The sequence below is a fragment of the Hymenobacter sp. 102 genome (assembly GCF_049949205.1).
Lineage (GTDB): Bacteria > Bacteroidota > Bacteroidia > Cytophagales > Hymenobacteraceae > Hymenobacter.
Genome location: NZ_CP188172.1, coordinates 860,927 through 1,091,612 on the forward strand (window position 1 = coordinate 860,927; position 230,686 = coordinate 1,091,612).

At 61.1% G+C, this 230,686-nt stretch carries 197 protein-coding genes, 3 tRNA genes and 2 pseudogenes (2 of these 202 cut by a window edge); 100 read left to right on the forward strand and 102 right to left on the reverse strand.

The window, feature by feature from the left end:
• The 9 genes from ACN19L_RS03770 to ACN19L_RS03810 all read right to left on the reverse strand — a co-directional run.
• Positions 1–836 carry the 5' portion of an OmpA family protein gene (locus tag ACN19L_RS03770; RefSeq protein WP_426492212.1) on the reverse strand. It extends 1,165 nt beyond the left edge of the window, so only the first 836 of its 2,001 coding nucleotides appear in the window; the start codon lies at positions 834–836; its stop codon lies beyond the left edge, outside the window.
• A gap of 148 nt (positions 837–984) precedes the next feature.
• A complete protein-coding gene (locus tag ACN19L_RS03775; protein WP_426492213.1) occupies positions 985–2,412 on the reverse strand; it encodes a 3' terminal RNA ribose 2'-O-methyltransferase Hen1 in 1,428 nt (475 codons plus the stop codon).
• 232 nt (positions 2,413–2,644) lie between these two features.
• Positions 2,645–4,540, reverse strand: coding sequence for a cytochrome c peroxidase (locus ACN19L_RS03780; protein ID WP_426492214.1), 1,896 nt, complete (start codon positions 4,538–4,540; stop codon positions 2,645–2,647).
• Positions 4,541–4,847: 307 nt separating this feature from the next.
• Complete coding sequence (locus ACN19L_RS03785) at positions 4,848–6,323, reverse strand: hypothetical protein (RefSeq protein WP_426492215.1); 1,476 nt, start codon at positions 6,321–6,323, stop codon at positions 4,848–4,850.
• Positions 6,324–6,587: 264 nt separating this feature from the next.
• Positions 6,588–9,332 carry a choice-of-anchor I family protein gene (locus ACN19L_RS03790; RefSeq protein WP_426492216.1) on the reverse strand — a complete coding sequence of 915 codons (2,745 nt, stop codon included), beginning with the start codon at positions 9,330–9,332 and terminating at the stop codon, positions 6,588–6,590.
• A gap of 59 nt (positions 9,333–9,391) precedes the next feature.
• Positions 9,392–10,828, reverse strand: a complete 1,437-nt coding sequence (locus ACN19L_RS03795) for a GH1 family beta-glucosidase (protein ID WP_426492217.1) — start codon at positions 10,826–10,828, stop codon at positions 9,392–9,394.
• A gap of 245 nt (positions 10,829–11,073) precedes the next feature.
• Positions 11,074–12,102, reverse strand: a complete 1,029-nt coding sequence (locus ACN19L_RS03800) for a glycosyltransferase family protein (RefSeq protein WP_426492218.1) — start codon at positions 12,100–12,102, stop codon at positions 11,074–11,076.
• Between the two features lie 26 nt (positions 12,103–12,128).
• Complete coding sequence (locus ACN19L_RS03805) at positions 12,129–13,031, reverse strand: UDP-2,3-diacylglucosamine diphosphatase (RefSeq protein WP_426492219.1); 903 nt, start codon at positions 13,029–13,031, stop codon at positions 12,129–12,131.
• Positions 13,028–13,255: a hypothetical protein gene (locus ACN19L_RS03810; RefSeq protein ID WP_226269127.1), complete on the reverse strand. Its 228-nt coding sequence runs from the start codon at positions 13,253–13,255 to the stop codon at positions 13,028–13,030. The genes ACN19L_RS03805 and ACN19L_RS03810 overlap by 4 nt, the downstream gene beginning before the upstream one ends.
• Before the next feature lie 235 nt (positions 13,256–13,490).
• Here ACN19L_RS03810 and ACN19L_RS03815 point away from each other — a divergent pair, with 235 nt between their 5' ends.
• Complete coding sequence (locus tag ACN19L_RS03815) at positions 13,491–14,051, forward strand: hypothetical protein (RefSeq protein ID WP_426492220.1); 561 nt, start codon at positions 13,491–13,493, stop codon at positions 14,049–14,051.
• A gap of 75 nt (positions 14,052–14,126) precedes the next feature.
• On the opposite strand, the gene ACN19L_RS03820 is transcribed toward ACN19L_RS03815, so the two are convergent.
• Positions 14,127–14,648 carry an NUDIX domain-containing protein gene (locus tag ACN19L_RS03820; protein ID WP_426492221.1) on the reverse strand — a complete coding sequence of 174 codons (522 nt, stop codon included), beginning with the start codon at positions 14,646–14,648 and terminating at the stop codon, positions 14,127–14,129.
• Between the two features lie 190 nt (positions 14,649–14,838).
• Here ACN19L_RS03820 and ACN19L_RS03825 point away from each other — a divergent pair, with 190 nt between their 5' ends.
• Complete coding sequence (locus ACN19L_RS03825) at positions 14,839–16,257, forward strand: DEAD/DEAH box helicase (RefSeq protein ID WP_426492222.1); 1,419 nt, start codon at positions 14,839–14,841, stop codon at positions 16,255–16,257.
• A gap of 156 nt (positions 16,258–16,413) precedes the next feature.
• On the forward strand, positions 16,414–16,887 hold the full coding sequence (locus ACN19L_RS03830; RefSeq protein WP_426492223.1) for a hypothetical protein: 474 nt from the start codon (positions 16,414–16,416) through the stop codon (positions 16,885–16,887).
• 144 nt (positions 16,888–17,031) lie between these two features.
• Here the strand turns inward: ACN19L_RS03830 and ACN19L_RS03835 are convergent, their stop codons facing one another.
• From ACN19L_RS03835 to ACN19L_RS03845, 3 genes are all read right to left on the reverse strand, one after another.
• Positions 17,032–17,202 carry a hypothetical protein gene (locus tag ACN19L_RS03835; protein ID WP_315996410.1) on the reverse strand — a complete coding sequence of 57 codons (171 nt, stop codon included), beginning with the start codon at positions 17,200–17,202 and terminating at the stop codon, positions 17,032–17,034.
• Positions 17,203–17,884: 682 nt separating this feature from the next.
• A complete protein-coding gene (locus tag ACN19L_RS03840) occupies positions 17,885–18,478 on the reverse strand; it encodes a helix-turn-helix domain-containing protein (protein WP_426492224.1) in 594 nt (197 codons plus the stop codon).
• Between the two features lie 571 nt (positions 18,479–19,049).
• Positions 19,050–20,813, reverse strand: a complete 1,764-nt coding sequence (locus ACN19L_RS03845) for a L,D-transpeptidase family protein (protein WP_426492225.1) — start codon at positions 20,811–20,813, stop codon at positions 19,050–19,052.
• 269 nt (positions 20,814–21,082) lie between these two features.
• Between ACN19L_RS03845 and ACN19L_RS03850 the strand changes: the two genes are divergently transcribed.
• Entirely contained in the window at positions 21,083–22,885 is a 1,803-nt protein-coding gene (locus ACN19L_RS03850; RefSeq protein ID WP_426492226.1) for a M1 family metallopeptidase, read from the forward strand.
• A gap of 220 nt (positions 22,886–23,105) precedes the next feature.
• Complete coding sequence (locus tag ACN19L_RS03855) at positions 23,106–24,044, forward strand: cyanophycinase (protein ID WP_426492227.1); 939 nt, start codon at positions 23,106–23,108, stop codon at positions 24,042–24,044.
• A 172-nt stretch (positions 24,045–24,216) separates the two neighbouring features.
• On the opposite strand, the gene ACN19L_RS03860 is transcribed toward ACN19L_RS03855, so the two are convergent.
• Complete coding sequence (locus tag ACN19L_RS03860; RefSeq protein ID WP_426492228.1) at positions 24,217–25,191, reverse strand: isoaspartyl peptidase/L-asparaginase family protein; 975 nt, start codon at positions 25,189–25,191, stop codon at positions 24,217–24,219.
• A gap of 148 nt (positions 25,192–25,339) precedes the next feature.
• On the opposite strand from ACN19L_RS03860, the gene ACN19L_RS03865 reads away from it, so the two are divergent.
• From ACN19L_RS03865 to ACN19L_RS03880, 4 genes are all read left to right on the forward strand, one after another.
• Positions 25,340–25,762: a DUF3127 domain-containing protein gene (locus tag ACN19L_RS03865; RefSeq protein WP_426492229.1), complete on the forward strand. Its 423-nt coding sequence runs from the start codon at positions 25,340–25,342 to the stop codon at positions 25,760–25,762.
• 182 nt (positions 25,763–25,944) lie between these two features.
• Complete coding sequence (locus ACN19L_RS03870) at positions 25,945–27,297, forward strand: leucine-rich repeat-containing protein kinase family protein (protein ID WP_426492230.1); 1,353 nt, start codon at positions 25,945–25,947, stop codon at positions 27,295–27,297.
• 69 nt (positions 27,298–27,366) lie between these two features.
• Complete coding sequence (locus ACN19L_RS03875) at positions 27,367–28,242, forward strand: SDR family oxidoreductase (RefSeq protein ID WP_125428346.1); 876 nt, start codon at positions 27,367–27,369, stop codon at positions 28,240–28,242.
• A 70-nt stretch (positions 28,243–28,312) separates the two neighbouring features.
• A complete protein-coding gene (locus ACN19L_RS03880) occupies positions 28,313–28,945 on the forward strand; it encodes an AlbA family DNA-binding domain-containing protein (RefSeq protein ID WP_426492231.1) in 633 nt (210 codons plus the stop codon).
• Here the strand turns inward: ACN19L_RS03880 and ACN19L_RS03885 are convergent.
• Positions 28,933–29,331 (reverse strand): VOC family protein, encoded by a 399-nt coding sequence (locus ACN19L_RS03885; RefSeq protein ID WP_426492232.1) that lies wholly within the window; start codon positions 29,329–29,331, stop codon positions 28,933–28,935. The two genes, ACN19L_RS03880 and ACN19L_RS03885, sit on opposite strands and share 13 nt — an antisense overlap.
• A 299-nt stretch (positions 29,332–29,630) precedes the next feature.
• Positions 29,631–30,161 carry a DinB family protein gene (locus ACN19L_RS03890; protein ID WP_426492233.1) on the reverse strand — a complete coding sequence of 177 codons (531 nt, stop codon included), beginning with the start codon at positions 30,159–30,161 and terminating at the stop codon, positions 29,631–29,633.
• A 132-nt stretch (positions 30,162–30,293) separates the two neighbouring features.
• On the opposite strand from ACN19L_RS03890, the gene ACN19L_RS03895 reads away from it, so the two are divergent.
• From ACN19L_RS03895 to ACN19L_RS03920, 6 genes and pseudogenes are all read left to right on the forward strand, one after another.
• Positions 30,294–30,857 carry a YdcF family protein gene (locus ACN19L_RS03895; protein ID WP_426492234.1) on the forward strand — a complete coding sequence of 188 codons (564 nt, stop codon included), beginning with the start codon at positions 30,294–30,296 and terminating at the stop codon, positions 30,855–30,857.
• 316 nt (positions 30,858–31,173) lie between these two features.
• Positions 31,174–31,272, forward strand: a pseudogene (locus ACN19L_RS03900) (YkvA family protein); the annotation flags it as partial.
• 382 nt (positions 31,273–31,654) lie between these two features.
• A complete protein-coding gene (locus ACN19L_RS03905; RefSeq protein ID WP_426492235.1) occupies positions 31,655–33,916 on the forward strand; it encodes a S46 family peptidase in 2,262 nt (753 codons plus the stop codon).
• 139 nt (positions 33,917–34,055) lie between these two features.
• Entirely contained in the window at positions 34,056–34,643 is a 588-nt protein-coding gene (locus ACN19L_RS03910) for a hypothetical protein (protein WP_426492236.1), read from the forward strand.
• 29 nt (positions 34,644–34,672) lie between these two features.
• Positions 34,673–35,956 (forward strand): metal-dependent hydrolase family protein, encoded by a 1,284-nt coding sequence (locus tag ACN19L_RS03915; RefSeq protein WP_426492237.1) that lies wholly within the window; start codon positions 34,673–34,675, stop codon positions 35,954–35,956.
• A 48-nt stretch (positions 35,957–36,004) separates the two neighbouring features.
• On the forward strand, positions 36,005–36,889 hold the full coding sequence (locus tag ACN19L_RS03920) for a hypothetical protein (RefSeq protein ID WP_426492238.1): 885 nt from the start codon (positions 36,005–36,007) through the stop codon (positions 36,887–36,889).
• Between the two features lie 199 nt (positions 36,890–37,088).
• Here ACN19L_RS03920 and ACN19L_RS03925 read toward each other — a convergent pair whose 3' ends face one another.
• Positions 37,089–37,847, reverse strand: a complete 759-nt coding sequence (locus tag ACN19L_RS03925) for a glycosyltransferase family 2 protein (protein ID WP_426492239.1) — start codon at positions 37,845–37,847, stop codon at positions 37,089–37,091.
• A 99-nt stretch (positions 37,848–37,946) separates the two neighbouring features.
• Here ACN19L_RS03925 and ACN19L_RS03930 point away from each other — a divergent pair, with 99 nt between their 5' ends.
• A complete protein-coding gene (locus ACN19L_RS03930) occupies positions 37,947–38,246 on the forward strand; it encodes a hypothetical protein (RefSeq protein WP_426492240.1) in 300 nt (99 codons plus the stop codon).
• A gap of 113 nt (positions 38,247–38,359) precedes the next feature.
• Entirely contained in the window at positions 38,360–39,208 is an 849-nt protein-coding gene (locus ACN19L_RS03935; protein WP_426492241.1) for a LysM peptidoglycan-binding domain-containing protein, read from the forward strand.
• A gap of 120 nt (positions 39,209–39,328) precedes the next feature.
• Here ACN19L_RS03935 and arsB read toward each other — a convergent pair whose 3' ends face one another.
• The 6 genes from arsB to ACN19L_RS03965 all read right to left on the reverse strand — a co-directional run bounded on the left by arsB (position 39,329) and on the right by ACN19L_RS03965 (position 43,722).
• Positions 39,329–40,423: an ACR3 family arsenite efflux transporter gene (gene arsB / locus ACN19L_RS03940; RefSeq protein WP_426492242.1), complete on the reverse strand. Its 1,095-nt coding sequence runs from the start codon at positions 40,421–40,423 to the stop codon at positions 39,329–39,331.
• Positions 40,424–40,439: 16 nt separating this feature from the next.
• Positions 40,440–40,934, reverse strand: coding sequence for an N-acetyltransferase family protein (locus ACN19L_RS03945; protein ID WP_426492243.1), 495 nt, complete (start codon positions 40,932–40,934; stop codon positions 40,440–40,442).
• Positions 40,935–40,946: 12 nt separating this feature from the next.
• Complete coding sequence (locus ACN19L_RS03950; protein ID WP_426492244.1) at positions 40,947–41,720, reverse strand: metallophosphoesterase family protein; 774 nt, start codon at positions 41,718–41,720, stop codon at positions 40,947–40,949.
• An 82-nt stretch (positions 41,721–41,802) separates the two neighbouring features.
• Complete coding sequence (locus ACN19L_RS03955; protein ID WP_426492245.1) at positions 41,803–42,270, reverse strand: DUF6428 family protein; 468 nt, start codon at positions 42,268–42,270, stop codon at positions 41,803–41,805.
• Between the two features lie 30 nt (positions 42,271–42,300).
• Positions 42,301–42,651 carry an ArsR/SmtB family transcription factor gene (locus ACN19L_RS03960; protein ID WP_426492246.1) on the reverse strand — a complete coding sequence of 117 codons (351 nt, stop codon included), beginning with the start codon at positions 42,649–42,651 and terminating at the stop codon, positions 42,301–42,303.
• Positions 42,652–42,840: 189 nt separating this feature from the next.
• On the reverse strand, positions 42,841–43,722 hold the full coding sequence (locus ACN19L_RS03965; protein WP_426492247.1) for an SDR family oxidoreductase: 882 nt from the start codon (positions 43,720–43,722) through the stop codon (positions 42,841–42,843).
• A gap of 306 nt (positions 43,723–44,028) precedes the next feature.
• Here ACN19L_RS03965 and ACN19L_RS03970 point away from each other — a divergent pair, with 306 nt between their 5' ends.
• Positions 44,029–44,874, forward strand: a complete 846-nt coding sequence (locus ACN19L_RS03970; protein WP_426492248.1) for an NAD(P)H-binding protein — start codon at positions 44,029–44,031, stop codon at positions 44,872–44,874.
• A 22-nt stretch (positions 44,875–44,896) separates the two neighbouring features.
• Positions 44,897–46,138, forward strand: coding sequence for an NAD(P)/FAD-dependent oxidoreductase (locus ACN19L_RS03975; protein ID WP_426492249.1), 1,242 nt, complete (start codon positions 44,897–44,899; stop codon positions 46,136–46,138).
• 59 nt (positions 46,139–46,197) lie between these two features.
• Here the strand turns inward: ACN19L_RS03975 and ACN19L_RS03980 are convergent, their stop codons facing one another.
• Positions 46,198–47,748 carry a hypothetical protein gene (locus ACN19L_RS03980; protein ID WP_426492250.1) on the reverse strand — a complete coding sequence of 517 codons (1,551 nt, stop codon included), beginning with the start codon at positions 47,746–47,748 and terminating at the stop codon, positions 46,198–46,200.
• Between the two features lie 416 nt (positions 47,749–48,164).
• Between ACN19L_RS03980 and ACN19L_RS03985 the strand changes: the two genes are divergently transcribed.
• Positions 48,165–48,611, forward strand: a complete 447-nt coding sequence (locus ACN19L_RS03985; protein ID WP_426492251.1) for a PA2169 family four-helix-bundle protein — start codon at positions 48,165–48,167, stop codon at positions 48,609–48,611.
• Positions 48,612–48,691: 80 nt separating this feature from the next.
• On the opposite strand, the gene ACN19L_RS03990 is transcribed toward ACN19L_RS03985, so the two are convergent.
• Both ACN19L_RS03990 and ACN19L_RS03995 read right to left on the reverse strand, forming a co-directional pair.
• A complete protein-coding gene (locus ACN19L_RS03990) occupies positions 48,692–50,632 on the reverse strand; it encodes a DEAD/DEAH box helicase (RefSeq protein ID WP_426492252.1) in 1,941 nt (646 codons plus the stop codon).
• A gap of 463 nt (positions 50,633–51,095) precedes the next feature.
• The gene (locus ACN19L_RS03995; RefSeq protein ID WP_110980085.1) at positions 51,096–51,287 is read right to left on the reverse strand and encodes a cold-shock protein; all 192 of its coding nucleotides are present in this window, start codon (positions 51,285–51,287) and stop codon (positions 51,096–51,098) included.
• A 218-nt stretch (positions 51,288–51,505) separates the two neighbouring features.
• Between ACN19L_RS03995 and ACN19L_RS04000 the strand changes: the two genes are divergently transcribed.
• Complete coding sequence (locus ACN19L_RS04000) at positions 51,506–51,925, forward strand: acyl-CoA thioesterase (protein ID WP_426492253.1); 420 nt, start codon at positions 51,506–51,508, stop codon at positions 51,923–51,925.
• A gap of 9 nt (positions 51,926–51,934) precedes the next feature.
• Here the strand turns inward: ACN19L_RS04000 and ACN19L_RS04005 are convergent, their stop codons facing one another.
• On the reverse strand, positions 51,935–52,300 hold the full coding sequence (locus ACN19L_RS04005) for a hypothetical protein (RefSeq protein ID WP_426492254.1): 366 nt from the start codon (positions 52,298–52,300) through the stop codon (positions 51,935–51,937).
• A gap of 83 nt (positions 52,301–52,383) precedes the next feature.
• Between ACN19L_RS04005 and ACN19L_RS04010 the strand changes: the two genes are divergently transcribed.
• Positions 52,384–55,875, forward strand: coding sequence for a UvrD-helicase domain-containing protein (locus ACN19L_RS04010; protein ID WP_426492255.1), 3,492 nt, complete (start codon positions 52,384–52,386; stop codon positions 55,873–55,875).
• A 93-nt stretch (positions 55,876–55,968) separates the two neighbouring features.
• Here the strand turns inward: ACN19L_RS04010 and ACN19L_RS04015 are convergent, their stop codons facing one another.
• Positions 55,969–57,531, reverse strand: a complete 1,563-nt coding sequence (locus ACN19L_RS04015; protein WP_426492256.1) for a hypothetical protein — start codon at positions 57,529–57,531, stop codon at positions 55,969–55,971.
• A gap of 229 nt (positions 57,532–57,760) precedes the next feature.
• On the opposite strand from ACN19L_RS04015, the gene ACN19L_RS04020 reads away from it, so the two are divergent.
• The gene (locus ACN19L_RS04020; RefSeq protein ID WP_426492257.1) at positions 57,761–59,023 is read left to right on the forward strand and encodes a TCR/Tet family MFS transporter; all 1,263 of its coding nucleotides are present in this window, start codon (positions 57,761–57,763) and stop codon (positions 59,021–59,023) included.
• Here ACN19L_RS04020 and ACN19L_RS04025 read toward each other — a convergent pair.
• Positions 59,020–59,715, reverse strand: coding sequence for a hypothetical protein (locus ACN19L_RS04025; protein ID WP_426492258.1), 696 nt, complete (start codon positions 59,713–59,715; stop codon positions 59,020–59,022). The two genes, ACN19L_RS04020 and ACN19L_RS04025, sit on opposite strands and share 4 nt — an antisense overlap.
• A 101-nt stretch (positions 59,716–59,816) precedes the next feature.
• Between ACN19L_RS04025 and ACN19L_RS04030 the strand changes: the two genes are divergently transcribed.
• The 8 genes from ACN19L_RS04030 to ACN19L_RS04065 all read left to right on the forward strand — a co-directional run bounded on the left by ACN19L_RS04030 (position 59,817) and on the right by ACN19L_RS04065 (position 68,542).
• Complete coding sequence (locus ACN19L_RS04030; protein ID WP_426492259.1) at positions 59,817–62,900, forward strand: PD-(D/E)XK nuclease family protein; 3,084 nt, start codon at positions 59,817–59,819, stop codon at positions 62,898–62,900.
• 99 nt (positions 62,901–62,999) lie between these two features.
• Positions 63,000–63,434 (forward strand): nucleoside deaminase, encoded by a 435-nt coding sequence (locus ACN19L_RS04035; RefSeq protein ID WP_125428396.1) that lies wholly within the window; start codon positions 63,000–63,002, stop codon positions 63,432–63,434.
• A 185-nt stretch (positions 63,435–63,619) separates the two neighbouring features.
• Positions 63,620–63,910 (forward strand): hypothetical protein, encoded by a 291-nt coding sequence (locus ACN19L_RS04040; protein WP_426492260.1) that lies wholly within the window; start codon positions 63,620–63,622, stop codon positions 63,908–63,910.
• Positions 63,883–64,302, forward strand: a complete 420-nt coding sequence (locus tag ACN19L_RS04045) for a hypothetical protein (protein ID WP_426492261.1) — start codon at positions 63,883–63,885, stop codon at positions 64,300–64,302. The genes ACN19L_RS04040 and ACN19L_RS04045 overlap by 28 nt, the downstream gene beginning before the upstream one ends.
• A gap of 141 nt (positions 64,303–64,443) precedes the next feature.
• Positions 64,444–65,271 carry a mechanosensitive ion channel family protein gene (locus ACN19L_RS04050; RefSeq protein ID WP_426492262.1) on the forward strand — a complete coding sequence of 276 codons (828 nt, stop codon included), beginning with the start codon at positions 64,444–64,446 and terminating at the stop codon, positions 65,269–65,271.
• Positions 65,272–65,413: 142 nt separating this feature from the next.
• The gene (locus ACN19L_RS04055; protein WP_426492263.1) at positions 65,414–67,195 is read left to right on the forward strand and encodes a chloride channel protein; all 1,782 of its coding nucleotides are present in this window, start codon (positions 65,414–65,416) and stop codon (positions 67,193–67,195) included.
• Between the two features lie 147 nt (positions 67,196–67,342).
• On the forward strand, positions 67,343–67,810 hold the full coding sequence (rnhA, locus tag ACN19L_RS04060; protein WP_426492264.1) for a ribonuclease HI: 468 nt from the start codon (positions 67,343–67,345) through the stop codon (positions 67,808–67,810).
• Between the two features lie 9 nt (positions 67,811–67,819).
• Positions 67,820–68,542, forward strand: a complete 723-nt coding sequence (locus ACN19L_RS04065) for a tRNA1(Val) (adenine(37)-N6)-methyltransferase (protein ID WP_426492265.1) — start codon at positions 67,820–67,822, stop codon at positions 68,540–68,542.
• 1 nt (position 68,543) lies between these two features.
• Here ACN19L_RS04065 and ACN19L_RS04070 read toward each other — a convergent pair whose 3' ends face one another.
• The 4 genes from ACN19L_RS04070 to ACN19L_RS04085 all read right to left on the reverse strand — a co-directional run bounded on the left by ACN19L_RS04070 (position 68,544) and on the right by ACN19L_RS04085 (position 71,701).
• Positions 68,544–69,248: an ATP-binding cassette domain-containing protein gene (locus ACN19L_RS04070; protein ID WP_426492266.1), complete on the reverse strand. Its 705-nt coding sequence runs from the start codon at positions 69,246–69,248 to the stop codon at positions 68,544–68,546.
• 86 nt (positions 69,249–69,334) lie between these two features.
• On the reverse strand, positions 69,335–69,625 hold the full coding sequence (locus tag ACN19L_RS04075; RefSeq protein WP_426492267.1) for a hypothetical protein: 291 nt from the start codon (positions 69,623–69,625) through the stop codon (positions 69,335–69,337).
• A gap of 117 nt (positions 69,626–69,742) precedes the next feature.
• Positions 69,743–70,303, reverse strand: a complete 561-nt coding sequence (locus ACN19L_RS04080) for a hypothetical protein (protein ID WP_426492268.1) — start codon at positions 70,301–70,303, stop codon at positions 69,743–69,745.
• Between the two features lie 27 nt (positions 70,304–70,330).
• Positions 70,331–71,701, reverse strand: coding sequence for a saccharopine dehydrogenase C-terminal domain-containing protein (locus tag ACN19L_RS04085; RefSeq protein WP_426492269.1), 1,371 nt, complete (start codon positions 71,699–71,701; stop codon positions 70,331–70,333).
• Positions 71,702–71,912: 211 nt separating this feature from the next.
• Here ACN19L_RS04085 and cdd point away from each other — a divergent pair, with 211 nt between their 5' ends.
• Positions 71,913–72,407 (forward strand): cytidine deaminase, encoded by a 495-nt coding sequence (gene cdd, locus ACN19L_RS04090; protein WP_426492270.1) that lies wholly within the window; start codon positions 71,913–71,915, stop codon positions 72,405–72,407.
• A 2-nt stretch (positions 72,408–72,409) separates the two neighbouring features.
• Positions 72,410–73,072 carry an alpha/beta hydrolase gene (locus ACN19L_RS04095; protein ID WP_426492271.1) on the forward strand — a complete coding sequence of 221 codons (663 nt, stop codon included), beginning with the start codon at positions 72,410–72,412 and terminating at the stop codon, positions 73,070–73,072.
• Between the two features lie 52 nt (positions 73,073–73,124).
• Here the strand turns inward: ACN19L_RS04095 and ACN19L_RS04100 are convergent, their stop codons facing one another.
• From ACN19L_RS04100 to ACN19L_RS04115, 4 genes are all read right to left on the reverse strand, one after another.
• On the reverse strand, positions 73,125–73,871 hold the full coding sequence (locus tag ACN19L_RS04100; protein WP_426492272.1) for an SDR family NAD(P)-dependent oxidoreductase: 747 nt from the start codon (positions 73,869–73,871) through the stop codon (positions 73,125–73,127).
• 71 nt (positions 73,872–73,942) lie between these two features.
• Positions 73,943–74,680 (reverse strand): porin family protein, encoded by a 738-nt coding sequence (locus tag ACN19L_RS04105; RefSeq protein WP_426492273.1) that lies wholly within the window; start codon positions 74,678–74,680, stop codon positions 73,943–73,945.
• A gap of 50 nt (positions 74,681–74,730) precedes the next feature.
• Positions 74,731–75,459 carry a bifunctional demethylmenaquinone methyltransferase/2-methoxy-6-polyprenyl-1,4-benzoquinol methylase UbiE gene (ubiE, locus tag ACN19L_RS04110; RefSeq protein ID WP_426492274.1) on the reverse strand — a complete coding sequence of 243 codons (729 nt, stop codon included), beginning with the start codon at positions 75,457–75,459 and terminating at the stop codon, positions 74,731–74,733.
• A gap of 129 nt (positions 75,460–75,588) precedes the next feature.
• Positions 75,589–77,853, reverse strand: coding sequence for an OmpA family protein (locus ACN19L_RS04115; RefSeq protein ID WP_426492275.1), 2,265 nt, complete (start codon positions 77,851–77,853; stop codon positions 75,589–75,591).
• A gap of 445 nt (positions 77,854–78,298) precedes the next feature.
• Between ACN19L_RS04115 and yihA the strand changes: the two genes are divergently transcribed.
• The 3 genes from yihA to ACN19L_RS04130 all read left to right on the forward strand — a co-directional run bounded on the left by yihA (position 78,299) and on the right by ACN19L_RS04130 (position 80,097).
• Complete coding sequence (gene yihA / locus ACN19L_RS04120; protein ID WP_426493562.1) at positions 78,299–78,910, forward strand: ribosome biogenesis GTP-binding protein YihA/YsxC; 612 nt, start codon at positions 78,299–78,301, stop codon at positions 78,908–78,910.
• A gap of 82 nt (positions 78,911–78,992) precedes the next feature.
• Complete coding sequence (locus ACN19L_RS04125; protein ID WP_426492276.1) at positions 78,993–79,460, forward strand: energy transducer TonB; 468 nt, start codon at positions 78,993–78,995, stop codon at positions 79,458–79,460.
• A gap of 31 nt (positions 79,461–79,491) precedes the next feature.
• Entirely contained in the window at positions 79,492–80,097 is a 606-nt protein-coding gene (locus tag ACN19L_RS04130) for a DUF5606 domain-containing protein (RefSeq protein ID WP_426492277.1), read from the forward strand.
• Between the two features lie 81 nt (positions 80,098–80,178).
• Here ACN19L_RS04130 and fbp read toward each other — a convergent pair whose 3' ends face one another.
• Entirely contained in the window at positions 80,179–81,207 is a 1,029-nt protein-coding gene (gene fbp / locus ACN19L_RS04135; RefSeq protein ID WP_426493563.1) for a class 1 fructose-bisphosphatase, read from the reverse strand.
• Between the two features lie 156 nt (positions 81,208–81,363).
• Between fbp and ACN19L_RS04140 the strand changes: the two genes are divergently transcribed.
• The 6 genes from ACN19L_RS04140 (at position 81,364) to ACN19L_RS04165 (ending at position 87,360) form a co-directional block, all read left to right on the forward strand.
• On the forward strand, positions 81,364–82,647 hold the full coding sequence (locus tag ACN19L_RS04140; protein WP_426492278.1) for an aspartate kinase: 1,284 nt from the start codon (positions 81,364–81,366) through the stop codon (positions 82,645–82,647).
• 89 nt (positions 82,648–82,736) lie between these two features.
• A complete protein-coding gene (locus ACN19L_RS04145) occupies positions 82,737–83,192 on the forward strand; it encodes a Fur family transcriptional regulator (RefSeq protein ID WP_170172534.1) in 456 nt (151 codons plus the stop codon).
• Positions 83,193–83,272: 80 nt separating this feature from the next.
• Positions 83,273–83,911, forward strand: a complete 639-nt coding sequence (locus ACN19L_RS04150; RefSeq protein ID WP_125418951.1) for a peroxiredoxin — start codon at positions 83,273–83,275, stop codon at positions 83,909–83,911.
• 183 nt (positions 83,912–84,094) lie between these two features.
• Positions 84,095–85,345, forward strand: a complete 1,251-nt coding sequence (locus ACN19L_RS04155) for a 3-deoxy-D-manno-octulosonic acid transferase (RefSeq protein WP_426492279.1) — start codon at positions 84,095–84,097, stop codon at positions 85,343–85,345.
• Between the two features lie 95 nt (positions 85,346–85,440).
• On the forward strand, positions 85,441–86,364 hold the full coding sequence (rsgA, locus tag ACN19L_RS04160) for a ribosome small subunit-dependent GTPase A (protein WP_426492280.1): 924 nt from the start codon (positions 85,441–85,443) through the stop codon (positions 86,362–86,364).
• A gap of 111 nt (positions 86,365–86,475) precedes the next feature.
• A complete protein-coding gene (locus ACN19L_RS04165; protein ID WP_426492281.1) occupies positions 86,476–87,360 on the forward strand; it encodes an NAD(P)-dependent oxidoreductase in 885 nt (294 codons plus the stop codon).
• Between the two features lie 125 nt (positions 87,361–87,485).
• Here ACN19L_RS04165 and ACN19L_RS04170 read toward each other — a convergent pair whose 3' ends face one another.
• Positions 87,486–88,130, reverse strand: a complete 645-nt coding sequence (locus ACN19L_RS04170; RefSeq protein ID WP_426492282.1) for a fasciclin domain-containing protein — start codon at positions 88,128–88,130, stop codon at positions 87,486–87,488.
• 191 nt (positions 88,131–88,321) lie between these two features.
• On the opposite strand from ACN19L_RS04170, the gene ACN19L_RS04175 reads away from it, so the two are divergent.
• Positions 88,322–88,780, forward strand: coding sequence for a peptidylprolyl isomerase (locus tag ACN19L_RS04175; protein ID WP_426492283.1), 459 nt, complete (start codon positions 88,322–88,324; stop codon positions 88,778–88,780).
• A gap of 77 nt (positions 88,781–88,857) precedes the next feature.
• Here the strand turns inward: ACN19L_RS04175 and ACN19L_RS04180 are convergent, their stop codons facing one another.
• The 4 genes from ACN19L_RS04180 to ACN19L_RS04195 form a co-directional block, all read right to left on the reverse strand.
• Positions 88,858–89,037 (reverse strand): hypothetical protein, encoded by a 180-nt coding sequence (locus ACN19L_RS04180; RefSeq protein WP_426492284.1) that lies wholly within the window; start codon positions 89,035–89,037, stop codon positions 88,858–88,860.
• A gap of 274 nt (positions 89,038–89,311) precedes the next feature.
• Entirely contained in the window at positions 89,312–90,841 is a 1,530-nt protein-coding gene (locus ACN19L_RS04185) for a sigma 54-interacting transcriptional regulator (RefSeq protein ID WP_426492285.1), read from the reverse strand.
• A 146-nt stretch (positions 90,842–90,987) separates the two neighbouring features.
• Complete coding sequence (locus ACN19L_RS04190; RefSeq protein ID WP_426492286.1) at positions 90,988–92,460, reverse strand: TlpA family protein disulfide reductase; 1,473 nt, start codon at positions 92,458–92,460, stop codon at positions 90,988–90,990.
• A 90-nt stretch (positions 92,461–92,550) separates the two neighbouring features.
• On the reverse strand, positions 92,551–93,657 hold the full coding sequence (locus ACN19L_RS04195) for a vWA domain-containing protein (RefSeq protein WP_426492287.1): 1,107 nt from the start codon (positions 93,655–93,657) through the stop codon (positions 92,551–92,553).
• A gap of 114 nt (positions 93,658–93,771) precedes the next feature.
• On the opposite strand from ACN19L_RS04195, the gene ACN19L_RS04200 reads away from it, so the two are divergent.
• Both ACN19L_RS04200 and ACN19L_RS04205 read left to right on the forward strand, forming a co-directional pair.
• Positions 93,772–94,053 carry a DUF427 domain-containing protein gene (locus ACN19L_RS04200; protein WP_426492288.1) on the forward strand — a complete coding sequence of 94 codons (282 nt, stop codon included), beginning with the start codon at positions 93,772–93,774 and terminating at the stop codon, positions 94,051–94,053.
• Between the two features lie 210 nt (positions 94,054–94,263).
• Positions 94,264–94,884 (forward strand): hypothetical protein, encoded by a 621-nt coding sequence (locus ACN19L_RS04205; RefSeq protein WP_426492289.1) that lies wholly within the window; start codon positions 94,264–94,266, stop codon positions 94,882–94,884.
• Between the two features lie 111 nt (positions 94,885–94,995).
• Here ACN19L_RS04205 and ACN19L_RS04210 read toward each other — a convergent pair whose 3' ends face one another.
• Positions 94,996–95,976: an acyl-ACP desaturase gene (locus tag ACN19L_RS04210; RefSeq protein WP_426492290.1), complete on the reverse strand. Its 981-nt coding sequence runs from the start codon at positions 95,974–95,976 to the stop codon at positions 94,996–94,998.
• Between the two features lie 82 nt (positions 95,977–96,058).
• Entirely contained in the window at positions 96,059–97,735 is a 1,677-nt protein-coding gene (locus ACN19L_RS04215; RefSeq protein ID WP_426492291.1) for a hypothetical protein, read from the reverse strand.
• A 104-nt stretch (positions 97,736–97,839) separates the two neighbouring features.
• On the opposite strand from ACN19L_RS04215, the gene ACN19L_RS04220 reads away from it, so the two are divergent.
• Positions 97,840–99,495, forward strand: coding sequence for an ArnT family glycosyltransferase (locus ACN19L_RS04220; RefSeq protein ID WP_426492292.1), 1,656 nt, complete (start codon positions 97,840–97,842; stop codon positions 99,493–99,495).
• A 47-nt stretch (positions 99,496–99,542) separates the two neighbouring features.
• Here ACN19L_RS04220 and ACN19L_RS04225 read toward each other — a convergent pair whose 3' ends face one another.
• Positions 99,543–100,469, reverse strand: a complete 927-nt coding sequence (locus ACN19L_RS04225) for a glycosyltransferase family 2 protein (RefSeq protein ID WP_426492293.1) — start codon at positions 100,467–100,469, stop codon at positions 99,543–99,545.
• Positions 100,470–100,505: 36 nt separating this feature from the next.
• Complete coding sequence (locus tag ACN19L_RS04230) at positions 100,506–101,792, reverse strand: hypothetical protein (protein ID WP_426492294.1); 1,287 nt, start codon at positions 101,790–101,792, stop codon at positions 100,506–100,508.
• 343 nt (positions 101,793–102,135) lie between these two features.
• On the opposite strand from ACN19L_RS04230, the gene ACN19L_RS04235 reads away from it, so the two are divergent.
• Positions 102,136–104,610, forward strand: coding sequence for a PAS domain-containing sensor histidine kinase (locus ACN19L_RS04235; RefSeq protein ID WP_426492295.1), 2,475 nt, complete (start codon positions 102,136–102,138; stop codon positions 104,608–104,610).
• A gap of 27 nt (positions 104,611–104,637) precedes the next feature.
• On the opposite strand, the gene ACN19L_RS04240 is transcribed toward ACN19L_RS04235, so the two are convergent.
• Complete coding sequence (locus ACN19L_RS04240) at positions 104,638–105,648, reverse strand: hypothetical protein (protein WP_426492296.1); 1,011 nt, start codon at positions 105,646–105,648, stop codon at positions 104,638–104,640.
• A 158-nt stretch (positions 105,649–105,806) separates the two neighbouring features.
• Here ACN19L_RS04240 and corA point away from each other — a divergent pair, with 158 nt between their 5' ends.
• Positions 105,807–107,021: a magnesium/cobalt transporter CorA gene (gene corA, locus ACN19L_RS04245; protein WP_426492297.1), complete on the forward strand. Its 1,215-nt coding sequence runs from the start codon at positions 105,807–105,809 to the stop codon at positions 107,019–107,021.
• 82 nt (positions 107,022–107,103) lie between these two features.
• Here corA and ACN19L_RS04250 read toward each other — a convergent pair whose 3' ends face one another.
• Together ACN19L_RS04250 and ACN19L_RS04255 are read right to left on the reverse strand one after the other, a co-directional pair.
• Positions 107,104–107,538 carry a hypothetical protein gene (locus tag ACN19L_RS04250; protein ID WP_426492298.1) on the reverse strand — a complete coding sequence of 145 codons (435 nt, stop codon included), beginning with the start codon at positions 107,536–107,538 and terminating at the stop codon, positions 107,104–107,106.
• Between the two features lie 162 nt (positions 107,539–107,700).
• Entirely contained in the window at positions 107,701–110,430 is a 2,730-nt protein-coding gene (locus ACN19L_RS04255; protein ID WP_426492299.1) for a hypothetical protein, read from the reverse strand.
• A gap of 137 nt (positions 110,431–110,567) precedes the next feature.
• Between ACN19L_RS04255 and ACN19L_RS04260 the strand changes: the two genes are divergently transcribed.
• A complete protein-coding gene (locus ACN19L_RS04260) occupies positions 110,568–112,055 on the forward strand; it encodes an APC family permease (RefSeq protein WP_426492300.1) in 1,488 nt (495 codons plus the stop codon).
• A gap of 97 nt (positions 112,056–112,152) precedes the next feature.
• Here ACN19L_RS04260 and ACN19L_RS04265 read toward each other — a convergent pair whose 3' ends face one another.
• Positions 112,153–112,842, reverse strand: a complete 690-nt coding sequence (locus tag ACN19L_RS04265; RefSeq protein WP_426492301.1) for a carboxypeptidase-like regulatory domain-containing protein — start codon at positions 112,840–112,842, stop codon at positions 112,153–112,155.
• A 270-nt stretch (positions 112,843–113,112) separates the two neighbouring features.
• Positions 113,113–113,502, reverse strand: coding sequence for a hypothetical protein (locus tag ACN19L_RS04270; protein WP_426492302.1), 390 nt, complete (start codon positions 113,500–113,502; stop codon positions 113,113–113,115).
• Between the two features lie 192 nt (positions 113,503–113,694).
• On the opposite strand from ACN19L_RS04270, the gene ACN19L_RS04275 reads away from it, so the two are divergent.
• Positions 113,695–113,925 carry a hypothetical protein gene (locus tag ACN19L_RS04275; protein ID WP_426492303.1) on the forward strand — a complete coding sequence of 77 codons (231 nt, stop codon included), beginning with the start codon at positions 113,695–113,697 and terminating at the stop codon, positions 113,923–113,925.
• Between the two features lie 19 nt (positions 113,926–113,944).
• Here the strand turns inward: ACN19L_RS04275 and ACN19L_RS04280 are convergent, their stop codons facing one another.
• The 6 genes from ACN19L_RS04280 to ACN19L_RS04305 all read right to left on the reverse strand — a co-directional run bounded on the left by ACN19L_RS04280 (position 113,945) and on the right by ACN19L_RS04305 (position 118,797).
• Entirely contained in the window at positions 113,945–114,940 is a 996-nt protein-coding gene (locus ACN19L_RS04280; RefSeq protein WP_426492304.1) for an alpha/beta fold hydrolase, read from the reverse strand.
• Between the two features lie 68 nt (positions 114,941–115,008).
• Entirely contained in the window at positions 115,009–115,569 is a 561-nt protein-coding gene (locus ACN19L_RS04285; protein ID WP_426492305.1) for a hypothetical protein, read from the reverse strand.
• A gap of 101 nt (positions 115,570–115,670) precedes the next feature.
• Entirely contained in the window at positions 115,671–116,501 is an 831-nt protein-coding gene (locus ACN19L_RS04290) for a hypothetical protein (protein WP_426492306.1), read from the reverse strand.
• Between the two features lie 162 nt (positions 116,502–116,663).
• Positions 116,664–117,215 carry a heme NO-binding domain-containing protein gene (locus ACN19L_RS04295; RefSeq protein WP_426492307.1) on the reverse strand — a complete coding sequence of 184 codons (552 nt, stop codon included), beginning with the start codon at positions 117,213–117,215 and terminating at the stop codon, positions 116,664–116,666.
• A gap of 131 nt (positions 117,216–117,346) precedes the next feature.
• Positions 117,347–118,237, reverse strand: a complete 891-nt coding sequence (locus tag ACN19L_RS04300) for an anti-sigma factor (protein ID WP_426492308.1) — start codon at positions 118,235–118,237, stop codon at positions 117,347–117,349.
• A gap of 2 nt (positions 118,238–118,239) precedes the next feature.
• Positions 118,240–118,797 carry an RNA polymerase sigma factor gene (locus ACN19L_RS04305; RefSeq protein WP_426492309.1) on the reverse strand — a complete coding sequence of 186 codons (558 nt, stop codon included), beginning with the start codon at positions 118,795–118,797 and terminating at the stop codon, positions 118,240–118,242.
• Positions 118,798–119,031: 234 nt separating this feature from the next.
• On the opposite strand from ACN19L_RS04305, the gene ACN19L_RS04310 reads away from it, so the two are divergent.
• Positions 119,032–120,432: an NAD-dependent succinate-semialdehyde dehydrogenase gene (locus ACN19L_RS04310; protein ID WP_426492310.1), complete on the forward strand. Its 1,401-nt coding sequence runs from the start codon at positions 119,032–119,034 to the stop codon at positions 120,430–120,432.
• A gap of 261 nt (positions 120,433–120,693) precedes the next feature.
• On the opposite strand, the gene ACN19L_RS04315 is transcribed toward ACN19L_RS04310, so the two are convergent.
• Positions 120,694–121,083, reverse strand: coding sequence for a DUF2809 domain-containing protein (locus tag ACN19L_RS04315; RefSeq protein WP_426492311.1), 390 nt, complete (start codon positions 121,081–121,083; stop codon positions 120,694–120,696).
• 159 nt (positions 121,084–121,242) lie between these two features.
• Here ACN19L_RS04315 and ACN19L_RS04320 point away from each other — a divergent pair, with 159 nt between their 5' ends.
• Complete coding sequence (locus ACN19L_RS04320; protein WP_426492312.1) at positions 121,243–122,016, forward strand: oxygenase MpaB family protein; 774 nt, start codon at positions 121,243–121,245, stop codon at positions 122,014–122,016.
• A 172-nt stretch (positions 122,017–122,188) separates the two neighbouring features.
• Positions 122,189–123,009, forward strand: a pseudogene (locus ACN19L_RS04325) (IS5 family transposase).
• A gap of 21 nt (positions 123,010–123,030) precedes the next feature.
• Here ACN19L_RS04325 and ACN19L_RS04330 read toward each other — a convergent pair.
• From ACN19L_RS04330 to ACN19L_RS04340, 3 genes are all read right to left on the reverse strand, one after another.
• On the reverse strand, positions 123,031–123,816 hold the full coding sequence (locus ACN19L_RS04330) for a YdcF family protein (protein WP_426492313.1): 786 nt from the start codon (positions 123,814–123,816) through the stop codon (positions 123,031–123,033).
• Between the two features lie 75 nt (positions 123,817–123,891).
• Entirely contained in the window at positions 123,892–124,239 is a 348-nt protein-coding gene (locus tag ACN19L_RS04335; RefSeq protein WP_426492314.1) for a thioredoxin family protein, read from the reverse strand.
• Between the two features lie 128 nt (positions 124,240–124,367).
• Complete coding sequence (locus ACN19L_RS04340; RefSeq protein ID WP_426492315.1) at positions 124,368–126,149, reverse strand: DUF885 domain-containing protein; 1,782 nt, start codon at positions 126,147–126,149, stop codon at positions 124,368–124,370.
• A 215-nt stretch (positions 126,150–126,364) separates the two neighbouring features.
• On the opposite strand from ACN19L_RS04340, the gene ACN19L_RS04345 reads away from it, so the two are divergent.
• The 5 genes from ACN19L_RS04345 to gpmA all read left to right on the forward strand — a co-directional run bounded on the left by ACN19L_RS04345 (position 126,365) and on the right by gpmA (position 132,140).
• Positions 126,365–127,558 (forward strand): lactonase family protein, encoded by a 1,194-nt coding sequence (locus tag ACN19L_RS04345; RefSeq protein WP_426492316.1) that lies wholly within the window; start codon positions 126,365–126,367, stop codon positions 127,556–127,558.
• 192 nt (positions 127,559–127,750) lie between these two features.
• On the forward strand, positions 127,751–128,290 hold the full coding sequence (locus tag ACN19L_RS04350) for a hypothetical protein (RefSeq protein WP_426492317.1): 540 nt from the start codon (positions 127,751–127,753) through the stop codon (positions 128,288–128,290).
• A 130-nt stretch (positions 128,291–128,420) separates the two neighbouring features.
• Positions 128,421–129,893 (forward strand): DNA/RNA non-specific endonuclease, encoded by a 1,473-nt coding sequence (locus ACN19L_RS04355; RefSeq protein WP_426492318.1) that lies wholly within the window; start codon positions 128,421–128,423, stop codon positions 129,891–129,893.
• A gap of 230 nt (positions 129,894–130,123) precedes the next feature.
• Positions 130,124–131,284, forward strand: a complete 1,161-nt coding sequence (locus tag ACN19L_RS04360) for an MFS transporter (protein WP_426492319.1) — start codon at positions 130,124–130,126, stop codon at positions 131,282–131,284.
• A gap of 136 nt (positions 131,285–131,420) precedes the next feature.
• Positions 131,421–132,140 carry a 2,3-diphosphoglycerate-dependent phosphoglycerate mutase gene (gene gpmA, locus ACN19L_RS04365; protein WP_426492320.1) on the forward strand — a complete coding sequence of 240 codons (720 nt, stop codon included), beginning with the start codon at positions 131,421–131,423 and terminating at the stop codon, positions 132,138–132,140.
• Positions 132,141–132,258: 118 nt separating this feature from the next.
• Here the strand turns inward: gpmA and ACN19L_RS04370 are convergent, their stop codons facing one another.
• The 4 genes from ACN19L_RS04370 to rsmA form a co-directional block, all read right to left on the reverse strand.
• Complete coding sequence (locus ACN19L_RS04370) at positions 132,259–133,164, reverse strand: nuclease A inhibitor family protein (RefSeq protein WP_426492321.1); 906 nt, start codon at positions 133,162–133,164, stop codon at positions 132,259–132,261.
• 158 nt (positions 133,165–133,322) lie between these two features.
• Entirely contained in the window at positions 133,323–133,796 is a 474-nt protein-coding gene (greA, locus tag ACN19L_RS04375; protein ID WP_426492322.1) for a transcription elongation factor GreA, read from the reverse strand.
• 293 nt (positions 133,797–134,089) lie between these two features.
• Positions 134,090–135,034, reverse strand: coding sequence for an NAD(P)-dependent oxidoreductase (locus tag ACN19L_RS04380; protein WP_426492323.1), 945 nt, complete (start codon positions 135,032–135,034; stop codon positions 134,090–134,092).
• A gap of 411 nt (positions 135,035–135,445) precedes the next feature.
• Complete coding sequence (gene rsmA, locus ACN19L_RS04385) at positions 135,446–136,234, reverse strand: 16S rRNA (adenine(1518)-N(6)/adenine(1519)-N(6))-dimethyltransferase RsmA (RefSeq protein WP_426492324.1); 789 nt, start codon at positions 136,232–136,234, stop codon at positions 135,446–135,448.
• 225 nt (positions 136,235–136,459) lie between these two features.
• Between rsmA and ACN19L_RS04390 the strand changes: the two genes are divergently transcribed.
• The 12 genes from ACN19L_RS04390 to ACN19L_RS04445 all read left to right on the forward strand — a co-directional run bounded on the left by ACN19L_RS04390 (position 136,460) and on the right by ACN19L_RS04445 (position 148,052).
• Positions 136,460–137,911, forward strand: a complete 1,452-nt coding sequence (locus tag ACN19L_RS04390; RefSeq protein WP_426492325.1) for a leucyl aminopeptidase family protein — start codon at positions 136,460–136,462, stop codon at positions 137,909–137,911.
• Positions 137,912–138,041: 130 nt separating this feature from the next.
• Entirely contained in the window at positions 138,042–138,380 is a 339-nt protein-coding gene (locus ACN19L_RS04395) for a four helix bundle protein (protein WP_426492326.1), read from the forward strand.
• Between the two features lie 86 nt (positions 138,381–138,466).
• On the forward strand, positions 138,467–139,525 hold the full coding sequence (gene pdxA / locus ACN19L_RS04400) for a 4-hydroxythreonine-4-phosphate dehydrogenase PdxA (protein ID WP_426492327.1): 1,059 nt from the start codon (positions 138,467–138,469) through the stop codon (positions 139,523–139,525).
• A gap of 248 nt (positions 139,526–139,773) precedes the next feature.
• Entirely contained in the window at positions 139,774–140,142 is a 369-nt protein-coding gene (locus ACN19L_RS04405; protein ID WP_354578974.1) for a helix-turn-helix domain-containing protein, read from the forward strand.
• Positions 140,143–140,200: 58 nt separating this feature from the next.
• A complete protein-coding gene (locus ACN19L_RS04410; protein WP_426492328.1) occupies positions 140,201–140,752 on the forward strand; it encodes a YceD family protein in 552 nt (183 codons plus the stop codon).
• Positions 140,753–140,807: 55 nt separating this feature from the next.
• On the forward strand, positions 140,808–141,032 hold the full coding sequence (rpmF, locus tag ACN19L_RS04415; protein WP_125419020.1) for a 50S ribosomal protein L32: 225 nt from the start codon (positions 140,808–140,810) through the stop codon (positions 141,030–141,032).
• A gap of 146 nt (positions 141,033–141,178) precedes the next feature.
• The gene (gene plsX, locus ACN19L_RS04420) at positions 141,179–142,120 is read left to right on the forward strand and encodes a phosphate acyltransferase PlsX (protein WP_426492329.1); all 942 of its coding nucleotides are present in this window, start codon (positions 141,179–141,181) and stop codon (positions 142,118–142,120) included.
• A 69-nt stretch (positions 142,121–142,189) separates the two neighbouring features.
• Entirely contained in the window at positions 142,190–143,203 is a 1,014-nt protein-coding gene (locus ACN19L_RS04425; RefSeq protein WP_426492330.1) for a beta-ketoacyl-ACP synthase III, read from the forward strand.
• Between the two features lie 174 nt (positions 143,204–143,377).
• Positions 143,378–143,941, forward strand: a complete 564-nt coding sequence (gene efp, locus ACN19L_RS04430) for an elongation factor P (protein ID WP_426492331.1) — start codon at positions 143,378–143,380, stop codon at positions 143,939–143,941.
• Between the two features lie 28 nt (positions 143,942–143,969).
• Positions 143,970–144,464, forward strand: a complete 495-nt coding sequence (gene accB, locus ACN19L_RS04435) for an acetyl-CoA carboxylase biotin carboxyl carrier protein (RefSeq protein ID WP_426492332.1) — start codon at positions 143,970–143,972, stop codon at positions 144,462–144,464.
• Between the two features lie 111 nt (positions 144,465–144,575).
• Entirely contained in the window at positions 144,576–145,922 is a 1,347-nt protein-coding gene (gene accC, locus ACN19L_RS04440) for an acetyl-CoA carboxylase biotin carboxylase subunit (protein WP_426492333.1), read from the forward strand.
• Positions 145,923–146,240: 318 nt separating this feature from the next.
• A complete protein-coding gene (locus tag ACN19L_RS04445) occupies positions 146,241–148,052 on the forward strand; it encodes an alpha-amylase (protein ID WP_426492334.1) in 1,812 nt (603 codons plus the stop codon).
• Between the two features lie 78 nt (positions 148,053–148,130).
• Here ACN19L_RS04445 and ACN19L_RS04450 read toward each other — a convergent pair whose 3' ends face one another.
• From ACN19L_RS04450 to ACN19L_RS04465, 4 genes are all read right to left on the reverse strand, one after another.
• The gene (locus tag ACN19L_RS04450; RefSeq protein ID WP_426492335.1) at positions 148,131–148,604 is read right to left on the reverse strand and encodes a hypothetical protein; all 474 of its coding nucleotides are present in this window, start codon (positions 148,602–148,604) and stop codon (positions 148,131–148,133) included.
• 67 nt (positions 148,605–148,671) lie between these two features.
• Positions 148,672–149,259, reverse strand: coding sequence for a DUF3109 family protein (locus tag ACN19L_RS04455; protein WP_426492336.1), 588 nt, complete (start codon positions 149,257–149,259; stop codon positions 148,672–148,674).
• 122 nt (positions 149,260–149,381) lie between these two features.
• Positions 149,382–150,536 (reverse strand): glycosyltransferase family 4 protein, encoded by a 1,155-nt coding sequence (locus tag ACN19L_RS04460; protein WP_426492337.1) that lies wholly within the window; start codon positions 150,534–150,536, stop codon positions 149,382–149,384.
• Positions 150,537–150,718: 182 nt separating this feature from the next.
• On the reverse strand, positions 150,719–150,886 hold the full coding sequence (locus ACN19L_RS04465; RefSeq protein WP_426492338.1) for a hypothetical protein: 168 nt from the start codon (positions 150,884–150,886) through the stop codon (positions 150,719–150,721).
• 126 nt (positions 150,887–151,012) lie between these two features.
• Here ACN19L_RS04465 and ACN19L_RS04470 point away from each other — a divergent pair, with 126 nt between their 5' ends.
• From ACN19L_RS04470 to murA, 3 genes are all read left to right on the forward strand, one after another.
• Positions 151,013–153,274, forward strand: a complete 2,262-nt coding sequence (locus ACN19L_RS04470; protein ID WP_426492339.1) for an ATP-dependent helicase — start codon at positions 151,013–151,015, stop codon at positions 153,272–153,274.
• Between the two features lie 183 nt (positions 153,275–153,457).
• Positions 153,458–154,186 carry a DUF4290 domain-containing protein gene (locus tag ACN19L_RS04475; RefSeq protein WP_426492340.1) on the forward strand — a complete coding sequence of 243 codons (729 nt, stop codon included), beginning with the start codon at positions 153,458–153,460 and terminating at the stop codon, positions 154,184–154,186.
• Between the two features lie 130 nt (positions 154,187–154,316).
• Entirely contained in the window at positions 154,317–155,621 is a 1,305-nt protein-coding gene (gene murA / locus ACN19L_RS04480) for a UDP-N-acetylglucosamine 1-carboxyvinyltransferase (RefSeq protein WP_426492341.1), read from the forward strand.
• A 64-nt stretch (positions 155,622–155,685) separates the two neighbouring features.
• Here the strand turns inward: murA and ACN19L_RS04485 are convergent, their stop codons facing one another.
• Complete coding sequence (locus ACN19L_RS04485; protein ID WP_426492342.1) at positions 155,686–156,237, reverse strand: GAF domain-containing protein; 552 nt, start codon at positions 156,235–156,237, stop codon at positions 155,686–155,688.
• A gap of 162 nt (positions 156,238–156,399) precedes the next feature.
• On the opposite strand from ACN19L_RS04485, the gene ACN19L_RS04490 reads away from it, so the two are divergent.
• Positions 156,400–157,110 (forward strand): DUF4349 domain-containing protein, encoded by a 711-nt coding sequence (locus ACN19L_RS04490; protein ID WP_426492343.1) that lies wholly within the window; start codon positions 156,400–156,402, stop codon positions 157,108–157,110.
• Between the two features lie 93 nt (positions 157,111–157,203).
• On the opposite strand, the gene ACN19L_RS04495 is transcribed toward ACN19L_RS04490, so the two are convergent.
• From ACN19L_RS04495 to ACN19L_RS04530, 8 genes are all read right to left on the reverse strand, one after another.
• Entirely contained in the window at positions 157,204–157,539 is a 336-nt protein-coding gene (locus ACN19L_RS04495) for a phage holin family protein (protein ID WP_426492344.1), read from the reverse strand.
• 153 nt (positions 157,540–157,692) lie between these two features.
• A complete protein-coding gene (gene speB, locus ACN19L_RS04500) occupies positions 157,693–158,784 on the reverse strand; it encodes an agmatinase (RefSeq protein WP_426492345.1) in 1,092 nt (363 codons plus the stop codon).
• Positions 158,785–158,935: 151 nt separating this feature from the next.
• A complete protein-coding gene (locus ACN19L_RS04505; RefSeq protein ID WP_426492346.1) occupies positions 158,936–159,574 on the reverse strand; it encodes a chemotaxis protein CheC in 639 nt (212 codons plus the stop codon).
• Between the two features lie 61 nt (positions 159,575–159,635).
• Positions 159,636–161,270 carry a chemotaxis protein CheA gene (locus tag ACN19L_RS04510; protein WP_426492347.1) on the reverse strand — a complete coding sequence of 545 codons (1,635 nt, stop codon included), beginning with the start codon at positions 161,268–161,270 and terminating at the stop codon, positions 159,636–159,638.
• Positions 161,267–162,289 carry a chemotaxis protein CheB gene (locus tag ACN19L_RS04515; RefSeq protein ID WP_426492348.1) on the reverse strand — a complete coding sequence of 341 codons (1,023 nt, stop codon included), beginning with the start codon at positions 162,287–162,289 and terminating at the stop codon, positions 161,267–161,269. Before ACN19L_RS04515 ends, ACN19L_RS04510 begins: the two co-directional genes overlap by 4 nt.
• A 129-nt stretch (positions 162,290–162,418) precedes the next feature.
• On the reverse strand, positions 162,419–162,802 hold the full coding sequence (locus tag ACN19L_RS04520; RefSeq protein ID WP_426492349.1) for a response regulator: 384 nt from the start codon (positions 162,800–162,802) through the stop codon (positions 162,419–162,421).
• Positions 162,803–162,851: 49 nt separating this feature from the next.
• Positions 162,852–163,379: a chemotaxis protein CheW gene (locus ACN19L_RS04525; RefSeq protein WP_426492350.1), complete on the reverse strand. Its 528-nt coding sequence runs from the start codon at positions 163,377–163,379 to the stop codon at positions 162,852–162,854.
• A gap of 65 nt (positions 163,380–163,444) precedes the next feature.
• Positions 163,445–167,797, reverse strand: coding sequence for a HAMP domain-containing protein (locus ACN19L_RS04530; RefSeq protein ID WP_426492351.1), 4,353 nt, complete (start codon positions 167,795–167,797; stop codon positions 163,445–163,447).
• Between the two features lie 335 nt (positions 167,798–168,132).
• Between ACN19L_RS04530 and topA the strand changes: the two genes are divergently transcribed.
• The 6 genes from topA (at position 168,133) to ACN19L_RS04560 (ending at position 178,121) form a co-directional block, all read left to right on the forward strand.
• Positions 168,133–170,619 carry a type I DNA topoisomerase gene (gene topA / locus ACN19L_RS04535; RefSeq protein WP_426492352.1) on the forward strand — a complete coding sequence of 829 codons (2,487 nt, stop codon included), beginning with the start codon at positions 168,133–168,135 and terminating at the stop codon, positions 170,617–170,619.
• A gap of 124 nt (positions 170,620–170,743) precedes the next feature.
• Entirely contained in the window at positions 170,744–171,640 is an 897-nt protein-coding gene (locus ACN19L_RS04540; RefSeq protein WP_426492353.1) for a DUF4846 domain-containing protein, read from the forward strand.
• Between the two features lie 197 nt (positions 171,641–171,837).
• The gene (locus tag ACN19L_RS04545; protein WP_426492354.1) at positions 171,838–172,527 is read left to right on the forward strand and encodes an SIR2 family NAD-dependent protein deacylase; all 690 of its coding nucleotides are present in this window, start codon (positions 171,838–171,840) and stop codon (positions 172,525–172,527) included.
• 58 nt (positions 172,528–172,585) lie between these two features.
• Positions 172,586–173,140 carry a metal-dependent hydrolase gene (locus tag ACN19L_RS04550; RefSeq protein WP_426492355.1) on the forward strand — a complete coding sequence of 185 codons (555 nt, stop codon included), beginning with the start codon at positions 172,586–172,588 and terminating at the stop codon, positions 173,138–173,140.
• 71 nt (positions 173,141–173,211) lie between these two features.
• Positions 173,212–176,934 (forward strand): hypothetical protein, encoded by a 3,723-nt coding sequence (locus ACN19L_RS04555; RefSeq protein ID WP_426492356.1) that lies wholly within the window; start codon positions 173,212–173,214, stop codon positions 176,932–176,934.
• A 194-nt stretch (positions 176,935–177,128) separates the two neighbouring features.
• Positions 177,129–178,121 (forward strand): phosphatase, encoded by a 993-nt coding sequence (locus tag ACN19L_RS04560; protein ID WP_426492357.1) that lies wholly within the window; start codon positions 177,129–177,131, stop codon positions 178,119–178,121.
• A 68-nt stretch (positions 178,122–178,189) separates the two neighbouring features.
• Here ACN19L_RS04560 and ppk1 read toward each other — a convergent pair whose 3' ends face one another.
• From ppk1 to ACN19L_RS04595, 7 genes are all read right to left on the reverse strand, one after another.
• The gene (gene ppk1 / locus ACN19L_RS04565) at positions 178,190–180,469 is read right to left on the reverse strand and encodes a polyphosphate kinase 1 (protein WP_426492358.1); all 2,280 of its coding nucleotides are present in this window, start codon (positions 180,467–180,469) and stop codon (positions 178,190–178,192) included.
• A gap of 53 nt (positions 180,470–180,522) precedes the next feature.
• The gene (locus ACN19L_RS04570) at positions 180,523–180,903 is read right to left on the reverse strand and encodes a RidA family protein (protein ID WP_426492359.1); all 381 of its coding nucleotides are present in this window, start codon (positions 180,901–180,903) and stop codon (positions 180,523–180,525) included.
• Positions 180,904–180,967: 64 nt separating this feature from the next.
• Positions 180,968–182,950: a DNA topoisomerase (ATP-hydrolyzing) subunit B gene (gene gyrB / locus ACN19L_RS04575; RefSeq protein ID WP_426492360.1), complete on the reverse strand. Its 1,983-nt coding sequence runs from the start codon at positions 182,948–182,950 to the stop codon at positions 180,968–180,970.
• Positions 182,951–183,109: 159 nt separating this feature from the next.
• Positions 183,110–184,456, reverse strand: a complete 1,347-nt coding sequence (locus ACN19L_RS04580; RefSeq protein WP_426492361.1) for a hypothetical protein — start codon at positions 184,454–184,456, stop codon at positions 183,110–183,112.
• Positions 184,457–184,737: 281 nt separating this feature from the next.
• Positions 184,738–184,811: transfer RNA gene (locus ACN19L_RS04585), tRNA-Arg, on the reverse strand.
• 55 nt (positions 184,812–184,866) lie between these two features.
• Positions 184,867–184,940 (reverse strand) — tRNA-Pro (locus ACN19L_RS04590).
• An 80-nt stretch (positions 184,941–185,020) separates the two neighbouring features.
• A tRNA-Ser gene (locus ACN19L_RS04595) sits at positions 185,021–185,108 on the reverse strand.
• A gap of 255 nt (positions 185,109–185,363) precedes the next feature.
• Here ACN19L_RS04595 and ACN19L_RS04600 point away from each other — a divergent pair.
• From ACN19L_RS04600 to ACN19L_RS04620, 5 genes are all read left to right on the forward strand, one after another.
• Positions 185,364–186,287: a VWA domain-containing protein gene (locus ACN19L_RS04600; protein WP_426492362.1), complete on the forward strand. Its 924-nt coding sequence runs from the start codon at positions 185,364–185,366 to the stop codon at positions 186,285–186,287.
• Positions 186,284–187,237, forward strand: a complete 954-nt coding sequence (locus ACN19L_RS04605; protein WP_426492363.1) for a hypothetical protein — start codon at positions 186,284–186,286, stop codon at positions 187,235–187,237. Before ACN19L_RS04600 ends, ACN19L_RS04605 begins: the two co-directional genes overlap by 4 nt.
• Before the next feature lie 124 nt (positions 187,238–187,361).
• Positions 187,362–188,543: an acetyl-CoA C-acyltransferase gene (locus ACN19L_RS04610; protein ID WP_426492364.1), complete on the forward strand. Its 1,182-nt coding sequence runs from the start codon at positions 187,362–187,364 to the stop codon at positions 188,541–188,543.
• Positions 188,544–188,745: 202 nt separating this feature from the next.
• Entirely contained in the window at positions 188,746–190,206 is a 1,461-nt protein-coding gene (locus ACN19L_RS04615; protein WP_426492365.1) for a toxin-antitoxin system YwqK family antitoxin, read from the forward strand.
• A gap of 96 nt (positions 190,207–190,302) precedes the next feature.
• The gene (locus ACN19L_RS04620) at positions 190,303–191,958 is read left to right on the forward strand and encodes a T9SS type A sorting domain-containing protein (RefSeq protein WP_426492366.1); all 1,656 of its coding nucleotides are present in this window, start codon (positions 190,303–190,305) and stop codon (positions 191,956–191,958) included.
• 63 nt (positions 191,959–192,021) lie between these two features.
• Here the strand turns inward: ACN19L_RS04620 and ACN19L_RS04625 are convergent, their stop codons facing one another.
• The 6 genes from ACN19L_RS04625 to ACN19L_RS04650 form a co-directional block, all read right to left on the reverse strand.
• Complete coding sequence (locus ACN19L_RS04625) at positions 192,022–193,320, reverse strand: sensor histidine kinase (protein WP_426492367.1); 1,299 nt, start codon at positions 193,318–193,320, stop codon at positions 192,022–192,024.
• Between the two features lie 150 nt (positions 193,321–193,470).
• Positions 193,471–194,853 (reverse strand): sigma-54-dependent transcriptional regulator, encoded by a 1,383-nt coding sequence (locus ACN19L_RS04630; protein WP_426492368.1) that lies wholly within the window; start codon positions 194,851–194,853, stop codon positions 193,471–193,473.
• An 80-nt stretch (positions 194,854–194,933) separates the two neighbouring features.
• The gene (locus tag ACN19L_RS04635) at positions 194,934–196,115 is read right to left on the reverse strand and encodes an ABC transporter permease (protein ID WP_426492369.1); all 1,182 of its coding nucleotides are present in this window, start codon (positions 196,113–196,115) and stop codon (positions 194,934–194,936) included.
• A gap of 31 nt (positions 196,116–196,146) precedes the next feature.
• The gene (locus ACN19L_RS04640) at positions 196,147–197,400 is read right to left on the reverse strand and encodes an ABC transporter permease (protein ID WP_426492370.1); all 1,254 of its coding nucleotides are present in this window, start codon (positions 197,398–197,400) and stop codon (positions 196,147–196,149) included.
• Positions 197,390–197,977, reverse strand: a complete 588-nt coding sequence (locus ACN19L_RS04645; protein WP_426492371.1) for an RNA polymerase sigma factor — start codon at positions 197,975–197,977, stop codon at positions 197,390–197,392. Before ACN19L_RS04645 ends, ACN19L_RS04640 begins: the two co-directional genes overlap by 11 nt.
• 66 nt (positions 197,978–198,043) lie before the next feature.
• Entirely contained in the window at positions 198,044–198,790 is a 747-nt protein-coding gene (locus ACN19L_RS04650; RefSeq protein ID WP_426492372.1) for an ABC transporter ATP-binding protein, read from the reverse strand.
• Positions 198,791–199,116: 326 nt separating this feature from the next.
• Between ACN19L_RS04650 and ACN19L_RS04655 the strand changes: the two genes are divergently transcribed.
• Together ACN19L_RS04655 and ACN19L_RS04660 are read left to right on the forward strand one after the other, a co-directional pair.
• Positions 199,117–200,061 carry a helix-turn-helix domain-containing protein gene (locus ACN19L_RS04655; RefSeq protein WP_426492373.1) on the forward strand — a complete coding sequence of 315 codons (945 nt, stop codon included), beginning with the start codon at positions 199,117–199,119 and terminating at the stop codon, positions 200,059–200,061.
• A 93-nt stretch (positions 200,062–200,154) separates the two neighbouring features.
• On the forward strand, positions 200,155–200,907 hold the full coding sequence (locus ACN19L_RS04660; RefSeq protein ID WP_426492374.1) for an SDR family NAD(P)-dependent oxidoreductase: 753 nt from the start codon (positions 200,155–200,157) through the stop codon (positions 200,905–200,907).
• 123 nt (positions 200,908–201,030) lie between these two features.
• Here ACN19L_RS04660 and ACN19L_RS04665 read toward each other — a convergent pair whose 3' ends face one another.
• The 8 genes from ACN19L_RS04665 to allB all read right to left on the reverse strand — a co-directional run bounded on the left by ACN19L_RS04665 (position 201,031) and on the right by allB (position 210,136).
• Positions 201,031–202,476 carry a TolC family protein gene (locus ACN19L_RS04665; RefSeq protein WP_426492375.1) on the reverse strand — a complete coding sequence of 482 codons (1,446 nt, stop codon included), beginning with the start codon at positions 202,474–202,476 and terminating at the stop codon, positions 201,031–201,033.
• 5 nt (positions 202,477–202,481) lie between these two features.
• Positions 202,482–203,729, reverse strand: coding sequence for an efflux RND transporter periplasmic adaptor subunit (locus ACN19L_RS04670; protein WP_426492376.1), 1,248 nt, complete (start codon positions 203,727–203,729; stop codon positions 202,482–202,484).
• Between the two features lie 284 nt (positions 203,730–204,013).
• The gene (locus tag ACN19L_RS04675; RefSeq protein ID WP_426492377.1) at positions 204,014–205,447 is read right to left on the reverse strand and encodes a DUF6986 family protein; all 1,434 of its coding nucleotides are present in this window, start codon (positions 205,445–205,447) and stop codon (positions 204,014–204,016) included.
• 225 nt (positions 205,448–205,672) lie between these two features.
• Positions 205,673–206,011, reverse strand: coding sequence for a hydroxyisourate hydrolase (uraH, locus tag ACN19L_RS04680; protein WP_426492378.1), 339 nt, complete (start codon positions 206,009–206,011; stop codon positions 205,673–205,675).
• Entirely contained in the window at positions 206,008–206,514 is a 507-nt protein-coding gene (gene uraD, locus ACN19L_RS04685) for a 2-oxo-4-hydroxy-4-carboxy-5-ureidoimidazoline decarboxylase (RefSeq protein ID WP_426492379.1), read from the reverse strand. Before uraD ends, uraH begins: the two co-directional genes overlap by 4 nt.
• Before the next feature lie 189 nt (positions 206,515–206,703).
• Complete coding sequence (allE, locus tag ACN19L_RS04690; protein WP_426492380.1) at positions 206,704–207,450, reverse strand: (S)-ureidoglycine aminohydrolase; 747 nt, start codon at positions 207,448–207,450, stop codon at positions 206,704–206,706.
• A gap of 77 nt (positions 207,451–207,527) precedes the next feature.
• Positions 207,528–208,796 carry an allantoate amidohydrolase gene (locus ACN19L_RS04695; protein ID WP_426492381.1) on the reverse strand — a complete coding sequence of 423 codons (1,269 nt, stop codon included), beginning with the start codon at positions 208,794–208,796 and terminating at the stop codon, positions 207,528–207,530.
• Positions 208,797–208,801: 5 nt separating this feature from the next.
• Entirely contained in the window at positions 208,802–210,136 is a 1,335-nt protein-coding gene (gene allB / locus ACN19L_RS04700) for an allantoinase AllB (RefSeq protein ID WP_426492382.1), read from the reverse strand.
• A gap of 204 nt (positions 210,137–210,340) precedes the next feature.
• Between allB and ACN19L_RS04705 the strand changes: the two genes are divergently transcribed.
• The 10 genes from ACN19L_RS04705 to ACN19L_RS04750 all read left to right on the forward strand — a co-directional run bounded on the left by ACN19L_RS04705 (position 210,341) and on the right by ACN19L_RS04750 (position 224,080).
• On the forward strand, positions 210,341–211,744 hold the full coding sequence (locus ACN19L_RS04705; protein WP_426492383.1) for a urate hydroxylase PuuD: 1,404 nt from the start codon (positions 210,341–210,343) through the stop codon (positions 211,742–211,744).
• Between the two features lie 757 nt (positions 211,745–212,501).
• Entirely contained in the window at positions 212,502–214,964 is a 2,463-nt protein-coding gene (locus ACN19L_RS04710) for a TonB-dependent receptor domain-containing protein (RefSeq protein WP_426492384.1), read from the forward strand.
• Positions 214,965–215,566: 602 nt separating this feature from the next.
• On the forward strand, positions 215,567–216,037 hold the full coding sequence (locus tag ACN19L_RS04715; protein ID WP_426492385.1) for a carboxypeptidase-like regulatory domain-containing protein: 471 nt from the start codon (positions 215,567–215,569) through the stop codon (positions 216,035–216,037).
• 131 nt (positions 216,038–216,168) lie between these two features.
• The gene (locus ACN19L_RS04720; RefSeq protein ID WP_426492386.1) at positions 216,169–216,822 is read left to right on the forward strand and encodes a DUF2459 domain-containing protein; all 654 of its coding nucleotides are present in this window, start codon (positions 216,169–216,171) and stop codon (positions 216,820–216,822) included.
• A 167-nt stretch (positions 216,823–216,989) separates the two neighbouring features.
• A complete protein-coding gene (locus ACN19L_RS04725; RefSeq protein WP_426492387.1) occupies positions 216,990–217,358 on the forward strand; it encodes a hypothetical protein in 369 nt (122 codons plus the stop codon).
• An 82-nt stretch (positions 217,359–217,440) separates the two neighbouring features.
• On the forward strand, positions 217,441–218,856 hold the full coding sequence (hisS, locus tag ACN19L_RS04730; RefSeq protein WP_426492388.1) for a histidine--tRNA ligase: 1,416 nt from the start codon (positions 217,441–217,443) through the stop codon (positions 218,854–218,856).
• 116 nt (positions 218,857–218,972) lie between these two features.
• Positions 218,973–220,517, forward strand: coding sequence for a histidine ammonia-lyase (gene hutH / locus ACN19L_RS04735; RefSeq protein ID WP_426492389.1), 1,545 nt, complete (start codon positions 218,973–218,975; stop codon positions 220,515–220,517).
• A gap of 77 nt (positions 220,518–220,594) precedes the next feature.
• Positions 220,595–222,529: a gliding motility-associated C-terminal domain-containing protein gene (locus ACN19L_RS04740; RefSeq protein WP_426492390.1), complete on the forward strand. Its 1,935-nt coding sequence runs from the start codon at positions 220,595–220,597 to the stop codon at positions 222,527–222,529.
• A 152-nt stretch (positions 222,530–222,681) separates the two neighbouring features.
• Entirely contained in the window at positions 222,682–223,017 is a 336-nt protein-coding gene (locus ACN19L_RS04745) for a YbaB/EbfC family nucleoid-associated protein (protein WP_226269317.1), read from the forward strand.
• Positions 223,007–224,080 (forward strand): glycosyltransferase family 2 protein, encoded by a 1,074-nt coding sequence (locus ACN19L_RS04750; RefSeq protein ID WP_426492391.1) that lies wholly within the window; start codon positions 223,007–223,009, stop codon positions 224,078–224,080. The genes ACN19L_RS04745 and ACN19L_RS04750 overlap by 11 nt, the downstream gene beginning before the upstream one ends.
• Before the next feature lie 174 nt (positions 224,081–224,254).
• On the opposite strand, the gene ACN19L_RS04755 is transcribed toward ACN19L_RS04750, so the two are convergent.
• Positions 224,255–224,473, reverse strand: a complete 219-nt coding sequence (locus ACN19L_RS04755) for a PspC domain-containing protein (protein WP_226269319.1) — start codon at positions 224,471–224,473, stop codon at positions 224,255–224,257.
• A 163-nt stretch (positions 224,474–224,636) separates the two neighbouring features.
• On the opposite strand from ACN19L_RS04755, the gene ACN19L_RS04760 reads away from it, so the two are divergent.
• The 3 genes from ACN19L_RS04760 to ACN19L_RS04770 all read left to right on the forward strand — a co-directional run bounded on the left by ACN19L_RS04760 (position 224,637) and on the right by ACN19L_RS04770 (position 228,086).
• On the forward strand, positions 224,637–226,451 hold the full coding sequence (locus ACN19L_RS04760) for a hypothetical protein (protein WP_426492392.1): 1,815 nt from the start codon (positions 224,637–224,639) through the stop codon (positions 226,449–226,451).
• 104 nt (positions 226,452–226,555) lie between these two features.
• Positions 226,556–226,981: a hypothetical protein gene (locus tag ACN19L_RS04765; RefSeq protein WP_426492393.1), complete on the forward strand. Its 426-nt coding sequence runs from the start codon at positions 226,556–226,558 to the stop codon at positions 226,979–226,981.
• A gap of 121 nt (positions 226,982–227,102) precedes the next feature.
• Positions 227,103–228,086: a pyruvate dehydrogenase complex E1 component subunit beta gene (locus ACN19L_RS04770; RefSeq protein ID WP_426492394.1), complete on the forward strand. Its 984-nt coding sequence runs from the start codon at positions 227,103–227,105 to the stop codon at positions 228,084–228,086.
• Positions 228,087–228,188: 102 nt separating this feature from the next.
• On the opposite strand, the gene ACN19L_RS04775 is transcribed toward ACN19L_RS04770, so the two are convergent.
• Positions 228,189–230,686, reverse strand: the 3' portion of a protein-coding gene (locus ACN19L_RS04775) for a T9SS-dependent M36 family metallopeptidase (RefSeq protein WP_426492395.1). 601 nt of this gene lie beyond the right edge of the window; the window shows 2,498 of its 3,099 coding nt (coding positions 602–3,099); its start codon lies beyond the right edge, outside the window; its stop codon occupies positions 228,189–228,191.

Sequence of the window (230,686 nt, forward strand, 5' to 3'; positions counted from 1 at the left end):
CCGCGGCGGGTGGCCGGGTTGTAGCGGTACACCCGCTCGGGCTGGTCGGTGGGCGATTTGGTGACGGAATACAGGCAGTTATCGAAGCCCTTGGCCAAGGCATACGACTGAAACGGCAGCACCCGGCGGTGTACCCGCGGGGCGGCGGCCAGGTCCAGCCCGCTCCATTCGTGCAGGGTGCGGCAGTCGTCTTCCCAGATGCCGTCGTGGGCGCGCAGGGCCGCAATGCCGTAAATTTTATCGTCGCAGCGCTGGTCGGCGTAGCGGCGGCTGGGCAGACCGGGGCCCGCAAAGGCGAAGGAGGCCACCAGCTGCCGGCCCGCGGCCAGGGTGGCGGCATCGTGGGCAGTAGCAGCCCGGTATTCCAGCTGAAACTCGTAGCCCCCCCGCCACAGCCGCCGCCCCAGTACCCGGCGGCGGCCCGCCGAATCGGCAAAGGTGTACTCGTAGCGCACTTCCTGAAACGCGCCGGCATCGTGCTGCTCCAGGCGCAGTACCTGGGCCTGGGGCAGGGCCGTAAGAGCCTGCCACAGCGAGTCAACCGGACCCGCGGCCAGGGGCGGCCGGTTGACGCGCCCGGCCGGCAGGGGCTGCACCGTGAAGCCCACCACTGCCGGGGCCGCCTCCCAGTCGTTGCCAGCGTAAAAGCTCATGGCCGGTGCTACCTCCTCGTGCACCAGCCAGCCGTGCGGATACGCGAGCTGGTAGCCGGTACGGGCGTCGGTGAAGGATTGCCACTCGGCGGGTGCCTGCGCTTGGGCCCGCAGCCCGGCCGCCAGCAGCGCCAGGAGCAACGTAATCAGCCGTGTCAGCAGCCCGTCAGGAATAGGTAACATTCTTCAAAATTACGAAGCCTATTACTATTTCCGGGCTACTTTTCAGTACGGCAGCTTGCTACGTGTACCCTATAATGCTGTCAGCAAATTCTACCTGCACATAATCCTATAGCGGGCATTGGTGCCTGATGCGTTTTGACAGGATGGACTACAACTCAAACACGGCCAGTTGTGAGGGCGCGCCCACCTCGGCGTACTCCGGCCCCAGCGGCTCCAGGCGTACCCGGTAGCCGTGGCGGGCGGCCACACCGGTGGCCCAGGCGGCAAACTCGGCCCGCGTCCACTCAAAGCGGTGGTCGGAGTGGCGGAACTCGCCGGCCGAGAGGGTTTCGTAGCGCTGGTTGTAGTCGGCGTTGGGGGTAGTGACGAGCACGCTGCCGGGGCGGGCCCGGGCAAACACCACCTGCTCAAAGGCAGCCAGGCGGCTTTCGTCAAGATGCTCGATGACCTCCACCACGGCCGCCGCGTCGTAGCCGGCCAGGCGCTCATCGTGGTACAGCACCGAGCCCTGGGCCAGGGTGAGCCGCTCGCGCTGACGCGGGGGCATTTCCGCGAGGTGCAGACGCTGCCGGGCCCGCTCCAGCTCCTGCCACGCCACATCCAGGGCCAGCACGAACTCAATCTGCGGGTTTTTCAGCAGGCGGCGCACCAGCTTGCCCTCGCCGCAGCCTAAATCCAGCACCCGCCGGGCCCCCAGCTCCCCGATTACCGCCGCCACGCGGTCGAGGCGCAGGTCGTGGAGGGATTGGGTTTTTGGTGGCGGGTTGTCCGTTGTTAGGTCCGGGGCTTCCTGGGTTTCGGGAGCTTCTACCAGCTCGTCGGCGGGGGCTTCGGCGGCGTCCACGGCCAGCAGACGCTCCAGGGTAGGATTCACAAACTCGGCGAAGCGCAGGTAGCGGCGCGTGATGAACTCCCGCTCGGGGTGGCGAGGCAGCCACTCGCCGCCGCGGCGCAGCAGCTTCTCCGCTTCCTCCCGGTTGATCCAATAGTGCTTGTCGCCGCGGTCCAGCACCGGCAGCAGCACGTAAAGATGACTGAGCAAATCCTGCAGGCGCAGAGCCGGGTGGCGCAGGCGCAGCGAGTGGTAGCGGCTGGCCCCCCAGGCGGGCACGGTGGGGTCCAGGGCGTGCGCTTCAATGCTGATTTCGTAGCCCAGGGGCGCAAACAGCCGGTGAATCTGCTCGGGGCTGGCGGCGGGCAGGGCGGCCACGGTGGCTTCCAGGGGCAGCAGCGCATCGGGCAGGGCGGGGCGGTCCTTGCAGGTGCCGTTCATGGCCGTGTTGAAGGCCTTGGAAAGCGCCGTGCTCAGGAAGGACGAGGCCGCGTAGGGCCGGTCGTTCACGTACTGCTCCAGGGCAAATCCTTCCCCGGCCGGCCCCCGGTGGTTACGTACCAGCCCAATGGGGTCGATATCGAGCAATAAAGCGGCCGTGCAGCACTCCGCCGTGGCTTCGGGGTAAAACACGTGGGCCTGCCCGTAGGCAATATCAATCGACTGCAGCCGGGCCGGGTTTTTATGGAGCAGGTAGCCCAGGTCGGTAGCGGGCTGGTGGGTAGTGGTAATGGTAAGCAGCATTGACAAACTAGCGCTAATAGAACACGGCACCGCCACACAAGCGGGCAGCGGCAAGATACAGGGTTTGCCGTTTTGCAAGGGCTGTAAACGCGGCACGTAACGGAACCACTATACACTGCACGTCATGCTGAGCTTGTCGAAGCATCTTTACCGCTTCGTTGTCAATCGTCAGGCGAAGCGGTAAAGATGCTTCGACAAGCTCAGCATGACACGTTCTTCGTTATTTTCTGTACTAATCAGGTGCGCCCACCGGGCCAGCCGTCGTATCGGTGAGGGCCAGCAGAAAGGCTTTGAGGGCGCGTTGGTCGGCAATAGAGAGGTGGAGCTTGTCGGGCGGCAGCGTTTGGTTGGGCACGCGCAGGCCCCGCCCCTGACCGCCGCCCTCGTTGTAGAAAGCAATGACTTGCTCCAGGGTTTGGTAAGCGCCGTTGTGCATATAGGGCGCGGTGAGGGCCACGTTGCGCACCGTCGGGATTTTGAAAGAACGGCGCAGCTGCGGCAGCTGCACGTGGGCGTAGCGGCCCTGGTCGGCGTCGAGGCGGCGGGAGCCGGGCGCGGCCTCCACGCCCAGCACCTCCGATTCGGCCTCGGTGAAGCCGGGCGGCACCGTGCCGTTGAACAGGGGCGCAAAGTGACAGGTACCGCACTTGCCCGCGCCCATAAACACGTTGAAGCCCCGAACCTCTTCCTGGCTTAACACCTCCCGCCGGCCGCGCACGTGCTGGTCGAAGCGGGAGTTCAGCCGCACCAGGCTCCGCTCGTAGGCAGCCAGGGCCGTTTGAATCTGCACGGGCGTGATGGCAGGCTCCGCTCCTACCTCACTCCGCGGAAAAGCCCGGCGAAACTGCTGCACGTAGGTGGGGCTGGCCCGCAGGCGACGGGCGGCGGCGCTCAGGGAGCCGTGCATTTCGTGGGGGTTGCCGACTACGTCCGCCACCTGATTTTCGAGGGTGGTGGAACGCAAATCGTAGAACTGCCCGGCCTGCAGGGCGGCGTTGAGGATGGTGGGCGTATTGCGGCGCACGAGGCCGCCGGGCGTGAGGGTGGCGTTTTTGGCGACGCCGTCGGTAAAGGCCTTGTCGGGCTGGTGGCAGCTGGCGCAGGAGCGGGTGCCGGTGCCCGACAGCACGGGGTCCCGGAACAGCTGGCGGCCCAGGGTCACGCGGGCGGCGGTGCGGTAGTGCTGGGTGGTGGGCGCGTAAAAATCGGGGTTGAAAGCCCCCGAATCGAAGAGTGTGGCGGCATCGGGGCGGAGGGCGCGCACTTCCTCGAAGGGCCGGATACCCAATTGCCCCTGGCAGGCCAGCAGCGCCCGGCCCAGCGGATTGGCGTGGTCTTTTATGAAGGCCAGCCGGTCAAACGCGGCGAAATCCGGGTGCTGGCGGGCGTAGCGGGCCGCCTCGGCCAGCTGCCTTTGCGCCGCCGCATAAGCCCGCATCACCGAATCGGCAGTACCCTGAGCGGGCTCGTAGCAGGCCAGCACGGGCTGCAGGGCAGTTAGGGCAGCGGCCGTTTCGGGCACGGTGGCCGTGGGACTCAGGGGCGTATCAAACCCGGTGATGCCCAACGACACCACCCGAAACACCTGCAGGCGCAGCACGTCAAACACGTGGGCATCCGACAATTCCTGCACCTGCCAGCGGGTACGGGCGTTGCTGATTTCCCGGTTCAGGGCCCGTACTTCCCGCTCCAGCTCGGCGCGGTTGGCGGGGTCGTACTCGGGGTAGAGCAGCGCTTCAATCACCTGCAGGCCGCCGGGCTCAAAATCCTTGTTTTCGGCCACTTCCACCTCCCCCACGGGCGGGCCGTTGAGCAAGCGGGCCGTGCCTGCCATGTAGTATTCCGTGAACGGCTCAACGCGCTTGTACAGCAACCGCGCCTGCCGAAAGCTACGCCGCAGGGAGTCAGGAGCAGTGCCGCGCCGGGCCTGGGGCAGCAACTGCCGCTGCACCTGCTGCTGCAGGCGGGCCAACTCCCGGGCTACGTGCTGCTGCACACGACTAGCAGGTACGGGCGCAATGGCAGAGGAGGCAGAGGAGGTGCGGGAGCAGGCGCCGGCCAAAGCCAGCAAGGCCGCCAGCAGCAGCGGGGCACACGCACGAAGGACAATGGAGACAGACGAAAACATGGGGGAACCAGAAGTGCGGAAACCAGCAGCCCCCCGCTGCAAAAAGGCGGAGGGCTGGATAGTGGATAAAAAGCTAATCGAAGCCGCTATTGATAGAACGTCATTCCGAGCGTAGCCGGAGGCGAAGCCGAGGAATCTCGCGTGCTGATGTTGTGGTGGCTTTAACGAAGCGGTAGAGATGCTTCGGTCACTGGCTTGATTCGCCACATGCTCAGCATGACAGATAGCCTGGCAACGTCAGCACGCGAGATTCTTCGCCTAAGCTCGGAACGACGGCCCGGCGCTCAGCATGATGGCCAAAACCACCCTAGCGCTGCACGCCGCGCACGATGACTACCTGCCCGCCTTCCTTGTTCTTGTTGCGGGTTTCGCTGGAGCCGTCGGCGTTCAGGTACTTATCGTCCTGCCAGGTGTGGGGGTGCAGGTTGAGCAGGAAGGTGTTGGGCACGCCCACCAGGTCAGAAATATCCTGCATGGCCCCGTACTCCCAGGAGCTCAGGCGCTGGTCGTTGCTCTTGTTGTACTTGGCGTTGAAAGTGGCGTCGGTGCGGCGGTGGTTCATCTCCAGCATGGGCTTCAGCTGCTTGCTGCCGAGGCCGTACTGCCACACGCGGCCGTCGTGCTTGTTGTTGGCGTAGAACGAGTCCCCGTCTTCCTGGATGTACACGTACTCCTTGGTCACGCACAGGTTGTCGGGGTTCACGATGCTGTTACCGGGGTCGGTGGCGCCATCCACGGCTACCTCCAGCTTGCCTTTCAGCACGTTATCGGCCTGCAGGGTGAGCTTGTACACCCGGCCCCACATCGTAAAGCCGGTCACCGGCGTCACTTTATCCGACTGGCTCACGCCGGTGGCGGTGAAGTACACCTCCCGGCCCGCGCCGTTGCCGCCCTTGCGGTAGTCCACATCTTCCACCCGGGCAAACTGAATGGCGTTCTTGGCTACCGACTGCGCCGCAATCTGGGCGCCGGTGGAGGTTTTGGCGTTGTCAATTTCCACGAACTCCACGTCGTACTGCTGGCCAGCCACCATGTTGGTTTCCACCGGGTCGGCGCTGGTGCGCTTGAGCATGTAGAGCTTGCCATTGTCCAGGTCGCCCACGGTATTGCTCACGTAGGCAATCAGCTGGCCGTTGCCGCTGTCTTCCCCAATGAGGATGACGGTTTTGCCGGGAAAGGCGTCTTTGGGCAGGGGCACCGCGTTTTCCATGGAGGCGTGGCCCAGGGCCGGCTTCATGCGGCTGCGGTCCTTTTTGTTGGCCGGGCCCAGCGGGTCGAGGGCGTGCACCATGCTTTCGCCGTCGGTTTCGCCGGCGGTCAGGAACGTGGGGCCGAAGCCGTGTTCCTCGGGCGTGGCCAGCGTGGCCGAGCACAGGCGGAAGTTGCCCCCATCCCCGTCTAGCAGGTACTCGCCCTTCACCGGCTTGAAGGTTTTATCCAAGTACACCCGCGACACCGAAAACATGATTTCGTGGTTGTTGATCAGGATGTAGCCCTCCCCGTTGGGGTTTTTCAGCAGCCCCGAGCCGTCGGGCTGGGCCCCGAAGATGAAGTTGGGCGACTCCGGCAGCACGTCGTCGGAGCTAATCAGGGGCAGGATTTCCAGGCTCTCAAAGCCGCTGAGCGGCTTCACCAGGGCCGGGTTCACGGAGTGCGCTTTCAGCTGCACCTCGGAGGTAGGCGTCGACTCATTGGTAGAGTCCGAATCGTTGCAGGCGCTCAGCAGAGCCAGCAGCGCCAAGGCCGGCAGCTTGGGCCCGAAGGCGTAGCGGTTGGGGTACATACAGCGGGAAAAGAGGTTGGTAAAAGGATACCGCAAAGGACCTTCCCCGGCATTATTCCAGCTTTACCCACTTGTTACTGTAGTGCTATTTTCCAACTTACAATCAAGCAGTTATACTAACAATTGCATAATACAGCTACCTGCAAGCAATGTAGAGGCGCGACACCGTGCAGGAAACCACTGCAGCTGGCTTCTCGGGCAAAAAAGAAACGCCCCGACCATAACCGGCCGGGGCGTTGTGAGAACCACAGAAAGCGGCAGCTCTTACCGCACTACCAGCTTGGAACTGGCTCCATCCTCGGCGCGCAGCACGTACACGCCCGGTGCGAGGCCGGCCGTTTCCAGCTGGCTGGCTTTGCGCAAAGTGCGTACCGGGCGGCCCAAAGCATCGTGCAAGGTGCCCGAAACGGGGCGGCTCAGCTGCACCCGGCCCTGCTGGGTGGGGTTGGGATAAAGCTGCAGCGGCGCGGCGTGGTGGGCCGAAGCCGTGGCCGTCACGGGGCCGCGCGTCTGGATGCCGTACACCGAAACCGTGCTGCTGACTTCGTTGGCGAGCAGCAGCAGGGGCTGGCCGGTGGGACTGTTGGAGCCCGAGATGAACACAATGCCCTCGGGGCCCTGGTCGCCGGTGCCGCTGGTGAGGCTGCGGTTGTTCACGTACTGCACCAAGCGGGGCTGGGCGGGGTCGTTCAGGTTGAACACGGCCACGCCCCCGATGCGCTCCAGCGAGACGAAAGCATACACCGTATCCCGGATTACGCCGGTGGTCACGCCCTCGGGCTCGGGGCCTTTGTCGTCGGAGCGGTTCTTGCGGCTGGGGTTGCCGGTGGAGTTGCTGGCGTTGAAGATGGCCCCGTAGGTGGCCTCGGTGCTGGTGAGGCGCTCCAGCAGGTCGCCGCTGTCGTGTACCAGCGCGCCCGAGGTGGCGTTGAAAATGCTGAAGGAGCGGCCCCCGAAGGCGTAGATTTCGTCGAAGTCCCCGTCCCCATCCGTGTCACCTAGCCTGTTGGTGACGTTGAGGCGGCCCAGGGCCTGGGCGTTTTTCAGCAGGCTGGCCTGCGGGAAGCGGGTGGCATCCAGCGGGTAGGCCGCGTCGCCGAGGCGCACGGCTTCGGTGAGGGCCGAGTACTCGCGGGCGTCACCCTCGTTGGCCGTCAGTAAATACCGTTGGCCGGCTACTTCAAAGGCGGCAATGGCATCGGGCTGGCGCATGCCTTTGATGGGCCAGTTGGCCATTAGTATTTCCGGGGTCTGGTCAGAAGCATCCAGCGCGAACCCGGCCTGGGAGTGGTCCTGGTAGCCTACCGGCCGCAGGGCCGTGAACTGCTTGGTGGTGAGGTCGAGGGTGGCAATGGCGTTGTTTTCCTGGATGGTCACGTAGGCCGTGCGCGAGTCGCTGGACACGGCCACGTACTCCGGCTCCAGATCCTGGGCCACGGTGCTGGGCGCGGCGGTGGTACCACCGTAAAGCCGGATGCCCTGCTGGCGCAGCGCGGCGGCCTGCCCGTTGTAGCCCGCAAAACCCACGGTGGTGACGCTGGCCTGGGTAACACCGGCCACGCCCCCGCTGAAGTCAATGACCGACACCGAGCCCTCGGGGTCCACGGAGTAGTCCGACTTCGGCTCCCCCTCGTTGGCCGTGAGCAGAAGCTGGCCGTTGGGCGAGAAGGTAATCATATCGGGCATGGCGCCCACCGTCACCTGCTTTAGGAAGGTGCCGTTCTGGTCAAAGAACACCACCGAGCCATTCTGCTGGGGGTCGGCATTTTCAATGGCGCAGGCCACCACTCCACCGCGCACGGCCACCGAGTTGATGCCGCCGTAAGGCTTGATATCAATGGAACCCACCGCCACGGGCACGCCCGAAGCCGGCAAGCTCAGAATATCCAGCTTGCCCCCCACCGAGTTGGCCACGTACAGACGCTGGGTGCTGGGGTCATGGGCCACAATTTCGGCTGAGTTGGTGCCCGATGCCCCGTTCTGATACGAGGCCAGCCGGTTAAGCACGAGGTTGCGGGTCCGCGCCGGAGCTATGCCGTCGTTGTCGTTGATATACACCAGCACCTCCGTAGCGCCGGCGGTGAGCGTGGCGTTGGTGGGGTTTTGCAGGCGCAGCGTAAAATACTCGGCCCCTTCGGCCAGGGCATCCTCCGAAACGGGGATGGTGAGCGTCTGCGAGGCGGTGGCCCCAGCCGGGAAGGTCAGCGTCTGGGTAGCAGCGTAAGTGAAATCCGGGCCGGCCGTAGCGGTGCCCAGGCCGGGTACCAACGCCACCTCCACGGTGGTAGCTCCGGTAGCCGACGGATTGGTGATGCTCACCGGAATACTCACGGTGCCCGCATTTTCGTTGACCACGGCCGTGGCGGCAGCCAGGCGCAGCGAGGGTACCACGGCGGTGGTGGAGCGGCCCAGTTCCACTTCGTCCCAGGCGGCCCAGTCGTCGTTGCCGTTTTGCTTGGCGGCCAGGCGCAGGCGCACGTGGGTGGCGGTGGCTGGAACAGGCACCGTTACCGTCTGGTAAGCGCGGGTATCCTTGCTGAGTTGGGTATAGGTTTTGGTTGCCGGCCAGGTGGTGCCGTTGTCGAATACCACCGTGTAGGCCAATGAATCGGCGCTGCTGCCGCTGTCGAAGCCGTTGCTGAAAAACCGGAACGACACCTGGTTGGCCGCCGCGCTGCCGCTCTGGATGGCCACCGGGGCGAAATCCAGGTAGTGCCACGTGGGCTGGTCGTTGTTCGTGGGGTTCTGCAAATCCTGCATGCCCCAAAGCAATGCGCCAGCCGCCGGCACGGCCTGCACCCCGCTGCTGCCAGTAGTGCCCACATTAGCCACGGGGGCCCAGATATCCGAGAGGCTGGGAAAGTTGTAGGTGGCCGGCGTGGCCGTGAAGCCCCAGGTGTCGGCGGCGGTACTTTCAAAGCCCTGACGCAGCGTCTGGGCCAAAGCCGGGCCATGGAGCAGCAGGCCCAGCACTGACAGGCTCGCCCATTTGGGTAAAGGTTGGTGCATTCCGGGAGAGAATTGGTGAAGGAATGCGCCAAAGCTACCGGGGCACTGTTAGGCCAACTTTACGAGGCAGTTACCGAATCGTGAAGCCCAACGTGCGGGCCGGCGTGCACCTGCTGCCCCGCCAGAAACCGCCCGTACCAGTGGCCCGAGTCCTTGATGGTGCGCCGCTGGGTTTCGTAGTCCACATGCACCAGCCCGAAACGGGGCCCGTACCCTTCGGCCCATTCAAAGTTATCGGTGAACGACCAGGCGAAGTAGCCCTCCACGGGCACACCCTCCCGCCGGGCCCGCAGCACCTGCCCAATGCAGGCCTGCAGGTAAGCCTGCCGCGCCGCGTCGGGCACCTGGCCCATTAGGTTGGGATAATCGGGAAAGGCCGCGCCGTTTTCCGTGACGAGCAGGCGGGGCGCATTGGGGTAGGCCGCAAACTGCCGCAGCATGTGATACAGACTTTCGGGGTACACTTCCCAGCCCATTTCGGTATACGGTACGCCCCGGGCTGCGGCCCCCACCAGCCGGGCCCACAGCAGCGGCACGTAAGGCGCATGCCGCACCACCTCGCGGGTGTAGTTCTGCACCCCCAGAAAGTCGAAAGCAAACGGCAGCCGGGCTTCGTCGCCGGGCTGGTGGTAGCGGTCCAGCCAGCTGAGTACCGGCAAATCGGCCACGGGGTAGCCCAGGCCCAGGGCCGGCTCCACAAACAGGCGGTTGAGCAAGGCGTCGGCGCGGCGGGTGGCGCGCTCATCCCGGGCCAGACCGGGCCGGCTGGGGGTTACGTAGGAACAGGAAAACGTGGTACCAATCTGGGCTGAGGCCGACAGGGCCGCGCGCAAGGCCCGCCCGCCCTCGGCCTGGGCCAGCGCCGCGTGGTGGGTAGCGGCCAGAAATGCGCCCAGACTGCGCCGCCCCGGCGCGTGCACGCCCAGCAGGTGGCCGGCCCCGGTAAACACCATGGGCTCGTTCAGCACCATCCAGTGCTGCACCCGGTCACCGAAGCGAGCCGCCAGCAACTCCACGTAGTCCGTAAACCAGCCTACCACGCTACGATTGGTCCAGCCTCCCAGCCGCTGCAAAGCCAAAGGTAAATCCCAGTGATAGGCGGTAAGCCAGGGCGTGATGCCCTGCTCCAGTAAGCCGTCAATCAGACGATTATAAAAGTCTATTCCCTTTTGGTTAATCCCTCCTTTTCCAGCTGGCAAAATACGCGCCCAAGCCGCTGAAATACGGAAATTATCTATACCCATTTGTTTTAACAAATGGGTATCATCGAGCCAGAGGTGGTAGAAATCAGTGGCTACATCGGCCGTTTCACCGCGTTTGATGCGGCCCCGGCGGCGCACGAAATCATCCCAAATACTCGGGCCTTTGCCATCCTGATTCCAGGCTCCCTCCGTCTGGTATGCCGCGGCCGATACTCCCCACTGAAAGTTCGGCCCGAAATCGGCGCGGCAGAAAGCAGTGGGGCCGGAAGCCGGGTAGAAAGCGGGAGGCAGCATGGGAAACGGGGAAGTTGTTGAGAATTTTCGGGCAGCGGCAGGCGCTATCGGAACGTCATTCCGAGCGTGTGGATCAGAAGCCCTGAACCGGGGAGTCGCACGTGCTGCCTTCGCAAGGGTAATAGCCGCTTTACGAACGGTGTAGAGACGGGAATACGCATCTCGTCGTTGAACGAACGACAATCGTGGTTCCCGCTCCCACGGTGGAGGCGCAAGTATGCGTTTCTACATGCCCAATACACCGCTTATGATACCCCCAGTTTCACCACTTCACCCCTAACTCCCCTCCCCGCTTCCAGCAGCAGCTTATCCAGCACGGAAGCCGTTTCATCCGGATAATCGACGGAAACGGGGCGACCGTATTGCAGCCAGTGGTCCAGTACGGCCAGGGACTTGTCCTTGAGGTTCCTGACGACGGGCACGCCCATATCGGCCAGGGCGGCGGCATTGCAGGCCTGCTCGTACTGCTGTTTCATGGGCAGCACCAGCAGCTTTTTGCCCAGGTACAGCGCCTCGGCGGGCGTTTCGAAGCCGGCCCCGCAGAGTACGCCGGCGCTGCGGGCCAGGCTATCGGTGAAGGCCGCCCCGCTCACGGGCCACACCTGCACGTTGCCGTGCTGGGCGGGCTGCTGGCTATGCTTGCTGAATACCTGCCACTGCACCGTGCGGCTGAGGTAGCGCAGGCGGCGCACCAGCGTTTCCTCGTCAAACGCCGGCAGATACACCGTGTAGTGGCCGTCGTTGGCGGGCACCAGCTCCCGCACCTGCCGCCGGATAACGGGCGTGCTGATGTGGGGCTCATAGCGCTGAAAGTGGAAGCCATAGTGGCGCGTGGCCGGCGCGTAGTGGCGCAGCACGGCCCGCCCCACCGGGTCGAAGGAGGCCGGCTGGGGCGCGTATTCGCTCAGCACAGCTGCCTGATGGCTCAGGGCCACGCAGGGCACGCCCTGCTGCTGGCAGGCCCAGGCCGACACCGGTTCAAAGTCGCTTATTACCAAATCGTAAGCAGCCACCGGCAGCTGCCGGATTTCGCGCAGAAAGGCTTTGGAATTAAGCTGCACGAAGGTTTTAACGAAGTTAATCCCCCCTTTCTTGCCAAAAACAAACCCTAGCCCGTGGCAGCGGTAATGCACCGGAAACGGCAGCGGAATATCGGCGGGCGGGCCACTGACCAGCACATCCACCTGCCCCCGCTGCTGCAGCAGCGGTACCATATCCAGGGCCCGACTCAGGTGGCCGTTGCCGGTGCCCTGAATGGCGTATAAAATGCGCATGAAGCGAGAATAATAACGAGAAATGGTTATGCCACCCCCATTTCGCGCAGCAAGCCAGCCAGCAGTTCGGCCGCTGGTGCATCGGCTGCCGCTTCGGCTTCGTCGGGCTCAGCGGGATGGGCGGGCACGGGTTGCTGCATGCGGGGGTCGAGGTGGTAGTGGTAGAGCTGCCAGCCGGTTTCGGCGGTGTACTCCAGGGCCGTGAGGTTTTCCACCCAGTCGCCGGAGTTCAGGTAGCCTACTTCGCCCTGAGCAGTAGTCAGGGCTTTGATTTCGGGGCAGTGAATGTGGCCGCAGGCGACGTAACGGTAGCCTTTATCAGCGGCAATGGCGGCGGCAGTCTGCTCAAAGTCGCTGACCAGGCTCACGGCGCTTTTCACCCGGTCCTTCACCGCCTTCGATAAGGCTACCCGGGGCCGCCCCACCCGGGCCAGCCCCCAGTTCACGAAGCGGTTCAGGAGAATCAGCAGGTCGTAGCCGTGGCCGCCCAGGCGGGCCAGCCAGCGCGAGTGGCGCATGGTCACGTCGAACACGTCGCCGTGAAACAGCCAGGTTTTGCCGTGGGGCAGGTCCAGCACCAGCTTGTTATCGATGCGCAGCGCGCCGAGCCGGGTGCCGGCAAACTTACGCAGCAGCTCGTCGTGGTTGCCGGTGAGGTAGTGGATGCGGGTGCCTTTGGCCGCCAGCCCGGCCAGGTAGCGTACCACCCGCATGTGGGCCGGGGGCCAGTAATTTTTGCTGAACTGCCAGATGTCCACAATGTCGCCGTTAAGCACCAGGGTGCGGGGCCGCACGCTTTTCAGGTAGCGCAGCAGCTCGGGGGCGTGGCAGCCGTAGGTACCCAGGTGCACATCGGAAATGACGCAGACCTCCAGTCGGCGCCGGGCCGGCTTGCGCGCGGGCTTGGTGGCAATTGTGGCGTCACTCATAAGGCGGGGCGGGCGCTCAGGCCGGTGCGGGGCCGGATGCGCCGTCCGGGGCGAATGGCCGCAGCCGGGCCGTCCTCATCGGCGGCGTGGCTGAAGTGCCAGGGCAGCCGCACCGCGCCCACGGAGCGCAACGCATAGGCCAGCATCAGGGCCAGCTGAAACACAAGGTACGCGGCGGCGCGCACGAGGCGGCGCAGCAACGATAGGGCAATGGGAGTCCGCATGCTTTCTACCCGTTTAATCCACTGCAAAAATCGATAGACAGTATGATGCTGGTATTACTGTCGGGTTACGGTTTCGTCAACTTAACTGAGTACCAGCTCTTGGACCACCGCCGGGGCCTGCTTATCGAAATCCGGCCAGCATTAACCGAAACCTGCGGTGGCGGGCCGGGCTTTGTGTATCTTTGTATCCTCCAAAATTCAGCCTCTGTCTCCATTCGCCTTTTAGCCTTCTCCGATGAAGAAAATTCTCCTCCTCACTATTCTGGTGCTGAGCACGCTGGCCGCTTCGGCCCAGTACATGCCCGGCAAGCCCCGTAAAAAATACACTTTCCCTAAAAAGGATGAGGAAAGCCCCTACGTGCTGAACGTAACCAAAAACACGGACGAGGACGCCGAGGTGGACGCCTGCGTAACCCGCGTAGCTTATCGCCCCTACAGCATGCTGCTCATGGAAATCAACGAGCTGAAGCGCATGAACAACTGGGCCGATACCACCTACCAGCGCCGCTTCCAGCAGCTGCCCGCCGGGGGCCAGCTCACCGTGACGATGTACCGCCGCGGGGCCGCCAACGCCGACCCCGCTTACCTGAGCCTGGTTGCCAAAACCAAGGACGGTAAAGAGGTACTGAACGTACCCGGCCTCACGGCCGGCAACGGCCGCTTCTGGAACCGGGACCTGTACATGAGCAAGCGCACTATCCCATTTGGTAAAGTTGATGCAGCCCAGGATATCTTCCTGACCATCAACGACGCTAAAACCAAGCAGAACTTCGAGTACGTTATCAAGGCCGAGTAACCGGCACTAATATAACCATAGGCAAAAGCCCGACTTTCCTGGCGGAAGGCCGGGCTTTTGCCTTGGTGCGCGGGCCTATCTGCGAGCCTCCCGGAGCTGCGCCCACTGCACCGCAATAATGGTTTTGGCATCCTCCAGGGGCAGCTTCCACAAATCGGCGGCGGCGAAGGATACAGCTTCAATCTTCTCATGCTCCTCGGCCAGCCCCCCACCGGGGCCCGACTGGTGGCTGACTTCAGCGTAGAACACGGTAATAACTTCGGAGCTGGTGCCGGGCGAGGGCAGCAGGCGCGCAATCTGCTCCAAGTGGTCCACGTCGTAGCCCAGCTCCTCCTGAATTTCGCGGCGGACGGCCGTTGCCGGCTCTTCCGCCCCATCTACCATCCCGGCGGCCAGCTCCAGAATTTCGGCTTCCGGCCCGATGCGGTATTGGCGGGTGAGGATGTACTGCTGGGAGCCGGTGTGGTACACCAGCGCGGCTACGGCGGTGCCGGGCTCAAACCGCTCCCGCCGCAGCACATCGGGGCCATCCTGCACCTGCAATACGCTGAGTTTGTAGTGCCCATCAAAGGCTGTTGTTCGCTCGATGATCTGCATAAAGAAAATTATAGAGTTGCTGAGCAGGCCAAGGTAGATGAATTTTGTGGCCCGGAAGCCAGCTACCACCCCTGCAGGGACTCAGTTTTGGCGGATGGAAAGCGGCTTCCAATTAAAAACCCGACCTTTGCGGGCTCTTCTACAGCAGTATCATCTCCGTGGCCCCGGAGGCCCGGTTTTTTTTCCCTAGATGTCGTTCGACGAACTCAACCTGATTGAGCCCATCCTGAGTGCTTTGCACGAGGAAGGCTACGTTACCCCCACGCCCATTCAGCAGCAGGCCATTCCGCAGGTGCTGGAAGGCCACGACCTGCTGGGCATCGCCCAGACGGGCACCGGTAAAACCGCTGCCTTTACCGTTCCTATTCTGCAGATTCTGCACCAGACAGCCCAGGTAGAGCGCCACGCGCCCGGCCGCATCCGTTGCCTGGTACTTACGCCCACCCGCGAGCTGGCCATTCAGATTGGCGAAAGTTTCCGGGCGTACGGCCGCCACCTGCCCAAGCTGCGCTCCACCGTTATTTTCGGGGGCGTAGGTCAGCACCCGCAGGTGCAGGCCCTCAAACGCGGCGTAGAAGTGCTCATTGCCACGCCCGGCCGGTTGCTGGACCTGATGAACCAGGGCTTCATTGACCTGCGCACCATTGAGGTATTTGTGCTGGACGAGGCTGACCGTATGCTGGATATGGGCTTCATTCACGACATCAAGCGGATTCTGCCCAAGCTGCCCAAGCAGCGCCAGACGCTGTTCTTCTCGGCCACCATGCCCGGGCAGATTCAGGAGCTGGCCAACAGCATTCTGCGCCCCAACCCGGTAAAAGTGACGGTTACGCCCGTGTCGAGCACGGCCGATACCGTGACCCAGGCCGTGTACATGGTGGAAAAGAACGACAAGGCCGACCTGCTGGAGCACGTGCTGCGCGACAAGAACATCCGCCGGGTGCTGGTGTTCACGCGCACCAAACACGGAGCCGATAAGGTGGTGCGCACTCTGGCCAAGGCTAATATTGCCGCCGAAGCCATCCATGGTAATAAAAGCCAGAACCACCGCCAGCGGGCCCTCAGCAACTTCAAAGCCGGTACCACCCGCGTGCTGGTGGCCACCGATATTGCCGCCCGGGGTATTGACGTGGATGAGCTGACCCATGTGGTGAACTACGAAATTCCGAACGAGCCCGAAACCTACGTGCACCGCATCGGCCGCACCGGCCGCGCCGGCGCCGACGGTACCGCCCTGTCCTTCTGCGACGATGAGGAACGGGCGTATCTGCAGGACATTCAGAAGCTGATCCGGCGGCAGATTCCCGTTATTGAGGACCATCCGCACTTTACCTCCGCCGTGGCCCCCGTCCCCCTGTCGGGCGGTCCGGCCATTAAGCGGCCTAAAGGGCCGGCGGGCCGGCCGGCCCGCCCGGGCCGGGGTCCGCAGGGCGGCGGTGGCCGCGAGGCCGCCGGCAGCCCGCCGCGCTCCGCGGAGCGCGGCGCCTCCTCCGGCGGCCGGGAACGGCAGCGCGGTACCGCCGGGGGCAACCAGGCAGGTGGAAACCGTACCGCCGGCAACGAGGCCACTGGCCGGAGCGGCCGGCGGCCCTTTCGGGGCAACCGCTAAGCGGTAGCACATAGTCCACTGTTGCCAACGCGGCGCCACCAACTGTGCGGTGGCGCCGCGTTGCGTTTACTCGGGCTGCGTACTGGGCTGGCCATGAAACAAAAGGCACAGTTTGTCGCTTCTACAGAAGAAGATACCTCTTTCATCTCTTCTCTTATGGCCCACTCCACACTTCCCGTTATTCAGGCCCTGCGCACCACCGCGCACCGGCTGGCCACGGAGGCCCCTTATGAATGGGGCCACATGGGCAGCTGTAACTGCGGGCACTTGGCGCAAACCATTACGGCCCTGCCCAAAGGTGAAATTCATGCCCGCGCCATGCAGCGCTACGGCGACTGGGACCAGCAGTTGCGCGACTACTGCCCTACCAGTGGCCTGCCCATCGACGAAACCATTGACGCCATGCTGGCCCTGGGCTTTACCCGGCAGGACCTGACCCACCTGGAGCGTCTCGCCGACCCCGTTATTCGGGCCGCCATTCCGTTTGAGCGCCGCAACGCCCTGCGCCACAACCAGCGCGACGACGTGGTGCTGTACCTGCGCACCTGGGCCGACCTGCTCGAAGCCGATCTGCTTGATCAACTGCCTCTACCCGAATTCACCGCCCTTAGGTTGGTCGAGAGCGTCTAGATTTCCCGGAATTGTGGACAGCAACCTCTCAGCTGCCCACAACTTCCTGGCCAGATACCTACTTAAAACAGCACGCGCAAAAGCCCCGCCGGTTTCCTCCGACGGGGCTTTCTGGTATGGGAGCACCGACCTGGGTCGGGAGGCTTAGTAGTTTACGTCGCTGCGCTGGGCTTCCCGGTATCCCTCGGGGCGGTGGCTCCGCTTGTAAGCGGCATCAGCATTGGGGTCTTTCTCCGCGTCGGGAGCTTGCGAGCAGGACGACAGAAACAGCGAGGCGCCAGCGGCGAACAGGAAGAGCAGACGGAAATTTTTCATGGCTCAAAGGTACGCACCACCTCCAAACAGGACAAGCCTTTGCCTTCTCTCCTTACGCCTGCCTATTCATCGAATTCAGATAACATCTGTAACACCTACATAAAATAGCTCGAAGCATACTACATAGTTTACAATTCTATCACAGACTAACTCACTTTGCTCCTCCTTTAGAATTGAAACCAGCTGCGCTAATAGCTGGCAAGATGTTTACATAAGCACTCCTGTCGTCTGATCCAGACCTTACTCCACCTCCTTGCTCTCATTTACGGTGTCAGGAATAAAGAGATACCAGACAGGCAATTTTTCGGTATGGCTTTTCCGCGAGGCGCGCAAGTCAAAATATTTAGTACCAAGCCGCATTTTCAAGCCTCTCAAATTCGATCTATATATTGTTTTTAAAATATAATATATTCCTCTTTACCATGCAGTCGTTCCAAGCAAAAAAGCATCTACTTCAGCTTCATATAAGAACATATAACACACTGATAAACAAGTGTTTTAAACTATACTATAAATCACTATCACAACGATCTTAGCACAGTAAACAATAGGATTACTACCACGAACAATGTGCTAATACAAACCGCCTGAATAGCAATTTATCAGCTGCTGCACCGGAGCCTGATTGCGTAGCCTGACAAATTGTACTTACGAAGCAAAGCAGCCTAATACGGCTCAGCGCCTACTCGGGCTGATACGCTGAAAATGTCCCATCCTGGTAGAAAATCACAATCCGCCGGATCAGTTTGCCCGGTTCAGCCAGGGCCTGCGCCAGCGCTACATCAGAGGCAGGCGCAGGAGCCGGCGGGCTGCTTGGCCTGGAAGCTACGGAAGCCGAAACCACCGCGGAATCGGAGGGCGGGGCCGGCTCAACGGGCTTAGGGGGCAAAGGCCGGGGAATTTGCGGGGGCTCAGGCAGTGTTAAAGGCTCCGATGGGGCTGCCACCGGGTTTTGCGGAGAACTCTCAGCAGAGGTCTTTAAATCGAGCTCCGTTGAGCGCCGGGACTCCGCCGGAGCTGTCACGGGCTTGCGTTTTGGCAGAATGGAGGCGTCCTGCTGGACTTTGCTCTCCCGCATTGCGCCGCTTCCCGTCAGCAGCCAGCTGATAGAGATGTCCGGAAATGCTGTCACTATCTTCTGCACGACTTCCAGGCTGGGCTTATTCCGGCCACTCAGGATGTGGCTCACAACCGGGCGGGACACGCCAATACTGTCTGCAAACTGGGTAGAAGAGAGGTTCTGCTCCGCTAACAACTGACGAATCCGATCAAGCATAGAGGCCAATGTATGATTTACAAATGTACGAGTAATGTTTTCCTCTCCCCTTTCGCTTTCTTCTTGTTAACATCTGTCAATATACTTTGACTTACTTTACATTTGTATCTCATGTACTAAACAACAGATTAACTGGTTTACACATGTAAATACAAATGTAAACCAGTTAATCTGCTTCCTATTCCCTGCCCTTCACTTTCGCCGGTGCATACCCTCAAGTAGTCAGGAAGGCGCGTATTCGCTCCTGGGCGGTAACTGTCCCGTGGCGGTGAGCATGCTTTCAGCCTACCCTCTGGAATCCGTTGATTTGGGTCTCCCGCATCGGGCCGAGGGCAACTGCAGAGCCAATAGCTACGGCAGTGGACCCGCAGAGCCAGGGGCCCTGTGGGTGGCTTATAGTCACAATAGGCCCCCTGCCCCTTTCCGTTCGCAGAAACCTGGAGTAAGGGCTTGCGGAGTGGTAAACGTGCTGGTAAATAAAAAACCCTCCTGCGGAATTCGTGGCTTAGTTGGCCACGGGCTCCGCAGGAGGGTTTTCGTTGCACCACCAACGGGTGCTACTTGCGCTGGTCTAGTTGAAGTATTCTTTGGCCAGCGCTTTATCGTGGCCGTAGATATCGTCGCGGAAGTGCACCTTGCCGGCTTCATCCACCCAGGTGGTGAAGTACACCAGGTACACGGGCAGCTTCTCGGGCAGGGTCACGTACTTTTCCCGGCGACCAGCAATGGTGTCCACGATGGCCGTGCGGTCCCAGCCCGGCTTATCGCGCAACAGGTATTCGGCCAGCCGGATGGGCTCGGCCACGCGCACGCAACCGTGGCTGAAGCCGCGCTTGGTCTGGCTGAACAGCTCATCATGGGGCGTGTCGTGGAGGTAGATATCGTTCGAGTTCGGGAAGATAAACTTCACGTCGCCAAGGTCGTTTTTGGGACCAGGCCGACGGCGTAGCGTGTACTTCCAGGTTTTCTGGCTCACGTTGGCCCAGTCAATGCTGTTGGGGTCGATGGGGGTAGCTTTGGCCCCCCAGCCCTTCACCACCTCCATGTCGAGGCGGTCGAGGGTAGCCTGCGCATTGGCCACCAGCTTTGGGCGCAGCTCCTTATCGATGATGCTGAAGGGTACGTTCCAATACGGAGCCAGTACCACAAACTCCATCTTGTCACTGAACACCGGGGTAGCGTTAAGCGTCTTGCCCACGATGACGGGCATGGTGAACTGTTCCTTACCATCCTCCACCACGTGCAGGGTGTACTCGGGAATGTTCACCAGCAGGTAGTCCGGCTCGAACTTCTTCGGAATCCAGCGCCACCGCTCCATGTTCAGCGTAATCTGGTCAATGCGCTGATTGACCGGCACGTTGAGCAACCGCAGGGTTTCACCGGCCACAATGCCGTCGGCTTTGAGGCCGTTCAGCGCCTGGAATTCCTTCACGGCCGCCACCAGCTCAGTATCATATTTCTGGGCGGCCGGGGCAGGGGCGGCCGGCTGGCCGGGCTTGTTGGACACTGCCACGGCAGGCGTTTCGGTAGCCGCCGGAGTGGCCGCGTCCTTACCCAGCAGGCGGGCGCGCAGGGCGGCCACGGCTGGCGAGGTGGCGCCCGGCACCAGGCGGGTACCGGCCGGCAGGGCGGGCCAGCCCCCGTTGCGCTGAATGGTACGGTAGTCGGCCAGCGCCTTTTTCAGGCGGTCGTACTCGGGGTGCAGGGGCTCAAAATCGTAGTAGCCATAGGTGCTTTCGCGCTCCTTCAGGATGGTTTGCAGGGCCCGGTGCAGCTTCACTTTATTGCGCTTCACGTTCCAGTCAATGGTCTTGACAGCGCGCGGATCCACAGTGCCCCGGTAGAAGTCGGAGGCGTAGTTGAAGTACGTTCCGGACAGGGCCACGTCGATTTCCTTTTCCAGCGCGTTGCGCCGGGCAGAGTCGCCCTGAGCCGCTTCCAGGTCTTTGAAAAGCTTCTCGAAGTCCTTGGTTTTGTATTCTTTAGGATCCAGACCTTCGTCGGCGGCCTTGTTGATGACGCCGAGCAGGGTCTGGGCCTGGGGCACTACCTCGTGGTTGCGAAACCAGCCAAGGCGGTAGTTACGCTCCCGGTAAAACTTCTTGGCCCATTCCAGTTGGTCCTTGAATTTGGGCTCGGCTACCATGTACTTCTCAACGTACATACTGTCGAGCGTAGGCTGAGCACCGCCCGCCTTGGTGAGGCCGGCGGGCAGGGCGTCCTTCAACTGAGCTTTCTGATCCTGGCTGCATGACACCACGGAGGTGCACAGCAGCAGGCCCAGCAGCCAGCAGCAGAACGTAGTGAAAAATGAGGGACGGAGGGATTCGTTCATGCGGGGTGGTCGGGAGAGAATCAAAAAATCGGTTCCTGATCCGCGCCGGCCGGGTGGCCGGCGGAGTCAGGGCGTTGTACTGATTTCGGCAGCGCGGAGTTGCCACGGCCGCTGATTCGCCCTCAACGCCGCAAGGTAGCGCATTTCGACCGACTCTTTTCTATCCGCCCGGGCCGGATTTGTCGTAAAACGGGGGCTGCAGCTTTGGCTACCTTTACCCCGCCACTTACCCGGGGCCTCGCCGGCCCCTCTCCTGCCCTTTCCCGCTTATGCCCCATCAGCTGCCCGCCGACCCGCACAGCCACGCCCGCCCCGCCGAGGTGAGCGTGCACCACCTCGCCCTCGACCTGACCGTGGATTTTCAGCTGCGCCAGCTGCGCGGCTCCGCCACCTGGCAACTCACCCGCCCCACGCCCACCGCCGCCCACCTGCTGCTGGATGTGCGCGGTCTGCACCTGGAAGCCGTGCTGCTCGATGGTCCCGACGGTGCCCCGGCCGAATTCGAACTGGGGGCCGACGATGCCGTGCTGGGCCAGGCCCTGCGCATCAGCCTCCGCCCAGATACCACGGCCGTGTGCATCCGCTACCGAACGGCTCCTGACGCAGCCGCGCTGCAATGGCTCAGCCCCGAGCAAACGGCCGGCCGCCGGCAGCCATTCCTGTTTACCCAGTCGCAGGCCATTCTGGCGCGCACCTGGCTGCCATGCCAGGATTCGCCGGGGGTGCGCTTCACTTACGAGGCCCGCGTGACGGTACCGCCGCACCTGCTGGCCCTGATGAGTGCCGAGAACCCGCAGCAGCTCGACCCGGGCGGCCGTTACCAGTTTCACATGCGCCAACCCATTCCGGCCTACCTCATGGCCCTGGCCGTGGGCGACGTGCAGTTCCGGGCCTTGAGCGCCCGCACCGGCGTGTACGCCGAGCCGGTTACGTTACCGGGAGCGGCCCGCGAGTTTGAAGACCTGGAGAAAATGGTGGCCGCCGCCGAGGACCTGTACGGCCCCTACCGCTGGGAGCGGTACGACTTGCTGGTGCTCCCGCCTTCCTTCCCGTTCGGGGGCATGGAAAATCCCCGGTTGACGTTTGTAACGCCCACCATTCTGGCCGGTGACCGGAGCCTGACCAGTCTGGTGGCCCACGAGCTGGCCCATTCCTGGAGCGGCAACCTGGTCACCAACGCCACTTGGAACGACTTCTGGCTGAACGAGGGCTTCACCGTGTACTTCGAGCGCCGCATTATGGAGCAGCTCTACGGCCGGCCCTACGCCGATATGCTCCAGGTGCTGGGCCACACCTCCCTGCACCACACTCTACAGGCGCTCGGCCCTGATAGCCCCGATACGCATCTGCACCTCAACCTGGCCGGCCGCGACCCGGACGACGGCCTCAACGACATTGCTTACGAGAAGGGCGACTACCTGCTCCTGACTTTGGAAAGCCTGGTGGGCCGCCCTGCCCTCGACACCTTTATAAAGGAGTATTTCGCGCGGCATAGTTTTCAGAGCATGGATACGGCCTCGTTTGTGCAGTACCTGCGCCGGGAGCTGCTCGACCGGCACCCCGGTTTGGAGCAGCGGCTGCCGCTGGAAGCCTGGATATATGGCCCCGGAATTCCGGCCGGAGCCCCGCCCGTTTCCTCGGAGCGGTTTGCGGCCGTGGATGCTGCGGGGCAGAGCTGGCAACGGGGTACCCCGGCCGTTCAGCTCCCCACAGGCAGCTGGAGCAGCCACGAGTGGGTTCATTTCCTGCAGCACCTGCCCCGCCCACTTTCTCGCGAGCAACTGGCCGAGCTGGATGCGGCCTTTGGCCTCACCCGGTCCGGCAACTCGGAGATTCTGGCAGCCTGGTTTCCGCTTACCATTGCGGCAGGCTACGCCCCGGCTGATGAGCCCTTACACCAGTTTCTGCGGCACGTGGGGCGGCGCAAGTTTCTTACGCCCCTGTATCGGGCACTGCTGACTACCCCCGGCGGCCCCGAGCGGGCCCGGCAGGTATATGCCCAGGCCCGCCCCAACTACCACGCTGTAACCACCAGCACCCTGGATGCCCTGGTAGGCCTGCCCCCGCACTAAGCCGCTCCGGCAACTGGGCAGTCCGAGTGGACGGTGAAGCGCATTGCGTTACTTTCGCCCGGAAATAGTGGCCCCGCACCTGTTCCGACGCGGGGCGACGTTACTTTTTTACCTGTGCAGCTGGCCGGATGGCCCGAAGCTTGCTTGCAAAGCCCGGTAAGTAAGCCGGATTTTCCTCGGAGGCGGCTGTTTCTTTCATTTGCTTTAGTTGATTTCTGCCTTGAAAAACCACAAACCGCTCGGTAAGCTCATTGCCATTGGAGGCAATGAAGACAAGGGCACCTACCCGAACCCCCGCACCAAAAAGAAGTACTACCTCAATTTTTTTGAGCTGGGTATTCTGAAACGGGTGGTATTGGAGTCAGGCAAGGAGGACCCTCAGATTGAGGTCATCACCACGGCCTCCATGATTCCGGAAGAAGTAGCCCGCGTGTATTTGTCCTCGTTCACGATGCTGAACTGCAACAACGTGAACATTATGGACATCCGCACCCGCCAAGACGCGCTGCAGCCCCAGTACGTGGAGCGCCTGCGCCGGGCCGATATTGTCATGTTCTCGGGGGGTAACCAGTCGCGCCTGACCGAAATGTTCGGGGACACGGAGTTTCTGGCTACGCTCAAGCAGCGGTATCACGAAACGCCGAATTTCATCATTGCCGGTACTTCGGCCGGGGCCGTAGCCATGTCCAAGACCATGATAAAGGGCGGCAGCGTGCCCGATGCACTGATGAAGGGAGCCGTGAAAATGGGTAGCGGCCTGGGCTTCCTGGATAACGTAGTCATCGACTCACATTTTGTAAAGCGGGGCCGCTTCGGCCGGTTGATTGAGGCTGTGGCCCTGCACCCCAAGCTCATTGGTATTGGCTTGGGCGAGGATACGGGCGTGCTCATCACGGAGGGCAACCAGCTGGAGACCATCGGCTCCAATCTGGTTATCATTATGGATGGGCATAAGCTGGAGCACAACAATGCCGCCGCCGCTAAAAAGGGTGAGGCTATATCCATTGAAAACATGCTGCTGCACGTACTGGTAAAGGGCAACCTCTACGACGTGACTCAGCGCGAGTTCTACCCCGACCTGAAGCTCCGCCAGCAGGCCGCCGAATCGGAGCGGCTCACGGCCGGCAAACCGGCCAACGCCCCCGCCCCGGCCGGATAAGCTTGATTAACCAAATGCATAAAAACCCCTTATTCAGCCTGAATAAGGGGTTTTTATTTTATCCAAATGCTGTAAGTACCTACTCAGACTGCTACTGCTTTAACATGGCGTCTATACCTTATATATATAGTCACCTAAAAAGCGGCCGGGGCCACTGGCGCGGATCAGCAGCTTAGTCTTTATAAATGGCGACTCCGGGCGTGTGGTCGGAGGAAGTTTGCCAGGCCCGGTACATGCCTTCGGAGTTAAAAGGCAGGGCCACGTTACCGGCCGCATCTACGGCCACCAGGCCGCCTTCACCACCTATCGGGGCCAGCTTATCGTGCACTACTACGCGGCAAGCCTCGGCCAGACTCAGGCCCCGGTACTCCATCAGGCAGCTGATATCGTGCGCCACCACCGCCCGCAGGAAAAACTCGCCGTGCCCGGTACAGCTGATGGCGCAGGTGCGGTTATCGGCGAAGGTGCCGCTACCGATGATGGGTGAGTCGCCGATGCGGGAGAATTGCTTGTTGGTCATGCCGCCGGTGCTGGTGGCGGCGGCCAGGTTGCCGTGCTGGTCGAGGGCCACGGCGCCCACGGTGCCCATTTTCTTTTTGGGGTCTTCGTGCGTGGGGGTAGCCGTATCGGCAGATTGGGCTTCGGAATGGTCGAGGCGCATGCGGCCTTCCTGCAGCGCTTCCTGGAGCTGGTCGTAGCGCTGCTGGGTGAAAAAGTATTCCTGAGGCTGAGTAGGCAGGCCGTGCAGCCGGGCCAGCTCATCGGCCCCGGGCCAGGCCAGCAATACGTGCTCGGTTTGCTCCATGACCAGCCGGGCCGCCCGGATGGGGTTCTGCACCGAGCGGGCACCGGCCACGGCTCCGGCTGCGCGGCTGCGGCCGTCCATAATGGCGGCGTCCATCTCGTGGTGGCCGTCGTGGGTGAATACCGCGCCCCGGCCGGCGTTAAACAGCGGGCAGTCTTCGAGGCTGCGCACGGCCTGCTCCACGGCATCCAGCGCGGCCCCACCCTGCCGGAGCACGCCGTAGCCGGTTTCCAGCGCCGCTTGCAAGGCAAGGCGGTAGGCGTGTTCTTTTTCGGGAGTCATGAGGGCGGGCGAGATGGTGCCGGCCCCGCCGTGCAGGGCCAGAGCGAAGGGAGCAGTCATGGGTAAAAAAAGTTGGTGGGTGGGCGAAAACGCAAGGTAAAGGTAGTCAGGCTACGGGCCCGCAGTGGCCTTACGCGACCGGAACGAACCGCGTTTTTTTTCGTAGGTTTGGTTTACTGTTTTCAACTCCCCAAACATATTCAACCTTATGGCTTACGAAGCTACCGGCCGCCTGCACGAAATTTTCGACGAACAGCAGGTGAGCGAAAAATTCCGCAAGCGCGAGTTCGTGCTGGAGGTCGTAGACGGCCAGTATCCCGAGCATATCAAGTTCCAGCTGGTACAGGATAAAACCGCGCTTATCGACTCCTACAAAATCGGCGACGAAGTAAAGATTTCCTTCAACCTGCGGGGCCGTGGGTTCAACAAGAACGGCCAGATGCTGTACTTCACCAACCTGGAGGCCTGGCGCATTGAGGCTGGCACCGGTGGCGGAGCTGCTGCCCCTCAGGGTGGTGGTTACCAGCAGGCTGCCCCCCGCGCAGCGGCTCCCGCTCAGAACTCCAACCCGAACCTGCGCGCCTCGGCCGCTCCCATTGCTTCGGACGACGACAACGACCTGCCTTTCTAAGCATTAGCTGCCAGCTGATGGTTACCAGCTGTTAGCTCTTTGGCCATTTTGCCTCTTAAAAGCCGCTTCCGTACGTCGGAAGCGGCTTTTTTTTAAATATTAATTGCTGGTTGTCGGCGTCCTGTCAGCACCTGACAACGGATAACTCGCAACCGACAACGAGTACCTGACAACTAAACTACATGCACACGCTGCAACAACTCCGCGCCGGCGAGCTAGCCGGGGCTACCCGGCTGGATCTGCGCGAAGGCCTGACCGAATTTCCGCGGGAAATTTTTGCGCTGGCCGATACGCTGGAAATTCTTAACCTCACGGGTAATGCCCTGCGGGAGCTGCCCACCGACCTGCACTGCCTGCGCCGGCTGCGGATTCTGTTCTGCTCCGAAAATCAGTTTACTGAGGTGCCCGCCGTGCTGGGTCAGTGCCCGGCCTTGGAAATGGTGGGCTTCAAGGCCAACCAGATTCATACCCTGCCCGGCGCGGCCCTGCCGCCGCGGCTGCGCTGGCTGATTCTGACCGATAACCAGCTGGCCGCGCTGCCGCCGGAAATTGGTCAATGCCAACAGCTGCAGAAGTTGATGCTGGCCGGCAACCAGCTGCGGGAGCTGCCGCCGGAGCTGGGCCAGTGCCACAACCTGGAGCTGCTGCGCCTCTCGGCCAACCAGCTGCCCGGGCTGCCCGATTGGCTGCTACATTTACCGCGGCTGACCTGGCTGGCCTACGCCGGTAACCCGTTTGCGGAACCGGCCGAAGCGGCCGCCCTGGCCCACTCCCCCATCCGGGAAATCAGCTGGCGCGAAATTGCCCTGCAGCACGTGCTGGGCGAAGGTGCTTCGGGCGTCATTTCGCAGGCTACCTGGCAGAACACGCCCGTAGCGGTCAAGCTGTTCAAAGGAGCCGTAACCAGCGACGGGCTGCCGCACAGCGAGATGGTAGCCTGCATCCGGGCCGGGGCCCACCCGAACCTGATTGCGGTACTGGGCAAGGTGGCTGACCACCCGGCCGGCACCGAGGGGCTGGTACTGGAGCTCATCAGCCCGGAATTCGGCAACCTAGCCGGGCCGCCCAGCTTCAGCACCTGCACCCGCGACGTGTACGCGCCCGGCACCGCCTTTACGCTGGCGGCAGTGCTGCGGATTGCCCAAGGCATTGCCGCTGCTGCTGCTCACCTGCACAGCCGCGGCATTCTGCACGGCGACCTGTACGCGCACAATATTCTGGTGGCCGCCGATGGGCGCTGCCTGCTGGGGGACTTTGGGGCAGCGGGCTTTTTTGACGTGACCTCGCCGGCTGCCGCCGCACTGCAGCGGCTGGAGGCGCGGGCGTTTGGCTGCCTGCTGGAAGAACTGCTGGACCTTTGCCCGGAAGCCACAGCTAACGACACTACCGCTCAGCAACTCCGGTACTGGCAGCAGCGCTGCCTGCAGCCCCTGGGCACGGCCCGACCGTCACTAGCGGAAGTCAGCCAGGGGCTGCAAGGGCTTATGATTTCCGAAAAGGCCGCTCAACCTTCCGGGCCGGGGCTACGTCTGTAAGTGGCACATTGCCGGCGCGGTGGTACTTTGCGGTGGCCCTTTGTTTCTCTCTCATTCTCATTTTTCTGCATGACAACCGTTTCGGTGCTGCCACTGGCCGGAAAAACTGCCCTCATAACCGGGGCCACCAGCGGTATTGGGCTGGTAACGGCCCGGGAGCTGGCCCGCCGCGGGGCCCGCGTGGTACTGGTAGGCCGCGACCCGGACAAAGCGGCCCGGGCGCAGCAGGCCATTCAGCTGGCGGCCGGCCCCGAGGCGTTGGTGCATGTGAAATGCTTCGACTTATCGTTGCTGCGCAACGTGCATCAGCTGGCCAACGAGATGGAGCAGGAGTTTGAGCAGCTGGATATTCTGGTGAATAACGCCGGTATCATGCCGGGCCATTTTGCCCTGACCGAGGAAGGCCACGAGCTGTGCTGGGCCACCAACCACCTGGCCCCCTACGTGCTAACCAACCGGCTGCTGCCGCTGCTGGACGCCGCCGGCCGGGCCCGGGTGGTTACCGTATCATCGGTGGCGCACTGGGTGGGCGAGATTGAGCCCGACCGGAACGCGCGCAACTCGCCTGATAAGTACAGCTGGCTCACGGCTTACGCCGACTCCAAGCTGGCCAATATCCTGTTTACCCGGGAGCTAGCGCACCGCCTCGACCTTACCGGCATCACCGCCAACTGCCTGCACCCCGGCCTGGTGGACACCGGCCTGATGCGCCCCGATACCTCGGCCGTGATGAAGGCCCTGTGGTGGCTGGCCCGTCCCGCCATGACCTCCCCGGAGCTCGGCGCACAAACCACTTTGTACCTCGCCACCTCGCCCGAAGTCGCCAGCCAGAGCGGGCGCTATTTCGCCAACTGCAAGCCGGCCCGCTGCTCCGGCCGGGCCAGCAGCGCCCAGGAAGCCAGCCGCCTCTGGCGCATCTCGGCCGAGGAAACCGGGGTGGAATGACGTGCGTTAGTCGTTTTTAAGCAGCCTTTTTTGCTTAGTCATCCTGCCCGCCATTACCACATACATCCTTATGACCGAGCTACTGGAACTGATCAGGCAGGGCGAAGGGGAGCGGCTGGAATTCAAGCAGCGCACCACCCACCCTACCCGCATTGCCCGCACACTGTCGTCGCTGGCCAACACGCACGGGGGCCGGGTGCTGGTGGGGGTGGATGATAACGGCCGCATATTGGGAGTGCGCGACGTGGAGGAGGAATTATTTCAGCTCCGGCAAGCCGCCCAGCACTACATCGACCCGCCCATCCGGCTGCGGTTTGAGGAGGTAGAGGCCGACAACGGCCGGGCCGTACTCATCGTAACCGTGCCGGAAAGCACCGAAAAGCCCCACCGCGCCCAAATTGGCGACGATGAATGGCGAACCTACGTGCGGGTGCGCGACGAGAGCGTGCTGGCCAGCTCCCTCACCGAGAAAGTGCTGGAACGCCAGGAGCCAGCCACCTCGCAGTTCGAACGGATTCCGTTGAACAAGGAAGAGCTGGCGGTGCTGGCGTATCTGCGGGAGCACCCGCGCATTACGCTGCCGCAGTACATGAAGCTGCTCAACATTGGGCAGCGCCGGGCTTACCGCACGCTCATTAAGCTCACCCTACACGGCTACATCAAACACCACGACAAGCAGAAGGAAGTGTACTATACGCTGTGAGCGGGCTCCAGCAAATCCCAGAGGTTGCCGTATAAATCGGAGAATATCAGCACGGTACCATAAGGCTCTACCAGCGGGGGCCGCACAATGCGCACGCCCTCTGCCAGCAGGCGGGCGTGGTCCCGGGCGAGGTTATCGGTGTAGAGAAAAAGGGCCACGCGGCCGCCGGTCTGGTTGCCCACGGCAGCCTGCTGGGCGGGCGTGGCCGCCTTAGCCAGCAGCAGCTCTGCGCCACCGGTGCCGGGCGGCACCACCCGTACCCAGCGCTTTTCAGGGCTCAACTGCGTGTCTTCCAGCAGCGTAAACCCCAGTTTTTCCGTGTAAAAGCGGATGGCTTCGTCATAGTCGGCCACCACCAGGGTAACGAGAGCAACACGCTGAGGCATATCAGGCCGCTTCTGAAAACTCTGAAATATTCATGCTGAACTTGTGGAAGTATCACATCCAATTGAATAAAGAGGCTCGCCTTTACAGACGAGCCTCCTGATACTTAGTCCTGCTGACGAGCCTTTGTGGCCTTCTTTTCCTCTTTAGCTGCTTTTTTCTCTTTAGCAGACTTCGCGGGTTCTTTCTTTTTCTCTTTGCGGGCGTCCTGTGCTTTTGCCATGATGCGTAGTGTGGGATGAAGAGTGAATCGGAAGGGATTTAACGTGCCACTAATTACGGGTGTTGTGCGCGCACCGGATTAGTACAGTACCGGCAGGTACCGCTCCCGCAGCAGGGTAAGATGGTGCGCTTCGTGGCCGGGCAGAATGTAGGCCAACGCCCGCACGCTCACCGGCTGCCCGCTGGCCGTACCCTGGCGGCTCACGGCTTCGGCCGTAAACGACTCCAGCAGGCTCAGCGTAGCCGCCCGCACCGCATCGTACTCCGCCAGGATATCGGTGAAGGAACGGGCATCCGCCCCGGAAACAGGCACGTAGTCGTCCTGCTCAAAGCCTGGGAGCGGCGTGGTGTCACCCCGCCCGATGCGCAGGGCGCGGTAAGCGAAGATGCGCTCCGTGTCGAGCATGTGCACCAGATTTTCCTTGATGCTCCATTTACCCGGCGCGTAGCGGAACGTGCCCTGCTCCTCGGTGAGGCCGGCCAGCAGCTGGCGCAGCTCCCGGGGTTGCTGGCGCAGCGCGTCCAGCGGGTCGCCCGGAATCAGCTTCACGTAGGTATGATAGTACGGGGCGTACTCGGTGGCGGCAGGTAGGGTGTGGTACTGGCTCATGCCGGCGAATGTAGCGGAATCCGGATAACTTCGGGAAGCGGCCGGTGCACGGACCGCGTGCTGGGCTGGGTGCGGCCTGCCGGAACACTTCGGTCTATATAAGGTCATTCAGCATTCTTATACGTTCACTACATGCGTCTTCTCGTTTGGCGTCGACTAGCCGGTGGGCTGCTGATGCTACTGGCCTTACACGCCGCTGGCATCACCCTCGACGCCCTCACCGACAAGGCCCGGCCGACCGACTGCCTGGTAGTGCCCGGCAACACAGTAAACCCGGACGGCAGCCTTTCGCCCCACCTGAAAGCCCGCCTGGATGAGGCGTTGCGTTTGTATCGGGACGGCGTGAGTCCGCGTATTTTCGTCAGCGGCGGCTTGGGCAAGGAGGGTCATTTTGAGGGAACTGCAATGCGCCGCTACCTGCTGCAGCAAGGCGTGCCCAATACGGCTATTTACACCGATAATCAAGGCGACAACACCTTGGCTACGGCCCGCAATTTCGCTCAGCTGGCCCGGACGCAACAGTGGAAATCGGCAGTGGTTGTGTCGCAGTTTTTCCACTTGAGCCGCACCAAATTGCTGTTGCGGCAGCAGGGAGTTGCGGAAGTTTCGGGGTCAGCGGCCCGGTACGTGGAAGTGCGCGACGGGTACGCGCTGCTGCGGGAGGTTCCTGCGCTGTATGCGGCATGGCTGCGCTGACAAGCTGTAACGCCCGGGCCGCCGGGGCCGTACACGCAGCACACAACCTCAACATTTCCTCATGTCTTCGATTACCGAAAAAGGCCTCTCTATTTCCAAAAACGCCCTGTTCAGCGTATTTCTGAACCGCGCCGGCAAGTTGCTGGGCCGCCCCTTCAAGGTGGTGATGGTGCTCAACGAAGTAGCCAACAAGCTGGCCAGCAAGGACAGCGGCGACAATAAGTTCAAGCAACTGTTTGACATCGGGGCTACCGTTATCCGGCTGGTGCGCAACTACATCAGCGGCGAGTACCGGCAGATTGAAACCGGCACCATCGTATCGGCTCTGGGCGTGCTGCTGTACGTGTTGTCGCCGGTGGATCTGGTGCCCGATTTTATTCCGGTGGTAGGCTTCCTGGATGATCTGGCCTTGCTGAGCTGGTTCGTGGATAAGTTTCAGGGCGAAATTGCCCGCTTCCGGGAGTGGGAATCCACTAACGCCACCCAGGAAACCGACGATATTCCGGCCGCTTCCCGCAACCTGAAAGCCTCCAACACCAACGCCCAGAACACGCCCGCCGTGGCTGAGCTGGGCCACTCCTAATCACTGATTACACGGATTTGGAGCGAATTCCACGGATTTCGTGGATGATTCCGTTTGCAGCGCCCGGCCCATTGATGGTCGGGCGTTTTGCGTTGAACGGCCCTGCGAGACACCGCGCCTCGCCCTGCGAAACCCTGCGAGAAACCCGTTTGCAAGCAGCCGAAGCCGTACTTTTGCGTCTTTCCGACCACCTCCACCCCCTTTCATCCTCAGAATGACGATTCGTATCCGGCTGGCGCTGCTGGCCCTCACCCTGCTTTCGGCCCTGCCCGCGGCCCGCGCCGATGAGGGCATGTGGCTGCCGCTGCTACTGAAGCAGCTCAACGAGGCCGACATGCAGAAAAAAGGCCTCAAGCTCACCGCTGAGCAAATTTACTCCATCAACCAGGGCAGCCTCAAAGATGCCATTGTGCAGTTTGGCGGCGGCTGTACCGGCGAGATTATCTCCGACCAGGGCCTGCTGCTCACCAACCACCACTGCGGCTACGGCCAGATTCAGAGCCATTCCTCCGTGGAGAATGACTACCTGACGAAAGGCTACTGGGCCATGGACCGCAGCCAGGAGCTGCCCAACCCCGGCCTCACGGCCACCTTCATTGTGCGCATGGAGGACGTGACCAGCCAGGTGCTGGCCGGCGTACCCACCACGGGCATCACCGAGGCCGACCGGGAGAAACTGGTGCAAGCCAACTCCCAGCGCGTGGGTCAGGCTGCCGTGCAGGGAACAGGATACCAGGCGTTCGTGCGGCCCATGTTCAACGGCAACGAGTATTACCTGTTCGTGACGGAAGTATTCCAGGATATCCGCCTGGTGGGCGCGCCCCCGAGCAGCATCGGCAAATTCGGCGGCGACACGGATAACTGGGCCTGGCCCCGCCACACCGGCGACTTCAGCATCTTCCGCATCTACGCCGGCCCCGACAACAAGCCCGCCCCCTACTCCCCCGACAACAAGCCCTTCAAGCCCCGCCACCACCTCCCCATTTCCCTGCAGGGCGTGCAGCCCGGCGACTTTACGATGGTATTCGGCTTCCCCGGCCGCACCAACGAGTACCTCACCAGCTGGGGCGTGGAAGAAACCTACGCTCTTTCCGACCCGGCCAAAATCCGTATTCGGGAAGCCAGGCTGAAGGTACTGGATGCCGATATGAAGGCCTCCGACAAGGTGCGGATTCAGTACGCGGCCAAGTACGCCAGCATTGCCAACTACTGGAAAAAGTGGATTGGCGAAGTGCGTGGGCTGAAAAAGCTAGACGCCGTGCGCGTGAAGCAGCAGCAGGAAGTAGAGTTCCAGAAATGGGCGGAAAGCGGCGACGAAGCCCGCCGGGCCACTTTCGCCACCCTGCTGCCCGATTTGCAGCGCAACTACGCCACCGCCCGCGACTACACCCTGGCCCGCGACTACGTGACCGAGGCCGCTTTGGGTGTGGAGCTGGTGACCTACGCCAACAGCCTGCTGCCCTTGCTGGAGCTGGTGGATAAGAAGGCCCCCGCCGCCGAGCTGGCCGCCGCCGTAGACAAAGCCAAGAAAGGCACCCCCGGCTTCTTCCGCAACTACAACGCCCCCACCGACCAGAAAGTAGCGGCCCAGCTGCTGCCCCTGTACGCTGCCGGCACCCCGGCCCGCCTGCTGCCCGCTTACGTGAGCAACCTGCAGAAGCAATACGCCGCCCAGGGCGGCTGGAACGCCTACGCCGCCCAGCTGTTCAGCAAGTCCCGCCTCACGTCGCAGGAGTCGGCGTTGGCGGTACTGGATGAGGTGGCCCAGGGCAAGGCCGAGGCGCTGCGCCAGGACCCCGCCGTACAGCTGGCTTCGGCCATCATCAACAACTACCGCACAGCCATCCTGCCCACTTACACCGCCGCCACCGACCAGATTGCCCTGCTCCAGCGCACCTACGTGGCTGGCCTGCGCCTGCAGCAGCCGGAGCGCAAGTTCTACCCCGATGCCAACTCCACCCTGCGCCTCGCCTACGGCCAGGTAGCCGGTTACCAGCCCGCCGACGGTACGAAGTACGACTTCTACACCACCCTCGACGGCATCATGGAGAAGGCCGACCCCACCAACCCCGAGTTTGAAGTGCCCGCCCGCCTCGCCGAGCTGTACCGCAACAAGGATTTCGGCCCCTACGCCTACAAAGGCACGGTGCCGGTGGCCTTCATTGCCACCAACCACACGACAGGCGGCAACAGTGGCTCGCCCGTCATCAACGGCCGCGGGGAGCTGATTGGCACCAACTTCGACCGGAACTGGGAAGGCACCATGTCCGACATCATGTTCGACCCTGACCGGGTGCGCAACATCACCCTCGATGTGCGCTACATGCTGTTCGTGGTGGATAAATTCGCCGGGGCCGGCCACCTGGTGAAGGAAATGACTCTGGTGGGCGGTGCTGCCGATGCCACCCCTGCCGGCAACGGCCAGAAGCCGGAGAAGATCAAAATGAAGCGCAAGCCCGCCAAGGAAAAAGCGTAGCCAACGCTGTTTTGAGGTATAGAGAAACGCCCGCCGGAAATGTATCTTCCGGCGGGCGTTTCTCTATACCTCAAAACAGCAGCGCGTGCGGTAACACCCGAGGAAGTCGAGCAATTTCTATCTTTTGTTCCCGAATCGTATGCAGAAGTATGCCGTCGTTTCTCTCCTGCTCACATTACCGGCGCTATCGGCGGCAGGTCAAAAGCTGCTGGTTACGGGAGGGTATGCCCGGGTAGGCGAAAACTCCTTTACCGGCGCGCCAGCCGTCGGCGTGGCAGCCACTCTGCCGGTTGGCCGATTTCTAACGAGTGGCTTGGGCTTTGTGGCGGGCCGGAACCGGCAGCAGTATCAGGACTTCATTCCTGGTTTCATGGGCGTTGGTGGGCGCACCATAACGCAGTATCATAATTACTTCTATTCGCTGTATGGATTTATGGGAGGCCGCATACAGGTTGGCCCGCGTGTGGAAGCCGTTTTGGGTCCGAGTGCCGGTTTGTATCTGGTGGGGGCTCGTGAATGGTCCGATGAACTACGGGCGGGCCTTGGACTATGGTCGGGGCTCACGTACCAACGAGTACGAGGGAGCCGCTTTAACCTGGAGCTTCTATTCCATCCGCGCATATTGTCGCACAATGCTCCGGTAGAAGATGCGGATTATCGGTTTGATGGTCGGCGCTTGTTTATCTGGGAGGCCGGTGTAGGCTTATCCTATACCCTACGAAAGTAACCCTCGCATCATTTCTGTTACCTCTCTCTGTGCCACGTCCTTTTTCTTTTTGCTGGCTGCTACTGACCGGCTCATTCACCAGTTCATTCACCGGCTTTGCTCAAACGGCTCCTCCACCGGCCCTGCTCCTGCGTCCGGCGGCCGTGTTCGATGGCGAAACCCTGCACCCGGGCTGGGTGGTGCTCACGGAGGGCAACAAGATTAAAGCCGTGGGGCCCGCCGCCCAGCTCCAGGCCCCGGCCGGGGCGCGCACCCTGGAGCTACCGGGCCTCACGCTGCTGCCGGGCCTCATTGAGGGCCACAGCCACCTGCTGCTGCACCCCTACAACGAAACGCCCTGGAACGACCAGGTGCTGCTGGAATCGGAAGCGCTGCGGGTGGCCCGGGCCACGGTGCACGCCCGCCAGACGCTGGAAGCCGGCTTCACCACCGCCCGCGACCTGGGCTCGGAAGGCGCAGGCTACGCCGATGTGGGCCTGAAGCAAGCCATTGAGCAGGGCCTGATTCCGGGGCCGCGCCTGCTGGTAGCCACCCGCGCGTTGGTGGCCACCGGCAGCTACGGCCCCAAACTTTCGGTGGATATAGAGGTGCCCCAGGGTGCCCAGGAAGCCGATGGCGTGGACGGCGTCATCCGGGCCGTGCGGGAGCAGATTGGCAAGGGCGCCGACATTATTAAAGTGTACGCCGACTACCGCTGGGGAGCCAACGAGCCCAGCCGCCCCACGTTTTCCCAGGACGAGCTAAACCTGATTGTGCAAACCGCCCGTAGCGCCGGCCGGCCCGTGGTGGCCCACGCCAGCACGCCCGAAGGTATGCGCCGGGCCACGCTGGCCGGCGTGCAAACCATTGAGCACGGCGACGGGGGTACCCTGGAAGTATTCCGGCTGATGAAGCAGCGCGGCGTGGCACTGTGTCCCACCGTGGCCGCCGGCGACGCCGTGTCCCGCTACCGGGGTTGGCAGCCCGGCACCACGCCCGAGCCGGAGCGCATCCGCCAGAAGCGGGAAAGCATGCGCCTGGCCCTGCAAAGCGGCGTGGAGCTGGCCGTGGGCGGCGACGTGGGCGTGTTCCAGCACGGCGACAACCTCCGCGAAGCCGAGCAGCTGGTCCAGAATTTCGGCCTCAGCCCGCTCCAGGTGCTGCGCGGCCTCACCGCCACCAACGCCCGCCTGTTCCAGCTTCCCGACCGGGGCCGCCTCCAGCCTGGCCTCCTCGCCGACCTCGTGGCCGTACCCGGCGACCCCACCCAAGACATCAAAGCCCTGCGGCAAGTGCGGCTGGTGGTGAAGGGCGGGGCGGTAGTCAGCCCCTGAATCATGCTTTAACTTGCCTTCTCCTTTGGCGCTCTTTATTTCATCTTTATGCAGTTCCGTATCCCCAAAACTGTCTTCTTAGCAGGTATTATTGGTGGCTGTAGCTCGGCCGCACAGGCCCAGTCTCGCGATAAAATTGATCAAGCCAGCAGCGAAATTCTCCGGGAAGGCCTGGACTTATACCGTTCAGATCGGGCTTCCTGGCTAGGCACCGATTTGCTGCGGGCCAGCGGAGCCGACTTGAATCAGGTGGGCGGCTATGTTTCTTACGCGGTTGGGGCTGATTCGGTACGGTGCGTCTTTTTCCGCAAAGATCCTGCTGGTGCGCCGCTGCGGGTGCTATACGGCTACGACTTTCCCGGCGACTCAATCAGCCTCGCGACGGGGCGGGTCTTTGCTGGTCGGGAGGCCACGCGTACTGAGCAACGCCTCTTTGCAATCCGCCGGCAGGCTATGCAGGAAATGGTTTCCCACAAAAAATTAGGTGAGCCCTACAAACTGCCGGCGGGCACCAACCTCAATGTGGCCCTGCTGGATAAGGGCACCGAAATTCGGGCCTACATCCTCACTGGCCCCGAGAGTGAAGCTCTGCTCCCCATTGGCAACGACTATCTGCTCACCTTCAGTCCAGAGGGGCAGCTACTGCGGGCGGAAAAGCTGCATAACTCCTACATCCCGGTGCCGCCCAAAGCGGGCGGAGAAACAATTAAAGGCACGATGCACACGCACTTAGCGGCCCACCCCTACATCACGCTCACCGATATTTGTACTGTGCTGCTCTACAAGGAAGTAGTACCCACTTCTCAGCTCTACGTGATGAGTAAAGACTTTGTCTCCATTTTCGACGTACCCAAGCAACAGCTCATCATTCTTACCAAAAAAGCCTGGGACAAGATCAGTCAGCACCAGACGAAGCAAAAATCCAGCGAGTAACGCCCACGGCATACTCCATTGCCTCCACTGCTACGCCTTGTGGCCAGTGCAGTGCGAAGTGCGGCAAAGCGCTTTTCATTGGTTGAGCAAAGCCCAAGGGCAGCCCCTATGTGGTTGCCCTTGGGCCTGGTGTTACTCAACGGTATCACTCCGCATGCGTTATGCGCCTAATCCGCGAAGTATCGGATAAAAATGCTGGTTACGGCCGCTCAATTCCTCGCGCCTGCAGCTGCGCGGCGTACTTGTCGTAGATGACGCGCAAGTCCTGGGCGTGCTTGTCGGCATCTATCCCGATGCTCACGTTGCTGGTGTGGAAGCGGTGCAGGTGGCTGATGTGGGGGCAGATGACAGGCAGATGGCCGGCCAGCAGAAACCGCACGTACAGGTCCAGGTCTTCGGCCATTTCGATGTCCTCATCGTAGCCGCCCACGGCCTCGAACAGCTCCCGGCTGTAGCACACGTTGCCCTGAATGAAGTGTTCGGCCCGGAAGATGGCGCGCAGCATGTCGTCCACTGAGTCGAAGCGCCAGGCGTAGTAATCCTCGTTGGGCAGGTAGCGGCGGTCCTGGTCTACGCGCAGGAAATCGGCTACCAGCCAGGGCCGACCGGGAGCCTGCTCAATCTCGCGGGCGTAGTGGTAGAGGGCGCGCTGGAGTAATACGTCGTCGTCGTCGAGGGGCACAATCCAGGTATCGGCGGGCGCATCTTCCCGGATGAGCAGGTTGCGGGCGGGGCCGGCTTTGAGCAGGGTAGCCTGGGTGCGTACGCGCAGCGTAGGGCCGGCTTCCGGAGCCGCTTCGCGCAGCCACTGGGCGGTGCCGTCGGTGCTGGCGTTTTCACAAATCAGGTGCTCAAACGAAAAGTCCAGCGGAGCCGATACGCTGGCGCGCACGCTGGCTACGGCCTCCGGCAGATAGTCGCGGCGGTTGTGGGTCGGGGTAATAACAGTGAAGTGCATGCCTTCCTATTCTGCTTCGACCCCGAAAAAGTTACGGCTGAGCTTGGGTCTCAACCCTGCGGGGGCCGCGTCCGTTAGGACAGGAAAGCCGCTTTCCTTATGGCCAAATTTGTAGTAACCCTGCGCCTGCCCGATATATTTGAGGAACCCTTCATGGCCCTCATTCCGCGCCACCGGGCCTTCATCAACCGCCTTATCGAAGAGGATATCATTGAATCCTACGCTATTAGTGCCGACCGTACGCGCGGCTGGGTTACCATGAACGGGCAAAGTGCCGAGGCTGTCCAAGCCATTGTAGAACAGTTTCCGCTGTTCCGGTTTCTGCTGGGTATTGAGGTAGCTGAATTATTCATCTTTGATAGCAAAGCCAGCCGTTTTCCCGCCATCAGTCTGAACTAATCAGGCACGATACTGGCTTTGCGGCTTATCGGTTCTGTGCCGACGCGCCACAATCCTGCGGGTCCGGCGTTTTCCCCTATCTTCCCCGGCATCACCTCTTCCTTACCCGTTACATGATTCGCTATTACCGGCTTCTCGCCGCGGCTTTCCTTGGCCTGACTACCGTCGCGGCCATTTCTCCCGAGCCCAAACTGACTACCGAACAGCTTATTTCCCGGCTGAGCACCTCTATTCAGAGCCTGAAAACGCTGCGCTGCAACGTGCGCGCCCAGGAGCGGATTCCGGGCGGAATTCAGCAGGCGCGCACACTCATGAAAATCAGCTTCGGGCCGTATAAGGTCTACATGCGCAACCAGAAGGGTATTGAAATTCTGTACGTAACGGGCCAGAACAACGGCGACGCCTGGGTGTATCCCAACAGCTTCCCCTACGTCACGCTCAGCCTCGACCCCAACGGCTCGGTAATGCGCAAAAATCAGCACCACAGCACCCTGGATGCCGGCTACGGCACCATTGCCGAAATGCTGCACGGCTCCGCCCAGCGCCTCGACCGAAGCTTCGAGAAAACCTTCCGCTACGCCGGCGACACCACCGTGCAGGGCCGCCCCGCCTACATTCTCCGCTCCGATTTCCCGCAGTTCCAGTACGTGAGCTATAAGCCCACCAAAAACGAGAGCGTAACGACCATTGCCGACAAGTTCGGGTGCGGGGAGTACCGTATTCTGGAGCGCAATAATCTGTCGCCGGGCGACGTGGTGGCGGCGGGTAAAACCGTGCAGGTACCCAACGGCTACGGCCGCCGCACCATTATGTGCGTGGATCAGAAGCTGTTTCTGCCGCTGGTAGTGCAGGTGCACGACGACAAGGGGTTATTCGAGAAATTCGAGTTTTCCGACGTAGTGGTTAACCAGCCCATCCCGGCCCAGGAGTTCACCAAGGACTTCAAAGGCTATAAATTCTAATCACGGATTGACGCGGATTATACTGCGGATTTTATGGGTTTTACAGACAAATAGCACCGCTTGCTATCTGGCAGCGGTGCTATTTGTCTGTAAAACCCGGCGACTTTTAGCCGCCCTCGGCTACACCGCCGGCTGGCCGTACCAGCGTCGCCGCAGCCAGAAGGCCAGGTTTACCAGCGCAATGAGGGCGGGCACTTCAATCAGGGGGCCGATAACCCCGGCAAAGGCCTGGCCGGAGTTCAGCCCGAATACACCGATGGCCACGGCAATAGCCAGCTCAAAGTTGTTGCCGGTAGCCGTGAAGGCAATGGAGGCATTCTCGGCATACTCTGCCCCCAGCCACTTGCCGGCGGCAAAGCTGAGCAGAAACATTACGCCGAAGTACAGGGCCAGCGGCAGGGCAATGCGCAGCACATCCAGCGGAATGCGCACAATGGTGTCGCCCTTGAGGCTGAACATCACCACAATGGTCAGCAGCAGCGCCCCCAGCGTAAGCGGGCTGATGGCCGGCAGGAAAACCGCGTCGTACCACGCGCTGCCTTTGCGACGGCGCAGCACGACGCGGGACAGGAAACCGGCCGCAAACGGAACGCCCAGATACAGCAATACGCTCCCGGCAATATCGCCAATGCCAATATTCACCGCGTAGCCTTTCAGCCCGAAATAAGGCGGTAGCACCGTAATAAACAGCCAGGCCAGCACCGGGTAAAACAGCACCTGAAAGAGCGAGTTGAGGGCCACCAGTCCGGCGGCGTATTCCCGGGAGCCATCGGCCAGATCGTTCCAGACCAGCACCATGGCAATGCAGCGGGCAATGCCGATGAGGATAAGCCCCGTCATGTACGCCGGCTTATCGGGCAGCAGCCAGATGGCCAGCCCAAACATCAGCAGCGGCCCCACCACCCAGTTCAGTATCAGCGAGAGGCCAATGATGCGCGTATTGTTGAAAACCCGGGGCAGCTCCTCATACTTCACCCGGGCCAGCGGCGGATACATCATCACCATCAGGCCCAGGGCCAGCGGTACGTTCACGGTGCCTACTGAGAAGTAGTTCACGGCCGCGTTGATGCCCGGCACAAAATAGCCCAGGCCTACGCCCAGGGCCATTGCCAGAAAAATCCAGAGCGTGAGGCCCCGGTCCAGGCCCGAGAGCTTTTTTTCCGCCAGGGCGGCCGGGGTCGGGGCGGTAGGAGTTGGTTGGTTCACAGTTGACATGAAAAGGCCGGTGGGTTCAGGCAGTGCCGATGCTGGGACTGCGCCGCTCCAGCTGCACGGTGTTGCGCCACACGCCGTGGTGCCGGCCAATCCGCTCACGGTACCCCACAACGCGGAAACCCGCCTGCGTGTGCAGGCCAATACTGGCCGTATTTTCCGCAAACGTACCGGCCTGCAGCGTCCAGATACCATGAGCTTCTGAGTCCGCAATCAGGGCCTGCAACAGCTGCCGCCCCACGCCCTGCCCCCGCGCTTCGGTCCCCACGTAAATGCTGAGCTCGGCCACACCACCGTACACGCAGCGGCTTGATACCGGCGACAGTGCCGCCCAGCCGAGCACCGCACCGGCCGCGTCCACCGCTACCAGCCGGCTGTGGCCCAGGTGGGCTTTGTCCCAGGCGTCCCAGGCCGGAGCCTGCGTTTCAAACGTGGCGTTGCCGGTAGCAATGCCCGCTTCGTAAATAGCCTTCACGGCCGGCCAGTGGGCGGCCGTCATTGGTGTAATCAGCATATAGACAGCAGGTTAATAGGCTTTACGCAGCATATCAGCGTACTCGTTTGGCAGCGGCGAGTTTTCCACGGCCCGGGCGGCTTTTTCCACGTCGTATGCCACCCGCACCAGCTCCGGGCGCAGGCTGCGGGCGTCGGTGAGGGTCGTGTTTTCATCCAGGTGCAGCAGCTGATAGGCGGCCCGCGGGTCGCCGTCCTTGGGCTTACCCACCGAGCCGATGTTCAGGGCGTGGCGGTAACGGGTTTCACCGTTCACCTCGTAGGCAAAGGTGCGGTGGTAGGGCTTATGCGTGTGCCCAAACAGCAGCACGTCGGCGTGGGCGTCTTCCAGCACCCGCCGGAAGCTGGCTTCGGGCCGGTCTTCAAACAGGTATTCGTTGATTTTGCGGGGCGAGCCGTGCACCATCAGCAGGCTCAGCGTGCAGGGCTCCTCCTGAAACTCCAGGCGCAGGTGCTTGGGCAGCAGGCGCAGGTAGCGCCGCTCCGCCTCGCCCACCACGTGGTTGGTGTAGGCAATGCTCTGGGCACCCAGGTCCTGCTCGGTATCGGTTTTGTAGGCGCAGCCGCAGTTGCTGCTGGCCAGCCCGATGCCCTGGTCGTAGTTGCCGGCCAGGGTAGAGATGCCCCGGCGGCGCACTTCATTCACTACTTCGTTGGGCCAGGGCGCATAGCCTACCAGGTCGCCCAGGCAGAAAATCAGGTCGGGCCGGCGCTGCTCCATATCGGCCAGCACCGCCTCCAGAGCCGGCAAGTTGCCGTGCACGTCGGAGAAGAAGGCAATTGTCATCGGAGGGAAAAGCAAAAAGTGAACTCAGGCAGAGCAGCCAGCAGGGCGCACCCCGGACTGGCCGCAGCAATTAGACCTGAACCTAGCAGCACCCGCCGCCCGGCGTGCAGGCGGCACCCGCTACCTTCAGCTGGGGCAACGCAAACGACTGGGCAGCGGGAATACCGCAGGCATCCTGGGCCAGGCAGGCCGTTTGTTTGGGCGTCAGCACAAAGTCCCCGTCCTCGAAGGCCAGACCGAATTTGCCGATGGTTGCCTGCTGGTACTCTACCTCAATGTCGAGGTCTTCCGAACCCAGAATTTTCTCCGACAGGCGCAGGATGTGTAGGAATTTCTGCGGGGCCAGCCGGTGGTCGTAGTCACCCGCTTCCCAGAGCTGGAAGTTGGCCACCGTTTCCCGCCGCTCCACGCCCCCGCAGTCGATGAAGTGCTTGCTAACCAGCCCAACTTCCGTTACGTGGAAGTGCGCGGGCAGATACTCTCCCGTGGGCAGACGAAAGTTGACGGCCGTAAGCCCGGCCAGGGCCTGCTTCATTTCGGATATTTTCATGGTAAAGCAAGAAAAAAAGTGGTGAAACCATTAGCAGCCGCAGGCCTCATCGGGCCCGCAGACCGGGTTACTGGTGGCCTCCGCAAAAAAAGCCGTGAAGTGCTGCTGCACCTGCCGCAGCAACTCCGTGTTAAGGCAGTAGCACACCGTAAGCCCGTCAATCTCCCCCCGAATCAGGTCCATAGTTTTCAGCTCCTGCAAATGCTGGGAAACGGTGGTCCGGGACAGGGGCAGCTCGGCGGCAATATCCCCGGAAATGCAGGTTTGTTTACTGGCCAGCAACTGAATGATGGCTATCCGGGCCGGGTGAGCTAGGGCCTTGGCCGCGCGGGCCAGCTGTTGCTGCTGCTCTGTAAAAGCGGAAATTTTGGCGTAAGTCATGGGGGTAGCGCGAACTATGACGTAAACATACGACATATTATGACGTATGTTTACGTCATGCTGTATTTATTTTTTCAACGCATGGAAAAGCCCCGCAAACCACGCCGCAGATACGGTATGGCTTGAGGGGCTTTCAAAAGCAAACCAATAAGCGGGCTTTGCCGATTATCTACCGGGCCAGCGTGTTGGTTAGCGGCGCATGGTTTTCTCAATCTGGTCCCACATTTCGGGAGTCAGCAGCTCCAGCTTGTTGAATTCGCCGGCCCCGTTCAGCCACTCGCCGCCGTCCAGGGTTACCACTTCTCCGTTCATGTAGGCCGAGAAATCGGATACCATGTAGGCGGCCAGGTTGGCCAGTTCCTGGTGGTTGCCCACGCGCTTGAGCGGCACGTTGGCGGCGGGGTCGAGCTTGGAAGCCAGCGGCTCGGGGAACAGGCGGCTCCAGGCACCTTCCGTGGGGAACGGACCGGGGGCAATGGCGTTGGCGCGGATGCCGTACTTGGCCCACTCCACGGCCAGGGAGCGGGTCATGGCCAGCACGCCGGCCTTGGCTGCCGCCGAGGGCACCACAAACGCCGAGCCCACCGAGGCGTACGTCGTCACGATGCTGAGGATGGTACCGGGCCGTTTGTCGGCAATCCAGCGCTTCCCGAAGGCCAATGTGCAGTTATAGGAGCCTTTCAGTACGATGTCCACAATCACATCGAAGGCTTTGTGGCTCAGGCGCTCCGTGGGGCTGATGAAGTTGCCGGCGGCATTGTTCAGCAGCACGTCCACCGCGCCGTAAGTGTCAATGGTTTGCTGTAGCAGCTTCTCTACCTCATCGTATTTGCGTACGTCGCACTGCACGGCCAGCACGTTGGGGTTGCCGGTTTGCTCGCGCAATTCAGCGGCCGTTTTTTCCAGCACCTCCAGCTTGCGGGAGCTGATAACCACGTTGGCCCCCAGTTGCAGGAAATAGGTAGTCATAGCCCGGCCCAGGCCGGTGCCGCCGCCGGTTACCACAATGGTTTTGCCCTGCAGGGCGTTGTCGCGGAGCATGGGCTGGGCGTAAGGATGCGCGAAAGACATAGGGTGAGAAAGGTTGAAGTGGGAAATCAGAATTCGGGGTTGTTGACTACGGCCGGGGTTCAAATAAACCGATTATGCGGGTAACGGTGCCCTCGGCCACTATCCGGCTGCCTTGTTCTGCCCGCCCTCATCGGTCCGCAAGATCCGTACGCGGGCTGCAAAATCGACGGGAAACGCGGGGTACAGACGGTCGGGCGAGGCCGTAACTAGTATGCTTGCATACTGCTTTGGGCGCAAGGTAACAGTTTCCGGATTCCGGCCGGGCTCGTCTTGCCCGGGAAAGATTTTTTGCCACCTTTACCCCGCATGACCGACTCCACGCCATCCGTCGCCCTGCCCACCGTAGCCGTATTGGGCTGCGGCTGGCTGGGTCTGCCCCTGGCCCGCGCCCTGGTGGCGGCGGGCTACTCCGTGCACGGCTCCACCACCACGCCCGGCCAGTTACTCACCCTGCGCGACGCCGGCATCCGGCCGTATCTGCTGCGGCTTTCCCCCACGCTCTCCCCCACCGATGCCGATACGCTCCGGGCCCTGCTGCGCGGGGTGGAGGTACTGGTGCTCAACGTACCCCCCAGCCGGGCCGCCGGCAGCCCCGAGGCCTATCCGGCCCTGCTCAGCCAGGTAACAGAAGCCGCCGAAGCGGCCGGCGTCCAGCACATTCTGCTGGTCAGCTCCACCGGCGTGTATCCCGATGAGCCGCGGCTGATGCGGGAGCCGGATGCCGTAGCCGACGACCTAGCTCCGCAGCCGATGCTGCGGGCCGAGGCCCTGGTACAATCGGGCCGGCACACGGTTGTGCGGCTGGCCGGCCTGATGGGGCCGGGCCGCTCTCCGGGCCGGTTTCTGGCGGGTCGCGCCGGGGTAGCCCACGGCGAAGCTCCCGTGAACATGATTCATCTGCAGGATAGTATTGGGCTGCTGCAGTGCATTCTGGAAAAGCAGCTGTGGGGCTATACCTTCAATGCCAGCGCCGCCACTCATCCTTCCCGGCGCACCTTCTACACGGAAGCCGCTACCCGCCTGGGCCTGCAGCCGCCCACTTTTCAGGAAGAAACCACCAGCGGCAAGCAAATTGACGCGTCCCTGATTCGGGAAATGACCGGCTACCAGTTCCGGCACGATGATGTGGTAGCGGCCCTGGCGTTCTGCTAGCGGGAGCCGTATCTTTGCCGGAGTGAATACGGAGCAAAACACGGTAGTAGTGCTGGGCGGCGGGGCCGCCGGTTTTTTTGGGGCTATTGCCTGCGCCGAAGCCAACCCGGCCCTGCGGGTGCTACTGTTAGAGAAAACCGGCAAGCTGCTGAGCAAAGTGCGGATTTCGGGCGGAGGGCGCTGCAACGTGACCCACGCCGCCGATACCGCCGCGCAGCTGGTGCAGCACTACCCCCGCGGAGCCCGGCAGCTGAAGGAGCCCTTCAAGCAGTTCGGGGCCCTGGACACGGTGCGCTGGTTTGCCAGCCGGGGCGTGCGGCTCAAAACCGAGTCCGACGGCCGCATGTTTCCCACCACCGATTCTTCGGAAACCATTGCCCAGTGCCTGCTGGAGGCCGCCCGCCGGGCCGGAGTCGAAATCCTGACCCACACCACCGCCGAGCAGATTCAGCCGCTGCCCACTGGAGGCTTTCACCTCACTCTTACCGGAGCGCACGCCCAAACCCTGCCCGCCGCCCGAATCCTGATTGCCACGGGCGGCGCGCCCAAATCGGAGCAGTACGCGTGGCTGCGGCAGCTGGGGCACACGGTGCAGGAGCCGGTTCCCAGCCTGTTCACCTTCAACGTACCCAACTCTCCACTGCGTGAGCTGCCCGGCGTGAGCGTGCCCCACGCCCGGGTGCGGGTAGCCGGCGAAAAGCTGGAATACGAAGGCCCGGTGCTGGTAACGCACTGGGGCGTGAGCGGACCGGCGGTACTTAAGCTCTCGGCCTGGGGAGCCCGCCGCCTGCACGAGCTGCAGTACCAGAGCACCGCCCTGATCAACTGGATTCCGGAGTTTACCGAGGACACGCTGCGGCAGCATCTGCTCACGTACCGGGAGCTGCACGGCAAAAAGCAGGTGGCGGGCAACCCGTTGTTCGGACTGCCCCAACGGCTGTGGCGCACCTTGGCCGAGCAGGCGAATATTCCGGCCGAAATGCGCTGGCTGGACCTGCCGCTCAAGCTGCAAAACCGCCTGATTGAAGCCCTGCTGCGCACTTCCCTGCCCGTACAGGGCAAAACCACTTACAAGGATGAATTCGTCACCTGCGGCGGCATCACGCTATCGGAAGTGAACATGCGCACCCTGGAAAGCCGGCTGGTGCCGGGGCTGCACTTTGCGGGTGAGGTGCTGGATATTGACGGTATTACCGGCGGCTTTAATTTCCAGGCGGCCTGGACCACCGGCTTCCTGGCCGGGCAGGCTATGGCCCAATCCTGAAAAAGGCCCCGCAGCTAATGCTGCGGGGCCTTTTTCAAGAGTTATCGGACTATATTAGCCTAATACTGGTCATCGTCAGCATCGTTGCGGCGGTTGTAGCGGCTCGATGCGTTGCCGTAGCTGTTGTCGTCGTCCTGGTTGCGGTAGCCGCTCTGGCCCGACTGGCCGTAGCCGCGGCCCCGGTTGTTGTCCCGGTCCTGATTACCATAGCTGCTGCGCATGGAGTCGCCGCGGTTCGATGAATACTCATCGTTGTACGAGGAAGAATTCCGGTTACTGTTGCCGTTGTTCCGGTCCTGGTCGTAGCTGCTGCGGCCCCGCTGATTGTCGCCGAAGTTGCCCTGGCCGTAGCTGTTCTGACCGTAGTTGCTCTGGTCGTAATCGTTGCGCCCCCCGCCCATGCGGTTGTACCGGTCCTGGTTGTAGCTATCCTGGTTGTGGCGGCTTTGCTGGCCGGAACGGTATTCGTTCTGCCGCTGGTTGCCGCCCGACCACGACGAGCGGTTGTCTTGGTCGTAACGGCCCTGGTTGCTGTTGCGGCCGTAGTCCGGGGAGCCGTAGCTGTCGTTCTGGCGCGAGTTCATGCGCCCCGAGTTGTATGAGTTGTCCGAGTAGCCCTGGCCCGAGCGGGAGTCATAGTCATGACGGCCATAGCCCATATCGTTGTTATCTCTGCGCGAATCGTTGGGCATATTATTGCTGCCGCCCCAACGCTGTTCTTCCTGGCCCCACTGGTTGCCGCGCGAGTTGCTGGTATAGCCGCGCTGGTCATTCTGATTGCCGTAGCGGTTCTGGGAGTTGCTTTGGCGGTTACCCGGGTTCATCCAGCCGCCCCGGTTATCATTTTCGTGGCTGCCGTAGTTGCTGCCATAGCTGTTGCGGCTTGAGTTGCTCCAATCATCCTGCCCCGAGCGGCCGTAGTTGTCCTGCGACGAAGAGTAGTCGTTGCGGCTGTTGTAGCTATTGTAATTGCCTTGGTTGCTGCCGTAGTTGTGGTCATTGCCGCGGTACTGGTTGCCGTAGCCGCCCTGACCATAATTCTGGCCGTAACCGCCCTGGCTGCCGTATCCCTGGCCGTAATTATCGTGGTTCATGCTGTCCTGGCGGCCCGAGGTACCGTAGTCCATACCGTCGTTTCGATCCTGTTGGCCGCTCTGCATCGGGTTAGAGCTGCCGTACTGATTATTATGCTGGTTCTGATTTTCTGACTGATTCATCTTGCTTTTCGTTTTTTGGGTGGGGGAAGAACTGGAAGAAGCTGAAGCGGTAGTTTTCTTGGCCGTCGGGCTGGTACTGCCGGTTTTGGCCGTCGTGGATTTGGCAGTGGCCGAGGAAGTTTTTTTGGCTTCCGGCTTCAGGCTGGCGGGGCTGGCCGGCTTGTTAGCCTGAGTGGAGCTGGAGCCTAGTCCGCCCTGACCGGCGCTCATCTCAGAGGCGGCCAACGACTGGCTGGATACCCCTCCGCTGGTGGGCGTAGAGGGTGTGTTTTTGGCAGGGGTTGCAGCAGGGGTATTCTGGGTATTCATCGAGCCGCTGGCGGTGCTCATGCCGGTAGTGGGAGTACCGGAGGTGGAAGAAGACTGCGCCTGATTCTTTTGTTCATTTTCCATTTCTGGGGGTGGTGGGATTTAAGGTGGAAGAACAGTTTACTTCCCTTTTTACGCTCACCCCAGTGGGCTGGTCCAAAAATCAGCGTGTAAATTCTTGTTATCAGCCTATATCCATCTGCTTATTCCTATTCCCTCACTGCCTTCTACAGCACACCCGTCCGCCATACTGACGCCGATGATTCCGGCGACTCTGATTTCCACTCAACGGTCCTCATTGGCTTCGGCGGGCGCCCCCCGTAGGGCCGGTTTCTGCCTGCCGAGTTGGTCGCATTGTCGTCCGGATGGCCGCTCACGATGACCAGCCTAACCACCCTCACCCGCCAGGCTGAACGCTGAGCCGGGAATAACCCTTTTCAGCGTTTTGCAGTAAAGAGGCCCACAGTCTCTTTTCCCAAACACCCAACTAACTCTTCCCCATGGACTCGAAAGTATTGCAAGCCGGCCTCAATGAACTGCTCGAAACTCTGAAAGACGGCCAGAAAGGCTACACTGAAGCCCTCACCGACGTGGAGGACGCTGATCTGAAAGAAACATTCAAAAAATACGCTGCCCAACGGTCGGCCTACATCACCGAGCTGGAGGATCAGATGCACAAGCTGAACCTGAAGCCCGAGGAGGAGTCGTCCATTACCGGCACTATTCACCGCGCGTTCATCAACCTGAAAAGCCTGGTAACCAGCAAGGACCGTCACAGCATCCTGGCCGAGTGCGAGCGGGGTGAAGACTATGCCAAGGCAGCCTACGAGAAAGCCACCAAAATTGAAGGCGTACCTGCCGAGCTGAAGTCACTCATCGAGAAGCAGGCCGCCGGCATCAAGCAGGGTCACGACGAAATCCGCAACCTGCGCGACGCCGCCAAGTAAATCAATTGCTTCTTAAGCAAAAGAAAAAGGCCCGCTACATAGGTAGCGGGCCTTTTTTCTTTCAGATTATATCGTGCCGACTATTCGTCGTAGCCGCCGTCGCGCTTGCCTTTGTAGCCGCCGCCGTAGCTGCCGCCACCCCGGTTACCACCAAAGCCACCTTCGCGCCGGTCGCCGCCGTAGCTGCCGCCGCGGTTACCCCCGTAGGAGCCACCACCGCGGTTGCCGCCGTAGCTGCCGCCTTCGCGCCGGTCGCCACCGAAGCCACCGCGGTTGCCGCCATAGCTGCCACCACCCCGACGGTCGCCACCGAAGCCACCTTCGCGCCGGTCGCCGCCGAAGCCGCCGGTACGACGCGGACGGTCGCCGCCGAAGCCGCCGCGGTTGCCACCTTCCTGCTGCGCATCACCTTCCTGGCGGGGCGTAGCAATGTTGAAGGCTACCGGTCGGCCCTGAATGGTGCTGCGGCCCAGCTGGCTTACTACTTCTTCCACAAACTCGTTCGGTACTTCCACGAAGCTGAACTTGTCGTAGAGGGCAATATCACCCACTTTACTGGCCGTGAGGCTGGTGTTTTCGGCAATCAGGTCCACAATGTCGCGGGGGTGCAGACGGTCCTTCTTGCCCATGGTTACGAACAGGCGCGTGAAGCCGGGGCGGGCGGCACCCTGGGTGCGGCTGGCGTCGAGGCTTTCCTGGGCGCGCTTGTCTTCCTTCATCGTCATCTTGAGCAGGGCGGCGGCCACGTCCAGCGACGTAACGCCTTCTTCCTGGTCCTGGTCGATGAGGCGCTGCACGCGGGCAATGTACTTGTCGAGGTTGCCCTTCTCAATTACCTCCTTGATGGAGCCCAGCATCAGCGTGGTCTTCACCTCCGATACGTCCTCAAACGAAGGCACACGCTCCTGCTTGATGGTCGCTTTGGTGTAGCGCATAATGTCGCGCAGCTTGTAGATGTCGCGGCCGCTCACGAAGGTGAAGGCTTTGCCCTGCTTGCCGGCGCGGCCGGTACGGCCAATGCGGTGCACGTAGTACTCCTCGTCGGCGGGCAGGTCGTAGTTTACCACTACTTCCACGTTGTCCACGTCGATACCACGGGCGGCTACGTCGGTAGCTACCAGGATTTCGAGGGTGCCTTTGCGGAATTTATCCAGCGTGTTCTGGCGCTGCTGCTGGCCCATGTCGCCGTGCAGGCCTTCGGCGAAGTAGCCTTTGGCTTGCAGGTCGCCCACAATCTCGTCCACCATACGCTTCGTGTTGGCGAAGACGATGCCCGACTTGATGTTGTACATGTCGATGAGGCGGGTCAGCACATCCTTTTTCTGGGGGCCACGCACCTCGAAGTAGCTCTGCTCGATGTTGGTAACCGTCATTTCCTGATGGTTTACCTTCACAATCTGCGGCTCCTTCTGGTAGCGCTTGGTCATCTCCATGATCGGCTTGCTCATGGTAGCCGAGAAGAATACCGTCTGGCGGTCTTCGGGCATTTTCTTGAGCACCGTCTCGATGTCGTCGCGGAAGCCCATGTCGAGCATTTCGTCGGCTTCGTCCAGGATGATCATTTTGCAGGCATCCAGCTTCAGGGTGCCGCGCTCAATGTGGTCCATTACGCGGCCGGGCGTACCGATTACGATCTGCACGCCGCGCTCCAGGGCGCGGAACTGCCGGTCGTAGGAGGAGCCACCGTAGATGGGCACTACGGCCAGGCCCCGCTTGTATTTGCCCAGTTTCTGGATTTCGCCGGAAACCTGCACGGCCAGCTCACGGGTGGGGCAGAGCACAATGGCCTGCACCTCGCGGGAGTCGGTGTCGATACGCTCAATGGCGGGGATGGAGAAGGCGGCGGTTTTGCCGGTGCCCGTCTGGGCCTGGCCGATTACGTCGCGGCCCTGCAGCAGCACGGGAATAGCGTTGGCCTGAATCGGCGAGGCTTCTTCGTAGCCCACTTCGCTGATGGCGCGCTGCATTTCTTCAGAGAGGGTCAGCTCGCTGAATTTGGTCTTACCAGTTTCGTTTTCCATGTCAAGTGAATGGAGTGGAGTGAATAGCTCTGAAAACAGCGGATTCAGCGACGCTCTTCTCTCCCACTCAACACAACGACAAGTGACGGAAGCAACGGACGGAAGACAAAGCCGGCCCAACAAGTTTCTTTACAGGCAGCTTACAAGCTGCGCGGAACGTGGCCGTTCTCAAATGCGGGTGCAAAGGTACGTATTTTTTCGAAGAAGCGCGAATTAGGCTACGACTTGTCCGCAGTCCGGGGCCGTCTTCTCTGGTACCAATGGGCTTACAAGCCAATCCTCCCGGAAATAATTCCAACCCGGCAGTAAACTATAGCCCGGTGCCGATATAGCGTGGCTTGGCTCTTATTCAAGGAATGGCACGCTGCTGCTACAGCCCCTATTCAGGAGGCCCGAATCCTGAACATAAAAAAAGCAGACCCCGAGAGGAGCCTGCTTTTTTGTTGCTATCGGCAATCAGGCACTAGGCCAGCTTTACTTTCACAGCGTTGGGGCCTTTGCGGCCTTGAGCAATTTCGAATTCCACTTTGTCTTTGTCGCGGATTTCGTCGATGCACTCGGTTACGTGAACGAAAACGTCCTCGCCGGTTTCGTCAACTTTGATAAAGCCGAAACCTTTGGTTTCGTTGAAGAATTTTACAGTTCCTGTCTGCATGGTACTTGTGATGATGGATGGTTCTGTAAGGAAAGCAGTACTCAACTCTGCTTTCCCCTCCTCACGGACGTACTCAACAGGCGGTGGAACCGCGTTTCTTAACTTGCCCAAAGATACAGGGATATTTTAGATATGGAAGGGAATCGGCAAAATGGCACCAACCTTTTCCTGGTCCGGGGCTGATTGGCGGGCTTCCCGAGGGCGTATATTTGCCCGTAATGGAAATTTCTGCTGCTCCCTTCCGCTTCTCCCGCCTGCTCACCGTGCAACCCGACGACATTGACGAGTTAAACCACGTGAACAACGTGCGCTACGTGCAGTGGGTGCAGGATACGGCCGCCGCCCACTGGCAGGCCGCGGCCCCACCCGAAGCCCAGCAGCGCTACGTGTGGGTGGTACGGGAACACCACATCCGGTACCTGCACCCGGCCCTGCTGGGCGAGGAAATCCGCTGCACTACCTGGGTGAGCAGCATGGAAGGCGTTACCTCGCACCGCCACGTGCGCATTGAGCGGGCCGCGGATGACAAGCTGCTCTGTGAGGCCGAAACCCACTGGATCCTGCTCGACCTCAGCACCATGCGCCCCCAGCGCATTCCGCCGGAAATGGCCCGGTGGGTGCAGGAGGAGATGTTGTAGGCCCGGAAACTACATGGGCTGCGGCACGCCACCCGAGGCTTCAAGTGCCGCTGCCACCATGCGCATCAGGCGGATGGTATGGGGCGCGTAGAGGATGTTGATTTGCTTCCGGCCCTGCAACTCGGTTTTAACCAAGCGCACGGATGTGGGTCTGTATTCCGAATTATCGGCGGGTAGAATCACCGGAGCCGACAGGTAATAGATGTAGCCCAGCTTACTGCTTGCCGATGTTTTTGCTTCCTCTTTCAAGGAATGGGCCGCTACGGAAACAGAGAGTGATAAGGAAACCTGGTTATTCGTCAGAATGAACAGCAATACGTCTTCCCAGTTGGGAAACGCCTGTTCGAAAGTGAATACCTGCTTGTGAATACTCATGATAAGAATTTCTATTTGCACTGCTAGATAGACGCCAGACCTGTACTATCCATATTCTATTCCGGTTTCTTTTTTTCCCTCCAATGCCCCCCTCCTTTCGCATTTACTCCTCCTCGGCCGGCTCCGGCAAAACCTACCAGCTCACCAAGGAATACCTGAAGCTGGCCCTGGCCACCGACGACGCGGCGTACTTCAAGACCATTCTGGCCATTACGTTTACCAACGACGCGGCCGGCGAGATGAAGGAGCGGATTCTGGGGGCGCTGCGGCGGTTTGCCCGCCTGTCCGCCGGCGGCACCGACCGGCTGCTGACGGAAATTGCCGACGAGCTGGCCCAAGAAGGCCCGCTGGCCCACCTGGAAACGCCGGAGGAGCGGCAGCAGGTGCTGCAGCAGAGGGCCACGGCCACCTTCCGGCTGGCGCTCTACCATTACGCCGATTTTGCGGTGAGCACCATCGACTCGTTTGTGCAGCGCATCGTGACGGCTTTCACGCGGGAGCTGGGGCTGCCGGCCACGTTTGAAGTGGAACTGGACAGCGCCACCGTGCTGCAGAACGCCGTGGCCGTGCTGCTGGACAAGGTGAACCGGGACCCCAACTCGGCGCTGCTGTCGAAAACCATTTCCGATTTCGCCCTGAACAAGGCCGACGAGGGCCGCAGCTGGAACAATTTGCCCGAGGAGTTGGTGCAGTTCGGGCAGTTTCTGCTGAGCGAGCCGGTGCACGAAGCCGTGGAGCAGCTGCAGCAGCTGAGCCTGCAGGACCACCGCCGCCTTTACGAAGGATTGCGGCAGCGCAAGCAGGAAATCGAACTACTGGTGGAGCAAACTGCTGCCCTGGCCCTGGAAACCCTGGAGCAGCACGGGCTGGAAGCCGAGCACCTGAACGGCGGCACCAACGGCGTGTACGGCCATTTCAGCAACTGGCGGCGCTGGCTGGAGCTGCCGGCAACCGGCGGGCAGTTTCCCACGGCCACGGCCCTGAAACCGCTGGAATCGGGCGACTGGAGCAGCGCCAAATCCAAAAAAGGGCCACTGCGGGAGGCCGTGGACACCGCCGCGCCCACGCTGGAGCAAATATTCCGGCAGTTGCAGCAGCAGCGCGAGCGGCTGCTGGCACCCTACCTGCTGGCGGCCGGGATGCTGCCCTACGTATTTCAGGTGAGCTTGCTGAGCGAGCTGAGCAAGGCCGTGGACCAGATTAGCCGCGACCGGGGCGTGGTGCTGATTGCTGAGTTCAACCGCCGCATTGCCCAGATTGTGCTGCGCGAGCCGGTGCCGTTTCTGTACGAGCGGCTGGGCGACCGGTACCAGCACCTGCTGATTGACGAGTTCCAGGACACTTCGGTGCTGCAGTGGAACAACCTGCTGCCGTTGGTGGAAAACGCCTTGGGCCAGGGCAACCTGAGCCTGGCCGTGGGCGACGCCAAGCAGTCGATTTACCGGTGGCGGGGCGGGGAGATGGAGCAGATTCTGCGTTTGTACCAGCGCCAGACCAAGCACCTCTACCAGCACGTGGCCGACGAGGACCTGCGCCGGATTCTGACGGAGCGTTACCGCACCATCGACGGGGCCCTGGAAGCCCGCAACCTGAGTACCAACTACCGCTCGGGCGCGGCCATCATCCAGTTCAACAACGAGCTGTTCCGGTTTATCAGCGCCACCCACGCCGCGCTGCCGCTGGTGCAGGGCATTTACGATGCCGACTTTGTGCAGCAGGCTCCGGCCAACGCCCCGGCCAACGCCCACGTGGAGCTGCTGTTCACCGATAACGACGCCCCCGCCTGCCGTTACGATGCCGCTTTAGGCACGTACACGCCCGAAACCCTGCCCAGCTACCTGGTGGGCCAGACGCTGGACTACGACGAAAGCACCCTCTACCTGACGCTGCAGCTGGTGGAAAAGGCCGTGGCCGACGGCTTCGCCCTGCACGACGTGGCCGTACTCTGCCGCACCCGCCAGAGCAGCCGACGCACGGCCAAGTTCCTGAAAGAGCGGGGCTACGACATTATTTCGGCCGATTCCCTGTCATTGGAGTTTGCCGAAGTAGTGAACCTGCTGGTGGCCCTGTTCCGGGTGCTGAATCAGCCGGCCGATACCCTGGCCCGGGCCGAAGCCCTGCTGCTGGTGGACCGGGTGGTGCGCGGCCTCGACCCTGCGCCCGAGCGGGCCCGCCACCACGCCGCCCTGGCCAACGCCGACACCGCCCAGCCGTTCTGGGATGAGCTGCGCGCCCTGGGTTACGACGTGCAGGAACGCGAGACCGGCAACCTGGGCCTCTACGAGCTGACCGAGCGGCTGGTGGGCCTGCTGGGGCTGCTGAACCGGGTAACGGAGCGGGAGTACCTGTTCCGGTTTCTGGACCTGACGCTGGAGTACAGCCTGCGCTTCGGCAACAACCTCAACAACTTCCTGGCCTATTGGGACCAGAAAAAGAGCACGCTCAGCATCAATGCTCCGGCCGGCCGCAACGCCGTTACCATCACCACAGTACATAAAGCCAAGGGTTTGGCCTACGGGGTGGTGATTGTGCCGTTTGCCGATTGGTCGTTGCGCCCCCACCTGAACACGCTGCTCTGGGGCCGCCTGCCCGCCGAGGCCGACCGGCCCGTGGCCGAAATGCCCGGCGTGGCCGTGGTGAGCCTGAAGCAGGATTTGCAGCACACGCCGCTGGCGGAGCAGTACACCGAGGAAGTGGAAAAAACCTTCCTGGAAGGCCTGAATACGCTGTACGTGGCCCTCACCCGCCCGCGCTACCGCCTCTACCTCATCAGCCGCCAGCCCAAGCCTGCCAAAGCCAGCAAGGACGACGCCCCCACCGACAAGCCCGCCGCCTCCGTGGCCGAGCTGCTGCACCGCTACCTGCTGAGCACCAATCAGTGGCACGACGAGCAGATGGCCTACGTACTGGCCGACGCCCACGGCCAGCTCCCCCCGGAATTGCAGGCAGCAAAGGCTGAGGCAGGACCGCAAGCCCCCAATGAGGCCAGTTCCACTCCAAACAATGAACAACCAACAACGAACAACGAACTACCCTTAACCAACCTCACCAGTACGCCCTGGGAAAAGCGCCTGCGCCTGAAACGGCACGCCAACACAGTGTTCGACTTCGACGAGCAGCAGGAGCAGCGCGAGTGGAACCGCCGCCTGCACTACGCCCTGCGCCGCGTAAAGCAGGCCGACGACGTGGACCGCGTGGCCGGGCAGCTGGTGGCCGAGGGCCTCATCAGTACCCGGGAACGGACCGGCTTATTGGAACGGCTGCGCGAGGTGGTGGAAAATCCGCGCATGGCCCACTACTTCAGCCCCCAGGTGGCGGCTGAGGCCGAGCGGGAAATTCTGGTGGGCGGCACCCGCAAGCAGGACTACAAGCCCGACCGGATTGTATTTGAAACCCTGCCCGGCGGCCAGGGTCAGCGCGTCTCACTTATTGATTTCAAGCTACCCCCGCCCCACCCCGGCCACCGCCAGGCTTTGCAGCACTACGCCTCCCTGTTCCGGCAGCTGTGGTTTGAGCAGGTATGCTGCGTGCTGTACTACTTCGACACCCAGCAGGTGCAGGAGTGGGAGGCCTGAGGCCACTTGCCATGGAGTAGTAAGAAAAAAAAGCCAGCGCCTGACTACCAGGCGCTGGCTTTCTTTAGTTTATCTCTCTGCACAAACCCACCACTAGTTCATACTGGCAATCCGCTTTAAGTCAGGGTTGGTAGGCTCGTAGGTGAGGCCCTTGCGGGCGTAGGCGCGGGCCCCGGTCAGGTCGTTGGCTTTCCCCGAGGCAATGCTAGCAGCCAGATACACGGCTGCTATATGCTCAGTGTCAATGGTGGCCTCCTTCCGGGCATATGCTTGCTCGAAGGCCGTCAGATATTTCTTCCCCTCCGCGCGTTTGTTGCCCGCAAAGGCATCGTAAGCGGCCCGAGCGTAGCTGTAGAGGTAAGCTTGGCGCATGGGCGGCGAATTCCGCAGAAAAGGATACGTAGTTGTGTACTTATCTAGGCGCCGTAGCAGGCCCACCGAGTTGCGGTGCACGTTAATTTCGTCCTGCACCACTGCAGTAATCAAGCCTTGCAGCTCGGGGCTTACCCGGTTGTATCGGAACGCCTGCAACAACAGCGGAAAGGCTTGCTCGGAGTGCTGCTGCATGGCCAGCATGCGGCCGCTCTGCATGTAGTACACGTAAGACAAAGAGTTACGCGTACTGGTGTCGGCCACGCTACCCAGAAAGGTACCGTACATGGTGCGGTACGTGGCCGTATCCCCGCGCTCCAGCAGAAACTTCTGCGTGATGGATTTGAAGGCATTCACGCATTCGTCGCGGTACTTGGTAGCGGGCTGGCGGGCGTAGAACTCCGTCAGCAGCTGCACGTCTTCCAGCTTGTTGTAGCCGTTGCCCTCCAGGCGGGCGGCCAGGCTTTGGGTGAGCAGGTAGTTGGTCTCGGTGGCCGGAAACAGCTTTTCCGCCTTTTTCAGCGCATGGTAGGCTTTCTCGTCTTCGTCGGCCTGCAGCGCCAGCACTCCTTGGTTGTAGTACTGCAGCGAAATCAGCTGCGGCAGCGAAATGGTTTTATCGGCCTGAAACTTCTGCTTGAAAATTTCCTCCAGGCCCTGCTGCTGCACCTCGCTCTGACTAACCAGCTTGCTGTCAACCAAATAGTCAACGTAGGCTTTTTTAAACTTGGCATCCGGTAAAAAGTAGCCGAAGGTGGGTGCCGTTGTTTCCACCATGATGTTGCTCGCCTGCGGGTCGGCCACCAAGTACACGTGGGTTGGTTTCTGCCGGATGGCGTAGGGTATATGGTAGTGCTCGAAAATAAGCGCATACAGCGCCGACGCACTCACGCAGTTGTAAACGCCGCTCTGCACCGTGCGGTCGAAGGTGGCGGCATCCTCATATTTTGTCAGGAAGCGCTGATGAGCCAGCTCGAATATGCTGCGGACCTGCCGGGCCAGGGGCTTTGTCCCAATCTTTTCCTTATCAAGCTGGGCGTACAGCTCGCTCAGGCGGCCTTCGGCCTGCTGCAAGGTGGCCGTGGTGCTGGCCGGATTCACGGCCAGCAGCTGCGCCAGATATTCCGCCTCGGTGCGGGGCGTTTGGGGCGCCAGAGCAGCCTGCTCAAACGCCGAAGCATATACCACACGGGAAGAGAAGGAGGTAGCGGATGTTTGGGCCCCTGCCGGCACGACAGCCAGCAGCCCCAACGCCAACAAGACGGAGCGTAGCACTGTATTCATATAGATAATCTGACTAAGAAAGCGGCCAACCCTGGCCGACAAATTCCCGCAATGTACCACCCAAAAGGCAGGTAGCTACGCCAAGGGGCCAAAAATTTCCGGGGCCTGCCCGGCCCATCGAAAACGGCCGCGTATTTCTGCCAATTTTTTTAGTAAATTCCCAAAAATAAGCAACCACGAAGCGCCTGCTGCACGCTACCTTTGCAGCCTCCTCCTTTCCTTTTGCTCTATGGCTGCTCCCCGCAAAGCTGCGCTTGGCTTCATTTTCGTGACGCTGCTGCTCGATGTGATTGGCTTCGGCATTATCATTCCGGTGCTGCCCAAGCTTATAACCCAGCTAACGGGCGGCACCCTCTCCGATGCGGCACGCTACGGGGGCTGGATGCTGTTTGCTTTTGCCGCCATGCAGTTCCTGTTTTCGCCGGTGCTGGGCAACCTCTCCGACCAGTACGGACGGCGGCCGGTGCTGCTCACGGCACTGTTCGGCTTCGGCATCGATTACCTGTTTCTGGCGTTTGCGCCCAGCATCGGGTGGCTGTTTGTGGGCCGGCTGGTGGCGGGCATCACCGGGGCCAGCTTCACCACGGCCTCGGCCTACATTGCCGATATCAGTACCCCGGAGAACCGGGCCCAGAACTTCGGCATGATTGGGGCCGCTTTCGGGCTGGGCTTCATCATCGGGCCGGTACTGGGGGGCAAGTTGGCTCACTTTGGCTCGCAGGTGCCCTTCCTGGCGGCAGCCGGCCTCACCTTGCTCAACTGGCTCTACGGCTATTTCGTGCTGCCCGAATCCCTGGCCCCGGAAAACCGCCGCCCCTTCGACTGGAAACGGGCCAACCCCATTGGCTCGCTCCGGCAGCTGCGCAAGTACCCGGTTATTCTGGGTTTGATTACGTCGCTGGTGTTTCTGTACGTGGCGGCCCACGCCACCCAGAGCACCTGGTCGTACTTTACCATGTACCGGTTTCACTGGAACGAAGACCAGGTAGGCAACTCCCTGGGGGCGGTGGGCCTGCTCACGGCCCTGGTGCAGGGTCTGCTGATTCGGTACATCAACCCACGCCTGGGCAACAAACGCTCGGTGCTGCTGGGGCTGGGGCTCTACGCCCTGGGCTTCACGCTGTTTGCCTTTGCCGGCCAACCCTGGATGATGTTCGCCTTCCTGGTGCCTTACTGCCTGGGCGGTATTGCCATTCCGGCCCTGCAGGGTATCATGTCCGGGCAGGTGCCGCCCACCGAGCAGGGTGAGCTGCAGGGGGCGCTTACCAGCCTGGTAAGCCTCACCTCCATTATCGGCCCACCCCTGATGACCAATCTGTTCTCCTACTTTACCGGAGCTACAGCCCCCGTGCATTTTCCGGGCGCCGCCTTCCTCACCGGGGCCGTGCTGACGTGCATTAGCCTGGTACTGGTGTTCCGTTTCCTGCGCCACTACCAGGAGCCCACCAAAGCCTCCGTGCCAGCGGCCGAGGCGGCGGTGCCAGGACATTAGACGGCTGACTCAGCGGGGTAGGCTTGTAGCGTCAGTTGTCCGCCCCCAACCTGAATACCGCTGAACTGGTAAGGCTCCCCAACGGCATCAGGCAGAAGGTAAAACTCATTGGTTTCCGCCACCCGCTGCCACTGCCGGGTGGCAGCTTCCAGGTACACCAGCCAGGAGGTACCGGCCGGCTGCTGGCCCGGCCGGGGCTCCAGCAGCTGCAGAAATACGCCGGCTGCATCCGGGCGGCACAGGTCAGTAATTAACTGCTTGTGCAGGCCCGGAATTTCGGGCTCGGTGTGCAGGCGGAACAGGCCGGGGTACCGGCCGAACTCGTGTTCCAACTCCCCCCATAAGTCAATCCACTCGCTGAATTCTTTACCCTCCGTTTCCCAGTCTTCTTCAGTAACCAGCAGGCGCAGTTGGGGAGTACAGAATATCTCGCTGGGCGCTGGCGGCACCGGCACGGCCGGCAGCGGCGGTTGATACCCAAACAGCCGCCCCACTGACAGCCAAAGTTTCTGCAAAGCTGCCTTGAGCAGGTGCCACCCCCCGGCCACTAAGCCCGCTACCAGCAGCAACGCGGCTACCGGAACAGTGGCTACTATCAGCAGTAAGATATTCTGCCATTGTTCCGCCCACGGAGTAGGGCGCGGAGGTGGCGGGAGCTGAATGGATTGCTGAACGTTGAAAACAGGGGGCATACGGCACGTCTAGCTTGGCCAACAGGATATAACTACTCGCAAAATACTCACCCTGAATTGACAAGTCATTCCACCATCAACCCACCGTATCTTTACCCTCTATGCTTACCGCTCCCTCCATCCCCGCCCCGCTTTCCCCCGTGCTGCCCGCGCCCGATGCTACGCCGTTTCTCAGGCGTATGGCCCGGGAACTGGTGGGCCGGTACGGGGCCTCGGGCGAGCTGTCGGACCTAGTAGTAGTGGTGCCCACGCGGCGGGCGGTGGTGTATTTGCAGAACGAGCTGAGCCTGGCGGCCGAGGCCGGGCAGGCGCTGTGGAGCCCGCGCATTGCGGCCATGGAAGACTACATGGTGGAGCTGGCCGGCGTGCAGGTGGAGGAGCCCATTGCCCTGCAGCTACTGTTGTTCGAAATCATGCGCGACATTGACCCGCGGCTGGAATTCGACCAGTTCGTGGGCTGGTCGGCGCTGCTCCTGCAGGACTTCTCCAGCCTCGACCAGAACCTGGCCTCGCCCCGCAAAGTGTTCGAGTACCTGAGCCAGGCCAAGGCCCTGGAACGCTGGGATTTGGGGGCTGAATTTTCGCCCCAGAGCAGCACCACGGCCTACTTCCGCTTCTGGGACGACCTGCAGAAAGTGTACTACCGCCTGCAGAAGCGCATGCGCCAGGACCGCCTTGCCTACCCCGGCCTGGCCTACCGCCTGGCCCAGCGCCGGGTGCGCGCGCGGCTGGAAGCCGGCGAAACCCTGCCCTACCACGTGTTTATCGGGCTGGGCTTTTTGTCGAAGGCCGAAGAGCGACTGATCCAGCGGCTGCGCAAGGTGGGCCGGGCCGAGGTGCAGTTTGATGGCGACGCCTTCTACCTGGAAAAAGGCTCGCCCAACCGCGCCGGCCAGCACCTGCGCCAGTACCAGGACCGCCTGGATTTGCCCTGGGACAACTTCGGGGGGCCGGCCGAGCTGCTGCGGCAGCTGCCGCGCACGGTGCGGCTGGTGGGCATGGCCAATGCCTCCATGCAGGGCAAGGTGGCCGGGCAGCTGCTGGCCGAGGCCCGCCGCCTGCACCCCACCGGCACCGTGGCCGTGGTACTGCCCGACGAAACCCTGCTGCTGCCGGTGCTGCACGGCCTGCCGCCCCAGGAAGTGCCCGAGTACAACGTAACCATGGGCCTCAACTTCCAGAGCACGCCCCTGTTCAACCTGGTGGACTTGCTGTTTGAAGTGCACCTCACCGGCGTACGGGAAGGCTCGCCGGAAACCGGCTACGGCGTGCCCCGCTACCACCACCTGGCCGTGAGCAAGCTGCTGCAGCACCCGTTTCTGCGCCGCTACCAGCAGTGGCTCGACAAGCAGCCCGACACCGAGCACCCCGGCCTGCTCGACCAGGTGTGCCGCACCATCATCAAGCGCCACGCGGTGCTGCTCACGGCCGAGGAGCTGGTGGAAATGGGCCAGGGCCACCCGCTGCTCACGGCCCTGTTTGCCACCTGGAACAATTGCGACGACATCATCCGGGCCTGCTACACGCTCATCGACCTGCTCAAAAAGGCCTACCAAGACCAGCATTCGGCCATTGAGGCGGAGTACCTGTACCTGTTTTTCACGCTGGTAAAGCGGCTGGAATCGGTGTTCGACTGCCGGGAGCAGCGGCTGTCGGTGCGCTCGTTCCGGCGGTTCCTGTACGAGCAGATGAAGAACACCCGCCTGCCCTTCAGCGGGGAGCCCATTGCCGACGTGCAGGTAATGGGCCTGCTGGAAACCCGGGCCCTGGACTTCGACCACGTTATCATCCTGAGCTGCAATGAGAACGTGCTGCCGGCCCCCAAGCGCCACAGCTCCCTGTTCCCCTACGACGTGCTCACCACCTTCGGCCTGCCCACCTACGCCGACCACGAAGCCGCCACCGCCCACCAGTTCTGGCGGCTGCTGCAGCGGGCCCGCCGCGTCGATCTGCTGCACATCCTGCCCGGGGCCGAAGGTACCCGCACCGGCGAGCGGAGTCGCTTTCTGCTGCAGCTGGAAAACGACCTGGCCCTGCAGAACCCGGCCCTGGAGCTGCTGGATTTGGCAGTGGTGAGTGAGGAGTTGCCCGTTGCCGGTTACCAGTTGCCAGGAAAGGCCCCTGAGCACAGTAATAATGGACACCAGTTACCGGGAACCGACGGCAACAAACTGGCAACAGGCAACGGGCAACAGGCAACTGACCTCGTGCTGGAAAAAGACGCCGGGATGCTGCTGGCTCTGCGCGAGCTGCTGGACCGGGGCCTGTCACCCACGGCCTTGAACCAGTATCTGAGTTGCTCCCTGCAGTTTTATTTCCAGCGGATTGCCCGGTTCCGGGAAAACGAGGAGGTGGAGGAAGCCCTGGGTCCCGATGGCTTTGGTACGGTGGTACACGAGGCGCTGGAGGAGTTGCTGATGCCCTTCGCCCAAACCATCCGGCGCACGACGGCCAACGCCCAGGCCCCGCCCCTCACCGCCGCTGATATTCCGGGCCTGCTCGATTTGGCGCCCATTATGGTGAAAAAAGCCCTGCGCAAAGAGCAGGCCGACCGCCACGCCCGCGCCGACGAAGGCCTGAACCACGTGCTGGGCCAGGTGGCCGGTCAGCTGGTGCGGCGCTACCTGGAAAGCCTGCTGGAGCAGCCCGATGCTTTGCCCCTCCGGATTCAGGGGCTGGAGGAAGAACTGCACGCCACCGTGTTTGTGCCCCTCGAAACCGGCGAGAAGCTGCCCGTGCGCCTGCTGGGCAAAGCCGACCGGGTAGATCAGTTTGCCGATGGCCGCCTGCGGGTGGTGGACTACAAAACCGGGCTGGTAGAAAAGTCGCACCTGCAGCTGCTGAAGCGGGGCGAGACGCCCACCGAGGCCGTGGAGCGCCTGCTCACTGACGCCACCCCCGCCGCCGATAAGGTGCGGCAGCTCTGGCTGTACCGCTTTCTGCTGGCTCAGCAGGGCCGCCCCGCCGCCGATGCTGCCATCATCTCCTTGCGTAACCTCGGGGCCGGCCCCATGTCGGCCGATATGAATTTCCTCACCGCCGACGGCCAGAATTTCGTGCAGCACAGCGAGCAGCTGCTGGGCCAGCTGGTGCGCCGCATGCTGGACCCGCAGGAGCCCATCCGCAAAACCGACGACCTGGACAAGTGTCAGTACTGCCCCTACCGCGGCATCTGCGCCCGGTAAACTAAGTTTCTGGTTGCTAGTTTCTGGTTGCTAGTTTGGGTTTGATTGCCCACTTTCAACCAGCAATACGCAACCAGAAACCAGCAACTTTTAAAAGACATGGACGAATTCATGCAGGCCGCCATTGACGAAGCGCGGCAGGGACGCCAGGAAGGCGGTATTCCGATTGGCTCCGTACTGGTGCGCAACGGCAAGCTAGTGGCCCGGGGCCGCAACAAGCGGGTGCAGGAGGATAACCCCATCAAGCACGGCGAAATGGACTGCCTGTTCAACGCCGGCCGCCAGCGCAGCTACCGCGACACGGTGCTCTACACCACCCTGATGCCCTGTTATATGTGCGCCGGTACCATCGTGCAGTTCAAAATTCCGAAGGTGATGGTGGGCGAGTCGCGCACGTTTGGCGAGTCGCGGGCCTTCCTGGAAAGCCACGGCGTGGAAGTGGTGGACCTCGACCTGGACGAGTGCGTGCGGATGATGGAGGAATTCATCGAGGCCGAGCCCACCCTCTGGAACGAGGATATCATGGAGCTGTAAGTGAAGTGATGATAGGACAAATGGGAAGTAGTCAGGCAGCATTCATCTGTTATCCTGAACTTGCGAAGAATCATAGTATGCTGCTACGAGTTGTTTTGCCAGGATAAGGTCCTTCGCAAGCTCAGGATGACAGGTCTTCTGGCAACTTCCCGTTTTTCCTTTCACCACTTCACCACCTCAGCATAGTGGAAGCCACCAAGAAATGCCCGGCCTGCGGCTACTGGAGCAACTGGCAGCAGCTGTCTACCGACCGGTGTGAGCGGTGCGGGCAGCTGCTGGACCCGCAGCGCCTGCGCAGTGAGCAGCAGCGGGAGCGGCTGGCCCAGGAGCCGGTGTCGCCCATCATGCTCATCGAAATCAAGCCTGATGATAAGCCGCTGCTGCGCTTCTTCAAGTACCTCATTCGAGGTGGACAGCTGGCATTTGGGGCACTCATGGCGTTTATTCTATGGCTAATAACCCTGCTGGCCGGCTGAGACTACCCGTCGAGCTACGGCACCCGTTGTTTCTGATGGGCACGGTGTTGTATAGCATTACCGTGCTGCATAAATACGGCGGCCCTCTGTCGCCGCACTGGCCACTGCCCGGCGTGGTTCGCTCGCACCTGGCCGATTTTCTGTCGCTGCCCTTGGAGCTTACGCTAGTGCTTTGCGCGATGCGGCGCCTGTACTTTCGGCAGCCTTCGTTTGTATTGCCTGCTTCCTGGATTTTCAGTACCTGGCTGGTGTTTTCCGTATGGTTTGAGGTAGTACCACTGCTGCAGTCTTCCCCGGTGGTGCGCAACACGCCTGACCCTTGGGATGTGGTGGCTTATGCCCTGGGGGGCCTGGTATTCTGGCGCTGGATGAACCGGCCGGCCTTAATTTAGGCCCTCTGGCTAACCCTGGGCGACACTTGTTACGTATATTGCTACCTACCGCAGCCCCGCTGGCACCCGCCCGCGGGGCTTTGCTTTGACCGGTTCTGCTACGAAGCTGGTCCGTATTTCTAGCCCTAAACACTCCTGCCTATGCTTCAGGATTTGCAACGCGTACTGGCTACTTACTGGCAGCAGTTTCTTTACATTTTACCCAAGCTGTTTATTGCCCTGCTGCTGCTGATTGTGGCTGTTTTTGTTGCCAACCGCGTGAGTGGGTTGCTGGGCGGGCGGCTGCGGCGACGCTCCACCGATCCGCTGCTGGCCGATTTCCTGGCCAGTATTGGCAAGTGGGTGATGGTGGGCCTGGGGCTGATGCTGGCGCTCAATATTCTCGGGTTTTCGGGTATTGTGGGCAGCCTGGTGGGCGCGGCGGGCGTGTCGGCCTTCATTGTGGGCTTTGCCTTCAAGGATATTGCCGAGAACTTCCTGGCCGGCGTGATTCTGGCCTTCAACCGGCCGTTCCACATCAACGACACGGTAGAAATCAAAGGGCTGATTGGCCATGTAGAGGCCCTGAACCTGCGCATCACGCTCATCCGCACCTTCGATGGCAAGCACATCTACCTGCCCAACTCCCTGGTACTAAAGGAGCCCCTCATCAACTACACCCGCGACGGGAACCTGCGCCAGGAGTTTCTGGTGACGGTGGACCTGGGCGAGCAGGCCACACCCGAGCTGGCGACGTCCGTCATTCTGAACTACCTGCGCACCGTGGCCGATATACAGCAAACTCCGCGCGCGCCCTACGTGAATCTGGAAAAAGCCACGGCCACTACCGCCGACCTACGCGTGTATTTCTGGGCCGATTCGGAGGATTACCGCCGGGGCGTGCTGCAGCTCAAAAGCCGGCTGATGCAGGAGGTAAAGCAGGAGCTGCTCGGTGCCGGCCTGGGCGTGCCCTCCCTGACGGGAGTGTGATGGGAGAGTTGAGTTATGCGAGATGAATTATGAAATGAGTACATCCATTTCATAATTCATCTGGCATAACTCATCACCCTGCAGAAGTTTTCGTTAGGTTAGCAGCTTCACCCGCTGGCTGCCACCCATCTTTCGCACGCCTATGCCCCAGAATACCATTCACCGGCTGCTTCGCCCGCTGCTAGTGTGGCGCGTGCGTCACCTCAGCGACCGGGTGTACCTGATTCTGGTGAGTATGCTGGTGGGGCTGCTGGCAGGGTTGGCGGCAGTAGTGCTCAAAACTCTGGTCCACGATTCGCAGTCGATGCTCAGTGCCTGGGTACCGGGCGAATACCGGGTGTTTGCCAACTCTCTGTATCCTATCATTGGTATTGCCCTCACGGTACTGTTTACGCGGTATTTCCTGGATGGCAACCTGGGCCGGGGCATCGGGCCCATCATCTACAACATTGCGCGCCAGGGCAGCATCGTGCCGCGCAGCAAGCTGTACTCGCAGCTGGTATCGTCGTTCCTGACGGTTACGTTCGGGGGCTCGGCGGGTCTGGAAGCTCCTATTTCCGTAACGGGCTCGGCCATTGGCTCCAATACGTCCCGCATTCTGCGCATCGGGCGGCGGGAGCGGCGGCTGCTCACCGGGTGCGGGGCGGCGGCGGGCGTGGCGGCCATCTTCAACTCGCCCATTGCGGGCGTGCTCTTTGCCGTGGAGGTGATTCTGTCGGAGCTGTCGGCGGCGTACTTCGTGCCGCTGCTCATTGCCTCGGCCACGGCCACGGTGGTTTCCAAGGCCCTGTACGCGGGTCAGCCCTTCGTGCTCATCACCACTTCCTGGCCCGTGGATGCCGTGCCCCTGTACCTGATGCTGGCCGTGTTTACGGCCCTGCTGTCGGTGTACATGATCCGGGTATATTTCTGGGCCGACAAGTACTTTGAGCAGCTCCACGGCACCTTCCGCAAGGTGCTGCTGGGCGGGTTGGCGCTGGGCGGACTGGTGTTTCTGTTTCCGCCGCTCTACGGCGAGGGCTACAACATTGTGCAGCTGCTGCTGGGCGGCCACGCCGACCAGCTGGTGGACGGCTCGTTGTTTGATGTGTTCCGGGATGAAAGCGTGTGGCTGGTGCTGCTGGTAGCGGCGGGCAGTATGCTGCTGAAAGTAGTGGCTACAACCATCACCATTGGCTCGGGCGGCAACGGGGGCATGTTTGGCTCCTCCCTGTTTGCCGGGGCGCTGTGCGGCTTTGTGTTTGCCCGCCTTATCAATCTGAGTGGCCTCTACCCTATCTCGGAAGTGCATTTCATTGTATTGGGCATGGCCGGCACCCTGGCCGGGGTGGTGCACGCGCCGCTTACCGGCATCTTTCTCATTGCCGAAATAACCGGCGGCTATGCCCTGTTCGTGCCCCTGATGGTGGTAACGTCCGGCTCCTACCTAATCACGCGCTATTTCGAGCCGTACTCAGTGTACACCCGCAAGCTGGTGCAGAAGGGCGTGTACGTGAACCAGGACCGGGACCGGGGCCTGCTGGCCCAGCTGGACGTGCGCAGCCTGCTCCAGACAGATTTTCTGCCCGTACACCCCGATGATACGCTGGGCGAGCTGGTAACCACCTTCCGCCACGCCTCGCGCAACCTGTTTCCGGTGGTGGATGCGGAAGGCCACCTGCACGGCATTGTGAGCCTGGACACCGTGCGCGACGCCCTCTTCGATGATGAGCACTACAACACTACCCGCGTGCGTGACCTGATGAGCGAGCCGCCCGCCATCGTACGGCCCGACGATACGCTGCTGGACACGCTGCGCTGCATGGAGCAGCTCGGGGCCTGGGCCCTCCCCGTCCTCGACCTCGACGACCGGTACCTGGGCTTCCTGCTCAAATCCACCATCTTGGCCAACTACCGCCGCCAGCTGATCAAGGAAAGCGAGTAATTGAGTTATGCATGATGAGGGACGAATGATGAGTTAAAAGAGACGAATCAGTTGGGTAGTACTTCCTCCAATTCATAACTCATCTCTCATCATTCAACTCTCCCAATGCCTACCTTGCGGGGGATTTCTGCTTTTACCGCTTTCCGCTTGATTTACCTGTATACTGACGGCTCCTCCCGGGGCAACCCGGGCCCTGGGGGCTACGGAGCCATTCTGCGCTTCGGCCAGCACGAGAAAGAGCTGACCCAGGGCTTCCGCCTCACTACCAACAACCGCATGGAGCTGCTGGCCGTGATAGTGGGCCTGGAGGCCATCAACCGCCCCGAGCTACCCATTACAGTGGTGACTGATTCGCGCTACGTGGTGGATGCGGTGGAGAAGAAATGGGTATTCGGCTGGCTGAACAAGCCCGATTTCGGCAAGAAGGCCAACGAGGATTTGTGGCGGCGCTTCGTGAAGGTGTATCGGCAGCGCACGGTGCAGTTCCGGTGGGTGCGTGGCCACAACGGCCACCCCGAAAACGAGCGGTGCGACCAGCTGGCCGTGCGCAGCGCCACCCAGGGCCCCTTGCTCACGGATGAAGGCTACGAGTTGATTGAGTTGAAGCGCGGCTAACCTACCGGCGTGGCTAATTCCTATTTCCAGTTCAAGCAGTTCCGCATCGAGCAGGCCGCCTGCGCCATGAAGGTGTGCACCGATGCCTGCGTGCTGGGCGCGCTGGCCTCCGTAGCCGGGGCGCGGCGCATCCTGGACATCGGTACGGGCACGGGCCTGCTGGCCCTAATGGCGGCCCAGCGCAACCCGCAGGCGCAGGTTGAGGCCGTGGAGCTGGACGAAGCCGCGGCAACTCAGGCAGCAGCCAATTTTGCTACCAGCCCCTGGGCCGGGCGGCTCCGGCTGCATCCGGTTCCGCTGGCGGTATTTGCGGCCACTCAGCCCACGCCCTTCAACCATATTCTGTGCAACCCGCCGTTCTTCCGCAACTCCCTCCGCTCCCCCAACGCCCAGCGCACCACGGCCCGCCACACTGCCGAAGACTCGCTGACCTTTGCGGAGCTGGCTGGGTTTGCGGCCCGGTTCCTCGCGCCCGAAGGCCAGCTCACGGTGCTGCTGCCCCCGCCCGAGATGCAGCAGTTTGAGCAGGAAGCCACCGCGGCCGGCCTCTACCCCACTCACCGCTTGGTAGTGCACCACCGGCCGGGCAGCAAACCGCTGCGCCACATCACCACCTTCGGCCGGCAGCCGGCCCCGATGCAACAACAGGAGTTGCCGCTGCACAAGGCGGACTCAGCGGACTATTCAGCATGGTTCCGGGAGGCGTTAGGGCCGTTCTATCTGGCGTTGTAGCCTACCGGGGCGGCGGCAATAATGCCGTCAGAGAGGCCAGCTTTTGCTGGTGCAGGGTGTCGAGCAAATCGTGGGAGAGGTGATGAAACTCGGCGGCGGCATACTGGCGTAGTACCCGGCCATCCGCCAGCACCGTTATTTCGTCGCACAGCTCGGTGAGGGAGCCCAGCAGGTGCGAGGTGAGCAGAATACCCACGCCCTGCGCACGCAACTGCCGCAGCAAAGCCATCAGCAGCAGGTTGGTACTCAGGTCGAGGCCATTGAAGGGCTCATCCAGAATCAGGTAGCGAAAATCCTGCACGAGCAAGGCCAATAGGGCCAGCTTCTTTTTCATACCGGCGGAATACTCCTCCGCGTAGCGGTCCAGCGGCAGCTCCAGCACCCGGGCCCACTCGCGCAAATCGGGTACGGGGCGGTGGCGGGCCTGCAGGCAGAACTCCAGGTATTCCTGCCCGGTGATGCGCGGGTAGAAGTACGGCTCGTAGGGCAGCATGCCGGTAAGCTCCCGCACGGGCCGGCCGGAAGTTTCCCGAATGCGGCCCGCCGTGGCTGGGTGCAGACCGTACAGGCAATGCAACAACGTGGTTTTACCCGCCCCATTAGCCCCCACCAGACCATGCAGCGTACCGGGTTGGAGTATCAGGTTAACGTGCTGCAGCACCACCTGCCCGGCAAAGGATTTGGATAGCCCTTGAGCTTCAAGCATAAAAACGGGTCTGATATACCTGTAGAAAAGCCCGCCCGACCCACTGGCTCTCATCAGCCCGGCTTGCATACATGGGTATTCCGCGCTTACTCACGGCCAACCGCTTCCGTAACGATATTAAAGCGCGCCAGTTGCTGCCGGCTTTTCAGAATCAGCCCCAGAAAACAGGCCGTCAGCAGGGCAATGTAGGCCGGGTTGGTTCCCAGAATGGATACCGCAACCAGCACCGCTCCTGCCTGGGTTAAGCGGCTTAACGTGGCGTGCGGGTAAAAAGCGTACTTCGCCATAACCAGCATAGCCAGAACTACCGCGCACCACGCCAGCAGCCCCAGCGTGCCACCGGTACCGGCCGGCCCCTGCAGCATCACGAAAACCATGGGGGCAGTGGTGAGGCCGAAATACAGCCAGGCCCATCCGATCCGGCCCCGAAGCCACGCGCCGGGTTGGCCCAACGCGGGCAGCAGCCACAGCAGCGGTTCGGCGGGGCCGTACGTCTACAGCAGCAAAAACAGCCAGCTCACTACGGCCAGGGCCGGGCCGGTGGCCGTGGTTCGGGTGGCAACGGCCACGGCCAGCAGCAGCAGCCACCCCGCGCCCAGCCACCAACGCCGACCCACACTCACCCACTCAAACGCCACGCTCCGGAACAGGCTGCGCGCTGGTTTTCGTGCGGCGCTGGCGTTTACTGCCGGAGCCCATGCTGCTGCCGCCGCCACTATGGGTACCAGCAGGGCCGCCAGCACCCGACTGCGCCCCAGCAACACCAACACCACCGGCAGGCTCAGCAGCGCATATTCCACGGCCAACCATCTTCTGAACAGCGGCGCCGACAGCTGCAAAAATCCAATATCGGCGCGGTGGCGGTGCAGGCTCAACACCAGCGCGCCCATTCCCAGCGGTACCAGCCACACCAGCTGCTGACTAGCCGCGGCCAACAGCAGGGCCCGGCCCAGCACCAGCAGCAACATGGTACTCAGCAGGAGCAGCCGCCACCAGCCTAACTCCCGCAACAGCCGAAGCAGCAAGTGAAGCCGCAGACGTAGATAGTAGCGCATAGCTGCCCCAACGCTGAACTGCGCCGGTTATTTTGCGTCGGCACCGGCAGCCGCTGCTACCAACTCCTGGCTTTCCTCCACAAACTGAATCCCGTAGCTTTCCTCCAGCTCCGCCAGAATTGGCTCGTATAGCTCCGGGGCGGTTGGGATAACCACGCCGCGCTGGGTAAGCTGCCCTTGGGTTAACCGGCGTACGGCCATAGCCAACGGCAGGCCCACGGTTTTGGCCATGGCCGTGTGCACGGCATCGTCGCCCAGCACCACCAAAGAGGACGTGTGACTGTGCCTCGCCCCATTCAGCTCATAGGCGAATTGGTGCTGCATTACAATCATATCCCGGTCGTGGGGTTGCAGGGCCCATTTTCCGGTGAGCAGCTTTTCCAGCAGCTGGGCGGGTGTGGCGTTGGCCGCCCCTACCGGCCGCTCCGTAAACAGCTCCAGCCACGCCAGGTGCTGCATGGTGGCTCCGGCGGGGTCCAGGCCCAGGTAAGCGGCTACCCGGGCGGCCGTGTCGCCGGGGCCGGTGGGCAGGTAGGCTTCCACCAGCTCCCGCCACGGCAGCGTAGCCGGGTTGTCGAGGTGCACGGCATCATCGGTGAGGCCCAGGCGCACCAGCGCGTGCCAGGCGGCGCAGTAGCCCGGCCGGCGCAGCGTACCGCGCAGCATTGTCGGAATATTCTCCAGGCCGTAAGGCGCGCGGTAGCTCAGCGAATCCCGGTTGGCATAGCCTTCAAACTCGCCGAAGCCGGGCACGGCCAGCGTTTCGGTGCGGGCAAACAAGTGCTGGTAAGGAATAAAGCGCGGGCGGCCGTTTTCCAGAAATTTGGCGGTATTCTGGCCGGCCAGCACCACGTTGCGCGGGTTCCAGGTAAACTTGTACTTCCACGGATTGTCCCCCTCTGCTTCCGGAGCCAGCAGCCCCCCGCAGTACGATTTAAACGACGTAACCACGCCGCCGCGCCGGCCGATATCCGTGAGCACCCGCATGGCCGACATGTGGTCAAGGCCAGGGTCGAGGCCGCACTCCATCAGAATCGTAATGCCAGCTGCCTGCGCTTCGCTATTCAGGGTCCGAATTTCCTCGCTCACGTAGCTGGCCGTGGCCAGATGCCGCCGGTGCCGGACACACGCCCGGGCCACCGCCCCGTGAAACAGGGCCGGCAGCATGGAAATCACCACGTCGGCCTGGGGCACCAGTTCTTCCAGGCGGGTTTCGTCGTGCACATCGAAGGGCACGGCGCGGGCATACTCGGAGTGGGCCGCCAGCACGGGAGCCAGGTGGGCGGGCTGCATGTCGGCTACGGTGAGGTACCAGCTTTCGGTGGGGGCGTGCAGCAGCAGGTACTGAATCAGGGAGGAAGCCGAGCGGCCGGCACCCAGCAGCAGAATACGGGTCATGTGGGGTGGGAAGGTGGATGGACTTGGCCTCCAATATCTGCATAATGCCCGAGAGAAAGGCCCACAGTAGTTCGGTAAGTCCGTTTTCAGTCCCCAGGCTTCTCCATCTGCAGAAGCACCTGAGTGTCTTCGCAAAAAAGGTTGTACATTCGCCGCCCCCTTTTTCACTACCCGGGGCCGCTTGCCGGTGCCGGGCCGTTCTTTGCCTCCCATGGCCCACCCCCTTCACCTGACCATCACCGTTGACGTGGTGGCTTCCGAAGCCGACCTTACCGCCGCCGAAGCCACCACCTGGCAGGCAGCCCGCGCGGCCACCGACCATGCGTACGCGCCCTACTCCCACTTTCACGTTGGCACGGCCCTGCTACTTGATGACGGCACCATTTTTCGCGGTACCAACCAGGAAAACGCGGCCTACCCGTCGGGTCTCTGCGCCGAGCGCACCGCGCTGTTTGGGTTGGCCGCCACGCAGCCGGAGCGGCGTATTGTGGGCATGGCCGTAGCCGCCCGCCCCGCCCACGGCGAGTTTGTACCGGTAACTTCCTGCGGGGCCTGCCGCCAGGTAATGGCCGAGTACGAGCACCGCCAGAAACAGGCCATTCCGCTGCTGCTGCCCGGCCCCCACGGCAGTATCTACCGGTTCCGCTCCCTCTCCGACCTACTGCCCTTCGGCTTCACGGCCGACGACCTGCCCTCGGCGCAATAGCCATGCAGGCCCGGGAACAGCACCTGGCCGTTACCCGCTCGGCCCGGTATTATCAGTTGGGCGAACTTACGGCCGCTACCCGGCGGGTGTGGTTTGTGGTGCACGGCTACGGACAGTTAGCCGCCTATTTCATCCGCCACTTCGCCCACCTCACCGCCGCCGACCCCGCGCTGGTGGTCATTGCGCCCGAAGGATTGTCGCGCTTTTACCTGCAGGGTACCTCCGGCCGGGTGGGTGCTACCTGGATGACGAAGGATGACCGGCTGACGGAAATTGCCGACTACGTGGGCTACCTTAATCAGCTGGCCGCCACCATACTGCCTCAGGCGGCATCGGCAGCAGAAATTACCGTACTGGGCTTCTCACAAGGGGCTGCTACCGTCAGCCGTTGGCTGGCCCAGGCGGTTTTTCAACCCAGCCATCTGGTGCTCTGGGCCGGGGGCTTTCCGCCGGATATGGAGCTACCCACGGCCACGCACCTGCTGGACCATGTGCCGGTTACGCTGGTGTGCGGCACCGAGGATGAGTACGTATCGGAGGCCCAGCTTCAGCAGCAGCAGCAGTTTCTGGCGCAGCTGGGTGCTACGCCCCGCCTCATCCGCTTTGCCGGCCGCCACACACTAGATGCCGCCACGCTTACTGAATTAGCGAATCAACTCTCATAAAAAAGGCTTCTCCTGCTGATAGGAGAAGCCTTTTTTATGAATAGAACAAGCGTTAGCCGCGCCGAATGGTGGTGGCCGCGCCCTGGGCTGCGGGCAGCAGCAGTACTTCGGCCACGTTCACGTGGGGTGGGCGCGTTACCATAAACCGAATCACATCGGCCACGTCCTCGGCCTGGAGCGGCTCAAACCCCTCATATACCTTGGCCGCCCGCCCCGTATCACCCTTGAAGCGCACTTCCGAAAACTCGGTTTCCACGGCCCCGGGGTTTACCTCCGCCACCCGAATGTTGTGGGGCAGCAAATCCAGCCGCATGCCTTTGGTGAGCGAGGCCACCGCGGCTTTGGAGGCGCAGTACACGTTGCCATTGGCGTAGGCCTCGTGCCCCGCAATGGAGCCGATGTTGATGATATGGCCCACGTTGCGGCGCATCATGGCAGGCAGCACGGCCCGGCTCACGTACAGCAGCCCTTTTACATTGCCGTCCAGCATATCGTCCCAATCCTGCGGATTGCCTTCCTGGATAGGTGCCAGCCCGTGGGCATTACCGGCGTTGTTGATGAGTACATCCACATCCTGAAACTCAGCGGGCAGACTTTGTACGGCCTGCTCTACGGCGGCCCGGTCACGCACGTCAAACGTGAGCAGGTGCGTGGGCGTACCGGCCAGTTGCTGCGCCAGCTCCTCCAGCCGCTCCCGGCGGCGGCCCGCCAGCACCAGCCGGAACCCGGCCCCTGCCAGGGCTACTGCCGTAGCCCGCCCAATGCCCGACGAAGCGCCGGTTACTAATGCAGTTTTCATTTTTCAGTAGCTAGATGTGCCTTCCCAGAGGACGGCGCTGGAATGAGTAGCCAGTCGCTAGACGTTCACGCTTATCGGCCCGACCAGATGTTCAGATACAGCGTCACGGTGTTGCTTTTCATACTCTGCAGGCTGCGGCTGTACACATCATTGTTGCCGGGCACGTACAGGTTGGTCAGGCCGTGGGAAAAGCGCAGTTCGGGCGAGAATTTGAAGAACGGGTAAAACAGGTCCATCCCCACCCCGTACTCCAGGGCCACATCCGAGCGGCTGGCTTCCAGCAGCGTCTGCTCCGTGTCCTTTTTTCGGCCCCCAATGGTAAAACTCGGCTTCACGCCCCCAATCAGGTACACCCGGGAGTTGCGCCGCCGCTGCGACTTCAGCTTGAACAGCAGCGGAAAATCCACCTGCGTCGTCCCGATTTCCTGGTCCTCGATTTCCTCCGGGTCGTTGGGATACTGGGCAGTGTTCTGCGCGTAGCCGTAGGGCTTAAACTCGATGCGCCGCGTCAGGAAGCTCACGCCGGGCGCGAAATTGAAGGCTCCGTAGTCGCCGATGCGCACATCGGCCAGGAAACCCACCGAGCCCCCGGGGCTTATCACCGAGTTGGCCGATACGCCGGTATAATTTGGGGCCGTTGGGAAAGCTGCCGCCGACTGCTCAATCTTGTAGCGCGAAAAGTTGGGGGCCACGTACATGCCCAAGTGCAGCCACCGACTGTCGTAGCCCGGCAGGTTGTTCACCGTCACCGATTTCACCCGGCCGCTTTTCCCTCGATTTGCGCCGGTGAGGCTTTTTTTCTGGGCCAAGCTTGATAGGGGCAGCAAACCCGCCACCGCTGCTACCGCAAGTAGCCGCATTACTTTTGTGCCGTGTAAATGGAGCTGATGCCGAACGTGAGGGGTTGCCATGCAGGAGAGGTAAAGCCAACTTTACGCAGAATGGTCAGAAAATCCTGCCCATCCGGAAATGCCTGCACCGATTCGGGCAGGTACGTGTAAGCGGCGCGGTCTTTGGAAATCAACTTGCCGAAAACTGGCAGGATGTTCTTGAAATAGAAGTTGTAGGCCTGTTTCATGGGGAAGGCTGTGGGCTTACTGAATTCCAGCACCACCATTTTGCCACCCGGCCGCAGCACCCGGTGCATTTCGGCCAGCCCCTTCTCCAGATTTTCAAAATTGCGCACCCCAAACGAGGCCGTTACGGCATCAAAGTGATTATCCGGAAACGGCAGCGCCTCCGAGTCGCCCAGTTCCAGCCGGATGCGGTGGCCCAGCCCCTTCTGCTGCAGCTTGCGCCGGCCCACTTCCAGCATGCCTTCCGAAATATCCACGCCCGTAATCTGGGCATCGGGCGCGGCGGCCCGCAGCGTTTCGATGGCAAAATCGGCGGTACCGGTGGCAATGTCCAGCACCCGGGCCGGCCGCAGTTGCTTGAGTTCGTCCACGGCCTTGCGCCGCCAGTATATGTCCGTGCCCACACTCAGAAAGTGGTTCAGGAAGTCATACTTGCCAGCAATGCTGTTGAACATCTGGGCCACCTGCGACTTCTTGCCGGCGGCGTCATCTTTGTAGGGAACTACGGACATATTTCTCAGGGCGAAGAACGAGAATACTCGGGCAAAATTGCCCATTTACAACGGCTCGCCCAGCATTATGTTAAAAAAAAACGGGTCGGGCTGCTGGCCCGACCCGTTTGCTTCAGCTAAACCCAACGCTTAGTCGTTGTCGGTCTTCACTTTGGTCTTCTCACCGTTGGCGTCTTTGGCCTTCGAGTCGATGGTACCGTCTTTGGTTACGGTCTTGCTCTTCTCGTCGTTGGCACCTTTGGTTTTCACTTTCACTTTGTCACTGTCCTCGTCCACTTTGGTTTTCACCTTGGTGCCGTCGGGCAGCTTGGCTTTGCTTTTGCCGGGCTGCAGCGGTGCCGTGGTGGTAGTAGTAGTCGATGACGACGAACCAGTAGAGTTGGCCCCCGAGTTCGGCGTGGGGTTGTTCAGTACCGGAGCGGCTTCGCCTTCCTTGGTAATCACGCGGAAGTCAGTACGGCGGTTCAGCTGCATGTTCTCCGGCGAATCGTTGGCGGCTACCGGACGACGCTCACCGTAGCTTACCGTTACCATGCGGGTTTCCGACACACCCGACTTCTTCAGGTAGTTGTACGCCACGTCGGCCCGGTTCTGGCCGAGTACCATGTTGTACTCGTCGGTGTTGCGCGAGTCGCAGTTACCTTCAATCGAGATGTTGATGCCGGGGTTAGCCTTCAACACCGCGCTGATTTTGTCCAGTTCTGTAATCGACTCCGGCCGTAGCTTGTACTTGTCGGTATCGAAGTAGATTGGCTTCAACTGAGCATAGTTTACTCCAGACGTGTCCACGTACGGTACGTAGAAGTCCTTAGTAATGGTGGTCGAGTCGTTGGTCGAAATCGGCACGGCAAACTCCTGCGTCTCGATGTTCTTACCATCCTTCGACACGGCTACCTGGTAGGTACGGCCCGAAAGCACGCTCACTTGGTAGTCGCCGGTTACCGGCTTGGTAATGTCGCGGTAGCTCAGGGCCGTTTTATCGGCCTGGGTGCCGCTGAATACCAGCTCCACGCCCGGAATTACCGTGCTGTCGCGCTGGCTCAGCACACGGCCCCGGATAATGGCGTTCTTGATGTAGTTGATGGTGTAGATATCCTTCTCACCGTAGCCCCCAATGCGGTACGACGACAGGTAAGCGTACGAGCCATCCGGCGACAGACGATAGTAGGTATCATCGTCGGGCGTGTTGATGGGGTAGCCCATGTTCTCGGCGCGGCTCCATTTGCGGCCCACCGAGTCCCACTCCGATTTGAAGATGTCGTACCCACCCATCGTGTTGTGCCCACGCGAGGAAAAGTACAGCGTCTTGCCGTCGCGGCTCAGGAACGGGCTGTCATCGTCGTAGGCCGTATTGATGGCGTTGCCGATGCTCTTGGCCGGTCCCCAGTCGCCGCCGGGCTGGCGGGTGGAGTAGTAGATATCCAGCGTGTTATCCTCCGAGTACTTGCTGGTGGAGAAGTACAGCGTCAGACCGTCCGGCGTGATGTACGCGTCACCTTCATAGCTCTTGGAGTTGATGTTGTTGTTCAGCTTTTTCGGTTCCGTCCAGTCTGCTCCCGACTTTTCCGAGTAGAAGATGTCGCCATCTTCATCGTTGCGGTACATGAGCAGCTTCGTGTCGTTATCGAACACCTGGATGGAGGCATCGTGGCCTTTGCCGTTCAGTACGGAGCTTAGCGAGCGGGGCTTTTCCCAGTTCTCATCATCGATACGTTTGGCTTCGTAGATGTTCTCGTAGTACTGGCCGTCGGCAGCAATTCCCCCTTTGCCTTTCTTCTTACCTTTCATATCCTCGGCAACAGGAGCATTGCTCATATTGTCGGAGCGGGACGTGAACAGCAGGATTTTGTCATCGTTGGAAATTACCGGGCTGTGCTCCGACCATTGCGTGTTGATGGTGGGGCCCAGGTTCTTCACGAAAATATCCTTGGGGCTGTTGAACTGCACCTTGGCGTTCTTACTGTGCTGAATCAGCTGTGCTAACTCCTTTTTGCGGGTGTCTTTCGGTTTCAGCGTGGCGTTGTACGTCTGGAAGTGCCCGATAGCCTCGTCGAAATTGTAGTTCAGGTGGTCAACCCGGCCCAGCCAATACTCCACATCCTTCGCTACGTTCTTCTTCAGGCGCTGCGCTTTATAGATATAGTCGCTGGCTTTTTCCTTATCAAAGGTCATGTAAGAAATGCCGGCCCGGAACAAAGCTTGCGCGTTGTTTGGTTCTTTGGCCAGCACCTGCTCGTAGTAGGGCAATGCCGCCCGGTAATTCTCCTGCCCGAAGAGTTTGTTCGCCGTCTTTAGCTGCGAACGGGTGCTCTGGGCCAGGGCGGGCTGGGCCACAGCAGCCGTAAGCGCGAAGGCGCACGAGGCTTTGAATAACCTTCTGACTAAGTTGTCCATTTTGGAAGAAGTTAGGGAAATAAGGAGTTGCAAAGGGAGTGAAACCCGGCACGCCGACTGCGCGGAACTGGTTTTCAAGAGTTGCCTCTTATACTGAAAACCAGTCTCAGGGTTGAGAGAATCCTCGGAAAAAAAGCAAAGCCACGTACCGAGGCAGTGGTTTTGCTTTCTCAACTTATATAAGCACCCCTAAAGCGGGGGGAATAAGCGGCCAAAGATAGAACTTTTAGTATACGGTTTGAGCCGTAGCTATTGTAGCGAAATACCTGACAGTGAATGGACAAAGAGTGGTTGTTTTTGTACTTAACATCTCTTCTGTAATCATTACCAGACGCACAAATATAGGTCGACTACTTAAATTACAATGTTTTTCCCCAAAAAATTATGTCAGTTACTACCATTTAGCGAATCCTTACCTTTGCGTTTGGCATCATTCGCTGAACCAATGAATATTCAGAGTGCAACTTTTCTGATGAGCAATTCCCGGGTGGAAGCCTGTCCGGCACCTACCCTGCCGGAATACGCCTTTATTGGCCGTTCCAACGTGGGAAAATCATCCCTGATCAATATGCTGACCAACCACAAGGGCTTGGCCAAAACCTCTTCCTTGCCGGGTAAAACCCAGTTAATCAATCATTTTATAATTAACAACAGCTGGTATCTGGTTGATTTACCCGGTTACGGATATGCCCGCGTCAGCAAAGATTCGCGGGAGAAATGGGGCCGGATGATTAATTATTATCTGCGGCGGCGGGAAAATTTACTTTGCGTGTTCGTGCTCATTGATTCCCGTCATTCGCCCCAGGCAGTTGACCTTGAATTTATTGAGCAGCTGGGGGAAGATGGAATTCCGTTTGTATTGGTTTTTACCAAGGCGGATAAACAATCCGGTTCTCGCACCCAGCAAAACGTAACGGAATATCTGCAAAAGCTGCAGGAAACCTGGGACGAGCTGCCCCGGCATTTTGTAACCTCGGCCGAGGAGAAAACAGGCCGGGAAGAACTGTTGGGATTTATTGCGGAGGTGAATCAGCAGTTCGCACAAAGCACCCAATAATGCGTAAATTGGCCTCGTAATTGCCTGGCCCGGGAGGAGCATCTGCCTCCGCTTGTTTTCGCTTTTCTCTGCTTACTTCTCCATGAAAAAATTTGCTTTCCTACTGGGTGTTGGTCTGCTGGCCTGCTCGGTTCCCTCCCTGGCCCAGAAGACCAAGGTAAAAGTTAAAACCGACGGCCCCGTACCTGCTACCCCGGAAACGGGGGAAACTGCCCCATCCGCTCCGGCCCATGCGCCAAAAGCCATTCCGGTAGCGGAGTACTACGAAGGCGGGCAGGAGGCAATGTACGCCTTCATCGAGAAGGAGCTGAAGTACCCCATCATGGCGCGGCGGAACCGAATTCAGGGCCAGTGCATCGTAAGCTTCACGCTGAACACCGACGGTACCATGTCGGGCATTAAACTAGTGAAGAACATTGGCGGCGGCTGCGGGGAAGAAGCCCTGCGCGTAGTGCGCCTGCTGAAGTTCAACAAGCCCGATTACGCCATTCTGACCAGCCTGCCCGTTACGTTTAAACTCCCAGCGCCCGGCCAGGCCGCCGCTGAGTAACTTTGCACTTTCCAACAACCGCTTACTTCTTATGCCCTACGACCTGAAGGAAATTGCCGCCATCAGCGGAATGCCCGGTCTGTACCGCTTGGTAAAGCCCACCCGCGCCGGCGTCATCATTGAAGCCCTCGACGAAAAAGGCACCCGCTCCGTTGCTTCGGCCCGCAACAAGGTCTCGCTGCTGCAGGAGATTTCCATGTACACCCAAGATTACGATCAGACGGTGCCGCTGACGGAGGTGTTTGACCGCATCCATCAGAAGCACGGTAAGGACTTGGCCATTACCAACAAATCGGATGACCGGGACCTGTCGGCTTTCATGGCCGACATCATGCCTGACTATGACCGGGAGCGGGTATATATGTCCGACATCAAGAAGCTGGTGCAGTGGTACCACGTGGTCAGCAAGAAGCTGGACTACCAGGCACCGGCTACCGAGGATGAGGCTCCGGCCGCAGAAGCAACTGAGGAAAAGCCTAAGGCCAAGAAAAAGGCGGCCAAGAAAGATGAGCCCGCCGCCGATGAGGCCCTGAGCACAGCCGGCATTATTCCGGCTGCCGAGGAAACCAACGCGGCCGGCAACCCCGAAGCCGGTGAGGCCAAACCCGCCAAAAAAACCACGAAGAAGGCCGAGTAGCGGCCCCTTCCTCACGCAAAAAGGCCACCCGGTTTCGGGTGGCCTTTTTGATTTTATTCAAGTAGCCTCCGCTAACCGGGACTACGCTTTCAGTACGGCGTCGTGGGCAAATTCGGCGGCGAGGAATTCCTCCACCTTTTCTACCAGCTCGGGTGAGCCGATGAACAGGGGGCACCGCTCGTGCAGGTCGCGGGGCTCCAGCTCCAGAGTGCGGCGGCGGCCGTTGCTGGATTTACCCCCGGCCTGTTCCACAATGAAAGCCAGCGGGTTGCACTCGTACATGAGGCGCAGCTTACCGTTAGGGGCCTTTTTTGAAGTCGGGTACATGTAGATGCCGCCCTTCAGCAGGTTACGGTGGAAATCGGCTACCAGGGAGCCAATGTAGCGGGCCGAGTAGTTCTGCTCTTTGCAGTAGGCCACAAAAGACTTCATGCCCTCAGAGAAGGACTCCGAAACGCCCTCGTTGATAGAGTAGATGGCCCCCGATTTGGGCGTCTGGATGTTGGGGTGCGAGAGGAAGAACTCGCCCAGGCTGGGCTCATAGGTGAAGCCGTTGACGCCGTTGCCGGTGGTGTACACCAGCATGGTGCTGGAGCCGTAAATCACGTAGCCGGCCGCTACCTGGTGGGTGCCGGTTTGCAGGCAGTCCTGGGTGGTACCTTCCAGGCCGGTGGGCGATACGCGGCGGTAGATGCTGAAAATGGTGCCAATGCTTACGTTCACATCAATATTCGAGGAGCCGTCCAGCGGATCAATGGCCACCACGTACTTGCCCTGGGTATTGCCGGTCTGAATCATCTCGTCGTCTTCCTCCGAAATGATAGTGCACACCTCGCCCCCGTTGCGCAGGGCCCGGATAAAGCGAATGTTGGCAATGACGTCGAGCTTTTGCTGGTCTTCGCCCTGCACGTTGCGGTTGCCGTAGGCGCCGGCAATGTCGATGAGGCCGGAGCGGTTGATTTCCCGGTTTACGATTTTGGCCGCCAAAGCAATGTCGCGCAGCAATTGGGAAAGCTCCCCGGTGGCGTAGGGGAAATCCTCCTGCTTGCGCATAATGAAGCGGTCCAGGGTGGTACCAACAGGCAGGGCCAGTTTGTCGTGGTTGGTCATGGGCTGAGTGGGAATGATGCGGGTGGCAAAGGCCAAAATTAACCAATTTGCCGCAGAGCCACAGCGAAATTTCGCTACCTGTTTATTTTCCTGCTTCGGAGAGGCTGTCCTGCCGGCATTTAGGCAGAATGCACGCCTTGGCCCTACATTTGGGCCATGCAGGAACCGCAGCAACTCCGGATTTTCAAGTTTGGCGGCGCATCCGTGAAAGATGCCGCCGCCATCCGTAACCTGGTGCACATTACCCAAACCTACGGTCAGCCCGGGCCGCTGGTGGTGGTGGTATCGGCCATGGGCAAGACGACCAATGCCCTGGAAGAAATCTTTCAACTAGCCCAAACCGGGCAGGAATACAGCACCCAACTCTCGACGCTACGCAATTTCCATCTGCAGGTAGCCACCGAACTGGGAGCCACCGATGAAGCCGCCGGTACACCAGCCCTGACCGAATTGCTGGAGCAGCTGCAGGACCGCCTGGCGACGCTGCAGCCCGGCGACTTCGACAAGCAGTACGACCAGGTGGTAAGCTTCGGGGAACTGCTGGCGACGCGCATTGTGGCCCGGGCCCTGCAGGCGCAGTGGCTGGATTGCCGTACGCTTATCCGTACCGACCACACCTGGCGTGAGGGCCGGGTGGCCTGGCCCGCTACCGAGCGGCTGCTCGCCAGTACCCTGCCCGCACGGCTGGCCCACGGCCCGGTAGTAACGCAGGGCTTTCTGGGCGGCACCTCCAGCGGCCAGACCACTACCCTGGGCCGGGAGGGCTCCGATTATACGGCCGCCATTCTGGCCTACTGCCTGGGGGCCGCTTCGGTCACCATCTGGAAGGATGTAGCGGGCCTGCTGAACGCCGACCCCAAGATTTTTGCCGACACGGTGCGCTACCCCGAAATCAGCTACCAGGAAACCATTGAAATGGCGTACTACGGGGCTTCGGTGATTCACCCCAAAACCATTAAGCCACTGGCTGTGAAGCAGATTCCGCTGTTGGTAAAGTCGTTTGTGGACCCCGCGGCCGAGGGCACCGTGATTCACGACTGCCGGCACGGGCTGCTGGTGCCCGCCCTGATTCGTAAGACCGGGCAGTGCCTGGTTTCCTTTGAGTCCAAGGACCTGACGTTTATTTCGGAGGAAAACCTGGAGGTGATTTTCGGGGCGCTGGCGCAGGTGCGGCTCAAGATTCATCTGATGCAGAACTCGGCCATCAGCTTCTCGGTGTGCACTGATTTCTCGGCTTACCGGCTTGAAAAGCTGCTGGGCGTGCTGCGGGAGCAGTTCACCATTCACTACAACACCGGCCTGGAACTCTACACCATCAAAAACTACGACGCCGCCAGCATCCGGCGGCTGACCGAGGGCCGGGAGCTGCTGCTGGAGCAGCGCACCCGCCAGACGTTCCAGTTTGTGTGCCGAGGCGGTGAAAACGAGTGGATTAAATAGGCCCACGCGGCGGCTTGGCGGCCGACATGAAACAATTTTGCCCGGCCGGGCCTTATAGCCGTATCTTTGCGGAGAATTATTCTCATCTGGTGAACCACACGTCTGACCATTCGCACCCTGCTCCTACGGCCGGCCACCTGCGCGACCGGCTGGCTGCTGCTGGCCTGCGGGCTACCCAGCAGCGCCTGCTGATTCTGGAAAGCCTGCTGGTGCTGCCGGGCCACCCCACGGCCGAGCAGGTGCACCGGCGCGTGACCGAGCAGACCCCGTCGGTATCGTTGGGCACGGTGTACAAAACCCTTGATGCGTTTGTAGCCGCCGGCCTCACCAAGCGGGTAGCGTCGGCCGAGGGCTCCTCCCGCCGCTACGACGCTGACTGCACCGAGCACCACCACCTGTTCTGCGCCAATACGCAGGAAATCATTGATTACTGCGACCCGCAGCTGGATGCCCTCATCCGGGACTTCTTCGCCACCAAGGGCCTGACGGGCTTTCAGCCCCACTCCTTCTCGTTGCACGTAACGGGCAACAAGGTGCTGAGCTAAACCGGCCGGCTTACAGCCTCGGCGGCAGTTTCAGCTGCCTTTTTCCTTCTACTTCCTTTTTTCACCATTTTCCATACCTCATGGCAGTTCTCGTAGGCAAACGTGCTCCTTCTTTCAAAGCTACCGCCGTTATTGACGGCGAATTCGAGGAGGATTTCTCGCTTGACCGTTATCTGGGCAAGAAGCACGTCATCTTCTACTTCTACCCCGCCGACTTCACGTTCGTGTGCCCCACCGAAATCATTGCGTTCCAGGACCGTCTGGCCGATTTCGAAGCCAAAGGTGTAGCCATTGTGGGCTGCTCCACCGATACGCACTTCTCGCACTTTGCCTGGCTGCAGACCCCGCGCGACAACGGCGGTATTGAGGGCGTAAAATACCCGCTGGTAGCCGATGCCACCAAAACCATTGCCGCCAACTACGACGTGCTGGGCGGTCATTACGACTACAACGAAGCCGGCGAAATGACCTTCGTGGGCTCGCCCCTGGCCTACCGCGGCCTGTTCCTGATTGATAAGGACGGCATTGTGCGCCATCAGGTAGTAAACGACGGTCCGCTGGGCCGCAGCATCGACGAAGCCATGCGCATGGTGGACGCTCTGCAATACTTCGAAGTAAAAGGCGAAGTATGCCCCGCCAACTGGGAAGAAGGCAAAGAGGCTATGTCGGCCACCCGCGAAGGTGTAGCCAACTACCTGGGCAAGCACGCGGCTCACTAGTGCTTAGTGCTTAGTGCTTAGTGCTTAGAATGTATGAAAAAGGCTTCGTCGGGTTACGGCGGAGCCTTTTTCGTGGGGCTGCGGGCAAAAGACCTATTTTTGCAGCAGCGCGGCCTGCCGCCATTATAAGCACACTCTCCTTTGGCTTCCTGATGTAAGCCTTACTTCCTATAGAACCACCTCTTGCGCTTTCTCTATACCATTGGCCTGCACCTGTATGCGCTGCTGCTGCGGCTGGTAGCACCGTTCGTACCCAAAGCGGCGCAGTGGACGGCTGGGCGGCGCGGGCTGCTGCCGCAGATTGAGGGCGCGCTGGCGGCCGATACGGCTACGCGCGTGTGGTTTCACTGCGCCTCGCTGGGCGAGTTTGAGCAGGGCCGCCCGCTGATGGAAGCCTACGCGGCGCAGTATCCGGACCACAAGATTGTGCTGACGTTCTTCTCGCCTTCGGGCTACGAAATCCGCAAAAACTGGGCGGGGGCCGATTACGTGTTCTACCTCCCCCTGGATACGGCTGCCAATGCCCGCACTTTTTTGGCGGCGGTGCAGCCCCGGCTGGCCGTGTTTGTGAAGTACGAGTTCTGGTATTACTTCCTCACCGAGCTGCAGCGACGGCAGGTGCCCACGGTGTGCGTATCGGCCATTTTTCGGCCCGAGCAGGTGTTTTTCCAGCCCTGGGGCGGGTTCTTTCGGCGTATTCTGAGCCGATTCACGCACATCTTCACCCAGAACCAAACCAGCCTGGACCTGCTGCGCCAGGCCGGCATCAGCCAGGCCAGCGTGGCCGGCGACACCCGCTTCGATACGGTGGTGCGCACGGCCGAAGCCTCGGCCCGCTCCCTGCCACTGGTGGATGCCTTCACCGACGACTGGGCTCCGGTGCTGATTGTGGGCAGCAGCTGGCCCGAAGACCTGCCGGTGCTCACGCCCCTGCTGCAGCAGTACCAGCAGGAGCTGCGCTTCATTGTGGCCCCCCACGAAATCAGCGAAACCAACCTCCGCCTCGTGGAAGCTACCCTGCCCGGTCAGGTGGTGCGCTACTCCCAGGCCCAGGCAGCTACTGTGGCGCAGGCCCGGGTGCTGCTCATGGACAACGTGGGCCTGCTCAGCCAGCTCTACCGCTTCGGGCATTTCGCCTACATCGGGGGCGCGTTTGGCAAGGGGCTGCACAATACGCTGGAGGCCGCGGCCTTTGGGCTGCCACTCTTCTTCGGGCCCACTTACCACAAATTTCAGGAAGCCCAGGATTTGGTAGAGCTGGGATGCGCCTTTCCGATTTCCTCGGCCGAGGAGCTGCTAACTGCCTTCGGCCCCTTATTTCACCGGGAAGAAGCCCGTCTGCAGGTGCAGGATGTCAGCCTGGACTACGTACACGACCACAGCGGCGCCACCCGCAAGATTATGCACTGGATTGGTGAAATAGTGAAATGGTGAGTTTTTGATGTTCTATCGGTGCTACCCGTGCGCATTGCACATCAAACTCACCATTTCACTATTTCACCATCTCACCATTTCACAACTTCACCTCCATGACCGGAACCATCGTTAAATCCACGGGCTCGTGGTACGTGGTGCGCGAGGCCTCCGGGCAGCTGCACCGCTGCCGCCTGCGGGGCAAATTCAAGCACAAAGGCCTCAAGGTCAGCAACCCGCTGGCCGTGGGCGACCAGGTGGAGTTTACGGTGGAGGAGCAGACCGAAGGCGCGGGCGTAATTCACCACATCGAGCCCCGGCGCAACTACATCATCCGCCGCTCGGTGCACAAAACCGAGCACGCCCACATTGTGGCCGCTAACCTCGACCAGGCCCTGCTGGTCGTTACCCTGGCCTCGCCGGCTACCTCATTCGGGTTCATCGACCGGTTTCTGGTCACGGCCGAGGCCTACCGGATTCCCGTGACGCTGCTGTTCAACAAGACCGACCTCTACGACGAAGACCTGGCCGATTATCAGGACCAGATTCTGAAGATGTATGACCGCGTGGGCTACCCCGGCCTGCGTTGCTCGGCGCACACCGGCGAGGGCGTGGCGGCCATTGATGCCCTGCTGGATGGCAGAGTATCGTTGCTCTCGGGCCACTCGGGCGTGGGCAAGAGCACGCTCATCAACGCGCTGGTGCCGGATCTGGACCTGAAAACGGCCGAAATCAGCGAATTTTCGGACAAGGGCGTGCACACCACCACCTTCGCCGAAATGCTGGAGGTGCGCCCCGGCACGTACCTGATTGATACGCCCGGCATTAAGGAACTGGGCCTGGTGGATATGAAACCCGGCGAACTGGCGCACTACTTCCCCGAGATGCGCGCTTTGCTCAACCAGTGTCGCTACCACAACTGCCAGCACCTGCACGAGCCCGGCTGCGCCGTGCGCGAAGCCGTGGACAAAGGCCGCATTGCCCTCCCCCGCTACGACAGCTACGTGAGCATGCTGGAAGCCGAGGACAACCGGAAGTAGCGTTGCTCGTTGTTAGTTGTTCGTTGCTCGTGGTCAGTTTTCCGCTATTGATGACTGACAACGGAGAACGAATAACGACCAACAAACAACTCCCAACTAACAATTTCCTCCTTGACACCACATAACGTAGCCTTCCTCGGCCTGGGAAATATGGGCGAGGCCATGGCTGAAAACCTGTTGAAAGCCGGCCACCGGCTGACCGTGTATAACCGCACCGCCAGCAAAGCCGCCAGCCTCAAAAAGCGGGGCGCCACCGTGGCCGCCACTCCGGCCGAAGCGGTGACGGGCGCGGCCTTCGTGTTTACGATGGTAACCGATGATGCCGCGCTGGAAGAGCTGTGCCTGGGCCCCGATGGGCTACTGCCAGCCTTACCCGCCGGGGCCGTGCACGCCTCCTGCAGCACCGTAGCCCCCGATACCAACCGCCGCCTCGCCGAAGCCCACGTCCGCCATGGCAGCACCCTGGTAGCCACGCCCGTGTTTGGCAAACCCGATGTGGCCGCCGCCGCTAAATTGTGGCTGGCCGTTTCCGGTGAAGCCACTGCCCGGCGTAAGGTTACGCCCCTGCTCAAAGCACTGGGCCAGGGCGTGCATGATTTCGGCGACGACCCGGGCGCGGCCAGCACCGTGAAGCTCTGCGGCAATTTTATGCTGGGGGCCGCCATTGAGGCCATGGCCGAGGCCTTCACGCTGGCTCAGAAAAGCGGCCTCGACCGGCAGCAGGTGTACGAGTTCTTCACCGCTACCCTGTTCAACACGCCCATTCACAAGGGCTATGGCAAGCTGGTGGCCGAGCGGCACTACCAGCCCGTGGGGGCGGCCCCGGCCATCATTCGCAAGGATATGCGCCTAGTGCTGGATGAGTCGCGCACTTACCTGGTGCCCATGCCCTTCGCCAACATCCTCCACGACCACCTTTCCACCACCGTAGCTAAAGGCGAAAAAGTGGATTGGGCCGGTTTCGCCGAGCGCATCACCGACGGCGCCGGGTTGTAGTATCTGAGCGGCACGAAGTTAACTGTCACGCAGAGGCGTAACCGAAGTACCCAGCCTGATACCATAAAAAAGGCCCGGCTGAAACAGCCGGGCTTTTTCAACCAATCAGAAATTTTTCCGGAGAATTACTTAGCCAGCGGCAGTACTACCCCGTCGATGACGTGCGTTACGCCGTTGCTGGAAATAACGTCGGGAGTCAGAATGTTGACCGGGGCATCTTTGCCGTTGCCAATCATGATTTTACCGTCCTTCACCATCACTTTCAGCTTCTCGCCGTTCATGGTGGTCAGTTCCTGACCATCTTTCAGATCCTGAGCCACCAGGCGGCCCTGGATAACGTGGTAGGTGAGTACGCCTTTCAGCTTTTCCTTGCTCTCGGGTTTCAGCAGGCCGGCCAGCGCCCCGTTGGGCAGTTTATCAAAGGCTGCATTGGTGGGGGCAAATACCGTGAAGGGACCAGGGCCGCTGAGGGCCCCATCGAGGCCGGCGGCCTGCACGGCTTTCACCAGGGTGCTCACGCTCGAAGCCATTACGGCATTCTGCACGATGGTTTTGTCGGGCGTCATGGCTACGCCGTCCACCATCACACCTTCCGTCTTACCCATGCGGGCTGAGTCCGAGAGCATGGCAGTGGAATCGACGGTGGTTTCCATCGAGTCGGTGCGGGTGGTGGTAGTGGTATCGGCGGTTTTGTTGTCGCCGCAGCTGCTGAGGCTGAGCACGGTGGCCGAAAACAGAGACAGAGTGGCGAAACGCAGTACGTGATTCATACCGGGGTGAGGCGTATGGTTAGGATGGAATGATGAGTTGGCAGGCGCAGCCTGCGCGGGCGGTATCCTTACGGAACATAGCCCGGCTTGGATGCTTGCCGGTACGCATTTTGGCTACCTTTGTGCCCGGCGGCACCCGCCAGCGGCCCTTTCTGCGTATAGCGGGCCGTACCACCCTAGTTTCACTACTAATGAAAACTGCCGAAATCCACACCAACAAGGGCGTGATGAAAGTTGAGTTCTATGAGCAAGACGCTCCTAACACCGTGAAAAACTTCACTGATCTGGCCCAGAAAGGCTACTACGACGGCCTGAAGTTTCACCGCGTTATCCCCAATTTCGTAATTCAGGGCGGCTGCCCTAACTCCCGGGCCGGTGCCAGCGGCACGCCCGGTACCGGCGGCCCCGGCTACAAAATCGACTGCGAACTGAACGGCGGCAACCAGTACCATGACCGGGGTGTGCTGAGCATGGCCCACGCCGGCCGCAACACCGGTGGCTCGCAGTTCTTCATCTGCCACTCCCGCGACAACACCGCCCACCTGGACCGTAACCACACCTGCTTCGGCAAAGTGGTGGAAGGCCAGGACATCATCGACCAGATCAAAGCCAACGACACCATCGACAAGATTGTGGTGAACGAGGCGTAAGCTCCGGCTTCGTTTCAATGGTAAAAGGCCCCGCCTACCTCAGTGGTAAGCGGGGCCTTTATATGTCTATTAGCAGCTTAGCGCTTCTGGAAGATCCAGCGGCAGCCGGGCTGGTATTTCTTGTACACGGGCCGGTGCATGCCGCCTTTGTAGAAACGGGCGTTGCCACCGCGGTTGGCCGAAGCCGGGAGGCTGGGGGCCAGCAGAGCAAGAACCAGGGCGAGGCAGGCGAAACGGGCGGCGAGAACAGCTTTCATATCCGGGAGCAACAGGAGTGGTCGGGAGAGAGTGGTAGGCGGCTTGCCTGCCGGGAACACTACAAAGGAACGGGACCTTGGCCGCTCCCAAAGTTCTTCTTCGCCAAGCTGGGCTAGTTTCTCTCCGAACGAGTTCTTTTTCTGTTTGGAGTCGGGAACCGGCAAAAAGGTCGAACGCCCCGCGCACCAATCGGCACGCGGGGCGTTTGACTATGTACTCACCAACTGGCAAACCCTGATTCCTCCCTACGGTCGGAACAACAACCGGCTAACCCTACCGGCGCTTGCGCTTCTTCGACGACAGGTATTCCTCGTCGTCGTCATCGTCATCACCGAAGTTGGGCATGGTGAACATGCTGCTTAGCAGGTCCTTGAACTGGGCACCGGCCGTGAGGCGGTTGCGCGAAATCAGGCTGTGCTCAGCCATGCCGTGCAGGGCAAACTCCATCCAGAAGTGCAGGTTTTCCTTGCTCAGCTCGGCGGGTACGCTCTGCTGCACCATGTCTTTCAGGCCCGGTACCACATCCAGCACCTTGCGGTAGTCCTCGTCCGAAGCATCGTGCAGCAGATCAATGGTGCGGGAGCCAAACCAGTCCTGCACCGGCTTGTAGGGGTTGGGCTTGTCCTTCTGCTTCTTGGTTTTCTCGGGGTCGGGGAAGTACTGCAGGAACTGGGTGCGTAGGGCTTTGCCCATCAGCTTCTCGGCCACGATGCCCGCGCCTTCCTGCTCGCCCTCGTACACCAGTTCCACCTTGCCCGTTACGGCCGGCACGGCCCCCAGGAAGTCGGCAATGCGCACGTAGGTGTGGTTTTCGCCGTTGAGCAGGGCCCGGCGCTCAGCAGCGGCAATTACCTGCTCGTAGGCCGAAATGGTAAGGCGGGCCGACACGCCCGACTTGGCATCCACAAACTCGGAGCCCCGGGCCTCAATGGCCACCTGCTCCACCAAGTCGTGCACCACGTCGTTGGTGGTGACCAGGCCGCGCTGCTCCTCCCGGATGCGGGCCTCCTGCTTGGTGATGCGCTTACCTATTTCGATGCTCTTGGGGTAGTGCGTGATAATCTGCGCGTCGATGCGGTCCTTCAGCGGCGTTACGATGGAGCCCCGGTTGGTGTAGTCCTCGGGGTTGGCCGTGAAAACGAACTGGATATCCAGCGGCAGCCGCACCTTGAAGCCGCGAATCTGGATGTCGCCTTCCTGCAGAATGTTGAACAGCGACACCTGAATCCGGGCCTGCAGGTCGGGCAGCTCGTTAATGACGAAAATGCCCCGGTGAGCCCGCGGAATCAGCCCGAAGTGAATTACCCGCTCGTCGGAGTACGGCAGCTTGAGGGTAGCGGCCTTGATGGGGTCGGCGTCGCCGATGAGGTCAGCCACCGATACGTCGGGGGTGGCCAGCTTCTCAGTGTACCGCTCGTCGCGGTGCAGCCAGCTGACGGGCGTATCGTCGCCTTTTTCCGCAATAAGGTTGCGGGCAAACACGCTCAGGGGCTGCAGCGGGTCGTCGTTCAGCTCGGAGCCGGCCACCACGGGCACATACTCATCCAGCAGGCCCACCAGCAGGCGGGCAATGCGGGTTTTGGCTTGCCCCCGCAGGCCTAGCAGGTTGATGTGGTGCCCGGCCAGAATAGCACGCTGCAGTTCCGGAATAACGGTTTCCTCGTAGCCGTAGATGCCAGGAAACACTTCCTGCTTCGATTTAAGACGTTGAATCAGATTGTCGCGCAGCTCCTGTTTTACGGAACGGGGCTGATAGCCAGACTGCTTCAAGGCACCCAAGGTGCGGATGTCGGGTTGAGTCATAGAAGGGGAGTGAATAAGCCGCAGCCACAGCACGTGGCGCGGCAGAAAAGGCCGGACCCGGCTTCGGGACGGATATTACTATAACCAGCAAGCCGGGCGGTTGGTTCGGCTTGGATTTCGGCGAGAAGCGTAAAAAATTACGGCTCTTACTTTGGCTTTGCTCCTAGCGCCTGTTCCAGCAAAGCAACAATTTCCGCTCCAGCTGAGGGTCTCGGGGCCGCGGAGCGCCAGATGCGGCCGTCGCGCCCGATGACCCAGTAATTGGGATAAACACTCACCCCGTAAGCTGACGCGGCTTGCATGGCAGCAGAATCAAGCAGGTGCACACTACTTGCACCGCCCAAGTTAAATTTGGTAACAGCGCGCTGCCAGTCCTCCGCTTTACGATCGACTGACACGTAGAGAAATACCACGTCGCGGCCCTGAAACTGCTTTTTTAATCGGGCACCTGCCGGCGCTTCGGCCAGGCAGGGCGCGCAGCTGCTATACCAAAAATCAAGATAGACGACCTTTCCCCGGAAATTGTGTAAGGACACTGACTTGCCAGTGAGGTCATGTAAGGTAAAATCCGGGGCAGAACTGCCGGCTTGCAGCCCCGCCGTAGTACGCCAAGCGTAACGCAGGTTCCGGGCCGTTGCTGAATCGTGGTTGTGAGCCCGGAAAACCGGCAGAAACGCCTGTACGGCCGGTCGGCTGGTTGCTGAGAAGTCGAACAACTGATTCGCTAACAACGCGCCAATTATCTGGTCGCGGAGCACATTATCCCCCACATCAGCTGTTGTGCGTGCGTACAACTGCGAGGCAGCATCGGGAGCAGCCGACAGCAGGCCGGCCGGATTCACCAGAAAGAAGTAGCGGTACGCTCCATTTAAGGATGCTACCGTTTGCAAGAAGGCGGGCCGGCAGGCATCAACACCTTCAGTGGGCCACGGCAATTTCCGCAAAAAATCGAAGTAACCAGCCGGCAATTCCGGTTCGTGCTTGGTAGTAGCCTTTAGATTATCGGTGTAGCGGAGCACCGACAGTCCGCGCTGCAACTCCAGCACCTGCCGCCGTAGCTGTATCAGATCAGCGGGCAGAGGCTGGCGGGAGTGCCAGGCGGCCAGCGTATCCAACTGCCGCTGACGATAGGCATCCACGAAGCCCAAAAACTCGGCGGGGCTGGCCGTGGCGTGTTGGTTTTCCGGTAATCCGGCAAAGTTGAAATCAAAGTGGCGCTGCGCCTGCACCAGATAGTTATTGGCATGAGCCCCACGCCCCCTGAACTGCAGCGTTTCGTTGAAATTCTGTCGGTCGGCGGCGAGTTCCAGCGAGTCGCCAGGCGACAGGTACACAATGAAGCCGTGCATGAGTTGAGCATCAAACCCGGCAGGTACGTTTGGCAACCGGAGCCGAAATGAGCCGTCTGGGGCCACGGCCACGGCATGTTTAGTGCGGTGGTCATATTGGGGCAGTTTCCGCCAGAGCCACACACTGTCGCCGGGTTGGGCATGGCGGATGGTACCCCGCAGTACCACCACCGAGGATGGCACCGGGGTTTCAGCAGGAGTAATGGATGCCGTTTGCTGGGTGACGCAGGCGCTTAATGCGCTCAGGAAAGCCGGTAGTAAATATTTCATCAGGATATATGGTAAAAACGAAAGCCGCCGAAGTAACGAAACTTCGGCGGCTTAGCTTGTAAGTGGCTTGTTAATTGAGCCGTTTGGCCCCTACAACGACTTGCGCCGGTTCTGTTTGTAGTCCTCAAAAATCAGGTGGCCCAGGCCTTTGAGGGAGCTGTAGTAGGCCTTGCCCTGATTTACTTCCGTGAATTCCTGCACGAAGCGCCGCAGATACGGGTCGTCGGCAATCATAAACGTGGTGATAGGCACTTTCAGCCGGCGGGCGGCGGCGGCCAGGTTCAGCGTGCGGTTCACCACCTTACGGTCCAAGCCAAACGAGTTTTTGTAATATCCGCCGGGCTCCTTCAGGCAGGTGGGCTTGCCGTCGGTAATCATGAAAATCTGCTTGTTGGCGGTTTTGCGCTTGCGCAGCAGATCCAGGGCCAGCTCCAGGCCAGCTACCGTGTTGGTGTGGTAGGGGCCCACCTGCAGATACGGCAGCTCCTTTACCTCAATCTGCCAGGCATCGTTGCCGAACACAATGACGTCGAGGAAATCCTTGGGGTACTTTTGCTTCACCAGCTCGGCCAGGGCCATAGCTACTTTTTTGGCGGGCGTGATGCGGTCCTCGCCGTACAGAATCATGGAGTGCGAGATGTCAATCATCAGCACGGTGCTGGTCTGGCTTTTGTGCTCGTTTTCGCGCACTTCCAGGTCGCCTTCCGTGAGCATAAAGCCCCCGTCGCCGAGGCCGTGGTTAAGCTGGGCGTTGCGGATGGACTCCGTCATCTGAATCTGCTCCAGCGAGTCGCCGAAGCGGAACTCGCGCATATCGGTGCTCAGCTCGTCGCCCTGCCCGGTATGGGGCGTGCGGTGGTTGCCGGTGCCCGATTTCTTGAGCTTACCGAAGATTTCCTCCAGGGCCGAGCGGCGGATGTTCTGCTCGCTTTTGGCCGTGATGTTGAACGCGCCGGGCTCCTGCTCATTCTCATCGATGTAGCCCTTCTTCTTCAGGTCCTCGATGAAGTCGCCCATCCCGTACTCGTCGTTGGTGAGGCCGTACTGCTTGTCCAGCTCATTAAGCCACTGCAGGGCCTCACTTACGTCGCCGCTGGTGATGGTAACCAGCTGCATAAATATTTTCAGAAGGGAGTCGAAGCCCGTATTACCCGACTCCTCGGGCACGAAGTCCCGGAAACGAAAGCCTGCCGACATAGTAGAAGGGGGAGTGAGTCAGTAGAACAACACAACGGGAGTTTTAGTTGTCTGGTAGCCCTGATTCCGATCCGGACACGCAATCCTTCCGACCATTTCCTTAACACCCAGCCGATGAAAGCCATCTGGAACAACACCGTCGTCGCCGAGAGCAACGACACCGTGGTAGTGGAAAACAACCACTACTTCCCCGCCGACTCCATCCATTCCGAGTTTTTTGAGGATAGCATTGCCCACACCACCTGCCCCTGGAAAGGCCGCGCCAGCTACCATTCCCTCCGCGTGAACGGAGAATTAAACAAAGATGCCGCTTGGTATTATCCTGATCCGAAGGAGGCAGCGGCGGCTATCAAGGGCCGGGTGGCGTTCTGGAAAGGAGTGCAGATTGTACCCTAGCCAACCCACCTGACCGACTGGCACCCGACCGTACCGGGGTACAGCAGCCGAATATGCAACCACAACTATTTAATCAATACATAATGGAAAAAATACAACTCAAACTATCTACATTGCGTTAGAAACTGCCAACCTCTCCCAGATGGATAGTTCGCCTCCGGTGAGTACCGAAGTGCAATGAATCTGCCTCTTCCCTAATTTTCTTATACCATGCGTATTTCCTCCTTACCTAGTTTGCTGCTGGCTACCGGCGTGGTGGCCGCCACGCTTTCCGCTTGCGACTCAACGCGGCAGGTAACCAGCGAATCTTCCTCCGATACGGTGCCCGCCGCTCCTACCGTGGATGAGAGCGACGTGAGTTTTAACCGTGAGGTAACCCAAGGCAACTACCGTTTTACGGTAAAAACCTTTGGCTCCCAGGAACCGCGCGTTGTGAGCATCCGCTCCTACCGGGGCTCAGCTCAAACCATTGATCCGCTACGGGTTGAGGTGACCGGAGCCGTTACCAACATTGCTTCCGGTGACCTGAACGGCAATGGCAAGCCCGAGCTGTACATCATGACCGACAACAAGAAAGCCAACGGTGGCCTGTACGCCTATGAGTTTGGGGAGCGGGGCTATACTCCCATAAACTTTCCCGGTACCCCCAGCGGTCAGGCAGGTATGGGCTACTCCGGCCAGGATATGTACCAGATCAGCGGTAACAAGCTGATTCGCACCTTCCCGGTGACGCCTACTGACAGCACCCAAACCGCCAGCCGCCGCAGCGTGGAATACACGTTGGACCCCAGCGGTAAGCTGGTAATGGGCCAGATGATGGATGCCCGCTAGCTCAGTGCTTAGCGTGTACAAAAAAGCCCCGCCGTGCGTACGGCGGGGCTTTTTTGTACACGCTAAGCAGTTGCCAGGCACTCCGATACCAGCAGCGAAGCGCTGACAGCGCTACTCAATCCATTTAAATTTGTATTCCAGCTTCGGCACAGGCATGCGGTCGGCTACGCGGCGCAGACGATTGGGCAGGGCCATAATGTATTCCCGGGCTTTTTCAGCGGGACCGTTCAGGCCAGTAATCTGGTCAATTTTCCAGTCCGCAATCAGGGTATCCAGAATATCGGTATAGTCGTGGCTGGTGTACACGCCCAGACGCTGGGCAGCATCGGTGAAGTGGCCGAAGGTTTTGCCGATATCCACGCCCATCTCACGCATGTAATGGGCGGGCATCACAATCTTCTTACGCATCATATCCTCAAAGGCCAGCATCATCTCAGAAGGGTCCACTTCGAAGATCTTTTCCACAAAGGTTTTGTACACGCGGGCGTGACGGGTTTCATCGCCGGCAATCATGCCGCAGATTTTGCTGAGCTGGTCCTCCCCTACCTTGCGGGCCAGAGTGCCCACACGGCGATGCGAGAGGTTGGTGGCCGTTTCCTGGTAGGAGGTATACACGAAAGCGCGGTACGGGTCGTGAGCGGTACCCAGATCAAAGCCATCGGCAATGAGATACTGCGTGCTCACCTCAAACTCGCGCATGTTCACACGGCCGGAAAGGTAGAGGTAGCGGTTGAGCAGGTCGCCGTGGCGGTTTTCCTCGGCCGTCCAGCCCCGGATCCACTGGGCCCAGCCGTTGTCAGGGTCCCGGTTCAGGTCGTCCAGCTCATGAAACCAGGCTTCATAGTTGGGCAGCGCCTCCTCGGTAATCGTATCACCGATAAGCACAGCCAGCAGATCATAGCTTAGTTCTTTGGCGCGCTCACGCAGCAGCTTCACTTCGTCGAAAAAGGTATCCAGGCGGGAATCGGGCAGAAAATCAGCGGGCTGCCAGCTGGCTTCCACGCTTTTAAGAAAAGAACCCATGTTTTCTTTCACGAAGCTTTCCATGTACTGGAGAACTTCGGAGCGTGAGGTGACGGAGGCGGTAATCATGGTGATGGGAGAAAAAGGGTACTAGCAACATCAAAGGTATACTACCCCTACCCTGGCATAGAGGGAATAAGTCCCGACTCAGCTACAAAATTTTGGCTTTCGAAGATGATTGCGGGAATTTTGCACGAAAAAGGTATGCATGCATAGCATTTTTCCGAGTTTGGTGGTTGGGCTGAGCCGGTACCAGCTGCATTAGCGGCTGTCCGGCCGGTCGCAGCAACGCCAGATGGCGGTTGAGCAGGGCCGCGCCCTCCGGAGAAAGCAGCCACGCCACATCTGGGCGCTTCCCCAGCCGCTGCAGGGCCTCAATGAAGCTGCGGGAGCCAGTGAGCTGCTGCCGGAGCGCGGGTTGCGAGGGGTGCAGGGTCTGCCAGCCCAACAGGGAAAGATGCTTGCGGGGTTTGACGGTGCGGAAAGCATGAATTGCCGGCGGGTGACCTTCCGTGAGGGGGCTTTGCGACTTGTAGGTGTCCTCCCACAGATCGGACACGACAATATCGGCCATGCCCGCCAGTTTGTATAGATCCTTCCGCCGCTGATAGCTGCGCTGCTGCTCCTGCGCCAGCACTTCGCTGCGGTGCCAGGTTTTGTAGCCGTACGGCAACGCGGCCACGGCCAGCACACCCAGCAGCATCGGTACGGCGCGGCGCGGCGCGGTTTCGCTGCGAAACACACAAAGCAGGTTGCCAATGACCCAGAAATCCAACAACGGCAGCGCCAGCCGGGGGGGCAGCTTCAGCACGAGGCCCAGGCCCAGCAGCAGCCCGGCGTAGCTTAGCTGCGCCAGCCAGAACCAGCGGCTGCCGAATTTCCTGCTCACTAGCACCCAGGTAGCCGCCAGCAGCAGCAGCAGCGGAAAATAGTTGCGCGAGAGCTGCTGCAGCAGCGTTAGGAGCTTATCGGGGGCCGTTTCCTCCAGGAAATACCCCGGTTGAAACGGCGCGACGCGGGCAAACAGCGGCTCATTCACCAGGGTGGAGTCTGGGAACATCCAGGCCCGGACTTCCGCTAACCCCAGGCTGTCGGCCGGCGGGAGTGCGCGCGCGGGCGGGGCCGTCAGTTGAAAGTCGTTGAGGTTGGATTTAAGCACATCGAGGCGGCGGAAGGTGGCGGCAGCGGGCGGCCACGTCAGGTTCAGCCAGAGCGCCCCCAACAGGGTCCATACAGCCGCGCCAGCCAACACCGGCAGCCCGCGCCGGCCCGCCAGCCACCATGCGCCGGGCGCGGTGGCCACCACCCCTAGTACCGCCGCGCTGGGCCGGATCAGCCAGCTCAGCCCGAAGGCCAGCAGCCCTACGAATAAGGCCCACCGTGCCGGAGCCCGTTGGGCAGTAAACAACACGCCTGCCCCAGCCAGCAGCAGTGGCACCCGCAGGTAGTTAAACCACAGGCCATGTTCCAGCCAGGCCACGCTCCAGAACAGCACCAGCGCCGCCACTACTGCCCCGCGGCCAGCGTGGGGGCGCAGTAACCGCCACAGCACGGCAAATACGCCCACACTCGCCGCGTACAGCAGCGCGTACAGCGTGAGGCCGTACCAGGGAACCGAAGGCTCGGTGGTGTACAGCCAACTCCAGGCCCAGGCAAACCCGTGGAAATACAGGTACAGGTCAGCAACCGGCGTAGCGGCCGTTTCGCCCCGGAGCAGGGCCACGATGGTCAGGTCATCGTTGGTTTCGAAAAAGCAGCCCAGCCCCGCCCCGCTGAGCAGCAGCAGCAGCAACGGCAACAGCAGAATAACCAGGCGACGACGCAGCATGGAGCGCAAGATAGTGAGGCGGTGACTGGCTGGCACGTCATGCAGAGCCGGAGGCCACGCCCCTCGCACGTCATCACCACTCACCGCCTCACTATCTTGCCCCGGTGATTCGACGATTAACCCGTTTGCCGGACTGGACGCTGCTGCTGGTATTAGCCGTAACGCTGGCCTATTTCTTTCTGACCCACGAAGGCCTCTACGCCCTCGACGACTATTACTATTCCCGCTACGCCCACCAGCTATTAACCGGTACCTTCCGGCTGGAGCCGGACCCGGAGGGACTGCTTCACGACCCGCTGAAGGAGCGGTATCTGATTTTCGGGCCGGTAGCCGCGTTTTTTCAGCTTTTCGGCCTGAATATCATGAGTGCCACGCTGTGGCCCCTGCTGGCTACGCTGGGGTGCGCGGGGCTGATCTGGCGGCTGTACCACCGCCGGGAACCGGTGGTGGCGGCTGGAGCCATGCTGCTGCTGGGGCTGCACTACTTCACGCTGAACCTCACCAACTACCTCTATCCCGATAATATTCTGATGTTCTGGTGCCTGGGCTGCGCGGCCGTGCTGCTGCGGGGCCGGGAGCCGGGCCGCCGCGCCGGGTGGTGGGGCGCAGGTTTCGCGCTGCTCAACTTTGCGGCCCTGCTCAGCAAGGAAACCATTGCCTATTACCTGCCTTTCTACCTCGGGGCGCTGGGGCTGGATGCGTGGCGGCGACGCCACGGCTGGTTCTGGCTCACGGCGCTGGGTACTGGGGCAGTGTTGCTGCTGGGGTATCTGGGCCTTTACTGGCACTATACCGGCGACGCACTCTACCGGATTCACTTGATTGAGCACACCAATGAGTTTCTTAAGGACGGTAACTTTCTGGCCGGCAACCGGGCAGCCCTGCTGGCCCGCATAACGTGGCAGCCGCTGGCTTTCTTTGTGGGGGCCGGGCTGGGGCTGATGCTGGTATTGGCTGGGCTGGCGGCCGGTGGTGACGGCAACCAGGCCCGGCGGACAGCTCCTGACCGTCGCTTCTGGCTGCTGCTGGCGGCCGTTACACTGGTAGTGTACTGGCTAGGCAGCACATCCCTCACCAGCTACAACCCCATCACGCTGCTGCCCCGCATGACTACGCCGCTACTGCCCCCACTGGCCCTGGCGGCCGGTTTCGGTGTGCGACGGGTGGTACAGGAGGGCGGCTGGCGACTATGGGCAGCCGGATTATTGCTGCTGGCACTGGCTGGCTGGCTGCACAATACCCTGGCCATTCTGTATGCGCTGCCAGGAGTGTGGCTGCTGGCGGTTGCCGGGGGCAGTCAGCGCCGGCAGTGGCCCACCTGGCTCCGGCCTGGCACGCCGGCCCTGGCAACAGCCACCGTGGCTGTACTGGGGCTGGCGCTGGCCATCCGGCCGGTGTATTTTATGCGCAAACCTTCTGTTTCAGCGCATTCGGAGCAGAACCGGCTTATCCGGCAGCAACTGCAAGGCCCGGCCCGCGGCACAGTGCTGGTGGATGACTACCTCATCGGCAACTACGATTTTTATTACGGCTTCCGCGTACCTACCGGACTGCAGTACCGCCGCTACTGGGCCCGCGACTCAGTGCGCCTCGCTCCCGGGGAGCACGCCTGGCTACTACTCAACCGCGCCACCCTCAGCAACGACGAACTCACCCGCAAACTCATCCGCTACTCCCCCGATTCGGTATTGAGCTGGTACCCGCGCCGCCGGCTGGTAGCCCAGGATGGCCGGGTGGAGCTGTATGAGGTGGAGCTGTGAGAGTTGAATTATGAGAGTTGAATTATGAATTATTCACCTCTCATAACTCATCTCTCACAGCTCCATCTCGCCGCCTGGCCCAGTACCCAGTCCAGCGGGCGCACGGCGCGGAGTTCCTGGAGCAACTGATACAGGTCGCGGGCTTCGGGAAGGTTGCGGTAGCGCACGGCCTGGCGTAATTCCCAGCGCACCCGTACGGCCAGGGCGGCCCGCTCGGCGGGGGTGCGGCACAGAGCGTGGGCTTTGCGGCAGACCCGGATGGTGGAGCGTAGGTATGGGTCGTGGGGGCGGTAGCCTTTGCTGGACATCGACTGTGGGTGCAGTCGCTTCTGGGTGGTTACCTCATCCAGAAACTGAAACTCCCAGTCGCGGCTGGCCCGCACCCAGAAGTCAAAGTCCTCATAGGCCAGCGTTTCATCGTAGCCGCCCAACTGTTCCAGCGTGGCCCGGCGCATGAGCATGGTGGGCGTGCTGATGAAGTAGCGGGCCAGCACCTCGGCAAACACTGGCCCGCTGGCCGGGCGCGGCTGCGGCTGCCCCTGGGCGTCGCGGCGGAAGTGGTGGCGCACGAAGTGGCCGGCTTCATCAATCAGCTCGGCATCAGAATACACCATTCCGCAGCGGGCACCGGCCCCGGCGAAGGCCGCCACCTGCCGGGTCACCCGCGCGGGCAGTAGCACATCATCGGTGGCGAAGTCAATGATAAACTCGCCCCGGGCTTCGCGGAAAGCGGAGTTAAAGGCCCGGCAATTGCCCACGTTGCGGGGTAGCAGCCGCAGGTGCCAGGCGGGGTGCGCGGCGGCGTAGCGGCGCAGGATATCGGGGCTGCCGTCGGTGCTGGCATCGTCCACCAGAAACACTTCCAGGTGCGGGTACGTCTGGGCCAGGATAGAATCCAGGGCCGGGACCAGAAACCGGGCGTGGTTGTGGCACAGAGCCACAATGGTAACGAGGGGCAAGTCGGGAGCAGGCATCAACTGGCAAGATACGCACGCTTGCCGGTCAGTATATCAGAGTGCCCGAATATCCTGGCGGAAGTACCACAGGCACCACCCCAGCAGCAGCCCATAGCGGACGGCCTGCGCCAGCGGTGCCCCCAGCAGCCCATAGTGCGGCAGCAGCAGCACAAGCAGGCCGCCCAGCACCACTGCCGAAGCCCCCTGCACCAGCACGTAGCGGCCCACCCGGGCCTGGGCCGTGAGCAGAAACAGCAGAATCCAGGTTAGCAGCTTCAGCCAATCGGCCAGCAGCTGCGGAGCCAGCAGGAAGCCAGCGGCGGCAAACCGGGGCTCAAACAGCAAGGGCAGCAGCCAGCCGCGCAGCAGCCAGAGCAGGCCCAGGCCCGCGGCCAGTACCGGGGCCAGCAGGGCCAGCACTGCGCGCACAAACCGGGCCCGCTCCCGGGGGCGGCCACTGAGCGCGGCCAGCCGGGGGTAGTACACGCTGCTCATCAGGGCCGAGAATACCATGGTATAGTTATCAGAGAGCTTGGCCACGGCCTGCCACAAATCGGTGGCGGCCAGCCCGAACTGCCGAATGAGCAGCTCCCGCAAGCTAAAATCCACGGCTTTGGAGAAGACCAGCACGCTCAGGGCCATCAGCAGAAACCGGCCCAGTCCCCGCAGCGCCACCCCGCTGACGGGGCCGCGCAGGGCAGGCAGCAAACCGGCCCGGGCAGCTACCCCGGCGGCCGGCAGCAGCGTGAGCCCCTGGGCCAGCAGATACGCCAGCAGTGCCGTGGCAACCGAACCGCCCAGGTACAGCACTGTGCCCACCGCAGCCGGCCCCAGCGCGCTCAGCAGCACCGTGAGGCCTACATAGGCCCGCAGCCGCCCGGCCGCCAGCAGCACCGTTACCACAAAGGCGTGTCCTACCAGCAACAGCAGCCCCAGCAGAAACAGCCCCACCCAGCCCTCGCCTGCCCCAAACACGCTTACCAATGGCCCAGGCAGCAGCAGCAGCAGCGCGGCACCCACCAGCACCGCCCCGCCGTTCAGCACCAGGCCGGCTCCCAGCCATACCCGGTAGCGGCCCGAGCCTGCCTGCAACGGGGCCAGGTATTTCACCGCGCCCACGTGTACCCCGTCGTTGGGGAGGGTAGTGAACAGGGCCATCAGGTTCTGAAAGTGGGCCAGCAGCGTAAGCCCCCCCGCGCCGCCGTACACGGCCAGCAGCTTGTTCAGAAGCAGAGCTCCGCCCGTGCGGGCACCCACGGCTACGGCCGAGCCCGCCGACCCGCGCAGAAACCGGCCAAGTACAGCGGCGCGGGGTTCAGGCTGAATGACGGGCGTAGGCATGGGCGGCAACGTAGCCAGGCCGCCCTGCAGTGGACGGCCCGGGTGCCGGTAAAGATAGGGGCTTCCCCGGCCACCGGAAGCTGCTGCCCGGTGGGCTGTCCGGTTTCTGGGGGCGGGCAGCCATCCGGAATACCACAAATCAATGGTTTGCGAAAGGCACCTGATTCTTTTCGCCGCAGGCGGCAGGTCACTAGCGAAACCGCTTATCTTTACCCCCGCCGGCTTCGGAAACGTGCTGGTATGGCACCCTACCACTCCCGCTGGTGCACCCTGCCTGGTATGCGGGCACCCGGCGGCGGCACGCGGCAACGCCCTTCCCTTCCCGTTACCGCTCTTCTCGCTCATGGCCGCCATTGCTTCTGATTCCGTCACTTTTGCGCCCGAGGGCCTACTGCTGGATGTGCTGGCCGTTTCGCTCACGGGCGTTAACGTATTGCGCCCGCTCTACGATTCTGCCGGTCAGCTGGCTGATTTCGCCCTGGAATACCTCAACCCGGCGGCTCAGCGCATGACGGGCCTGCCTGAGCGCCCGGGCGGCACCATCAGCAGCCGGTTTCCCACGCTCTACTCCAACGGCGTCTTCAACCTGTACCGGCGCGTGGTGGAAACCGGCCAGGACGAGCACTGCCAGGTGAATTATCAGGCCGATGGATTCGATAACTACTTCCACGTAACGGCCCGGCGCAGCGGAACCTGGCTCTTGGTCAGCTTTGATGACACCAGCCGCCAGCCCCGCACCCCCGTGGAGGAAGCCCTGCGCTTGAGCCAGCGCGCCGAGCAGCAGGCCCGCGCCGAGGCCGAGCGGCAGCGGCAGCGCTTTGAGGCGGTCCTGCTGCAACTGCCCGCCTGCGTGGCCGTGTACCAGGGCCCCAACCACGTGTACCAGTTCGTTAATCCTACCTACCAGCAGCTGTTCCCGCACCGCCGCTTCATTGGTCAGCCCCTGCGCGCGGTGGTACCGGAGGCCGAAGCCCTGGGCGTAGTGCCGCTGTTCGACCAGGTGTACCAGACCGGGGAGCCCTACTACAGCCACGAGCTGGAAGGCTGGTTTGACTTTGGGGGCCACGGCCAGCCGGAGCAGATTTTTCTCAACCTCTATTTGCACCCCTTGCGGGACGCCGAGGGACGCATTGACGGGATTCTGGGATTCTCCTACGATGTAAACGAGCAGGTGCGGGCGCGTCGGCAGGTGCAGCAGCTCAACCAGGAGTTGGAAGCGCGCGTGGCGCAGCGTACCCGGGAGCTAACCGAGCAGCAGCGCCTGTTTCACCAGATTCTGACCCAGGTCCCTGCCTCCATTGCCACCTTCAGCGGGCCCCGGCACGTGTTCACTTACGCCAACGCCAGCTACCAGGACCTGGTGCGGGGCCGGGCTGAAATGGGCCGTTCGGTGGCCGAAACGCTGCCCGACGTAGCCGAGCAAGGCATTGTTGACCTGCTCGACCATGTGTACCACAGCGGCCAGCCGGTGGAGGGCACGGAAACAGCCCTGCTGCTCACCCAGTCCGATGGGTCAACCCGGCTGTACCACGTCAATTTCTCCTGCCAGCCCCTGTCTGATGAGCAGGGCCGGCCGCGGGGCCTGCTCGTCTTTATTGTTGATGTAACCCGGCACGTGCGCACCCGCCAGCAGGCCCGTGCGTTGCAGGCCTGTCTGCTGACGGCCGCCCAGGAACAGGCCGCCGAGCGGCTCGCCTTTTACCACATCTTCGAGCAGGCACCCGTGCTGGTAGCGTTGCTGCGCGGGGCGGGCCACCACTTTGAGTACGTAAACCCGGCTTACCAGGCCCTGTTTCCGGAGCGGCAGCTGGTAGGCCGGCCCGTGGCCGAAACAGTGCCCGAAATGCAGCAGCAGGGCTTTCTGGAACTGATGGACCGCACGTACCAGACCAGCCAGACCTTTGTGGGCCGGGAGATGCCGTTCACTGCCCAGCCTCTGCCCGGGCAGCCTCCGCGCACTATTTACTACGACTTTTCCTACCAGGCCTACCGCGAAAATGGAGTAGTGGCCGGCATTTCCATTTTCGCTCACGATGTAACTGAGCAGGTGCGCGTGCGCCAGCAGGTGGAGCGCCTCAACCAGGAGCTGACCACCGCCAACGCTGATCTGCACACCAGCAACGCCCAGCTCACGCGCACCAACATCGACCTGGACAACTTCATTTATACCGCCTCCCACGACCTGAAAGCGCCCATCAGCAACATTGAGGGGCTGCTGCTGGCTCTGGAGCACGAGCTGCCGCCGACCAGCCGGCCAGGGGATATTCCCAAAATTCTGACGCTGATGCAGGAGGCTACCGAGCGGTTTCAGCGTACCATTCAGCACCTGACGGATATTTCCCGCCTGCAGCAGGAGCACAACCAGGCCAGCGAGCCAGTGCCGCTGGCGGCTGTGGTAGAAGCCGTGCGCCTTGATCTGCTTTCTTTAACCCAGCAAAGCCAGGCCCGGCTCACGGTGCAGATAGCCCCCGCGGCTACCGTTATGTTTTCGGAGCGCAACCTGCGCTCCGTGGTGTACAACCTGCTCAGCAACGCCCTCAAGTATGCCCACCCCGAGCGGCCGGCCCAGGTGAGCCTGCGCTTCTACCCTCAGCCGCCTTACCAGGTGCTGGAAGTCGCCGATAACGGCCTCGGCCTGGACCTGTCAAAGGGGCGTGATAAGCTGTTTGCCATGTTTCAGCGCCTGCACACGCACGTGGAGGGTACCGGCATCGGCCTGTACATGGTGAAGAAGATTGTGGAGAATGCCGGGGGCCATATTGAGGTGGAAAGCCAGCTCAATGAGGGCACGGTGTTCCGGGTGTATTTCCGGGCTTAGCGGGGCAACGGACTGCCACAACCGGCGTTAGTCCAGCATTTTTTCCAGCGTCAGCTTAAGGCTGGGGACTCCGCCCAGGTGGCGCTTGAACTGCAGCAGGGACTGGTTGAGGCCCTCCGGCAAGGTGGAAGTTCCCAAATCGAGCAGGCGCATACCGCTGGCTTGTCCAAACGCGTGCAACCCGGCATTCAGCAGTACTACCGGACTAAAGGTATTGTAAGCCAGCGGACTGGCGGGGTAGAAATTATACAGCACATCTTCCCGCACCCGAATGGCAATGGTGAGGGCAGCCCACTCCCCGGCTGCATCCCGCACCGAAAACAGGAATACATGGTCTGAGAACTCCCGAAACAGGGCCTGCACCTGCGCCAGCGTCATCGACAGGTCCTGCCCCTTCTCCTGCCGGCAGCGCCGCAGAAACTCATAGGCCAGGGGCAGCAGCAGGGGCGGCTCCTGCTCAAAGCGCAGGCCGTGCCGCTCACACTTAAGCAGCCGCCGCCGCTCCGAGGGGTGCAGCCGGGCCCGGAACTCCTGGTCCAGCGGCAGGTGGTTATTAAGCTCGGCCAGCGTCACCTGGTAGCCTAGCTGCGTCAGAACGTGCGTGAGTTGGGCCAGGGCCGGCGGCTCATAGGCAAAAGCGGGCAGCCGCAGCGTAAACCGCCCTGTTCCCCGGGCGCGCAGCTCCGCCTCGGCAGCCAGCAGCAACGCCCGGATGGCCGGGGCGGGTAGCCCGGCCGCCGCCTGCACCGCCCCAAACGGGGCCTGCCAGGGGCTGCGGGCCGCGGTGGCATCGGCGCTCAGAAAAACTGATAGCTGCGCCACGGTATGGGCCGAATCGGCTTGCTCCAGAAAGAAGTGCAGCCGCTCGCCGGGGTGATGCTGCAGCCGCAAGTGGGCCGGCGTGAGGTACAGCCAGGGCGAATAGGCCGCCGGCAGCACCGGCCCGGCCTCAGTGCCCGTCGTCAGCCGCACACGATATCCCTCCGGCAAAGTCGGCGACGACAGAAAACAGGGCGCAGCGTACGGAGAAGAGGACAAGGACAACGGGTAATGCGGGGGCGAAAGTACGAGGATTTCCCGCCTGCCGCTGTACGCTGCAGTCTGCCGAGCGGTTTTTCCCGGGAGTCACAACCGTACGGGCCAGCTTTTCCGGCGGAATCCCGTAAACTGCCCCGTGTATTGCTTTTCCTGCGCGCATGACCCCTCCACCTCCCACTACCACTCCCCTGCCCGCCCCGCTCCCCACGGTACCGCTTGCTGAGGAAGAAGACGATGACCAGTTGCACGCGCGCGTTACCTCCGACCGGGATGCGACCCGCCAGGCCCGACAGCAGACGGTGGGCCAGCGCCCCGGCACGCTCATTGTGCGGGAAGATGCCGTAGTCCCGCGCCTGTTCCTGATTTCCTACGACGACACATTTTTTCAGGAGCAGGAGTACCGCCGCTACGATGACCTACTGGCCTACTTTCAGCAGCACCCGGAGCAGAAGCACTGGATTGACGTGCGCGGCTACGACGACCTGCCGCTGATGCAGCGTATTCAGGAAGATTTCCGCATTCATCCGCTGCAGATGGAAGACGTGCTGAACGACTACCAGCGGGCCAAGGTAGAGGAAACCGAGGATGGCTTGTTTCTGGTGTCGCGCATGACGGAGTTTACCCGCCTGCTGGACATCGACGATGACCAGTTGTCCATTTTTACGGGAGCCAACTACGTGCTCACGTTTCAGGATGATTATGAGGACTGCCTGGAGGCCGTGCGCCTGCGCCTGCGCACCGGCCGCAGTAACATCCGCCGCCGCTCCCCGCTTTACCTGGCCTACGCCCTCACCGATGTGGTGCTGGACCACTACTACCCCACCATGGCCGCCATCGGCGACTACCTGGAGACGCTGGAGGAGCGCATCTTCCAGGGCCGCCCCGACCGGCGGGTGCTCAACCGCATTCTGCACATCAAGAAGGACATTGTGCGTTTCCGCCGGCTGGTGTACCCCGAACGGGAAAAGATTGCCGAGCTGCTGCGCATGCCTGATGAGGAAGTCCCCGACGAAATCAAGGTATTCTTTAAGGACTGCTACGACCACGCCATTCAGGCCCTGGACCTGGCTGAGAGCTACCGCGAAACGGTGAGCAGCCTGGTGGAGCTGTACATGTCAGACCAGGCGAACCGGGCCAACGAGGTGATGAAGGTGCTCACCATCATCAGCAGCATTTTTATTCCGCTGAGCTTTGTGGTGGGTCTGTACGGTATGAATTTCCAGCGCGAGGGCCCCGACGGCCGCATCAATTACCTCAACATGCCCGAGCTGTACAGTCCCTGGGGCTACCCGGTGCTGCTGGGCGTACTGGCGCTTATCGTCATCGGGCAGCTCACCTATTTCTACCGGAAAGGCTGGCTCACGAATAAGTAATGCTGCGAATGTGTCATTGCTTGAAGCCCTGATGCTTGCTGATATCTGGTTCTGCTGTCAGGCTTTTGACTATACTCACCCTCTACGACAGGCTAATAAATGGTATGATTTTCTTGTGCCTGTGATAAACCGCATCATGGTAATCAATAAAGCGCTTAAGTCTTTTTTCTATTGTGACATCAAATAAAATCGAAGTCACATAGTAAACCTCAGAATCAGTTGATATTTTAATGTAATGATATTGTTGAACCGGATAAGCATCCCATTCAATCTTCTTGAATACACCCCCGGCAGCATATAAATCAATTCTTATTATTCCCTCAATTTCCTTCATATCGTAACCATGCTTGCTTTCGATGAAAATTCTTTCATTCTTCACCAGAAACGCACTTCCTCTATTTAAAAAATAGTATTGAATATGTACTATTATAGCAGGCAATGTATATAAAAGCAAAATAGTTATCATAATTCCAACACTTTCTGAAATTCCAAGAAGCATTACTGCAACAATAAACATTGTTGTGTATATCAATATTGACCTTAACCCAATTAGATGATTAGTGAAATTTGTTTCAAATCTTTTCATCGAGCTTTTTCAGCATATTTAGCAAACTAACAACAGGCACTTCGGAAAGAACAGGTTACTTCGTTATACTTACTCGCAACGATAATTGCCCACTTACAGCTTCACGTCGGTACGGCGCAGCTCCGTATTCACCACTCTAAACAGGTGGTAGATGTTGGTGACGGGGTCGAAGGTGAGGGCAACGCGGGGGGCAGTGCTGCGGAACGGCTGCCCGCTTAGCAGCCGGGCGCGGGCATCGTAGAGAAACAGGTTGCCAGGGCCGGTTTCGGTGAGGGCGTACAGCTGCCGGCCCGGCCCAAAGTTGAAATACTGCACGGAGCGCGGAGCCGAAGTCACAAACTGCTGGCGCAGCAGCTGCCGGCCCGTCGCATCAAACACGGCACACTGCCCGCCCTCCTCGCGCACCACCACAAAGGAGCGCAGCTGCTGGTCGGGCACGAGGCGGAAACGGCTGCTGCGGCTCCAGGTAGCCACCCGGCGGCGGCTCACAATATCTCCGCTCAGCGTGAAGCTGATCAACTCCCCGTGCTGGTTGACCACCGTCAGACGGCTGCGGCTGAGCGTGGTGCCGGTTTCGGCCAGTACCCCCTCACTGAGCCGCCCGCCCATGCTGATGGGAAAGCCCGGGTAAATGCCCCCGGCCTGGTCGAAGGCGTACACGTAGCCGTTTTCCAGCAGCACTACCAGCACATCACGCCCGGCCACGGTGAGGTACTGCGGGGGGCCAGCCAACCGAAACTCCAGCTGCTTGGGCTGCCAGCCCGGGAACGTGCGCCCCTGGGTATCATAGAGAAACAGGTTGCCGCTGGCCCCTGCCACCAACAAGCGGCGCGGCGTATTTCCCCCCGCCGGCGAAACGCTCAGGGAGGTAGCACGCACGGTATCGGGCAGGTTAAGCGGAAAGTTGGGCTGCAGCTGGCCCCGGTTGTTGTACTGAAACAGCTGCTGGGGAGTGGCCAGCAAAAAACCCGTAGCCCCCGGCAGCCGGTAGGTGGGCCCTACCACCGGCCCCGGCAGCGTATCAGACCAGGCCACCACGTTATCGGGGGTGATGTAGTGCAGCACCTGAGCCGTATCCTGCACCAGCACGCCCGGCAGCTTGGCTCCATTGATGGGCACGGCCTCGGGCGAGCTGCTCAGGGGCGTTTTGAACGCCAGCACACTGCCGGTACCATCCTGGTTCTGGGGGCGGGCCTCGGCCGGACCCACCACCGGGTGGCGCAGCACTACCTGGGTAAAATACTGGGCCCCGGGCTCCCGCTCATCGGCGGGCGGCACCCACTGCAGGCCTACCTGCGGGAACCGCTTGAACAGGGTTTCGTTGCGCAGCAGCCCGGCCCGGCGCTCCTCCTGCAGCCCCCGCAGCAGCAGGTTCCAGCAGTTGCGCGTATCCAGCAGCACCCGCAGCCGGGCTAAGGGCTGGGTTTCCTGCAGAAACGCCACCTGCGTGGGTGAGCGGCTCCAGACTTCTCCGGCGGTTATATCCGTCAGCCACTGCCGCAGGGCGGCCTCGTCATCCCCGAATGCCACGTAGTTGCCCACCTGCGCCACTACCGGCCGCGCAAAGCCCCGGAACATGGTGCCCAGCAGCTCCCGGGGCAGCTCGGGCACGCCCGTTTGGTAGAGCTGGTACGGCCCCACCCGCTCAAACGCCGGGCTGGTGCCCACTGCCCGCCGCAGCTGGCCCAGCAGCACGCCCACCTTGCCGGGGTTGGGCGAGTAGGCCACGGCCAGCTTGCCCGGCCGGGCGCGGGCCGAAGGCGTACTCAGGTAGCACAAGGCCACTTCCTGGCTAAGCTGGGCCGTGAGGCTGTCCAGCAATCCGGTGGTCCGGGCCGAAGCAGTATCGGGGCGGGCGGGCGGACGGGGGCCGCGCAGTGCGGCAGCCGGACCCAACCCCACGTGCACCACCAGCGCCGCCCGCAGTGGCAGCACCTCGGCCATGCGCAGGCGCTGGGTGGGCTGCCCCAGCAGCCGCTGGTGCAGTCCGTCGCGGGTGGTTTCGGGGTTGGCAAAACCACTGAGCATTACCTTGTTGCCGGCCAGCTTCATTTCGGTGAGGCTGTTGCGGGCCAGACTGGCCACCGTGGTTATTTCGGGGGTGAGGTCTTGGCGGAAGAAAACGCCCAGCAGCTGCGGCAGCCGCCGCTGGTTGAGCAGCACGGTGGCGTCCACGTCGCGCAACTGGAAAAAGTCGGTATTCTGAAAATCGGCGGCGACGGTGGGCGTTTCCGGGTTTTCGAGGCGGCGGGCCACGGCTTCTACCAGCGCCGGACTGGCGCTTAGCAGCAGGTGGTTGCGGTAGTTCATGAGCGTGAGGCCTTCCCGGCTGCCCCGGGGGCGCACCTCGGTCAGCAGCTGGTCCGCGTACTGCCGGTCGGTTACCCGGAACTGCGGGTCCCGGCCCAGGCCTTCCAGCAGGCTGCGCACCTGCCGGTACTCCCGTACGCTGCCAATCGGAATCTGAAACAGCACATCGAACTGGCCCGCCCCCGTTACGTGCAGGGAGGTAAACACCCGCTTACGCCCCAGAAACCGTAGCACCACGTTGCGCCCCCCGGTAAGGCTATCGGCCAGCACCAGCTGCTCCTCCACCTGCTGGAAGTAGCGCACGGCCGAAAGATTGTCCCAAAGCTGGGTTTCCTTCAGGTGGCGCACCAGCGTGGGATGGTCCCGGGTAACGGCCACCAGCACGGCATCGTCGGGCACCAGAGCCCAGGGGTCCACGGGTACGCGGGCCACGGTGCGGCGGTAATACACGTAGGAGCCCAGCGCCGTGAAGAGCAGCAAAGCCGTTAAGAAAACCAGTACGCGGTTCGACATGCGGGAAACCCGGGAGATGGGGCCGGCAAAAATAGTAGTTCGGCGCGGAGTGCACCGTTGCTACGGCCCGGGCGGTAGCGGGGTTTGCGGGGCAGTTTTCTATCTTCCGCCCCGAAACACTTCCTACCCTCCTCCCTATGTCCGAAAAACAAGGCCATTTTCAGCGGGCCATTACGCTGTTTGACGCCGTCATGATTGTGACCGGCAGCATGATTGGCTCCGGTATTTTCATCGTCAGCACCGATATCAGCCGCAAGGTGGGCTCCACGGGCTGGCTGCTGGTGGTGTGGCTGCTGACGGGCGTGATTACCCTGGCCGGGGCCGTGAGCTACGGCGAGCTTTCCTCCATGTTCCCCAAAGTAGGCGGGCAGTACGTGTACCTGCGCGAGGCCTACAACAAGCTGGTGGCCTTCCTGTACGGCTGGACGCTGTTTCTGGTAATTCAGACCGGGGTTATTGCGGCCGTGGCCGTGGCATTTGCCCGCTTCACGGGGGTGCTGCTGCCCTGGTTTTCGGAGAGCAACGTGCTGTTTCAGCTGGAAGGCGTGCCGCTGCTGGGCACCTTCACCTTCAGCACGGTGCAGCTGCTGGCCATCGGGCTGCTAGTGTTCCTCACCTTCATCAACTCCCGGGGCGTACGCTCGGGCAAGCTGATTTCCAACATCTTCGGCAGCACCAAGCTGGTGGCCTTGGGCCTGCTCATCCTGTTCGGCCTTACGCTGGGTGTGAACGGGCAGGCCGTGAGCCAGAACTTCCAGCACGTGTGGCAGGCCATGAGCTTCGATGCCGCCGGCCAAGGCACGCCCCTCACCGTAACGGCCCTGGTATCGGCCATTGGCCTGGCCATGACGGGCTCCCTGTTCAGCTCCGATGCCTGGAACAACATCGGCTTCTCAGGGGATGAAATTGTACGGCCCGAGCGCACCATTGTGCTCAGCATGGCCATGGGCACCGGCATCGTGACGGCCCTGTACATCCTCATCAACGTGGTGTACCTGCTGGTGCTGCCCCTGCACGGCGACCCCACGGCCACCGACGTAATGGGCCGCGGCATTATGTATGCCGCCAACGACCGGGTAGGCACCGCCGCCGCCGAGGCCATTCTGGGCGCGCCCGGGGCCTACGTGATGGCCGTGCTCATTATGATCAGCACCTTCAGCGCCGACAACAGCATTCTGCTCTCGGGGGCGCGGGCGTACTACGCCATGGCCAAGGATGGCGTGTTCTTTCCCGGCATGGCGAAGCTGAACAAGGCCGGGGTGCCCAGCGTGGCGCTGTGGGGCCAGTGCCTGTGGGCCTGCCTGCTCTGCCTCTCGGGCTCCTACGGTGAGCTGCTGAACTACGTGATGTTCTCGGTGATTCTGTTCTACGTCATCACCATCATCGGCATTTTCGTGCTGCGCCGCACCCGCCCCGAGGCTCCGCGCCCCTACCGGGCCTGGGGCTACCCGGTGGTGCCGCTGCTGTACGTGGTGCTGGCCTCCGCCTTCTGCTTTATCCTGCTCACCGACCCCGCCAACTCCAAGTTTGCCCAGCGCGGGCTGCTGCTGGTCGCCCTGGGTGTGCCGGTGTACTTCCTGTTCGGCAAGCGGTTTGCGGCGGGCAGCCCAACGCAGGATGAATAGCCGGAAGCTTTGCCGGCAGGAGTCCACAAAAAAAACCGTTCCGGCTGGCCGGAACGGTTTTTTTGTGGACTCCTGCTGCCTGTACTCGAGGGACAGTCTAGCGGCGCTTACGCCGGGCGCCTTCCCGGGGCAGCAGGGTTACGTTTTGGGGCTGGGTGCTGCGGGTGCGCACTTCCTGGTCCTCGTAGCCGCCGTAGCCGTACACCAGCGTGTTTTCGCCGGCCGGTACTTCAATGGAGTAATTGCCGTTGGCATCGGTGCCCACTACTTTCTTCGAGCCCCGGGCCATTACGGTTGCTCCCGCCATGGGGCGGCCGTTTTCGTCAAGAATACGGCCGCTCATGGTAACAGTAGCGGGAGCTGCCTCGGCAACTGCCGATGCGGCGGGTACCGGCTCTACGGCTACCGGCTCCTCCGCGGCGGCCACAACCGGTGCCTCAGTGGCAGGGGCGGCAGTGGTGGTTGCAGCCGTAGCAGTGGGTTTGGCGGTGGTAGTGGCGGCCTTGCTGGCGGGCGTAGCCGCCGGAGCTTCCGCTTCCGGCTCGGCTTCCTCCGTGGGGCGCGAAGCCGTTACGGTGGCCTCCCCCAGCTCCATGACGGGCATGGCGCTGGCAATGCGGCGGGTAGCCTGGGCCGGCAGCAGTATATAGCCAAGCACCAACAACACCAGAATGCTGCCGACGATGATGGCCAGCTTCCGGTTGCCGGAAGAAAACTCTTCTTCCTCGTGGCTCAGGTCTGCGGAAATGTCTTCGGGTTCAGTTGGGGTAGATGTATTGGCATCCATAAGCCGGGTAGAGTGAAGGTGGGAACTGTGTAGGCGAAAGAAGTGAGCCGGGCTGCGTCAGGTTTCCGTTGCGGAAGGCTGACACAACCGGCTGCTAAAGATAAATCTTTTGCCGATGGTCCTCCTAGCATCTTTCCAATTTTTGGATACGCTTATTACTCTCCTTGCATAAAACAGACAGTTTTAGTGCCATATCCGAAAATAACAGCGACCGGCTCTCAGATTGAGAACCGGCCGTTTGTACCTGGGGCGCAGACGCTGAGAAGTGTACTAATCGTGGGCGGGCTTGGCGGGACCACTAGGGGCTTTCTCGCCAAACTCCTGTTCCTGAGAACGGATGGGGTTGCCCATATCATAGCTACCTTCTACCTCAAAACCCGGGCCACTGGCTTGCTCACCGGCTTCGTGGTGCTCGTTGCCGCCCTGGGGCTGGCCTTCACCTCCTCCAATGTGCAGATTCTCCAATTGATCTTTCTGGTCGGAGCGCTGGGTGTAGCCACCGGCCCCGGTGTTGCGCTGGGCCGAGGGGTCACTGGCCGCCTTGCCATTGCTCATGTCCTGCTTGAATTCCTTCTCTTTTTCCAGCTGCTCATTTTCCGGAATGGCCTGGTTGTCGTTGTGGATGATGTCCTTGTTCGAATTTTCGTTATTGGTAGCCATGCGTGGGGCGGGGTTGAGTGGAACGTATCTGCTGGCTGTACGCGCGCCACGGGGCCGGGGTTGAACTTCACCCGCCTTTGCCAGTAGTACATACCCCGCCCCAAAATTCCCGTACCTATTTTTACTGCCTGCTTCTGCTGCCCGGCTCTCCTGTCCGGAACCCCGGTAGAAGCCCTGACTTCTTACTAGCGCATGGACTTTTCAAAACTTTACCGGCCCAGTGCCCTCAACAGCTTTCAGTACATTGCCCTGGTGGGAGCCATTATGAGCGGGGGCGCGCAGCTCATTATCCGGGCATTGGGCCACGCTCAGCCCGCCGGCTACAACTACTTGTACCTCTGCTGGCTGGGTCTGTACATCTTCGGCTCCCTGCTCAACCTGTTCGGCAAGCCCGACAGTGGGCATCACCACCATCATCACTAGGCTGGGCCACGTTACTAGCTTACTGCAGAAATGCCAGCAGTTCCCGGTGAAAGGCCTCTGTGGCCTCCAAATGCGGAATGTGCCCCACGCCTGGTAGCGCTATCAATCGGCTGCCTTTTATGACGGCGGCCGTGCGCTGACCCAGCGCGGGATACTGTCCCATACGGGCCAGTACGGCGGGGTCTTTGATGAGGCCTTTACCCACCACAGTTCGGTCATCCTGACCAATAATAAGCAACGTAGGCACCTGCAATAGTCCGAACTCGTAGCATACCGGCTGCTGGTAAATCATAGCGAAGGTAAGGGCATTGGCCCGGGCTACCCGTGGAAAGTCGGGGTGGCGGGTTTGAGCTGCCAGCGGCAGTAACCACTCGTCGTGGGCGCTGGGGTAGCCGTGGGGGTAATAGGTAGCGTGGTACTTGCGAATGCTGGCTTCAGTACTTTTTCGTTCGGTGGCCTCTACCTCTGCAATGGGCTGAAACGGAACACCCAAGCGGTAATCTTCCAGCCCAATAGGGTTTTCCAGCACTAGCTGCGCTGTTTGCTGTGGGTATTGCAGTGCAAAGCGAGTAGCCAGCATGCCGCCCATACTATGCCCCACCACCACGGCTTGCTTTATACCTAAAGTATCCAGAAGGCGGTGCGTATTGAGGGCCAGCTGATGAAAGGAATAATGCAGGGCGGGCTTATCGGATTTACCGAAACCTACCTGATCGGGCACTACTACCCGGAAGCCCCGGGCCGTAAGTATCCGAATGGTTTCGCGCCAGTAAGCGCCGAAGAAGTTTTTACCGTGCAGCAATACCACTGTGCGCCCGTTGGGGGCAGTTGTGGCCGGCACATTCATATAGGCCATGCGCACGCGCTGGCCCTCCAGCGTGAGGGGCAGGTATTGTACCGGATACGGATAAGCAAACCCGTCGAGCGTGGCATTAAGCGGGGCCGGCACCTGAGCCGCAACCGGGGCAGCCAGCATCCAGGCACTTAGCAATAGGCAAAAACAGACGCGCAGCATACGGAGCGAGATGAAAGAAGGACACCCCGTAAACTCTCCGTTGCGGCGTTAGGTTATGCCCGGACTGATTAAGCTCCCCGCTGCTTCAGACGCAGCTCCAGCACCCGCGTATCCTCGTTGCTCCAAATAAAGTTGCGGACTTCCTCCACCCGGAACACCACCAGCCCATCGGGCAGGCCGTACTCCGTGAAGCATTCCATAAGCACCTGCTCGGCGGTCAGCTGGCGCACGTAGCCGTAATAGTCCATGCCTAGGTGGGTGTACACGTTTACCAGCTGCCCCTGTTGCTGGGCCCGCTCCAGCAGCAGGGGCACCGTAAGGTACTCCTGCTCCAGAAACGGGGGAGATTTTACGCCGGCGTACACTTTATCCAGATTATCGGCCTTGAACTCTACGTGGCGGATGTACTGGTCATCGAAATCCAGCTGGAAAATCTCCGGAAGATTAAACGACTGAATGGCCGTGGACATGCCGTCCCGGTTGATAATGCGTAGCATCACTACCTCGTCGGAATAGCTCAGCACGTAGCCCACTGAGAAGCGGCTTGGGTCACTTTGGCTGGTGCGCACGCCCAGCAGCCGTTTTTCCCGGCGGGCGCGCTCAAAAATTTCCTGGAACAAACCGGGCATAGGCAGGTAACAATAAACAGCCGCAAGCTGAACCGTAAAGCTACGCCATTTGCCGGAGCTCAGCCTGTTCTTTCTTCTCTAGGCAGCCACTACAGGGTGATTCAGGCTCCCGGAGCGGCGGCCGAGTCGGCGGGAGTGCGCATAGGTACCCGGCTTAGCCTCTTGAGCCACAGGCGGCGGCCATTCCAGGTGGTTTGCCGCAGCAGCACGTTGGGATAGGAACGGGCAAACCAATATACATTCTCCCGGGTGGCCGAAAGGCGTACCCGTACCCGCCAGGCTGGTTCCGGGGTGTCGGCCGCCGCTGCTTCTTCCACCTGAATGCGGGCCTTGTACAGACTGGGCGCGGAGGCGTGGCTGGTTTGCTGCAGCTCGTAGATGCGGGCCGCAAAAGCCGGTTTTTTTTCGAAACTCAGGCTACGCAGAGTGTATGGCAGCGCATCCTCCACCAGCACCCCCCGATGCAGCAGCCGCTGCCCGGCCCCCTCTCCCTCCTGATAGGAATTGTACTGCTGCTGGTACTGCAGGCCATCATCGGTCAGGGTTTTGAACACGCTGCCACCCCACTCCTGCACCGTGGCCGTGAGCTTGTGCAATTGCACGGGTTGGTCGCGGCGGAAAACCTGGCATACCTGCACGTGCTGCGGGTAAGGCTGCCCGGGCACGCTGTACAGCTGGGTAAGCTGCAGCACCGGAAACGCGTCGCGAATACCCCGCTGGGAAGTCTGCACGTTAAACTGCTGGCTGAATTCCTGCTTGCCGGTAATCTGGGTGAGCGTGAAGCGCCGGGATTCACCCTCCAGTTCCTGTTCCGCGTCGTATTCCGCTACTTCGGCCCGTCCATCTTCCCAGAGCGGATTCATGGCCCATTCCAGCCAAAACGGGCTGCCGCGCCGCATCAGCGGGATGTCATCCGGCGCGGAAACGGCCACAGGCGTGGACTTGGTGGCTGAATCGGAGGAACAGGATAGCAGCAGGGCACTGAAACCCAAGCCTATCCGAAGTACGAAAACACGCAGCATACACAAAAAACAAACTCTCACGTGCGCTATAGTACGCACGTAGCCCGCATGAATGTTTGGCCAGACTGGTCTCTACCTCTCCGGCTGCACCCGCCGGACCCGGATACGCACTTTCTCCCCGTTTTCTGAGGTGGTGGGCTCCACCACAATCTGGTCGGCCTCATCGTAGTAGGCGGCCACCCCCCGCACGATGCCCACGGCCAGGGCGCCCATCCGCCGCTTGGACACGTAGTCAATCAGCAGTTCATCTTGCGAAACCCGGGTTATATTCAGCACGGGCGGCGCATTTTCGGCGTGCTCCTGCCGCACTTGTCGGTGCATGGTCCCCTCCGTATGCTCCAGCATATCCAGGGTGGTCCAGTGCGGCTGCAGCAGGCGCTGGTACATATACATTAAGTCAGGGACCAGGTATTCGCCAAATTTCTCGTGCAGTTCATCAGCCGAAAGCCCGGTCATTGTGGCAGCCTCCCCTACCAGCCGGTACATGTGCTCATCGGGGTATACGTTCTTGTGGTCGAAGTCGGCCGCTGTCAGTTCCGATACCTCCAGCAGCCGCACCCAGGTACTATGGTCGTATTGGGTTTGAACGTAGCGTTTTAGCAGGGTGAATATGGTTCCGTGCACAGGTACAGCGTAAGACTTTGTGGAAGCAGCAAGGTAAGTGCTTTTTGCGCAGGTGGTCCGCAAACAGGCCCAAACGCACAAAGGGGCAGGCCGCGTACGCGGCCTGCCCCTTCCTGTACTGCTCAGCTACCTTATAGGTTACCGATTACCGTCATGGTGCTAAGCGTGGGCGAGGAAACCCCGCCGGCGTCTTCCACCGTCATGGCAAACGCCTGGGCGCTGGCAATCTCCTTCATCTGCTGAATACTGTCGCCGGCTGCGGTAGCCGAGGCCAGTACCCCGGCATCCACGGGCTTACCGTTGTCAAGAGCCCAGAGCTGATATTGCTTACCGCTGGGCGGAGCCGGCAGGTTGCGCACATCCACGTACACGGCCTTGGTTTTGGGGTTGTAGTATACCCGCGCCATAGCTTCGGGAGCTTTGGGCGTGCCTTTCAACTCCACTGCGCGGAAATCGGCACTGCGCAGAACGGCTAGCTCCTGGTCCCGCTCTTTCAGGGCTGCCTGCTGCGTTGCCGCGTAGCGTGACTGCTCCGACTGAGCTACTTCCAGATTGGCTTCTGTTTCCTGCAGCCGACTGTAGAGCAGATAATTACCCAAGCCACTGAGCAGCAACAATGCCACTGAAGCGGCAATCAGCCATTTCAGCCCATTGGGGGCGGGCAGTTGCCGTACAACACCTTCGGAGACACCTGCCGTTTCCCGCTCGTGCGATGCTACGGAGGCCGTCATGAACGGGGCGGCAGTTGAAGCCTCCGTCTTGGAACCGGTTTTTTCCTGTTCGGCCGTAGCCCGAATGGCTTGTTGCCAGCCCGCCAGTACTCGCTCCCGCATGGCTTCCGGAGGCGTCACAGCATGGGCTTCCGCGTAAGCATCCAGTCCAGTAATTACTTGTTGCAACTCCCGGGCTACATCCGGGTGTTCCCGCGCGATGCGCTCCACTGCGGCGCGCTCGGCCTCGCTGAGTACGCCGCAGGCGTATTCTTCGAGGATGCCAGATTCGATATAGTCCTGTACGTTCACGATTACCGAATCAGTTTAGAAAGTACTTTGATAGCCGCCCGGGCCCGGGTTTTTACCGTCCCAAGGGGTAGGTTTAGTTCTTCTGCCACTTCGCTTTGCGTAAATCCGCCGAAATAAAGCAGGTCCACGATTTGCCGCTGATCCGGAGTCAGCTGGCTGGTCATCTCCTGCAGGCCAATGTGCTCAGGCCGGAACGAAGGCTCGGCGGCCTGCCGCAGCGCTGCACTTTCTTCGATGGGCTGCATACGACTACCTACGCGGTACTGTCGGGACCGGATTTTGTCAATGGCTAAATTTCGGCACACATTCATCACCCACGTAAACAGGCGTCCTTTTTCGGCGTCGTAGGATGGAAAGGAGTGCCAGATCTTGACCATTGCTTCCTGCAGCACATCCTCAGCCGTTTCTTCCTTTTTCACGATGCGCAGAATTACACCGTACAGGGCCGCGGAGTACTTGTTGTAGAAAATGGTCATGGCCCCTTCGTCCCGGTCGCGCAAACGCTGCACGAGCAGAACTTCAGTTTCGAGGGCAGCTGACTCTGGAGTAGTAGCAGACACGGGCAGCAGCTAAAAGGAACAGGATGGCGTACGCAGCCAAACCCTGCGAATGAAACGAAAGTACACGATAAACCTAAATTTCGGCGCGGCAGAACCCAGAAAGTGAGGTTTCGGCTGCCTGCCCCCGTGCTACGGGCCGCTTGGTTCCGGAGTTACGATGCTGGCATAACCACCCGCCTGCCGTACTTGTTTGGGTTGCCAACTGCCCGTTTCTTACTCCTTTTGCCCAACGCCATGCCTATCGAATCCCTGAATCCTTACACCGGCCGCGTGGAGCGGCGCTTTCGCCCTTTCGGCCAAGCTAAAACCGAGCAGATTGTAGCCCAGGCCCACCGGGCATTTGGCCAGTGGCGTACTACCACCTTTGCGCACCGGGCCGCGCTGATGCGCCGGGCTGCCGAGCTGCTGCGGGAGCGGCAGCAGGAGCTGGCCGAGCTGATGGCCCTGGAAATGGGCAAGCCCGTGACTGATGGCCGGGCCGAGGCCGTGAAATGCGCCCTCTGCTGCGACTACTACGCCGAGCACGCCGAGCAATTTCTGGCCGATGAGGAAATCAAAACCGAGGCGCAGCGCAGCTTCATTGCCTACGAGCCCATTGGCATCGTGCTGGCCGTTATGCCCTGGAACTTCCCGTTCTGGCAGGTGGTGCGCTTTGCCGCCCCGGCCCTGATGGCCGGCAACGTGGGGCTGCTCAAACATGCCTCCAACGTGCCGCAGTGCGCGCTGGCCCTGGAAAAAATATTCCACGATGCCGGCTTCCCGCCCGCCACCTTCCGCACGCTGCTGGTAGGTTCCGATGTGGTGGAGAAGTTGATTGCCGACGACCGGGTGCGGGCCGTAACGCTGACCGGCTCGGAGCCGGCCGGGGCCGCCGTGGCGGCCACTGCCGGCCGCCAAATCAAGAAAACCGTGCTGGAGCTGGGTGGCTCCGACGCATTTATTGTGCTGGCCGACGCTGACGTGGCTCTGGCCGCCAAAACCGCCGCCCAGGCCCGCATGATTAACGCTGGCCAGAGCTGCATTGCCGCCAAGCGCTTCATTGTGGAGAAACCGATACTGAAGGACTTTATCAGCCAGATGAAAACCCACCTGCTGGCTTTCCGTCCCGGCGACCCGCTCGACCCGGCTACCCAATACGGCCCCCTGGCCCGCGCCGACCTCGCCGACGAGCTGACGCAGCAAGTAGAGGATTCCGTGAAACAAGGCGCTAAAGTGGAGCTGTACGGCGGCCAGAGCAAGCCCGGCACGGCCCTGTTCCGGCCCATGATGCTCAGCCAGGTAAAACCCGGCCAACGGGCCTATTCGGAGGAATTCTTCGGCCCCGTAGCCATCATTCTGGAAGCTAAAGACGCCGACGATGCCATCCGCCTCGCCAACGACTCCCGCTTCGGGCTGGGCGGCTCGGTTTGGACGCGCGACGCGGTTCGGGGCCAGGCGCTGGCCCGCCGCGTGGAGGCCGGGGCCGTGTTTGTGAACAGTCTGGTGAAGTCGTCGCCGGAAATGCCGTTCGGGGGCGTGAAAAAGTCAGGCTACGGACGCGAACTGTCGCACCTGGGCATTCGGGAGTTCGTCAATCAGAAGTCTATCTGGGTTGCTCCCGAGCCCAAGACTGAACCGGCAAAAAAGGTTGAGTAACGCCTTGCCGAACGGTGTAGAGACGCGAATATGCGTCTCGCCATTGAACAAGGACGCCGGGGCTCGTTCAGGGTAAACAGCATCAGCAACGAGTGAGACGCAAGCAGGCGCCTCTACGCGCACGACACACCGTGTAGGTAGCAGCTAAGAAAGTCCACAGGAGTACCGAGTGCTACTGAAGCCAACCCTAAACCCCAAACGGTCCTTTCCGGTGAAGCCAGGAAGGGACTGTTTGGGGTTTAGGGTTGGCTTGTCTTCTACCTACACTGCACCGCGCTGCCGCATCCATTCCAGCCCTGCTCCTAACGCAATTCCAAAGGTGTAACAGAGCAAGTCGCTCCACAGAAAACCATGCCCCAGTACCAGCCCACCTAACGTGGTACCACGCAGGGCATCCAGCCAGGGCGCGTGGTAGCGTTGGCTGACTTCCACGGCATAGGCAATGCCAACGGCCAAAGTGGCAGCCCGCATGAGCGTCCACCGGGGCTGGGCCCCACGTAACAGCCAGAACACCAGCAAGGCCCAGAGCGCGTCGCCGGCATACAGCATTACCCAGCCGGGTAGGTCCGCGCCGAACCGGCGCGAAGCCAAACCCAGCAACACGGTTAACAATGCCCTCAGGCCATACTGTGCCCGGCTACGAATGGGCATTACAGGCAGAGGTTACAGCACCACTTCTGAGCAGCATACAGGTAATGACGAATTGGGCGCAAAAATTAACTTTGTAATTCAAAGTTATTTGAAATAACATTGTACACAATAGCACTACCCACTGAGCTTTTTCACGAAACGGGAGTGTTACCGAGCCGTATGGAATATTTTGTTGCGCAGGATTCGGTGGTCCGCACCATTTGGGGTAAGGCCGATACTGTCCTGTTCATATTTGCCGGGGCCGCGGCCGAATTTGCGGTGAACAAGGCGGTGGATTGGCTGTACTTCACCGGCCGCCTGCCCGCCGATCCGCTGGGCCGCTTGTTCTCGACGGTGGAATACGCGCGCCGCATTGTGTTTGCCGACCGCGCCGGGGCCGAGCAGGCTATTGATACCATTGCCGCCATTCACGGTGCCGTGGAAGCCCAACGCGGCCAACCGATTCCGGCCTGGGCCTACCGGGACGTGCTGTACATGCTCATAGATTATTCCATCCGGGCCTTTGAGCTGCTGGAACGGCCCCTCACGGAGGCCGAACGGGCTGAAGTGTTCGACGTGTTTGGGCGAGTGGGCCGCCGCATGGGCGTCCCGGACATTCCCGCCACCTACGCGGCCTGGCTCCCGGACCGGCAACGGCACCTGGAGCAGGACCTGGAGCACAGCGCCTGTACCACCGATTTATACCGCCAGTACCGCCGCCATTTGGGTCCGGTGCGGTATCAGCTGCTCCTGCAGGGACAGCGGCTGGTGGTGCCTGCTGGAGTGAGCCGGCTGCTGGCCATTGGCCGCCGCTCCTGGCTGGGGCCGGTAGTACCGTTCTACCGCGCTACCCGCCACCTCCGCCTCAGCCAGTGGGCCAAAACCAGCTTGCTGCCCCTGGAATACCGCGCCCAGATTGCTTCCCTGGATGTAATGAACCAAGTTGCAAGCTAGAGTTAGAGCTAGTTCCCCTCCTCAGATGAGGAGGGGTTAGGGGTGGTTGACAACTATTGAACATCATCCAGCTACAATAGTCGTCCTGACGTTCATCAACTACCCCTAACCCCTCCTTTCCAAGGAGGGGAACTAGGCTGTGTCTGAAAAGTGGTGTTGCTTAACTTAGAGTATGGCAGCACGATACGAGTTAACGGATGCGCAGTGGGTCGTGGTGGCAGCCGAGTTGCCACCGCAGCGCACGGGCCGGCCGCGGCGCGACGACCGGCCGCTGTGGAACGCGTTGTTGTGGATCCTGTGCACGGGTGCGGCGTGGCGGGACTTGCCGGCGCGCTACGGCCCGTGGCAAACGGCTTACGAGCGGTTCCGGCGCTGGTCCTCGGACGGCACCTTCGAGCGGGTGCTGGCCGCCTTGCGCTTACGCCTGGACCAAGATGGGCTGCTCGACCTGGACACGTGGCTGGTGGACTCGACCACGGTGCGCGCCACGAAAAGCGCGGCCGGCGGGGCGAAAAAAAAGCCCAGTGCCTCGGGCGCAGCCGCGGTGGTCTGACCACGAAGCTGCACGTGGTCTGCGACGGAGCGGGCACGCCACTGGCCCTGCAGCTCTCGGCCGGGCAGCGCCACGACGCGCCGCAGTTCGAGCCCTTGTGCGAGCAGGTACGCGCCCGCCGCCGACCGCGTCAGCTCATTGCCGACCGCGGCTACGACGCACAGCACATCCGCCGCTGGCTGCGCCGGCGCCGCATTCGCGCGGTCATTCCGCGGCGCCGGCCTGCCGCAGGCCAGCACTGCCGCCGACGCGGCCGCCCGCCGCGCATCGAGCCGCAACGGTATGCCTGCCGCAACGTCGTAGAGCGCTTTTTCGGTTCGCTCAAGGAGCACCGCCGCGTGGCTACTCGCTACGACAAACATGATGCACACTTCCTCAACATGGCCTTGTTGGCCTGTATTCGGCGCATTTTGCAACACCACTTTTCAGACACAGCCTAGCTTTGGCCAACCCGTATAACTTTAGCTGGCGTAGCCCAGCAGCCGGTACACTGCGTAGCCGGCCATTTCATGGAGAAGAATGCTCCAGAGGGCCAGCGGCTGGTCGCCGGGGAGCAGCCAGTACGTGAGGGTGGGTTTGTGGTCAGATGAGTAGAAACCGGCCGGAAAAGGTGCGGGGTGCAGCCCTACTTTGGCAAAGCACCCGATGGCCCGGCGCTGGTGGAAGGCCGACGTAATGAGCACCGTGGAGTTGATTTCGGGGTGCTGGGCCAATAGCTGCTTGGTGAACAGCGCATTTTCGCGGGTGTTGCGGCTACGGGTTTCCAGCAGAATATCCTGCTTCGGCACGCCGGCCAGACGCAGCAGTACCTGCAGCTCCTCGGCTTCGGTGCGTGGCTCCTCCCCATTTGTTTTGGGTTGAATTAACGCGCCGGAGCCGCCCGAAATGATGATGCGCCGGATACGCCCAGCCCGGTACAGCCACAGCGTGTGCAGCAGCCGGTCGGCTCCCGGGCCCACATATACCCGGTCGTGGGGTGTTTTTTGGCCCTCCGTAATGCCGGTGAGTAAAATGCCCGCATCGTGGCGGCCCAGCTGACGCAGCGTGACGGGCGGTTTCTCCCAGGCCAGCAAGGCTTCGTTCACCAGAGCGGGGTTGGTGAAGATAAGCAGCCCGATGGCTGCGGCCCACAGCAGGTGCTTGCGCCAGCGGGCGGGGCGGCCCAGCGCCGCCAGCAGCACCAGCCCTACCAGCCACACGGCCGGCGACAACACAAAATCGAGGAGCTTGGACAGGATAAAGAACATGGCCGCGAAGCTACGGCAGGAAATGCTGCCAGTGCTTCGCGGCCAGGATGCCTTGCCAATTACCGACGGACGATATTAGGCCGACTGCGGGGCCACATCGGTGCAGCGCTGCAGGTTTTGCAGCATTTCCAGCACTTCCTCCTCGGCCCGCAGCGTATCGCACTCCATAAGCACACCCCGGCAGTACGACACGAAGAACGGGGCTACCTTGGTATCCATCATCTTGCGGGCCACCGGGTTTTCGTCGGCATCCAGCCGCAGAAAAGCGGTGTTCCGGAACCGCTCATCCGTCGACATCTTCTCAAAAGGCGGGGCCAGCAGGCTGCACACGGCGCAGTTTTCGGAGGTGAACTTGGCAATTACCCGCGGGTAGTCGTGAATAAGGGTGCGTAGGCCCTCATCATTGGTATCTAGTACTTTCATGCAGCTGACTGGTTGGTGAGGCGCGGCTCCGGGGCAGGCCGGAAGGACAAAATTTCCTCAGCAGACAAAAAAACCGCCCCGGAAAATTCCTTTCCGGAACGGTTTTTTTCTTGTCCTGAAACGGGCAATCAGTTCTGCTTGTTGCCGGCCAGCATCATCTGCCGGATGTATTTCACGGGGGCGCTGCCGTAGCTCAGAAATTGCTCGTGGAAGGCCTTCAGGTTGAACTGCTGGCCCTGCTGCCGCTTTAGCTCTTCCCGCAGGTCGTAGATTTCGGTGGAGCCGGTGAAATAGCTGCTGAGCTGTACCTGGCTGAGCGTGGCGCGTAGCCACTTATTGCGGGCCTCGGCTTCTTCCTGAAACCCGTCGCGGCGAAGCATGGCCACGGCCTGGGCTTCGGTGATGGAGCCAGCCTGCACCTCGTGGTCGAGGATGGCGTTGAGGGTCACGCGCATGTTCCACTTGTCCCACATCAGCCAGATTTCGTCGGTGTTGCCGCCGTAGCCGCTCTCCAGCATCATGCGCTCCGTGTACACGGCCCAGCCCTCAATCATGGCCCCGTTGCCGAAGATGGATTTGATGAGCGAGGGGCTGCGGTTGGCGTACACCAGCTGGGTGTAGTGGCCCGGAATGGCCTCGTGGATGTTGAGGATTTGCAGGGTGTACTGGTTGTATTCGCGCAGGTAGCTCTCGGCCCGGTCGGCGGGCTGGCCGGTGAGGGGCTCCACGTTGTAGTAGGTGTTGGCAGCCTTGTCGTAGGGGCCGGGGGCCGAGATGCTGGCACCGGCGCCGCTGCCGCGCATGTACAGCGGCGTTTCGCGCACTACGAGCGGCTTGGTGGGGTCCTGGGTGAGCAGCTGGTGGTCATCCACCCACTTTACCAGCGTGGGCATCTGGTCCTTCACGGCCTGCACGAAGCCCGCGGGCGTGGCGTGCTGCTGCGAAAGACGGCTGATTACCTGCTGCACCGCCGCCAGTGAATCGGCGGGCTGGGGCTGGCCGGGGAAATACTTCGGGTACAGCCGCGCGGCCCGCTTTTTCATGTCGCGCAGCAGCTCCTGCTTGTGTTGCAGGGCCTTGCGGTACACCTCGTCGGCGGAGTACGTGGACTGGATATCCAGCGCGAACTTGCGGGCGAACAGGTCTTTGCCGATGCGGAACGAGCGGAACTGCCCGGCCGGCAGCACCTCCTGCTGCAGGAAGCGCACGTAGCCTTCCATGCTCAGGCGGGTAGTGGCCACGCGGGCCAGCAGATCCTGCTTTTCCCGCTCCGACAGCCCCGACTTCGCCACCGAATCCTCCAGCGCCTTCCCGAACACCTCCAGCCCGCCCTGGTTCTGGCGGATGGCCAGGTCGGTATGCTCGCGGGTGGGCTGCCGGATGTTTTCCTTGGCGGCTTCGTAGTAGTCGGTGGCGTGGCTGAGCTTGAGGCTGATGGCGCGCAGGCGACGGTCGAGGGGCCAGTAGCGGCCGTTCAGGATTTCCGCCACCGAACCGCCCAGGTTGTAATTGGCCGGGTTCCACTGCCAGTCGCGCAGGGTATCGGCGTAGAAGCGGGCCGATTCCAGGTAGTTCTGCATCAGCCGGAAATCCGTCTGGTTATTCACCGACAGGTCTTCGAGCTTAAACGTTTTCATTTCCTCCCGCCGACGGGCCAGGGCGGCGGCTTCCGTCTGACGGCGGCTGGCGGTGGGCACCACCAGCAGCGAATCGTAGCGGTGGTAACCGGCCCCGCTGGCCCACTCGGGGTTGTAGTACCACAGCGAGTCGATGAAGCGCTGCTTGTACCGGTCGAAGTCGGCATTCACGGTTTCGGGCGTGCCGGAGGTGGGCTTGCTGCCGGAGTTGCAGGCCGCCAGCGCCAGCAGGCCGGCCAGGGGCAGCGTGTGAGAGAAGTAACGGTGGGGCATGTACAGTGGAGTTTACAGCGCAAGGTAGCGCCGAAAGGACGCGGGTTGCTACCCGACGTTGCGGCCGGTAGCGCGCAGCTCCGCTTCGCGCACGAGTTGCAGGCGAGTATCTGAAGTAGCGCGAAGCGGAGTTGCACGTTACCCCAAGCACAACCACGTGCTACTTCCCGGCTACGCGCTACATTTGGCGCTGCTCCACCTGCATCTGCTCTCCCATGTCGCATTCTGTTTCCCGCCGCCGCTTTCTATACACCCTTAGCTTAAGCGCAGCCGGCACCGCCCTGCTGCCCGCCTGCCTGCGGGCCGGCGCTGGTTCCGCCGCCGACGCGTACCTCGTGTACGTGGGCAGCTACGGCCCCGCGGAGCAGGACAACATCTGGCTTTACCGGCTCAACCCCACTACTGGCGCGCTTACCCGCGTGGCCGGGGCCCGGGGCGGAGCCGCCCCCTCCTTCCTTACCGTAGATGCTCGCCACCGCCGCCTCTACGCCGTGAATGAGGTAGATAACTACCAGAACACGCCCAACGGCGGCGTCAGCGCCTTTGCTATTGACCCCGGCACCGGCGGCCTTACCCTGCTCAACCAGCAGGCCTCGGGCGGCACTATTCCCTGCTACATCAGCCTCGACAAAGCCGGCCGCCATGCCTTCGTGGCCAACTACGGCACCGGCACCGTGGCCGCTTTGCCCCTCACCACCGAGGGCCAGCTCCAGCCCGCCGCCTCCGTGGACCAGCACACCGGCCACGGCCCCCACAAAAACCAAAGCAACGCCCGCGCCCACTGCATCCTGCCGGACCCCGCCGGCAAGTTCTTTTTCGCCGTGGATCTGGGCAATGATACCGTGTACGGCTACACCCTCAGCTCCACTGGCCAACTGGTGCGCCAGGCCGCGCCCGCCTTCCAGGCCAAGCCGGGAGCCGGGCCGCGCATCCTCACCTTCCACCCCAGCCGCCCGTTGGCCTTCCTCATCAACGAGCTGGACTCCACCCTTACCGCCCTGGCCTACGATGCCCGCCAGGGTACCCTTCGCGAAATCCAGACCGTTCCCTGTCTCCCGCCCGATTTTACCGGCTGGAACGCCTGCGCCGATGTACACGTGTCGCCCAACGGCCGCTTTGTAGTGGGCTCCAACCGGGGCCACGACAGCCTGGTAGTGTTTGCCCTTGATGAAGCCACCGGCCGCCTCACTTTGGTCGAGCACGTGAAGCTTCCCGGCAAAACCCCGCGCAGCTTCACCTTCGACCCCAGCGGCCGGGTGGTACTGGTAGCCCATCAGCAAAGCAACACCATCGTGAGCTACCGCGCCGACGCCCGCACCGGCCGCCTCACCCCCACCGGCACCAGCGTGGAATTGCCTTCCCCCGTCTGCCTCCAGGTGTATCCCGATTTCCTGGCCGGCCGGGAGTAAGCCCGGTAACCCAGCCCGTCATTCCATTGGCCCATCATTCCGAGCGAAGCCGAGGAATGGCGTTCTTGTAGGCCCCTGTTGTCTGATGACGTGGCCGGCGCTATTTCCCGCAAAAACCGCGGCTTTCCGGACACGTTTTTGCGGGCCCTCACGTTAGCGCCAAGCGGGTCCGTCGCCCGCCTGATTCTGCGTATGCGCCTCCTTCTACCCCTGTTTCAAGTGAAAGCCCGGCACCTGCTGCCAGTGCTGTTTCTGGTGCTGCCTCTGGCGTTGCGCGCCCAGCAGGGCTCCGTCCGCGGCCTTGATGAAAGCAACGGCTTCCGGGGCCTGCGCTTCGGCTCCCCGCTCACGGAAAGCCTGCACCTGAAACTATTGCAGGACAAAGGCGACGAGAAGATTTACGAGCGGGAAGACGAAGACCTGCGTGTGGGGCAGTTTTCGGCCGCCCGCATCCACTACAAGTTCTACAAGGGCCAGTTTGCCACTGTCACCATCATCGTGCGCGGCCCCGAAAATGCGCAGAAAGTGCTGCCCATGTTCGAGGCTCTTTATGGCCCCGGCCGCCCGGACGGCTTCAGCTACAAATGGCACGGCAGCTTGGCCGCCTTATCCTGCGCCTCCCTCCCCAACGACCAGATTATTCTGGCCATGAGCAGTTTGCCCCTCACCGCGCAGATGCAGCAGGCCAAAGCCCCCAGGGGCACTACCAAGCTCAAAATCAAACAGAAGTAAGCGGCTTGTTGTGCATGGCAGGCACTACAAAGTTCGTGCGGCCATTAACCAGCCGCCACGGGCCACCGGCTGCACTTCGTCAAGCCAACGCTTCACGCTACATTCGCCGGATAGATTTTTGCTTTCCGCTATGCGCCGCTTCTCCCCACTCCTGCTTCCTGGCCTGTTGCTCAGCCTTTCGGCGGCAGCCTGCTCCTCCAACCCGCCCGAAACCACCCGGACCGCGCCGCCCGCCGATGCGCCACCGGCTATTCCGGTGGAAAGCTCGGTTACGCAGGTCTCCGGCCGCTTTCCCGAAACATTTGAGCAGGGCGGCAAAGGTGCCTACTCCGAAGGCGACGAGCAGCTGGGCTCCGGCTCCTGGCATTTCACCGAGGCCCTCATCGGCTCCTCCGACCAGGACCACAAGCGCGGGGAGCACGCCGCCCGCCTGCGCGCCCGGGGCCGGCTGCGCATGAACTTCGACGCGCCCAGCGGGGTGCGCACCATTCGCATCAGCGCAGCCGCGTACGGGCAGGACGCGGCCAGCACCTGGGAACTGTGGGGCAGCGTGGATGGGGGCCGCACATTCCGGCGCATTGGCAACCCGGTGCAGGCCAAGGGCCCGCGCCTGCTCACCACTACCTTCCAGGGCACTACCCCCGGCCCGCTGCGGCTGGAAATCCGCAAGACGGACGGCGGCTCCGGCCGACTGAATATTGATGACATTGAGCTGGAAACGGCCAGCGGTGTGCCCATGCCAGGCGGCAAATCGGCCCCGGTAGCAACGGCCCCCACTACGCGTCCTTCCGCCCCGGCACCTACGCCCTCCACCTCCCAAGTTCCTAATCAGGCCCCCTCCACCGACAACGACAATATGGGCCTGGGCAACCCCAGCGGAGCCACGGCCAACGTGAGTATGCCTACCAACTACCTGCTGGTGAAGCCGCAGTTCACTATTGGCTACAACGCCCTGCGTGGTACGCCCACCTGGGTGAGCTGGCACCTCTCGCGCACGGATATGGGCTCAGCCCCGCGCCAGGATGATTTCCGGCCCGACCCGGCCCTGCCCCGGGAGTTTTATCAGGTCACGCGCAACTCCTACTCCGGCTCCGGCTTCGACAAGGGCCACAACTGCCCCAGTGCTGACCGTACCCGGGAGCTGGACGATAACTCGGCTACTTTCCTGATGACCAACATGATTCCGCAGGCCGGCAACAATAACCAGCGCACCTGGAGCAGCCTGGAGGAATGGACGCGCGGGCAGGTACAGCGGGGTCAGGAGGTATACATCATCATGGGCAGCTACGGTAAGGGCGGCACCGGTTCAGCCGGCTTCAAAACTACCATCGACAATGGTCACGTAACCGTGCCGGCCCGCGTCTGGAAGGTGCTGGTAATTCTGCCCGAGGGCTCCAACGACATCCAGCGCGTTGCCGCCGGCCAGGCCCGCCTGCTGGCCGTGGATACCCCCAATGAGCAAACCGTCAGCCCCGACTGGAGCCAGTACCGCACCAGCATCGACGCCATTGAAGCCGCTACCGGCCTGGATTTGCTCAGCAAGCTCCCCCTCGCCGCTCAGGACCGGCTGGAGGCCCAGGTAGATACCGCCCCCACTCGGTAGCCATCTGTAGGTGGGAGTACGCCCGGATTAAACCAGAACGGTGAATGCAGGAACTGGACGGCCAATCCACGTTCCTACATAGATTAATGAACTATTCCGGTTTCGGGCGCGTACCTTTGCCCTGATGCGTCCCACCGCCTCATCGTTTTTTCCTTGAGACTTCCCCGCCCATTCTGCCCTTCCCTTGGGGGTGGAATGGGCGTTTTTTTGGGCCTCCGGCCGCTTGCCACATGCTGACTCAATCAATTTCCTCACCCGCCTTGCGCCCCCGCCACACCTACCGGCTGGCGGTGGGCAGCACTTTCCTGCTACAGGGCCTGTGCTTTTCCACCTGGGCAGCCCGCATTCCCACGGTGCAGCAGCAAATGGGCCTCACCGACACGGAGTTGGGGGGCGTGCTGCTGGCCGTGCCGCTGGGGCTGGTGACTTCGCTGCCGCTCACGGGCTGGCTGGTGGCCCGCTTCGGGAGCCGGCTGATGGCCGTGCTGGGCGTGATGCTCTACGCGCTGGGTTTGCCGCTGCTGGCCCTGGCGGCCTCGGTGCCGCAGTTGCTGGCGGCGCTGGTGCTGTTTGGGGTAGCCAGCAACATGGCCAACATCAGCGTGAACACGCAGGCCGTGGGCGTGGAGGGCCTGTACGGGCGCTCAATCATGGCCAAGTTTCACGGGGTCTGGAGTCTGGCCGGTTTTGCCGGTTCGGCTATCGGAGCATTCATGATTGCCCACCACGTGGCGCTGCTGCCCCACTTCCTGCTGATGTCCGGCATTGTGCTGCTGGGGCTGCTGGTGGCCCGGCCGTTCCTGCTACCCCAGGATGCGCCCCGCGAAGCCGACGCCCCCATCTTCGTACTGCCCGATAAATCGTTGCTGCTGCTGGGGGTGTTGGCGTTCTGCTCCCTGCTCTGTGAGGGCACGATGTTCGATTGGAGCGGGGTGTATTTCCGCAAAGTGGTGCAGGCCCCCACGGCGCAGGTAGGCGTGGGCTTTGCCGCCTTCATGAGCACTATGGCCGCCGGCCGCTTCATTGCCGACTGGTTTACGGACCGGTTCGGGCGCACCCGCACGCTCATGCTGAGCGGTTTTTTGGAAGCGGCTGGTCTGCTGCTGGCCGTGGCGTTTCCCGGCTTTGTTACGGCTACCATCGGGTTTATGCTGGTGGGCTTGGGCGTTTCGTCGGTAGTGCCGCTGGTGTACGGAGCCGCCGGGCGGTCCAAAACCATGTCGGCGGGCGTGGCGCTGGCGGCTGTATCCACGGTGGGGTTTGCCGGGTTCCTGCTGGGTCCACCGGTTATCGGGCTGGTAGCCGGGGCTACCAGCTTACGCGTTTCATTTGCGCTTATTGCCGTGATGGGACTGGTAGTAGCCCTGCTGGCCCGGCGCGTGGAGGAGTAGTATCCTTCTCTCGGATGCGTGGCGGTATCGTTTCCCGGTGCTGTTCAGCCCCAGGGGGCTGATGCCCCGCCCGGCGGAGTAACCCCGGCCCACGGGCAGCCGTTGTGCTTATCGTTGTATTCTGACGATACGCTTCATGCTGAAACTTGTGCTGCTTCGCCACGGCGAGAGTGTCTGGAACCAGGAAAACCGCTTTACGGGCTGGACCGACGTGGATTTGTCGGAGGAAGGATTGCGGCAGGCCTGGCACGCCGGCGACGTACTGCGCCAGCACGGCTACACGTTTGATGTTGGCTTTACCTCGGTACTGAAGCGGTCCATTAAAACCATGCACCTGGCTTTGGAGGCTATGGATTTGCTCTGGATTCCGGTGCAGAAATCGTGGCGGCTGAACGAGCGGTTTTATGGGGCTCTGCAGGGCCTTAACAAAGCCGATACCATCGCCCAGTACGGGACCGAACAGGTGCAGCGCTGGCGCCGCGACCCGCACGAGCTGCCCCCCGCCATCACCCCCGACGACCCGCGCTACCCCGGCCACGATGCCCGCTACCGCCACCTGACGGCCCGGGAGCTGCCCCTCACCGAAAACCTCAGCCAGACCATATTCCGGGCTCTGCCCTTCTGGACGGAAACCATTGGGCCGGCCCTGCGCAGCCACCAGCAAGTGCTGGTGTGCGCCCACGGCAACAGTCTGCGGGCCTTGGTGCAGTATATCGACCACCTTTCGGATGCCGAAGTAGCCGAGCTGGACATTCCCACCGGCACCCCGCTAGTGCTGGAGCTGGACAACCATTTTAACCGCCTCAACCAGTATTACCTGGAGCCGCCTACCCAGCCTGCTTCCAAGCAGGACTAAGTGGCAGTAAAACGAGTACCCCGGAACTGTGCTCCGGCCTGCGTCAGAGGGTAATTACCTTCCATGCGCGAGGCCAGAGCACAGCTTCGGGGTACAACTACAATGGGGTGTTTTTGGCTTAGGTTTCTGTCAGCACCGTTTTGAAGCCTTGCAGCTTGCCGCCTTCTGCTTCGCCCAGCACCAGCACTGGAACCTGCGGGCCCGTGCCGAAACGGTACACCTGCGTGCCGCTCAGCTCCTGTTTCAGGTACATCTGCAGGGCCTTGAAGCGGTTGGCCAGCTCGGGGTTGCCCAGCACGCCATCGTCGGCGGTGTGGTTGCGCAGGAAGTAGGTCAGCTCCTGCTTTTCCACTTTCGTATCGGCGGGCAGGCCGGCCAGTTGGGCCAGGGCAGCCTCGGTAAGGCCTTCTTTGGGAGTGTCGAAACTCACCGGCTCCAACGGAGCGTCGCCCTCACTCATGTACACGAGGCCCTTGGTCATCTCGCGCAGTTGGGCCAGAGCCGGGTCGTTGGAGGCAGCAGCAGCGGGCGCGCTCTGCTTGGCCTGGGGCTCCGATTCCTCCACGGTTTCGCGGCCACCTTTGGTGTCGCGCGGGTCGGCGGGGGCGGCGGCAATACCGGCTACCTGGGCCGGCACCTGCGCCCCAATAGCAGCGGCCAGCTGATTCTGGCGCTGGTCCGGCACCTTGATTTTGGGGTTGGCGAAGTTCATATCCGATACCTGGTTCATCGGAATCAGATGAATGTGGGCGTGCGGCACTTCCAGCCCGATGACGGCCACGCCCACCCGCTTGCAGGGCACGGCGGCCTTCACGCCCTTGGCCACGCGCTGGGCAAACAGGTGCAGGGCTGCCAGCTCGGCCGGGGGCATATCAAAAATGTAATCGACTTCGCGCTTGGGAATAACCAGCGTGTGGCCTTCTACCAAAGGTGTGATGTCCAGAAAAGCCAGGTGGTGCTCGTCCTCAGCCACCTTGAACGCGGGTAGCTCGCCGGATACGATGCGGGAGAAAATGGAAGGCATGCGGGGAGATGGTGAAGTTGTGAAATAGTGAGGTTGTGAACAACTACGGGCAGGGTTCCGCCAAAGTACGGGGCAAAACGCAAAAGGGCGAAGCCAGTGGCTTCGCCCTTTTGCGTAGTCGGTGAAATTCACCAACTCACAGCTTCATAAATTCACCGCTAGCGGCTGATTTCCAGAATCTGGAACTGCAGCTTGCCGGCCGGCACCGTAATTTCGGCAGTATCGCCGGCCGACTTACCCAGCAGGCCTTTGCCGATGGGCGACTTCACGGAGATTTTGCCGGCGGCCAGGTTGGCTTCTTCCTCGGCTACCAGCGTGTAGTCGAGCACCATGTTATTTTTCAGGTTTTTCAGCTTCACCTTGCTCATGATGAGCACTTTGGTCAGGTCCAGGTTACTCTCATCGAGCAGGCGGGCATTGCCAACCACTTCTTCCAGCTTAGCAATCTTCAGCTCCAGCAGGCCCTGCGCTTCTTTGGCCGCGTCGTACTCGGCGTTTTCGCTTAGGTCGCCTTTGTCACGGGCCTCACGCAGGTCGTCGGCCGCCTTGGCCCGGCCGCGGATTTTGAGGTCCTGGAGCTCATCTTTCAGCTTCTGAAGACCTTCGGGAGTATAATAGTTGATGGTAGCCATGGTGGGGTGATGTAAGCTCAAAAAACAAGGAGAACGGCCAGCACGGCTGGCCGTTCTCCCCGGAACAGGTTTAGGCAAATATACGAAATGTTGGGGAAAGAGGCTATGGGTGGTGAAGGGCTGCCATGACGAGTGGAGCGAAGTAATCCTTCCTTGTTGCAGTACCAAGCCCTGAGCAACGCTCAAAATTCCTGACGCCAGCGTGGTATCAAGGGCTTTGCATGGGCCAGCGTTCCGGGCTCAGGAAAGGACGGAGTGCTTCGCTCCGCTCACTATGACAGGTCCTGCTTCTATTATCTCCCCACCAGAAACTCCCGCAGCTTCTCGGCCAGCACCCGGTTGATGCGCTCGTAGCTCTGGAAGCTCCAGCCGCCTACGTGCGGCGAGAGCACCACGTTTGGAGCCGTGCGCAGGTGCTCGAAGCGGGTCTGCTGTTCGGGGCTTAGCGTAGTCAGCTTTTCATTTTCGAGCACATCCAGCGCAGCCCCGCGCAGCTGGCCGGTTTGCAGGCGCTGCACCACGGCGGCGTGGTCGAGCACCTCGCCCCGGGCCGTATTCAGCAGCCACAATGGGTTGCGGAAGCCCGCCAGCAGCTCCTCACTCACGAAGTGGTGATTGGCCGCCGAGTACGGAATATGCAGGCTCAGCACCTCGGCCCGCTGCTGCAGCTCGGCCAGCGACACCAGCGTAGCGTGGTGGTTGGGCTCCACGTTGGGGTTCTCGTCGTAGACCAGCACGGTGCAGTCGAAAGCCTGCAGGCGTTTGGCAAACGCCTTCCCCATGTGCCCATAGCCCAGCAGCCCGATGGTCTTGCCCCCGATTTCCTCGCCCCGGTTGGCTTCCCGCCGCCACTGGCCCTGCCGCACCTCGTGGTCGGCGCGGGCAATATTGCGGAACAGGGCCAGCAGCAGGCCCACCGCATACTCGCCTACCGCGTCCCGGTTGCCTTCGGGAGCGTTGAGCAGGGTTACGCCGGCTTCGGCCAGAGCCGCTTCGTCAATATTATCCACCCCGGCCCCGGCCCGGCCCACGTAGCGCAGGTGCGGGCCGTGGGCCAGCAGTTCCCGCGTCACGCGCAGCTTGGAGCGCACCACGAGCCCGTCGTAGGGGTGGGCAGCCAGCACGGCAGGCACTTCGGCCGCCTTCAGATCGGGGCGGTAGTGCAGCGTCACGCCCAGCGGCTCCAGGTACTCGGGGAGGCTGGGGTGCATTTCGTCGATGACGAGGCAGAGGGACATTATTTTGATTGAGACGTTTGGACTACTTATGATGGGTACGTACGGCACCTTCACTACCTATTGAATCTGGCAGATACGTCAAAGATGCTCGCGCTTCTGCACTACTGCGGGCTGCCAGATCGGCTGTCACGTACAGATTACGTTCAGCATCGTGCCCTACTACCTGTTGCTTTATTCGCCTAAAGTCATAAAACCCACCTACTATGCTTTGCGGCTCTTGCCACCAGTGATTCTGATATCCTAGCGAAGTGTGCCCTTCGTAGTCAGTTCTAGTATAGTAATTCGGGGTTTTAGCCAGTAGCCTCCAATCCCCTGCATCTATGGTTTGTGTTGCCTTCCAGAAAATCCAACCCACTATCGTGACCACAGTAGCCACTCCCATGATTCCAATTTTCGCGCTTCGACGCATTTTTAATCCACCTTGTGCTTCTCCACATGCTGGGTCAGGCCCACGAAATCGGCTACGCTGAGCTGCTCGGCGCGCTTGTCGAAAATGGGGTCGGTGGTGGCTTCGGGCGGCATACCGAAGGGCTTGAGGGCGTTACGCAGGGTTTTGCGGCGCGTCTGGAAGGCCTGCTTCACCACTTTGAAGAATAGCTTCTCGTCGCAGGCCAGGCTTTCCGTGCTGTTGCGGGTGAGGCGGATAACAGCCGACTGTACCTTGGGCGGGGGGCTGAACACGTGCGGGGGCACCGTGAACAAGTATTCAATACCGTAAAACGCCTGCAGCAGCACGCTCAGGATACCGTAGGTTTTGGAGCCGGGCCCTTCGGCCAGGCGGTCGGCCACTTCCTTCTGGATCATGCCCACGCACTCGCGCACCTGCTGGCGGTGGGCCAGCACCTGGAAGTAAATCTGGGAGCTGATGTTGTAGGGAAAGTTGCCGATGATGGTAAGCGGCTGCCCGTGGTAGAGCTTGCCCAGGTCCATTTTCAGGAAATCCTGGGAGTAGATGCGGCCTTCCAGCGCCGGGTAGTGCCGGCCCAGGTACTCCACCGATTCCCGGTCAATTTCCACCACCGAGGTACGATACTCCGGGTGTTGCAGCAGGGTTTGGGTGAGCACGCCCATGCCGGGGCCAATTTCCAGCACTTCCTGCACGCCATCGGGCAGACGCAGAGCCTCCACTATGTTGCGGGCAATATTGGGGTCGTTGAGAAAATGCTGCCCGAGGTGCTTTTTGGCTTTAACGGAGTCCATGCTGTGTGCAGAAGTAAGTAATGCAAAGGAAGTGGGGTTCTTCGTGAACCTTGGCCGGAAGCTAGCCCGAAGCACAGCCGTCAGAGCTACCTCTAACTTCTCGCTTCGCTGTACTCACTTCTATAAATCGGCTACCTTCACGGCCAAAGATACGCCAGTCCCGGCCGTTTCTTCCGGCTCCGGGCCGGAGGAGGGCCCTGGTTTCCTCCTTATTTGCTTCCACTCATGCCCCTAGCCCTCGCCTACTCCGCCGATTTTCCCGCCATTGCTGATGCCGTGTTCATTCTGCCGGCCGGTACCCAAGAGCTGCCCGTAACCGCCGCCGCCGACCTGCCCGAAGCCGCCCGCCAGTACGTGGCCGCCCGCCTGCAGGCCGATGACAAGCTCATCAGCGTGAACCAGTACACCCACCACCACTACTACGTGGTGGCCGAGGACAAAAAAACGGCGGACCTCGGGCGGGAAGCCCTGCGCAAAGCCGGCCACAAGCTGCACGCCCAGCTCAAGGCTGATGAGGTAGCGGAGCTCTACATCTGCAACCTCGCTGCCATTGGCGGTGCTTTGGCCCTGGCCGAAGGTCTGGCCCTCACGGCCTATCAGTTTGAGGGCTACAAAACCGACGAGAAATCGAAGAAGCCCGCCGTGCTCCAGCAGCTCACCCTGGTCGGCCCCGACCTCTCCGCCGAGCAGGTACAGGAGCTGGATGGCGTGCTGCAGGGCGTGTACCTGGCCCGAGACCTGGTGAACATGCCCTACTCCCACCTCAACGCCACCCAGTTGGCCCAGCAGTTTGAGCAGGCCGGCGAAGCCGCCGGCTTCCACGTGGAGGTATTGGACCTGGTGCGCATTGAGGCCCTGCGCATGGGCGGGCTGCTGGCCGTGAACCAGGGCAGCCCCGAGCCGCCCACCTTCACCATTATGGAATACAAGCCCGAAGGTGCCACCAACGCCAAGCCCATTGTGCTGGTAGGCAAAGGCGTGGTGTACGACACCGGCGGGCTCAGCCTCAAGCCTACGCCCAATAGCATGGACCTGATGAAGTGCGACATGGCCGGCTCGGCCGTGGTAGTGGGCGTGCTCACGGCTCTGGCCAAGAACAAGGTGCCCCTGCACGTCATCGGCTTGGTGCCGGCCACCGACAACCGCCCCGGCGGCCCCGCCCTGGCCCCCGGCGACGTAATTACCATGTACAGCGGCCTCACCGTAGAGGTGATGAACACCGATGCTGAAGGCCGCCTGATTCTGGCCGACGCTTTGGCCTTTGCCAAGAAATACGAGCCCCAGCTGGTGATGGACTACGCCACGCTCACTGGCTCGGCCGTACGCGCCATCGGCATTGAGGGCACTGTGTACATGGGCACCGCCGACGAGGATACCATGCTGGCCCTCAAAAAAGCCGGCAACGCCACCCATGAGCGACTGGTGGAATTTCCCCTCTGGGACGAGTACGCCGACCACATCAAGAGCCCCATTGCCGATATCAGCAATTTGGGCAAGGCCGAAGCTGGCGCTATTTCAGCGGGCAAATTCCTGGAGCGCTTCACCGAAGGCTACCCCTGGGTACACTTCGATATTGCCGGCCCCGCTTTCCTCACCGCCCCCGATTCCTACCGCGGCAAAGGCGGCACCGGCACCGCCATCCGCTCCACATATGCGTTTTTGAAGGGGATTATTTAGTGCTTAGTTGTTAGTGCCTGGTGCTTAGTAGCAAGTACTTGCTAACTAATTTCCGTACTTAATGCTAAGCACCAGGCACTAACAACTAAGCACTAAACACATGGAAGGGAGGTCATTTACCGACTTGCTGATGTGGCAGAAGAGCCGCCAACTTGCCAGCCTGGTATATACCCTAAGCCGTTCCTTTCCCAGAGAAGAAGTAGTCGGCCTTACCAGCCAGATACGGCGCAGTGCTGTTTCTGTCCCTTCGAATATTGCTGAAGGCTGTGGTCGGCAGCACCCTAAGGACGCCGTCCACTTCTTCTTCATAGCCCGAGGCTCACTCTATGAGTTGGAAACGCAGTTCTACATTGCTTTTGACCAATTGCTTCTATCGGAAGCTCAGTTAGAACTAGCCCTGGAGAACCTCACTGAGTGCAAAAAACTTTTGCACGGCTTCATCAATCATTACAAACAAAAGCTTGCGTAGCGCCTGCCATTAGCTGAGGGAAAGAAGAACTACCAACTGCTCCACCTCAAACTAAGCACTAAGCACCAAGCACTAAGCACTAAGAAATGCTTCCACGCATTGGTATTTCCGTCGGCGACCTGGCCGGCATTGGCCCGGAAATCATCTATAAAACCTTCCTCGATAAGCGCCTGCTCAAGTTCTGCACGCCGGTGGTGTATGGCACCGCCGCTGTGCTATTCGATGACTTTCCCCAGGACGCCGACCATGAGCCCCTCACCTTCCGCCAGGTACGGGAGGCCGCCGATATTGCTCCTGGCAAGCACAACGCCGTCACCTGCTGGGAGGAAGATTACCACCTCACCCCCGGCCAGCCCAGCCAGGCCAGCGGCACCGCCGCCCGTCTGAGCCTGCAAGCCGCCGCCCGCGACCTGAAAGCCGGCCTGCTCGACGCGCTGGTAACGGCCCCCATCAGCAAGGAAAACACCCAGGCCGACGACTTCCGCTTCCCCGGCCACACCGAGTTCCTGACCACCTTCTTCGAGGCCAAGGAAAGCCTGATGCTGCTCACCGACGAGGCCGCCGGCCTGCGCGTGGCTACCGTTACGGGCCACATTCCGCTCAAAGACGTGCCCGCCCGCCTTACCAAGGAGCTGCTGACTGCCAAACTGCGCATCCTGCTGAACTCGCTCAAAAACGACTTCGGCATTGCCAAGCCCCGCGTAGCCGTACTGGGCCTCAACCCCCACGCCGGCGAAAACGGCCTGCTGGGCACCGAGGAAGCCGCCGTGGTAACGCCCGTCTTGCAGCAACTGCAAGCCGAAGGTCACTTGGCCTATGGTCCCTTCCCGGCCGATGGCTACTTCGGCACCGGCCAGTTCCGACAATTTGATGCCACCCTCTCGCTCTACCACGACCAGGGCCTGATTCCCTTCAAAACCCTGGCTTTTGAGCGGGGCGTGAATTTCACGGCCGGTCTGCCGGTGGTGCGCACCTCCCCCGACCACGGCACCGCCTACGGCCTCGCCGGCAAGTTCCAGGCCGATGCCACTTCCTTCCGTGAAGCCCTGTACCTGGCCTGCCAGTTGGTGCGCTACCGCAAGGGCGAGGCCGAAATCAAGCCGATTACGCCCGGCCCGCCCCTGCGGAGTGCCCGCCACGACTAGAGAGCGTAGCGCAGTAAAAAGACCGTCATGCTTCGCGGGGCTCAGCATGACGGTCTTTATGCATTTTTGCAGATGCAGCCTAAAAACGCGTGCTCGAAGCCAATATTTTCGGGCGCGCATCTTTTCTACTGAAACGAAATAATCTTTTCAAAAACGAAATTTACTTTGCGGTTTTAAAATACTGCCGTAAGTTTGCAGCCGTAATCAGCGGAGCCGGTACGGTTCCGTTTTGCTTTTCACTTGTTTCGATGACGCTGAATACCCCGACTGACTACCGTACTGCCCTGCGCCGCCTTGATGCGTTGGTAGCCGCGGGCGTGGAGGGCAACGCAACGCTGGAAACAGAATTTCGCGAGCTGATTACGGCGCTGGATGCCTACGAAAGCAAGCTGGGCCTGCTGCCCATTCCCAATCTGCCGACCTCTCTGGCCGAAATGATTGAACTGAAGCGCCAGCAGATGCGGCTCAAGCAAAAGGAGCTGGCCGAGCTGCTGGAAGTGCCCGCCGGCCGCCTCTCCCAGATTCTGAGCGGTAAGCGGCGCGTGACGCTGGACCTGGCCAAACGGCTGTATGAGCGTCTGGGAATTCCCTCCGATTTTATCCTCAAGAACGCTTAGCTAGCTCCACCTCCCCACCGCTTTTACGAACCGGGCAAAACTTACTACTTTTGCCCCCTTGCAAAAAACCATCGTGAAGAAGGATTCGCAATACGACATCAACATTGCCCGGCTGGCCGATAAAACGCACCATTTTGCGTTTGACCTGGACCGCTCCTTCTTCGAGCAGTTCGACCAGGAGCTGATTCCGGATGGCAACGTGCACGCCGATGTGACGCTGACTAAAACGGAGCGCCTCATCACCGTGGATTTTGACCTGCACGGCACCGTGCGTCAGATTTGCGACCGGAGCCTGGACGAGTACGACCAGCAGGTAGATGCCGAGGAACAGCTACTGGTGCGCTTCGGCGACCACAACCAGGAGCTGGATGACAACGTGCTGCAAATCACGCCCGACACGCAGACGCTGCCGCTGGCCCAACACCTGTTCGACTACATTGGGCTGGCCCTGCCCATGAAGAAGTTGCACCCGCGCTTCCAGAACGAGCCCGACGAAAACCCTGACGCCGACGCCAAGCTCATCTTCACCACCCGCCAGGAAGGCGACGATGACCAGAACGACGACGATGATATTGACCCGCGCTGGAATGCGCTCAAAAACCTGAATTAGGCTGTTCTCAGCCAATTCATCATTCTTAATTCCTAATTCTTAATTTCTTTCAAGCATGGCACATCCTAAGCGCCGGACCTCCTCCGCTACCCGTGATAAGCGTCGTAGCCACTACAAACTGACCCCCAAAGCTGTTACCGTGTGCTCGAACACCGGCGAGCTGCACCTGCGTCATAAAGCCTACGTGGTGGACGGCGACCTGTACCTGAACGGTAAAGTAGCCATCAAAGACTACGCGCCCGTAGCCGCACCGGCCGCTACCGACAACGACGAAGAATAGTCGCACGTTAGCTGCTTATTGCCTCGCGGCTCCGCAGCCACTACCGCCGCCCGGCTTCCCGTGCTTGTTGCTGATGCAGCCGTGCGGGGCCGGGCGGTGAGCTGCGGCCCGAGGTTTCTCTCCCGGACCTCTTTGATTTTCCGTTCATGAAGATAGCCCTGGACGCAATGGGGGGCGATTTTGCTCCTCAGGCCGCCGTCGATGGGGCCGTGCTGGCCGCCCAAGCGCTGGCCGGTAAGGCCCAGATAGTGCTCATTGGCCAGGAAGATGCCGTTCGTCCGCTGCTGGAGCAGCACGGCGCGGCGGCTGCCGACCTCCAGCTTGTTCCCGCTTCCCAGATCATTGAGATGGGGGAGCATCCGGCCAAAGCGTATCAGCAAAAACAGGACTCTAGTATTGCCGTAGGGTATAAAATGCTGGCTACCGGTGAGGTAGAGGCGTTTTGCTCGGCCGGTAATACCGGGGCTATGCTGGTAGGCGCTATGTTCAGCGTGAAAGCCGTACCGGGCGTGATGCGCCCCGCCATTGCCAACTTCGTTCCGAAGCTGCACGGCGGAATGGGCATTATGCTGGATGTGGGGGCCAACGCTGAGTGCAAGCCCGAAATGCTGGAGCAGTTCGGTGAGTTAGGCTCCTTGTATGCCCAGTACGTGCTCGGTATTGAGAAGCCCAAAGTAGGCCTCATGAACCTGGGCGAGGAAGAAGGCAAAGGCACTGCCATTACCCAGGCCGCGCACCAGCTGCTGAAAGTAAATCCCCATCTGCACTTCATCGGCAATATTGAGGGCCGCGACCTGTTCAACGACAAGGCCGACGTAATTGTGTGCGACGGATTTACGGGCAACGTGGTGCTGAAAATGGCCGAATCGGTGTATGATATCATTGCCGAGAAGAATATTCACGACCCCTTCCTCGACAAGTTCAACTACGAAGCCGTGGGTGGCTCGCCCATTCTCGGCATCAACGATAACGCCATCATTGGCCACGGCGTGAGCACGCCCACTGCCATCTGCAACATGCTGCTGCAAGGCTACCAAATGGCCAGCTCCGGTATTGCCGATCAGATAAAAAACACCTTCAAGTCCTAAGAGCGACTGTAAGTCCGGCCGCCGCGCCGGACTTTTCCTTTGCCGCATCTGCTGTTTCCCAATTCGCTGATGAAGATTACCGCTGCCATTACCGGAGTGGGTGCCTACGTGCCCGACTACGTGCTTACCAATCAAGAGCTCGAAACCCTGGTGGACACCACCGACGAGTGGATCATGAGCCGAACCGGAATTAAGGAGCGTCATATTCTGAAGGGCGAGAACCAGGGCACCTCCGTGATGGGCATCAAGGCCGTGGAGCAGCTGCTGGCCAAAACCGGCAACAAAGCCGAGGACATTGACCTGCTCATCTGCGCCACCACTACCCCTGATTTGGTATTTCCGGCCACGGCCAATATCATTTCGGCGGCGGTAGGGGCTACCAAGGCATTCAGCTTCGATATGCAGGCCGCCTGCTCGGGCTTTATGTATGCCCTGGCTACCGGTTCTCAGTTTATTGCTACCGGTGCCTACAAGAAAGTAGTGGTCGTCGGGGCCGATAAAATGTCGAGCATTATCGACTACACGGACCGCTCCACGTGCATCATCTTCGGCGACGGTGCCGGCGCCGTGCTGCTGGAACCCAACACCGAAGGGCTGGGCCTGCTGGACCAGGAGCTGCATTCCGACGGCAATGGCGAGCAGTACCTGCACCAGAAAGCCGGGGGCTCACGCCGCCCGCCTTCGGCCGATACCGTAGTCAACCGGGAGCATTACGTGTATCAGGAAGGCTCCGCCGTGTTCAAGTTCGCCGTGAAAAATATGGCTGATGTGGCTGCCCAGGTAGCGGATCGGAACGGCCTGAACGCTGAAACCATTGACTGGCTGGTGCCCCATCAGGCCAATAAGCGCATTATTGATGCCACGGCTAACCGCGTGGGCATTGGCCCGGAAAAGGTGATGCTGAATATTCATAAGTACGGCAACACCACCAACGGCACCATTCCGCTGTGCCTTTCCGATTACGAGCAGCAGCTCCGCAAAGGCGACAACCTGATTATTGCGGCCTTTGGTGGCGGCTTCACCTGGGGCTCTTTGTACCTGAAATGGGCCTACGACCCCACCCCCGACCCCTCCGCAGCATAAGCTGACGCGGCGCGAAAACGGAAAACCTCCTATACTTGCACTCCCGACGTGCCGCCCCGCCAGTTTTCCGGGACGGCACGTTGCGTTTCCACCCTAGTTACTCATCTTCTGATTGTTGAAGCCCCCGGCTATCCTATCGGGTTTCCGCGGCTACTTTCTCTCAATTCCCTCTCCATGGCCACCACTGCAGATTTCCGCAACGGGCTCGTTCTGAATTACAACGGCGAGTTGCACGTAATTACTGAGTTCCAGCACGTGAAACCCGGCAAAGGCCCGGCTTTCGTGCGCACCAAGCTCCGCAACATCAAAACCGGCCGGGTTATCGATAACACGTTCAATGCCGGCGTGAAAGTGGAAACTGCCCGCGTGGAGCAGCGCCCGCACCAGTACCTGTACAAGGACGACTACGGCTACACCTTCATGGACAACGAAACCTTTGAGCAGGTAGTGCTGCCCGAGGCTATGGTTCCTTTTGCCGACATTATGAAGGAAGGCCAGGTTGTTACTATCCTGTTCCACGCCGAAACCGAGCAGCCCCTCACGGCCGAGCTGCCCACCACCGTGGAGCTGGTCGTAACCTACACCGAGCCCGGCCTGAAAGGCGACACCGCCACCAACACGCTGAAGCCCGCCATTGTGGAAACGGGTGCTCGGATTCAGGTGCCGCTGTTCATTGATACCGATACTAAAATCCGCATCAAAACCAGCGACTACTCCTATGTCGAAAGAGTCAAATAAGCAGCCCACCAAGCCCTCTCCCACCGCCATGAAAGCCAAAGAACTGCAGGACCTGATCGACTTCATTGCCAAGTCGGGTCTGAACAAAGTCAACATCGAAACCGAGGAGTTCAAGATTTCGGTGCAGCGTGAGCCCAACACCAAAGTGGTAACCTCCGGGGTTGCTATGCCGGCCGCCGCTCCTGCTCCGGCCGCGGCTCCGGCTCCGGCCGCGGCTCCCGCGGCCGCCCCGGCTCCGGCCGCGGCTCCGGCAGCCCCCGCCGCTGAAGCGGCCAGCGCCAGCCACGTAGCCCTGAAGTCGCCCATGATTGGCACCTTCTACCGCAGCAGCAGCCCCGAAACGCCGGCCTTCGTGCAGGTGGGCGACTTGGTGGAGAAAGGTCAGGTCATCTGCATCATCGAAGCCATGAAGCTGTTCAACGAAATTGAAGCGGAACAGAGTGGCCGCGTGGTGAAGGCGATGGTGGAAAATGCCTCCCCCGTGGAGTACGACCAGCCCCTGTTCCTGATTGAGCCAATGTAATTTTTGGAATTATGAATGATGAATGATGAATGATGAATTCGCCGCTGGTTTACAACCATCCTGATTTCTCATTTCATAACTCATAACTCATAACTCATAATTCAAGAAACTGTGTTCAAAAAAATACTGATTGCCAACCGGGGCGAAATTGCGCTGCGCGTGATTCGGACCTGCAAGGAAATGGGCATCAAGACGGTGGCCGTGTACTCCACGGCCGACAAGGAAAGCCTGCACGTGCGCTTTGCCGATGAGGCCGTGTGCATTGGGCCGGCTCCGTCGCGGGAGAGCTACCTGAGCATTCCTACCCTGATTGCCGCCGCCGAAATCACCAACGCCGACGCCATTCACCCCGGCTACGGCTTCCTGAGCGAAAACGCCGAATTCTCGCGCGTGTGCCAGGAAAACGGCATCAAGTTCATCGGGGCCTCGCCCGATATGATCAACCGCATGGGCGACAAAGCTTCGGCCAAAGCTACCATGATTGAGGCCGGCGTACCCTGCATTCCGGGTTCGGTGGGCTTGCTCGAATCGGTGGAGCAGGGCAAGAAGATTGCCGCCAAAATCAAGTATCCGGTAATTCTGAAAGCTACGGCCGGAGGCGGTGGGCGCGGCATGCGCATCATCAACTCCGAAGACGAGTTTGAGAAAGCCTGGAACGACGCCCGCACCGAATCGAAAGCGGCCTTTGGTAACGACGGCATGTACCTGGAGAAATTTGTGGTGGAGCCCCGCCACATCGAAATTCAGGTGTGCGGTGACCAGTTTGGTCACGTGTGCCACCTTTCGGAGCGCGACTGCAGCATTCAGCGCCGCCACCAGAAGCTGGTGGAGGAAGCCCCTTCGCCGTTCATGACGGAGGAGCTGCGTGAGCGGATGGGTGCCGCCGCCATTGCCGGGGCTGCGGCCATTGGCTACGAAGGCGTGGGTACTATTGAGTTCCTGGTGGACAAGGACCGCAACTTCTACTTCATGGAGATGAACACCCGCATTCAGGTGGAGCACCCCGTGACGGAAGAGGTAATTAACTACGACCTGATCAAGGAGCAGATCAAAGTAGCGGCCGGCATCCCGATTTCGGGCAACAACTACTCGCCCAAAATGCACGCCATGGAGTGTCGCATTAACGCCGAGGATCCTTCCAAGGATTTCCGCCCTTCGCCGGGTAAGATTACGGTGCTGCACATTCCGGGCGGCCACGGGGTGCGCGTGGATACCCACGTGTACGCGGGCTACCAGATTCCGCCGAACTACGACTCCATGATTGCCAAGCTCATCACCGTGGCTCAAACCCGGGAAGAGTGCATCGTGAAGATGAAGCGCGCGCTGAGCGAGTTTGTGGTGGAAGGCGTAAAAACTACCATCCCCTTCCACCTGAAGCTGATGGACAACGCGGATTTTAAAGCCGGTAATTTTACTACAAAATTCCTGGAATCGTCCTTCGATTTTTCGGATTTGTAAGCCGCCGATTTTCGCCTAGTTTCACAGGTCTGGCCCTTCCGGGGTCAGACCTGTTTTCGTTTATACCAAAATTTTACACTGCCCCAGCTTGTTAATCAGGCACCACACTTAGCTAATAGGACATTACTTATAAATAAACAAGTTGAAATTGTATCGTTAAAGTTAACTGAACATCATTTATAGGCAGAAAAACGATTAATTATAGGTTAGTAACCACTCACTAAATCTAGCCTGTGTACCTACCTATAATTGCACAATCCCGTCTTCGCTGCCCTATACTTGCACTGTTCTACTTCCACTAACCAAAACACCCACTTTATGAAAGCAAAACTGACCGCAGCCCTATCGGGGCTGCTGGCGGCAGGATCCCTGTTGTCTTCGTGTAGCAAGGAAGAGCTGCAGCCCGCGGCGACGGCCGTGCCCCAGGCAACCTCTTCCGGCCAGCACGCTGTGGTAACCAACGGGGTAATGATGCAGGCCTTTTACTGGGATGTGCCCATCAGCAACACGCAGGGCACCTGGTGGCAGGTGCTGGGCTCCAAAGCCTCAGAGCTGAAAGCGGCCGGTATTACAGCTTTGTGGCTGCCCCCGGCCTACAAAGGCGGCAGCCAGAGCGACGTGGGCTACGGCGTGTACGACCGTTACGACCTGGGCGAGTTCAACCAAAAGGGCACCGTGGCTACGCGCTACGGCACCGTTGGGCAGCTGCAGACGGCCATCAGCGCTCTGAAGGGCCAGGGCATTCAGGTGTACGAGGATATGGTGATGAACCATATGGCCTGGGCCGATGCACAGGAAAACGTGAACGGCAACCTGGTGTACACCAAGTTCAACTTTCCCGGCCGCGGCAACACATACAGCAGTTACAAGTGGGGTTTCAACAACTTCACCGGTACGCAGCAGGCTCCCAACAACGGCTGGTATCAGTGGAAAAGCTGGGATTTCCAGCCCTACGCCAACAACGACGCCTACGACAACCTGCTGGGCTCGGAAATCCAGTATAACAACAACGCGGCCAACCAGACCGAAACCATCAACTGGGGCAACTGGATTACCACCAAGATGAGCCTCGACGGCTACCGCCTCGATGCCACCAAGCACATTTACACCCCCTACGTAAACCAGTGGCTGGACGCGGTGAAAACCAATGGCCGCTTTGCCGTATCGGAGGCCTGGTTCCGCAACCTGCAGGACCTGAAGAACTACGCCGCCGCCACGGGCGGGCGCACCAGCCTGTTTGATGTGCCGCTGCACTACACCTTCCAGGACATGAGCAGTGGTAACGGCAGCTGGGATATGCGCGGGCTGCAGTTTGCGGGCTTCACGGAGAGCAACCCCACGCTATCGGTGAGCTTCGTGGATAACCACGATACCGACCACCCCGGCGCCTTGTACTCGCCCGTTACCAACCTCAAGATGCTGGCTTACGCCTACATCCTGACCCGCGCCAACGGCTACCCCTGCGTGTTCTATAAGGACTACTACAACTACGGCCTCGGCAACCAGATCAAAACTCTCATCGGCATCCGCCAGGCCAACGCCTACGGTGCCGCCTCGGAGTACACCAGCGCCAACGACGCCGACGTGTATGCCTACTCCCGCGCCGGCGACGCCTCGCACAAGGGGTTGCTGATGCTACTGAATGACGGCGGCTCAGCCCGCACCAAAACCATTACCACACCCTTTAAGAGCGCCACGCTCACCGACAAAACCGGTAACACCGGCGGCACGGTAACCACCGATGCCAACGGTACCGGCGTATTCCCGGTGAACAGCCGCAGCTATGCGGTATGGGTGCCCGGTGGCACCACCACCACGCCGCCCCCCACCGGCGGCACCACGGCCGTATCGTTCAACGTAACGTACAGCGGCACGGTATCGGGGCAGGATGTGTACGTGCTGGGTAATACCGCTCAGCTGGGGGCCTGGAACACGGCCAATGCCATCAAGCTCAGCGGTGCCTCCTACCCTGTGTGGAAAGGCACCATCAACCTGACCAGCGGCACCAGCGTGCAGTACAAGTACATCCGCAAGGATGCGGCCGGCAACGTGCTCTACGAAGGCGGCTCCAACCGCACCTTCACGCCCAGCGGCACCAGCCAGACGCGCACCGAAACGTGGCAGAACTAGCCACCACCTTCTCACATGTGAGTGAATCCCGAAAAGGGGCCGGCCGGTTGGCTGGCCCTTTTTTGTGTGCCCGCAGTGCTACCGCCGGTTTCCGGCACCGTCAAACTGCACTGGCGGCAGGATGTAGGGCCCCAGCACCCGTACCGGCTTGGCGTCAGGCTCCCCAAACTCCGTTTGGCTGTCGTCGGCCAGGTAACTTTCGCCGTTCCGAAATACGATGTTGTAGAAGGGGTTGTCTGGCTTTTCCGGATGCGTGAAGGGCACCAGCACCTCAACGTTACAGCTCACCGACAGCAGCTGGCCCAGCCACAGCGCCCGTTCCTCCCAATCCGATTCGGGCGTGCGGTAGAGGTTGAGCTGCTGGGTGTAGTGCGGAATTCCGGACTCCGTAACCTCGAAGAAAACGTGCGCCGGATTGCCCGAATTAAACTCCATCGGCTCCTCCCCCAGCAGCAGCGCCCAGGGGAATACCCGTAGCTGCGGCAGAGCCATTTGCAGCGTCTGCTGCAAGAGGTTATCACTCAGTCTTCTGGTAAAATGCAGCTGTGCCATGAGGTAAGGCGGCATGTAAAAAGGCCGGCTGTACAGCCGGCCTTTTAAGTTGAATCCGTTTGATTTTTTATCCGGCAGCTTCCCCGCCCTGCTCCTCTTTCTCAATCTCCGTCACCAGCTCCTGGTACCACGCCTCGCCGTACTTGCGGATGAGGGGGTCTTTCAGAAACTGATACACGCGCACACCCAGGTTGGCCCCGAAGGAGCACGCGGGCGAGCAGATGCTCCACCGGTCGTAGTTCAGGGCCTCGAAGCCGTCGTACTTGGTCACGCGGATGGGGTACAGGTGGCAGCTGATGGGCTTTTTGAACGAGGTAGCCCCGGCCCGCCAAGCATCCTCGATACCGCATTTCAGGATGCCTTTCTCGTCGTAGAGGGCGTAGGCGCACTCCCGGTCGTTGATGGTGGTGGTGCTGTAGTCGCCTTCCCAGTCTTTGATATAGAGGCCATGCTGCTCGATGGCCTGACGACCGGCCTCGGTGAGGAAGGGCTTGATGGCCTCGTACTCCTGCTGCAGAATCTGCAGCTCCTCTTCCTCCAGGGGCGCGCCCAGGTCGCCCTCCACGCAGCAGGCACCCTTGCAGGCTTCGAGGTTACAAACGAAGAAATTCTCCCGAACGTCGTCGGAAATGAGGGTGTGCTGAATCTGAATCATGGCGTTTTCTCTCGCAGTGTCTCGGGGTGGGGTACGCAGGGTTTCGCGGTGGCCGTTCACTGCGAGACACTGCGCCTTCCACTGCGCACCACTGCGCGAAACCCGACCGCAAAGATACCGAATTACCCCGCCACTGTCCGCAGCACTTGCTCCGTCAGCTCGCACTGACGGTGGTGCGAGTACGTAGCCAGAGCCTCGGCCTGCCCCGCAGCCCCCAGCTGCTCGGCCAGCCCCGGCTCGGTGAGCAGCCGCCCAATGCAGGCCGCAAACGAATCAAGGTTGCGCAGCTCGAACAGCAGGCCGGTACGGTTGTCATCGAGCAACTCGCGGGTACCACCGGCCGCCGCGCCCACCACCGGCCGCCCGGCAGCCAGGGCCTCGATAGTGACCATACCGTAGGTTTCGTTGACGGAGGCGGTTACCGAAATATCCAGGGCGCGGTAGGCTACTTCGGGCCGGGGTGTGAAGCCGCGCAGGTGCACTGCGTCGCGGAGGTCCAGCGCCTCAATGCGCTGCAGCAGGTTGTCGTAGTAGGCGGTGCCCTCGTTGCGGGTCGGCTCGCCCACCAGCAGCAGGTGCAGCTGCGGGAACCGGGGCCGCAGCCGAGCCAGCGCCTCCACCACAAAATCCTGGCCCTTGCCGTCGTCAAACCGCCCGATGAGGCCCAGCAGCACGGCCCCCGCGGGCAGCACCAGCTGCAGCCGGCGGCGGGCCTCGGCGGTGGTCAACTGCGCATCCGTGAACTTGTCCAGCTCCACGCCCAGCGGCACCACGTGCAGCTTTTCGGGAGCCAGCCGGGTTTTTTCCAGCACCTGCCGGGCCAGACCGGGCAGCGGTGAAAGCCAGGCCGCCAGGGCATTGTAGCGCAACGTGTGCACCAGCCCACGCTTGGCCAGCCCCAGCTGCATGTGCTGCTGGTACACCAGCGGCATACCGGGGCTGAACAGCCGTTTGCCTAGCACGGCCACGCCCAGGTCAGCGTTGCGGGTGATGAGTACGGCCCGGGTGCCGAACTGCGTCCACACCCCGGCCAGCCGGCGGGCGGCGGGCACGTCCAACGCTTTCCAGCGGTTCTCAAAGGGCACTACGGGCAGGCCCAGCTCGGCGGCGCGGGCGGCCAGCGGGGAGCCGACGCGGGCGACGACCTGCACCGGCCAGCCCCGCTGCTGCATCCAGCCGGCAAACCGGGCCGTGTTCAGCTCCAGCCCGCCCCAGCTATCCGACAGGCACAAAATGGACAGCGGAAACACGGCGGCGGGCGAAGTGGCAGGGTTCATGGCGCGAAGATACGGGCCGGCCCTATCCTATCCTTTCTGCATTGCTTCCAAGGCGACAAACCCAATAAAAACGCTTATGCAGACCACGTGGTCGAACAGGCTGCCCGTAGCCTGCTGCTGGTACCGGTTGCTAAAGAGCAGTATGCCCAAGGTAAGAAAGGTCATCAGTAGCCCCAGAACCACTACCCCACCCCAACCAGCAACGGGGTCCCGGGGTTGCACATATCCGCGAGGGGCATGCGCTGGGCCAGCCCGTAGCTCGTACCCAGCCCCAGCGCATAATACGCGGCGGTGGCAACGAATCCGCGGGTGATGGGGTTGTTCCAGGATAGTTCGTCGGCTGAGGTCATGCGGGGAGTAAGGATAAATACCGGAGTCAACTTAACTCTCCCTGCTCATATTTCCTTCCCCCACCCCAAAGCCTTACCTTTGCTAACAAGCCAAAAAGCTTAGTTTCCGATTCTGACTGATTACGCATGGGACTCGATTATCACTCGTTACTGAACCCCTCGCAGGCCGCGGCGGTGCTGCACACCGAAGGCCCCTGCATGATTATAGCCGGCGCGGGCTCGGGCAAAACCCGGGTACTCACCTACCGCATTGCCCACCTGCTGGAGAAGCAGGTAAACCCATTCAATATCCTGGCCCTCACCTTCACTAACAAGGCCGCCAAGGAGATGCGCGCCCGGATTGAGAAGGTAGTCGGCCCCGAGGCCAAAAACCTGTGGATGGGCACTTTCCACAGCATTTTTGCCCGCATTCTGCGCTCCGAGGCCGATAAAATCGGCTACCCCCGCTCCTTTACCATCTACGACACCCAGGACAGCAAAACCCTCATCGGGCAGATTCTGAAGGAACTGGAGCTGGATGATAAGCTCTACAAGCCCAACATGGTGCTGGGCCGGATTTCGGCGGCCAAAAACAAGCTGATTTCGGTGCAGCAGTACCTCAACGACCCCGTAATTCGGCAGGATGATGAGGCGGCGCTGCGGCCCAAGCTGGGCGTGATTTACCAGCAATACGCCAACCGCTGCTTCAAGGCCGGGGCCATGGACTTCGACGACCTGCTCTACCAGACCAACGTGCTGTTCAAGGACCACCCCGACGTGCTGAACAAGTACCAGAACATGTTCCGGTACGTGATGGTGGACGAGTACCAGGACACCAACTACTCCCAGTACCTGATTGCCCGCAAGCTGGCCGCCAAGGAGCGCAACATCTGCGTGGTGGGCGACGACGCGCAGAGCATCTACGCCTTCCGGGGCGCTGATATTCAGAATATTCTCAACTTCGAGAAGGATTACCCCGAGCTGCAGGTGTTCAAGCTGGAGCAGAACTACCGCTCCACCAAGAACATCGTGTGGGCGGCCAATTCGGTTATCAAGAACAACCAGGCCCAGCTGCGCAAAGACGTATTCTCAGACAACGAGGAAGGCCCGCTGATTGAGGTACTGAAGGCCGCCTCCGATAACGAGGAAGGTAAGCTGGTGGCCCAGAGCATCTACGAGGACAAGATGAACCAGCACTTGTCGTACGACGACTTTGCCATCCTGTACCGCACCAATGCCCAGAGCCGGGCCATGGAAGAATCGTTGCGCAAGCTCAATATCCGGTACAAGATTGTGGGCGGCCTGAGCTTCTACCAGCGCAAGGAAATCAAGGACCTGGTGGCCTACCTGCGCCTCACCGTCAACCCCAACGACGAGCAGGCCCTGCGCCGCGTGATTAACTACCCCAAGCGTGGCATTGGCGACACCACGCTGGCCAAGCTGATTTCGACGGCCGACGAGACCAACCACACCATCTGGGAGGTGGTCAGCAATGCCGATAAGTTTCTGCCTACCCGCACGGCCAACCCCATCGTCGACTTCGCCGAAAAAATCAAGGCCTACACCGCCGTGGCGGCCAAGGATGATGCCTTTGAGGCGGCCAAATTCATTGCCAAGAACTCGGGCATGATTGAGGAGCTGTATGCTGATAAGAGCATTGAGGGCCTCTCGCGCTACGAGAACATTCAGGAACTGCTCAACGGCGTGAAGGCCTTCGTGGAAGACCCCGAGCGGGAGGAGAAAACGCTGAGTGCCTTCCTGCAGGATATTGCTTTGGTAACGGACGCCGACACCAAGGATGCCCAGGCCGAGGGTGAGCAGGTGACGATGATGACGATTCACTCGGCCAAGGGCCTGGAATTCCGCAACGTGTACATCGTGGGCATGGAGGAAAATCTGTTCCCGAGCCAGATGATGATTACTTCCCGGGCCGACCTGGAGGAAGAACGCCGGTTGTTTTACGTGGCCATCACCCGGGCCGAGAAAAAGCTCACCCTGAGCTACGCCACCTCCCGCTACCAGTGGGGCAACCTGCGTAGCTGCGAAAAAAGCCGTTTTCTCGACGAGATAGACCCGCGGTTTGTAGATTTCAAGTACTCCGCCGGCCCCGGACCCGACCGCGCCGGACCGGGTGAGTCGCCGTTCGGGCACGTGTTTGAGCGCCGCAGCAATCTGGTTCCCCCCGCCCCGCGCAAAACGGCCGCTACCAAATACGTTGCTCCTTCCGACTTCAAGCCCTCCGACACCAGCAACCTGCAGGAAGGCCAGCGCGTGGAGCATCCCAAATTTGGTTTTGGCACCGTGAGCAAGCTGGAAACCGTGCAGGGCTCCACGAAGGCCATTATCCAGTTTGAAGAAGTGGGCGAAAAAACCCTGCTGCTGAGTTTTGCCAAACTGCGGGTGCACTAAGCCGTAAGGGAAAACGAGGTAGCCCGTTTCCTGCGGCTTTTCCCGTACTTTTAGCCGGGCCCCTGCCGTGCGTGCAGCGCCCTCATTTTCTCTTCCGAACCTTGCCCGGCTGGGTCTTGTCCAACACAAGATGCTAACGGGGCAAGGTTTGACGTATATTTGACCCTTCGAATACCATTTCTGATGACTTTACCCTCTCTCCATAAACACGAGCTGCTTCAGCGCGAATACGGCCAAAGCACCTACCAGCTGGTGCAGCAGTTGCGCGAGGTGGAGGACCGCGCTGAGCGGACCCGCCGCGCTCAGCTGATTGTGCAGATGATTTTCCGCATTCAGCCCAGTCTGCGCGACCAGCCCGATGGGCAGCAGAAGGTGTGGAACCACCTCTACGAAATGGCCGACGGCGAGCTGGACGTGGACTCCCCGTTCCCGCTGGTAGCCCAGGCCGACCGGAAGGCCCCGGCCCGCGTAGCGTACCCCAGCAAAGGACCCAAGTTCCGGGCCTACGGCCGGGCTGTGGAACAGCTGGTGGAAAAAGCACTGACCCTGGAAGACCCCACCGAGCGGGAGCAGGCCACCATTACCATTGGCCGCACCATGAAGTTTCTGTACCGCTCCCACAACAAGGAAAACGCCAAGGATGTCACCATTCTGAAGCACCTGAAGGAACTATCGGGCGGGCAGCTCACGCTGGACCCGGCTCAGGTAGATGCCCAAAACCTGTTCGACTTTTCGGCCCAGCCGGCTGCCGGTACCCGCACTACACCGTTCATCGTACCCCAGCCCCGCCAGGAGCGTTCCGACCGCTCGGACCGCAATGGCTCCGACCGCCGGGGCAACAACAACCGCCGCGATAAGCAGCGCCGGGGTGGCAAGAAAAACCGTCAGGAGCCTCAGCAACCCCCGCAGTAACTATACTTTGCAGGAGCTAGAAGCTAGGAGCCAGGAGTTTAGAAGATTATGCAGCCGGTCAGTGTCTGATTGCCTTTTCTTCGTCTATTCCTTCTTAGCTCCTACCTCCTAGCTCCTAACTCCTCCAAGAATGGCCTCTTTTGAAGTAATTGGCGGCAAGCCGCTGAAAGGTGAAATCGTGCCCCAGGGCGCAAAAAACGAAGCGCTCCAGATTCTGTGCGCCGTGCTGGCCACCGACGAGCCGGTAACGATTTCCAACATCCCCGATATCCGCGACGTGAACAAGCTCATTGAGCTGCTGCGCGACATGGGGGTGAAAGTGGGCAAGCTGGCCTCCGATACCTACCGGTTCCAGGCCGATGCCGTGAACCTCGACTACCTGGATACGCCCGAGTTCATCGCCCAGGCCGGCGCGCTGCGCGGGTCGGTGATGATTCTGGGCCCCATGCTGGGCCGCTTCGGGCGCTGCCAGCTGCCCAAGCCGGGCGGTGACAAAATCGGCCGCCGGCCGATGGACACGCACTTCCTGGGCCTGGAAAAGCTGGGCGGCAAGCTCACCCTCGAAGGCACCGACTTCTACCGCATCAAAGCTGAAAACGGCCTGACCGGCACCTACATGATGCTGGATGAGGCCTCGGTAACGGGCACGGCCAACATCGTGCTGGCCGCCGTATTTGCCAAGGGCACCACCACTATCTACAATGCCGCCTGCGAGCCGTACCTGCAGCAGCTGTGCAAGATGCTGGTGCGCATGGGCGCAAAAATCAACGGCATCGGCTCCAACCTGCTCACCATTGAGGGTGTAGAGCGCCTGGGCGGCACCGAGCACCGCATGCTGCCCGATATGATTGAAATCGGCTCCTTCATTGGCTTGGCGGCCATGACGGGCTCGGAAATCACCATCAAAGACTGTCAGATTCCAGAGCTGGGCATCATCCCCGACACGTTCCGCAAGCTGGGCATTCAGATGGAGTTCCGCGGCGACGACATTCACATTCCGGCCCAGGAGCACTACGAAATTGCCACCTACCTCGACGGCTCCATCCTCACCATCTCCGACCATACCTGGCCCGGCTTCACGCCCGATCTGCTGAGCATTGTGCTGGTGGTAGCCACCCAGGCCAAAGGCACGGTGCTGATTCACCAGAAAATGTTTGAGTCGCGGCTGTTCTTCGTGGACAAGCTCATCGACATGGGCGCGCAGGTAATTCTCTGCGACCCGCACCGCGCCACCGTTATCGGCCTCGACCAGCGCACCCGCCTGCGCGGCATCACCATGACTTCGCCCGACATCCGGGCCGGCGTGGCCCTGCTGATTGCCGCCCTGTCAGCTGATGGCCGCAGCGTGATTGAGAACGTGGAACAGATTGACCGCGGCTACCAGAACATCGACAAGCGCCTGCAAGCCCTGGGCGCCCAGATTCGCCGGCTGTAATCGGCAGCTTTCCGGCTTTGCTACCCTGACCCGGTTGCCCAGTGTGGCGGCCGGGTCGGCGTGTTTATAGCCGTATGTCTGAGGCCGCCTGCCCCGCCCCTACTCGCATGTAGTCCTTAATAACGGGCAGCAGCACCGGCAGCACGCTCTCCACGGCGGCGTGCTCGGCGGGCGTCCAGGGCCGGGGTAACCCAAACACACAGGGCTGCAGAATTCCCCACAGTTGGCCGTTTTCGGTGATGTGGGCGTGAATCAGGGCCCGGTGGCCGAAGGTTTCGTGCTCGAAGGCGCGGTTGAGGACGGTGGGCGGCGCGGTTTCCACGTCCTCCACGTACACCGAGGGCCGGGCCACCAGCGCCGCCCGAAACAGCGGGTCCTGCTGGGGTAAATCGGTCGTGTCGTCCTGCCAGTCGTGGCGCGGGTCGGGAATGGCCGGGGTGCGGCGCCAGCAGAAGGCAATGCGGCCCCGCCCCACGGCCGGGTCGCGCACGTACAGGAAGCACCGGTCGGCGTGCAGAAACTCGCCCACCAGTTGCAAAGCTTCGGCAAAACTGGCTTCCGGGGTTGAAGCGTGGGCCAGGGCAATCTGCACGGATGTGTATAGAGAATCGGACATGAAATACAGTAGAGCCCGCAGTGTAGCGAGCGGCAAAAGGCTGTACGGCCCCGGTGCAACCCGGTTCCCGAAGCTAACTGCGGGTTACGTTTTGACGGCCCGCGTATCAACCCGCAGAAGCTGCGCAGCTTTTTCATCTATCCTCTTTCTTCCCGAATTCTGATGAAAAAACTATGGCAACTGCTCCCGCTGCTGGGGCTGTTGCTGGGCAGCTGCGCCCAGCAAGAAAAAGAGGCCCCGGTGGCCGTTGCAGAACAGAAGCCGTTGGTAATACCGCCCGCCGCCAACCTGCCGGGCGAGCCGCTGGGCCGGCTGTGGCAAACCCACCGCCCGGTAATTTACCAGGCCGATATGCGGATGCGGGTTACCGACTTCGAAGCCGCTACCCTGCAGATGGATACGCTGCTCTACCGGCACGGGGCCTACCTGGCCGAAGCCCACGAAACCACCGACGACGGCCGCCACGCGCAGAACCTCACCATTCGGGTACCCTCGGCCCGGTTTCTGCCCCTCACTTTCGCGCTGGGCCGCCTGGGCTACGTAGAGCGCAAAGATATCCAGTCGCGCGACCTGACCTCGGAGCAGCTGCAGGTGCGCACCCAGGACACGACCAGCAGCCCCCTCTCCACCCGCGACCAGCGGCTGGCCGAAGAAGCCACCATGGGTACTCTTAACCTAGTGTACTACCAGCCCGTGCCGGGCGAAATGGCACCCCAGCCGCCGCTGGCTCCGCGCTTGGTGGCCGGGCTGCGCTTTGGCTGGCAACTGCTGGGCAGCTTTGTAGTGGCCCTCACCTATTTGTGGCCCCTCACGCTGGTACTGGCCGGCTGGCTGCTGTACCGCCGGCTTTATCGTCAGCGTCTGTCAGCCTGATAGTTCGCACCTCCTCCTTCCTTGAACGCAACGCGCCCCGCCTTTCCGAATGCCGGAACAGCGGGGCGCGTTGCGTAGGTGATGGTGGGCCGGTTAGTCCACAATCATATCCACTACCGAGGTTACCAGCGAAAGCACAATGCTGAAAATCAGGGCCGAGAAGAAACCATCTACCTCAAAACCCGACAGCAGGTAGCTGGCCAGCATCACAATCAGCGCGTTGATGACAAACAGAAACAGGCCTAGGGTGAGCACCGTAATCGGGAAGCCGATAATTTTCAGAATGGGTTTTACCACCGCATTCAAAATAGCCAGTACAATAACCAAGATGACGGCATCGGTGAAGCCACCAATATGCGACCCAGGCAGAAATCTGGCCAGCACGTAGGTGATGATGGCCGAAAGCAGGAACTTGAGAATGAAACTCATAGTAAGGGGAGAGATTAGGTGAGAAACGTACAGTATTCGGGGAGTTGCATACTGTACGCAGCTGCGGCAAAAAAGTAGCAGCCACCCGGCAAGCTGAGCACTAGATACTCGCGCTGGCCCGGTGGCTGCGGTACTTTCAGGGTATGCGGAGCCCTATTTTTCCTGGGGCCGTGCCTTCAGGCGGCCCTGCGACACGCCCATCCAGTTGGCCATGTGAAACAGCAGGCGGGCGCCTACAATGGCGTTCCACTCGGTGTCGCCGGGGGCTACTTCATTCAGGTCGCAGCCAATAATAGTACGACCGGAGCGTACCACCATCCGGATCAGATACAGAGCCTGCTCAAATTCCAGCCCGCCGGGTACGGGTGTGCCGGTACCAGGGCAGAGCTTGGGGTCCAGGCCGTCGATATCGAAGCTCAGATACACCTTCTGGGGCAGCTGGGCTACAATCTTCTTGCACTCCTTTTTCCAGGACTTGCCACCCAGCATCTCATTCTGCAGAAACCGGTCGGTGAACATGGTGACGCGGCCGTTGCTTTGGGCGGCGTATTCGGCCTCCTGCTGGCAATAGTCGCGGATGCCCACCTGCACCAGCTTCTTCACTTGGGGCAGTTTAAGCGCATTGTACATAATGGAAGCGTGCGAAAACTCGAAGCCCTCGTAGGCCGGCCGCAGGTCGCAGTGCGCATCAATCTGCAGAATCCCGAACTCCTCATGGCGCTCGGCCAGCGCGTGCAGGTAGCCCAGCGGAGTGCTATGGTCGCCACCCAGCACTACCACGCCCTTACCGGCGTCCAGCAGGGCTCCGGTTTTCTGTTTCAGCCATTCCAGCAAGGCCTGGCCGCGCTGGTTGATGCGAGTGGGCACGTCCACGAAGGAGGCGTGGGTTTCTTCCGGTTCTCCATCTTCCAGCCAGCCAATGTATTCCTCAGCCAAGGGGCGCAGGCTGTGGCTTTCGGCGGCAATTTTCTCATCGGGCTCCTCCATGGCTAGCCCCATGCGCCAGGCCTCGGGCAGGTCGGGGTCATAGAGGTCCACCTGCAAGGAGGCGGTACGCATAGCTTCGGGGCCGGCAGCGGTACCGGCCCGGTAGGATACAGTTACTTCCCAGGGCACGGGCACTACCACAACCTGGGCTTCCTCGGGCGTGAAGGGCAGGCCGTAAAGGCCACCGGCCGTGTCGCCCAAGGCATTAGGGTCGAAGCTGGCAAGTTTACGTTCCAAAGCAGAGGAGGAATCAGCCATTGCAATTGAATAAGGGGTGAATGAAAACCGGACCGTTGGCCCGAAAATGGCAACGGCCTCCGCTTGGCCAACTACCCCACCAGAATGGCAGTATAGTCAGCATCGGAGGCCATTTTGCCCGCAAGTTACGCACTGCGGCCAGTGCCGGGAATCAGGAACTGGCCTGCTGCCCGCCCATAAAGTCATAGGTGCGGATGATTTCCAGAATCTTCTCGAACGTGTCCCGGTCAAAGAAGATCATCAGGGGCAGTTCCACCGAATTTTCCTTATCGGAGAATTGCGTTACCACGGAGAAGATGAGCGGCTGCACCATGGGCCGATCAACCAGCAGATTGCGCAGGGAAGCGGCCATATCGCCGCGTGGGTGCGCCGGCGGGGCCCCGTAGATGTGGGCTTTCAGAATATTGGCCAGTTGCGTGACCAGTGCTCCGGTAATGATGTTGCTGATTTCCAGCAGCAGCGACTCCTGCATTTCGTCAATCTGCACCGAATCGGAAGTAGTCATGCGCAAACATACCCGCGAGAGGCGCTGCACGTGCTGCCCGGAGAAGAACATCAGCGTAGTGCCGTTGAAATCCCCCCGGATATCAGACTGGATAACTACATGGCTTGCCTGCAGGTCACTAACCTTATCCAGCACGCTTTTACCGGATACGATGTCCAGATTGGGTACCTCCAGCAGCACCTTTTCCTGGGCGATAACCGCGAATGAATCGGCAGCCCGAGCCAGGCCGATATTCAGGATTTCGCGGATAATGTCCCGCTCCAGTTCCGTCATGTGCAAATCCATAGAAATCAGTTGAAGAGGCATTCGGCCGAAACCGGCTGACTCAGGCCTGCAATTACGCAAATTATGGGCGTTTGGCTAAAAACAGTCGTGTTAACGCGGGCACATCGAGCACCAGGCACACCTGCCCACTACCCAACAGCGTCACGCCGCCAAACAAATCAATGGTATCCAGCGGTTTACTCATGGGCTTTACCACGATATCCTGCTGGCGCAAAAACCGGTCGACGACAAGGCCGAGCCGGCGGTTGTTGTAGTTAACGATGATGATATCCTGCCGGCCCTGCACATCGGCTTTCACGGCGGCCGGCAAGGGCCCGTCGCCGTTGTGCAGCAGTTGCCGTAAGGATACCACCGGTACGTTCTCTTCCTGAATACGGGTGATGAGCACGCCCCCCACCACGTTGAAACTCTCGGGCATCAGCGACACTACCGAGTCGGTATGCATGAGCGGAATGGCGTAGTTGCGCTGCTCCAGTTCAAACAGCAAAGCCCCCTTCACGGCAATGGAAGTGGGCAGCACCAGCGTAAAGGTGGTCCCCTGGCCCAGTACCGATTCTACGCGCAGTTGCCCGCCCAGCGAATCAATTGCCAGCTTTACCACATCCAGCCCCACGCCCCGGCCCGAAATTTCGGTTACTTCCTTCGCCATCGAGAAACCCGGCTCAAACAGGAACGCCCGCACGGCATCGTCGTCGAGCGTGGCGGCTACATTCGCGGCCACCAGCCCCCGCTCCACCGCCTTGCGGCGGACGCTTTCTACGTTAATGCCCCGGCCGTCGTCCTGCACCTGAATCAGCACATCGTCCCGCTCCGTCTGGGCTGAAAGCGTCAGGTGACCCTGAGCCGGCTTACCGGCCGCTACCCGCTCGGCGGGCGTTTCGAGACCGTGCCCAATGGCGTTGCGCACCAGGTGCAACAGGGAGTCAGTGATGATCTGGAGGATGTTCCGGTCAATCTGAATATCCTCTCCGGTCATGGTTAACTCCACGTCCTTTTTCTCGGCCGTAGCCACGTCGCGCACTACCCGCGGGAACTTGCTGAACAACGACCCAACGCCAACCAGGCGGGCATCCATCACGCTGTACTGCAGTTCGTCGGCAATACGCGACAGGTGGGTGGCGGCAGTCAGCAGGGCAGGATGACCTATTTCCTGGCTGAGCGTGAGTACCCGGTCCCGGTCAATAATAAGCTCGCCCACCAGGTTCATCAGGTGGTCCAGCTTCTTGATCTGGATATACACAAGGTCCGAGAGTTCCAGCTTACGGCCGGTGTCTTCCTCGTCCTCTTCCTCATCCTCCTCCAGCACGGGCTCTTCTCCGCGCACCAACCGGTCAAGGTTGTCCATCAGCCGGTCAATGGTGGGCATTTCCTCATTAGCCCCCACCGCCCGGATCATTTCCCCAATAGCATCAATGCCATTGAAAAGTACTGGAACCACCGAGCCGGTGAACGATTTCTCCTTGCTGCGGATGAGCCCGAAGATCGTTTCCATATGGTGAGCCAACTCTCCGATGGCATTATAGCCCATAGCCCGGGAGTTGGACTTGAGGTTGTGCATGAACCGGAACAACTCGTTCAGTGCAGGCTCATCGGTAGGATTACGCTCCAGCTCGCTGATGTGGCGGCTCATGGCGTCGTAATACTCCAAGGCCTCGGCCATGAACATTTCCCGATATTCCTGCTCCCGTGACTTCATTGTGCAGTTACGGGTTGAGAGCGGAAGAAAGACCGGGACAGGCTGCTGGCCAAGACGGGCTGCACGTGCGCTGTGAGGGCTAACCCCAGGCGTGGAAGCGGATGCACTTCGGAGGCCAGCCCGGCCTGAATTACTGATTTGGGCATGCTGAATACGGCAGAAGTGGCCTCATCCTGCACCAATACGGTGCCACCCGTCTGCCGAACGGCGCGGGCTCCCACGGTGCCATCGTGGCCCAGCCCGGTGAGTACCACGCCCACCACGCTTCGGCCCGCCAGCCGGGCTGCTGATTGCATCAGGATATCTACAGACGGCACGTCCAAGCTGGCTTCGCTGACAAATGCCGTTTCCCAGCCCAGCCAGGGGCTACCCGTGACGGGCTGTACAATCAGGTTGCGACCTCCCGGAGCTACCAGCACATGACCCGCCTCCAGGCGGGAGCCATTACCCGCCGCGGCCACGGGCAGGTTGGTGGCCCGCCGCAGGCGGCTAACCAGGCTATCCGTGAAGTGAGCAGGCAGATGCACCGCTACCACTACTGCCCAGGGAAAATTAGGGGGCAATGTGCGCAACAGCGTTTCTACGGCTGGGGCTCCACCGGTTGAGCCTCCAATAACCACAATACCCTGGGGTGGTAGAGGCAGCACGCGCGCCCGTTGGGGAATGCTTCCTGAAGATACCGTTACTGCCGGGTACGGCCGGACTGCCAGTAGCTTGCGGCGGAGCAGTCGGGTCCAGTCGGCCAATTCGGTGCCCACGGCCGGTACTGAGACAATGTAATCGTATACGCCCAGGCGGGCCACCTCCTGCAGCATGCCTGGTAGCGGCGGCTGCGCACTATACAGTAGCACCGGCACCTTGAACTGTTGCTGCAGCTGCTCCAGTCCGGGCAACTGATCTTCCGACACCAGTACTCCTTCCGGCCGGAGCCGGCGGGCCAGCATCGGCAACTCGCCGACCGATGCAGCCGTGCCCACTACCGCCACGTCTGGGGTGGCGTGCAGCAGTCGGGTCAGCAATGTTCGCACTGAAGCGGACAGGCTGCCAAGCAACAAGGTAAAAGGAGGAACGAGCGGAGACACTACAGCGGGTGAGCAAACTGATAAAGTACCCGGTAAAACCAGGCGGCGTGAACGAAAGAACCGGGCTTAGGCCTGATCAGAGGAAGCTTCCTGCAGGGCACTGCCTACAATTTCCAACACTTTTTCTTCGGAGAAGGGCTTTACGATGTAGGCGGTGGCCCCGCTTTCAAGGGCTTCGTTCACGATGACCTCCTGGCCTACGGCTGAGCACATAACCACTTTTACATCGGGCTGCTCCTGCCGGATGCCTTTCAGCACGTCCAGGCCAGTATTATCAGGTAGAATCACGTCCAGGGTAATCAAATCAGGCTTGGTGTTGGAGGCCATTTCCAGGGCCTGCTGGCCATTGGCGGCCTCACCTACTACCTCATAACCAGCGTCGGTGAGCATGTTCTTGAGCATCGTACGCATGTAGAAAGAGTCGTCGACGATGAGGATGCGGTTTTTCATGGGATGTGCGAAAAGCGGAATGAGGAAAAAAGCTGGACAGTCAAAAAAACTACGCCTTTGTACGGCTGCCCGAACCGGAAGATTCCGCTTTGGGCTGCAACTGCATAATTTCTGATGGGGTCAGCAGCTTCAGCATATCGAGTACCACAATGATGCGGTCCTCGATTTTGGCGATACCCTCGATGTATTTGTCGTGAATGTTGATGTCTTGGATGAACTCCGGGGCCTTTTCAATGATGGACTGTGGGATGGACAGTGGCTGGGGTACCTCACGCACCATAATGCCGATGGTGTACTCCCGGGCCTCGATGGCCATGGTGTAGGATACGGGGGGCATATCCTGCCCGACAGGCCGCAGACCAAACCGCTCCTCCAAGTCGATAACGGCAATAATATCGCCGCGCAGGTTGGCAATTCCCTTAACGAAGGGTGGCGTTTTCGGCATACGGGCAATTTCCGGGGTAATAGTTACCTCCTTTACTTGCTCGATGCGGATGCCATATTCCTCCTCCCCCAACCGAAATACAATCAGCTGGATGATAGGATCTTGTTTAACGCTTTTTTCGGAATCAGGCATGCCTGAGAGAGTAGCATTTGCCCGGGCGCAGCACTTATACCCGGGCAAATGGAGAAAACATCAGCTTATTTGGCTTTGCGCTTGGTAGCCCGGGCTTTCGGAGCCGGTGTTTCGGCCGGGGCTTCCGTGGCAGCAGCCGTTGGCTTGGCCGCCCGGCGGCCTCCCGCCTTGCGGGTGGTTTCGGGGGCTTTGTCGGTGGGCGTAGCGGGGGCCGTGGTGGTGGCCCGGCGGGTGGCCCGCTTCCGCTCGGTGGATGCGGCCGGCGTTTCGGTGGTGCTGGTCCGGCGGATAGCTGCCGGGGCAGTTGCCACTGCGGGCTGCGGGCTGGCATGCCGCAGCATCGACCGGCGACGGATGGGTTCGGGCTCCGGTTCGGGTTCGGGTTCCAGGTCTTCCATCAGCTGGAAGGCCGAAAGGCCCAGCTGCAGGTCGTCGGCAATGTCGGTGAGCTTCTGGCTGCTGGTAGTCAGCTCCTGCATGCTCGTGGAAAGCTGCTTGGCGGTGCTGGCTACCTGCTGGGTACCCGAGGCCGTTTGCTCGGCAATAGCTACCACTTCTTCCACGTACTTCACCACGTCGCCGATGGAGGTTTTCTGTACCTCAGTAGCCGTGAGAATGTCGCGGGAAGTGCGCAGGGTTTCGCCCGAAGAAGTGGCAATGTTCTTAAAGGCCGAGCTGGCCTCGAAGGTGGCATTCTTCCCCTTGAGTACCCGGCCTTCCATGGTGCTGATAGCGGAAGCGGCGGATGTAGTGTCCTTCTTTACGTCCTCTACCAGCGTGGCAATTTCGCCGGCCGATTTGCGGGAACCTTCGGCCAGCTTGCGGATTTCTTCGGCTACTACGGCAAAACCACGGCCGGCCTCCCCAGCGCGGGCTGCCTCAATGGCGGCGTTCAGTGCCAGCAGGTTGGTTTGGGCGGCAATGTCGGTGATTACGCCCAGCGACTTGCTGATTTCCCCCGAGCGGGTGCTTAGTACCTCAATAGTTTTAGACGTTTGGGCGGCGGCACTACTGATTTCCTCCATGTTTTTCACCACCTCGGCTACCGTTTTCAGACCTAGCTGAGAGGTTTGCTCACCCAGAATGGCCGCCTTGATGCCGACATCGGCTTTACCGGCGGTTTCCTTGGTGGCCTGCATGATTTCTTCAATCAGCTTAAAGGCCTGGTCGGTTTTGAGGGCTTGGTTCTGCGCGCCTTCGGCCATCTGCTGCATGGCCAGGGCCACGTCGACGGTTACCCGGCTCATTTCCTGGCCTTTCACTACCATTTCCTCCGACGACTCGCCTACAATCTGCGAGGACTCGTTGATTTCGCCCAGCAGTTCGTTGAGGTTGTCCACAGCCAAGTTGAGGGCGTCGGCCATGGCGCGAATGTCACCAGTGGTTTCGATTTCTACCTGCTGCTGCAGGTCGCCTTCCGAAATGGCCCGTACCACGCGTGATACTTCCAGCACGGGGGAGGCAATGCTTTCAATAAGAGCGTTGAGCGTGTCCACCAGTTCTTTCCAGGAACCCGATACGTCGGTTACCGTGGCCCGCTCTGTCAGCTTGCCTTCGCCCCCGGCTACCCGGGCCACGCGGCTTACTTCCGAGGCCAGGCGGTTCAGGTCGTCCACCATGCGGTTGATGGTATCGGCCAAGTCAGCTACTTCGCCTTTAGCCTCCAGCGTCAGCTTCTGGGTCAGGTCGCCCGTTGATACGGCCGTTACTACCTTCACAATACCCCGCACCTGCGTGGTGAGGTTGGCGGCCATCGTGTTTACGTTGTCGGTGAGGTCTTTCCACACGCCGCTCACGTTGGGCACGTTGGCCTGGCCGCCGAGGCGGCCTTCGGTGCCTACTTCCAGGGCCACGCGGGTTACCTCGCCGGCAAATACGTTGAGCGAGTCCACCATCTGGTTGATGTTGTCCTTCAGGTCGAGCAGCTCGCCTTTTACGTCAACGGATACTTTCTGGCTCAGGTCGCCGCGGGCTACGGCGGAGGTTACGTTGGCAATGTCGCGCACCTGACTGGTGAGCGAGGCAGCCATGAAGTTTACGTTGTCGGTGAGGTCCTTCCAGGTGCCGCGCACGTTGGGTACCACAGCCTGGCCGCCCAAGCGGCCTTCCGTGCCTACCTCGCGGGCTACGCGGGTTACTTCGTCGCCGAACGTGTTCAGCGAGTCCACCATCTGGTTGAGGTTTTCCTTCAGCTGCAACAGCTCGCCGCGCACGTTTACCGTCACCTTCTGGCTCAGGTCGCCGCGGGCTACGGCCGTGGCCACGTTGGCAATGTCGCGTACCTGAGAGGTCAGGTTGCTGGCCATCGTGTTTACGTTGTCGGTCAGGTCCTTCCAGGTACCCGATACGCTGGGCACGTTGGCCTGGCCGCCGAGGATACCTTCCGTACCTACCTCGCGGGCCACGCGGGTTACTTCGCCCGCAAAGATGTTGAGCGAGTCCACCATCTGATTGAGGATGTTCTTCAGGTCGAGAATCTCGCCTTTTACATCCACCGTCATCTTCTGGGTCAGGTCACCCTTCGCTACGGCCGTGGCCACGTTGGCAATGTCGCGTACCTGACTCGTCAGGTTGCTGGCCATCGTGTTTACGTTGTCGGTCAGCTCTTTCCAGGTACCGCCTACGCGGGGCACGGAGGCCTGACCGCCGAGGCGGCCTTCAGTACCTACCTCGCGGGCTACGCGGGTTACCTCGTCGCCGAAGATGTTGAGCGAGTCCACCATCTGGTTGAGGATGTTCTTCAGCTCCAGGATTTCGCCTTTCACATCCACTGTCATCTTCTGGCTCAGGTCGCCGCGGGCTACGGCGGTGGCCACGTTGGCAATGTCGCGTACCTGACTCGTCAGGTTGCTGGCCATGTAGTTTACGTTGTCCGTCAGGTCTTTCCACACGCCGGCTACGTTGGGCACGGAGGCCTGGCCGCCCAGTTTCCCCTCGGTACCTACCTCAAGAGCCACGCGGGTTACTTCGCCGGCAAACAGGTTGAGCGAGTCCACCATCTGGTTCAGGTTCTGCTTCAACTGTAGCAGCTCGCCCTTTACGTCCACGGTGATTTTCTGGGATAGGTCGCCTTTGGCTACGGCCGTGGCCACGTTGGCAATGTCGCGCACCTGCAAGGTCAGGTTGCTGGCCATGTAGTTCACGTTATCCGTCAGTTCCTTCCACACCCCGGCCACGTTCGGCACGATGGCCTGGCCGCCGAGGCGGCCTTCGGTGCCTACTTCCTGGGCTACGCGGGTTACCTCGCCGGCGAACAGGTTGAGCGAGTCCACCATCTGGTTCAGGTTCTGCTTCAACTGCAGCAGCTCGCCCTTCACGTCCACGGTGATTTTCTGGGTCAGGTCGCCTTTGGCTACGGCCGTAGCTACGTTGGCAATGTCGCGCACCTGCAAGGTCAGGTTCGAGGCCATTGTGTTTACGTTGTCCGTCAGCTGCTTCCACACGCCGCCCACGTTGGGCACGGAGGCCTGGCCACCCAGCTTGCCTTCGGTACCTACTTCCTGGGCCACGCGGGTTACCTCGCCGGCGAACAGGTTGAGCGAGTCCACCATCTGGTTCAGGTTCTGCTTCAACTGCAGCAGCTCGCCCTTCACGTCCACGGTGATTTTCTGGGTCAGGTCGCCTTTGGCTACGGCCGTGGCTACGTTGGCAATGTCGCGCACCTGCGAAGTCAGGTTGCTGGCCATGTAGTTTACGTTGTCCGTCAGGTCTTTCCAGATGCCGCCCACGTTGGGCACGGACGCCTGGCCGCCCAGCTTGCCCTCGGTACCTACTTCCTGGGCCACGCGGGTTACCTCGCCGGCAAACAGGTTGAGATTGTCGATGGTCTTGTTGATGGTTTCGGCCATCACCTTAAAGTCGCCCGACACCGGAATCTGGAATGTTTCGTCCAGATTACCTTTGCTGATGTTCTTGAGCACCTTGCCCACCTCCAACACCGGCACGGCAATGCTATCCACCAGGCCATTGATGTTGTTGATCATATCGCGCCAGAAGCCGGCGGCATTTTCGCCGTTGGCCCGGGCTTTCAGGTTGCCTTCCACCCCGGCCACCTTCGAGATGCGCGACACCTCCCCGCCCACGCCGCCAATCATCTCTACCATGGAGTTGTAGGCTTCGGCTATTTCGGCAAAGATGTCGTCGTTCTGTTTGGTCAGCCGCACCGATACGTCGCCTTTCTTAAAGGCATCGAGGGCATAGAGCACCCGGTTCAGCTGGTCGTTGATGTAATCCGGGTCCTGAATTTCGGACTTCCCGCTGACTTCCCCCCGCTTGCGGGTGTGGTTGCCATTGGAGCGGGCGGTTGCCATTGGTTTAACCAGGGGCAAATTGCCGGGGGCTACGGAAGTAGCGGCATCCGAGGATGCCGGAGCGGCCGAAGCCGGGCGGGTGGTTTTGGGCGACTTAGCTGAAGCCATACACGGGAGGAAGGTGGGCGAAGCCTGCGGAGGGAAGGCGGTGCTCAAACGGAGCCCCTGGAGGTAGGGTTCCTGGACAGGCAAAGGTAGCAGATAAGCCCATTCGGCTGCTATACCGGGCAAAATCTTATGTTTCGGGTGTAACGTGCGGTAGCTGAACCTCTTGCCCCCGCCCGGTGTTTGAGCCCTGCCGGGTCGGGTCCGGCCTTTCCGGTCGGATATTTCCGCCCTGCCGCACCAGGGCCGGATTATTCCAGCATCTTTGCGGCAAAATTCAACTTTTGCACGGCGGCACCCGTTCCCTATCAAAACAGCCCCGTGTATTCCCACCCCCTATGGTCAAAAATCTAGTCATCGTCGAATCCCCGGCCAAGGCCAAAACCATTGAAGGCTACCTGGGAAAGGACTTCGTGGTGAAGTCCTCGTTCGGGCACGTACGCGACCTGCCCAAGGACAATAATGCCATTGATATTGCCAACGGCTTTAAGCCCACTTACGTGGTTTCGGCTGACAAGCGTGAAATAATCAGCCAACTGAAAAAGCTGGCGAAAGAAGCCGAAACCGTATGGCTGGCCAGTGACGATGACCGGGAGGGGGAAGCCATCAGCTGGCATCTGGCGGAAACGCTGAACCTGAACGATAAGAAAACGCGGCGCATTGTATTCCGCGAAATCACGAAGAATGCCATCCTCAACGCCATCGACAACCCCCGGGAAATCGACCTGAATCTGGTGAATGCCCAGCAGGCCCGGCGGGTACTGGACCGGCTGGTAGGTTTTGAGCTGAGCCCGGTGCTGTGGAAGAAGGTGAAGGCCGGCCTTTCCGCGGGGCGCGTGCAGAGCGTGGCTGTGCGTCTGGTGGTGGAGCGGGAGCGGGAAATCAATCAGTTTAAAACGTCTTCGGCCTACCGTGTGGTGGCGCGCTTTGATGCTGGCCGGGGTGCGGTGCTGGAAGCCGAGCTTCCCACCCGCTTTAAGACCCGCGAGGAAGCTGAGGCGTTCTTGGCCCGCTGCGTGGGCGCAGCCTACCGCATCGAGAACCTGGAGAAGAAACCCGGTAAGCGCAGCCCCGCGCCGCCCTTCACTACCTCCACGCTGCAGCAGGAAGCCTCACGCAAGCTGGGCTTCTCGGTGGCCCAGACGATGAGCGTGGCCCAGAAGCTCTACGAGGCCGGCAAAATCTCCTACATGCGAACCGACTCGGTGAACCTCTCGCAGGATGCCCTGGAGGCCGCCAAGCAGGAAATCAGCCGCGCCTACGGCCCCGAGTACGCCCAGACCCGGGTGTACAAAACCAAGTCGGCCTCCGCTCAGGAAGCGCACGAAGCCATCCGTCCAACGGATTTCGCATTGCTCAAAGCCGGTGCCGACTCGCAGGAACAGCGCCTCTACGACTTGATCCGGAAGCGGGCCATGGCCTCGCAGATGGCTGATGCGGTGATTGAGCGCACGGTGGCCACCATCAGCATCAGCACCCAACCCGGCACTATGCTTTCGGCTACCGGCGAGGTAATCACCTTCGAGGGCTTTTTGAAGGCGTACGCTGAAAGCAAGGACGAGGAAGAACAGGATGAAGCCGCCGAATCGTCGTTTTCGCGGGGGCTGCCGCCGCTGAGCGTGGGCCAGCAGCTGCCTTTGCAGCAGCTGCGCGCTACGGAGCGCTACGCCTCGCCCCCGGCCCGCTACACGGAAGCTTCGCTGGTGAAAAAGCTGGAGGAAATGGGCATCGGCCGGCCTTCTACCTACGCGCCCACCATCAGCACGATTCAGAAGCGGGGCTACGTGGAAAAGGACTCCCGCGAGGGCAAGGAACGAAAGTTTCACGTGCTCACGCTGGATAACGAAGCGGTGAAAACCGAGGTAAAAACCGAAACTTACGGGGCCGACAAAGCCAAAATGTTTCCCACCGACACGGCCATGGTGGTGAATGATTTTCTGGTAGAGCATTTTCCGGTGGTTGTGGACTACCAGTTCACGGCTAAGGTAGAAGACGAGTTTGACCGCATTGCTGACGGGCAGGAACAGTGGACCGATATGCTGGCCGGCTTCTACGGTACCTTCCACGAAACTGTGGAGCGGGGCCAGAACATTGAGCGCAACACGCTGGGCAGCAACCGGGAAATCGGGATTCACCCTGAAACCGGCCAGAAGCTGACGGCCCGCCTCGGCCGCTTCGGGCCCTACGTGCAGATTGAGCCGCTGGAAGGCGCTCCGGAAGGCGAAAAGGCCGTGTACGCCAGTCTGCGCAAAGGTCAGTTTATCGAGAACATCACGTTGGAAGAGGCCTTGGAGCTGTTTAAGCTGCCGCGTATTGTGGGCTCGTTCGAAGATAAGGATATGACGGCGGCGCTGGGCCGCTTCGGGCCCTACATCCGCCACGATGGCAAGTTTTACTCACTCACCAAGGAGCAGGACCCGCACACCATCACGGCTCAGGAAGGTATTGCTTTGATTGAGGCCAAACGTAAAGCTGATTCGGAGCGCCTGATTAAGTCGTTTGCTGAAAACCCGGATATTCAGGTGCTGAATGGCCGCTTCGGACCATATATCGTGGCCGGCAAGAAGAACGTGAAGATTCCGAAGGGCGAGGACCCGGCGACCCTCACGCTGGAGCGTTGTCAGGAGCTGGCCGACGCCACGCCCGACAAACCAGCCAAGGGCGGCCGCTTCGCTAAGAAAGCCGCGCCTGCCGCCGATAAAGCCGACAAGGCTGATACCCCCGCCAAGAAGCCCGCGGCAGCGAAAAAGCCAACCGCCAAAAAGCCCGCGGCGAAAAAAGCAGCCAGTACCACGGCCAAGAAAACTACCGGCAAAGCCAAGTAGCGCGTTGTTTGTATCCCGCAGAAAAGCCTCAACCATCCGTTGGGGCTTTTTTGTGCTGAACCGGTTAAAATAGCACCGGGCATTACGCGTTATTGCGGCGGTTATCTACTATTTATCCTTCCGAATGCATTACACCCTATGGCCGCTGGCACTCCTGCTGGCCTGCACTGCCGCTCCCGCCGAAACGCAACCTGACACGCCAGTTACGCTTCCCCGTGCCACTGCGGAAACAACGCCCCACCTTACTTATCCCTGGCTGCCCGCCCACAGCTACAACCCGCGCCAAACAGTAGGTGCCCGGTTTGCGCCGCCCGTGGGCTACCAGCTCGTGGCTATGGCGGCCGGCTCATTCGGGCAGTGGCTGCGCTACCTGCCGCTGCTGCCCGTTGGCACGCCCGTCAGGCTGCATAACGGCCAGTTGAAAGACCGGCAGGATGTACACGCCGCCGTGCTGAATATTGACGTGGGCCCGCGGGATTTGCAGCAGTGCGCCGATGCCATTATCCGGCTGCGAGCCGAGTACCAGTTCAGCCAGCAACCCGACCAGGTACATTTTCACCTGACCAGTGGCGACGATATCCGGTTTCAGGATTGGTACAGCGGCACGGGCTTCCGGGTGGTGGGCGACGCCGTGCAGCCCGCCCCGCGCCCGGCCGAAGCCCCCACCCACGCCAGCCTGCGCCGCTACCTCGACCAGATTTTCACCTACGCTGGCACCCTCTCGCTGAGCAGGGAACTGCGGCCGGTGCCCCTGGCCCAAGTGCAGCCCGGCGACGTACTCATCCGGGGCGGCTCGCCGGGGCACGCGGTGCTGGTGCTGGATGTGGCCGTGCAGCCGGGTACTGGTCGGCGGGTGGCGTTGCTGGCCCAGAGCTACATGCCCGCCCAGCAGATACACGTTCTCAACAACGCGTGGGATGACACCGGCCTCAGTGCCTGGTTTTTGTTTGACCCCGCCGCCTCGCAGGTGAGTACCCCGGAGTGGACCTTCCGAGCCAGCGAGTTGAAACGATTTGAGTAGGCCAGGCAAGCGGTAACCTGAACTTATGATAAGGCCGGCAGGGGCCAGATACGTATCTTTCAAACGTCATGCGGAACGCAGCCGAAGCATCTCTACCGCTTCGTGCGTACTGCTAGGCTAGATTGAGGAAGAGATGCTTCGGCTCCGCTCCGCATAACGTTCTTTTCACACTCCTTCACACGCTCTAATTACCCCTGATGAAGAAGAAACTGGTAGCCCTGACCGGGGCGGGCATTTCGGCGGAAAGCGGGCTGGCTACCTTCCGGGCCTCCGATGGGCTGTGGGAAAATCACCGCATCGAGGAAGTAGCCACGCCCGAAGGCTGGGCCCGTAATCCGGCGCTGGTGCTGGAGTTTTATAACCAGCGCCGCGCCGCCGCCCGCGCGGCCCGGCCCAACATCGGCCACCGCACCCTGGCCGAGCTGGAGCAGGAGTTTGAGGTGGTTATCGTAACGCAAAATGTGGATGATTTACACGAGCGGGCCGGTTCTTCCCGCGTAATTCACCTGCACGGGCAACTGTTCGAAAGCCGCAGCTCCCGCCACGAGGAACTGGTGTACCCCATGCACTCGGACCGGATTGAACTGGGCGAGCTGTGCGAAAAAGGCCACCAGCTGCGCCCCAACATCGTATGGTTTGGGGAGGCCGTGCCCTTGCTGGAACTAGCTGCCTATGAGGCTTCCACTGCCGATGTATTCTTGGTGGTGGGCACGTCGTTGCAGGTGTACCCGGCCGCCGGGCTGGTGGATTACGTGCGGCGCGGCACGCCCATCTACATCATCGACCCCAGCCGCCCGCCGGTCAGTCACCGGCCCAACCTGCACTTCGTCACCGAGCCGGCTACCGTAGGCGTACCGCAGGTGGCCGCTGAGCTACGGGCGCAGTAGTGCCTGTTCACGCAGTTGGTTGCGTATTCTGATTTCTTCAACTCCACTAGTTTATCCGTTGGCTTCCATAATCGGCCACTGCGCGTTGGGCGCTACGCTGGGCAAACTGCTGCTGCCCGAGCGGTGCTATTGGCCTTATTGGCTGCTTGCTGCCGCCTGTGCATTCCTGCCCGATGCCGATGTTATCGGTTTTAAATTTCACGTGCCGTACGCCAGCCTCTGGGGCCACCGGGGGCTGAGTCACTCTTTGCTGGCGGCGGCCGTAGTGGCTACTGCTGTTACGGCCGTTTGCCGCATCCGGCGCACCAACACTACGCCCCCGCTGGCCCGGCTGTGGCTGCTGCTGTTTTTGGCCACGGCCTCGCACGGCGTGCTGGATGCTATGACGACGGGCGGGGAAGGTGTTGCATTTTTCAGCCCGTTTGATACGGAACGGTACTTTTTTGGCCTGCGGCCCATTGCCGTTTCGCCCATTGGCGTGAAGAAGTTTGTGGGCGAATGGGCCGCCCGCGTGCTGCGTAGCGAGCTAGAATGGGTGCTGGTGCCCTGCGCCCTGCTGCTTCTGGCTCAATACTACACCTTACGCCTGCGGCGACCAGCACAAGCTCGCTAATCAGAAATTAAAGCGGCGTTAAATCGGAATAACTGGTTTTCCGTAGAAGAGGCTTCTACACTCCCCCTCCTATGTCCCTTCGTTACTCGCGCATGCTGCTGGCCGGTCTGGGCCTGGCAGTTTCTACTCCCCTTTTTGCCCAGTCGTCCTCACCGGCCCACTCAGTTTTTCTACTGGGTAATACGGCCACGGCGGAGTTGCCTGCCGGACATCTGCAGGCGTTGCGCCGCACGCTGGAGCAGCAAACCGGCCCGTTTACCGTGGTTCACCTCGGTGATATTGTAGGCAATGAAGGCCTGGGCTCGGCCAAGGATTCCAGCCAGGCCGGCCAGACGGCCCGCGCCGATGCCCTGATTGCGCTGGTACGGGGCCTGCCGAACGGTAAAATCTACTTCCTGCCCGGCGACAAGGACTGGGCTAACTCCGGCCCCGATGGCCTGAAGCGGGTGCGGCGGCTGGAAAAATATATTGAGGATAAGCTGCCCGGCCAAAACGCCTTTCTGCCCACCGGCGGCTGCCCCGGCCCCGAAATAGTGGACGTAGCCCCGCTGGTGCGCTTAGTCGCCATCAACTCGCCCTGGTGGACGCACCCCTTCGACCGGCCCGAAGCCCCCGACACCGACTGCAAAACCATGACGGTGGAAGAGTTCCGCGAGCAGCTGCAGGATGTGCTGGACGAAACCAAGGGCCGCAATGTGCTGCTGGTGGGCCACCAGCCGGTCATCAGCAACGGTGTGTATGGTGGCCACATGCCCCTGAGCCGCCACCTGCTGCCGCCCGTGGCCGGCACCGTGTACGCCGCCTACCGCCAGAACGTGGGCTCCCCCCGCGACCTGGCCAACCCTGCTTACCAGCAGTTCCAGAAGGAAATGCTGAACACCCTGCGCGACCATCCCGGAGCCGTGTACGCCGCCGCCCACGACTACAGCCTGCAGCTCACTGAGCAGCAGGGCAGCTACCATCTGGTATCGGGCTCTTTCGCGGAGAAACAGCACGTGGGAGCCAATGCCAAGTCGCAATTCAACAAAGCCGAAGAAGGCTTCTCCCGCCTCGATTATTACGCCGACGGCACCGTAAAAACGGCGTTTTACACGTTCGACAGCGGCAACTCGGCCCGGGAAGCCTACGCGGCTACTTTGTTCCGCTCGGCCTGCGGACCGGAGCAGGCCGGGGTGCCCGTCAACTCATTCATTCCCGAGTGCCCATCGGCCCCCAAAGGCGTGGCCCAGGTGAAGCCCGATGCGCCTTTTGAAGCCACCCAGACGCTGGCGGCCGGCAAGCAGTACGCCGGTAATGGCAGTTCCCGGTTCTGGCTGGGCAAGCTCTACCGCACTTCCTGGACCCAGCCGGTACAGGTGCGCACCCTCAACCTTGCTACCGAAAAAGGCGGCCTGCGCCCCTTCGGGCCCGGCGGCGGCCGCCAGACGACTTCCCTCAAGCTCATTGCGGCCGACTCTTCGGAGTACGTGTTCCGCTCGGTGGATAAGGACGTGACCCGGATTCTGCCCCCGGAACTGCGCCAGTCGTTTGCTGCTACTGTGCTGCGCGACATCACGCCCACGGCCCACCCCTACTCGGCGCTGGTAACGGGCTCGTTGCTGGATAAGACGGACATTCTGCACGCCCGGCCCCGGCTATTTGTGCTGCCCGACAACAACCAGCTGGGCCCCTACCGGGAGCAGTTCGCCGGCCTGTTCGGCACCCTGGAAGACCGGCCCGTGGACCCCAAGCCCAACCTGCCCGGCTTCGGCGGGGCCGATGACGTACGCCGTTCGTTCAGTTTCTTCCGCCAGCTTTATAAAGACAACGACAACCGCATCGACGCCGTGGCCCTGGGCCGGGCGCGGGCGTTTGATATGCTGGTGGCCGACTTCGGCAAGCACGAGGACAACTGGAAGTGGGCGGGCTTCAAGGACGGCAAGAAAACCGTGTATAAGCCCATTCCGCGCGACCGGGACCAGTCGTTCACGCTCTGGAACGGGGCCCTCACCTACCTGGCTAACCGGGAATGGGCCGTACCCAGCATTGAAGGGTTTCAGGCCGAATTCGGCGACATGAAAAGCCTGAACTGGCCCGCCCGCCACCTGGACAGGTTTCTGCTGCAAAGCCTGAGCCGGGAGCAGTGGCAGGAAATTGCCCGCTACATGCAGGAGCGCATCACGCCCGCCGCCATCGACGAGGCCACCGGTACGCTGCCCCCCGAGCTGAAAAGCCTGTCGACCGACGACCTGAACCTCAAGCTGAAAGCCCGCATCAGGGAGCTGCCCAAGGCCCTGGATGCGTATTACCTGCTGCTGGCCAGGCGCGTGGACGTGGTGGGCTCCAACAAGGCCGAGGTGTTCCGGGTGGACCGCCAGGCCGACGGCCGCGTGCGGGTGCAACTATTCGACAAGGCCAAGGAGGGCGACGCGCCCAACGGCCCGGCCCTGTTCGACCGGACCTTCTCGCCCAAGGAAACCGAAGAAGTGAGCCTTTACGGTCTCGATGGCAAAGACGTATTCACGGTAACCGGCTCGGCCAGCAAAAGCGTGCTGGTGCGCATCATTGGCGGCGACGGTAAAGACCGGATTTCGGATGACTCCCGCGTGAGCGGCCTGCGCACCCTCACCAAAGTGTATGACGTGCCCGATACTGACCTCAAGCTGGGTCCGGAGTCGGACAACCGCACCTCTACCCGGCCCGATGTGAACCACTACGACCGGGAGCAGTTCGAGTTCAACGGCTACAAGCCCCGCGCTACCGTCATCGTGAATGCCAACGACGGTATCGGGGTGGGTGCGGGCGTTGATTTTGTGCGCCAGGGCTTCCGCAAGCCGGACTTCAAAAACCTGTACTCGTTTGACGTGCGCGGCTCCAGCGGCGGCAACTTCCAAGTGTCGCTGGCCACGCGTCACCGTTATGCCTTCGGCAAGTGGGACGTAGGCGCCCGCACCGAATACGGCAACTTCTTCCCCTTCTACAACTTCTTCGGGCTGGGCAACGACACCAAAAAAGACCAGGACCGGTATGACAACAAATACTATAAAGCCCGCTACAAAGGCTTCACGCTGAACGCCTTCACCGAGCGGGTATTCTGGCAGCGCAGTCTGTTTCGTATCGGGCCCAGCTACGAGCACTACACGTCCAGCTACGCCGCCAGCAGCTACCTGGGCGAGCTGGAACGCGGCCAGATTCCGGTACCCGAGGACCGAATTCCGAACACCGGCTTTCAGCGCCTCATTGGGCTGAACGCGTTGCTGGATGTGGACCTGCGGGACCGGCAGAGCTTTGCCCGACGCGGGGTGCGCCTGCGGGCCCAGCACGATACCTACCACCAGCTCAACGGCAATAAGGGCAACTTCGGCCTCACCCAGGGCTTTGCCGAGTACTACGGCACGGCCCGCCTGGGCATTCCGGTAACGCTGGTAGTGAAGGGCGGCGGGGCCAGAAACTACGGCAACGACGACGACATTCCCTTCTACAAATTCGCCAACCTGGGCCTGCGCGAGGGCCTGCGCGGCTACTACCGCACCCGCTTCACCGGCGACGCCAGCCTCTACCTGAACACCGAGCTGCGCCTGGCTCTGGGCCGCGTGCAAACCTCCTTTCTGCCCTTCTCCTACGGCATTTTCGGCCTCTACGACCGGGGCCGGGTGTACTACAAAGGTTCTTCACCGGGCGGCTGGCACCAGGGCTACGGGGCCGGCTTCTACATCGCGCCCGTATCCGATCAGTTGGCCCTATCGGTGTCTTACCAGAAATCGGTGGAAAATGGTCTGATTCAGTTTGGGCTGGGTTTCCGCATTGACAACTAGCCGCTTGCTGTCAACAGGCCGGGGTGGTCCTGCGCCTTTGGAGTCGCAGGACCACTCTCATTGAGCGGCGGCTACCACTCGTTGCCGAACCCTGCTGGTTATTCCGCTCCAGGTACTCGGCACGCCGACTACTTTGCAGCCGCCGCGAAATCTTATATTTGCCCCAGAATTCTTTTCCCTCCACACCTCTCTGCATGGAATATCCGCTCCTGAAACTGGCTGCCATTGACATTGGATCCAACGCTGTACGGTGCCAGATTTCGGCGGTTTTGCATTATGGGGACCGGTACCGGCTGAAGCGCGTGGAGTATGTGCGCTACCCTCTGCGGCTGGGGGAGGACGTATTTGCCAGCGGCCGCATCTCGGAGAAAAAGCAGCAGAAGTTTATCAAGTTTCTGCACGCGCTGCGCCTGCTGATGGAGGTACACGACGTAGCCCCCGACCACTACCTGATCTGCGCTACCTCGGCCATGCGCACCGCCGAGAATGGCCGGGAAGTGGCCGCCCGCATTCAGCAGGAGCTGGGCATGACGGTGCAGGTGATTGACGGGCAGGCCGAGGCCGCCTACATCAACCGCGTCATCGAGAACCTGCTGGAAGACAAGAAGCACTACCTGCACATTGACGTGGGCGGGGGCAGCACCGAGTTTAACATCTACCATAACCGCCGCAAGGTGGCTTCCCAGTCGTTTGAAGTGGGCAGCATCCGGCGCATGCAGCAGGAAGAAGCCGGCCTGAGTACCGAGGCCATGCGCGAAACCTGGCAGCGCATGGAGGAATGGGTAACCGAAAATGCCCGCCGCTACCACGTGTCCCGCGCCATTGGCACGGGCGGCAACATCAACAAGCTCTACAGCATGGCCCAGCCCCAGCTGGATAAGCCCGTTACGCGCAAGCGCATTGCCACCGTGCTCGACCACCTCACCAGCATGAGCATGGATGAGCGGGTGAACGTGGCCCTGCTCAACCCCGACCGCGCCGACGTCATCGTGCCCGCCGGCCACATCTACCTCTCCGCCATGGAGTGGGCCGATGTGCACCAGATGCTGGTACCCGATATTGGGTTGAAGGATGGAATGCTGCAGGCCCTGTTTGAGGACCATTTCGAGGAAATCCGGGCTTCAACGGACCATCAGGTTGGTCATCCCAAGCCCACCGTACAGCCCCGCCCTACCGAGGTAGAGTAAACAGTTAGGAATCAGCAGGCAGATTGCTTCTTGCAAACAGACTACCTCCTGATTCCTAACCCCTTCCTCTACGCCAGATCCGCTTCCGTTTCGGGATTTTCCTCGGCTACTGCAGCTGCTACGGCTTCCGCGCCGGTTTCGGGGGCCGGCAGTTCCCCGGTCGATACAACGGCCTCCGCAGCGTCTCCCGGCGCATCGTTGCGGATGGCCGCGCAGGACAGCCACTCCTCGTACAGCGCATTCTCCCCTACCATGCTGAAGTTCTTATTGTAGAACTCCTTGTGCACGTTGAATACCGGCTCTTCGGGGGCGGGCTGGCGCCGAATATAGGCCCCATCCTCGCGCATCACGTAGGTATTCTGGTTGTCCTTCAGGTTGAAGTACAGTACGTTGATGGCCTCGCGCTTGAGCTGCGGATTCACAATCAGAAATAGCGCCTCAATGCGCCGGTCGAAGCTGCGCACCATCAGGTCGGCGGAGCCGGCGTACACTTTGGGGTGCCCGGCCTGGTGGAAGTAGAATAGGCGGGAATGCTCTAGGTAGTCGCCCACAATGCTGCGCACCTCAATATTCTCGCTCAGTCCGGCCCGGCCCGGCCGCAGGCAGCAGATACCACGCACAATAAACCGGATGGGCACGCCGGCCTTGCTGGCTTTGTAGAACTCGTCAATCATCTCCTTGTCCTCCAAGGAGTTCATCTTCATCACAATGCCGCTGGGCAGTCCCTTTTTGGCGTTGCGGCTTTCCTCCCGGATCAGGGAAATCAGCTGCTGGCGCATGTCCTTGGGCGCCGTAATCAGGTATTCGTAGTCGTCAGGCTGGGAGTGGCCGGTGATGACGTTGAAGAATTCCGACACGTCGTGGCCGTACACGTCGTTAGTGGTTAGCAGGCTCACATCAGTGTACACCTTGCTGGTTTGCTCATTGTAGTTGCCCGAGCCGATGTGCACGTAGCGCGTTACCTTCTCCCCTTCCTTGCGGATGATCATCATCATCTTGGTGTGCGTCTTATACTTGCTCACCCCATAAATGACGAAGCAGCCGGCCTTTTCCAGCTTAGCCCCTTCCCGAATGTTGCGCTCCTCATCAAAGCGGGCCTTCACCTCAAACAGCACCGACACGTGCTTGCCGTTTTCGGCAGCTTTCAACAGGGCAGCCGTCACCCGGGAGTCGTCGGCCAGGCGGTAAATGGTCTGCTTGATGCCCAGTACGTGCGGGTCCTCGGCGGCCTGCTCCAGCAGCCGCACCACCGGATCGATGTTGTTGTAGGGGTGATGCAGCAGCACATCGTGGTGCTTGAGGTACTCGAAGAGGTTGTCCTCGGCTCCTTCGGGCAGGCTCAGCGGCGTAACAGCCGCCGGCTGCTTGAAACCCTTGCCCCGGAAGTTGGGGTGTTTCAGAATCTGCAGCAGCCCTTTCAGGTCAATGAGGGAATTGATGACGAATACGTTGCCGTTGTCAATCTTCCACCGCTCCTTCAGCACGTTCATCAGCAGCTGCGAGGCGTTGGGCTCCACCTCCAGCCGTACCACCCGGCCCTTTTTCCGGGTTTTCAGCCCCAGCTGAATCTCCTTGATGAAGTCCACGTCAATGTCGTCTGACTCCTCCAGCGTAAAGTCGCCGTTGCGGGTGATGCGGAACATATCGGCCGACACGATTTCCACGTTGCGGAACAGCTTGGGCATGTTCTCGCGCACGATTTCCTCAATGGGCACGTAGATGACCTTATCCTTGCGCGTGAGCTCGAAGAAGCGCGACAGGTTTTGCGGAATCTGCACGAACGTCAGCCGCTCCTGGCCCCGCTCCGCCTCCGCATCCAGCCCGCCCCCGGCCCGCGTAACCACCCCGAAGATGAGCATCTGGTTCATCATCAATGGGAAGCCGTGGTAGCTGTCGTACACCATGGGCGTGAGCAGCGGGAAGATGGTGTTTTTGAAGTAGCCGTCGGCCTTCTTCAACTCCAGCTCCGTGAGTTCCTCCATCTTGAGCACGTTGAAGCCGTTTTTTTCAAACTGCGGCTTCAGCTCATTGAGGTAGGTGAGCGACTGGTCGTTGACAAAGCGGTGGGCAAAATCGAGCAGCTTGCGCCGGAAAGGCATTTCGCGCAGTCCTGAGTAGTCGATGCGCTCCTTGCCATAGTCGAGGTAGTTATAGAGCGAGCCCACCCGAATCATGAAAAACTCGTCGAGGTTGCTGCTGGTAATGGCAATAAACCGCAGCCGGTCGAACAGGGAGCGGCTGGCGTCGCGGGCCTGGTCGAGCACCCGGTAGTTAAAGCGCAGCCAGCTCAGGTCGCGGCTGATGTATTTGCTTTTGCGGATGAGGTCGGCGGATTTGAACAGTTTCATGCGGTAAGAAGAAAGGCCGGACAAAATACGAGCAAACGCCCGCAGTAGTATAGTCAGTCCGGAATAATAGCAGTGGCTTCAATTTCCACCAATAGCTGCGGCGCAATCAGGGCACTCACAGCCAGCATAGTAGCGGCCGGACGAATTGTGCCGAATACTTCGCCGTGCGCTCTGCCAACGGCTTCCCAGTCGGCGATGTTTTTGAGGTAGATCCGAGTACGCACTACGTGTTCGGGCCCAGCTCCGGCCTCAGCCAGGGCAACCATAATCTTCTGCAGAATTCGTACTGCCTGGCTATACGCATCGGGGCCGGTAACGGTGCTGCCATCCTGGGCCGTGGTACCGGCCACTTCCACCACATTCCCGACCCGAACGGCGCGGGAATACCCAACAGTTGTTTCCCAAGGGGCTCCGGAAGATATGTTCTGCCGCATATATACTTGCTGAAGACACACAAAAAAGGCCCGCTGCAAAGCGGGCCTTTCTGAGTTACACTGGTTACACGTCCAGCTTGGCGTACTTAGCGTTCTTCTCGATGAAGTCACGGCGGGGAGCTACCTCGTCGCCCATCAGCATGGAGAACAGGTGGTCGGCTTCGGCGGCCGAGTCCACGGTTACCTGCTTCAGGGAGCGGGTAGCGGGCTGCATGGTGGTGCTCCAGAGCTGCTCGGCGTTCATCTCGCCCAGTCCTTTGTAGCGCTGCACGTTCACCGTTTCGGGCTTGCCGCGGCCGAGGTCTTCCTGAGCCTGCATGCGTTCCTCCTCCGTCCAGCAGTAGCGCTCCTCCTTGCCCCGCTTCACGAGGTAGAGCGGCGGCAGGGCAATGTAGATGTAACCCTTATCCACCAGTTCGCGCATGTAGCGAAAGAAGAAGGTCAGGATCAGCGTGCGGATGTGGGAGCCGTCGATGTCGGCGTCGGTCATGATGATGACCTTGTGGTAGCGCAGCTTGGCCGTATTGAGGGCTTTGGCGTCGGCTTCAATGCCATTCTCCGGATCGGCGGGTGTGCCGAAGGTCACGCCCAGGGCCGTAATCATATTCCGGATTTCCTCGTTTTCCAGAATGCGGTGCTCCTGGGCCTTCTCCACGTTCAGGATTTTACCCCGCAGCGGCAGAATGGCCTGGAAGGCACGGTTGCGGCCTTGTTTGGCAGTACCACCGGCCGAGTCCCCTTCCACGAGGTAGATTTCGCAGATTTCAGGGTCCGATTCGGAGCAGTCGGCCAGCTTGCCGGGCAGGGAGTTGGAACCCAGCACGGTTTTGCGCTGCACCATCTCGCGGGCCTTCTTGGCGGCAATGCGGGCTTTGGCCGCCAGAATCACCTTGTCGATGATAACGCGGGCTTCCTTGGGATTTTCCTCCAGGTACTGGTTCAGAATTTCGCCCACCACGGTGTTCACCGCCCCGTTCACCTCGGAGTTGCCCAGTTTGCCCTTGGTCTGCCCTTCAAACTTCGGCTCGGCTACTTTTACCGAAATAACGGCCGTGAGGCCCTCGCGGAAGTCGTCGCCCTGAATCTCCACCTTGGCCTTGGCCACCTCGCCCGATTTCTCGGCGTAGGCCTTCAGCACCCGGGTAATAGCCGCTCGGAAGCCCGAGACGTGCGTACCGCCCTCGTGGGTGTTGATGTTGTTGACGTAGGAGTAAATGTGCTCCTGGAACGAGTCGTTGTACTGGAAGGCCACTTCCACCGGAATGCCCCGCTCGGTAGCCACGTACACCGGCTTGTGCATGAGCACCGTGCGGCTGTTGTCGAGGTACTGCACGTACTCGGCCACGCCGCCTTCCGAGTAGAACTCGTTCTGCTGGGGCTCGCCCCCGTCTTCCGGCGTGCGCAGGTCGGTGAGGATGATGCGGATGCCGCGGTTAAGGTAGGACAGCTCCCGCAGACGCGTGGCAATGCGCTCGTAGGAGTAGGTAGTGGTTTCGTCGAAGATAGTGGGGTCGGGCTGGAACCACACCAGCGTACCCCGCTCGGTGGTGTCGCCAATCTGCCGCACATCGTACTGGGGTACCCCAATGGTGTACTCCTGCTCGTAGATGTGGCCGTCGCGCTTCACGGTAACGTGGGTGTGGGTGCTGAGCGCATTCACGCAGCTTACGCCCACGCCGTGCAGGCCGCCGGAGGTTTTGTAGCTGTTCTTATCGAATTTACCGCCGGCGTGGAGCACGGTCAGGGCAATTTCCAGGGCCGATTTGCCGAACTTCTGGTTGATGCCAACGGGAATGCCGCGGCCGTTATCCTGCACCGAAATGGCGTTGCCGGGGTGGATAGTTACTTCAATCCGGTCGCACTGGCCGGCCAGGGCTTCATCAATGGAGTTATCGACGACCTCCCACACCAAGTGGTGCAATCCTTTCACGCCGGTATCACCGATGTACATGGAGGGTCGCTTGCGCACGGCTTCGAGCCCTTCGAGCACCTGAATGCTATCCGCGGAGTAGTCCGAGGTTCCGATTATCTCTTGTGTTTCACTCATGTGACGCAGTTAATTCAACCTGATTTAGGTATGGACAAAGATACCGAAAAAATCCGGTTTTTGCCAGCCAAAAGGCCGATTTACCCCTGTCTTTCGGGCACAAAAAAGCCATTGCTCCGGGGCGGCTGCAATGGCTTTTTTTTAGATCGGAACGTTCCGCTACAGTACCTGGGCCCGCAGGTAGCTTACGCCCGTTTCCGACTCCAGCTTTACTTGGTACAGACCCGGTTTTTCGCGGCTCAGGTCCAGGCTGGCCTCACCCGCGCGGCTGCTTTCCAGCCTGCGCTGCTGCACCTGCCGCCCCACCGCGTCGGTTAACGTGAGGGTAACGGGGCCAACGTGGGCAGCAGCGGGCCACTCTACCCGAAACCGGCCGCTCGTACTCGGATTTGGGCTTAGGCTGGCCCCGGCGACCAGCAGGGCCGTGCGCGCGCCCAATACCGTGCTGGTAAGCTTGTTTGCCCCCAGCCCGATGATGGTACCCGCCGAATTTTCGCCCACTCCTCCGCTCCAGACGGCCGCGGGGCCGGCTGCATCCACAAACAGATGGTTCAGGGTAGTTTCGATGCTCACCCAGGTCTGGCCGTTGTCCCGGCTGTAGGAGGAGCCCGCGTCCCCGTTCCCGAAATCAAGGCCGACGGAAATGTAGTTGCCGGTGCCGGGCACGTTATCGATAGAAAAGCCGCGCAAGGGGCCGGAATAGTTCAGCCGGCTCCAAGTGCTGCCGCCGTCCGTGGTACGAAACAGCTGGTGCTTGGTCGAATTCTCATCACTGATAATCGCCAGCCCATTCTGCTGGTCCCGGAAGGCTACGTTCTCAATGGCCTCGGACGCTACCTGGCGCGCAACCGTCCAGGTAGCTCCTTTATCGAGGGAGCGGAAGATGTCGCCCTCGTCGTTGGGTAGCCAGATTGAGTTGCCAACCACGGCGGGAGGAGCAATGGTGCCTAACTCATCCTTGGTGCCTACGGGCACGGTGGCTCGCGTCCAGGAAGTGCCGCCGTTGGCTGTGTAATAGATTTCCATGCCCCGGCCGGTATCGTCCGGGTCACCCATTACTACCCCGTCGTTGGCGTTGAAAAAGTGAATCGTATTGGGGTAGCTGTCCGGTCCGGTAAACATGGCAGCCGTACTCTGCACTACCCAGGTATTGCCCGCGTCGGCGGTTTTGAGTATCCGCCCGCCCGCTACCCCTGCCGTCACTACCCAGGCCGTGGTTGGACTGATAGCCGAGAGGCTCTGAATAGTTTCATTGTCGGTATCGATGGCGGCAATGGTCAGCACCGTCCAGTTCTGCCCGCCATTGAAGGTACGGGCTACCTGATTGGTAGTGCTGCGGGAAAGGATACCGCTGGACAACGACCACGCCGTGCTGGCGTCCACGGCATCTACGTACAGCGGCACCCGGCTGGTGGGAGTAAATGAGAACGGCTGCTGCACCCATTGTGCCTGCGCCGCCGCGCATACAACCAGGATAGCAGAGAGCGTAAGTACATTTTTTTTCATGAGCAACGAAATAAGCAGCATGCGGAAGCGCATCGAAAGGCGCTGGGTGTGAAAGGGCACTTAGGCCTCAATTACGTTATGCTATTGTCAATACCCTATTCAATATAGGAGTTGCGATGGTTATGTCCGTTTCAAAGCATTGTTCAGCAGTTGCAGAGGGAGGGCATTGGGCGTACATTGCCCAACGCGTTTAAACCAAGTCTGCGCGAGCAATGCATTGGGCGTTTTTGCGGGATCTACACAAAAAAACCCGCTTTACATGAACGTAAAGCGGGTTGAAGTGGCCCCGATTGGATTCGAACCAATGACCGGCTGCTTAGAAGGCAGCTGCTCTATCCAGCTGAGCTACGGGGTCAGAAAGCACAAAAGCCGTCCACCCAAATGGTGGGCAAACGGCTTAAGCTCAAACGTCGGGGTGGCAGGATTCGAACCTGCGGCCTCCTGCTCCCAAAGCAGGCGCGATACCGGGCTACGCTACACCCCGAAAAAAAATTCTGAACTATGAGAGTTGGATTACGAATAGCTGATTCATAATTCAACTCTCATAATTCAGAATAAACAATGCGGAGAGGGGGGGATTCGAACCCCCGGAAAACTTTAGGTCTTCGGCAGTTTAGCAAACTACTGGTTTAAGCCACTCACCCACCTCTCCAGAGGGGCATCCTTTCCGGCTGAAAGGTGTGCAAATATACAAGGAGAATGGAGAAACAACACTTTTCAAAAAAAATATCTTCCATCTTGCCGCGGCAAACACGGCCTGTGCGCCGGCTCCGCACCACGCAGCTGCCCCCGGAAGGCCGCCTTAAATAGCTGGTTCTATTTTGATCATGAAGAAGTTAACCTTGTGCTAAATTGGGCTTACCAGCCAACCTGGGTTGAGGGTGTGGCCGCCGTACTTTTTTTTCTTTTGTACCTCGGTTACGGCTTTCGTACCCGCCGGCTGGCCGCGCCGCTGCAACAAACGGGCTGGCCACTGGGCTGGAAGCTGCTACTGCGGCTGCTGTATCTGGGGCTGTTGGGGGTAGCCTTGTGGGGGCCGGCATATGGCCTCACGCAAACGCCGGTGCGCACGGCGGGCAAGGATGTGTGGCTGCTGGTGGACCTCTCCCGCTCCATGAACGCCCCCGATGTGGCTCCTTCCCGCCTGGAAAAAGTCAAGGCCGAGCTGAGCACCCTCATCAGCCGCTTCCCCGCCGACCGGCTGGGCCTAATTATTTTTGCGGGGGAAGCCTACGTGCAATGCCCGCTCACCTACGACCAGGCGGCGCTGCAACTATTCGTGAGTACGCTGCAAACCACCCTGGTGCCCCCTGGCAGCACCGATCTGGTGCCGCCACTGGAACTGGCGCTTACGCGCTTGGCCGCTACGGCCCCTACCACTACCGGCACTACCCCTGCGCGCACTACGGCCTTGGTACTGGTTACGGACGGGGAGGATTTTGGGGAAAACCTGGAACCGACCGTGCGCATCCTGGCCCGCTCGGGGGCGCGGGTGTTTACAGTAGGCGTCGGCACACCCGAGGGCAGCCGCATTCCGCAGTCCGGGGGGCGGGGCTACGTGCGCGACGCCCGGGGCCGGGAGGCCATTACAAAGCTGGTGGCACCACCCCTGCGCCAGTTGGCGGAGCAAACCGGCGGGCGGTATTTTGAGTTGTCGGACCAGCGCAACGAGTTTCCGCTGCTGCTAAACGCCCTGAACCGGGTAGAGGGCCTGATGCAGCAGGTACGCACGGTATCGGTGGCCGATAACCGCTACCGGTATCCGCTGCTATTGGCCCTGCTGCTGCTGGCCTTGGATGTCATAATAACCGTGAAAGTTATCCGGCCATGAAAACTGTTTTGCTACTGGCGGCTCTGTGGCTGGGGGCCTGGCAGGCGTTGTTGCGCATTCATGAGCGGAACGTGGCCGTGCAGCAGGGGGCTGCCGCTTACGCGCGCCAGCAGTGGGCGGCGGCGGCGGCAGCCTACCAGACGGCCGTACGGGTGGTGCGCCGCCCGGAGGAGGCGGTTTTGCTGAATCTGGCCCACGCTACCCTCCGGGCGGGCCGCCCCACCGAAGCCCGGGGCTACTATAGTCGTCTCGTAACCAGCTCCGCCGGCCCTATCCGGAGCGTGGCTTTGCAGCAGTTGGCCGTTATTGCCGCCGACAAGGCCGATTATGCCCAGGCAAGCAGCCTGTGCCGGCAGGCATTGCTGGCTAATCCCGGCAATACCGCCGCCCGCTACAACTACGAGCTGCTGCAGGCACTGCTGCACCAGCCTCCTCCCAGCTCCCCCCCGCCCGGCCCCGATGGTAGCCCGGCCCAGCCGCCGTCTGCAGCCGGGGGCAGCCGCGAGGGAACTACCAGGCCCGATGAAGTAAACCAGCCTCAGGCCGCCCCGCAGGGCACCCCGCAACGCCAACCCGGAGCGACGGGGCTGCCGGACCCAACGCAGCCCACTGCCCGACCGGGGCAGACGGCTCAGGGCGGCTTTCAGCCAGGCCGTGGACCGAAGCGAGCCGTGGCACTCGGCAGTCAGCCGGGCACTACCCGGGGCCTGAGCAGCCAGGCAACCGGACCCGAAGCCGCGGGGGGCAACAGCCGGCGCGGGGGCACCGAAATGGCCTCCAACGCCGAAGCCAACCTGCAAACTCAGCGGGCCCGCCTGCAACAGATGAATCTGAGTCCCGGCCAGGCCCGCCAGTTGCTGGAAGCCCTGCACGCCACCGAACAGCAGTACCTGCAGCAGCTTCCGCGCAAAGCCACTAAACCTGCTGATAAGACCCGGCCGGGGTGGTAGCGCGGGGATACGGAACGGAGGAAGGCAATGCCATAGTCATCAACTCCCGTGCGCATGCAGCATTGCATCCTTAAACCTTTCTACCTTTAGCACCCGATTTCAACCATTCCCACCCAACCCCATCATGCAAATCAAAGAAGTAGTAATTGTAGCCGCCGTACGTACCCCTATCGGGTCTTTCGGCGGCAGCCTGTCGTCGTTGTCGGCCATTGAGCTGGGGGCCATTGCCCTGAAGGGTGCGCTGGACAAAGCCGGCGTGGACGGCAAGGAGGTGGAGCAGGTGATTATGGGCAACGTAATTTCCGCTAACCTGGGCCAGGCCCCCGCCCGGCAGGCGGCCAAGAAAGCCGGTTTGCCCGATACCGTAGAATGCACCACCGTAAATAAAGTGTGCGCCTCGGGTACCAAAGCCATTATGTTCGGGGCGCAGGCCATTATGCTGGGGCAGGCCGACGTAGTACTGGCCGGCGGCATGGAGAGCATGTCGAACGTGCCCTATTACCTCGACAAAGCCCGTTTCGGCGCTAAATACGGCCACGGCCAGATGATTGACGGCCTGATGAAGGATGGCCTCTGGGACCCGTACCACGACTTCGCCATGGGCGTAGCCGCCGACCGCACGGCCACGCACTACGGCATCACCCGCGAGGAGCAGGACGCTTTTGCCCAGCAGAGCTACGAGCGGAGCGCCGCCGCGGCCCAGGCCGGCAAGAAAAAGGACGAAATTGTGCCCGTGACCATTTCGGTGCGCGGCAAGGAAACCGTTATCAGCGACGACGAGGAGTACACCAAGGCTGATTTCGCCAAGTTTGCCGGCCTCAAGCCCGCGTTTGGCAAGGAAGGTACCGTAACGGCCGCCAATGCTTCGACCCTCAACGACGGGGCCGCCGCCGTGCTGCTGATGAGCCGGGAGAAAGCCGAGGAGCTGGGCGTGAAGCCCCTGGCCCGCATCCGCGGCTTCGCGGACGCCGAGCAGGCCCCCGAGTGGTTTACCACTACTCCGTCGCTGGCTATTCCGAAGGCGTTGAAAAACGCCGGGGTGGACGCTTCGGAAGTGGATTTCTACGAAATCAACGAGGCTTTTTCGGTGGTTTCCCTGGCCAACAACAAGCTGCTGAACCTGGAAGGCAAAAACGTGAACGTGTACGGCGGGGCCGTGAGCCTGGGCCACCCGCTGGGTGCTTCGGGCGCGCGCATTGTAACCACGCTGGTAAACGTGCTGCAGAATGAAGGCGGCAAAATCGGTGTGACCGGCATCTGCAACGGCGGTGGCGGGGCCAGCTCGCTGGTTGTTGAGAAGCTGTAAGGGTATTGGCTGTTGGTTGCCCGTGTCGTTCTAACAACGAGCAACCGACAACTAACCACTATTTTGATACTACAAAAGCCCTGCTGCATGTTTTGCGGCAGGGCTTTTGTGTGGCCGCTGTTACGCGCGGCGGGCAGCGCGGCAGACTCCCGGACTGCCCGACCGGAAATACTACTTGCTGAATTAGCCCGTTCTTGCACCTATGAAACGATTGACATTGGCCTTGCTGCTGCTCTCGGCGGCCACGGCCCAGGCCCAGAAACTGCGCCGCTTCACCACGTACTACGACTCCACCAACGCGCAGCGGCGCGAAATCTACTCGGCGCTGGTGGGGGCTGATACGGTGATGCAGGGCACCTACAAGCGGTTTTACCGCTCGGGCAAGCTGGAGTCGCAAACCAGCTTCCGGGACGGGAAGCGCGACTCGGCGTACGTGGAGTTCCACCCCAACGGCGGGCACCGGCTGGAGGTAACCTACCAGGACGGCGTGCGGCAGGGTCCGTTCAAAACCTTCTACGACAACGGCAAGCTGGCCCAGGAAGGCTCCTACGACAACGACCAGCCCACCGGTACGCTGCGCTATTACCACCCCAACGGCGAAATCAAGCTGGAAACCACGCTCAGCAACGGGCAACCGGCCGGCGTCATCCGGGGGCTGTATCCTTCGGGCAAGCCCCGCGCGGAAATCACCTACCAAAACGGGAAGGCCACCGGGCCGGTGAAAACCTACTTCGAGAACGGCCAGCTGCAGAGTGAAGGCACCTTCAACCGGGGGTTGCTGGCCGGGCCTTACAAAACGTACTACGACAACGGCCAGCTGGAAACCGATGTGCAGGCCGATAAGAGCGGCAAAGGCAGCTACCGCAGCTACTACCGCTCGGGCAAGCTGCGCACCGAAGGCACTTACGCGCCGGCTACTTTGGTGGGCCGGGCCGTGAAGAACCCGCTGGCCGACGACCTCACCAAGCAGGCCAAAAGCCTGGCCGGCGGCACCAGCAACCTCGATGGCCCGGCCAAATCCTACTACGAAAGCGGGGCGGTGAAAAGTACCCAGGTGTACCGGCAAGGCGTGCTGGTAGGTACCCAGCAGGATTATTACGAGTCGGGCAAATCGGAGCAGAAGATTGAGTACGCCAACCAGGGCCGGGACCGAAAAATTACCCAGTACCACGAGGATGGCACCGCCAAAGCCGAGCAGCAATACAAAAACGGCGTGCCCGCGGGCCAATGGCGCACCTTCCACCCGGGCGGCAAGCAGGTAGCCTCCCAGGAAACCTACGTCAATGGCAAGCTGGCGGGTGAAAGCCTCACCTACTTCCCTACCGGTACTGTGCAGAGCAAACGGCTGTATGAGGCCGGTAAACTGACCGGTCTGGGCCAGGAGTTTTACCCCTCGGGCAAGCTCAACAAGGAAACCACCTACGTGAAGGGCCTGAGAACTGGTACTTACCGGGAGCTACGCGAAGACGGCACGCTGGCCGTCAGCGGCTTTTTCCGCAACGGCAAGGAATCGGGCGTATGGAGCACTTTCGGGCCCGATGGCAAGGCGGTACTGGAAAAGAAAACCTACCGCAACGGTCAGATTGTCAAAGACGGAGCCGCGCCCACCAGCCGACCAGCCCCGGCCAAGCCAACCGGCAGACCGCCGGTAAAGCGGAAGTAGCACGATTTTAGCGAAACTGAAGCCGGTAGCAATTCATTTGGTACCGGCTTCGTGTTTCCCGAGCCTGTTCCCGTGTCGTCATCTTACTTATTCCATATGCGTGCACCCCTACTTTTCGCCTGCTTTTTGTTGTTTACGCCGGGCCTGAGCCGTACCGGCAGTGCCCAGGTACCCGCCTTTTCCTGGGTGGCTTCCGGGCAACAGCCTGATACGTTTGAGGCCCAGAGTCAAGCGGGCCAGGCAGTGACCGACGCGGCGGGCAACACCTTTATTACCGGCAGTTTCCGCGGCTCCCTCACCTTGGGCACCACCACTCTCACCGCAGCCGGCGACTATGACGTATTTGTGGCTAAGCTACTGCCCAATGGCGCCTATGCCTGGGCAGTGCAGGCCGGCGGCCGGGGTACCGATACGGGCACCGGCATTTCGCTGGATGCCAACGGGCGGCTGCATGTGGTGGGGCGATTTGAAAGCTATATTGCCGCATTTGGCACTCAGCAGGTCCAGAACATCAGCTACGGCCCCAGCCTGTTTCTGGCTACCCTCACGGCCGATGGCAAGTTCGGGCGAGTAAAAACCGCCGGTGGCCCCGATGACAGCTACGTGTACCCACAGGCGGTGGCGGTGGATGCCGCCGGCAACGCCTACGTTACGGGCGGCATGCGGGGCTACGGCATAGCGTTTGGCTTGCACTCGGTAAGCACCCGGGGCGGGTACAATGCGTTTGTAGCTAAGCTGGATACCGCCGGCGAGTGGCAGTGGGCCCGCGTGGTGGACAATTCCCGGGCCTACGATTTTGGCAACGCCATTGCCACCGATGCCACCGGCAACGTGTACGTAGCCGGCACCTTCACCGGCGAGGGCCCTCATTTCGACCAACTTACCTTACCGGGCAGCAATAGCAACCAGCTGTTTGTCGCCCGGCTAGATGGGCAGTATGGCCGGTGGCAGTGGGCCGTACGGGGCGGCACGGGCGTTTCAAACGGGCAGGGGCTGGCGGTAGATGCCGCTGGCAACTGCTACCTTACGGGCAGCATCAGCGGGCAGCAGGCTTCCGTTGGTTCCTTCAATTTACCCGGAGCTACTAGCGGTACCGATGTTCTGCTAGCCAAACTTTCCGGGCAGGGGGCGTGGCAGTGGGCCAAGCGCGTGGGCGGTTCCGGCAATGAGTATGGCTTGAGCCTGGCCCTGACCAGGGCTGGCAGCCTCACCCTGGCCGGCAACTTCGCCAGCCCAGAGCTACAATTTGGCACTTTGCCCATCCTCAGTTCCCGGGGTAAAACTGATTTTTTCGTGGCGGAGCTGGATAAAACCGGCACCTGGCGGTGGGCCGCCAGCGGCGGCGGAGCCGGTGATGAATACGCCTGGAGTCTCACTGCTACGCCCAGCGGTGATGTACAGTTGCTTGGTACCTATCAGGGCCCCAGCTACTCGCTTGGTGCTACCGAGCTGCCGGCCGGGGGCAGGTACTACGAGTATTTTGCCGCCCGCTTCTTTCTGGCTACCCTCCACGACCTCACTCAAAACTCGGCGGGCACCTTTACCATCTGGCCCAACCCCAGCCAGGGCACCGTATGGGCCACTGGCCTCCCCGCCAATGCCCCGGTGCAGGTGTTTGATGCGCTGGGCCGCCTGGTAGTGCCCAACGCCCGCCCTGCGTACGAGGCAACGGGGCTCCGGCTCCCTACCCTGCCGGCGGGCGTGTACTTTGTGCGCTGCGGTAAGGAAACGCGGCGGCTGCAACTGCTGTAAGCCAATTCACTCAAGCTGAAAAAGGCCCGACTGCGTACTGCAGTCGGGCCTTTTTTGGTGGCTTTATAGCCAAATGGTGAAGGCCGTGCGGCCGGTTGACTGGGTTGCCAGCTCAAACCGAAAATTGTGCTGCAGCAGAATGTCGCGGATGAGGGTGAGGCCGATACCCTGGCCGTCGCGCTTGGTACTGAAGAAGGGTGTGAAGAGCCGCTGCTGTGTTTCGGGAGCAATGCCGGGCCCGTCGTTTTCGATGCAGATTTGTGGCGGGTGGAGGCTGGTACGCACCCAGATGTTCCCCTCTTCCCCAATGGCTTCCTGGGCATTTTTGCAGATGTTCAGCAGCGCCTGCTCCAATTGTAGCGGGTCGAGGGACGCCACCAGTGGCTCGGGGGCCAGGTGCCAGTGCCAGCGGATGCGGCGGCGCTCCGCCTGCACGTGCAGCAGCCGCTCGGTGGCGCTCAGCAGCTCGTGCACGTTGGCCGGCTGGGGCTGCGGGGGCGGCAGGCGCACCAGGTTGGCAAAACCGGCCGTGAAGTTGGCCAGGTGGGTGTTGCGGGTAATAGCCACGTCCAGCGCCTCCCGAAAATCAGGCTGGTCGTCGGGGGCCAGTTGGGGGGCGTAGTACTGAAAGCTCTGCAGCAACGAGTTGATGGCTCCGATGGAGTTGTTTACCTCGTGCGACATCATCCGGATCAGCTTTTCGTAGGCCTTCTTCTCCTGCTGAATCAACTCCTGGGTCAGCTCTTCCAGCACAATAAATCGCCGTTGAAAGCCCCGGTCAATGAACCGGGAGCTACTGGCCCGGTAGGTTTGCAGGCCGGAGAGCTGCACCACGCGCGGTTCTTCATCGGTCAGCGCCGCCAGGGCCGGGCCCCAATGACCGGGCAGTTGGGTGGGCAATTGGCCCAGCAGCTCCTGCGCCGGCTGGGCCAGTATGCGCTCGGCAGCCGGGTTTACGCCTTCAATGCAACCATCAAACGACAACAGTAATACCCCGGCCGGCGAGGCCCGAATCAGACTCTCGAGCAGGTAGCTTTTTTCGTGTTGGGTGATGCGCTCCTTGCGCAGCTCCTCAATCATGTGGTTGTACACGCCAATGAGCTGGTCCATCTCGCGCTGGCCCACGGGTATAAATTTCATGGAGAAATCCCGGGCCCGGATGGCCGCGGTACCGGCCGCAATGAGTTGAAAGGGCCGCACGAAGCCCCGGTACAGCTGCACCGTGAGCCAGATACTGCCCAACAGCAGCACTTCCAGCCCCACAAACAGCGGCGCATTCGTGCGCATCACCTGCCCGGCCAGCACGATAAGCACGGCATGGATGATGACAACGAACAGCAGAAACTTGACGCGCAGGGTCATGAACTCTGGAAAGTTAGGAGCGGAATTGGTCCGGTCCGGCGGCTTCCAGCCGCCGGACCGGTTGAAGTGAGCTGATGTTGTTATGGCTTTGTGTGGGTGTCAGCCCACGCCCCGGCTCGACGGGCTGCGCCCGCCGGACCGGGGCGTGGGCTACTCCGCGTCAAAGGGAATGGCGTATTTCTCCAGCCGGCGGTACAAAGCCCCCCGGCTCAGACCCAGGGCTTTGGCTACGCGGCTGATGTTGCCGTGATAATGCTCCAGGGTACGGCGGATCATCTGGGCTTCCAGTTCATCCAGCGTCATGGTGCCGGGCTCGGGCAGCTCGCCGGCTTCGGTGGGGCGCACGGGCAGGCGCTGAGACTGGGCCTGGAAGTCATCGGGACCCAGCTCATCCTTACCCGACACCAGCACGGCCCGCTCCACCAGGTTTTTCAGCTCCCGGATGTTGCCGGGCAAAGGCTGCTCCTGCAGCCAGTGCATGGCCCGGGTATTCACCTTCAGGGCGGGGCGGTTGTAGGTGGCGCGCAGGCCATCCACGAAATGCTGCACCAGCAGCGGAATATCCTGGGGCCGCTCCCGCAGGGCGGGCAGGCGCACGGTTATCAGGTTGATGCGGTAGAATAAATCTTCCCGGAAACGGCCCTGCTGCACCATGTCGGCCAGGTTGCGGTTGGTGGCGCAAATGACGCGGATATCCAGGCGGCGCGGCTTACTATCGCCCAGCACCTCGTAGGTACGGTCCTGCAGCACCCGCAGCAGCTTCACCTGGGAGGCCAGGTCCAGCTCCCCGATTTCATCCAGGAAAATGGTACCGCCATTGGCCAACTCAAAGCGGCCCACCCGGTCGGTTTTGGCATCGGTGAAAGCCCCACGACGGTGCCCAAACATCTCACTCTCGAACAAGGACGCCGAAATACCGCCCAGATTCACTTTCACGAAAGGCTGGCGGCGACGCTGGCTGTTCTGGTGCACCGCTTCGGCAATCAGCTCCTTGCCCGTCCCCGATTCGCCCTCGATGAGCACTGAGGCGTCGGTGGCGGCTACCTGGCCCACGTTGCGCAGCACCTGCAGCAGGCGGGCATCCTGGCCCACAATGTTGCGCAGCTCGTACTGCTTGTCCAATTGCCGGCGCGAAAGGGCAGCGGGGTCGTTGTCGGCCTCGGGCTCGTGCAGGGCCAGGATGGTGCGGATAGTTTGCAGCAGGGAATCGTTCTGCCAGGGCTTGGTGATGAACTCGGCGGCCCCGGCCTTCATCCCTTCCACGGCCAGGGCAATGCTACCCCAGCCGGTAATCAGAATAACCGGCACGGCGGGGGCCAGGCGCTTCACCTGGGCCAGCAGCTGCAAGCCGTCGTGGCCGCTGGTGTCCAGGGAGAAGTTCATGTCCATCAGCACCAGGCGCGGGGGCGCGTCCTCCACCAGGCGCAAAGCTTCGGCAGGCGTAGCTACGGTTTTGGCCGCGTAGCCGGCCTGCTTCAGCAGCAGCCCCAATGAGGTGCGGACTGCTATATCGTCGTCAATAATCAGAATCATAGCTCAGGGTAGGCGAAGGACGGAATTTGCCGGCACATATCAGCTGGCCGGCCCAGCCGTTCATGCGTAGGTGACAACCGTTACTCTTCCCGCAGCGCCACGGCCGGGTGAATGCCCGCTGCCTGCCGGCTGGGCTGAAAGGCACACACGGCCGTAATCAGGTAGATAAGCACGGCGGCGGCTCCCATACCGAGCACATAGGTGACGGAGGGCACGCCCAGCACCCCCAGCAACGGAAACTGCATGGCTACCAGGCTGCCCAGCACCACGCCCAGGGTAGTCAGCAACAGCATTTCGGTGAGAAACTGCCAGCTGATAGCCGAGCCGGTGGCACCCATGGCCCGGCGCAGGCCAATTTCGGCGCGGCGCTGGCTGATGTTCACCCACAGCACCCCAAACAGGCCCAGGGCCACATTCAGAATCAGAAACACTCCCACCAATGATAACCCCACGATGGGCACGAGCACCGTTTTGAGCTTGCGGATGCGCTTTTCGGGCAGGGGCTGAATGTCGGTTTTCCAGCCGCCCGTGATGGTGGCAATTTCGCGACTTACGCGCTCCTGCAGGGTGGCATCGGAGCCGGGCTGCACGCGCACCACCAGCACCGGCAGGCCAAAGTTCACGGAGTCCAGATCGGTGGTGCGCATGAACATGCCGGGCGAGCCATCGGCGTAGTCGTTGGCCGGGCGGTAGGTGGTCGTCACGCCAATGATGCGGAGCTTCTCGTTGTCGCGCACCATCACCTCGCCCACCGCTTTCCCGTTCGGGAATACCGCGTCGCGGAAGTCTTTGGTCACAATGATGGGCTTGGCCGAGCCCACGGCGTCGTCGCGGCGGTCAAACCAGCGGCCCTCCAGCATCTTCAGCCCCAGCACATTCGCCGCGTGGTCGTCCACCTCGTAGATTTCGGTGAGCGGCGTGTCTTTGCCGTTATGCGGGAAAATGGTGTTCATGTTGCTGAACGAGAAAGGCGTATTGCTGCTGTGCCGGGCCACGTCTACCACGCCCGGCAGGGTACGCAGGCGCTGAATTACCTGCAGCAGCGCCGTGTGCTGCTGCTCGCGGGCCTGCCCGGCGGGGTTCAGGGTCATTTCCCAGCCGTTTTCGTACTCGAAGCCCCGGGGCAGGCGGTAATTTACCTGGTTGTAGATGAGCATGCTGCCAATGACGAACAGCACGATAAAGGCGAAGAATATTTCGGTGAGCAGCAGGAAATTGGCCCGCTTCCGGTTCCAGATCAGGGTAAGCAAATGGCGTAACATGGCGCGAGAGGTCTTGAGGAAGGATGAGGGGTTACTTGCTGCTGTTGGCGCTGCGCAGAGCCTGCACGGCCTGCATCCGCGACATTTTGTAGGCCGGGTACACTCCCGACAGCAGCCCAAAGGCCAGGCTGATGAACAGGCCCCACCCGAAAATCCGCCAGTTCAGGCCGTACTGGGCGTAAGGCACCAGGGAGCTGTTACTCAACGCCTGCAGGCTAACCCAAGCCAGCGCCAGCCCCAGCACCGCCCCCAGCAGCGTGAGGAAAATATTCTCGACCAGAAACTGCCGCACCAGGGCCCCGCTGGTGGCCCCAAAGGCCTTGCGCACGCCAATTTCGGAGCTGCGCTCCATAATGCGGCTGATGTTCACGTTTACCAGATTCAGGGCCGGGAGCAGCATAAACAGCAGCGTGAGCAAGGAAACGGCGCTGTAGAACATGGTCAGGCCCTTGGTATTCTCGTAAGTGCCGGTGAGGGGGCGCACAATGGAGGCCAGCATCCGGTCGGCGTGGAAGTTGATCTGCTCGATGTTCTTGGGGTCGGGGTTGGGAATGGCGCGCACCATGCGGTCAAACTCGGCCTCCATATTGGCTACCTCGGCGGGGCTTTTGGCCAGCAGCAGCGCCACGTGGTTGCCCGTAAACTCGGTGCGCTGCATATCCTCGGTGCTCAGCGTAATGGGCACCCACACATCGGCGTAGGTATTGATGCGCATGCCCGGTACATCGGCCACCACACCCGTTACGCGGTAGCGCGTCTGGTCCAGCTCAATGGTTTTGCCTACTACTCCCCTGCTCTGCCCGAAGTACTGGCGGGCCGTGGCCTCGTTGATGACGGCCACGTGGGCCGCTGAGCGCACATCCGGCTCGGCGTAGGGCTTGCCTTCCAGAAAATCAAACTCCAGCAGCTGCCAGAAGGGAGCATCAGTGTACTTCAAATCAAGCTTGAGCTTTTTGCCGCTGATGTAGGCCGAAGCCGGCGCAAACTGGGAGCTAATCGAAATCAGCTCGGGCTCCTTGAGCGTGCGCACGTAGCGGTTGAGCACGTAATAGCTGGGCGGGGAGTTCTGGTTGCCCCCATTTTTGAACCGCATGTTCAGGAAGTTGGCGTAGAGCATGCGGTTGTTGCGGGTTTCGGGATAATGAGGCCCCAGGAAATGGTCGAACAAGGAATACACCACCAGCAGTACCATCAGCGTGAAGCTGATGCCGAACAAGCTGATGAAGGTGAAGAACTTACGGCGCAGCAGCACCTTCCAGGCAATTTTGAGGTAGCTAAGCAACATGAGCGTAGGAGTAGGAAGTGGGAAGAGAAGAATGCAGCGCCGTTACCTGCCGCTGCAGCAGGGCCCGGGCCTTGCTCAGCTGCGACTTGCTGGTGCCCTCCGAAATGCCCAGCAATGCGGCCACTTCGGGGTGGGTGTAGCCCTCCAGGGCGCAGAGGTTGAACACGGTGCGGTAGCCGGCGGGCAGCTCCTGTACCAGCCGGAGCAGGTCGGCGGCCTGCAGCTCCACGTCCGCCGAGGGTTGCTCGGTGGCCAGGTGGGCGGTGTAGCACTGCTCCAGGCTTAGCGTGAGGCTTTCGCGGCGGCGCAGGTGGCTCAGACACTCATGCACCATGATCCGGCGCACCCATCCGGCCAGGCTGCCGGTGCCCGCAAACTGCCCCAGCCCCCGGAACACCTTTACAAAGCCACGGGCCAGCACGTCTTCGGCATCAAACTCGTGGCGCAAATACCGCAGGCACAAGGCCAGCATGCGGGGCGCGAACCGCTGGTACAATTGCTCCTGGGCAGCGGCATTCCCCTGGCGGCAGGCGGCTACCAAATCAGCGTCGGAAAGTGGAAAGGCAAGCGTTTTCATAGCAGAAGGAGAATCCTGAACAGACTGGCAACTCGAAACTGGCAACTGGCAACTGGTAGCTTAAGCCTAGCTGACCTGGCTGCCGTCGAAGAAGCGGATGAGGCGCTGCGTTTTGTGGGCCTGTTGCTCATCGTGGGTTACCATCACAATGGTGGTGCCCTCCTGGCGGTTGAGGTTAAGCAGCAGCTCCATAATCTCCTCCCCCATCACCGAGTCGAGGTTGCCGGTGGGTTCGTCGGCAAGGATAATTTCGGGGCGGCCGGCCAGGGCCCGGGCAATGGCCACGCGCTGCCGCTGCCCGCCCGAGAGCTGGCTGGGGAAGTGGTTGGTGCGGGTGCTCAGGCCCACTTTATCGAGGGCGGCGTAGGCCCGCTCCCGCCGCTCCTTACCACCCACGCCGGGCCGGTACAGCAGGGGCAGCTCCACGTTATCCAGCACCGAAAGGTCGTTGATGAGGTGGTAGCTCTGGAAGACAAACCCGATTTTGTGGTTGCGCAGCCCTGCCAGCTCCTTATCCGAGTACGACTGCACCGCGCGGCCATCCAGCTCAATTACCCCAGCAGTGGGCTCATCCAGCAGCCCCATAATGCTGAGCAACGTGGATTTTCCGCAGCCCGAAGGCCCCATAATCGACACAAACTCTCCTTTGTGGATGGTCAGGTTGACACGGTTGAGGGCTACCGTTTCAATAGTCTTGGTCTGGTAGATTTTCTCAATGTCGCGCAGCTGAATAACAGGTTGGGGGGCGGCAGAGCTTCCCGCTTCGGCGGTTATCTGGGGCCGGGCGGTGGTTTGAGCGAGGATGTTTTCCATGAGAGCTACAGAATAAGGGTAAGCAGGATGACGCAGGAGTGTCCGGTTTCAAGCAGTCCGGTGCTGGATTCCTGGTAGTATAGCCAAGTGCCGTGCCACATCCACAACGCATTCATTTACAACTAAATACAGTAAAAATAGGTACTATAGCCGCTGTTAAAGTTGTCCGGAAACGGACAGTGTGTTCGAAAATAAAAAGCCAACTGTTCGGATTAGCGGGTAGGTGGCCGCACAAGCAGTGGTGGTGTAGCTGCAAGCGCTCCAGTCAACCTTTCCAGGGGCTGTTGAGTTACTCAGGCTTTGAATTCTACAAGAACCCTGCTGCTATGACGACCACTGCGCTGAACGAACTCTACCAGGAACTAGCCCCTTGTACTGACCTCAACTTAAGCACTTTACTGCCCGGCGGTATTCAGCGCGAGGTTGGCCACTTCAACACGTTTGACATAGCTGACCTCTGGGAGCCCACTCAGCCGCAGTCCGCCACGCCCTACACCTGCCGGTCTTTTTATAAAATAAGCCTCTTGCGTAGCCGCAGCCGCGCCTATTTCGCCAACCAATCCCTTGACATTGCCCCCGATGCCCTGGTGTTTTCGACGCCGAAAGTACCATTTCAGTGGCAGCCGACCGAGCCTCAACAAGGGCAGTTCTGCCTCTTCACGGCTGAGTTCGTGCTACCGGTTCTCGGCGGCGCCACTCCCGACGAGTTGCCCTTATTCCGCGCCGATGGGTACCCCGTGTTTCAGCTGACACCAGCCGAGGCAACCCGGGCAACGGCTATTTTTGCGCAAATGCGCACCGAGCTGGCCTCCGACTACGCCTATAAGTACGACTTGCTACGGGCCTACGTACTGGAGCTGCTGCACCTGGGCCAGAAGCGGCAGCCCGCTACCACGCTCCATCCCTCTTACTCAGCAGCGGCCCGGCTCTCGTCGCGGTTTGTGGAGTTGCTGGAACGGCAGTTCCCCCTCACTACCTCCCAGCAGCGGGTGCCGCTACGCACGGCCAAGGATTTTGCCGCTCATTTAGCCGTGCACGTTAATCACCTCAACAAAGTGCTCAAAGACAGTACCGGCCGTACCACCACCGACCTGATTGGGGGGCGGCTGGCGCAGGAAGCCAAAGTACTGCTACGCCAGACCGACTGGACGCTCTGGGAAATTGCCGATAGCCTGGGCTTTGTGGATGTAGCGCACTTTTCCCATTTTTTCCGGCGCTACGCCGCTATTAGCCCCGGCGCATTCCGGATGCTGGCAGCAACCCCGATTTGATTTCTACAACAAGCTGATTGGCGCGTACAACACGCCTGCAAGTGGGGCCCGTGACCTTTGTTGTGTTCAGTAAACACCACAAACACACTTCCCATGAGTACTTCCAAAATAGCCTTGCTCACCGGCGGCAGCCGGGGCCTGGGCAAAGACATGGCGCTGAAACTGGCTCAGCAGGGTATTGATGTTATACTTACGTACCGCAGCCAGCAAGCTGAAGCCGCAGCCGTAGTGGCCGAAATTACCGCCCTTGAGCGCCGCGCCGTGGCCCTGCCCCTAAACACCGCCGACGTGCGCACCTTCGCGGAATTCTTCGGGCAGGTTAGCACGGTGCTGGCTGCTACCTTCAATACCGACCAGTTCGACTTCCTGATCAACAATGCCGGCACCAGCCTCACTGCCCCTATTGCCGAGAACACCGAGGCGCAGTTTGACGAGATGCTGAATATTCATTTTAAAGGCGTGTACTTCCTCACGCAAAAGGCGTTACCCCTGCTGCGCAACGGGGGCCGGATTATCAATATTTCCTCCGGCACCACGCGGGTTGCTTTTGCCGGTAGCTCAGCCTACGCCAGTATGAAGGGAGCCGTGGAAGTATTCACGCGCTACCTGGCCCTGGAGCTAGGCAGCCGAGGCATTGCAGCCAATGTAGTAGCACCGGGGGCAGTATTTGGTGGCGGCGCCATGCTGGATACGCCCGAAATCCGCGCCTACGTAGCCCAGATTACGGCCCTGGGCCGCGTAGCCGAGCCCGATGATATTGGGGGCCTTGTTGCCTTCCTCTGCACGGATGCCGCCCGGTGGCTCAATGGCCAGCGCCTCGAGGCCACGGGCGGAATGATGCTGTAGCAGGATGCGCGGCCAGCGGATACGCAGTAACCACGGCACCGAAAAGGCCGCCCTTACCGGATATGGCGGTAAGGGCGGCCTTTTCGGTGCCGGGTCGGAAGTCCGCCAGGTAACCCGGCGGGCCTACTGCGCAGCCAAGGGCATTTGCCGCTCAAAATCGTAGAGAGTAAGGGCCCGGAGGCGGTAGTGGGCCACCCAGGCGGCCCGCAGGGCCTGGATGTAGGCGCGGCGGGCCTGGTCCTTTTCGGCCAGGGCAATGGTGAGGTCGGTGAGGCTGATGCGGCCCACTTTGTAGGTGGCCTGGGCAATGGCGTAGCGCTGCTGGGCCAGGGAGTCGGCGCGGGCGGATAGGTCCAGCTGCTCGCTGAGCGTGGCCAGCTGGGTGGCCTGCACCTGCACATTCAGCTCGAAGCTGGTTTCTTCCTGGGCCACGTCCGTCTGCACCTGGCGGCGGGTCAGCTCGGCAGTTTTCACAATGGATTTCTGCCGGCCCCAGTCGAGAAGGGGCATGGCAAACGTGAGCTGCACCTGCTGCTGGTTCTGCAGGGCCTGGTAGGTAGCCCAAAGGTTGCCGGCCTGGTTTACGTAGCCCAGGTTGGCCGACAGCACGGCCTGCAGCCCGGTGGTACCGCGGGCCAGGGCCACTTCCCGCTCGGCCTGCAACAGCCGCCGCCGGAAGGCCAGCACCACGCTCCGGTTCTGGCGGGCCTGCACCACGGCCTGCTCGGCGGGTACCACCAGCTGGGGCGTGGGAGCCGGCACGGCCAGGCGCAGAGCTTCGGCCCGCAGCCCGGTATAGCTCTGGAGGCTCACGGCGGCGTTCTGGGCGTCCAGCTGGCCCTGGGCCCGGGCCTGGCGGGCATTCAGCAGGTTGAGCTCCAGCCGTAGCAGGTCGCTCTGGGAGAGGCGGCCGAGCTGGTACCGCTCCTTACCAATGCGCAGCAGCTCCTCATTGGCCTGCACGTTCTGGCCGGCCACTTCGGCGTTTACCTGCTGCTGCAGTACATCAAAATACAGCTCCGTGATGCGCTGGGCAATGGTTTCGCGCTCCTCCGTGTACTGGCGCTGGCTTTCCTCGTAGCGCAGGGGCTCAATCTTTCGGTCCCATTTCAGGCTGTTGAACTTGCCAATGGGCTGGGTGAGGCCAATGGATACGGGCTGGTTGTTGTAGCGCTTCAACCGGCCGTTGAAATCATCGAAGCGCTGCACCTCCGAGGCCACGAACAGCTGCCCGCCCGTGAGGCCGATGTTCTGGCTGACGGTGAGGGCCAGGTTGGAGTTGTTGATGCGCACGGCCCGGAAGTCGGTGGTGCCATCGGGCTGCACCACGGGCGTGATGACGCGGCTGAACCCCGGCACCGTGCCCTGCAGCCCCAGCTGGGGCCGGTAGTTGGCCTGGTAGGTGCGCCACTGCCAGTAGCTTTTATCGCGGGTGGTTTGGGTTTGCTTGGCCGCCGCCGACTGCGTGAGGGCCAAGTCAATCACCTGGTGTAAGGATAGCGGCGCCGGCTGTTGTTGGGCCGCCACGGGGCCAACCATCAGCAACAGAAAAGGTAGAATGCGTTTCATGGCCGTTAGTCGTTGAGGATGAGTTCGGGCGTATCCACGTGGTCTTTCATATCCGACACCACAATTTCCTCCCCCGCTCCCAGGCCGCCGGTTACCTGCACGAAATCAAAGTTGCTGTCCCCGAACTGCACGGTGCGGCGCACGGCCTTCCCGTCCTTCACCACAAACACCGGCTGCTCCTTGCCACCCTGGTAGAAGGGGCCGTTTTTCACGCGCACCACGTTGCGGTGGGCTTTCGTCACTACAAACACATCGGCCCGCAGGTTGGCGCGCAGGGCTGGGTGGTGGTCCTGCTGCAGGGTAGCGTAAAAGGTTACCACGCCCTTCTCCACGGCCGGACTGATGGTACTGATGGTACCGCGCAAATCGGTGCCGTTGATGCGGATAACTACCGGGTCCTGCAGGTGCAGGGCGTCGGCGTAAGCATCGGAAATGGTGGCCCGCACCCGGAAGCGGCTCAGGTCGGCTACGCGGGCCAGCGGGTCGCCGGCCTGCACGGTAGTACCCAGGTCCTCGTTCACCCAGGTAAGCACGCCGGCTTGCTGGCTGCTGATGTTAGCCTGCTGCAGCTTGCCGGCCAGCTCCCGGATGCTGCGGTCCTGAATCTGCATGGTGAAGCCCAGCTCCCGCACGTCGGCGGCGTTGGCAGCCCGCTGGTTCCGGATTTGCTCGCCCAGCCGTTGCAGTTCCAGTTGGGCCACCCGCAGGTTCAGCTCGGCCTGGCGCACACTCTCGGCCGTGCCGCCCCCAATCTTCAGCAGGTACTGCTCGTCGCGCAGGGCCGACTGCAGGCTCCGCACTTTCACCTGCTGCACCTGCTCCTGGGAGCGGAGGTCGTTGAGGGCTTTTTCGAGGCTGAGCTGCAGCTGGCCGTTTTTGTTGCGGTTCTGCTGCTGCTCGTCCTGCAGCTTGGCCAGGGCCGTATTGGTTAGCTCCCGGTCCAGCTCCAGAATCGTCTGGCCCGGCTGCACCTTGCTGCCCACGGGCACGGCCACCCGCCGGATGGTGCTCGGGATGGGGCTGGTAATGACGGCTTCGTGGGCCGGAATAATTACGCCGGCCGCCGTGAGGGACGCTTCTACGTCGCCGGTTTCGGTGCGGGCCGTCAGGATGCTGCTCCGGTCGAGGCTGGGCTTCAGCACATTGCGAAACGCCAGGAGGCCGGCCGCCAGCACCAGCAGTATGCCCGCACCCAGCAACCAACGGCGGCGCTGGCGGCGGGTTTGGGTGGCGGTGGATATTGCTCTGTCCATTTTCGTACAGGTTGGAAAGGGTTTCCCTACCTGTCAGCCAATGGACATGCCATTTTTATAAAGTTTTGAATATCTGTTTATTAGTACAAATACTATCCTCCTGTAAAAACGAAAACCTGTCCAGTAATGGACAGGTTGTTCGGTACTGATTTCTGAGTGAGCCTACTGCCGGTCATTCCGAGCTTGCCGAGGAATCTCGCTAGCTGGACATTGTGATGGTAGCTTCAACGAAGCGGTAGAAATGCTTCGACAAGCTCAGCATGACGTTTTTTTTATTTCCGTTACTACTTCCCAGCCCGGCGGCCTTCCAGGATGCGGTAGAAGGAACGGGTTTGGATTTCGGCGGTGGTGAGGCCGGTGGCCTTGATTTCCTCCTCCGTAATGGCTCCGCAGTTCAGGGCTTTCAGGAAGAAGTTGAGCAGGCCCTGGCCGGTGGCGGCATCGTCGAAAATGTCGCCGGTGAGGGTGCTGATGGCGGCCCGCTCCACAAAGGTGCGCAGCCGGTGCACGGCGTCATCGTAGCTGCTCAGGAAGAAGTGGTAGGTAGCCGCGTAGCGCATGGGCAGTTGGGCCGGGTTCAGGTCCCAGCCCTGATAGAGGCCGTTGATGAGGGAGTGCGTGGTGTGGTGGAACCCCTGCCGCCAAGCGTTGTGCACCGATTCCCGGTTTTCGCGCAGCTGCTCAAACGTCAGGTTTTCGCCCCGGTGCGGGCCGATGGGCATGACGTTGGTGGCGCCGTCGGAGAGGAAAATACCGGTGCCGCCCAAGGCCACCTTGGTCATGTGGTGGGCAAAGTCGCAGACGGGGTGGGCCATGGTTTGGTAGCGGGCCGTAATGCCGGCCGAGGCCGTGTAATCGTAGGTGCCGAAGTGGGCCGCCACGCACCGCCCCTCACTGGCCCGGATAATGCGCATGAGCGGGTTACGCCCCTCCTCATCCATGATGATTTGAGTGGCCTCCACCATGGTTTCCATGCGCAGCGTGCCGGGCGCGAGGCCGTTGGCTTGCTCCAGCAGCTCAAACAGGCGCACCATCGTGCTCATCTGCTCCGGAATGGTCACTTTGGGCAACATTACCACGAAGTTGGCGGGCAGCTTGCCACCAGTTTCGGCCAGCAGCGTGGTCAGGAAAATGTCCAGGGTACGCACGCCCCGGTCCTTCAAATCCTCGGTGAAGGGCTTGATGCGGATACCGATAAAGGGCGAAATGGTGCCCTGGCGCATGCCTTGGGCCAACTCTTTGGCAGCCTGCACGGCGGTGGCATCTTCCTCGTCGTTGGGGCGGTTGCCGAAGCCATCCTCAAAGTCGATACGGAAATCCTCCACGGCTTCGGTTTGGAGCTTGCGCACCACTTTCTGATAGATGGAATACGGCAGCCAGCCGGGCTCCTGCTTGCGGTCCTCGGGGCGTAGGTTTTCCAGGCGGTGCGTGAGGGCCTCAATATCCGCCTGCAGCGTGGGCAGGTGTTCGTGGCCTTCCAGCTTCAGTACGCGGGCCAGCTCCACAAAATTGGGCGCGTAAGTGCGCAGGTTATTCAGGGCAATATCGCCCATGCGCACGCAGGTATCCGACTTGAACAGGTTGGCCCCGCCGTACACGGTGTGCACCGGCTGGCGGTCGGGCTTGTCGCCGGGGTAAGTTTGCTGGAAGCGGCGGTTGGCTTCGCCGAGCTGCTCCAGGAGCTGCGTTTTTTCGGAAGCGGGCAGGCTGAGTTTCATATCAGGGAGAGGGTGGAAATGTAAAGTCGGGGCAGTAGTATCAGACGCAGACTCTCAGGAACGTCATTCCGAGCTTGCCGAGGAATCTCGCGTGCTGATGTTGCAGTGGCAATTTCAACGAAGCGGCAGAAATGCTCCGACTCCGCTCAGCATGACAGTAGCACTGCAACGTTAGCCAAGCGAGATGCTTCGCCTTCGGCTCTGCATGACGTTCAACCGGCTAACTCACGAGCCGCGGTACGTGGAGTAGCCAAATGGATTGAGCAGCAGCGGCACGTGGTAATGCTCGGCTGAGGTCACGGAAAACACGATTTCCACGAAGGGATAGAACGAGGCAGTGCCCAGCGCATCGAAGTACTCCTGCACCAGAAAGCGCAGCTGGTACACGCCCGCGGGCAGCGTCTGGCCCTGGGGTAGCAGGTCAGGGATGCGGCCGTCGGCGTTGGTGGTGCCGCGGGCCAGCTCCTGCCAGTTGCCTGGGTGCTGCCCGGAGAGGATGATGGACACGCCCGCCGCGGGACGGCCCCGGGTAGTATCCAGAATGTGGGTGGTAATCTGACTCATGCGGCAAGTAGTTTTTCCAGACGGATGCGGGTGATTTTGTCCTGCTCGGCGGCAGCAACACGGATTTCTGCTTCGGGCGGATTGGGCAGTCGGGCCTGCAGCAGCGCCAGCATCTCGGCGGCCGATTTGCCGGTGGCGCACACGATAAAGATGTAGCCAAACCGCTGCTCGTAGGCTTCATTGCCCGCAGCCAGGGCCTGCAGGGTTTCCTCCGAAGCCTGCCGCACGGCGCCCTGCTCCCCTTCGGCCCAGGTGCTGGTACTGGCAAACTTCTCCCGCAGCGCGCCCACATCCCCGATTTTCGGATGATGCGTAAATGCCTCCCGCCAATCAGCTTCGCTCAGGCTGTTCCAAATGTGCGTAGCCACTTTATAGAGCGTTTCAGCGTCTTCAAAAGGGAATTGCTGGTTCAGCGCCGCCACCCAGGCCGAGGAGCCGCAGCAGCGACGCAGTTCCTCGGCACGGGCCGGGGCGGGTAGGTTATTGAGGTCGGGAAGAGTCATAGGAAACAGGGAGGTATCTAGATAACGGACGTCATTTAGAGCGAAGTCGAGGAATCTCGCGTGCTGATGTTGTAGTAATTTAACCAAGCGGTAGAGATGCTTCGACTCCGCTCAGCATGACGGTTGGTATGGCAACGTCAGCACGCGAGATTCCTCGGCTTCGCTCGGAATAACGTTCTAATTAGTGCGCTAAACTACCGTCGGGAAGCGGTTGACGTTTTTGTAATAGATGTACACCGAGGGCTCTTTACCGACGGAAGTGGCCCACTGCTGGCAGTAGGGCGCCATCCAGATAGAGTCGCCTTTCTGCACGTGGTACCACTCTTTATCGAGCACGTAGATGGCCTGGCCGGCGAGGTAGAGCAGGCCGTGCTCCATGATGTGGGTTTCGACCATAGGCAGGTGCCCGCCCCGGTCGTAGGTGAAGATATTCACGGCCATATCGAAGCCCAACTCGTTTGGCAGCAGTTCCTGAATACGCAGGGCCTCATCGTTCATGTAAATGGGAGCCTTGCTGTCGTCCTTTTCGCCCCATACTACCCCAGGCGCGGCGTGACCGGCCAGCGGCTCGTACACTTTGTGAAAGGTGAGCAGTTGCGTACCCTCGGTGGGGCCGTGGAAGCCATACTCCTGCCCGGCCGGCACATACACAAACTGGCCCTGGGTCAGCTGCCGGGATTCGCCACCCGCCGTGGCCCGCACGGCCCCTTCCACTACGTAGAAGAAAATTTGCGAAGCCTCGGTGCGGCCTTCCAGCTTGCCGTCCGGGCGCAGCGTAACGATGGTCTGGCACAGGCGCGCGCCCATCTGCTCGTTGATAATGACGTTGACGGTGCAGCCCGTCCAGCCCGGCACGTTGCTGTTGATGTAGCCATCGGGGGCAATGATGGCGTGATTGCGCCGAACGACGGAGCGGGTAAATGAGGAAAGATTCATGGCGAAGTAAGGCGGGTAATGGGGCGAACAGAAAGCTAAAAGCTAACTCCCCTCCTTGGAAAGGAGGGGAGCTAGACCTAGCTTCCGGTTCTGATTTTTGAGGTGAGTAGCAAAGAAAGAAAACGCTCCGAGACTTCCACGGCGGCGGCCAGATCGGGCACTTCCACGTTTTCCAGGGGGTTGTGACTGATGCCTTTGAAGCAGCGCACGAACAGCATAGTAGCCGGGGCCACCTGCGAAACCGGCACCGCATCGTGCCCGGCCCCGCTTACCAGCGGCACTACTGGATGGCTGGCCTCGGTAATGGCCTGGGCCAGCAGCTCGTTCAGGCCCGCGTGGCAGCTGACGGGGGCCGTGTATTGCACCAGATTCCAGGTGAGGCGGAGGTGGCGGCGGGCGGCAATAGTTTCGGCCAGAGCCTGCAGCTCCGCGTAGGCCGAGGACAAGCGGGCGGCATCGGCGCTGCGCAAATCAAGGCTGCAAATGACCTCGCCGGGAATGACGTTGCTGGCCGCGTGGCGCACATCCAGCTTCCCCACGGTGGCTACCAGCTCGTGCGCGTGGGCCAGGCCAAACTGCTCGGCAGCCAGCACAAACTCGGCGGCTCCGGCCAGGGCATCCTGCCGCATGTGCATGGGTACGGTGCCGGCGTGCCCGGCCATGCCGCGCCACGTCAGCTCCACGCGCTGCTGCCCGGCAATGGCCGTTACCAGCGCCACCGGAATATTCTGCTCCCAGAGTACCGGGCCCTGCTCAATGTGCACCTCAAAATAGCCCAGCCAGTCGGGGGCCGGAATAGCATCCTGAGCGAGTTGAGCCGCGTTGCCGCCCATGTCGGCAATGGCCTGGGCCAGCGTAATACCGTCGGCATCAGAGCGAGTCAGTAGCTCCGGCTCGAAAGCGCCGGTTACTACTTTGCTGCCCAGGTAGGTGGTGTGAAACCGCACGCCTTCCTCATCACTGAAGGCAATAAGCTCCAGGTGAAACGGCAGTGCTACGCCCTGAGCCGCCAGGTTTTCCAGCAGATCCAGCGCCAGCAGCACGCCCAGCGGCCCATCAAATTTGCCGGCATTGACCACCGTATCAATGTGCGAAGCCAGCACGAAGGTTTTGGCCCCGGGCACCGGGCTTTCCAGCCGGCCCCGCACGTTGCCAATGCCATCAAGGCGGGTGTGCAGGCCAGCGGCTTCCATCCAGGCGCGCACCAGCTGTTGCCCTCGCACGAAGGCGGGCGTACCGAAGCGGCGGGTTACGCCCTCGGCATCTTCGCTGATGGCGGCCAGCTGCTGAATGCGCTGCATGATGCGGGCGGCACGGGCCGAATAGGATGTAGGGAGAGTTTCCAACCGGCTTATCGGGTTAGGATGGTGCCTTGCTTAAGATGCCGGAACGCCGGCCGGTCGTAGGCCAGCTCACCGGCCAGGTAGGTTTGCTGCACCACGCCGCGCAGCTCCCGGCCCAGGTACGGCGACACTTTGTGGCGGTGATGCAGCAGCTCTTCGGTCACGGTAATTGAGGCCTCGGCATCCAGCACCAGCAAATCGGCGTCGTAGCCGGGGGCAATGCGGCCTTTGCGGTGTTGCTGCCCGGCCAGCCGGGCGGGGTTGGTACTGAGCCAGCGGACCACGTCCGAGAGAGAAGCGCCGCGGGCCTGGGCGGCCGTCCAGAGTACCGGCAGGGCCAGCTGCAGGGAGGCAATACCGCCCCAGGCCGTGGTGAAGTCGCCGGTAGTGAGCTGCTTGAGGTCGGGCGGCGCGGGCGAGTGGTCGGTGGCCACAAAGTCAATCAGGCCCGACTCCAGCGCCTGCCAGAGCTGCTCGTTGTTGGCCCGCTCCCGGATGGGCGGGGCGCACTTGTAGGCCGTCTGCCCATCAGGAATATCCTCGGCGCTGAAAAACAAGTAATGCTGTCCCGTTTCAACGGTTAGCGACAGGCCCTGGGCCTTAGCGGCGGCAATGGCCGGCAGAGAATTGGCCGACGACAGGTGCACGATATGCACCGGGCAGCCCGTTTCGGCGCACAGCCGAATCATGAGGGCCACGGCCTCATCTTCCCAGGCTTTGGGGCGGGAGGCGAGGTAGTTCTGGTAGGATTGCCGGTTGCCCTGCTTCCAGGTGTCATCGTCCTGGCTCAGCTCGCAATGCACCAGCAGGGGCAGGCCGTGCCGGGCCAGCAGAGGCATTACCTGGCGCAGGTCGGCTTCGGTGGCATTGGGAAAATCATCGATACCGGAGTGGGTGAGAAAGGCTTTGAACCCCAGCACGCCCGCCTCAATAAGGCCCGGCACCTCGGCCGCCTTGCCCGGCACAATACCGCCCCAGAAGCCGCAGTTCACGTGCAGCTTTTCACGGGTCGCCGCCAATTTTTGCTCCAGGTTTACCACCGAGGTAGTGACCGGGGCCGAGTTCAGGGGCATGTCCACCAGCGTGGTAAGGCCGCCGGCCAAAGCAGCCCGGGTGGCCGTGTCGAAGCCTTCCCACTCGGTGCGGCCGGGCTCGTTGATGTGCACGTGCGGATCGATGAGGCCGGGCAGGATGGCGTGGGGGCCTACGTCGTGCACTGGTACAGTTACCACAGCATCCGTGGGCAGCACCTCGGCAATCAGGCCATTACGCACTACCACGTAGCCCGGCACTTCGCCGGATGGCGTTATTATTTTTTCACTTTTTAGCGCGTATCCGGCCATGAATTTTATCAAACAGACATCCAAAATGATAATATTTCAATTAACAAGCAGTATTCTAGCAAACTTTTCAACTTCCATATTATCCTTTCAAGAGGTTCGTTTCTCAAGTGTGCCGGGTTGTGGCCCCATTTTCTGCTGGCTAGCCAGCGTCAGCAGATGCTGCCACGAATATTGGCCCGGCCACGCAGCAAGTGCTTTTTACCGATGACGCAGTTTTTACTTCTGGGAATGGTGGCGGCCGTGGTGGGGCTGCTGGCGGTGGGCAGTTGGGTGCTGCACCGGGTGGCGCGCACGCACCGGGGCGGCGAGCTGGGCACGCAGGGCTTTACCCTGCAGGGGTTTGCTTATGCCCTCACGGTACTGGCCGTGGTGTTTGTGCTGGCGGTGGGCTACCAGTTTGCCCAGGGCACGGCCTGGGAAGGGCACCTGATGGAGTGGCTCAATATTGTGGTGCGCCTGATGCACATCACCTTCGGCATTGCCTGGATTGGGGCTTCCTTCTACTTCGTGTTCCTGGAAAACGCCCTGAACCGCACCGATAACGTGCGCGAGGAGCTGGCCGGCAACCTCTGGGCCGTGCACGGCGGGGGCTTTTACTACCTCGAAAAGTATAAGCTGGCCCCGAAGGAAATACCCAAAGCCCTGCACTGGTTTAAGTACGAGGCCTATTTTACCTGGCTTACGGGGATGAGCCTGCTGTTTGTGGTGTACTACTTCAATGCCGGCAGCATGCTCATCGACCCCAAGGTGCTGGACCTGGGCCCGCTGACGGGCGTGGCCATTGGGCTGGGCTCCTTTGCGGTGGCCTGGCTGCTCTACCACGTGCTGTGCCGCACCCCGCTGGTAAAAAACAACCTGGCTATGACCGTGCTGGGCGTGCTGATTTGCACGGCCTTCGCCTGGTTTTACTGCCAGGTATTCAGCGCCCGGGCGGCCTACATCCACTTCGGGGCCATGCTGGGCACGCTGATGGTGGGCAACGTGTTTTTTATCATCATCCCGGCGCAGAAAGCCATGGTGAAGGCGGCTACCGAAGGCCTGCCACTGGACCCGGAGCTGGGCAAGCATGCCGGGCTTCGGTCGTTGCACAACAACTACTTCACGCTGCCGGTGCTGTTTGTGATGGTGAGCAACCATTTCCCCAGCACCTTCGGGCACAGCTACCCCTGGGCGGTACTGGCGGCCATTGTCCTGGGCACGGCCGGCGTGAAACACTGGCTGAATCTGCGCGAAAAACACCAGGCTACCGGGCTGGTATTACCGCTGGCAGCCGGGCTGCTGCTGGCCGTGGCCTTCGTTACGGCTCCCAGCACGGAGGCTACCAGCGCCGCCGCCTGCACGCCCAACGTGACAATGGCGCAGGTGCAGGCCGTGGTGCAGCAGCGCTGCGCGCGGTGCCACTCGGCCACGCCCACCGATGACGTATTCAAAACTGCTCCCAATGGCGTGGTATATGACACGCCCGAGGACATCATCCGCCTCCAGGATAAGATCATGCAGCGCGTGGTCATCACCAAAACGATGCCCCAGAACAACAAAACCCAGATGACGCAGGAGGAGCGGGACCTGATCCGCTGCTGGATTGAGCAAGGCGCGCTGAATAAGTAACAGAGGCTACCGAGGCCACTTCAGATTTAAAACGTCATTCCGAGCTTGCCGAGGAATCTTGCGTGCTGAGGTTGCAAGGTAATCCGGACGAAGCAGTAGAGATGCTTCGACTTCGCTCAGCATGACAGATAGTTTGGCACGCTCAGCACGCGAGATTCCCCGATCTTTGGCTTGATGCGCCACATGCTCGGAATGACGGGCTGCTATCATCCTCACTTTATTCCCCTCACCTGCGGCCCTGCACTTGCGTGCGGGGCCGCTGCATTTTCAGGTATCAGCAAAGAAATACAGTAAGCCGGGCAACGCTTACCGACAGAGCACCATCTGCCCTACACAAGCCTGTGGCAACGGCTCCCTCGCCAACTACTTTCCTCTACACGCCTCCGCAAAACCCAACGTTTTCCAGGAAACGAAAAAATAATCTACCCAGTACCTTGCGTTGCATAGTACCTTTAACTACCTTTGAAACGTTGATTAGATACACTCTCTGCCGGGCCCCTCACTAACAGGAGCCGCCCGGTAGAATCCCGGACACCACCACGCGCCAATCGGGCCGGATGAGCGGAGCCTCAGCCAGAAACACTTGTTTCTCCCTGCTGCCCCGTTGTGTTCCGGCGCTTCGGTACCGGCTGCCCGTGCAGTTTGTGCCCCTGCTTTTCACGCTTGAATTTCTGGCAACCATGCTACTCCCGGCGGAACCGCGGCCCCGGGACCCGGCCTCTCCTTGCCCGAATTTTCCTCCACCATCTCCCTTCCTATGAACGCCTTTTCTACTTCCGGCCGGGCCCTGCGGGGCCTGGGGTTCCTTGCTATGCTCTTTCCGCTGGCCGCCGCCGCGCAGCAGCAACCCGCCGGCACCGTCCGCGGCACTTTGCTCGACCAGGCCAACGGGCAGCCCCTCCCCTTTTCTACCGTAGTGGTGCTGCGGGCCCAGGATTCCAGCTTCGTGGCCGGGGCCGAAACCCTGGAAAACGGCACGTTTGTGCTGGAGCACCTGGGGCTGGGTAACTACCTCCTGAAAGCCTCCTCCGTGGGCTACCAGGGCCTGCGCCGGTCGGTGCAGCTTACCGCCGCCAACCCTACGCTGCAGCTGGGCGCGCTGAAGCTCGCGCCCACGGCCCAGCAGCTGAAGGGCGTGACGGTAACCGGGGAGCGGGCCGCCGTGCAGGAAAGCCTCGATAAAAAGGTGATTAACGTGGAAAAGGACCTGAGCAGCGTGGGTGGCACGGCCGTAAACGTGCTCCAGAACGTGCCCTCCGTGACGGTAGCTCCCGATGGCACCGTGAGCATGCGCGGCTCCTCCAACATCACCATTCTCATTGATGGCAAGCCCAGCAACTCGGCCAACAGCGGGGCGGGCGGCAACCGCCTGGAGCAGATTCCGGCCAGCGCCATTGAGCGGGTGGAAGTAGTCACCAACCCCTCGGCCCGCTACGATGCGGCCGGGGCCGGTGGGGTGCTCAACATCATCCTGAAAAAGCAGAAAAAAGACGGCTGGAACGGCCAGACCACCCTCAACGTGGGCACCCAGGACAAGTACAACGGCAGCCTGAGCCTGAACCGCCGCGCTGGCAAAATCAACCTGTTTGGCTCCCTGGACCTGCGCGACGACCGGTACCGCAGCCGCTCCTGGCTGGACCAGTACACCACCCTCGAAAACCAGGAGTTGCGCACCTACCAGCGGGGCACCAACCTGCGTCACAGCCAGAACTACAGCGGCCGCCTGGGCTTCGACTACACGCTGCCGGCCAATCAGACCATCACCTTCACAGTGGAGCCCAATCTGAACCGGGCCACGAACACCGGCACCCAGCTGGCCACGCTCAGCGGGGCCACCAACGCCCGCATCGGCAGCACATTCGGCGTAACTGAAAACGTGGACAACGTGGATGGCTCCCTGGATTACCGCCGCACCTGGGATGCCTACAAGGGCCGGGAGCTGACCGGCAACGTGAACTACACCTACCTGAACGCCGACGTGGTGGTGGCCCAGCGCAATACCGAAGGCACTGCCGACCTGCGCGAGTGGCAGCAGGACCTGAACGTAGACCTGCACGCCGTGGGCGGTCAGGTAGATTACGTGCACCCGCTGGGCGAGAAGGCCCGACTGGAAGCCGGCGCGAAAACCCAGTACCAGGCCAACCAGGGCACCGACGACTTCCTGCGGCAGCAGCTGGACGGCCCCGGCTTCGATAGGCTGGCAGACCGCTCCTACCAGTACACGTTCCGCGACTTTGTGCAGGCTGGCTACACCACGTATCAGCAGGAATTTGGCAAATGGCGCGCGCAGGCTGGTTTGCGGGCCGAGTACACCCGCACCAGCGGTGAGGTACTGAACGGCCAGGGGCCCTTCCGGCTAAGCTACCTCAACCTGTTCCCCTCAGCCACCGTGGAGCGCACCCTGCCCACCGCCGACCAGCGCGTGAAGCTCAGCTACTCCCGCCGCCTCAACCGCCCGGGCTTCATGCAGCTATTGGCCTTCCCGCTCTACCAGGACCAGCGCAGCTACCGCATTGGGAACCCCGCCCTGCGCCCCGAGTACATCAATGCCTTTGAGCTGGGCCATCAGATCAGCATGGGTCAGGCCTCACTAACCTCCACCCTATTCTACCGCCACACCGATAACGCCATTCAGCGCCTGGTGCGCGTGGATACCACGGCTACCCGCCTGTACGGGGCCGGGGCGGTCATTACGGCCCAGTACGCGGCCAACTTCGGGCAGGCTACCAGCTACGGGGCGGAGGTTTCGCTGAACCAGCCCCTGGCCAAATGGTGGCGCGTAACGGCCAATGGCTCGTTGTTTCAAAATATTGTAACGGCCGCCACCGGCAACGAGGCCAACCGCCGGGTAGTATCGGGCACGGCCCGCCTGATGAACTCCTTCACCCCCACACCCAAGCTGGATATTCAGCTGACGGGCAACTACCGCGCCGCCGCCGTGACGGCCCAGGGCCGGGTGCTGCCAGTGGGCTCCGTGGATGTGGCCCTGCGCCAGCGCCTGTTCAACGACCGGGCCGCCCTCACGCTGCGGGTTTCCGATGTGCTCAATACCCAGCGCAACCGCTCCCTCTCGGCTACAAATAACTTCCGGGCCGAGACCTACAATAAGTGGGAGTCGCGGGTGGGCTACCTGGGCTTCAGCTGGTATATGGGCTCCAACAAGCCGCCCAAACGCATTGAGAACCAGCCCCAGGGTGGGGGCGGTGGCTTTGGTGGCTAGAATGTGCTGCACCTGGCCACCATTCTCGGACCTCACGTTTCTGGCCCGGACCAGGGCGTGGGGTCTTTTTTTGCTAGCACAATGGCTTTTGCAGAGTTCAGAAGCAAACAATGGTAGGTCCTGCTAAGCTAGCCGAAGGCTTCAGCAAGCTCAGCAGGACTACACTACCTTTCTTTCGCTAGCCATCTTATTCTCAATATTTTTTATTCTTCTCAGGCATCCCTTGCACACTATATAGCATCTATACTATCAGAAGCGGCTGACAAGCTGATTTGTGCTACGCACTGCTATTGTTTACCCCCTGTATACTTCTGGGCAGTTCTATAAACCAGAAAATATATTTACACAGTACCTTGCTTTACATAGTACCTTTTAGTAAATTCATACTGTCCTTCAGCACCGGTCCAGCAACGCACTGCTAGCCGGAACTGCCCGGCCCCGAGCCGGGATACTGCCCCACCTGGCGGCCGGCCTGGCCGCCCGCCTCCTGGGCTCGACGATACCACTTACTACCCAGACGTTTCTTGCCTTTTCCGTGAACGGAGCCGCGGCCGTTCCGGCAGCCTGAAAGTCACCGTCCCTTCTTTTTTCTGTCTACTGCCATGAAAACCTCCTTCGCTTCCGCCGCCCTGCTGGGCATTTCTCTCCTCTTCACTGCCGCTGCTCAGCCCACCCTGGCTGCCGGGCCTGCTGCCGCCGCTAAAGGCACCGTATCGGGCCGCCTCTACGATGGCCAAACCCAGGAACCCATCCCGCACTCTTACGTGGTAGTGCTGCGAGCTTCGGATGGACGCTTCGTGAAAGCAGTGGAGACGGACGCCAATGGCCACTTCCGCGCCACCGGGCTTCCGCTGGGCCGCTACGTAGTGCGTACGACGGTGCTGGGCTACCACGCCATTAAGCCCGCCGTCGCTCTGCACTCGGGCAAAACCCAGCACGCGCTGGGTACCGTGGTAATGGTCCCACTGGATATGCCCATGGTGGCCCGCGCCAACAAACAAGCCTGGGCCAAGCGGGCCACGCCGGTAGCCGCCGTGGAGCCCCGCCGACCCGCGTTGCGCACTCGCTCCTAGCGCTTTGCAATCCCGCTAACGAGTACGGCCCGGACGCTTCCACCTGATAGCGTCCGGGCCGTACTCGTTAGCGGTTAGCGGCTGCTCCCATCCGCGGTGGGCGTATCTTTGCAGGTGCTTGATTACTGCGTATGCCTGCTCTGGTTGCTTTTGTGCTGTTTTTGATGACCGGGACGCTGATGCCTCGCAACCGGCAGTTCCGGCAAACGCCCGGCGGCGTGCAGATTTACGTGGTGTCCAACGGCTTTCATACCGATGTGGTGCTGCCGCTGCGGGAGCCGCAAACCGGCCACAACTGGCTGCAAATCCTTGATCAGCCCGCCCTCACTGCACAATTTGGGCGCTATCGGTACGCGGCGTTTGGCTGGGGTAACCAAGGCTTCTATCTGGGGTCTATGAACGGCCATTTCCCGGGACCCAGAGCCATTGCCGGCGCCGTATTTCCCTCAAAAACCCTGATGCACGTGGATTTTTACCGCGCCGCACCCGACTCGGGCCGCCATGTGGTGCCCCTGCGGATTTCTGCGGAGCAGTACCGCCGCCTCACGGCCTACGTGCAGCAGGGTTTCCGGGCCGATAGCCTGGGCCGGCCGCAGCTCCGGCAGCCAACCGGCTACTCGCCGGAGGATTTTTTCTTCCTGGGTACGGGCCACTACCACGCCCTGCGCACCTGCAACGACTGGACCAGCCGGGGCCTGCACCGGGCCGGGCTGCGGGCGGCCCTGAAGTCGCCGCTGGCCGCTTCGGTAGTGTTCCAGTCCCGGCGCGGGGCCCGGCGGCAATAATCACTGCGGGATTTATAGCTAAGTCACTATTTATAATATCCTAACACAAACTAGGAAGGCTTCAATATAATAAGCCCTGGCCTCGTCAAATTGCTATTTATCCGTAACCCTGCGCGGCGTTTTCACTGTATTATTTCTGCCGCCCTATCCGCTTAACCAGTGAAAACATGCTTGATGTTCATCGTGAAATTCTGCCGAACGGCTTTCTGCTGATTCTGTCACCCGATGCCGCTTCGACCGACGAGGTAAAACTTACCCGGGCCCTGCACCGGGCCAGCCGCAGCGACAAACACACGATTCTGGTAGATTTGAGTTTGATTGATTCCCTTTCCACGGAAGCCATTGACCTGTTACTGGCCTATGCTTTTATGCTGCACACCCAGCAGCGCCGGCTGATTTTATGCCACGTTCCCCAGGCCGACCAGCACCATTTTCTGTACCTGGATGTGGCCTCGCAGCCCTTATTAGTGCCCTCTTTGCTGGACGCCATGCAGGAAATCGATTTGCAGACCGGCACCAATCGGGTCCGGTTCTGAGCAGCCGGCCAAACCGGACCGCCGGAATTCCGCCGGAAACCCCGACTTTTGCGGCCGTATTTCCGCATCTGTTTTCCCTCTGATGAGCGCACAGCAACCCAGCATTCCGCAAGGTACCCGCGACTTTGGCCCGGCCGTGGTGGCCCGCCGCAACTACATTTTTGGCGTCATCCGCCGCGTGTTCGAGAAGTTTGGCTATGCGCCGCTGGAAACGCCCACGCTGGAAAATCTTTCCGTGCTCACGGGCAAGTATGGGGAGGAAGGCGACCAGCTGCTGTTTAAAGTACTCAACTCGGGCAACTTCCTGAAAAAGCAGAAAGGCGACAAAATCAAGGAGCAGGTCACCCCCGAGGACCTGCTGGCCGGCCCTCGGGCCGTGTTGCCCAAAATTGCCGAAAAAGGCCTGCGCTACGACCTCACGGTGCCCTTCGCCCGGTACGTGGTGATGAACCGCAACACGCTGGTATTTCCGTTCAAGCGCTACCAGATTCAGCCGGTATGGCGCGCCGACCGGCCCCAGCGTGGCCGCTACCGGGAGTTTTACCAGTGTGACGCCGATGTGGTGGGCACCAACTCCCTGCTGTGCGAGGCCGAAATTGTGCTGATGATGAGCGAGGTGCTGACGACGCTGGGCCTGACGGACCACACCATCAAAATCAACCACCGTGGGGTGCTGGGGGCCTTCTACAAAGCCCTGGGCGGCGAAGGCACTGAGGTAGATCTGTTCACGGCCATCGACAAGCTTGACAAAATCGGGCGCGAGGGTGTGGAGAAGGAGCTGCTGGAGCGGGGCTTCTCGGCGGCGGCTACCGAGCGGCTGTTTGACCTGCTAGGCGTGGGCGGCGACTTTGAGGAGAAGCTGCAGCGGCTGCTGGCGGCCTTCGCCACGGCCGGCGTGGAGCCCGACAACGCCGACGGCTACCGGGGCCTGCAGGATCTGCAGCAGGTGCTGAATTACCTGCGCGGCTTCGGCTTCGAGCAGTGGCCGAACCTGGAGTTCGACGTGACGCTGGCCCGCGGGCTGAGCTACTACACGGGCTGCATCTTCGAAATCAAGATCAACAACGTGAACATGGGCAGCGTGTCGGGCGGAGGCCGTTACGACAACCTCACCGGCGCCTTCGGGCTGCCGGGCGTGTCGGGCGTGGGCTTCTCCTTCGGCGTGGATCGGCTGTACGACTGCCTGGAAGAGCTGCAGCTGTTCCCGGAGGCCGTGGCCACCACCACCCGCTGCCTGCTGGCCAATTTCGACGCCGAGAGCGAAGTGGCGGTGCTGCCCGTGCTGCGCCGGCTGCGCGAAGCCGGCATTGCCAGCGAGCTGTACCCCGAGCCCGGCAAGCTGGGCCGGCAGTTCAAGTACGCCGATGGCAAAGGCATTCCGTACGTGCTTATTCAGGGCCCGGAGGAGCGCACTACCGGCCAGTTCAAGCTCAAAACCCTGGCTACCGGACAGGAGCAGACGGTAACGCTGGAGCAAGCCCTGGCGCTACTGGCTTAACCCGTTCTACCAATAGCCCCGCCAACGGCGCTGCTTCCGGATATGGCTACCCGGAAGCAGCGCCGTTGGTTTTGCTGACCATCTGCTAGGCCCGCTCGGCGCGCAACCGGGAAAAAGTGGCAATTTTGGCGGCACTCACCTTCGCCCACCCCACCCGCATGGCCCAGGATTTCGCGCTTACTCCCTCCACCCATCTCACCCTCGCCACCCTCAGCCAGCTACTGCGCACCAAAGCCCGCGTAGTACTCAGCCCCGAAGCCCGAGAGCAGGTAGAAACCTGCCACCGGTACCTGCAAAACCGGCTGGAACGCACGCCCGAGGCGGTCATCTACGGCATCAATACTGGCTTTGGCGCCCTCTGCGACAAAGCTATTCCGGCCAGCCAGCGCCAGCAGCTGCAGCAAAACCTGATGATGTCGCACGCCTGCGGTACGGGCGAGGAAGTGCCGGCCGAGCTGGTGCGGCTGATGCTGCTGCTGAAAGCGCAAAGCCTGAGCTACGGCCACAGCGGGGTGCAGGTGAGCACCGTGCAGCGCCTGCTTGATTTCTATAACCGCGGGATGCTGCCGGTGGTGTACCAGCAAGGCTCCCTGGGGGCCAGCGGCGACCTGGCCCCGCTGGCCCACCTGTGCCTGCCCTTGCTGGGCCTGGGCGAGGTGCACTACGAGGGCTACCGCCTGGCCGCCGCCGATGCCATGAGTCTGTTCAGCTGGCAGCCCCTCACCCTGGAAGCCAAGGAAGGCTTGGCCCTGCTTAATGGCACCCAGTTTATGCTGGCCTACGCCGTGCACGGGCTGCTGCGGGCCCAGCACCTGCTCCGCGCCGCCGACTATATCGGAACCCTGTCGTTGGAAGCGTTTGATGGGCGCAGTGAGCCGTTTGATGCGCGCCTGCACCGCATCCGGCCCCACGCCGGGCAGCTGGCTGTGGCCGGGCGCATCCGGGAGCTGTTGGCGGGCTCCGGGCTGCAGGCCCAGCCCAAAGTAGCCGTGCAGGACCCCTACTCGTTCCGGTGCATGCCCCAGGTACACGGCGCTTCCCACGATGCCCTGGCGTACGTGCAGCAAGTAGTGGAAACCGAGTGCAACGCCGTAACCGACAACCCCAACATCTTCCCCGATGATGACGCCATTCTGAGCGGGGGCAACTTCCACGGGCAGCCGCTGGCGTTGGCCCTGGATATGCTGGCCATTGCCACCGCCGAGCTGGGCAGTATCTCCCAGCAGCGTACTACCCAGCTCATCGGCGGGCAGCGGGGCCTGCCGCCCTTCCTGGTGGCCGAGCCGGGCCTGAACTCGGGCCTCATGATTCCGCAGTACACCGCCGCCGGCATTGTCAGCCAGAACAAGCAGCTGTGCACGCCCGCCTCAGTAGATAGCGTGGTGAGTAGCAACGGTCAGGAAGACCACGTGAGCATGGGGGCCAACGCCGCCACCAAGGCCCTGCGGGTGGTACAGAACGTGGAGCAGCTGCTGGGCATTGAGCTGCTGAACGCGGCCCAGGCTTTGGAATTCCGCCGCCCCGCCCGCACCTCCGAGCCCCTGGAAGACCTGCTGACTGCTTTCCGAGAGAAGGTGTCCTTTGTGAACCAGGACCGGGTGCTCTACCCCGATTTGCACGCCGCCGCGGCGTTTGTGCGGGACTACAGTTTCGGGTTATAGCGTACCCCAACGCCTCATTTCATTACTTTAGCCCCGCCCGGACACGCAATCGGGCGGGTGCTTCGTTTATGGGCCGGATGAACCGACTGTTGTTGCTGGTAGTATTGCTGCTTGGCCTGGCCACCACCGGGTGGGCCCAGGGGTGCGTGCCCACGCCTAACTCGGGGGCGTGCTTTAAGGCCTATGATGTCGCTACTGGTCAGGAATTGCCCTTCTATCTGTGCGTGGGCCGCGCCGTGCGCCTGCGCGATTGTAGTGGCAAAAACCTCAACCCCGCCCAGATTTACTACCGCCAAGCCAGCACCATTGTGTGCTCCGGCTTCACCGATACCACCACCACCTTCACGCCCACTGCGCCCGGTGTGCTGGTGATTACCCAGAATACCCAAGGCCCACAGGGCGGCAGCCAGGGCATTATCTTCTCCCGCAATTTCGAGGTCAAGAGCACTCCCCAGCCCACCTTTACGGTAACCACCTGCACGCCTGGCTTCGTGCAGGTAACCGTGACGGATGCTACTTACGACCAGTATTTCGTGCAGGTGGGCAATGATGCCCCACAGCCAGCCCCACGCAATGTTGCCGTTACGTACCCGGCCACCAACGGCCCGACTTCGGTAACGGTCATCGGGCGTTATACCCAGACGGGCATTTGCACCGGGGCGGCTACCCGCAGCTTCACGCCCCTGCCCCCACCCCAGCGGCCCGCACTGCGCAACCTGGCCGTACAGGGCAGCACGGTGCAGCTCCAGTTTGGGGCCCTGCAACCCGAGTACCAGTACAGCCTGCAGGTGACTGATGCCGCCGCGCCGGGCGGCTACCGCACGGTGGCGGCGGTGCCTAGTAACTTAACCAGCTTCACGCTTAACAATGCGCCTTTGCCCGGCTGCTACCGGCTGCTGTTGGAGGATAAGTGCCAACCGGCAGTGGTCAGCTCCTCGTCGTTTGTACTTTGCTCGGTGGCGCTGACAGGCACCACCCAAAACGGCCGCAACCAGCTCAGCTGGACCTCCGGCGGCACCGGCGGCTATACCCTCACCCGCACCGATGCGGCCGGCGCTACCCTCACCCTGCCCGTACCCGCCGGCACTACTCAGTACACCGATACGGCCGTTACCTGCGGCAGCGTGTACCGGTACCGTCTCACGCAAACGATGGGCACCACTACTTCCACCTCCGATGAAGTAGCCATTACCACCAGTTCCGGCGCGGCCCCGGCGGCCCCACGGCTGCAGGCCACCTTCAACCTGCGCAACCAAGTGGAGCTGACGGCCACGCTGGCCCGCAGCCCCAGTGGCGGCCAACTCACGTATCTGCGCAACGGCGAGGAATTACGCACGACATCTGCACGCACCCTGCGCGACTCGCTGCTGACGCCTGGTCTGGCTGACCCGCTGTGCTACGCCGTGCGCTTTCAGGATGCTTGTGGCAACCGCTCCGCCGACAGTGCCCCCGTGTGCCCGGTGCTGCTGGAAGCCCGCGCCGCCAACGATGAAGGCACCACCATCCGACTGACCTGGACGGCCCTGCGCGGCCCCGATGCCACTACGCCCATCAGCTACCGGGTGCTGACCCTCTCGCCTACCAACGCCGTGCTGCGCAGCGTCTCCGTCGCCACCGGCCTCACCTACCTCGATCTGCAGCCGCCCCAGGATCAGCAGGTGGTACGCTACCGGGTAGAGGCTACCGGCGGCGGGCTGACGGCAGCCAGCTACTCCAACGTAGCCTCAGTGTCCCGGCAGGTCAAGCTGTTCGTACCTACAGCCTTTACCCCCAATGGGGATGGCCTGAATGATGTGCTGGAGCTGAAGGGCCGCTTCCTCGAGAATTTCCGCTTTACCATCATTGACCGCAACGGCCAGCAGGTGTTTCAGGCCACCAACCGCGCCCAAACCTGGGACGGCCGCATTGGCAGTGCCCCGCCAGTGCCGGGGGCCTACGCGTGGCGTTTTGAAGCCGTTGACCAATCCGGCAAACGCACCGTCCAGAGCGGCTCCATTACCATTATCCGGTAGCGCGTCAGCGTATCAGGCTCAGCCCGAAAATCTGCCGTTAATGCTCAAAAGGCATAGCTGACTTCTATGCACTGCCCAAAATGGCAGCATCCGGCTTGTGGCCTGAAGCTTGTAGCTTGCGCCATCTTTACCACCCTAACTACTGCATTCCGATGTTTGATATCATGGGCATGATGGGCAAAATGAAAGAGCTTCAGGAGAAAATGAAGCAGGCCCAAGACCAACTCCAATACATTACCACCACCGCCGAGTCGGGCGGCGGGCTGGTGCGCGCCACGGCCAACGGCCAGCGCCGCCTGCTGAAGCTGGAAATCGACGAAAGCCTGCTGCAACCCCAGGACCGGGACATGCTGGCCGACCTGGTGGTGGCCGCCGTGAACAAGGTGATGGAGGAGGCCGGCGAGAAGGCCAAGGAAGAAATCAAGAGCAAAACCTCGGGCCTCCTTCCCAACATTCCCGGCCTCGACCTCGGCGGTTTTGGCCTCTAACCCCGCTGCTGGCTCCTGCGCCGATGTGGCGGTGGTTATCCTGAACTGGAACGGCCGTGCCTTTTTGCAGCAGTTCCTGCCCGGCGTACTGGCTCATTCCGACGGGGCCACCGTATTCGTGGCCGACAACGCCTCCACCGACGACTCGGTGGCCCTGGTGCAGCAGCAGTTTCCGGCCGTGCGCATCATCCGGAACTCCGGCAACCTGGGTTTCTGCGAGGGCTACAACCAGGCCCTGCAGCAGCTGGGGCCGGAGTTCCGGTACTACGTGCTGCTGAACTCCGATGTGGAGGTGACATCCGGCTGGCTGCGTCCCCAGCGGGAACTGCTGGAAAGCAACCCGCGCATTGCGGCCTGCCAGCCCAAAATCCGGCAGTTCGGCTCCACTATGGCCGAGCAGCAGCAATTTGAGTATGCCGGGGCCGCTGGGGGCTACCTCGACCGGTTGGGCTACCCCTTCTGCCGCGGCCGCCTCTTCGACACCCTCGAAACCGACCAGGGCCAGTACGACGACCCGCGCCCGGTGGCCTGGGCTACCGGCGCGTGTATGCTGGTCCGGGCCGAAGCCTGGCATGCGCTGGGCGGACTGGAATCAGCCTTTTTTGCCCACATGGAGGAAATTGACCTGTGTTGGCGGCTGCAGAATGCCGGCTGGCAGGTGTGGTACCACGGCGGCTGCACGGTGTTTCACGTAGGCGGCGGCACGCTGCACAAATCCAACCCGCGCAAAACCTACCTCAACTTTCACAACGGCCTGGCTCTGGTGTACAAGAATACTCACCCCGCCGAGCTGCCCTGGGTGCTCACGGCGCGGGTGGTGCTGGATTGGGTGGCCGCCGTGCGTCTGTTCCTGCAAAACCAGCGCGCCGATTACCGGGCCGTATTCCGGGCCCACGCCGACTTCTTTTTCCGCCGCAGTTATTGGCGGCAGCGCCGGCAGGCCCAGCCCCAGAAGCTGCGCAGCCGGGAGCGGCCGGGCGTGTATCAGGGCAGCATTGTGTGGGCGTATTTCGGGCGCAGCCAGCGGAAGTTTTCGGAGCTGGACGTCCGGGAGTTGACGTAACCACCTTACTCTCTTCCCCCGGAGAAAGGGGGAGCCGAAGGATTCAGGACTGCGCCGCCGTTGCCTCACCCCCCGGCCCCCTCTCTCCCGGAGAGGGGGCCGGGGAGTGAGGCAACGGGCACAAAAAAGCCTGCTTCCGGGAAGCAGGCCTGGCACAAGCTAAAGCATGTGCTACTACAAATCCCACACGGTGCGGCGCTGCTGGCGCAGGGCTCGGCGCGCATTCATCCAGAACGCCAGGGCGAAGTACAGCACGATGGGCGAGCCAAAGGTGAAGAAGGAGGCGTACACGAATGAGAGGCGCACGCTGCCGGAAGAGAAGCCAACCCGTTTGCCAATGGCTTCACACACGCCGAAGCTCTGCTTTTCGATAAAGTCGGTTAGTCGTTTCATACCATCTGAGTATTCAGCTGCCGGGAGTGGCTAACCTGATCCAAAATACGATAATTGGTGGCGGTAGTCAAGCACTTACGTACCAAAGCCGCAACAAGATACGTCGGTTGCGAAGGTTTTTCCGTTTGTTGTCTGAATTTAGCGTCTCGCTCGCCTGTTGCTCATGCCCATTTCTGCTTCCCGCTACTTTTCCGGAATTGCCCTGGCCGGAACCGTCACTTACTTGTCGGGCTGCTCGCCGCTGGCCAGCGTACTGAAGCAGGCCCAGGCCGGGCAGGCGCTGACGGTGCAGCCCACCGTGCTGGAAAGCAACGGCGAAAACGTGCTGTTTGAGGTAACGGCCAAGGTGCCCGCCAGCCACCTGCGCAAGGGCGCGGCCTACAACCTGGGGCTGAGCTACCGCTACCAGAACGGCCTGCGCCAGGACACCGTGGGCCGCCTCACGTTCATCTCGGGCGAGTACACCTACGATGAGCAGCAGAAGGACCAGTTGGTTATCCGGAAGCAGTTTTCCTTTCCCTACGCCCCGCAGAAAAGCCCCGGCGAACTGGTAGCCCTGCCCGATGCCCGCGAAACCAAGCCCAACGGCAAGCGCGTGAAGGGGAAAGAGCTGGTAGTGGCCCGCGGCATTGTGACCACCACCCGCCTGGTGGTGCGCCAGGATACGGCCATTACCCTGCTGCCCGAAACCGCCGACAACAACATGAGTGGCACCCGGGTCCTGCCCTTCTTCTTTGATGCGGGCAAGGCCGAAATCCGCAACTACCTGGGCACCAACGTGGCGGCCCTGGAAGATTTCATCGAAGCCAACCAGCACACCGAGAAGGTGATGATTGTGGCCGGCCACTCGCCCGACTCCCTGGACCGCCACGACCCGCGCTTGGCCGACAAGCGCGTGCAGGCCTTGCTGAAGTACTACAAGAACCGCGTCGATACGGACTCCTACCTGAACAAGGTCAGCCAGATTGACTTCGAAACCGAGGCCTACCACCGCCGCTGGGACCTGTTTCTGAACAAAGTGCAGCAGTCGGCCCTGAAACCGGCCCAGATTGACTCGGTGGTGCTGCTCATCAACGATACGCCCGGCACCTATGCCCAGAAGGAAGAAGGCCTGCGCCGCCTGAGCTTCTACGACTACCTCGACCAGTACATTTACCCGGTGATGCGCTTCGGCACGGTGGCCGTGCGCTACTCGGCCCCCAAGCGCTACGACTCGGAAATTTACCTGCTCTCCAAAAAGATTGTGGAGAAGCAGACCGAGGCCGACGCTCTAACGCCCGAGGAGCTGCGCTACTCGGCCAACCTCACGCCCCTGCTGGCCGAAAAGCAGCGCATCTACGAAACGGCCGTGGCCACCACCGGCCTCTGGCAGGCCTACCATAACCTGGCCGTGGTGCTGCTGCTGCGCTCCGAAAAAGAGGTGAACCCCAAAGTGCAGCGTGCCTACCTGCGCCGGGCCGCCGTCAACTTCACGCTGGCCGCCCACCGCAACCCCACCGCCGAGCTGTTCTACCGCGTGGGCAGCGCCTACCACCGCGCCGGCGACAAGCTGGAGGCCCTGCAGAATTACGACTACGCCATCAAGCTAGGTGGCCCCCGAGCCGTGCTCAGCAAGGTGTTTGCCGATAAGGCGGCCCTGGAAATTGAGGTGGGCCAGCTGGATGATGCCCTGCGCAGCCTGAGCTACAGCTCCAAAACCTACCAGAACATCATGAACCGGGCCCTCATCTACGTGCTGAAGGGCAATTACCAAGGCGCGGCCGACATTTATGCGTTGGCTATCGGCTTGCGCCCTCAGGACCCACTGCTCTACTATTGCCTGGCCGTAGTAGCCGCCCGCCAGCAGAACGAGCCCGCCATGGCCATGCACCTGCGCCGCGCCGTGCAGCTGGACCGCACCTACGCCAACCGCGCCGTGGAAGACCTGGAGTTCCGGGACTTCGCCAAGGGTAAGCAGTTTATGGAGTCGCTGCGGTAGCAAATACGTCATTGCGAGCAGAGCGAAGCAATCCGTCCTTTTTAAGCACAAGACCATTCAGGCTCGCGAAGCCCTCTTAATTTCTGCTTAGCCAAGTATCTACCATGACGCTTGAAAACTTTGAGTTTGGCGACGACAGTATTTCTATTGAGTGGTCAGGAATTTACCTGGACATCCACAATTGCTTTGATTTTGTGGGTTTACAGCATCAGGTCGCAGACCAAACCGTTATACTTTTTTGGCAACGCTCATCTGAAAGCTGGGCTCAGTCTACTCCAGTTGGAGGCTTTAAGCTTATCTTCAATCAAACAACTTATTTCCGAATAGCGCCACGCGACGCGGAATATCCACTCACTGAGGACACTTGTCTGCGAGACCTGTCTTTCGTTCCGCAAACCGAGCGGGATGATTTTGACAATGTGTATTTCCTGAAAGAGCGGAGCCAAACAGATGACCTGAAATTTGTTTTTCAAAGCGAATTCGGCATCAAGCTTAATGCCCACACTGCCACTTTTGTAGTAACAGAATAAGCTCCCCGCTACAATGGGCACCTCACCGTTTGCCCGTCCCGGCTAGTCGTTGTAGCTTTACGGGCCGGACTTGCGCCGGCTTTTTGTTTCTGAGTTGACTTTTTGACTTTCCTCTGTGATTATGCGGACCATCCAATTCCGGGAAGCCCTGCGTGAAGCCATGTCTGAAGAAATGCGCCGCGACCCGCGCGTGTTTCTGATGGGCGAAGAAGTAGCCGAGTATAACGGCGCCTACAAAGTAAGCCAGGGCATGCTCGACGAATTCGGCCCGGAGCGCGTGATTGACACGCCCATTGCCGAGCTGGGCTTTGCCGGCATCGGCGTGGGTGCGGCCATCAACGGCCTACTGCCCATCATCGAGTTCATGACCTTCAACTTCTCGTTGGTGGCCATCGACCAGGTGATTAACTCGGCCGCCAAAATCTACTCCATGTCGGGTGGGCAGTACAGCTGCCCCATCGTGTTCCGCGGCCCTACCGGCAACGCCGGCATGCTCTCCTCGCAGCACTCCCAGAACTTTGAGAACTGGTACGCCAACACCCCCGGCCTGAAAGTAGTGGTGCCTTCCACTCCCTACGACGCCAAAGGCCTGCTGAAATCCGCCATCCGCGACGCCGATCCGGTGATTTTCATGGAGTCGGAGCTGATGTACGGCGACAAGGGCGAGGTACCCGAGGAGGAATACCTCATTCCGATTGGCAAAGCCAACGTGGTACGCCAAGGCGAGTCGGTAACCATCGTGAGCTTCGGCAAAATGATGAAAGTGGCCCTGGCCGCCGCCGACGAGCTGGCCAAAGAAGGCATCAACGCCGAAGTAATCGACCTGCGCTCGGTACGCCCCATCGACTACGATACGCTCATCGAATCGGTGAAGAAAACCAACCGCATGGTGGTAGTAGAGGAAGCCTGGCCGCTGGCCAGCATCAGCTCGGAGCTGGCCTACATGGTGCAGCGCCGCGCCTTCGACTTCCTGGATGCCCCCGTGCTGCGCATCACCTGCCAGGACGTGCCCCTGCCCTACGCGCCTACCCTCATTGAGGCTTCCCTGCCCAACGTGGAGCGCACCGTGAAGGCCGTGAAGGAAGTGCTGTACGTGAGCAAGTAAGCCGGCCGGCCGGGGTATCTACCCTGCCAGCCAATCAACAAAAAAGCCCGATTCTGGCCGGAATCGGGCTTTTTTTGTTGAGCCGTTTTCAGCCGCCGGGCATCAGGGTTGCCAGAGCACGCGCACGAACTGGCTGCCGCCGGGCGCCACCAGGCGGGCCATGTATACGCCGGCTGCCAGCCGCTCGGGCCGGAAGGGCACGGCTACCGTTTGGCCGGCCTGGCCCTGGCCCTCAGCCGCCACGGCTACCAGGGCTCCCTGCAGGTTCAGCACCTCCACGCGGTAGCGGCCGGCCGTGTTCAGCCGGAAGGTGAAGGTAGTGGCGTCGCCGGCGGGGTTGGGACTGGCCCGGAACTGGTCTTCATCGGTGGAGGCTACGCTGGTAGCATCGTCGGCGGAGCCGGTTTGCGGGTTATTACACAGGCCCACGTTGTCGCCGTGGTTCAGGTGGTCTACCACATCCGCAGCCGAAATACAAATCAGCTTGCCTTTGTGGCACACCTGTACCTTGTCGTTTTTATTGCCGCAGCGCACATCCACTACAGTTATCGTCACCGAGGCCGTTTCCACGCAGCTGTTGTTGTTGGTAGCCGTTACGGTGAAGGTATAAGTGCCCGGGGCGGTGGGCGTAAACACCGGAGCAGCGCTGGTGGTGCTACTCAGGCCCGTGGCCGGAGCCCAGCTGTAGCTCACGATATTCGTGCCGCTGGCCTGCAGCGTGAGGCTTTGCAGCCCGTAGCCCAGGTAGATGGTTTTGGGAGCTCCGCCGCTGAAGGTGGTAGTGGGCGACACGGTGAGCGTGGGCGGGTCGCAGGCGTACAGGGGCGGCAGGTCGAAGGCCTCTGCCTGGTCGAAGCGGCTGGTATTGCGGCCCTGGCTGGCACTGTAGCCTAGTCCCCGGCGGGCAAACACCTGCCAGATGAGCTTCTGGTTGGCCCCGGCGTTGTCGGCCCGGTCGGCGGCCAGAAGGGCGTCGCGCCCATCCACAAACCCGGGGCTGCAGGCCTGCAGCTTCAGCCCGTCCATCACCAGCTGCATGGCCAGGTTGTTGCCCCCGGTGCCGTGGTACAGGTCGGGATTGAAGCCGTATTTGTCAATGAGGGCCCAGTTCAGGTCCCAGAGCATGGTGGCCCACACAAACCCTACCCCGTGCGGCTGCGACAGGTTGGGGTTGTTGGTGGCGGCGTAGGTATAGCTGTTCACGGCAAAATCGGTGCTGTAGGGTGCCGGCCGGATGCCCTGGGCATTGGTAGCCTGCCCCAGGGCGTAGGTGCCAATACCGCGGCGCTTGGGCCCGGTGTCGCCCGGCTGCATGGTCAGCATCAGCCCAAACCAGTCGCTCCAGCCCTCGCCCATCTGCTCGGCGTTCTGCAGGCAGGTAACCACATTTGGCCCGCCGGTGAGGCGGTTGGAGATACCGTGGCCGTACTCGTGGGCGATGATGCCGTTGTCGAAATCCCCATCCAGCTCGGGGCCGGTACCGGCGTTGCGTAGCGCCACGCGCACTTCCTGCCCCGCATCCAGCGCCGCCCGGAGGGTGGCCCCATCGGCCTGCCCAATCATTACGGCCGGAATGGTAATGGGTACGGCAGGCGTGCCGCCCATGGTGATGGGGTCGCCGGGTGCGTTATTGATGACCACTACGGCAGTGGCTCCGGCCTCCTGGGCGTACTGCGCCTTCAAGGCGAAGCCGCACGAGCCCCGGTACACCACCGCAATGTGGCCGGCCACGGCGGCGGCGTTGCTCAGGGGCGCGCAGCCCTCCTGACCGACGCCCGCCGAGGCGTTGACCAGTACCAGCCGGCCGGTTACCGGTACCGGGGTGAGCGGGGCGCTAAAGGTAGCCTGCAGTGCCTTGTAGTTGCCGGCCAGCGCCGAAGGAGCCGTTACCTTGAACATTTCGGGGTCCGGAATACCGCTCCACAGGTACATCTGCATACGGGGCCGCTGGCCATCAACTGGCGTGAAGAAATTGGCGTTGTTGCGGGTGGTTGAGATGGTACGGCTGTCCTGGGCCTCGGCCCGCACATCGTCGCCACTTACGCCCCCGCGCCCGAAGTTATCTACCTGAAAGCTGCCGCTGGTTTCATCGAAGCCGTACTGGTACCATACATCGTGCATGATGTTGTTCAGATAGAACAGGTTGGTGGTGGCCGCGTCGCGGTACGTTACGGGCTGCTGGGTGAAGTCGATGGGGTAGTCGAACAGCAGGCCGGGCCCGGCATTGGGGCTGTAGTTGGTGCCGCCGGCGTTGTTGTTGTTGGTGGGGTCTTCGTAGGCGTGCACGTTGTTGCCGCGCGTGGTGGTGTAGCTGCCGGCAGAGGTAGTGTGCCAGCCCGCGGGCGAGGCCGTAGCATCGGCGGCCGTATGCAGTACGTAGCTGCGGCTGCCGTGGCTGGGGCTTTCGGCCGGCAGGGCAAACACGTTATAGGCATTAGCCGCCGGAGCGGCCACCAGGGCAGGCTGCTGCAGTGGGGCGGCCAGCACCTGAGCGGCCCCGCTGGAGCGGGTGTTGTCAAATGCGCAGTGGGTTACCAGGTTATCCTGGTCCAGCACCCGGCCCGTGGCGGCATCCAGCCGCACCACCCAATAGTTCAGCG

Coding starts and splice junctions, on each gene's coding strand:
- ACN19L_RS04465 (WP_426492338.1), bottom strand. CDS start 150,886: ATGACCTCAGCCGACGAACTATCCTGGAACAACCCCATCACCCGCGGA.
- ACN19L_RS04010 (WP_426492255.1), top strand. CDS start 52,384: ATGCCCCCCTCCTTTCGCATTTACTCCTCCTCGGCCGGCTCCGGCAAA.
- ACN19L_RS04560 (WP_426492357.1), top strand. CDS start 177,129: ATGGAATATCCGCTCCTGAAACTGGCTGCCATTGACATTGGATCCAAC.
- ACN19L_RS04035 (WP_125428396.1), top strand. CDS start 63,000: ATGGACGAATTCATGCAGGCCGCCATTGACGAAGCGCGGCAGGGACGC.
- ACN19L_RS04555 (WP_426492356.1), top strand. CDS start 173,212: ATGTCCCTTCGTTACTCGCGCATGCTGCTGGCCGGTCTGGGCCTGGCA.
- ACN19L_RS04640 (WP_426492370.1), bottom strand. CDS start 197,400: ATGTTGCTTAGCTACCTCAAAATTGCCTGGAAGGTGCTGCTGCGCCGT.
- ACN19L_RS03790 (WP_426492216.1), bottom strand. CDS start 9,332: ATGCACCAACCTTTACCCAAATGGGCGAGCCTGTCAGTGCTGGGCCTG.
- ACN19L_RS03810 (WP_226269127.1), bottom strand. CDS start 13,255: ATGCGGACTCCCATTGCCCTATCGTTGCTGCGCCGCCTCGTGCGCGCC.
- ACN19L_RS04475 (WP_426492340.1), top strand. CDS start 153,458: ATGACTTTACCCTCTCTCCATAAACACGAGCTGCTTCAGCGCGAATAC.
- ACN19L_RS04170 (WP_426492282.1), bottom strand. CDS start 88,130: ATGAATCACGTACTGCGTTTCGCCACTCTGTCTCTGTTTTCGGCCACC.
- ACN19L_RS03965 (WP_426492247.1), bottom strand. CDS start 43,722: ATGTCTTTCGCGCATCCTTACGCCCAGCCCATGCTCCGCGACAACGCC.
- greA (WP_426492322.1), bottom strand. CDS start 133,796: ATGGCTACCATCAACTATTATACTCCCGAAGGTCTTCAGAAGCTGAAA.
- ACN19L_RS04055 (WP_426492263.1), top strand. CDS start 65,414: ATGCCCCAGAATACCATTCACCGGCTGCTTCGCCCGCTGCTAGTGTGG.
- ACN19L_RS04610 (WP_426492364.1), top strand. CDS start 187,362: ATGCAAATCAAAGAAGTAGTAATTGTAGCCGCCGTACGTACCCCTATC.
- ACN19L_RS04130 (WP_426492277.1), top strand. CDS start 79,492: ATGCCCTACGACCTGAAGGAAATTGCCGCCATCAGCGGAATGCCCGGT.
- ACN19L_RS04660 (WP_426492374.1), top strand. CDS start 200,155: ATGAGTACTTCCAAAATAGCCTTGCTCACCGGCGGCAGCCGGGGCCTG.
- ACN19L_RS04350 (WP_426492317.1), top strand. CDS start 127,751: ATGCGCCTCCTTCTACCCCTGTTTCAAGTGAAAGCCCGGCACCTGCTG.
- ACN19L_RS04180 (WP_426492284.1), bottom strand. CDS start 89,037: ATGAAAGCTGTTCTCGCCGCCCGTTTCGCCTGCCTCGCCCTGGTTCTT.
- ACN19L_RS04095 (WP_426492271.1), top strand. CDS start 72,410: ATGCAGGCCCGGGAACAGCACCTGGCCGTTACCCGCTCGGCCCGGTAT.
- ACN19L_RS04330 (WP_426492313.1), bottom strand. CDS start 123,816: ATGTTCTTTATCCTGTCCAAGCTCCTCGATTTTGTGTTGTCGCCGGCC.
- ACN19L_RS04015 (WP_426492256.1), bottom strand. CDS start 57,531: ATGAATACAGTGCTACGCTCCGTCTTGTTGGCGTTGGGGCTGCTGGCT.
- ACN19L_RS04125 (WP_426492276.1), top strand. CDS start 78,993: ATGAAAAAATTTGCTTTCCTACTGGGTGTTGGTCTGCTGGCCTGCTCG.
- ACN19L_RS04740 (WP_426492390.1), top strand. CDS start 220,595: ATGAACCGACTGTTGTTGCTGGTAGTATTGCTGCTTGGCCTGGCCACC.
- ACN19L_RS03930 (WP_426492240.1), top strand. CDS start 37,947: ATGGCCAAATTTGTAGTAACCCTGCGCCTGCCCGATATATTTGAGGAA.
- ACN19L_RS04185 (WP_426492285.1), bottom strand. CDS start 90,841: ATGACTCAACCCGACATCCGCACCTTGGGTGCCTTGAAGCAGTCTGGC.
- ACN19L_RS04150 (WP_125418951.1), top strand. CDS start 83,273: ATGGCAGTTCTCGTAGGCAAACGTGCTCCTTCTTTCAAAGCTACCGCC.
- ACN19L_RS03955 (WP_426492245.1), bottom strand. CDS start 42,270: ATGAAAATATCCGAAATGAAGCAGGCCCTGGCCGGGCTTACGGCCGTC.
- ACN19L_RS04285 (WP_426492305.1), bottom strand. CDS start 115,569: ATGCCCGGTTTGTTCCAGGAAATTTTTGAGCGCGCCCGCCGGGAAAAA.
- ACN19L_RS04510 (WP_426492347.1), bottom strand. CDS start 161,270: ATGAAGTCACGGGAGCAGGAATATCGGGAAATGTTCATGGCCGAGGCC.
- speB (WP_426492345.1), bottom strand. CDS start 158,784: ATGGCTGATTCCTCCTCTGCTTTGGAACGTAAACTTGCCAGCTTCGAC.
- ACN19L_RS04625 (WP_426492367.1), bottom strand. CDS start 193,320: ATGACCCTGCGCGTCAAGTTTCTGCTGTTCGTTGTCATCATCCATGCC.
- ACN19L_RS03780 (WP_426492214.1), bottom strand. CDS start 4,540: ATGTTTTCGTCTGTCTCCATTGTCCTTCGTGCGTGTGCCCCGCTGCTG.
- ACN19L_RS04395 (WP_426492326.1), top strand. CDS start 138,042: ATGTGGCAGAAGAGCCGCCAACTTGCCAGCCTGGTATATACCCTAAGC.
- ACN19L_RS03895 (WP_426492234.1), top strand. CDS start 30,294: ATGCGTCTTCTCGTTTGGCGTCGACTAGCCGGTGGGCTGCTGATGCTA.
- ACN19L_RS03875 (WP_125428346.1), top strand. CDS start 27,367: ATGACAACCGTTTCGGTGCTGCCACTGGCCGGAAAAACTGCCCTCATA.
- ACN19L_RS04460 (WP_426492337.1), bottom strand. CDS start 150,536: ATGAACCCTGCCACTTCGCCCGCCGCCGTGTTTCCGCTGTCCATTTTG.
- ACN19L_RS03785 (WP_426492215.1), bottom strand. CDS start 6,323: ATGTACCCCAACCGCTACGCCTTCGGGCCCAAGCTGCCGGCCTTGGCG.
- ACN19L_RS03840 (WP_426492224.1), bottom strand. CDS start 18,478: ATGCTTGATCGGATTCGTCAGTTGTTAGCGGAGCAGAACCTCTCTTCT.
- ACN19L_RS03795 (WP_426492217.1), bottom strand. CDS start 10,828: ATGCTGCCTCCCGCTTTCTACCCGGCTTCCGGCCCCACTGCTTTCTGC.
- ACN19L_RS04255 (WP_426492299.1), bottom strand. CDS start 110,430: ATGTCGAACCGCGTACTGGTTTTCTTAACGGCTTTGCTGCTCTTCACG.
- ACN19L_RS04520 (WP_426492349.1), bottom strand. CDS start 162,802: ATGAAAAACCGCATCCTCATCGTCGACGACTCTTTCTACATGCGTACG.
- ACN19L_RS03860 (WP_426492228.1), bottom strand. CDS start 25,191: ATGACTGCTCCCTTCGCTCTGGCCCTGCACGGCGGGGCCGGCACCATC.
- arsB (WP_426492242.1), bottom strand. CDS start 40,423: ATGTCAACTGTGAACCAACCAACTCCTACCGCCCCGACCCCGGCCGCC.
- murA (WP_426492341.1), top strand. CDS start 154,317: ATGGCCTCTTTTGAAGTAATTGGCGGCAAGCCGCTGAAAGGTGAAATC.
- ACN19L_RS03825 (WP_426492222.1), top strand. CDS start 14,839: ATGTCGTTCGACGAACTCAACCTGATTGAGCCCATCCTGAGTGCTTTG.
- ACN19L_RS04525 (WP_426492350.1), bottom strand. CDS start 163,379: ATGCCTGATTCCGAAAAAAGCGTTAAACAAGATCCTATCATCCAGCTG.
- cdd (WP_426492270.1), top strand. CDS start 71,913: ATGGCCCACCCCCTTCACCTGACCATCACCGTTGACGTGGTGGCTTCC.
- ACN19L_RS04545 (WP_426492354.1), top strand. CDS start 171,838: ATGAAGAAGAAACTGGTAGCCCTGACCGGGGCGGGCATTTCGGCGGAA.
- ACN19L_RS04230 (WP_426492294.1), bottom strand. CDS start 101,792: ATGCCTACGCCCGTCATTCAGCCTGAACCCCGCGCCGCTGTACTTGGC.
- ACN19L_RS04620 (WP_426492366.1), top strand. CDS start 190,303: ATGCGTGCACCCCTACTTTTCGCCTGCTTTTTGTTGTTTACGCCGGGC.
- ACN19L_RS04345 (WP_426492316.1), top strand. CDS start 126,365: ATGTCGCATTCTGTTTCCCGCCGCCGCTTTCTATACACCCTTAGCTTA.
- ACN19L_RS04085 (WP_426492269.1), bottom strand. CDS start 71,701: ATGACCCGTATTCTGCTGCTGGGTGCCGGCCGCTCGGCTTCCTCCCTG.
- ACN19L_RS04005 (WP_426492254.1), bottom strand. CDS start 52,300: ATGAGTATTCACAAGCAGGTATTCACTTTCGAACAGGCGTTTCCCAAC.
- ACN19L_RS04425 (WP_426492330.1), top strand. CDS start 142,190: ATGAAGATTACCGCTGCCATTACCGGAGTGGGTGCCTACGTGCCCGAC.
- ACN19L_RS03935 (WP_426492241.1), top strand. CDS start 38,360: ATGATTCGCTATTACCGGCTTCTCGCCGCGGCTTTCCTTGGCCTGACT.
- ACN19L_RS03845 (WP_426492225.1), bottom strand. CDS start 20,813: ATGAACGAATCCCTCCGTCCCTCATTTTTCACTACGTTCTGCTGCTGG.
- ACN19L_RS04190 (WP_426492286.1), bottom strand. CDS start 92,460: ATGAAATATTTACTACCGGCTTTCCTGAGCGCATTAAGCGCCTGCGTC.
- ACN19L_RS04000 (WP_426492253.1), top strand. CDS start 51,506: ATGGAAATTTCTGCTGCTCCCTTCCGCTTCTCCCGCCTGCTCACCGTG.
- ACN19L_RS04530 (WP_426492351.1), bottom strand. CDS start 167,797: ATGGCTTCAGCTAAGTCGCCCAAAACCACCCGCCCGGCTTCGGCCGCT.
- ACN19L_RS04070 (WP_426492266.1), bottom strand. CDS start 69,248: ATGCTTGAAGCTCAAGGGCTATCCAAATCCTTTGCCGGGCAGGTGGTG.
- ACN19L_RS03830 (WP_426492223.1), top strand. CDS start 16,414: ATGGCCCACTCCACACTTCCCGTTATTCAGGCCCTGCGCACCACCGCG.
- ACN19L_RS04335 (WP_426492314.1), bottom strand. CDS start 124,239: ATGAAAGTACTAGATACCAATGATGAGGGCCTACGCACCCTTATTCAC.
- ACN19L_RS04770 (WP_426492394.1), top strand. CDS start 227,103: ATGCGGACCATCCAATTCCGGGAAGCCCTGCGTGAAGCCATGTCTGAA.
- ACN19L_RS04755 (WP_226269319.1), bottom strand. CDS start 224,473: ATGAAACGACTAACCGACTTTATCGAAAAGCAGAGCTTCGGCGTGTGT.
- ACN19L_RS03945 (WP_426492243.1), bottom strand. CDS start 40,934: ATGCTGATTACACCAATGACGGCCGCCCACTGGCCGGCCGTGAAGGCT.
- ACN19L_RS03920 (WP_426492238.1), top strand. CDS start 36,005: ATGCAGTTCCGTATCCCCAAAACTGTCTTCTTAGCAGGTATTATTGGT.
- ACN19L_RS03890 (WP_426492233.1), bottom strand. CDS start 30,161: ATGAGCCAGTACCACACCCTACCTGCCGCCACCGAGTACGCCCCGTAC.
- ACN19L_RS03775 (WP_426492213.1), bottom strand. CDS start 2,412: ATGCTGCTTACCATTACCACTACCCACCAGCCCGCTACCGACCTGGGC.
- ACN19L_RS04665 (WP_426492375.1), bottom strand. CDS start 202,476: ATGAAACGCATTCTACCTTTTCTGTTGCTGATGGTTGGCCCCGTGGCG.
- ppk1 (WP_426492358.1), bottom strand. CDS start 180,469: ATGAAACTGTTCAAATCCGCCGACCTCATCCGCAAAAGCAAATACATC.
- ACN19L_RS04225 (WP_426492293.1), bottom strand. CDS start 100,469: ATGCCTGCTCCCGACTTGCCCCTCGTTACCATTGTGGCTCTGTGCCAC.
- efp (WP_426492331.1), top strand. CDS start 143,378: ATGGCCACCACTGCAGATTTCCGCAACGGGCTCGTTCTGAATTACAAC.
- ACN19L_RS03850 (WP_426492226.1), top strand. CDS start 21,083: ATGCCCCATCAGCTGCCCGCCGACCCGCACAGCCACGCCCGCCCCGCC.
- uraD (WP_426492379.1), bottom strand. CDS start 206,514: ATGACTCTTCCCGACCTCAATAACCTACCCGCCCCGGCCCGTGCCGAG.
- ACN19L_RS04745 (WP_226269317.1), top strand. CDS start 222,682: ATGTTTGATATCATGGGCATGATGGGCAAAATGAAAGAGCTTCAGGAG.
- ACN19L_RS04250 (WP_426492298.1), bottom strand. CDS start 107,538: ATGTTTATTGTTGCAGTAATGCTTCTTGGAATTTCAGAAAGTGTTGGA.
- ACN19L_RS04215 (WP_426492291.1), bottom strand. CDS start 97,735: ATGCTGCGTCGTCGCCTGGTTATTCTGCTGTTGCCGTTGCTGCTGCTG.
- ACN19L_RS04725 (WP_426492387.1), top strand. CDS start 216,990: ATGCTTGATGTTCATCGTGAAATTCTGCCGAACGGCTTTCTGCTGATT.
- ACN19L_RS04605 (WP_426492363.1), top strand. CDS start 186,284: ATGAAAACTGTTTTGCTACTGGCGGCTCTGTGGCTGGGGGCCTGGCAG.
- ACN19L_RS04260 (WP_426492300.1), top strand. CDS start 110,568: ATGTCCGAAAAACAAGGCCATTTTCAGCGGGCCATTACGCTGTTTGAC.
- ACN19L_RS03905 (WP_426492235.1), top strand. CDS start 31,655: ATGACGATTCGTATCCGGCTGGCGCTGCTGGCCCTCACCCTGCTTTCG.
- ACN19L_RS04505 (WP_426492346.1), bottom strand. CDS start 159,574: ATGGATTTGCACATGACGGAACTGGAGCGGGACATTATCCGCGAAATC.
- yihA (WP_426493562.1), top strand. CDS start 78,299: ATGAATATTCAGAGTGCAACTTTTCTGATGAGCAATTCCCGGGTGGAA.
- ACN19L_RS04655 (WP_426492373.1), top strand. CDS start 199,117: ATGACGACCACTGCGCTGAACGAACTCTACCAGGAACTAGCCCCTTGT.
- ACN19L_RS03870 (WP_426492230.1), top strand. CDS start 25,945: ATGCACACGCTGCAACAACTCCGCGCCGGCGAGCTAGCCGGGGCTACC.
- ACN19L_RS04630 (WP_426492368.1), bottom strand. CDS start 194,853: ATGATTCTGATTATTGACGACGATATAGCAGTCCGCACCTCATTGGGG.
- allB (WP_426492382.1), bottom strand. CDS start 210,136: ATGGCCGGATACGCGCTAAAAAGTGAAAAAATAATAACGCCATCCGGC.
- accB (WP_426492332.1), top strand. CDS start 143,970: ATGAAAGCCAAAGAACTGCAGGACCTGATCGACTTCATTGCCAAGTCG.
- ACN19L_RS04210 (WP_426492290.1), bottom strand. CDS start 95,976: ATGATTACCGCCTCCGTCACCTCACGCTCCGAAGTTCTCCAGTACATG.
- ACN19L_RS03805 (WP_426492219.1), bottom strand. CDS start 13,031: ATGAGTGACGCCACAATTGCCACCAAGCCCGCGCGCAAGCCGGCCCGG.
- ACN19L_RS04675 (WP_426492377.1), bottom strand. CDS start 205,447: ATGAAACTCAGCCTGCCCGCTTCCGAAAAAACGCAGCTCCTGGAGCAG.
- gpmA (WP_426492320.1), top strand. CDS start 131,421: ATGCTGAAACTTGTGCTGCTTCGCCACGGCGAGAGTGTCTGGAACCAG.
- rsgA (WP_426492280.1), top strand. CDS start 85,441: ATGACCGGAACCATCGTTAAATCCACGGGCTCGTGGTACGTGGTGCGC.
- uraH (WP_426492378.1), bottom strand. CDS start 206,011: ATGAGTCAGATTACCACCCACATTCTGGATACTACCCGGGGCCGTCCC.
- ACN19L_RS03880 (WP_426492231.1), top strand. CDS start 28,313: ATGACCGAGCTACTGGAACTGATCAGGCAGGGCGAAGGGGAGCGGCTG.
- topA (WP_426492352.1), top strand. CDS start 168,133: ATGGTCAAAAATCTAGTCATCGTCGAATCCCCGGCCAAGGCCAAAACC.
- ACN19L_RS03925 (WP_426492239.1), bottom strand. CDS start 37,847: ATGCACTTCACTGTTATTACCCCGACCCACAACCGCCGCGACTATCTG.
- ACN19L_RS04360 (WP_426492319.1), top strand. CDS start 130,124: ATGCTGACTCAATCAATTTCCTCACCCGCCTTGCGCCCCCGCCACACC.
- ACN19L_RS04650 (WP_426492372.1), bottom strand. CDS start 198,790: ATGGAAAACATCCTCGCTCAAACCACCGCCCGGCCCCAGATAACCGCC.
- ACN19L_RS04370 (WP_426492321.1), bottom strand. CDS start 133,164: ATGCCTTCCATTTTCTCCCGCATCGTATCCGGCGAGCTACCCGCGTTC.
- corA (WP_426492297.1), top strand. CDS start 105,807: ATGACCCCTCCACCTCCCACTACCACTCCCCTGCCCGCCCCGCTCCCC.
- ACN19L_RS04340 (WP_426492315.1), bottom strand. CDS start 126,149: ATGCCCCACCGTTACTTCTCTCACACGCTGCCCCTGGCCGGCCTGCTG.
- ACN19L_RS03910 (WP_426492236.1), top strand. CDS start 34,056: ATGCAGAAGTATGCCGTCGTTTCTCTCCTGCTCACATTACCGGCGCTA.
- ACN19L_RS04705 (WP_426492383.1), top strand. CDS start 210,341: ATGACGCAGTTTTTACTTCTGGGAATGGTGGCGGCCGTGGTGGGGCTG.
- ACN19L_RS04175 (WP_426492283.1), top strand. CDS start 88,322: ATGAAAACTGCCGAAATCCACACCAACAAGGGCGTGATGAAAGTTGAG.
- ACN19L_RS04275 (WP_426492303.1), top strand. CDS start 113,695: ATGGACTTTTCAAAACTTTACCGGCCCAGTGCCCTCAACAGCTTTCAG.
- ACN19L_RS04760 (WP_426492392.1), top strand. CDS start 224,637: ATGCCCATTTCTGCTTCCCGCTACTTTTCCGGAATTGCCCTGGCCGGA.
- rpmF (WP_125419020.1), top strand. CDS start 140,808: ATGGCACATCCTAAGCGCCGGACCTCCTCCGCTACCCGTGATAAGCGT.
- ACN19L_RS03950 (WP_426492244.1), bottom strand. CDS start 41,720: ATGACAATTGCCTTCTTCTCCGACGTGCACGGCAACTTGCCGGCTCTG.
- ACN19L_RS04580 (WP_426492361.1), bottom strand. CDS start 184,456: ATGAAAAAAAATGTACTTACGCTCTCTGCTATCCTGGTTGTATGCGCG.
- ACN19L_RS04045 (WP_426492261.1), top strand. CDS start 63,883: ATGGCTAATAACCCTGCTGGCCGGCTGAGACTACCCGTCGAGCTACGG.
- ACN19L_RS04485 (WP_426492342.1), bottom strand. CDS start 156,237: ATGTCCGATTCTCTATACACATCCGTGCAGATTGCCCTGGCCCACGCT.
- ACN19L_RS04540 (WP_426492353.1), top strand. CDS start 170,744: ATGCATTACACCCTATGGCCGCTGGCACTCCTGCTGGCCTGCACTGCC.
- ACN19L_RS04495 (WP_426492344.1), bottom strand. CDS start 157,539: ATGAGTTTCATTCTCAAGTTCCTGCTTTCGGCCATCATCACCTACGTG.
- ACN19L_RS04670 (WP_426492376.1), bottom strand. CDS start 203,729: ATGGACAGAGCAATATCCACCGCCACCCAAACCCGCCGCCAGCGCCGC.
- rsmA (WP_426492324.1), bottom strand. CDS start 136,234: ATGGACTCCGTTAAAGCCAAAAAGCACCTCGGGCAGCATTTTCTCAAC.
- ACN19L_RS03990 (WP_426492252.1), bottom strand. CDS start 50,632: ATGGAAAACGAAACTGGTAAGACCAAATTCAGCGAGCTGACCCTCTCT.
- ACN19L_RS04455 (WP_426492336.1), bottom strand. CDS start 149,259: ATGATTCAGATTCAGCACACCCTCATTTCCGACGACGTTCGGGAGAAT.
- ACN19L_RS04405 (WP_354578974.1), top strand. CDS start 139,774: ATGACGCTGAATACCCCGACTGACTACCGTACTGCCCTGCGCCGCCTT.
- ACN19L_RS04235 (WP_426492295.1), top strand. CDS start 102,136: ATGGCCGCCATTGCTTCTGATTCCGTCACTTTTGCGCCCGAGGGCCTA.
- ACN19L_RS04205 (WP_426492289.1), top strand. CDS start 94,264: ATGCGTATTTCCTCCTTACCTAGTTTGCTGCTGGCTACCGGCGTGGTG.
- gyrB (WP_426492360.1), bottom strand. CDS start 182,950: ATGAGTGAAACACAAGAGATAATCGGAACCTCGGACTACTCCGCGGAT.
- ACN19L_RS03985 (WP_426492251.1), top strand. CDS start 48,165: ATGGACTCGAAAGTATTGCAAGCCGGCCTCAATGAACTGCTCGAAACT.
- ACN19L_RS04025 (WP_426492258.1), bottom strand. CDS start 59,715: ATGCCCCCTGTTTTCAACGTTCAGCAATCCATTCAGCTCCCGCCACCT.
- ACN19L_RS04645 (WP_426492371.1), bottom strand. CDS start 197,977: ATGAAAACGCTTGCCTTTCCACTTTCCGACGCTGATTTGGTAGCCGCC.
- ACN19L_RS04310 (WP_426492310.1), top strand. CDS start 119,032: ATGCCTATCGAATCCCTGAATCCTTACACCGGCCGCGTGGAGCGGCGC.
- ACN19L_RS03960 (WP_426492246.1), bottom strand. CDS start 42,651: ATGACTTACGCCAAAATTTCCGCTTTTACAGAGCAGCAGCAACAGCTG.
- plsX (WP_426492329.1), top strand. CDS start 141,179: ATGAAGATAGCCCTGGACGCAATGGGGGGCGATTTTGCTCCTCAGGCC.
- ACN19L_RS03820 (WP_426492221.1), bottom strand. CDS start 14,648: ATGCAGATCATCGAGCGAACAACAGCCTTTGATGGGCACTACAAACTC.
- ACN19L_RS03885 (WP_426492232.1), bottom strand. CDS start 29,331: ATGCCTCAGCGTGTTGCTCTCGTTACCCTGGTGGTGGCCGACTATGAC.
- ACN19L_RS04265 (WP_426492301.1), bottom strand. CDS start 112,842: ATGGATGCCAATACATCTACCCCAACTGAACCCGAAGACATTTCCGCA.
- ACN19L_RS04445 (WP_426492334.1), top strand. CDS start 146,241: ATGAAAGCAAAACTGACCGCAGCCCTATCGGGGCTGCTGGCGGCAGGA.
- ACN19L_RS04140 (WP_426492278.1), top strand. CDS start 81,364: ATGCAGGAACCGCAGCAACTCCGGATTTTCAAGTTTGGCGGCGCATCC.
- ACN19L_RS04380 (WP_426492323.1), bottom strand. CDS start 135,034: ATGTCCCTCTGCCTCGTCATCGACGAAATGCACCCCAGCCTCCCCGAG.
- fbp (WP_426493563.1), bottom strand. CDS start 81,207: ATGACCAACCACGACAAACTGGCCCTGCCTGTTGGTACCACCCTGGAC.
- ACN19L_RS03995 (WP_110980085.1), bottom strand. CDS start 51,287: ATGCAGACAGGAACTGTAAAATTCTTCAACGAAACCAAAGGTTTCGGC.
- ACN19L_RS04715 (WP_426492385.1), top strand. CDS start 215,567: ATGAAAACCTCCTTCGCTTCCGCCGCCCTGCTGGGCATTTCTCTCCTC.
- ACN19L_RS04100 (WP_426492272.1), bottom strand. CDS start 73,871: ATGAAAACTGCATTAGTAACCGGCGCTTCGTCGGGCATTGGGCGGGCT.
- ACN19L_RS04635 (WP_426492369.1), bottom strand. CDS start 196,115: ATGTTACGCCATTTGCTTACCCTGATCTGGAACCGGAAGCGGGCCAAT.
- ACN19L_RS04315 (WP_426492311.1), bottom strand. CDS start 121,083: ATGCCCATTCGTAGCCGGGCACAGTATGGCCTGAGGGCATTGTTAACC.
- ACN19L_RS04030 (WP_426492259.1), top strand. CDS start 59,817: ATGCTTACCGCTCCCTCCATCCCCGCCCCGCTTTCCCCCGTGCTGCCC.
- ACN19L_RS04490 (WP_426492343.1), top strand. CDS start 156,400: ATGAAAAAACTATGGCAACTGCTCCCGCTGCTGGGGCTGTTGCTGGGC.
- ACN19L_RS04720 (WP_426492386.1), top strand. CDS start 216,169: ATGCCTGCTCTGGTTGCTTTTGTGCTGTTTTTGATGACCGGGACGCTG.
- ACN19L_RS03815 (WP_426492220.1), top strand. CDS start 13,491: ATGAAGAAAATTCTCCTCCTCACTATTCTGGTGCTGAGCACGCTGGCC.
- ACN19L_RS03835 (WP_315996410.1), bottom strand. CDS start 17,202: ATGAAAAATTTCCGTCTGCTCTTCCTGTTCGCCGCTGGCGCCTCGCTG.
- ACN19L_RS03800 (WP_426492218.1), bottom strand. CDS start 12,102: ATGCGCATTTTATACGCCATTCAGGGCACCGGCAACGGCCACCTGAGT.
- ACN19L_RS04075 (WP_426492267.1), bottom strand. CDS start 69,625: ATGGTTTTCGTGATGCTGCAGGGGCCGGCCGGTACCGGTGGCACGCTG.
- ACN19L_RS04320 (WP_426492312.1), top strand. CDS start 121,243: ATGGAATATTTTGTTGCGCAGGATTCGGTGGTCCGCACCATTTGGGGT.
- ACN19L_RS03980 (WP_426492250.1), bottom strand. CDS start 47,748: ATGGAAAATGAACAAAAGAATCAGGCGCAGTCTTCTTCCACCTCCGGT.
- ACN19L_RS04200 (WP_426492288.1), top strand. CDS start 93,772: ATGAAAGCCATCTGGAACAACACCGTCGTCGCCGAGAGCAACGACACC.
- allE (WP_426492380.1), bottom strand. CDS start 207,450: ATGAATCTTTCCTCATTTACCCGCTCCGTCGTTCGGCGCAATCACGCC.
- pdxA (WP_426492327.1), top strand. CDS start 138,467: ATGCTTCCACGCATTGGTATTTCCGTCGGCGACCTGGCCGGCATTGGC.
- ACN19L_RS04710 (WP_426492384.1), top strand. CDS start 212,502: ATGAACGCCTTTTCTACTTCCGGCCGGGCCCTGCGGGGCCTGGGGTTC.
- ACN19L_RS04615 (WP_426492365.1), top strand. CDS start 188,746: ATGAAACGATTGACATTGGCCTTGCTGCTGCTCTCGGCGGCCACGGCC.
- ACN19L_RS04570 (WP_426492359.1), bottom strand. CDS start 180,903: ATGCGGCAGAACATATCTTCCGGAGCCCCTTGGGAAACAACTGTTGGG.
- ubiE (WP_426492274.1), bottom strand. CDS start 75,459: ATGTCCGTAGTTCCCTACAAAGATGACGCCGCCGGCAAGAAGTCGCAG.
- ACN19L_RS04115 (WP_426492275.1), bottom strand. CDS start 77,853: ATGGACAACTTAGTCAGAAGGTTATTCAAAGCCTCGTGCGCCTTCGCG.
- ACN19L_RS04390 (WP_426492325.1), top strand. CDS start 136,460: ATGCCCCTAGCCCTCGCCTACTCCGCCGATTTTCCCGCCATTGCTGAT.
- ACN19L_RS04765 (WP_426492393.1), top strand. CDS start 226,556: ATGACGCTTGAAAACTTTGAGTTTGGCGACGACAGTATTTCTATTGAG.
- ACN19L_RS04050 (WP_426492262.1), top strand. CDS start 64,444: ATGCTTCAGGATTTGCAACGCGTACTGGCTACTTACTGGCAGCAGTTT.
- ACN19L_RS04470 (WP_426492339.1), top strand. CDS start 151,013: ATGGGACTCGATTATCACTCGTTACTGAACCCCTCGCAGGCCGCGGCG.
- ACN19L_RS04280 (WP_426492304.1), bottom strand. CDS start 114,940: ATGCTGCGCGTCTGTTTTTGCCTATTGCTAAGTGCCTGGATGCTGGCT.
- ACN19L_RS04270 (WP_426492302.1), bottom strand. CDS start 113,502: ATGGCTACCAATAACGAAAATTCGAACAAGGACATCATCCACAACGAC.
- hisS (WP_426492388.1), top strand. CDS start 217,441: ATGAGCGCACAGCAACCCAGCATTCCGCAAGGTACCCGCGACTTTGGC.
- ACN19L_RS04450 (WP_426492335.1), bottom strand. CDS start 148,604: ATGGCACAGCTGCATTTTACCAGAAGACTGAGTGATAACCTCTTGCAG.
- ACN19L_RS03865 (WP_426492229.1), top strand. CDS start 25,340: ATGGCTTACGAAGCTACCGGCCGCCTGCACGAAATTTTCGACGAACAG.
- ACN19L_RS04195 (WP_426492287.1), bottom strand. CDS start 93,657: ATGTCGGCAGGCTTTCGTTTCCGGGACTTCGTGCCCGAGGAGTCGGGT.
- ACN19L_RS04355 (WP_426492318.1), top strand. CDS start 128,421: ATGCGCCGCTTCTCCCCACTCCTGCTTCCTGGCCTGTTGCTCAGCCTT.
- ACN19L_RS04020 (WP_426492257.1), top strand. CDS start 57,761: ATGGCTGCTCCCCGCAAAGCTGCGCTTGGCTTCATTTTCGTGACGCTG.
- ACN19L_RS04080 (WP_426492268.1), bottom strand. CDS start 70,303: ATGCGCTACTATCTACGTCTGCGGCTTCACTTGCTGCTTCGGCTGTTG.
- ACN19L_RS03970 (WP_426492248.1), top strand. CDS start 44,029: ATGACCGACTCCACGCCATCCGTCGCCCTGCCCACCGTAGCCGTATTG.